General features: G+C 58.9%; 226 protein-coding genes, 1 tRNA gene and 1 pseudogene (1 of these 228 cut by a window edge). 132 read left to right on the forward strand and 96 right to left on the reverse strand.

Annotated elements, in window-relative coordinates:
- Positions 1-532 precede the first annotated feature (532 nt).
- The 4 genes from ccoN to ccoP are packed head-to-tail and all read left to right on the forward strand — an operon-like array spanning position 533 to position 3,975.
- On the forward strand, positions 533-2,137 hold the full coding sequence (ccoN, locus tag Q1B27_RS16525) for a cytochrome-c oxidase, cbb3-type subunit I (RefSeq protein ID WP_299848949.1): 1,605 nt from the start codon (positions 533-535) through the stop codon (positions 2,135-2,137).
- Between the two features lie 15 nt (positions 2,138-2,152).
- Positions 2,153-2,881, forward strand: a complete 729-nt coding sequence (ccoO, locus tag Q1B27_RS16530) for a cytochrome-c oxidase, cbb3-type subunit II (protein WP_299848951.1) — start codon at positions 2,153-2,155, stop codon at positions 2,879-2,881.
- Positions 2,882-2,895: 14 nt separating this feature from the next.
- Complete coding sequence (locus Q1B27_RS16535) at positions 2,896-3,105, forward strand: cbb3-type cytochrome c oxidase subunit 3 (RefSeq protein WP_299848953.1); 210 nt, start codon at positions 2,896-2,898, stop codon at positions 3,103-3,105.
- Positions 3,106-3,108: 3 nt separating this feature from the next.
- Positions 3,109-3,975: a cytochrome-c oxidase, cbb3-type subunit III gene (gene ccoP, locus Q1B27_RS16540; protein WP_299848955.1), complete on the forward strand. Its 867-nt coding sequence runs from the start codon at positions 3,109-3,111 to the stop codon at positions 3,973-3,975.
- A gap of 237 nt (positions 3,976-4,212) precedes the next feature.
- Here the strand turns inward: ccoP and Q1B27_RS16545 are convergent, their stop codons facing one another.
- Positions 4,213-4,344, reverse strand: a complete 132-nt coding sequence (locus Q1B27_RS16545) for a hypothetical protein (protein WP_299848957.1) — start codon at positions 4,342-4,344, stop codon at positions 4,213-4,215.
- On the reverse strand, positions 4,337-4,474 hold the full coding sequence (locus tag Q1B27_RS16550; RefSeq protein WP_299848959.1) for a hypothetical protein: 138 nt from the start codon (positions 4,472-4,474) through the stop codon (positions 4,337-4,339). Before Q1B27_RS16550 ends, Q1B27_RS16545 begins: the two co-directional genes overlap by 8 nt.
- Positions 4,475-4,575: 101 nt before the next feature.
- On the opposite strand from Q1B27_RS16550, the gene Q1B27_RS16555 reads away from it, so the two are divergent.
- The 5 genes from Q1B27_RS16555 (at position 4,576) to ccoS (ending at position 9,800) form a co-directional block, all read left to right on the forward strand.
- Positions 4,576-5,463, forward strand: a complete 888-nt coding sequence (locus Q1B27_RS16555; protein WP_299848961.1) for a LysR family transcriptional regulator — start codon at positions 4,576-4,578, stop codon at positions 5,461-5,463.
- A 98-nt stretch (positions 5,464-5,561) separates the two neighbouring features.
- The gene (gene ccoG, locus Q1B27_RS16560) at positions 5,562-6,998 is read left to right on the forward strand and encodes a cytochrome c oxidase accessory protein CcoG (RefSeq protein WP_299848963.1); all 1,437 of its coding nucleotides are present in this window, start codon (positions 5,562-5,564) and stop codon (positions 6,996-6,998) included.
- Entirely contained in the window at positions 6,998-7,453 is a 456-nt protein-coding gene (locus Q1B27_RS16565; RefSeq protein WP_299848965.1) for a FixH family protein, read from the forward strand. The genes ccoG and Q1B27_RS16565 overlap by 1 nt, the downstream gene beginning before the upstream one ends.
- A complete protein-coding gene (locus Q1B27_RS16570; protein ID WP_299848967.1) occupies positions 7,450-9,636 on the forward strand; it encodes a heavy metal translocating P-type ATPase in 2,187 nt (728 codons plus the stop codon). Before Q1B27_RS16565 ends, Q1B27_RS16570 begins: the two co-directional genes overlap by 4 nt.
- 5 nt (positions 9,637-9,641) lie before the next feature.
- Positions 9,642-9,800, forward strand: coding sequence for a cbb3-type cytochrome oxidase assembly protein CcoS (gene ccoS, locus Q1B27_RS16575; RefSeq protein WP_299848969.1), 159 nt, complete (start codon positions 9,642-9,644; stop codon positions 9,798-9,800).
- 72 nt (positions 9,801-9,872) lie between these two features.
- Here the strand turns inward: ccoS and Q1B27_RS16580 are convergent, their stop codons facing one another.
- The gene (locus Q1B27_RS16580; RefSeq protein ID WP_299848971.1) at positions 9,873-11,333 is read right to left on the reverse strand and encodes a D-alanyl-D-alanine carboxypeptidase family protein; all 1,461 of its coding nucleotides are present in this window, start codon (positions 11,331-11,333) and stop codon (positions 9,873-9,875) included.
- A gap of 407 nt (positions 11,334-11,740) precedes the next feature.
- Here Q1B27_RS16580 and Q1B27_RS16585 point away from each other — a divergent pair, with 407 nt between their 5' ends.
- Entirely contained in the window at positions 11,741-13,345 is a 1,605-nt protein-coding gene (locus Q1B27_RS16585; protein ID WP_299848973.1) for a hypothetical protein, read from the forward strand.
- Positions 13,346-13,407: 62 nt separating this feature from the next.
- Here the strand turns inward: Q1B27_RS16585 and Q1B27_RS16590 are convergent, their stop codons facing one another.
- From Q1B27_RS16590 to Q1B27_RS16620, 7 genes are all read right to left on the reverse strand, one after another.
- Complete coding sequence (locus tag Q1B27_RS16590) at positions 13,408-14,376, reverse strand: ABC transporter substrate-binding protein (RefSeq protein WP_299849497.1); 969 nt, start codon at positions 14,374-14,376, stop codon at positions 13,408-13,410.
- Positions 14,377-14,439: 63 nt separating this feature from the next.
- Entirely contained in the window at positions 14,440-15,279 is an 840-nt protein-coding gene (locus tag Q1B27_RS16595) for an ABC transporter permease (protein WP_299848975.1), read from the reverse strand.
- On the reverse strand, positions 15,279-16,151 hold the full coding sequence (locus Q1B27_RS16600) for an ABC transporter permease (protein ID WP_299848977.1): 873 nt from the start codon (positions 16,149-16,151) through the stop codon (positions 15,279-15,281). Before Q1B27_RS16600 ends, Q1B27_RS16595 begins: the two co-directional genes overlap by 1 nt.
- 75 nt (positions 16,152-16,226) lie before the next feature.
- A complete protein-coding gene (locus tag Q1B27_RS16605; RefSeq protein ID WP_299848979.1) occupies positions 16,227-17,012 on the reverse strand; it encodes an ABC transporter ATP-binding protein in 786 nt (261 codons plus the stop codon).
- A 15-nt stretch (positions 17,013-17,027) separates the two neighbouring features.
- Positions 17,028-18,488, reverse strand: coding sequence for a dihydropyrimidinase (gene hydA, locus Q1B27_RS16610; protein ID WP_299848981.1), 1,461 nt, complete (start codon positions 18,486-18,488; stop codon positions 17,028-17,030).
- A 3-nt stretch (positions 18,489-18,491) separates the two neighbouring features.
- Positions 18,492-19,076 (reverse strand): hypothetical protein, encoded by a 585-nt coding sequence (locus Q1B27_RS16615; protein ID WP_299848983.1) that lies wholly within the window; start codon positions 19,074-19,076, stop codon positions 18,492-18,494.
- Between the two features lie 4 nt (positions 19,077-19,080).
- A complete protein-coding gene (locus Q1B27_RS16620; RefSeq protein ID WP_299848985.1) occupies positions 19,081-20,331 on the reverse strand; it encodes a Zn-dependent hydrolase in 1,251 nt (416 codons plus the stop codon).
- Between the two features lie 126 nt (positions 20,332-20,457).
- Here Q1B27_RS16620 and Q1B27_RS16625 point away from each other — a divergent pair, with 126 nt between their 5' ends.
- The 3 genes from Q1B27_RS16625 (at position 20,458) to Q1B27_RS16635 (ending at position 22,313) form a co-directional block, all read left to right on the forward strand.
- Positions 20,458-21,099, forward strand: coding sequence for a TetR/AcrR family transcriptional regulator (locus tag Q1B27_RS16625; RefSeq protein WP_299848987.1), 642 nt, complete (start codon positions 20,458-20,460; stop codon positions 21,097-21,099).
- A 75-nt stretch (positions 21,100-21,174) separates the two neighbouring features.
- Positions 21,175-21,792, forward strand: a complete 618-nt coding sequence (locus Q1B27_RS16630; protein ID WP_299848989.1) for a TetR family transcriptional regulator C-terminal domain-containing protein — start codon at positions 21,175-21,177, stop codon at positions 21,790-21,792.
- A gap of 62 nt (positions 21,793-21,854) precedes the next feature.
- Positions 21,855-22,313, forward strand: a complete 459-nt coding sequence (locus tag Q1B27_RS16635) for a VOC family protein (RefSeq protein WP_299848990.1) — start codon at positions 21,855-21,857, stop codon at positions 22,311-22,313.
- 45 nt (positions 22,314-22,358) lie between these two features.
- On the opposite strand, the gene preA is transcribed toward Q1B27_RS16635, so the two are convergent.
- The 4 genes from preA to Q1B27_RS16655 form a co-directional block, all read right to left on the reverse strand.
- Entirely contained in the window at positions 22,359-23,663 is a 1,305-nt protein-coding gene (gene preA / locus Q1B27_RS16640; RefSeq protein WP_299848991.1) for an NAD-dependent dihydropyrimidine dehydrogenase subunit PreA, read from the reverse strand.
- A 23-nt stretch (positions 23,664-23,686) separates the two neighbouring features.
- On the reverse strand, positions 23,687-24,529 hold the full coding sequence (locus Q1B27_RS16645; RefSeq protein WP_299848992.1) for a methyltransferase domain-containing protein: 843 nt from the start codon (positions 24,527-24,529) through the stop codon (positions 23,687-23,689).
- A gap of 42 nt (positions 24,530-24,571) precedes the next feature.
- Entirely contained in the window at positions 24,572-25,894 is a 1,323-nt protein-coding gene (locus Q1B27_RS16650; protein WP_299848993.1) for an NAD(P)-dependent oxidoreductase, read from the reverse strand.
- A gap of 258 nt (positions 25,895-26,152) precedes the next feature.
- Positions 26,153-26,920, reverse strand: coding sequence for an FCD domain-containing protein (locus Q1B27_RS16655; RefSeq protein WP_299848994.1), 768 nt, complete (start codon positions 26,918-26,920; stop codon positions 26,153-26,155).
- A 269-nt stretch (positions 26,921-27,189) separates the two neighbouring features.
- Between Q1B27_RS16655 and Q1B27_RS16660 the strand changes: the two genes are divergently transcribed.
- The 4 genes from Q1B27_RS16660 (at position 27,190) to Q1B27_RS24530 (ending at position 31,560) form a co-directional block, all read left to right on the forward strand.
- Positions 27,190-28,761 carry an inorganic phosphate transporter gene (locus tag Q1B27_RS16660; RefSeq protein ID WP_299848995.1) on the forward strand — a complete coding sequence of 524 codons (1,572 nt, stop codon included), beginning with the start codon at positions 27,190-27,192 and terminating at the stop codon, positions 28,759-28,761.
- A gap of 1 nt (position 28,762) precedes the next feature.
- The gene (locus tag Q1B27_RS16665) at positions 28,763-30,574 is read left to right on the forward strand and encodes a Na/Pi symporter (protein WP_299848996.1); all 1,812 of its coding nucleotides are present in this window, start codon (positions 28,763-28,765) and stop codon (positions 30,572-30,574) included.
- A gap of 53 nt (positions 30,575-30,627) precedes the next feature.
- Complete coding sequence (locus Q1B27_RS16670; RefSeq protein WP_299848998.1) at positions 30,628-30,873, forward strand: hypothetical protein; 246 nt, start codon at positions 30,628-30,630, stop codon at positions 30,871-30,873.
- Positions 30,874-31,017: 144 nt separating this feature from the next.
- Positions 31,018-31,560 carry a flavodoxin domain-containing protein gene (locus Q1B27_RS24530; protein WP_367181358.1) on the forward strand — a complete coding sequence of 181 codons (543 nt, stop codon included), beginning with the start codon at positions 31,018-31,020 and terminating at the stop codon, positions 31,558-31,560.
- Positions 31,561-31,614: 54 nt separating this feature from the next.
- On the opposite strand, the gene Q1B27_RS16675 is transcribed toward Q1B27_RS24530, so the two are convergent.
- Positions 31,615-34,251: a phosphoenolpyruvate carboxylase gene (locus tag Q1B27_RS16675; protein ID WP_299849000.1), complete on the reverse strand. Its 2,637-nt coding sequence runs from the start codon at positions 34,249-34,251 to the stop codon at positions 31,615-31,617.
- Positions 34,252-34,523: 272 nt separating this feature from the next.
- Complete coding sequence (torT, locus tag Q1B27_RS16680) at positions 34,524-35,588, reverse strand: TMAO reductase system periplasmic protein TorT (RefSeq protein WP_299849002.1); 1,065 nt, start codon at positions 35,586-35,588, stop codon at positions 34,524-34,526.
- Here torT and Q1B27_RS16685 point away from each other — a divergent pair.
- Complete coding sequence (locus tag Q1B27_RS16685; RefSeq protein ID WP_299849004.1) at positions 35,569-38,283, forward strand: ATP-binding protein; 2,715 nt, start codon at positions 35,569-35,571, stop codon at positions 38,281-38,283. The two genes, torT and Q1B27_RS16685, sit on opposite strands and share 20 nt — an antisense overlap.
- On the opposite strand, the gene Q1B27_RS16690 is transcribed toward Q1B27_RS16685, so the two are convergent.
- Positions 38,256-38,960 carry a response regulator gene (locus Q1B27_RS16690; RefSeq protein ID WP_299849006.1) on the reverse strand — a complete coding sequence of 235 codons (705 nt, stop codon included), beginning with the start codon at positions 38,958-38,960 and terminating at the stop codon, positions 38,256-38,258. The genes Q1B27_RS16685 and Q1B27_RS16690 overlap by 28 nt on opposite strands.
- Before the next feature lie 116 nt (positions 38,961-39,076).
- On the opposite strand from Q1B27_RS16690, the gene Q1B27_RS16695 reads away from it, so the two are divergent.
- The 3 genes from Q1B27_RS16695 to Q1B27_RS16705 all read left to right on the forward strand — a co-directional run bounded on the left by Q1B27_RS16695 (position 39,077) and on the right by Q1B27_RS16705 (position 43,630).
- Complete coding sequence (locus tag Q1B27_RS16695; RefSeq protein WP_299849008.1) at positions 39,077-41,749, forward strand: molybdopterin-dependent oxidoreductase; 2,673 nt, start codon at positions 39,077-39,079, stop codon at positions 41,747-41,749.
- Between the two features lie 79 nt (positions 41,750-41,828).
- Entirely contained in the window at positions 41,829-43,106 is a 1,278-nt protein-coding gene (gene glp, locus Q1B27_RS16700) for a gephyrin-like molybdotransferase Glp (protein WP_299849010.1), read from the forward strand.
- Positions 43,103-43,630, forward strand: a complete 528-nt coding sequence (locus Q1B27_RS16705) for a DUF2478 domain-containing protein (RefSeq protein ID WP_299849012.1) — start codon at positions 43,103-43,105, stop codon at positions 43,628-43,630. Before glp ends, Q1B27_RS16705 begins: the two co-directional genes overlap by 4 nt.
- A gap of 114 nt (positions 43,631-43,744) precedes the next feature.
- On the opposite strand, the gene Q1B27_RS16710 is transcribed toward Q1B27_RS16705, so the two are convergent.
- Entirely contained in the window at positions 43,745-44,107 is a 363-nt protein-coding gene (locus Q1B27_RS16710) for a Lin0512 family protein (RefSeq protein ID WP_299849014.1), read from the reverse strand.
- Entirely contained in the window at positions 44,104-44,451 is a 348-nt protein-coding gene (locus tag Q1B27_RS16715; RefSeq protein ID WP_299849016.1) for a Lin0512 family protein, read from the reverse strand. The genes Q1B27_RS16710 and Q1B27_RS16715 overlap by 4 nt, the downstream gene beginning before the upstream one ends.
- A 182-nt stretch (positions 44,452-44,633) precedes the next feature.
- Here Q1B27_RS16715 and Q1B27_RS16720 point away from each other — a divergent pair, with 182 nt between their 5' ends.
- Positions 44,634-44,993 (forward strand): hypothetical protein, encoded by a 360-nt coding sequence (locus Q1B27_RS16720; protein ID WP_299849019.1) that lies wholly within the window; start codon positions 44,634-44,636, stop codon positions 44,991-44,993.
- Here the strand turns inward: Q1B27_RS16720 and Q1B27_RS16725 are convergent.
- From Q1B27_RS16725 to Q1B27_RS16735, 3 genes are all read right to left on the reverse strand, one after another.
- Positions 44,990-45,358 carry a GFA family protein gene (locus tag Q1B27_RS16725; protein ID WP_299849021.1) on the reverse strand — a complete coding sequence of 123 codons (369 nt, stop codon included), beginning with the start codon at positions 45,356-45,358 and terminating at the stop codon, positions 44,990-44,992. The genes Q1B27_RS16720 and Q1B27_RS16725 overlap by 4 nt on opposite strands.
- 99 nt (positions 45,359-45,457) lie before the next feature.
- Positions 45,458-45,910, reverse strand: a complete 453-nt coding sequence (locus tag Q1B27_RS16730) for a GNAT family N-acetyltransferase (protein ID WP_299849024.1) — start codon at positions 45,908-45,910, stop codon at positions 45,458-45,460.
- A 24-nt stretch (positions 45,911-45,934) separates the two neighbouring features.
- The gene (locus Q1B27_RS16735; protein ID WP_299849026.1) at positions 45,935-46,414 is read right to left on the reverse strand and encodes a hypothetical protein; all 480 of its coding nucleotides are present in this window, start codon (positions 46,412-46,414) and stop codon (positions 45,935-45,937) included.
- Between the two features lie 254 nt (positions 46,415-46,668).
- Between Q1B27_RS16735 and smc the strand changes: the two genes are divergently transcribed.
- A complete protein-coding gene (gene smc, locus Q1B27_RS16740; RefSeq protein WP_299849028.1) occupies positions 46,669-50,124 on the forward strand; it encodes a chromosome segregation protein SMC in 3,456 nt (1,151 codons plus the stop codon).
- Between the two features lie 72 nt (positions 50,125-50,196).
- On the opposite strand, the gene Q1B27_RS16745 is transcribed toward smc, so the two are convergent.
- From Q1B27_RS16745 to Q1B27_RS16760, 4 genes are all read right to left on the reverse strand, one after another.
- Complete coding sequence (locus tag Q1B27_RS16745; RefSeq protein ID WP_299849030.1) at positions 50,197-52,368, reverse strand: EamA family transporter; 2,172 nt, start codon at positions 52,366-52,368, stop codon at positions 50,197-50,199.
- Between the two features lie 231 nt (positions 52,369-52,599).
- Positions 52,600-53,763 (reverse strand): lytic murein transglycosylase, encoded by a 1,164-nt coding sequence (locus Q1B27_RS16750; protein WP_299849032.1) that lies wholly within the window; start codon positions 53,761-53,763, stop codon positions 52,600-52,602.
- Between the two features lie 40 nt (positions 53,764-53,803).
- On the reverse strand, positions 53,804-54,721 hold the full coding sequence (gene cbiB / locus Q1B27_RS16755; protein ID WP_299849034.1) for an adenosylcobinamide-phosphate synthase CbiB: 918 nt from the start codon (positions 54,719-54,721) through the stop codon (positions 53,804-53,806).
- On the reverse strand, positions 54,718-55,653 hold the full coding sequence (locus Q1B27_RS16760) for a threonine-phosphate decarboxylase (protein ID WP_299849036.1): 936 nt from the start codon (positions 55,651-55,653) through the stop codon (positions 54,718-54,720). The genes cbiB and Q1B27_RS16760 overlap by 4 nt, the downstream gene beginning before the upstream one ends.
- A gap of 346 nt (positions 55,654-55,999) precedes the next feature.
- Between Q1B27_RS16760 and Q1B27_RS16765 the strand changes: the two genes are divergently transcribed.
- A complete protein-coding gene (locus Q1B27_RS16765; protein ID WP_299849038.1) occupies positions 56,000-56,362 on the forward strand; it encodes a response regulator in 363 nt (120 codons plus the stop codon).
- Positions 56,363-56,366: 4 nt separating this feature from the next.
- Here Q1B27_RS16765 and Q1B27_RS16770 read toward each other — a convergent pair whose 3' ends face one another.
- Positions 56,367-57,341, reverse strand: a complete 975-nt coding sequence (locus Q1B27_RS16770; RefSeq protein ID WP_299849040.1) for a glutathione S-transferase family protein — start codon at positions 57,339-57,341, stop codon at positions 56,367-56,369.
- A gap of 208 nt (positions 57,342-57,549) precedes the next feature.
- Between Q1B27_RS16770 and cbiE the strand changes: the two genes are divergently transcribed.
- The 3 genes from cbiE (at position 57,550) to Q1B27_RS16785 (ending at position 59,821) form a co-directional block, all read left to right on the forward strand.
- Complete coding sequence (gene cbiE, locus Q1B27_RS16775) at positions 57,550-58,743, forward strand: precorrin-6y C5,15-methyltransferase (decarboxylating) subunit CbiE (RefSeq protein ID WP_299849042.1); 1,194 nt, start codon at positions 57,550-57,552, stop codon at positions 58,741-58,743.
- A 36-nt stretch (positions 58,744-58,779) separates the two neighbouring features.
- Complete coding sequence (locus tag Q1B27_RS16780) at positions 58,780-59,292, forward strand: DUF6882 domain-containing protein (protein ID WP_299849044.1); 513 nt, start codon at positions 58,780-58,782, stop codon at positions 59,290-59,292.
- Positions 59,293-59,476: 184 nt separating this feature from the next.
- A complete protein-coding gene (locus Q1B27_RS16785) occupies positions 59,477-59,821 on the forward strand; it encodes a hypothetical protein (protein WP_299849047.1) in 345 nt (114 codons plus the stop codon).
- 376 nt (positions 59,822-60,197) lie between these two features.
- Here the strand turns inward: Q1B27_RS16785 and Q1B27_RS16790 are convergent, their stop codons facing one another.
- The 11 genes from Q1B27_RS16790 to meaB form a co-directional block, all read right to left on the reverse strand.
- Entirely contained in the window at positions 60,198-60,437 is a 240-nt protein-coding gene (locus tag Q1B27_RS16790; RefSeq protein ID WP_299849048.1) for a hypothetical protein, read from the reverse strand.
- Positions 60,438-60,440: 3 nt separating this feature from the next.
- Positions 60,441-60,938: a histidine phosphatase family protein gene (locus tag Q1B27_RS16795; protein WP_299849050.1), complete on the reverse strand. Its 498-nt coding sequence runs from the start codon at positions 60,936-60,938 to the stop codon at positions 60,441-60,443.
- The gene (locus Q1B27_RS16800; protein ID WP_299849499.1) at positions 60,935-61,576 is read right to left on the reverse strand and encodes a ferredoxin; all 642 of its coding nucleotides are present in this window, start codon (positions 61,574-61,576) and stop codon (positions 60,935-60,937) included. Before Q1B27_RS16800 ends, Q1B27_RS16795 begins: the two co-directional genes overlap by 4 nt.
- Complete coding sequence (locus Q1B27_RS16805) at positions 61,573-62,364, reverse strand: sterol desaturase family protein (RefSeq protein ID WP_299849052.1); 792 nt, start codon at positions 62,362-62,364, stop codon at positions 61,573-61,575. The genes Q1B27_RS16800 and Q1B27_RS16805 overlap by 4 nt, the downstream gene beginning before the upstream one ends.
- Before the next feature lie 36 nt (positions 62,365-62,400).
- On the reverse strand, positions 62,401-63,264 hold the full coding sequence (gene argB / locus Q1B27_RS16810) for an acetylglutamate kinase (RefSeq protein ID WP_299849053.1): 864 nt from the start codon (positions 63,262-63,264) through the stop codon (positions 62,401-62,403).
- Positions 63,265-63,384: 120 nt separating this feature from the next.
- Positions 63,385-64,035 carry a ribosome biogenesis GTP-binding protein YihA/YsxC gene (yihA, locus tag Q1B27_RS16815; protein WP_299849055.1) on the reverse strand — a complete coding sequence of 217 codons (651 nt, stop codon included), beginning with the start codon at positions 64,033-64,035 and terminating at the stop codon, positions 63,385-63,387.
- The gene (locus tag Q1B27_RS16820; protein WP_299849057.1) at positions 64,035-64,778 is read right to left on the reverse strand and encodes an MOSC N-terminal beta barrel domain-containing protein; all 744 of its coding nucleotides are present in this window, start codon (positions 64,776-64,778) and stop codon (positions 64,035-64,037) included. The genes yihA and Q1B27_RS16820 overlap by 1 nt, the downstream gene beginning before the upstream one ends.
- Positions 64,778-66,580, reverse strand: coding sequence for a membrane protein insertase YidC (gene yidC, locus Q1B27_RS16825; protein ID WP_299849059.1), 1,803 nt, complete (start codon positions 66,578-66,580; stop codon positions 64,778-64,780). Before yidC ends, Q1B27_RS16820 begins: the two co-directional genes overlap by 1 nt.
- 111 nt (positions 66,581-66,691) lie before the next feature.
- Positions 66,692-68,236 carry a bifunctional diguanylate cyclase/phosphodiesterase gene (locus Q1B27_RS16830; protein WP_299849061.1) on the reverse strand — a complete coding sequence of 515 codons (1,545 nt, stop codon included), beginning with the start codon at positions 68,234-68,236 and terminating at the stop codon, positions 66,692-66,694.
- 57 nt (positions 68,237-68,293) lie between these two features.
- A complete protein-coding gene (gene ttcA, locus Q1B27_RS16835; RefSeq protein WP_299849064.1) occupies positions 68,294-69,187 on the reverse strand; it encodes a tRNA 2-thiocytidine(32) synthetase TtcA in 894 nt (297 codons plus the stop codon).
- Between the two features lie 342 nt (positions 69,188-69,529).
- Positions 69,530-70,504, reverse strand: a complete 975-nt coding sequence (gene meaB / locus Q1B27_RS16840) for a methylmalonyl Co-A mutase-associated GTPase MeaB (RefSeq protein ID WP_299849066.1) — start codon at positions 70,502-70,504, stop codon at positions 69,530-69,532.
- A gap of 129 nt (positions 70,505-70,633) precedes the next feature.
- Here meaB and hrpB point away from each other — a divergent pair, with 129 nt between their 5' ends.
- The 3 genes from hrpB (at position 70,634) to Q1B27_RS16855 (ending at position 75,189) form a co-directional block, all read left to right on the forward strand.
- A complete protein-coding gene (hrpB, locus tag Q1B27_RS16845) occupies positions 70,634-73,087 on the forward strand; it encodes an ATP-dependent helicase HrpB (protein ID WP_299849069.1) in 2,454 nt (817 codons plus the stop codon).
- 73 nt (positions 73,088-73,160) lie between these two features.
- Complete coding sequence (locus Q1B27_RS16850) at positions 73,161-73,619, forward strand: NUDIX hydrolase (RefSeq protein WP_299849071.1); 459 nt, start codon at positions 73,161-73,163, stop codon at positions 73,617-73,619.
- Positions 73,620-73,701: 82 nt separating this feature from the next.
- Positions 73,702-75,189, forward strand: a complete 1,488-nt coding sequence (locus Q1B27_RS16855) for an inorganic phosphate transporter (RefSeq protein ID WP_299849073.1) — start codon at positions 73,702-73,704, stop codon at positions 75,187-75,189.
- 87 nt (positions 75,190-75,276) lie between these two features.
- On the opposite strand, the gene Q1B27_RS16860 is transcribed toward Q1B27_RS16855, so the two are convergent.
- Entirely contained in the window at positions 75,277-77,100 is a 1,824-nt protein-coding gene (locus Q1B27_RS16860) for a gamma-glutamyltransferase family protein (protein WP_367181360.1), read from the reverse strand.
- A 124-nt stretch (positions 77,101-77,224) separates the two neighbouring features.
- Complete coding sequence (locus Q1B27_RS16865; RefSeq protein ID WP_299849075.1) at positions 77,225-78,136, reverse strand: LysR substrate-binding domain-containing protein; 912 nt, start codon at positions 78,134-78,136, stop codon at positions 77,225-77,227.
- Between the two features lie 94 nt (positions 78,137-78,230).
- On the opposite strand from Q1B27_RS16865, the gene Q1B27_RS16870 reads away from it, so the two are divergent.
- The 6 genes from Q1B27_RS16870 (at position 78,231) to Q1B27_RS16895 (ending at position 83,610) form a co-directional block, all read left to right on the forward strand.
- Complete coding sequence (locus Q1B27_RS16870) at positions 78,231-79,415, forward strand: Xaa-Pro peptidase family protein (RefSeq protein ID WP_299849077.1); 1,185 nt, start codon at positions 78,231-78,233, stop codon at positions 79,413-79,415.
- Positions 79,416-79,436: 21 nt separating this feature from the next.
- Positions 79,437-80,429, forward strand: coding sequence for a TRAP transporter substrate-binding protein (locus Q1B27_RS16875; protein ID WP_299849079.1), 993 nt, complete (start codon positions 79,437-79,439; stop codon positions 80,427-80,429).
- Between the two features lie 76 nt (positions 80,430-80,505).
- Positions 80,506-81,021 carry a TRAP transporter small permease gene (locus Q1B27_RS16880; protein WP_299849082.1) on the forward strand — a complete coding sequence of 172 codons (516 nt, stop codon included), beginning with the start codon at positions 80,506-80,508 and terminating at the stop codon, positions 81,019-81,021.
- A 4-nt stretch (positions 81,022-81,025) separates the two neighbouring features.
- Positions 81,026-82,333: a TRAP transporter large permease subunit gene (locus tag Q1B27_RS16885; protein ID WP_299849084.1), complete on the forward strand. Its 1,308-nt coding sequence runs from the start codon at positions 81,026-81,028 to the stop codon at positions 82,331-82,333.
- A 4-nt stretch (positions 82,334-82,337) separates the two neighbouring features.
- Entirely contained in the window at positions 82,338-82,763 is a 426-nt protein-coding gene (locus Q1B27_RS16890) for a universal stress protein (RefSeq protein WP_299849086.1), read from the forward strand.
- A gap of 34 nt (positions 82,764-82,797) precedes the next feature.
- Positions 82,798-83,610 (forward strand): sulfite exporter TauE/SafE family protein, encoded by an 813-nt coding sequence (locus Q1B27_RS16895; protein ID WP_299849089.1) that lies wholly within the window; start codon positions 82,798-82,800, stop codon positions 83,608-83,610.
- A gap of 62 nt (positions 83,611-83,672) precedes the next feature.
- Here the strand turns inward: Q1B27_RS16895 and Q1B27_RS16900 are convergent, their stop codons facing one another.
- From Q1B27_RS16900 to Q1B27_RS16925, 6 genes are all read right to left on the reverse strand, one after another.
- On the reverse strand, positions 83,673-84,569 hold the full coding sequence (locus Q1B27_RS16900) for a sulfotransferase domain-containing protein (RefSeq protein ID WP_299849091.1): 897 nt from the start codon (positions 84,567-84,569) through the stop codon (positions 83,673-83,675).
- Between the two features lie 3 nt (positions 84,570-84,572).
- Entirely contained in the window at positions 84,573-86,162 is a 1,590-nt protein-coding gene (locus Q1B27_RS16905; protein ID WP_299849093.1) for an ABC transporter ATP-binding protein, read from the reverse strand.
- Positions 86,159-87,265, reverse strand: coding sequence for an ABC transporter permease (locus Q1B27_RS16910; RefSeq protein ID WP_299849095.1), 1,107 nt, complete (start codon positions 87,263-87,265; stop codon positions 86,159-86,161). The genes Q1B27_RS16905 and Q1B27_RS16910 overlap by 4 nt, the downstream gene beginning before the upstream one ends.
- Complete coding sequence (locus tag Q1B27_RS16915) at positions 87,266-88,351, reverse strand: microcin C ABC transporter permease YejB (RefSeq protein WP_299849097.1); 1,086 nt, start codon at positions 88,349-88,351, stop codon at positions 87,266-87,268. It abuts the gene before it with no gap.
- A gap of 7 nt (positions 88,352-88,358) precedes the next feature.
- Positions 88,359-90,212, reverse strand: a complete 1,854-nt coding sequence (locus Q1B27_RS16920) for an extracellular solute-binding protein (protein ID WP_299849503.1) — start codon at positions 90,210-90,212, stop codon at positions 88,359-88,361.
- Positions 90,213-90,483: 271 nt separating this feature from the next.
- Complete coding sequence (locus Q1B27_RS16925; RefSeq protein ID WP_299849099.1) at positions 90,484-91,791, reverse strand: cytochrome c family protein; 1,308 nt, start codon at positions 91,789-91,791, stop codon at positions 90,484-90,486.
- Between the two features lie 121 nt (positions 91,792-91,912).
- Here Q1B27_RS16925 and Q1B27_RS16930 point away from each other — a divergent pair, with 121 nt between their 5' ends.
- On the forward strand, positions 91,913-92,746 hold the full coding sequence (locus tag Q1B27_RS16930; protein WP_299849101.1) for a prephenate dehydratase: 834 nt from the start codon (positions 91,913-91,915) through the stop codon (positions 92,744-92,746).
- Between the two features lie 106 nt (positions 92,747-92,852).
- On the opposite strand, the gene hemN is transcribed toward Q1B27_RS16930, so the two are convergent.
- Positions 92,853-94,208 (reverse strand): oxygen-independent coproporphyrinogen III oxidase, encoded by a 1,356-nt coding sequence (hemN, locus tag Q1B27_RS16935; protein ID WP_299849103.1) that lies wholly within the window; start codon positions 94,206-94,208, stop codon positions 92,853-92,855.
- 70 nt (positions 94,209-94,278) lie between these two features.
- Between hemN and fnrL the strand changes: the two genes are divergently transcribed.
- Positions 94,279-95,025: a transcriptional regulator FnrL gene (gene fnrL, locus Q1B27_RS16940; RefSeq protein WP_299849105.1), complete on the forward strand. Its 747-nt coding sequence runs from the start codon at positions 94,279-94,281 to the stop codon at positions 95,023-95,025.
- Positions 95,026-95,106: 81 nt separating this feature from the next.
- Here the strand turns inward: fnrL and Q1B27_RS16945 are convergent, their stop codons facing one another.
- Positions 95,107-95,664, reverse strand: coding sequence for a cytochrome P460 family protein (locus Q1B27_RS16945; RefSeq protein ID WP_299849107.1), 558 nt, complete (start codon positions 95,662-95,664; stop codon positions 95,107-95,109).
- A gap of 1 nt (position 95,665) precedes the next feature.
- Positions 95,666-96,271 (reverse strand): cytochrome P460 family protein, encoded by a 606-nt coding sequence (locus tag Q1B27_RS16950; protein ID WP_299849109.1) that lies wholly within the window; start codon positions 96,269-96,271, stop codon positions 95,666-95,668.
- 145 nt (positions 96,272-96,416) lie between these two features.
- Here Q1B27_RS16950 and Q1B27_RS16955 point away from each other — a divergent pair, with 145 nt between their 5' ends.
- Together Q1B27_RS16955 and Q1B27_RS16960 are read left to right on the forward strand one after the other, a co-directional pair.
- Entirely contained in the window at positions 96,417-97,304 is an 888-nt protein-coding gene (locus tag Q1B27_RS16955; RefSeq protein ID WP_299849111.1) for a LysR family transcriptional regulator, read from the forward strand.
- A gap of 398 nt (positions 97,305-97,702) precedes the next feature.
- Positions 97,703-98,041 (forward strand): hypothetical protein, encoded by a 339-nt coding sequence (locus tag Q1B27_RS16960; protein ID WP_299849113.1) that lies wholly within the window; start codon positions 97,703-97,705, stop codon positions 98,039-98,041.
- Between the two features lie 89 nt (positions 98,042-98,130).
- On the opposite strand, the gene Q1B27_RS16965 is transcribed toward Q1B27_RS16960, so the two are convergent.
- The 4 genes from Q1B27_RS16965 to Q1B27_RS16980 all read right to left on the reverse strand — a co-directional run bounded on the left by Q1B27_RS16965 (position 98,131) and on the right by Q1B27_RS16980 (position 103,165).
- On the reverse strand, positions 98,131-98,856 hold the full coding sequence (locus tag Q1B27_RS16965) for a DUF1194 domain-containing protein (RefSeq protein WP_299849115.1): 726 nt from the start codon (positions 98,854-98,856) through the stop codon (positions 98,131-98,133).
- Positions 98,857-98,993: 137 nt separating this feature from the next.
- Entirely contained in the window at positions 98,994-99,833 is an 840-nt protein-coding gene (locus Q1B27_RS16970; RefSeq protein WP_299849117.1) for a universal stress protein, read from the reverse strand.
- Positions 99,834-100,130: 297 nt separating this feature from the next.
- Positions 100,131-101,435 (reverse strand): HlyD family type I secretion periplasmic adaptor subunit, encoded by a 1,305-nt coding sequence (locus Q1B27_RS16975; RefSeq protein ID WP_299849119.1) that lies wholly within the window; start codon positions 101,433-101,435, stop codon positions 100,131-100,133.
- Positions 101,432-103,165, reverse strand: a complete 1,734-nt coding sequence (locus tag Q1B27_RS16980) for a type I secretion system permease/ATPase (RefSeq protein ID WP_299849121.1) — start codon at positions 103,163-103,165, stop codon at positions 101,432-101,434. Before Q1B27_RS16980 ends, Q1B27_RS16975 begins: the two co-directional genes overlap by 4 nt.
- 170 nt (positions 103,166-103,335) lie before the next feature.
- Between Q1B27_RS16980 and Q1B27_RS16985 the strand changes: the two genes are divergently transcribed.
- A complete protein-coding gene (locus Q1B27_RS16985) occupies positions 103,336-104,142 on the forward strand; it encodes a VacJ family lipoprotein (RefSeq protein ID WP_299849123.1) in 807 nt (268 codons plus the stop codon).
- A complete protein-coding gene (locus Q1B27_RS16990) occupies positions 104,123-104,737 on the forward strand; it encodes a phospholipid-binding protein MlaC (RefSeq protein ID WP_299849125.1) in 615 nt (204 codons plus the stop codon). Before Q1B27_RS16985 ends, Q1B27_RS16990 begins: the two co-directional genes overlap by 20 nt.
- A gap of 82 nt (positions 104,738-104,819) precedes the next feature.
- On the opposite strand, the gene Q1B27_RS16995 is transcribed toward Q1B27_RS16990, so the two are convergent.
- From Q1B27_RS16995 to Q1B27_RS17010, 4 genes are read right to left on the reverse strand one after another with little or no spacing between them, the layout of a single operon-like run.
- Positions 104,820-105,299: a DUF6505 family protein gene (locus Q1B27_RS16995; RefSeq protein WP_299849127.1), complete on the reverse strand. Its 480-nt coding sequence runs from the start codon at positions 105,297-105,299 to the stop codon at positions 104,820-104,822.
- Positions 105,296-106,003 carry a biotin/lipoate--protein ligase family protein gene (locus Q1B27_RS17000; protein ID WP_299849129.1) on the reverse strand — a complete coding sequence of 236 codons (708 nt, stop codon included), beginning with the start codon at positions 106,001-106,003 and terminating at the stop codon, positions 105,296-105,298. Before Q1B27_RS17000 ends, Q1B27_RS16995 begins: the two co-directional genes overlap by 4 nt.
- A complete protein-coding gene (apbC, locus tag Q1B27_RS17005; protein WP_299849131.1) occupies positions 106,000-107,061 on the reverse strand; it encodes an iron-sulfur cluster carrier protein ApbC in 1,062 nt (353 codons plus the stop codon). The genes Q1B27_RS17000 and apbC overlap by 4 nt, the downstream gene beginning before the upstream one ends.
- A gap of 1 nt (position 107,062) precedes the next feature.
- Positions 107,063-107,257, reverse strand: a complete 195-nt coding sequence (locus tag Q1B27_RS17010; RefSeq protein ID WP_299849133.1) for a DUF6494 family protein — start codon at positions 107,255-107,257, stop codon at positions 107,063-107,065.
- A gap of 69 nt (positions 107,258-107,326) precedes the next feature.
- On the opposite strand from Q1B27_RS17010, the gene Q1B27_RS17015 reads away from it, so the two are divergent.
- Entirely contained in the window at positions 107,327-108,067 is a 741-nt protein-coding gene (locus Q1B27_RS17015) for a hypothetical protein (RefSeq protein ID WP_299849135.1), read from the forward strand.
- On the opposite strand, the gene Q1B27_RS17020 is transcribed toward Q1B27_RS17015, so the two are convergent.
- Positions 108,061-110,019 (reverse strand): 4Fe-4S binding protein, encoded by a 1,959-nt coding sequence (locus Q1B27_RS17020; RefSeq protein WP_299849137.1) that lies wholly within the window; start codon positions 110,017-110,019, stop codon positions 108,061-108,063. The two genes, Q1B27_RS17015 and Q1B27_RS17020, sit on opposite strands and share 7 nt — an antisense overlap.
- A gap of 339 nt (positions 110,020-110,358) precedes the next feature.
- On the opposite strand from Q1B27_RS17020, the gene Q1B27_RS17025 reads away from it, so the two are divergent.
- The 10 genes from Q1B27_RS17025 to Q1B27_RS17070 all read left to right on the forward strand — a co-directional run bounded on the left by Q1B27_RS17025 (position 110,359) and on the right by Q1B27_RS17070 (position 120,150).
- Complete coding sequence (locus tag Q1B27_RS17025) at positions 110,359-110,928, forward strand: DUF3305 domain-containing protein (RefSeq protein WP_299849139.1); 570 nt, start codon at positions 110,359-110,361, stop codon at positions 110,926-110,928.
- Positions 110,925-111,539, forward strand: a complete 615-nt coding sequence (locus Q1B27_RS17030) for a DUF3306 domain-containing protein (protein WP_299849141.1) — start codon at positions 110,925-110,927, stop codon at positions 111,537-111,539. The genes Q1B27_RS17025 and Q1B27_RS17030 overlap by 4 nt, the downstream gene beginning before the upstream one ends.
- Entirely contained in the window at positions 111,536-112,150 is a 615-nt protein-coding gene (locus Q1B27_RS17035; RefSeq protein ID WP_299849143.1) for a molecular chaperone, read from the forward strand. The genes Q1B27_RS17030 and Q1B27_RS17035 overlap by 4 nt, the downstream gene beginning before the upstream one ends.
- A 56-nt stretch (positions 112,151-112,206) precedes the next feature.
- On the forward strand, positions 112,207-112,398 hold the full coding sequence (locus Q1B27_RS17040; protein ID WP_299849145.1) for a twin-arginine translocation signal domain-containing protein: 192 nt from the start codon (positions 112,207-112,209) through the stop codon (positions 112,396-112,398).
- Between the two features lie 116 nt (positions 112,399-112,514).
- Positions 112,515-115,409: a formate dehydrogenase subunit alpha gene (locus tag Q1B27_RS17045; protein ID WP_299849147.1), complete on the forward strand. Its 2,895-nt coding sequence runs from the start codon at positions 112,515-112,517 to the stop codon at positions 115,407-115,409.
- Positions 115,410-115,423: 14 nt separating this feature from the next.
- The gene (gene fdh3B / locus Q1B27_RS17050) at positions 115,424-116,020 is read left to right on the forward strand and encodes a formate dehydrogenase FDH3 subunit beta (protein WP_299849150.1); all 597 of its coding nucleotides are present in this window, start codon (positions 115,424-115,426) and stop codon (positions 116,018-116,020) included.
- 113 nt (positions 116,021-116,133) lie between these two features.
- A complete protein-coding gene (locus tag Q1B27_RS17055) occupies positions 116,134-117,342 on the forward strand; it encodes a formate dehydrogenase subunit gamma (protein ID WP_299849152.1) in 1,209 nt (402 codons plus the stop codon).
- On the forward strand, positions 117,343-118,641 hold the full coding sequence (locus Q1B27_RS17060) for a c-type cytochrome (RefSeq protein WP_299849154.1): 1,299 nt from the start codon (positions 117,343-117,345) through the stop codon (positions 118,639-118,641). It abuts the gene before it with no gap.
- Position 118,642: 1 nt separating this feature from the next.
- On the forward strand, positions 118,643-118,780 hold the full coding sequence (locus Q1B27_RS17065) for a hypothetical protein (RefSeq protein ID WP_299849156.1): 138 nt from the start codon (positions 118,643-118,645) through the stop codon (positions 118,778-118,780).
- Positions 118,777-120,150 carry a sigma-54 dependent transcriptional regulator gene (locus Q1B27_RS17070; protein WP_299849158.1) on the forward strand — a complete coding sequence of 458 codons (1,374 nt, stop codon included), beginning with the start codon at positions 118,777-118,779 and terminating at the stop codon, positions 120,148-120,150. The genes Q1B27_RS17065 and Q1B27_RS17070 overlap by 4 nt, the downstream gene beginning before the upstream one ends.
- A gap of 109 nt (positions 120,151-120,259) precedes the next feature.
- Here Q1B27_RS17070 and yidD read toward each other — a convergent pair whose 3' ends face one another.
- The 3 genes from yidD to rpmH are packed head-to-tail and all read right to left on the reverse strand — an operon-like array spanning position 120,260 to position 121,048.
- Positions 120,260-120,493: a membrane protein insertion efficiency factor YidD gene (gene yidD / locus Q1B27_RS17075; protein WP_299849159.1), complete on the reverse strand. Its 234-nt coding sequence runs from the start codon at positions 120,491-120,493 to the stop codon at positions 120,260-120,262.
- Positions 120,490-120,888 (reverse strand): ribonuclease P protein component, encoded by a 399-nt coding sequence (rnpA, locus tag Q1B27_RS17080; protein WP_299849161.1) that lies wholly within the window; start codon positions 120,886-120,888, stop codon positions 120,490-120,492. The genes yidD and rnpA overlap by 4 nt, the downstream gene beginning before the upstream one ends.
- A gap of 25 nt (positions 120,889-120,913) precedes the next feature.
- Positions 120,914-121,048, reverse strand: coding sequence for a 50S ribosomal protein L34 (gene rpmH, locus Q1B27_RS17085; RefSeq protein ID WP_027241708.1), 135 nt, complete (start codon positions 121,046-121,048; stop codon positions 120,914-120,916).
- Positions 121,049-121,331: 283 nt separating this feature from the next.
- Here rpmH and Q1B27_RS17090 point away from each other — a divergent pair, with 283 nt between their 5' ends.
- From Q1B27_RS17090 to Q1B27_RS17105, 4 genes are all read left to right on the forward strand, one after another.
- Complete coding sequence (locus Q1B27_RS17090) at positions 121,332-122,066, forward strand: VTT domain-containing protein (protein WP_299849505.1); 735 nt, start codon at positions 121,332-121,334, stop codon at positions 122,064-122,066.
- 1 nt (position 122,067) lies between these two features.
- Positions 122,068-123,486 (forward strand): FAD-dependent oxidoreductase, encoded by a 1,419-nt coding sequence (locus Q1B27_RS17095; protein WP_299849164.1) that lies wholly within the window; start codon positions 122,068-122,070, stop codon positions 123,484-123,486.
- 68 nt (positions 123,487-123,554) lie between these two features.
- On the forward strand, positions 123,555-124,895 hold the full coding sequence (locus Q1B27_RS17100) for a HAMP domain-containing sensor histidine kinase (protein WP_299849507.1): 1,341 nt from the start codon (positions 123,555-123,557) through the stop codon (positions 124,893-124,895).
- Positions 124,896-124,952: 57 nt separating this feature from the next.
- Positions 124,953-125,029: transfer RNA gene (locus Q1B27_RS17105), tRNA-Arg, on the forward strand.
- A gap of 240 nt (positions 125,030-125,269) precedes the next feature.
- On the opposite strand, the gene Q1B27_RS17110 is transcribed toward Q1B27_RS17105, so the two are convergent.
- The 6 genes from Q1B27_RS17110 to Q1B27_RS17135 form a co-directional block, all read right to left on the reverse strand.
- Positions 125,270-125,575, reverse strand: a complete 306-nt coding sequence (locus Q1B27_RS17110) for a hypothetical protein (RefSeq protein WP_299849166.1) — start codon at positions 125,573-125,575, stop codon at positions 125,270-125,272.
- Positions 125,572-127,896 carry a DEAD/DEAH box helicase family protein gene (locus Q1B27_RS17115; RefSeq protein ID WP_299849168.1) on the reverse strand — a complete coding sequence of 775 codons (2,325 nt, stop codon included), beginning with the start codon at positions 127,894-127,896 and terminating at the stop codon, positions 125,572-125,574. Before Q1B27_RS17115 ends, Q1B27_RS17110 begins: the two co-directional genes overlap by 4 nt.
- Positions 127,893-128,528, reverse strand: coding sequence for a site-specific DNA-methyltransferase (locus Q1B27_RS17120; protein WP_299849170.1), 636 nt, complete (start codon positions 128,526-128,528; stop codon positions 127,893-127,895). The genes Q1B27_RS17115 and Q1B27_RS17120 overlap by 4 nt, the downstream gene beginning before the upstream one ends.
- Complete coding sequence (locus Q1B27_RS17125; protein ID WP_299849172.1) at positions 128,482-129,804, reverse strand: site-specific DNA-methyltransferase; 1,323 nt, start codon at positions 129,802-129,804, stop codon at positions 128,482-128,484. Before Q1B27_RS17125 ends, Q1B27_RS17120 begins: the two co-directional genes overlap by 47 nt.
- Before the next feature lie 120 nt (positions 129,805-129,924).
- A complete protein-coding gene (locus tag Q1B27_RS17130) occupies positions 129,925-130,947 on the reverse strand; it encodes a tyrosine-type recombinase/integrase (protein WP_299849174.1) in 1,023 nt (340 codons plus the stop codon).
- Between the two features lie 46 nt (positions 130,948-130,993).
- Positions 130,994-131,386: a helix-turn-helix domain-containing protein gene (locus Q1B27_RS17135; protein ID WP_299849509.1), complete on the reverse strand. Its 393-nt coding sequence runs from the start codon at positions 131,384-131,386 to the stop codon at positions 130,994-130,996.
- A 12-nt stretch (positions 131,387-131,398) separates the two neighbouring features.
- On the opposite strand from Q1B27_RS17135, the pseudogene Q1B27_RS17140 reads away from it, so the two are divergent.
- From Q1B27_RS17140 to Q1B27_RS17170, 7 genes and pseudogenes are all read left to right on the forward strand, one after another.
- Positions 131,399-131,539: pseudogene (locus Q1B27_RS17140) on the forward strand (aldehyde dehydrogenase family protein); the annotation flags it as partial.
- A gap of 466 nt (positions 131,540-132,005) precedes the next feature.
- Positions 132,006-132,848: a 50S ribosomal protein L2 gene (gene rplB, locus Q1B27_RS17145; protein WP_299849176.1), complete on the forward strand. Its 843-nt coding sequence runs from the start codon at positions 132,006-132,008 to the stop codon at positions 132,846-132,848.
- A 3-nt stretch (positions 132,849-132,851) separates the two neighbouring features.
- Positions 132,852-133,130 (forward strand): 30S ribosomal protein S19, encoded by a 279-nt coding sequence (rpsS, locus tag Q1B27_RS17150; RefSeq protein WP_008236480.1) that lies wholly within the window; start codon positions 132,852-132,854, stop codon positions 133,128-133,130.
- A 3-nt stretch (positions 133,131-133,133) separates the two neighbouring features.
- Entirely contained in the window at positions 133,134-133,514 is a 381-nt protein-coding gene (gene rplV, locus Q1B27_RS17155; protein WP_299849178.1) for a 50S ribosomal protein L22, read from the forward strand.
- On the forward strand, positions 133,514-134,221 hold the full coding sequence (gene rpsC, locus Q1B27_RS17160; protein ID WP_299849180.1) for a 30S ribosomal protein S3: 708 nt from the start codon (positions 133,514-133,516) through the stop codon (positions 134,219-134,221). Before rplV ends, rpsC begins: the two co-directional genes overlap by 1 nt.
- An 11-nt stretch (positions 134,222-134,232) precedes the next feature.
- Positions 134,233-134,646 carry a 50S ribosomal protein L16 gene (gene rplP, locus Q1B27_RS17165; RefSeq protein ID WP_299849183.1) on the forward strand — a complete coding sequence of 138 codons (414 nt, stop codon included), beginning with the start codon at positions 134,233-134,235 and terminating at the stop codon, positions 134,644-134,646.
- A gap of 501 nt (positions 134,647-135,147) precedes the next feature.
- Entirely contained in the window at positions 135,148-136,038 is an 891-nt protein-coding gene (locus Q1B27_RS17170; protein ID WP_299849185.1) for a cation transporter, read from the forward strand.
- Between the two features lie 454 nt (positions 136,039-136,492).
- Here the strand turns inward: Q1B27_RS17170 and Q1B27_RS17175 are convergent, their stop codons facing one another.
- Positions 136,493-136,933 (reverse strand): GFA family protein, encoded by a 441-nt coding sequence (locus tag Q1B27_RS17175; protein WP_299849187.1) that lies wholly within the window; start codon positions 136,931-136,933, stop codon positions 136,493-136,495.
- A 156-nt stretch (positions 136,934-137,089) separates the two neighbouring features.
- On the opposite strand from Q1B27_RS17175, the gene Q1B27_RS17180 reads away from it, so the two are divergent.
- Both Q1B27_RS17180 and Q1B27_RS17185 read left to right on the forward strand, forming a co-directional pair.
- Positions 137,090-137,710 (forward strand): 2OG-Fe(II) oxygenase family protein, encoded by a 621-nt coding sequence (locus Q1B27_RS17180; protein WP_299849189.1) that lies wholly within the window; start codon positions 137,090-137,092, stop codon positions 137,708-137,710.
- A 540-nt stretch (positions 137,711-138,250) separates the two neighbouring features.
- On the forward strand, positions 138,251-138,457 hold the full coding sequence (locus Q1B27_RS17185) for a cold-shock protein (RefSeq protein WP_299849191.1): 207 nt from the start codon (positions 138,251-138,253) through the stop codon (positions 138,455-138,457).
- Positions 138,458-138,588: 131 nt separating this feature from the next.
- On the opposite strand, the gene Q1B27_RS17190 is transcribed toward Q1B27_RS17185, so the two are convergent.
- On the reverse strand, positions 138,589-139,173 hold the full coding sequence (locus Q1B27_RS17190) for a hypothetical protein (protein WP_299849193.1): 585 nt from the start codon (positions 139,171-139,173) through the stop codon (positions 138,589-138,591).
- A 517-nt stretch (positions 139,174-139,690) separates the two neighbouring features.
- Here Q1B27_RS17190 and rpmC point away from each other — a divergent pair.
- The 11 genes from rpmC to rpmD all read left to right on the forward strand — a co-directional run bounded on the left by rpmC (position 139,691) and on the right by rpmD (position 143,988).
- Complete coding sequence (gene rpmC / locus Q1B27_RS17195) at positions 139,691-139,897, forward strand: 50S ribosomal protein L29 (RefSeq protein WP_299849195.1); 207 nt, start codon at positions 139,691-139,693, stop codon at positions 139,895-139,897.
- Between the two features lie 15 nt (positions 139,898-139,912).
- The gene (gene rpsQ / locus Q1B27_RS17200; RefSeq protein WP_299849197.1) at positions 139,913-140,143 is read left to right on the forward strand and encodes a 30S ribosomal protein S17; all 231 of its coding nucleotides are present in this window, start codon (positions 139,913-139,915) and stop codon (positions 140,141-140,143) included.
- Between the two features lie 79 nt (positions 140,144-140,222).
- Positions 140,223-140,591, forward strand: a complete 369-nt coding sequence (gene rplN / locus Q1B27_RS17205) for a 50S ribosomal protein L14 (protein ID WP_085892917.1) — start codon at positions 140,223-140,225, stop codon at positions 140,589-140,591.
- Between the two features lies 1 nt (position 140,592).
- Positions 140,593-140,904 carry a 50S ribosomal protein L24 gene (rplX, locus tag Q1B27_RS17210; RefSeq protein WP_299849200.1) on the forward strand — a complete coding sequence of 104 codons (312 nt, stop codon included), beginning with the start codon at positions 140,593-140,595 and terminating at the stop codon, positions 140,902-140,904.
- A complete protein-coding gene (gene rplE / locus Q1B27_RS17215; RefSeq protein WP_299849203.1) occupies positions 140,897-141,460 on the forward strand; it encodes a 50S ribosomal protein L5 in 564 nt (187 codons plus the stop codon). Before rplX ends, rplE begins: the two co-directional genes overlap by 8 nt.
- Before the next feature lie 19 nt (positions 141,461-141,479).
- Positions 141,480-141,785: a 30S ribosomal protein S14 gene (gene rpsN, locus Q1B27_RS17220; protein ID WP_299849205.1), complete on the forward strand. Its 306-nt coding sequence runs from the start codon at positions 141,480-141,482 to the stop codon at positions 141,783-141,785.
- Between the two features lie 12 nt (positions 141,786-141,797).
- Positions 141,798-142,190, forward strand: a complete 393-nt coding sequence (gene rpsH / locus Q1B27_RS17225; protein ID WP_299849206.1) for a 30S ribosomal protein S8 — start codon at positions 141,798-141,800, stop codon at positions 142,188-142,190.
- A 13-nt stretch (positions 142,191-142,203) separates the two neighbouring features.
- Positions 142,204-142,737: a 50S ribosomal protein L6 gene (gene rplF, locus Q1B27_RS17230; protein ID WP_299849208.1), complete on the forward strand. Its 534-nt coding sequence runs from the start codon at positions 142,204-142,206 to the stop codon at positions 142,735-142,737.
- A gap of 12 nt (positions 142,738-142,749) precedes the next feature.
- A complete protein-coding gene (gene rplR, locus Q1B27_RS17235) occupies positions 142,750-143,109 on the forward strand; it encodes a 50S ribosomal protein L18 (RefSeq protein ID WP_299849210.1) in 360 nt (119 codons plus the stop codon).
- Positions 143,110-143,217: 108 nt separating this feature from the next.
- Entirely contained in the window at positions 143,218-143,787 is a 570-nt protein-coding gene (gene rpsE, locus Q1B27_RS17240; RefSeq protein ID WP_299849212.1) for a 30S ribosomal protein S5, read from the forward strand.
- Between the two features lie 12 nt (positions 143,788-143,799).
- On the forward strand, positions 143,800-143,988 hold the full coding sequence (gene rpmD / locus Q1B27_RS17245; protein ID WP_085802457.1) for a 50S ribosomal protein L30: 189 nt from the start codon (positions 143,800-143,802) through the stop codon (positions 143,986-143,988).
- A 377-nt stretch (positions 143,989-144,365) separates the two neighbouring features.
- Here rpmD and Q1B27_RS17250 read toward each other — a convergent pair whose 3' ends face one another.
- Positions 144,366-145,097 (reverse strand): VWA domain-containing protein, encoded by a 732-nt coding sequence (locus tag Q1B27_RS17250; protein ID WP_299849214.1) that lies wholly within the window; start codon positions 145,095-145,097, stop codon positions 144,366-144,368.
- A gap of 51 nt (positions 145,098-145,148) precedes the next feature.
- On the opposite strand from Q1B27_RS17250, the gene Q1B27_RS17255 reads away from it, so the two are divergent.
- Complete coding sequence (locus Q1B27_RS17255) at positions 145,149-145,535, forward strand: ectoine synthase (protein WP_299849216.1); 387 nt, start codon at positions 145,149-145,151, stop codon at positions 145,533-145,535.
- A gap of 145 nt (positions 145,536-145,680) precedes the next feature.
- Here Q1B27_RS17255 and Q1B27_RS17260 read toward each other — a convergent pair whose 3' ends face one another.
- A complete protein-coding gene (locus Q1B27_RS17260) occupies positions 145,681-146,124 on the reverse strand; it encodes a hypothetical protein (protein ID WP_299849217.1) in 444 nt (147 codons plus the stop codon).
- Positions 146,125-146,309: 185 nt separating this feature from the next.
- Here Q1B27_RS17260 and Q1B27_RS17265 point away from each other — a divergent pair, with 185 nt between their 5' ends.
- The 8 genes from Q1B27_RS17265 (at position 146,310) to rplQ (ending at position 152,120) form a co-directional block, all read left to right on the forward strand.
- On the forward strand, positions 146,310-146,669 hold the full coding sequence (locus Q1B27_RS17265; RefSeq protein WP_299849218.1) for a hypothetical protein: 360 nt from the start codon (positions 146,310-146,312) through the stop codon (positions 146,667-146,669).
- Between the two features lie 230 nt (positions 146,670-146,899).
- Complete coding sequence (gene rplO / locus Q1B27_RS17270) at positions 146,900-147,373, forward strand: 50S ribosomal protein L15 (RefSeq protein WP_299849219.1); 474 nt, start codon at positions 146,900-146,902, stop codon at positions 147,371-147,373.
- Between the two features lie 110 nt (positions 147,374-147,483).
- Positions 147,484-148,848: a preprotein translocase subunit SecY gene (gene secY / locus Q1B27_RS17275; protein WP_299849220.1), complete on the forward strand. Its 1,365-nt coding sequence runs from the start codon at positions 147,484-147,486 to the stop codon at positions 148,846-148,848.
- Positions 148,845-149,492 carry an adenylate kinase gene (locus Q1B27_RS17280; protein ID WP_299849221.1) on the forward strand — a complete coding sequence of 216 codons (648 nt, stop codon included), beginning with the start codon at positions 148,845-148,847 and terminating at the stop codon, positions 149,490-149,492. The genes secY and Q1B27_RS17280 overlap by 4 nt, the downstream gene beginning before the upstream one ends.
- A 194-nt stretch (positions 149,493-149,686) precedes the next feature.
- On the forward strand, positions 149,687-150,055 hold the full coding sequence (gene rpsM / locus Q1B27_RS17285) for a 30S ribosomal protein S13 (RefSeq protein ID WP_085798478.1): 369 nt from the start codon (positions 149,687-149,689) through the stop codon (positions 150,053-150,055).
- Positions 150,056-150,069: 14 nt separating this feature from the next.
- Complete coding sequence (gene rpsK / locus Q1B27_RS17290; RefSeq protein ID WP_085798477.1) at positions 150,070-150,459, forward strand: 30S ribosomal protein S11; 390 nt, start codon at positions 150,070-150,072, stop codon at positions 150,457-150,459.
- Between the two features lie 110 nt (positions 150,460-150,569).
- Complete coding sequence (locus Q1B27_RS17295) at positions 150,570-151,586, forward strand: DNA-directed RNA polymerase subunit alpha (RefSeq protein ID WP_299849226.1); 1,017 nt, start codon at positions 150,570-150,572, stop codon at positions 151,584-151,586.
- A 114-nt stretch (positions 151,587-151,700) separates the two neighbouring features.
- Positions 151,701-152,120 carry a 50S ribosomal protein L17 gene (gene rplQ / locus Q1B27_RS17300; protein WP_299849228.1) on the forward strand — a complete coding sequence of 140 codons (420 nt, stop codon included), beginning with the start codon at positions 151,701-151,703 and terminating at the stop codon, positions 152,118-152,120.
- Between the two features lie 74 nt (positions 152,121-152,194).
- Here the strand turns inward: rplQ and Q1B27_RS17305 are convergent, their stop codons facing one another.
- Positions 152,195-153,091 carry a helix-turn-helix transcriptional regulator gene (locus Q1B27_RS17305; protein ID WP_299849230.1) on the reverse strand — a complete coding sequence of 299 codons (897 nt, stop codon included), beginning with the start codon at positions 153,089-153,091 and terminating at the stop codon, positions 152,195-152,197.
- 166 nt (positions 153,092-153,257) lie between these two features.
- Between Q1B27_RS17305 and Q1B27_RS17310 the strand changes: the two genes are divergently transcribed.
- From Q1B27_RS17310 to doeA, 12 genes are all read left to right on the forward strand, one after another.
- Positions 153,258-153,443, forward strand: a complete 186-nt coding sequence (locus Q1B27_RS17310; RefSeq protein ID WP_299849232.1) for a hypothetical protein — start codon at positions 153,258-153,260, stop codon at positions 153,441-153,443.
- Between the two features lie 74 nt (positions 153,444-153,517).
- Positions 153,518-154,570, forward strand: coding sequence for a TauD/TfdA family dioxygenase (locus Q1B27_RS17315; protein WP_299849234.1), 1,053 nt, complete (start codon positions 153,518-153,520; stop codon positions 154,568-154,570).
- 58 nt (positions 154,571-154,628) lie between these two features.
- On the forward strand, positions 154,629-156,008 hold the full coding sequence (locus tag Q1B27_RS17320) for a trypsin-like peptidase domain-containing protein (protein WP_299849236.1): 1,380 nt from the start codon (positions 154,629-154,631) through the stop codon (positions 156,006-156,008).
- A 4-nt stretch (positions 156,009-156,012) separates the two neighbouring features.
- On the forward strand, positions 156,013-157,320 hold the full coding sequence (locus Q1B27_RS17325) for a replication-associated recombination protein A (RefSeq protein ID WP_299849238.1): 1,308 nt from the start codon (positions 156,013-156,015) through the stop codon (positions 157,318-157,320).
- A gap of 360 nt (positions 157,321-157,680) precedes the next feature.
- Positions 157,681-159,291: an ABC transporter substrate-binding protein gene (locus Q1B27_RS17330; RefSeq protein ID WP_299849239.1), complete on the forward strand. Its 1,611-nt coding sequence runs from the start codon at positions 157,681-157,683 to the stop codon at positions 159,289-159,291.
- A gap of 26 nt (positions 159,292-159,317) precedes the next feature.
- Entirely contained in the window at positions 159,318-160,928 is a 1,611-nt protein-coding gene (locus Q1B27_RS17335; RefSeq protein ID WP_299849241.1) for an ABC transporter substrate-binding protein, read from the forward strand.
- 200 nt (positions 160,929-161,128) lie between these two features.
- Positions 161,129-162,085, forward strand: coding sequence for an ABC transporter permease (locus Q1B27_RS17340; protein WP_299849242.1), 957 nt, complete (start codon positions 161,129-161,131; stop codon positions 162,083-162,085).
- Positions 162,086-162,097: 12 nt separating this feature from the next.
- Positions 162,098-163,318: an ABC transporter permease gene (locus tag Q1B27_RS17345; RefSeq protein WP_299849244.1), complete on the forward strand. Its 1,221-nt coding sequence runs from the start codon at positions 162,098-162,100 to the stop codon at positions 163,316-163,318.
- 5 nt (positions 163,319-163,323) lie between these two features.
- Positions 163,324-165,018 carry an ABC transporter ATP-binding protein gene (locus Q1B27_RS17350; RefSeq protein ID WP_299849246.1) on the forward strand — a complete coding sequence of 565 codons (1,695 nt, stop codon included), beginning with the start codon at positions 163,324-163,326 and terminating at the stop codon, positions 165,016-165,018.
- Between the two features lie 1,013 nt (positions 165,019-166,031).
- Positions 166,032-167,039 (forward strand): hydroxyectoine utilization dehydratase EutB, encoded by a 1,008-nt coding sequence (eutB, locus tag Q1B27_RS17355; protein ID WP_299849248.1) that lies wholly within the window; start codon positions 166,032-166,034, stop codon positions 167,037-167,039.
- Positions 167,040-168,032 (forward strand): ectoine utilization protein EutC, encoded by a 993-nt coding sequence (gene eutC / locus Q1B27_RS17360; RefSeq protein ID WP_299849250.1) that lies wholly within the window; start codon positions 167,040-167,042, stop codon positions 168,030-168,032. It abuts the gene before it with no gap.
- A gap of 16 nt (positions 168,033-168,048) precedes the next feature.
- The gene (gene doeA / locus Q1B27_RS17365) at positions 168,049-169,236 is read left to right on the forward strand and encodes an ectoine hydrolase DoeA (RefSeq protein ID WP_299849252.1); all 1,188 of its coding nucleotides are present in this window, start codon (positions 168,049-168,051) and stop codon (positions 169,234-169,236) included.
- Positions 169,237-169,263: 27 nt separating this feature from the next.
- Here doeA and Q1B27_RS17370 read toward each other — a convergent pair whose 3' ends face one another.
- Together Q1B27_RS17370 and Q1B27_RS17375 are read right to left on the reverse strand one after the other, a co-directional pair.
- Positions 169,264-169,989: an SDR family oxidoreductase gene (locus Q1B27_RS17370; RefSeq protein ID WP_299849254.1), complete on the reverse strand. Its 726-nt coding sequence runs from the start codon at positions 169,987-169,989 to the stop codon at positions 169,264-169,266.
- Complete coding sequence (locus Q1B27_RS17375; protein WP_367181361.1) at positions 169,986-170,756, reverse strand: DUF1365 domain-containing protein; 771 nt, start codon at positions 170,754-170,756, stop codon at positions 169,986-169,988. Before Q1B27_RS17375 ends, Q1B27_RS17370 begins: the two co-directional genes overlap by 4 nt.
- 183 nt (positions 170,757-170,939) lie before the next feature.
- Between Q1B27_RS17375 and Q1B27_RS17380 the strand changes: the two genes are divergently transcribed.
- The 6 genes from Q1B27_RS17380 to Q1B27_RS17405 all read left to right on the forward strand — a co-directional run bounded on the left by Q1B27_RS17380 (position 170,940) and on the right by Q1B27_RS17405 (position 176,363).
- Positions 170,940-172,283 (forward strand): NAD(P)/FAD-dependent oxidoreductase, encoded by a 1,344-nt coding sequence (locus Q1B27_RS17380; protein WP_299849258.1) that lies wholly within the window; start codon positions 170,940-170,942, stop codon positions 172,281-172,283.
- A complete protein-coding gene (locus Q1B27_RS17385) occupies positions 172,222-173,379 on the forward strand; it encodes a cyclopropane-fatty-acyl-phospholipid synthase family protein (protein ID WP_299849260.1) in 1,158 nt (385 codons plus the stop codon). The genes Q1B27_RS17380 and Q1B27_RS17385 overlap by 62 nt, the downstream gene beginning before the upstream one ends.
- Complete coding sequence (locus Q1B27_RS17390; RefSeq protein WP_299849262.1) at positions 173,372-173,866, forward strand: hypothetical protein; 495 nt, start codon at positions 173,372-173,374, stop codon at positions 173,864-173,866. Before Q1B27_RS17385 ends, Q1B27_RS17390 begins: the two co-directional genes overlap by 8 nt.
- Positions 173,866-175,092, forward strand: a complete 1,227-nt coding sequence (locus tag Q1B27_RS17395; protein WP_299849264.1) for an MFS transporter — start codon at positions 173,866-173,868, stop codon at positions 175,090-175,092. Before Q1B27_RS17390 ends, Q1B27_RS17395 begins: the two co-directional genes overlap by 1 nt.
- Entirely contained in the window at positions 175,089-175,643 is a 555-nt protein-coding gene (locus Q1B27_RS17400; RefSeq protein ID WP_299849266.1) for a DUF3833 domain-containing protein, read from the forward strand. Before Q1B27_RS17395 ends, Q1B27_RS17400 begins: the two co-directional genes overlap by 4 nt.
- Before the next feature lie 219 nt (positions 175,644-175,862).
- Complete coding sequence (locus Q1B27_RS17405; RefSeq protein WP_299849268.1) at positions 175,863-176,363, forward strand: winged helix DNA-binding protein; 501 nt, start codon at positions 175,863-175,865, stop codon at positions 176,361-176,363.
- Here Q1B27_RS17405 and Q1B27_RS17410 read toward each other — a convergent pair.
- Genes Q1B27_RS17410 through Q1B27_RS17420 form a run of 3 tightly spaced genes read right to left on the reverse strand, consistent with a single transcriptional unit; the run spans position 176,357 to position 178,238 of the window.
- Positions 176,357-177,112, reverse strand: coding sequence for a DUF1194 domain-containing protein (locus tag Q1B27_RS17410; RefSeq protein ID WP_299849270.1), 756 nt, complete (start codon positions 177,110-177,112; stop codon positions 176,357-176,359). The genes Q1B27_RS17405 and Q1B27_RS17410 overlap by 7 nt on opposite strands.
- A complete protein-coding gene (locus Q1B27_RS17415; RefSeq protein ID WP_299849272.1) occupies positions 177,109-177,816 on the reverse strand; it encodes a DUF1194 domain-containing protein in 708 nt (235 codons plus the stop codon). The genes Q1B27_RS17410 and Q1B27_RS17415 overlap by 4 nt, the downstream gene beginning before the upstream one ends.
- Entirely contained in the window at positions 177,810-178,238 is a 429-nt protein-coding gene (locus Q1B27_RS17420) for a VOC family protein (RefSeq protein WP_299849274.1), read from the reverse strand. Before Q1B27_RS17420 ends, Q1B27_RS17415 begins: the two co-directional genes overlap by 7 nt.
- 198 nt (positions 178,239-178,436) lie before the next feature.
- Here Q1B27_RS17420 and thyX point away from each other — a divergent pair, with 198 nt between their 5' ends.
- From thyX to Q1B27_RS17445, 5 genes are all read left to right on the forward strand, one after another.
- On the forward strand, positions 178,437-179,342 hold the full coding sequence (gene thyX / locus Q1B27_RS17425; RefSeq protein ID WP_299849276.1) for an FAD-dependent thymidylate synthase: 906 nt from the start codon (positions 178,437-178,439) through the stop codon (positions 179,340-179,342).
- Positions 179,339-180,580, forward strand: coding sequence for a hypothetical protein (locus Q1B27_RS17430; protein ID WP_299849278.1), 1,242 nt, complete (start codon positions 179,339-179,341; stop codon positions 180,578-180,580). The genes thyX and Q1B27_RS17430 overlap by 4 nt, the downstream gene beginning before the upstream one ends.
- A gap of 488 nt (positions 180,581-181,068) precedes the next feature.
- On the forward strand, positions 181,069-181,344 hold the full coding sequence (locus Q1B27_RS17435; protein WP_299849281.1) for a hypothetical protein: 276 nt from the start codon (positions 181,069-181,071) through the stop codon (positions 181,342-181,344).
- A gap of 125 nt (positions 181,345-181,469) precedes the next feature.
- Positions 181,470-181,916, forward strand: coding sequence for a CAP domain-containing protein (locus Q1B27_RS17440; protein ID WP_299849283.1), 447 nt, complete (start codon positions 181,470-181,472; stop codon positions 181,914-181,916).
- A 303-nt stretch (positions 181,917-182,219) separates the two neighbouring features.
- Positions 182,220-182,639, forward strand: coding sequence for a DUF2177 family protein (locus Q1B27_RS17445; protein WP_299849285.1), 420 nt, complete (start codon positions 182,220-182,222; stop codon positions 182,637-182,639).
- Between the two features lie 26 nt (positions 182,640-182,665).
- On the opposite strand, the gene Q1B27_RS17450 is transcribed toward Q1B27_RS17445, so the two are convergent.
- Positions 182,666-182,872 (reverse strand): cold-shock protein, encoded by a 207-nt coding sequence (locus tag Q1B27_RS17450; RefSeq protein ID WP_299849287.1) that lies wholly within the window; start codon positions 182,870-182,872, stop codon positions 182,666-182,668.
- A 165-nt stretch (positions 182,873-183,037) separates the two neighbouring features.
- On the opposite strand from Q1B27_RS17450, the gene Q1B27_RS17455 reads away from it, so the two are divergent.
- Both Q1B27_RS17455 and Q1B27_RS17460 read left to right on the forward strand, forming a co-directional pair.
- Positions 183,038-183,352 carry an arsenate reductase family protein gene (locus tag Q1B27_RS17455; RefSeq protein WP_299849289.1) on the forward strand — a complete coding sequence of 105 codons (315 nt, stop codon included), beginning with the start codon at positions 183,038-183,040 and terminating at the stop codon, positions 183,350-183,352.
- 45 nt (positions 183,353-183,397) lie between these two features.
- Entirely contained in the window at positions 183,398-183,766 is a 369-nt protein-coding gene (locus Q1B27_RS17460; RefSeq protein WP_299849291.1) for a hypothetical protein, read from the forward strand.
- On the opposite strand, the gene Q1B27_RS17465 is transcribed toward Q1B27_RS17460, so the two are convergent.
- The 5 genes from Q1B27_RS17465 to thrS form a co-directional block, all read right to left on the reverse strand.
- On the reverse strand, positions 183,750-184,316 hold the full coding sequence (locus tag Q1B27_RS17465) for a DoxX family protein (protein WP_299849293.1): 567 nt from the start codon (positions 184,314-184,316) through the stop codon (positions 183,750-183,752). The genes Q1B27_RS17460 and Q1B27_RS17465 overlap by 17 nt on opposite strands.
- Positions 184,313-185,074: a DNA-binding domain-containing protein gene (locus Q1B27_RS17470; protein WP_299849295.1), complete on the reverse strand. Its 762-nt coding sequence runs from the start codon at positions 185,072-185,074 to the stop codon at positions 184,313-184,315. The genes Q1B27_RS17465 and Q1B27_RS17470 overlap by 4 nt, the downstream gene beginning before the upstream one ends.
- Positions 185,071-185,928, reverse strand: a complete 858-nt coding sequence (locus Q1B27_RS17475; RefSeq protein ID WP_299849297.1) for a DUF692 domain-containing protein — start codon at positions 185,926-185,928, stop codon at positions 185,071-185,073. Before Q1B27_RS17475 ends, Q1B27_RS17470 begins: the two co-directional genes overlap by 4 nt.
- A 72-nt stretch (positions 185,929-186,000) precedes the next feature.
- On the reverse strand, positions 186,001-186,303 hold the full coding sequence (locus Q1B27_RS17480) for a DUF2282 domain-containing protein (protein ID WP_299849299.1): 303 nt from the start codon (positions 186,301-186,303) through the stop codon (positions 186,001-186,003).
- A gap of 256 nt (positions 186,304-186,559) precedes the next feature.
- Positions 186,560-188,506, reverse strand: a complete 1,947-nt coding sequence (gene thrS / locus Q1B27_RS17485) for a threonine--tRNA ligase (protein ID WP_299849301.1) — start codon at positions 188,504-188,506, stop codon at positions 186,560-186,562.
- Positions 188,507-188,892: 386 nt separating this feature from the next.
- Between thrS and Q1B27_RS17490 the strand changes: the two genes are divergently transcribed.
- The 4 genes from Q1B27_RS17490 (at position 188,893) to Q1B27_RS17505 (ending at position 191,202) form a co-directional block, all read left to right on the forward strand.
- Positions 188,893-189,111 carry a hypothetical protein gene (locus Q1B27_RS17490; RefSeq protein WP_299849304.1) on the forward strand — a complete coding sequence of 73 codons (219 nt, stop codon included), beginning with the start codon at positions 188,893-188,895 and terminating at the stop codon, positions 189,109-189,111.
- Between the two features lie 83 nt (positions 189,112-189,194).
- Positions 189,195-189,947, forward strand: a complete 753-nt coding sequence (locus tag Q1B27_RS17495; RefSeq protein WP_299849306.1) for an alpha/beta hydrolase — start codon at positions 189,195-189,197, stop codon at positions 189,945-189,947.
- Positions 189,948-189,962: 15 nt separating this feature from the next.
- On the forward strand, positions 189,963-190,406 hold the full coding sequence (locus Q1B27_RS17500) for a VOC family protein (protein WP_299849309.1): 444 nt from the start codon (positions 189,963-189,965) through the stop codon (positions 190,404-190,406).
- Positions 190,407-190,476: 70 nt separating this feature from the next.
- Positions 190,477-191,202, forward strand: coding sequence for an alpha/beta hydrolase (locus Q1B27_RS17505; protein ID WP_299849311.1), 726 nt, complete (start codon positions 190,477-190,479; stop codon positions 191,200-191,202).
- Positions 191,203-191,207: 5 nt separating this feature from the next.
- On the opposite strand, the gene phaZ is transcribed toward Q1B27_RS17505, so the two are convergent.
- Positions 191,208-192,518 (reverse strand): polyhydroxyalkanoate depolymerase, encoded by a 1,311-nt coding sequence (gene phaZ, locus Q1B27_RS17510; protein WP_299849313.1) that lies wholly within the window; start codon positions 192,516-192,518, stop codon positions 191,208-191,210.
- 103 nt (positions 192,519-192,621) lie between these two features.
- Here phaZ and phaC point away from each other — a divergent pair, with 103 nt between their 5' ends.
- The 4 genes from phaC (at position 192,622) to Q1B27_RS17530 (ending at position 196,684) form a co-directional block, all read left to right on the forward strand.
- Complete coding sequence (gene phaC, locus Q1B27_RS17515) at positions 192,622-194,427, forward strand: class I poly(R)-hydroxyalkanoic acid synthase (protein ID WP_299849315.1); 1,806 nt, start codon at positions 192,622-192,624, stop codon at positions 194,425-194,427.
- Between the two features lie 137 nt (positions 194,428-194,564).
- On the forward strand, positions 194,565-195,011 hold the full coding sequence (locus tag Q1B27_RS17520) for a phasin family protein (protein WP_299849317.1): 447 nt from the start codon (positions 194,565-194,567) through the stop codon (positions 195,009-195,011).
- A 134-nt stretch (positions 195,012-195,145) separates the two neighbouring features.
- Complete coding sequence (gene phaR / locus Q1B27_RS17525; RefSeq protein ID WP_299849319.1) at positions 195,146-195,712, forward strand: polyhydroxyalkanoate synthesis repressor PhaR; 567 nt, start codon at positions 195,146-195,148, stop codon at positions 195,710-195,712.
- Between the two features lie 6 nt (positions 195,713-195,718).
- Positions 195,719-196,684 carry a LysR family transcriptional regulator gene (locus Q1B27_RS17530; protein ID WP_299849321.1) on the forward strand — a complete coding sequence of 322 codons (966 nt, stop codon included), beginning with the start codon at positions 195,719-195,721 and terminating at the stop codon, positions 196,682-196,684.
- A gap of 3 nt (positions 196,685-196,687) precedes the next feature.
- On the opposite strand, the gene Q1B27_RS17535 is transcribed toward Q1B27_RS17530, so the two are convergent.
- Positions 196,688-198,889 (reverse strand): primosomal protein N', encoded by a 2,202-nt coding sequence (locus Q1B27_RS17535; RefSeq protein ID WP_299849323.1) that lies wholly within the window; start codon positions 198,887-198,889, stop codon positions 196,688-196,690.
- Between the two features lie 90 nt (positions 198,890-198,979).
- Between Q1B27_RS17535 and fsa the strand changes: the two genes are divergently transcribed.
- From fsa to Q1B27_RS17555, 4 genes are read left to right on the forward strand one after another with little or no spacing between them, the layout of a single operon-like run.
- Positions 198,980-199,633, forward strand: a complete 654-nt coding sequence (fsa, locus tag Q1B27_RS17540) for a fructose-6-phosphate aldolase (protein ID WP_299849325.1) — start codon at positions 198,980-198,982, stop codon at positions 199,631-199,633.
- Between the two features lie 40 nt (positions 199,634-199,673).
- The gene (locus Q1B27_RS17545) at positions 199,674-200,381 is read left to right on the forward strand and encodes a DUF484 family protein (RefSeq protein WP_299849328.1); all 708 of its coding nucleotides are present in this window, start codon (positions 199,674-199,676) and stop codon (positions 200,379-200,381) included.
- Positions 200,378-201,292 (forward strand): tyrosine recombinase XerC, encoded by a 915-nt coding sequence (locus tag Q1B27_RS17550; RefSeq protein WP_299849330.1) that lies wholly within the window; start codon positions 200,378-200,380, stop codon positions 201,290-201,292. The genes Q1B27_RS17545 and Q1B27_RS17550 overlap by 4 nt, the downstream gene beginning before the upstream one ends.
- A 35-nt stretch (positions 201,293-201,327) precedes the next feature.
- The gene (locus tag Q1B27_RS17555) at positions 201,328-202,020 is read left to right on the forward strand and encodes a CDP-alcohol phosphatidyltransferase family protein (protein WP_299849332.1); all 693 of its coding nucleotides are present in this window, start codon (positions 201,328-201,330) and stop codon (positions 202,018-202,020) included.
- Positions 202,021-202,117: 97 nt separating this feature from the next.
- Here the strand turns inward: Q1B27_RS17555 and Q1B27_RS17560 are convergent, their stop codons facing one another.
- The 7 genes from Q1B27_RS17560 to Q1B27_RS17590 form a co-directional block, all read right to left on the reverse strand.
- Positions 202,118-202,573 (reverse strand): methylated-DNA--[protein]-cysteine S-methyltransferase, encoded by a 456-nt coding sequence (locus tag Q1B27_RS17560; protein WP_299849511.1) that lies wholly within the window; start codon positions 202,571-202,573, stop codon positions 202,118-202,120.
- 207 nt (positions 202,574-202,780) lie between these two features.
- Positions 202,781-204,730 carry an acetate--CoA ligase gene (gene acs / locus Q1B27_RS17565; RefSeq protein WP_299849334.1) on the reverse strand — a complete coding sequence of 650 codons (1,950 nt, stop codon included), beginning with the start codon at positions 204,728-204,730 and terminating at the stop codon, positions 202,781-202,783.
- An 83-nt stretch (positions 204,731-204,813) separates the two neighbouring features.
- Positions 204,814-205,569, reverse strand: a complete 756-nt coding sequence (locus Q1B27_RS17570; protein ID WP_299849336.1) for an ABC transporter ATP-binding protein — start codon at positions 205,567-205,569, stop codon at positions 204,814-204,816.
- 17 nt (positions 205,570-205,586) lie between these two features.
- Positions 205,587-206,342 carry an ABC transporter ATP-binding protein gene (locus tag Q1B27_RS17575; protein ID WP_299849360.1) on the reverse strand — a complete coding sequence of 252 codons (756 nt, stop codon included), beginning with the start codon at positions 206,340-206,342 and terminating at the stop codon, positions 205,587-205,589.
- 12 nt (positions 206,343-206,354) lie between these two features.
- A complete protein-coding gene (locus Q1B27_RS17580; RefSeq protein ID WP_299849362.1) occupies positions 206,355-207,563 on the reverse strand; it encodes a branched-chain amino acid ABC transporter permease in 1,209 nt (402 codons plus the stop codon).
- Positions 207,564-207,566: 3 nt separating this feature from the next.
- Complete coding sequence (locus Q1B27_RS17585; RefSeq protein ID WP_299849364.1) at positions 207,567-208,598, reverse strand: branched-chain amino acid ABC transporter permease; 1,032 nt, start codon at positions 208,596-208,598, stop codon at positions 207,567-207,569.
- Between the two features lie 95 nt (positions 208,599-208,693).
- Positions 208,694-210,040: a substrate-binding protein gene (locus Q1B27_RS17590; RefSeq protein WP_299849366.1), complete on the reverse strand. Its 1,347-nt coding sequence runs from the start codon at positions 210,038-210,040 to the stop codon at positions 208,694-208,696.
- A 220-nt stretch (positions 210,041-210,260) separates the two neighbouring features.
- On the opposite strand from Q1B27_RS17590, the gene Q1B27_RS17595 reads away from it, so the two are divergent.
- The 5 genes from Q1B27_RS17595 (at position 210,261) to Q1B27_RS17615 (ending at position 216,247) form a co-directional block, all read left to right on the forward strand.
- On the forward strand, positions 210,261-211,556 hold the full coding sequence (locus Q1B27_RS17595; protein WP_299849368.1) for a helix-turn-helix domain-containing protein: 1,296 nt from the start codon (positions 210,261-210,263) through the stop codon (positions 211,554-211,556).
- Positions 211,557-211,630: 74 nt separating this feature from the next.
- A complete protein-coding gene (locus Q1B27_RS17600) occupies positions 211,631-211,999 on the forward strand; it encodes a response regulator (protein ID WP_299849370.1) in 369 nt (122 codons plus the stop codon).
- The gene (locus Q1B27_RS17605) at positions 211,996-212,301 is read left to right on the forward strand and encodes a hypothetical protein (RefSeq protein WP_299849372.1); all 306 of its coding nucleotides are present in this window, start codon (positions 211,996-211,998) and stop codon (positions 212,299-212,301) included. Before Q1B27_RS17600 ends, Q1B27_RS17605 begins: the two co-directional genes overlap by 4 nt.
- The gene (locus Q1B27_RS17610; protein WP_299849374.1) at positions 212,302-214,983 is read left to right on the forward strand and encodes a sensor histidine kinase; all 2,682 of its coding nucleotides are present in this window, start codon (positions 212,302-212,304) and stop codon (positions 214,981-214,983) included.
- Between the two features lie 82 nt (positions 214,984-215,065).
- Positions 215,066-216,247, forward strand: a complete 1,182-nt coding sequence (locus Q1B27_RS17615; protein ID WP_299849376.1) for a FliM/FliN family flagellar motor switch protein — start codon at positions 215,066-215,068, stop codon at positions 216,245-216,247.
- Between the two features lie 226 nt (positions 216,248-216,473).
- Here Q1B27_RS17615 and Q1B27_RS17620 read toward each other — a convergent pair whose 3' ends face one another.
- Positions 216,474-217,337 carry an MBL fold metallo-hydrolase gene (locus Q1B27_RS17620; RefSeq protein WP_299849378.1) on the reverse strand — a complete coding sequence of 288 codons (864 nt, stop codon included), beginning with the start codon at positions 217,335-217,337 and terminating at the stop codon, positions 216,474-216,476.
- Positions 217,338-217,768: 431 nt separating this feature from the next.
- On the opposite strand from Q1B27_RS17620, the gene Q1B27_RS17625 reads away from it, so the two are divergent.
- A complete protein-coding gene (locus tag Q1B27_RS17625; protein ID WP_299849380.1) occupies positions 217,769-217,978 on the forward strand; it encodes a hypothetical protein in 210 nt (69 codons plus the stop codon).
- Positions 217,979-218,067: 89 nt separating this feature from the next.
- A complete protein-coding gene (locus Q1B27_RS17630; protein WP_299849382.1) occupies positions 218,068-220,092 on the forward strand; it encodes an enoyl-CoA hydratase/isomerase family protein in 2,025 nt (674 codons plus the stop codon).
- Positions 220,093-220,100: 8 nt separating this feature from the next.
- Here the strand turns inward: Q1B27_RS17630 and Q1B27_RS17635 are convergent, their stop codons facing one another.
- Positions 220,101-220,316, reverse strand: a complete 216-nt coding sequence (locus Q1B27_RS17635; RefSeq protein WP_299849384.1) for a hypothetical protein — start codon at positions 220,314-220,316, stop codon at positions 220,101-220,103.
- A 148-nt stretch (positions 220,317-220,464) separates the two neighbouring features.
- On the opposite strand from Q1B27_RS17635, the gene Q1B27_RS17640 reads away from it, so the two are divergent.
- Positions 220,465-220,722, forward strand: coding sequence for a DUF2312 domain-containing protein (locus Q1B27_RS17640; protein WP_299849386.1), 258 nt, complete (start codon positions 220,465-220,467; stop codon positions 220,720-220,722).
- Between the two features lie 36 nt (positions 220,723-220,758).
- Here Q1B27_RS17640 and Q1B27_RS17645 read toward each other — a convergent pair whose 3' ends face one another.
- Positions 220,759-222,546: a peroxidase family protein gene (locus Q1B27_RS17645; protein WP_299849387.1), complete on the reverse strand. Its 1,788-nt coding sequence runs from the start codon at positions 222,544-222,546 to the stop codon at positions 220,759-220,761.
- 55 nt (positions 222,547-222,601) lie between these two features.
- Positions 222,602-223,825 carry a hypothetical protein gene (locus Q1B27_RS17650; RefSeq protein WP_299849389.1) on the reverse strand — a complete coding sequence of 408 codons (1,224 nt, stop codon included), beginning with the start codon at positions 223,823-223,825 and terminating at the stop codon, positions 222,602-222,604.
- Positions 223,826-224,218: 393 nt separating this feature from the next.
- Between Q1B27_RS17650 and Q1B27_RS17655 the strand changes: the two genes are divergently transcribed.
- Positions 224,219-224,266 carry the start of an energy-coupling factor ABC transporter ATP-binding protein gene (locus Q1B27_RS17655; protein WP_299849391.1) on the forward strand. Its footprint extends 660 nt past the window's final position, so the window shows 48 of its 708 coding nt (coding positions 1-48); it begins with the start codon at positions 224,219-224,221; the stop codon falls past the right edge of the window.

Below are 224,266 nucleotides of genomic sequence, written 5' to 3' on the forward strand. Positions count from 1 at the left end.
TGTCGTTTCGCCCATTTACAATCTCTCCCGGACTAGCTGGTTGCGGTGTTGGCGACAAATAGCTCTAGGGTCACGCGGTTTCATATACCAATAACGGACATTGGGCGCCTGCGCAGCATCCGACATTTAGGGCTCTGAGCCGCCATTGGTCATTTTGCCGACAAATTGGTCAACCATCCGCGCGCTGGGCTGATGGCCGCAAAGCGCATCCGGGTCTGTCAATCACGGTCTCGGCTGATAAAACGGTGGCGATCAATACCTCATCCGGTAGATATTTTAAGCCCGGACAGGCGATGCCTTTCAGAGGCAGAGGATATTGCGATGTCGATATCCAAACCCGAACCATCATCGCGGACCAAAATCAAAGGCGTGACCAGTCTGTTCGACGTCGTGGTGGTGTGCGATGGTCGATAAGTGAAGATTCTTGATGCAGATCAAGGAATCCTCTGGCGCGCTGGCGCATCAAGGCACTGTCTAAACGCGCACACGCGACTCGATGGGGTTGTGAGGACAGAGACGAGGAAGCAAGAAAATGATGAATTATTTCAAGCTGATCGCGCTTGGCCTGATCACGCTATTTGCGTTGATCGGGGCAAATTATGCGCGCGATCTGGCCTATATGGTCAATGCTTTGGTGATTGCACTGGCGGCCGGAGGAATGTTCCTCTGGGTGCTGCGCAACACCGATGAACCCACCCAGCAGGTTGACCTGTCGGGCGAATACATGGATGGCGTGATCCGCGCCGGTGTGATTGCCACCGCCCTCTGGGGCGTTGTGGGCTTTCTGGCGGGCACGTTCATTGCCTTCCAGCTGGCCTTTCCGGTGCTGAATTTCGAATGGTCGCAAGGCCTGTTGAATTTCGGACGGCTGCGGCCATTGCATACCAGCGCCGTGATCTTCGCCTTTGGCGGTAACGCCCTGATCTGCACGTCCTTCTACGTGGTGCAGCGCACATCCGCCGCCCGTCTCTGGGGTGGCAATCTGGCGTGGTTCGTCTTCTGGGGCTATCAGCTTGTAATCGTTCTGGCCGCGACCGGCTATCTGCTGGGGGCGACCCAATCCAAGGAATATGCCGAACCTGAATGGTATGTCGACTGGTGGCTGACCATCGTCTGGCTGGCCTATCTGGCGGTCTTCCTGGGTACGATCGTCAAACGCAAAGAGCCGCATATCTACGTGGCCAACTGGTTCTACCTCAGCTTCATCATCACCGTGGCGATGCTGCATGTGTTCAACAACCTTTCCATCCCGGTCTCGATCTTCGGATCGAAATCAGTGCAGGTCTTTTCGGGCGTGCAGGACGCGATGGTGCAATGGTGGTATGGCCACAACGCGGTCGGCTTCTTCCTGACGGCGGGGTTCCTGGGCATGATGTACTATTTCGTGCCGAAACAGGCCGAACGTCCGGTCTATTCCTACAAGCTTTCGATCATCCACTTCTGGGCGCTGATTTTCCTGTATATCTGGGCCGGTCCGCACCACCTGCATTATACCGCGCTGCCTGACTGGGCGTCGACGCTGGGCATGGTGTTCTCAATCGTGCTGTGGATGCCGTCCTGGGGTGGCATGATCAACGGTCTGATGACGCTTTCGGGCGCCTGGGACAAGCTGCGCACCGATCCGGTCATCCGGATGATGGTCATCTCGATCGGCTTCTACGGCATGTCCACCTTCGAGGGTCCGATGATGTCGATCCGCGCGGTGAACTCACTGTCGCACTATACCGACTGGACCATCGGCCACGTGCATTCCGGTGCGCTCGGTTGGAACGGCATGATCACCTTCGGCGCGCTCTACTTCCTGGTGCCGAAACTGTGGAACCGCGAGCGGCTCTATAGCCTTGGCCTCGTCAGCTGGCACTTCTGGCTCGCGACCATCGGCATCATCCTCTACGCCGCCGCCATGTGGGTGACCGGCATCATGGAGGGCCTGATGTGGCGTGAAGTGGATGCCAACGGCTTCCTGGTGAACTCCTTCGCCGATACCGTTGCCGCCAAGTTCCCCATGTATGTCGTACGTGGCCTGGGCGGGGTGCTCTACATCGCTGGCGCAATCATCATGTGCTATAATCTTTACATGACCGTCAAACGGAGCCCGGCTGTCGAAGCCACCAACTCCGTTGTCCCGGCCGAATAAGGGGGGGATCGACACATGGGAATTCTCGACAAACACCACGTTCTTGAGAAGAACATCACACTTCTGTCGATCTTCGCCTTCCTGGTCGTGACCATCGGCGGGCTGGTACAGATCGCACCGTTGTTCTGGCTGGAAAACACCATCGAGGATGTGGAGGGCATGCGCCCCTACACCCCGCTGGAGCTGACCGGGCGCGACATCTATGTGCGTGAAGGTTGCTATGTCTGCCACAGTCAGATGATCCGCCCGATGCGGGACGAGGTCGAAAGGTACGGCCACTACTCGCTGGCGGCGGAATCGAAATACGACCACCCGTTCCAATGGGGATCGAAACGCACCGGGCCGGATCTGGCCCGTGTCGGTGGCCGCTATTCCGATGAATGGCATGTCGACCATCTGCGCGACCCGCAGGCTGTGGTGCCTGAATCGGTGATGCCGAAATACGGCTTCCTCGAAAACCGCATCATAGACGCCAAATATATCGAGGACCGGCTGAAGACCGACCGTTTCGTGGGCGTGCCCTACACGGATGAGATGGTAGAGAACGCTGCCGCCGACTTCCGGGCGCAATCCGATCCGGACAGCGATTATGACGGTCTGCTGGAACGCTATGGCGACAAGGTGCAGGTGCGCAATTTCGACGGTGCCGCCGGCATCTCCGAGGCGGACGCCCTGATCGCCTATCTGCAAATGCTGGGCACGCTGGTCGATTTCTCGACCTTCACGCCAGTGGCAAGCCGGTAAGGGAGGGCAAGACAATGGAAACCTATTCTTTCCTTCGCGAACTGGCTGATAGCTGGGTGCTTCTGATCCTGTTCGTGTTCTTTGCCGGTGTGGTGTTCTGGGTCTTCCGGCCCGGTTCCACCAAGGTTTACGACGATCCCGCAGGCATCCCCTTCCGGCACGAAGACAAACCCGCGCCAAAGAAACCCGTGTCTGACACCCATGCGGATGCAAAGGAGGCGTGAGAAATGGCTAAGCAACCGAAAAAACAACTACCTGATGATCCGGATACCACCGGCCACGAATGGGACGGCATTCAGGAATTCAATAACCCCTTGCCGCGCTGGTGGCTCTGGACCCTCTACGCAACAATCGTCTGGGCGGTGATCTATTCCATCGCCTATCCGGCCTGGCCGGGCATTTCATCGGCCACTGCCGGTGTGATGGGCTGGTCAACCCGCGCCAATGTGGCAAATGACATCGCCGCGGCCGAAGCCGCCAACGCCGATATCAACGCTCGTCTGGCCGAAGTTGAGCTGACAGAGATCAGCGCCGATCCGGAGCTTTCGGGCTATGCCACCTCGGCCGGTGCCGCCGTGTTCAAGACCTGGTGTGCCCAATGCCACGGCTCGGGGGCGGCGGGGGCCAAGGGCTATCCCAACCTGCTGGACAATGACTGGCTCTGGGGGGGCGATATCGAGGCCATTCACGCCACCGTCAAACACGGTATCCGCAACGAGGAAGACGGCGATGCCCGCTATTCCGAAATGCCCGCCTTTGGCGAGATGTTGGAAAAAGAGGAACTGTCGGCGGTCACCAACTATGTGATCTCGCTGTCGGGTACGCCACAGGATCCCGCGCAGGTCGAGGCTGGTCAGACTGTCTTCATGGACAATTGCGCCTCCTGCCATGGTGACGAGGGCCTGGGTGATCGAGATCAAGGCGCGCCGAACCTTGCGGACGCAATATGGCTCTATGGCGGGGATTACGACACGGTCCTTCAGACGGTCACCTACAGTCGCTATGGCGTGATGCCGCCCTGGTCGACCCGTCTGACCGAGGCTGAAATCCGCGCCGTGTCGTCCTATGTCCACCAGCTTGGCGGTGGCGAATGACCAAAGGCGCATTCTGAAACGCGGTTAGCGGTTTTGAGAATGCGCATTGAACAAGAACACCCGCGGGGTCAAACCTGCGGGTCAGGCACCGGACCTTCCGTCCTGTTCGCGCGTTTCCTGGAAGGCCGGTGCCGCCCTATATGGGCCGCAGAGGGAGATAACTGCGGCCCAAACTCTTGACGCTACCTTACGCGATGGGGCTGATCTTACAAATCCTGCGTATCGTGGCCCGGCAGATCACCTTTCCCGCTGGTTCTTCAGATGCGTCGCATCTGGCGATGCCCACCTGCCGCCCCGCCACGGCCAGTGCCGGGTCTGGCGATCCTTGCGCAGGGCCAATTCCAGTTCGTAGATGACCGGATTAATCACGGCGCCCTCCGGGAGTGTGCGGGAAGAAAGACGCGTCGCGACGCTCGTCGAAACGGGTGCGGTCGCCCCAGTGGTTGCGGGTGTCGGTGCGGGTGGCGGTATTGAAAGTTTTTGCGAAAATTCCCAGCATGTCGTTTCCTTTCCTGGTGTCGGTTTCTGCATTGAATATTGCATCCGGACTGGCTTTATGCGACTCAGGAAAAATTCAAACATGTAAGTTGAGGTTACATAATGGATTGGCTGGGCTTTCCGCCGCTTTCGGCGCTCAGGGCGTTTTCCGCGCTGGCAGAGACCGGTGCTGTTGTCGCGGCGGGCGAAAAGCTCAATGTCAGCCACGCGGCGATCAGCCAGCAAATCAAGACGCTTGAGGCGCATATGGGGCTGAAACTGGTGGACCGGAGCGGGCGCAGCCTCAGCCTGACCCCCGAAGGGCAGCAACTGGCGGATGCGCTGGCGCAGGGCTTTGACGTGATTGCGCAGAAAATCAATGCGCTGACCGGCGCCGACGCCAACCGCCCGCTGCATATCGCCACCACGCCGATGCTGGCGGCGGCCTGGCTGATGCCGCAGCTGGGCGGCTTTCACACCGCCTTTCCCGAGGTCAACCTGATCCTCAGCACCAGCCCGAGGGTAGAACCGATGGAGACCGGCACGATCGACGTGGCACTGCGTTACGGTGCCGGGGATTGGCCGCGACTGGACAGCGAGCCGCTGATCATGTCGCCGATGGTGGTGGTGGCCGCACCCTGTCTGGTTGGCGACCAGGACTATCAAACCCTTGATGAGCTTGCAGATTTTCCCTGGCTTCTGGATGCGGGCCTGTCCGAGGCCAATAACTGGCTTGCTGGTATCGGTACATTGAAAAAGCTGAGCCAGGGGTCGATCCAACTGCCGGGCAACCTGTTGCTGGATGGTGCCAGGGACGGGCAGGGGATTGCCGTGACCGTGCGCACCTTCGTGGAAAAAGACTTGCAGGCCGGGCGGTTACGGCTGCTTTTCGAAAGCGATGCGGTCAAAGGCTACCACATCGTCACCCGCCCCGGTGTGCAGCGCCCGGCACTACGAAATTTCCTCAAATGGTTGCGAAAGCAGGTAAAAACCTGTGAAATGGCGAAATAGATCACTTTCAGACTCAGAATTTGACTCAGGTCAAAGTTGCCCCCATTCAGACCTGAAACAAAACAACTGACAGGATCCTGAAATATCGGAGTGATTCCGTGGCCGATAGCCAGCCAGACGCGCCTAAAAGTCTTTATGCCGCTCGCGAGCCGATCTTTCCCAAGAAGGTCTATGGCCCGTTTCGCAATCTGAAATGGGTGATCATGGCGGTCACGCTGGGCATCTATTACCTGACCCCCTGGATCAGGTGGGACCGTGGCCCTAACCTGCCGGATCAGGCGGTGCTGGTCGATCTGGCGAACCGCCGGTTCTTTTTCTTCTGGATCGAAATCTGGCCGCATGAGTTCTATTTCGTTGCCGGTCTGCTGGTGATGGCGGGGCTGGGGCTTTTTCTCTTTACCTCAGCGCTGGGCCGGGTCTGGTGTGGCTATGCCTGCCCACAGACCGTGTGGACCGATCTTTTCATTCTGGTCGAACGCTGGATCGAAGGGGACCGCAACGCGCGCCTGCGCCTGCACCGTCAGAAAAAATGGGATTTCCGTAAGTTCAGGTTACGGATGATCAAGTGGATCACCTGGCTTCTGATTGCCATGGCCACGGGCGGTGCCTGGGTGTTCTACTTTGCCGATGCGCCCACGCTTCTGGTCGATCTTTTCACGCTGAACGCCCATATGGTCGCCTATTCGACCGTGGCGATCCTGACGGGCACGACCTTCCTGTTCGGTGGTTTCGCCCGGGAACAGATCTGCATCTACGCCTGTCCCTGGCCCCGCATTCAGGCCGCGATGATGGACGAAGATACGCTAGTGGTGGGTTACCGCGAATGGCGCGGCGAGCCCCGCAAACATTCCGAGGCCACCAAGGCGGGCGAACCGCAGGGCGATTGCATCGACTGCATGGCCTGTGTGAATGTCTGCCCCGTGGGCATCGACATCCGTGACGGGCAGCAGCTTGAATGCATCACCTGCGCGCTGTGCATCGACGCCTGCGATGACATTATGGCCAAGATCGGCAAGCCGCGCGGGCTGATCGACTACATGGCATTGACGGATGAGGTGAGCGAACGCGCCGGCAAAGACCCCAAGCCGATCCTCAAGCATATCCTGCGTCCGCGCACGATCATGTATACCGCTCTTTGGTCCCTGGTCGGGTTTGGCCTGCTTTTCGCGCTGTTCATCCGTGCCGATATCGAAATGACAGTCGCGCCGGTGCGAAACCCAACCTATGTCACACTGGCTGATGGCACGATCCGCAACACTTACGAAGTGCGCCTTCTGAACAAACATGGCGAAGAACGCCCGTTTCATATTACAGTGGCAGGTGATCTGACAATCCGGCTGGAGCTTGAGGGTGTGCCATACAGCACCGTCATCGTGCCTGCGGATACAACTTTCAATCAGCGGGTCTATCTCCAGGCGCCCGCGAACTCGGCCCCGGCACTGGCGGAAAGCACGGATGTGCGGCTATGGGTCGAAGACACGACAAACGGCGAACGCGCCTACAAGGACACGGTCTTTAACGGAAGGGGCAACTGATGGCGGTACGGCAAATCACGGGGCGGCATGTGCTGGCAGGGTTTGTGGCAGCCTTTGGCCTGATCATCGGCGTCAATCTTCTGCTGGCCTGGAACGCGGTGAAAACCTTTCCGGGGCTCGAGGTCAAGAATTCCTACGTGGCCAGTCAGCAATTCGATGACCGCAAGGCGGCGCAGGAGGCCCTGGGATGGCACATCGACGCGGGTCATGCCGATGGCATGCTGCGGCTGGCAATTACCGATCAGGCCGGCGCCCCGGTCAAGGTGCGCTCGCTTGATGCCACGGTGGGCCGCGCCACCCATGTCTATGACGATCAGACGCCCGAGTTCACCTTTGACGGGACCGCCTATGTCGCCCCTGCTGAGCTGGGCGATGGCAACTGGAACATTCGCATGGTGGCCGTGGCCGCCGATGGCACCGAATTCACGCAGCGCGTGGTGCTGCACAAGAAATGACCGCGGCGCTGCGCCCTTCTGTCTCGGCCTGTCCGGCCTGTGCTGCTGCACCAGCGGCCGAAGCCCTGGCGGATCAGGGTGCGCTTGACGCCGCGCAGATCGCGCTGTCGCTGCCTACGATTCACTGTTCCGCCTGCATTTCCAAGATCGAACGCGGGCTGAATGCCCATCCGCAGGTAAACTCGGCCCGGGTCAACCTCACCCTCAAGCGCGCCAGTATTGATGCTGTCCCCGGCGTCACCGCGCAGGATATGGTGCAACTGGTCGAAGGGCTGGGATACGAGGCGCATGAGCTGGACGCAGGGACGCTCAGTGCGACCTCGAACGACAAGGCGGGGCGCGATCTGCTGATGCGACTGGCGGTGGCGGGCTTTGCGTCGATGAATGTGATGCTTCTGTCCGTGGCTGTCTGGTCGGGGGCCGAGGCCGCAACCCGCGATCTTTTCCACTGGATTTCCGCCGCCATTGCCCTGCCGACAATCGCGTTTGCCGGGCAGCCGTTTTTCCGCAACGCCTGGGCAGCGCTGTCAAATCGGCAGTTGAACATGGATGTGCCGATCACGCTGGCCATCCTTCTGGCGATCGTAACCTCGCTCTGGGAGACATCGCTTTCGGGTGAACACGCCTATTTCGACGCAGCACTCACGCTAACGTTTTTCCTGCTGGCGGGCCGGTACCTTGATCATCGCACCCGCGCCATTGCCCGATCTGCGGCGCAGGAACTGAGCGCGCTGGAAGTGCCCCGCGCGATCCGGCTGGAAAACGGCACCGAGTGCGAGGTGATGCAGGCCGATCTGAAAGTGGGCGACGCAATCCTTGTCCGACCGGGCGGGCGCATGCCCGTGGACGGAGAGATCATTACCGGCATGTCCGAGATCGACCGCTCGCTGCTTACCGGGGAAACCCTGCCGGTACTGGCCCAGCCGGGGCAAGCGGTTTCCGCCGGAGAGGTCAATCTGACCGGTCTTCTGACCATTCGCGCAACCGCCGTGGGCGCCGACACGTCGCTGCACCAGATGGCCGACCTTGTGGCGATCGCCGAATCCGGCCGCTCGCGCTATACCTCGCTGGCGGATAAGGCGGCCAAGCTTTACGCACCGGGGGTGCATATCCTCTCGGGCCTCAGTTTCATCGGCTGGTATCTCTATAGCGGTGACTTGCGAACTGCGCTGAATATCGCTGCCGCCGTTCTGATCATCACCTGCCCCTGTGCCTTGGGTCTGGCGGTTCCGGCAGTTACCACGGCGGCCTCGGGGCGGCTTTTCCGGCGCGGAATGCTGATCAAGGACGCCACCGCGCTGGAACGTCTGGCACAGGTCGATACCGTCGTGTTCGACAAGACCGGCACGCTGACCGCTGGTACGCCCGAACTCACAAATCTTGGTGCATTGCCGCGGCCATCGCTCGAAATCGCGCGGGCGCTCGCGCAGGCGTCCTCTCATCCGTTGGCGCGCGCCATCGTTCAAGCCGCGCAAGAGGCGGGTATCACGGCGGCACAGGTTGATAAGATCACGGAAGTGCCGGGATATGGCACCGAAGGCCTTTGGCAGGGCAAGAAAGTACGTCTGGGACGCGCCAGCTGGACCGGCGCCGAGGCGCTGGCCGAAACCGCCACCTTCCTGCGAGTGGGCGAGACCGCCCCCATCGCCTTCACCTTTGCGGATCGTTTGCGCGACGGTGCGGCAGAGGCGGTTCAGGCGCTGCAGGAAAGCGGCAAGAACGTCTACCTGATGTCGGGCGACACCACCCCGGCGGTCGAGGCGCTGGCGGATCGTCTGGGCATCACCCATTGGCTGGCCGAGGCGCTGCCCGCCGACAAATCGACCCGCATTCAGGAGCTGGCTGAAAACGGCGCGCATGTGCTGATGGTGGGTGACGGGCTAAACGATACTGCGGCGCTGGCCGCCGCGCATGTGTCGATCTCACCCGCCTCGGCGTTGGACGCGGCCCGTGTGGCCAGCGACATCGTGTTGCTGGGTGGGGATCTGTCCCCCATCGCAGCCGGGTGCGACACGGCGCGGACCGCCACCCGCCGCATACGCGAGAATTTCCGCATCGCCACGGTCTATAACCTGATCGCGGTGCCGCTGGCGGTGGCGGGTCTGGCCACACCGCTGATCGCGGCACTGGCCATGTCGACCAGTTCGATCACCGTGTCGCTCAACGCACTCAGGCTGAGGTAGGGCAGATGAATATTCTCAGTTACCTGATTCCGATCTCGCTTTTTCTGGGTGGCGTTGGTCTGGTGGCGTTTATCTATACCGTCAGGACGAACCAGTATGATGATCCCGAAGGGGACAGCCGGCGCATCCTGAGCGACCACTACGACGATCATCCCAAACCATAGCAATCGCATCGCTCAAACAAAAAAAGACCGCGACAGGCGCGGTCTTCTCCATGTCTTTCGGTCCGGAACCGGTCAGCTTGGTCCGATCATGAAGCAGGTCACCTGCTTTGCCTGTAAGCGGCGGCAGGCCAGATCGGCGGTTTCGCGTGTCAGCCCCATGAAATTTGCATCATAGCCAGTCGAGCGCGCCACGACCTTGCGCAGGCTGCCGTCAAGCGTGCTCATCTCGTTCAGGGCGGTCTGCAACAGCACTTTGCGCGCCTGATACTGGCTGGGGTAGCGTCCGACATTGATGCCCCAATGCCGCCCGCCCGAGGTTGAGACGCGGGTCACAACCTCCTGAATGGGATCTGCTGCCGGGGTGTCGGCCTGTGCCAGCGCCAGGGGCCGTGCCGCGGGTTTGACAATGCGCAGGGTTGCGGCCTCGGCCCCATTGGTTTCCACGGGTTTCGTGGCCTCGTTGACCTGTGCGGCAAGCACGGCCTTGTCGATGTCATCCTTGGCGGCGACCAGAATGGGTGTGTTTGCAGGGCGCGGGCGCAGAGCCGGACGCAGGCTTTTCTTGACCGCGGCTGCGGCGGCGAAGCGGACTGTCTTGCCAACGGCTCCGGGTGTGGCAACCGCACCGGCGGTGACAATGGTTTCGCCAGACCCTTTGCCGATCTTGCCCTGATAGGCAGGCCGCGAGGGGCGATGGACCGCCACTCGTGTCGGTGCCCGCTTGAAGCCCAGATCCAGCAGTTCAGCGACCTTGGCATTGCGCGTCCGTGTGGACCGCCCGCCGAAAACCGTGGCGATGATGCGCTCGCGGCCACGCTCGGCGCTGGCGACAAGGTTGAACCCCGCCGCGCGGGTATAGCCGGTCTTGATTCCGTCGGCGCCGCGATAGCTGGCCAGCAGCTTGCGGTTGGTGTGATACACGGTCTTGACGCCGGCATCGGCGGTCATCCGCGAGAAGAGATTGTAATATTCAGGGTAGTCGTAAAACAGGTGCCGCCCCATTGTCGTCATGTCGCGCGCAGTGGACAAATGCCCCGATTCCGTCAGCCCATGGGCGTTTTTGAATGTCGTGCGGGTCATGCCAAGCGCCTTGGCGGTGCGGTTCATCCGGCGGGCAAAACGCGCCTCGGACCCTTCGATGGCTTCGGCCAGCGCCGTCGCTGCGTCATTGGCCGATTTGACCGCCGCCGCACGGATCAGATAGCGCAGCGCGATGCGCTGCCCCGATTTCAGACCCAGTTTGCTGGGCGGTTCGCTTGCCGCATGTTTGGAAATGCGCACCTTGGTATCAAGGCTGATCTCACCGTTTTCGATGGCTTCGAACACCACGTAGAGTGTCATCATCTTGGTCAGGGATGCCGGGTGTAATCGGGTGTCTGCATTGCGTGAATGCAAAACCTTGCCAGATCGTGCGTCTACCACCATCGCCGCATAGGGGGCGGCGACCGCGCTTAACGGTACAATGACTAACATCCAGATAGTGGCCAACGCCACCAGACCCCAACGGATCGGTTGCCTGCTCCGAGCCTTCATGGAACTACTCTTTTCTGCCTCATGCCGCCGGTTTTCCGGCTGGCTTTTGTTTTGTCCTCTCAGGCTATCATAGAGATCTTGGTAAATAAAGCGTTCATTCCCAATGAATTATCTGGTGTTTGTTTTTAGCCGCCCCATATTTGGTGGAATTCAGGGGGGCCGCTACCACCAAGGCGATTAAGGCGGGAATGCGGCAAAACCGTGTCAGGGCCCTTGCGGAAAATTCCGAAACTGTAGCGCCGTGATCACAGCCGGGGTTGAAACCATTGTGGATACTGGCCCCCGGGCCGCGCAGGCTGTTGCCGGGTGCACATAATCCGGCGGTGCCTGTTACCATGTCGGGTTGACGGGTCAGATTTCGACGGATAGCGTCATCGGTGAGGCAGAAAATAAACAAGAAAAATAATATGTTACGAGCAGACGACAGGCCTGCCGAGGGCGATATGCGCAAGGTCAGACGTGCCGGGCATGGTGAAAAATCCGTGCTGGGGCAGGTGCTTTGCGATCAACATGGGTTGGAATTCGGCAAGGTTTTCACCCAGCAGTTCCGACTGCAAAACCATGCGGGTGACTTGCCCGGATTGCAAAAAACCCAGCTTGGCGACTGGTGGCTGCACAGCGGTCAGGATTTGCCCGTGGCCAAGCTTTGCTTTGCCAAAGGGCAGGGCCATCTGGCGTTTCTTGGCATCGGCGTCGACCCCGATGGGGACGTGATCACGACCGAGCTTCTGGCGCGCAAATGCGCCCGTTGGTACGAGGCGGAGCAGTTGATCGCCTGGCTCAATGACTGTGCCGGGCGTTTTGCCTTTGTGATCACGCAGGGCAATCTTCAGCGGCTGTATATTGATCCGCTGGGCTCTTTGGGGGCGGTGTATGATCCGGTTCAACAGGCTGCTGGCTCAACGCTCAATCTGGTATTGGACCGCCCGGTCGAAGAGAACAGGGAGTATCCGATAACGGCAGAGGCGATCCGCGAACTGGGACGTTTTGGGTTCGGCCACACACCCGATCACCATGTCAAACGCCTGATCCCGAACCATTTTCTGGACCTTACCAATTTTACCCAAAGACGGTACTGGCCGCTGCCCGGTGATATTTTCGAACCCGATGCGCGGCAACAAACGGCCTTGACCGAGGATATTGTTGCACGCCTCAAACAGGTGATCAGCAGCCTGGCCAGCCACACACAAACCCATCTGCCGCTATCCGGCGGGCTGGACAGCCGGTTGCTTCTGGCCTGTTCAAAGCAGTCGCTGGACAAGATCGGACTGTTTTCCCACGCTGAAAACCAGATGAGCCGCAAGGACACGCGCATCGCCGCGCGGTTGGCGGAATTCGTCGATGCCCCGTTGCGGATCATCGACCCGATCCGTGACCCGGATTATCACATCACCGATCCCAACCACCTTATGCAACTGAGCAAAGCCTGCCAGATCGCGACCGGCATCGGCATTCTGGGCACAGAAATCCCGCGCATCCGGCATGAGGTTCTGATGGCGCATGAACCGGGCGGGCTGATGCTGCGCGGCAATGGCTCGGATTTCCTCAAGGCCGTGCTCTGGCGGCGCGGCGTACGGGAATATGCCGGGCGCACGGGGCACAGCATCAAGAATGGCATCCGGATGATGATGCTGAGCGACAAGAGCATCGTCCGCGATCCGCAAATACAGCAGCAATATCGCGCATGGTATGGCTCACTTACCGGTGTTGCCGCTGATCGCGCCTATGACTTCATGTTTGGCGAGCAATTCCTGGCGCACGGGATCGGCAACCTGATGTACGGCATGACCAACAATTTCTATATCAGCCCGTTCAATGACCGGCGGATGCTGGGCGCGGCGACCTGCCTGCCGCCCGATAAACGCGCACGGCTGGAATTCAACCTGGACATTCTTGAACGCCACGCGCCCGAGCTTAACGGTGTCCATTATGCCCGCAACGCGGTCAATCTGCACCTGACGGCCATGCGACAGGAACAACAACCGACAGCCCAGATACGAAAGATCGCCTGAGAGACGGGGCAACAAAAAAGGGCGCCCGATTCAGGCGCCCTTCCAATCTTATGCGCGTCTTTCTAGTTCAGCGCCTTGTCGGTGATCGCGTGGGTCCACGCGGCCTCGCCGGGGTTCGCGGTGATCACCGGGTCCGATCCGCCGGACATCAGCGACTGAACCGTGCGTTCGAAATCTGCCGGGTCCAGCGCGCCGTTCGATCCGGCGGTCAGCTTGGCAATCTCACCCATCATCCGCTTCTGATGCTCTTCGGTCTGCGCGCCCGAGGCGTCGTTGTCCAGCACGATCATCGCCGCCTCGTCCGGGTTTTCCTCGGCCCATTTCCAGCCCTTCATCGAGGCGCGCACGAACCGCACCATCTTGTCCTCAAAGGCCGGATCGCTCAGGTTTTCTTCCAGCACATACATGCCGTCTTCCAGTGTCGCGACGCCCTGATCCTCGTATTTGAACACCACCAGATCGTCGGGGGTGAGGCCCGCGTCAATGATCTGCCAGTATTCATTATAGGTCATGGTCGAGACACAGGCCGCCTGACCCTGAAGGATCGGGTCGACGTTGAACCCCTGTTTGAGCACCGTAACACCATCCTCGCCGCCATCGGTCGGGATGCCCAGCTGGCTCATCCAGCTCAGGAACGGGTATTCATTGCCAAAGAACCAGACGCCCAGCGTCTTGCCCTTGAAATCATCCGGGCTTTCGATGCCCGCATCTTTGCGGCAGGTCAGCATCATGCCCGAACTTTTGAATGGCTGCGCGATATTGACCAGCGGCAGACCTTTTTCCCGGCTGGCAAGGGCCGAGGGCATCCAGTCCAGCACCACGTCAGCACCGCCACCGGCGATCACCTGCGCAGGCGCGATATCGGGTCCGCCGGGTTTGATCGTGACGTTCAGGTCTTCTTCTTCGTAGAACCCCTGATCCTGCGCCACGTAATAGCCCGCGAATTGCGCCTGTGTGACCCATTTGAGCTGCAGCGTGACATCATCCGCCGCCTGCGCGGCCGACGCGCCAAGGGTGGCCCATGCCCCCATCGTGGCAAGTCCGATTGCCTTTGTGATAGTTCTCATCTGTCTTCTCCCTTTTGTTATTCGTATTCAGCGCCGCTGAGATGGGTGCCAGAATGTCATTGTCTTTTCCAAGAGCGCAACCCCGCCATAAAAGCCCGAGCCGACGATTGCCGCCACGACGATCTCGGCCCAGACTAGATCCATCGCCAATTGTCCGACCGAGGTCGAGATGCGAAAGCCCATGCCGCGCACGGGTGAACCAAAGAACTCGGCCACGATGGCCCCGATCAGCGCCAGCGTCGTGGCGATTTTCAATCCGTTGAAGATGAAGGGCATCGCGGCGGGCAGGCGCAGTTTCAGCAGCGTCTTCCAGTAGCCCGCCGCATAGGTGCGCATGAGATCACGTTGCATGGCGCTCGTATCCTGCAACCCCTGTACTGTGTTGACCAGCATAGGAAAGAATACCATCACCACGACCACCGCCGCCTTGGATTGCCAGTCGAACCCGAACCACATCACCAAGATGGGCGCCATGCCGATGATCGGCAACGCGGCCACGAAATTTCCCACCGGCAGCAGCCCGCGTTGCAGAAACGGAAACCGGTCGATGGCGATCGCGATCAGGAATGCGGAACCACAGCCCAGAATGTACCCCGACAATGCGCCTTTCAGCACGGTTTGCACGAAATCCTCCCACAGGATCGCGGTCGAGGCGGCAAAGGTCTGGGCGATCTGCGTGGGCGCAGGCAACAGCACGGGGGAAATCTTCAGCCCCCAGACCACGCATTCCCAGACCACGATAATGGTCAGCCCAAAGATGACCGGCACCGCCAGCCGGGTGAACTGCGTTCGCGGCCTGTGCGAAAGCCATGAATTGAGCTTCCACCCTACAAGCCAGGCGATAAAGCCAAAGACCAGCCAGCCCATCACGCCATCCCCATGCGTTTGAGGGTGAGGCGCTGCAACAGTCCGATGAGCCCGACCAGCACCGCCGCCAGTGTCGCGGCCATAATCAGCGCACTCCAGATCTGGATGGTCTGACCGTAATAGCTGCCTGCCAGCAGGCGTGCGCCCAGCCCCGCCACCGCACCGGTGGGCAATTCGCCCACGATGGCGCCCACAAGGCTCGCGGCCATGGCGATCTTGAGCGAGGTGAAAAGATAGGGCATCGACGACGGCAGGCGCAGCCGCCAGAAGGTTTGGCTTGGGCTCGCGTTCCAGGTGCGCATCTGGTCAAGCTGCATCGCACTTGGGCTGCGCAGTCCCTTGACCATGCCCACGACCACCGGGAAGAACGACAGATACATCGAGATCATGGCCTTGGGCAGCAGCCCCGAGATCCCGACGGCGTTCAGCACCACGATGATCATCGGCGCGATGGCAAGGATCGGGATGGTCTGGCTGGCGATGACCCAGGGCATTACGCTCATATCCATCGTCCGGTTATAGACAATGCCAACCGCCAGCGCGATGCCAAGGCCGGTGCCCAGCACAAACCCCAGCATGGTCGAGCTGAACGTGACCCAGCTATGATAGATCAGCGAGCGCTTCGAAAAGGCGCGTCCCTTGGCGACCATCTCGCCGGTGGTCTTCCACAACTCCTCGCCCACCTGATGCGGCACTGGCAGTTTGGGTTTGGTCTGGCTCCAGGTGTCGGCCACCATCTCGCTGAAACTCAGTTCGGTGCCCGCGCGGGTGGCCTTATCCAGCGCCCATGGTTTGTTGAGCTGGATCGCCGCCCCGTACCAGAGTGCTACAATGGCGGCGATGACGGTCAGGATGGGCAGAACCGACCTCATGTCGCGTCACCGACGATGCACCGACGTAATACCGACAAAATACCGACGTTATACCGATGTTGGATTTTAAGGGGTTCAGACGTCATCGCCATGCCCCGCTCTCAACCCGTCGCGGACACGATGGGCGATCTCGATGAACTCCGGCGTATCCCTGATTTCCAGGGGCCGTTCGCGGGGCAGGGTGCTTTCGATCACATCCGTGATCCGCCCGGGCCGGGGCGACATGACAACGATCTTGGTGCTCAGATAGACCGCCTCGGGGATCGAGTGGGTGACAAAGCAGATCGTCTTGTGCGTCGTGTCCCAGAGGTGCAGCAACTGCTCGTTCAGATGGTCGCGCACGATCTCGTCCAGCGCCCCGAATGGCTCGTCCATCAACAGCAGATCGGCATCAAACGCCAACGCCCGGGCAATGCTCGCCCGCTGCTGCATCCCGCCCGATAGCTGCCAGGGGAATTTCTTCTCGAACCCGGCCAGCTCCACCAGCTCCAGAACCTGATTAACTCGCTGATCTTGTTCGGCTTTATCGTATCCCATGATCTGAAGCGGCAGACGGATATTGCCGCCAATCGTGCGCCAAGGATAGAGCCCCGCCGCCTGGAAGACATAGCCATAAGCCCGCGATCTGCGCGCCTCTTCCGGGCTGACGCCATTTACGGTGATCGTGCCACCGGTCTGTTGTTCCAGATCGGCCATGACCCGCAGGAACGTGGTCTTGCCACAGCCCGAGGGGCCGATAAAGCTGACGAAATCGCCCTTCTGCACGTCAAGGTTCACGTCCTTGAGCGCGTGTACCGGGCCGTCATTCGTCTGGAAGGTCAGGCTGAGGTCTTCAGCGCGGATTACTGCTTGCTCGCTCACTGGCTGGCTTTCTTGTCAGATCCCCGACGGGATGTTCAACGGATCGCGTTCGATCATCTTGGGCGCGGTGAGCGCCTTCCATTTGCTCAGCGCTTCGTGGGCCGAGGGGAAGGCAGGCCGTGGCACGAAACGGCCCCTGCCGGGTTGCGGCTGGCTGTTTTGACCCCAGGCCCAGATCACCTCGCCTCGGCTGATCGTATAGCGGGAGTTGGCGGTGACTTCGAAACCTTCGAAAACGTTGTAATCCAGGATCGAATGGTGGTTTGCCGGAGAGATCGTTTTGCTGATCTTCGGGTCCCAGACCACGATATCCGCATCCGCCCCTTCGACGATGGCGCCTTTTTTCGGGTATATATTCAATATCTTGGCCACATTGGTGCTGGTTGCGGCGACGAATTCGTTCGGCGTCAGCCGCCCGGTTTCCACGCCATGCGTCCAGAGCACCGGCAGGCGTTCTTCCAGCCCGTTCGATCCGTTGGGAATGATGCGGAAATCATCGCGTCCGGCGCGTTTCTGCTCGGTGTTGAAGGCGGCGTGATCGGTCGCCACCACCTGCAAAGACCCGGCCTGCAACCCGGCCCAGAGGCTGTCCTGATGGTCCTTCGATCGGAAGGGCGGCGACATCACCCGCCGCGCGGCGTGGTCCCAATCCTTGTTGAAATATTCACTTTCATCCAGCGTCAGGAACTGCACCAGCGGCTCGCCATAAACCCGCATGCCCTTCTGGCGCGCGCGCCGGATCGCCTCATGCGCCTGCTCGCAGCTGACATGCACGATATAGAGCGGCACACCGGCGGCATCGGCGATACAGATCGCGCGGTTTGCGGCCTCGCCCTCGAATTCCGGCGGACGGGAATAGGCGTGACCCTCTGGCCCGGTGATGCCCTGGTTGAAATATTTCTCCTGCATCTCGGCCACCAGATCGCCGTTCTCGGCATGGACCATCGGCAGCGCGCCCAGCTCGGCGCAACGCTTGAACGAGGCGAACATCTCGTCATCCTCGATCATCAGCGCGCCCTTGTAGGCCATGAAATGCTTGAACGAGTTGACGCCCATATCGACGGCATCCTTCATCTCGTTGAAGATGTCCTCATTCCAGCCGGTGATCGCCATGTGATAGCCGATATCCGAGCAGATTTGCGGCGCGGATTTGCGGTGCCATTCGTTGATCGCATTCCGGATACTGCCGTCCGCGCCGGGCAGGCAGAAATCCACCAGCATCGTCGTGCCGCCACAGGCCGCGGCCCAGGTGCCCGTTTCGAAGGTTTCGGCCGCCGTGGTGCCCATGAAGGGCATTTCCAGGTGCGTGTGCGGGTCGATGCCACCGGGGATCACATAGGCGCCCTCGGCGTCGATATATTCATCGCCCTTGAGGTCCTCGCCGATCTGCTTGATCGTCTCGCCCTCGATCAGGACATCGGCCTTCCAGGTACGATCCGCCGTGCAGACGGTGCCGTTCTTGATGACTTTGGTCATGTGTTAGCTCCCCTTGCATCCTTGAAACATTGCGTTCGCGATAGCCTGATCGTCTTGGACTGTGATGGAGGCTATTGCGATGGTACAGTTCATGTCATTTTCCAACGCCCAGGTTTTGGGTTGGCCGGGGTAGAGTGACTTCAGATTAGCCCCGACAGAAACGTTGACGTAGCCGCTACCCTTTATGGAAAACAAGGCAACCAGATCGGTCTCGCAGTTTTGGTAGCTTGGATTCTGGTCGCTGATCATGAATAATTCTCCATTGGCCTTGCAGCCAACCTTGTCCACCAGGTTGAATTCTTTTCGCATCAAATCTTGGGCGCGTACGAAGTTTTTGTTACCAACCTCTTGTATAATAGAGAGAATTCGCGCGCGGCTTTCTTTATCATATTGATCTAGAACGGGCTTCTGGCGGATGATTTCACCAAATTTTTCGAGAGTGTCATAAGCGATTGCCAAATCCCCGCTTCCAGCGCGAACACCGCTTTCGTAGGACTGGCGGTTTCCCATGACGATACCGATCGCGAACCCCGCAGCAAGAAAAGTGACCGCTGATGCGATGTTTCCGAATGTTAAAATCTTCTGCAATTATTCACTCCACGATCTCCGCCGTTTCGACCACCGCGTGCATCAGCACATCCGTACCCGCCGTAGCCCATTCCTTGGAAATCTCTTCGGCCTCGTTGTGGCTCAGACCATCGACGCAGGGGCACATGACCATAGCGGTGGGGGCGACGCGGTTGATCCAGCAGGCGTCATGGCCCGCGCCCGAGATCAGGTTGCGGTGCGAATACCCCAGACGTTCTGCGGCGTTGCGCACGGCGGTGACGCAGCCTTCGTCGAAGGTGACAGGATCAAATCCGCCGACCTGTTCGAATTCAACACCCAGCCCCATCTCATCGCAGATCGCCTGTGCCTCGACTTTCAGCCGCGCGACCATATCGTTGATCACGTCAAGATTGGGAGAGCGGAAATCGACGGTAAAGACCACCTGCCCGGGGATCACGTTGCGCGAATTGGGATAGACGTCGATATGACCCGCAGCACCCACCGCATCGGGGGCGTGGGACCAGGCGATTTCATCGACCTTTTGCAGTACGCGCGCCATGCCAAGGCCCGCATTCTTGCGCATGGGCATCGGCGTTGACCCGGTATGGCTGTCCTTGCCCGTGATCGTCACTTGCGTCCATGAAAGCCCCTGACCGTGCGTAACCACACCAATGTCTTTACCTTCCGCCTCCAGTATCGGCCCTTGTTCGATATGGAGTTCAAAAAACGCATGCATCTTGCGGCTGCCCACCGGTTCTTCGCCGCGCCAGCCGATGCGCTTCAACTCATCTCCGAATTTTTTGCCCTCGGCGTCTTCGCGCGCGTAGGCCCAGTCTTCTTCGTGGATACCCGCAAACACGCCCGACGCCAGCATCGCGGGGGCAAAGCGTGTGCCTTCCTCGTTGGTCCAGTTGGTCACGACGATCGGGTGCTTGGTCTTGATGTCGAGGTCATTCAACGTGCGGATCAGCTCCAGCCCCGCCAGAACGCCCAGAACGCCATCATATTTGCCGCCCGTCGGCTGGGTGTCGAGGTGGGACCCGACATAAACCGGGAGAGCGTCAGGGTCGGTTCCCTCTCGCCGCGCGAACATGTTGCCCATCGTGTCGAGGCCCATGCTCATGCCAGCCGCCTCACACCAGGATTGGAACAGCGTGCGGCCTTCGCCATCTTCATCGGTGACCGTCTGGCGATTGTTGCCGCCGGCGATGCCGGGGCCGATCTTTGCCATCTCCATCAGGCTGTCCCACAGACGCTCGCCATTGATTTTCAGATTCTCGCCGGGGGCTGCCATGTCATGTTCTCCCTTGGTCGGGCCTTCTGCTGGCCTCTTGCAATCGGTCACATCCTGACCGTATGGTCAAGAAGAGAGCACCACATCCTGACCAACCGGTCAAGAACTTTCTGAGAGATATGCGCGATGCCCCAGACCGCCCGCCCCCTGAGCAAAAAGGAAATCCGGCAGGAGAATGAACGGGTCATTCTGGAGGCGGCGGAAAAAGTCTTTGCCGAGGCAGGGTTTGGCGGGGCAACGATGCAGTTGATTGCCGATCTGGCGGGTCTGCCCAAGGCCAATCTGCATTATTATTTTCCGACCAAAGAAGCGCTTTATCGCGAGGTGGTTCAGAAGATTTTTCAGAATTGGCTGAAAGCAGCGGATGCTTTCGACGAGGCACCCGGCCCGGTCGAGGGAATCGGTGCCTATATCGACGCCAAGATGGAAATCAGCCGGCAGCATCCGGCGGGGTCCAAGGTCTGGGCATCCGAGGTGATGCACCGCGCGCCGGTCATTCAGGACTATCTTGAGACCACGCTGGTCGAGTGGACGGATGGGCGCATGGCGGTCATTCAACGCTGGATTGATGAGGGCAAGATGGACCCGATCGATCCGCGTCACCTGCTCTATATGCTCTGGGCCACGACCCAGCACTACGCCGATTTCGGCCACCAGATCGAAACGCTGAATGACGGGGCAGCGCTGTCTGATGCACAGTGGGAGGCGGCAAAAGCCACGATAAAATCCATCATTCTTGCCGGTATCGGCGCGACGGGTCGGCACTGACCCTGTTGCCTGATCTTTCCACGCGGTCAGAAATGCCGCATTGTGAACCGAACCCACCAGTTTCCGAGTGCAATGATGAGTGACGCGCAGCCAACAAAGAAAACAAGCCGTATCCAACAGCGCAATCGCACGCTGATCCTGGATGCGGCGCTTGATGTGTTTTCCAAACATGGTTTTCGCGGGGCGACGCTGGATCAGATTGCCAAGCAGGCCGGGCTGAGCAAGCCAAACATTCTCTATTACTTTGAGGGCAAGGAAGACATTCACGTCACATTGCTTAATCACCTGATGGATACGTGGCTGGACCCGTTGCGGCAGATAGACCCCGGCGGCGAGCCGCTTGAGGAGATCATGCGCTATGTCCGGCTCAAGCTGGAGATGAGCTATGAATTCCCGCGTGAGAGTCGCCTTTTTGCCAACGAAATTCTGCAAGGTGCACCGCGGATGGGACCGCATCTGGAGACCGGTCTGAGGCCGCTTGTCGATGAGAAGGCGGCGGTTATTCAGGGCTGGATCGACGCTGGCAAGCTGGCCCCGGTCGATCCACGCCACCTGATTTTTTCGATCTGGGCGACCACTCAGCACTACGCGGATTTTGAAGCGCAGATCGAGGCCTTGATGGCGGGCGAGCGGGCACATGACGGCGCAAGCGCTTATCTGGACGCGCTTTTTCGCAGGTTGCTTGTGCCCTGATGCGCGTTTCCTGCCAGCAGGTAAAATCGTAGTTTCACCAGGTAATCAACCAGAGGTGCGACATGGCCGATATTCAACCCAAACTGATTGGCATCAATCACGTGGCGCTGGAAGTCGGCGATATTGACGAAGCGCTTGCGTTTTATGGTAAATATTTCCGGTTCGAGTTGCGAGGGCGCGGCGATGGCGCTGCCTTTATCGATATGGGTGACCAGTTTCTTGCGCTGATGCAGGTCGATGACATTCAAACCGACAGCATCCGCCATTTCGGGCTGGTGGTCGACGACCGCGACGGGCTTCGTGCCCGGATGGAGGCGGACGGTGTTCCCTTCGTTTCGAAAAAACGGTTTGATTTTCTTGATCCCTGGGGCAATCGCGTCGAAATCGTCGCCTATCCCGATATACAGTTCCTAAAAATACGCCAGGTACTGGAGGCAATGGGACAGGAAGGGCTGCGCAAATCCGATCAAGCCCTCGAAGAATTGCGCGGGAAAGGTATTGACACTCAAGGCATTGCTTAAATTAAGAAAACCCGGCGTCGGTAGAACGCCGGGCAAAAATACAATCTATTCGGCGGCACAGGTTCCCGGATTATTCGGGTGGGTCGTCCAGTTAGCGTATTCCTTTTCCACAACCTTGCCAGTGCGCGGGTCGGTGGTGCCGGGGGCCATCTGCTCCATGGTAATGCAGCCCTCGACCGGGCAGACATTGACGCAGAGATTGCAGGCGACGCATTCGTCATCCATTACCTCGAAGACACGATCATCGGACATGGAAATCGCCTGATGCGATGTATCCTCACAGGCTGCATAACAACGACCGCAGTTGATGCAGAGATCCTGATTGATCTTGGCCTTGGCGATATAATTGAGGTTCAGATGCTGCCAGTCACTGCAATTGGGCACGGCGCGGCGGACGATATCAGCGGTGTCGGTGATGCCCTTTTCATCCATCCACTGGCTGAGGCCCGAGATCATTTCCTGCACGATCTTGAAGCCATAGGTCATGGCGGCGGTGCAGACCTGAACGTTACCGGCACCAAGCGCCATGAACTCGGCCGCATCGCGCCAGGTGGTGACGCCGCCAATGCCGCTGATCGGCAATTCAGCCATATCCGGCGAGCGGGCGATTTCGGCAACCATGTTCAGCGCAATCGGCTTCACTGCCGGGCCGCAATAGCCGCCATGCGCGCCCTTGCCGTCGATGGTCGGCTTGGGCGCAAACAGGTCCAGATCGACGCTGGTGATTGAATTGATCGTGTTGATCAGGCTGACCGCGTCGGCACCGCCTTCCATCGCAGCGCGGGCGGGGTTGCGGATGTCGGTGATGTTGGGGGTCAGTTTGACAATGACAGGCAGGTCAGAATGCTTTTTGCACCAATGCGCGACCTGGCCCACATATTCCGGCACCTGTCCCACGGCGCTGCCCATGCCGCGTTCGCTCATCCCGTGAGGGCAGCCGAAATTCAACTCGACCCCGTCGCAACCGGTATCCTCGACCCGGTGCAGAATTTCTTTCCAAGCGTCTTCGTTCACCGGAACCATCAGGGACGCGATGAGGGCGTGATCGGGGTAGTCTTTCTTAACCCGCTTCATCTCTTCCAGGTTCGTCTCAAGCGGTCGGTCAGTGATCAACTCGATGTTGTTCAATCCCAATAGCCGGCGGTCGGCACCCCAGATCGCGCCATATCGCGGGCCATTTACGTTGACGACCGGGGGGCCTGCTTCGCCAAGGGTTTTCCAGACGACACCGCCCCATCCAGCCTCGAACGCGCGACGGACATTGTATTCCTTATCCGTCGGTGGGGCCGAGGCCAGCCAGAACGGGTTGGGGGATTTGATCCCGATGAAATTGGATGTCAGATCAGCCATTGGCTTTCCTTTCCCTTTTGGCGCTAGCCCTGTGCTGGCAAGCGAAAGATCATTTCAACCGGTGCGATATCGCCGGCGTGAAGATGGGTGATATAGTTTTCGATTTTTACCTTGCCGGTCTCGTGCATCAGCAGATGAATGCCGACTGGTGGCGGACCGCCCGCCTTTGCGAAACGGGCGAAAACCCTTTCAAAAAAGTCACTTGCGAATTCTGAACGGTCACGCTCGGCGATTAGTTCGAACCCTGCGGTACTGGCCGCGGAGCGATAGCTGGACGGGGGTGTTACAAACGAAAATGCGGCCTCTTCCGCCCAGGGAAAGGGGAAAGTCAAGGCGCTTTCCGAGCCCTTCATCACGTCAAAAAGCGCGAAAGTGCCGCCCGGAACAAGGACGCGGGCGGCCTCTTTGAACAGCGTCTCCTTGTCTTCGATATTCATCCCCACGTGGAACATCAGGGCCAGATCAGCGCTGTTATCCGGTTCGGGGATATCAAGGGCGCTGCCGACCTGGAAGCTGGTGCTGCTGGCCATGTCCACGAGGTCCGAAAGGGCCCTGGCGGTGTCGACGAAATCAGGTGTCAGATCGAAGCCCCGCACCTGCGCACCGGTTCGTGCAGCAACATGCCGCGCCGCGCCGCCGATGCCGCACCCGATGTCCAGCACCCGGGTTTCTTGGGTGATTTCAAGCTGATCCAGCAAGGCATCCGTCGCCTCAAGCCCGCCGGTGTGGAATTCATCCACCGGTTTCAGGTCCTCGATGTCCGGTGCGTCCGGGTCCACTCCAGAGGCGCGCAAAGCCGAACGGATATTCTCCAACAGGCTTTCGCCGGAATAATGCTTGGCAACGCGGGTTTCGACATCACTCATGCGACCGGTCCTTTGCAGCAAGGGGGATATGCCCCAAACCTATCACGAAACCAGCGATGCGTGGATGTCTTCGGCGGCGTCACGGCCTTCGGCCACGGCGGTCACGGTCAGGTCATCGCCACCCGCAGCGCAATCGCCTCCGGCCCAGACACCGGCGATGCTGGTGCGGCCTGCGCCGGTGATTGCGATCTTGCGCCCGTCGAGGTCGGGCAGATCATCGCCCTCCAAGGTCTGGCCGATGGCTTTGAAAACTTGGTCAGCGGCCAGCCGTACGGTTTCACCGGTTGGGGTCAGATCATCGCCGGTATATTCGAACTCAATCTCGCGGACGGCACCATTGCCATGCACCGCCTTGGGAGAGGCGTTGGTTATGATGCGAACACCTTTGGAGGCGGCGAGATCCTGTTCAAAGGTGCTGGCATTCATCCGGTCGCGGCCCCGGCGATAGACCAGACTGACATTGAGAGCACCCAGAAGTTTGGCCTGCACGGCGGCGTCGACAGCGGTCATGCCGCCGCCGATAACGACCACGTCACGGCCAACAGGTTGGTTCGACAGGTCACTGGACTGGCGCAAATCCGAAATGAAATCAACGGCATCCAGCACCCCTTCCTTGTCTTCGCCTTGCAGCCCGAGCGCATTGACGCCGCCAAGGCCGATGCCAAGGAACACCGCGTCATGGCTGGATATCAACTGCTCCAGCGTCATGTCACGACCCAGCCGCTTTCCGGTTTCCAGCGTGATGCCACCGATTTGCATCAGCCATGCGACCTCGCGTTCGGCAAAGCCGTCAACGGTCTTGTAGGTGGCGATGCCGAATTCATTCAGGCCGCCGGGCTTGTTGCGACCGTCATAGAGCGTGACGTCATGGCCTTTCATCGCCAGACGGTGCGCACAGGCCAGACCGGCAGGGCCTGCACCCACGACGGCAACGGATTTGCCCGTGGCCTCGGCCCGCGTGAAAGGGTTCGTGCCTTTTTCCATAAGCGTATCAGTGGCATAGCGCTGCAACTGGCCAATCAAGACAGGTTTGCCCTCGGCTGCCTCGCGCACACAAGCCTGTTCACAAAGCGTTTCGGTTGGGCAGACGCGGGCGCACATGCCCCCCAGAATGTTCTGGCTCAGAATGGTATTGGCTGCCGCTTCGGGTGTGCCGGTGGCGATCTGACGGATGAAGAGAGGGATGTCGATATCGGTGGGGCAGGCGGTGATGCAGGGGGCATCGTGGCAGAAGTAGCAGCGATCGGCGGCCACCAAGGCTTCGTGATCGTCAAGCGGTGGATGCAGGTCGGAAAAGTTATCGGCATAGGCGGGCTGGTCGAGCCGTCCGGCGGCGATGCCGGGGGTCAGCGCATTGTTGGTCATGGCTTCCTCATCGGTGGCGAAATAACCCTTTTAGTGTGCCACATTCTTAAATTTTATCAATTGGTAAAATTTTTATTTTCACGGACACCGAACGCCATCCTTGTGTCAGGCCACGAATCAGGGGCGAACCCCTTGGTTAACAAGGAAAAACCCGGTACGGTATTACGTCGGTATCACGTCGGTATTACGTCGGTATTGGCACTGAAAATTGCCTGATTAACGGAACGCGCGGTGCGGAATGGGGGGCAAAAGCCCGGATCAGCGCGCGTTCTCATGTTCGAATCGCTGGCGCGCAATCGCCTCGTTCCGGTCGGCCTTGTGCTGATCACTGAGGCATTGTTCGACGTAATCCAGATGCTGAATGACAGCGGCGCGGGCGTTCTGCGGATCGCGGGCCTGAAGGGAGGTGTTGATGGCGCGGTGCTGGTCCAGCAGCATATCGCGGGTCATGCGCTGCTTGAACATGACCTGACGGTTATAGAACACCCCCTCGCGCAAAAGCTGGAACATCGAGCGGATCATGTGCAGCATCACGACATTATGGCTGGCCTCGATAATGGCCATGTGGAAATCGGCATCAAGTTGGGCTTCGTTACGGGGGTTGGGTTTGGCATGCGCGGCTTCCATCTTGTCAAAAACCGCCTGGATGACCTTGAGATCGGTATCCGAGCCCAGACGCGCGGCCCGGTCGGCGGCAAGCCCTTCGAGGTCGCGGCGAAAGGAGATGTAATCGAACACCGCTTCGTCATGTTCGGCAAAAAGCTGAACCAGCGCGGGCGAAAAGGCACTGCCCAGAACATCGGCCACGAAAATGCCGGCACCGGCCTTGGATGTCAGCAGGCCTTTCTTTTGTAATTCAGCCACCGCTTCGCGCAGCGAAGGGCGCGAGACGCCGAACCGGTCGGCCAGTTCCCTTTCGGCGGGCAGACGTTCACCGGGGCATAGAATGCCGCGCAGGATCAGCTTTTCGATCTGGCGGGTGACCGCGGTTGAAAGTTTTTCCGGGGTGACTTTGTGGAAGGGCATCGGCTGCTCCTGAAGTGATTGGTCAGATCATATGACCACATGGGGCATTGAACAAGAGCAGGCACGGACAGGGTGGGCAGGCGTGCGGGCCGGATCACCGCCCATTGCCCGGTATCTGAACGGCGCCAGCATTTTCCAAACCGGCCATTGGGTAGGCCGGAAAAATCGCAATGCAATGATGCCTGTCAAAGCGCACAAGCCCAGATTGTAATAAAATTGCAGCTTCGTGAGCGCGATCAGGTATCGCGCTTTTTTCTTCGGGAGGGGTCATGCAATTAAAGGAGTATACAACCGTCGAACGGGCGGCTGGCATCAGTCGGGATGAGGTCGGCCGGCTTGGCACTGCGATCCTGTTTATCGTGGCGGTTATCATCTTTACAGGAACGCAATTCGCGCATCTTGAACAGTCCTACATGCTGATTTCTGCAGCGGTGATCGGGGCCTATATGGCAATGAACATCGGCGCCAACGATGTTGCCAACAATGTCGGCCCTGCGGTTGGATCGCTGGCCATGACAATGACCATGGCGATCCTGATCGCCGCGGTCTTCGAGGCCGCCGGCGCGATCATTGCCGGTGGCGACGTGGTGTCGACCGTCAAGAAGGGCATCATCGACCCGGCGGATATCAACAATCAGGATGTCTTTGTCTGGGTGATGATGGGGGCATTGCTGGGTGCCGCGATATGGCTGAACCTGGCGACCTGGCTGGGCGCGCCGGTGTCGACAACCCATTCCATCGTCGGTGGCGTGATGGGCGCGGGAATAGCAGCTCGGGGGTGGGAGATCGTCAATTGGGATTCGATGGCCAAGATCGCATCATCCTGGGTCATTTCACCGGTGGCGGGCGGGATGATCGCCGCCCTTTTCCTGTACATGCTGAAGAAATCGGTCTTTTTCAAATCCAATCCGATCGACTCTGCCAAAAGGGTGGTGCCGATCATGATCGGGGTGATGGGCTGGGCTTTTACTACCTATATCGCCCTGAAAGGCATCAAGCATCTGGTCAAGATTTCCTTTCCGATGGCGCTGTTGCTGGGCTTGATTGCCGGGCTGGTCATCTATTTTCTGGTCAAGCCCGTGATTGCGAAAAAGTCACCGCATCTAACGCCGGACCGCGATGGGGTGAACCGTCTTTTCACCATCCCTCTGATTTTTGCGGCGGCCTTGCTCAGCTTTGCGCATGGGGCCAATGATGTTGCCAATGCGGTTGGTCCGCTGGCTGGCATTGTCGATGTGCTGACCGAGGGGGGTGGTGGTGCCAAGGTGTCGATCCCGCTCTGGGTCATGGCAATCGGGGCCATCGGGATTTCGATCGGGCTGGCACTGTTCGGTCCGAAGCTGATCCGGACGGTCGGGTCCGAGATCACCGAGCTGGACCGGTCACGCGCCTTCTGCATCGCCTTGGCGGCGGCCATTACCGTTATCTTTGCCAGCCAGCTGGGCCTGCCGATCAGTTCGACCCATGTGGCGCTTGGCGGCGTGTTCGGGGTGGGCTTTCTGCGCGAATTCCTGGAACAGCGCCTTGGGCGCGTCGTGGAAAACGTCATTCAAAGTCACAAGGGAAAGGCCGATTTCAACGAGGTTGAAGCGGTATTGCGCGATTTCCAGAATGCACCACCAGAAGACAAGCGTCGCATTCTGAATACCCTGAAGAAGATGGGGCCCGAGGCGACGATCTCGGCGGCGCAACGCAAGGAGCTGCAACGCGCGCTGAAACGGCAACTGGTCAAACGGTCCTCGCTTTTGAAAATCGTTTCGGCCTGGATCATCACGGTACCGGTTTCGGCCGTTCTTGCCAGCATCTTCTATTTTGCCCTCCGCGGCATGATGTTGCCCTGATATGCAGAGTATTTTCAAAAGAACGCTGCTGCCGATCATCCTGGGCCTGCTGGTTTTCGGGTTCTGGATCAGTCCGGATTTTCAGGAAATTGCCGCCGGGGTTGCGATCTTCCTTTTTGGCATGCTGATGCTGGAGGACGGGTTCAACCAATTCAGCGGCGGGTTTCTGGAAAAGCTACTTGAACGCGCCACGGGGTCCACCTTCAAGTCGCTGAGTTTCGGGGTGCTGAGCACGACGATCATGCAGTCGTCATCACTGGTGTCCGTGATTGCGATTTCCTTCCTCAGCGCAGGCCTGATTTCACTGACGGCGGGGGTCGGGATCATCTTTGGTGCCAATATCGGCACCACGACCGGCGCCTGGCTGGTGGCGGGTTTTGGCCTCAAGGTCAAAATCTCAGCCTATGCCATGCCGATGCTTGCGATCAGCATCATCCTGGTATTCCAGAAGTCAAAATACCTGAAGGGCATCGGCTATGTTCTTGCCGGGCTGGGGTTCCTGTTTCTGGGCATCCACCACATGAAAGAAGGGTTCGAGGCGTTCAAGGATCAGTTTGACCTGACACGCTTTGCGATGACCGGCTTTCTGGGCCTGATGGTGTACACGCTGGTGGGTGCCGCCGCGACGGTTGTCATGCAATCCAGCCACGCGACGATGGTGCTGATCATCACGGCCCTGGCGGCGGGGCAGATTTCCTACGAAAACGCCCTGGCGCTGGCCATCGGTGCCAATATCGGCACGACGATTACCGCGATCATCGGGGCCATGACGGCGAATTTTCAGGGCAAACGGCTGGCTCTGGCCCATCTGATATTCAACGTGACCACGGCGGGGGTCGCGCTGATCCTGATTTCGCCGTTGCGGGATGCGGTTGATCTCATCAGCGATGCGGTCGGAATCCGGCCCGACGATTATGCGCTGAAGCTTGCGGTTTTCCACACCATCTTCAATTTTCTCGGTGTGGTGCTGATGCTGCCGATGATGCAAAAACTGATAGCGTTTCTGATACGGACCATTCCTGAGATTACCCCTGATGTGTCGAAGCCCCGCTATATCGGTGAGGCGGTCGCGGGGTTCCCGGCCACCATCGAATTGGCATTGCGCAAAGAAGTGGCTCATTTGCATGAAAACGCCATCGACTTGATCCTGCAGGCGCTGAATCTGCGTCGGGACGCGCTTTATCAGGCGCGCGATATCGAGGCCTATGTTGCGGCGTCGCGGACAAATTTCGATGTCGATCTTGAGGCCGGATATGAGCAGCGGATCAAATCGCTTTATTCCGCCATACTGGAGTTCATCACCACGTCGCTTGCGGGCGACCTGACGGAATCGTCCGTGCAGACGCTGCATCAACTTCGCAGATCGGCAGAGGAAATGGTGCGCGCGGTAAAAGAGGTCAAACATCTTCGCGATAACGCCGCGCGCTTCACCAGGAAGGATTACGGAGAGATCACCCGGCTCTACAACCGGATACGCACCGAGCTGGCGCGCATGATCGTCGAAGCCAAGAAGATGGCCGATGCCGACCCCGAGATGCGCAGCAGTCTCTGGCTGGAAGAGGAGAGGGTGCGCGCCAAGAAGGTGAAGGCGGAACTTGGGGATTATGTTGAAGGGCTGATGATCAGGGGCGCGTTGAAAGGCCCGCAGGCCACATCGTTCCTGAATGATGCCGCCTACGGGTATCGCGCGATGAAAGACATCATTGATGCAACCCGTTTTCTGTATTCCGAACAGCAGGGTGCGATGGCTGAAATCGAACAAATTCTGGCCGCTGATGAAGATGATGTCGAAACGGCGGGGGCGTCGTCATGAAACTGACGCGAAACAGTTCCAGACTTGGCAGATACGCAGGAGGGTGCTGATAGATGGGTTTGAGAAACATAGTCAAGAGACTGGACAAGTATCAACAACGTCTTGACGAGGGCAAGGCGGAAAAAATCAAGGCGCATCACGTTGAAAAGGCGATCGAAAAGCTTGCTGCCAAGGAGGTCGAACTGACCGAAGAACTAGGGAGCGCTGAAAAGCCCGAAAAGCGGGCCCGTCTGGAAGAAAAGCTGTCGACCATTCGCGCGCAGATCGAAAAGGCCAGGTGGCTGTCGCAGGAGATCTGAATCGCCTCAAGCCACCGGGCTACCTTAACACGTCATCGCCAAATGCGCGTTGCGTTGAATCAACGCTGATCTGCCACCCTTGCGTTAGAATTTCGGGTGCACAGCGGATCATTTGGGGATTTGCGATTGAAAGCGAGTATTGGCATGAGAGGCGCAGTTTTCTTCATAAGCAAATATGGCAGCACGGCCCAATATGCCAATTGGATCAGCCAGGAGACTGGGCTGCCGTTACGGGGAGTAAAAGACACTTCGCCCGTTCCGTCAGACTGTGACTTTCTGGTCGTCGTCAGCCCCGTGATTTGCCAAAAGCTACTGATTGAGGGGTGGGTCAGGCGCAACCTGGCGCACATGGCGTCAAAACCGGTCATCATGGTCACGGTCTCAGGGGCGCCGGCCGGGCCTAGGCTGGACGCCTGGATCCGCGACAGCTTGCCGCCGGAACTGGTTTCCCGAATGCATCACGTCGCATTGCGCGGCCGGCAAAATCCCAGGGTTTTGTCCTGGTTTGATCGGGCAATGCTGATAATCGGGGCCTTGAAGAATGCCGACCCTGTTGCGCGGAAGGAAGAGCTTGGAGGTTTTGATTTTGTCGATAAATCCAACATTGGCACCGTCGTGAAATTGGTGCGCGCGTTGCATCGAACCAGTTCGGTAATACCGCTGAGAACTGGCGTCACCAAATGCTGAGACAGGTTGCGGCGGCAAAAGCGGTTCCGTGCAAAGAGCTGACCGATTAACTGCTCACCCGGTCCATCCCAACCCGGCGGAGATCGAGTTCATAGACTGCAACAGCGGGATCGAGACCCGGCCCGGTTCATCGCGGGAACGTACCTCGTGCAGCAATTCCACTTGCAGGGTGTTGATACGGTCCAGCCCCGGGCGGATCCGCGCAAACCGGGCCCGCAAGAGTGGAAACCGTTCGGCGATTGACGGCGAGCCGGTTAGAAATCTTATGCTGTCGCAGGCCAGTTCGTGTTCCCGGCGGATCGCGCCTGTAATGCGATCCCTGATGTCGTCATCCGCGACCAGCGACGCGTAGCTGGAGGCGATGTCGAGGTCGCTTTGAAACAGCGTTTTTTCTACCTCGTCCACGATCAGGCGGAAAAGCTTGGTCTTTTCGAACATGGTCAGCAGAGTTTCTTCACCCCGCGGTCCCTGAAACTTTCTGAAGGCCGCGATGGCCGTGCCAAAACCGTACCAGCCGGTGATCAGGTGCCGGTTCTGCGACCAGGCGAAGACCCAGGGAATGGCTCGCAGATCCTGTAGCGAGGCCGCGCCAAAGCGACGCGCGGGGCGCGAGCCAATCTTGAGCCTTGCCAGTTCCTCGACCGGGCTGGCCTGCTGAAAATAATCTATGAAGCCGGGCATGTGCAGAAGCGTGGCATAGGCGGTCTGGGACAGGCCCGAAAGCGCATCGAGCGCGTCGTTGAATTCTGGCGCGCGGGGTGGATCATCGACCGCTGCCGACTGCTTTAGAACGCTTGAGGCCAAAAGCTCCAGGTGCGCCGCCGCTGTACCGCGGTTTGCATAGTTTGCCGATACCACCTCGCCCTGTTCGGTCAGGCGCATTTTGCCTCCGATGGTGCTGGCAGGTTGTGCGGCAATTGCGCGATCCATCGGGGCGCCGCCACGGCTGACCGATCCGCCGCGACCGTGGAAAAACACCGGGCTGATGTCGTGCGATTTCAGGGCGCGCGTGATCTTGCGTTGCGCCTGATCAAGCTCCCATGTGGAGCAGAGAAAACCGCCATCCTTGTTGCTGTCGGAATATCCCAGCATTATTTCGATCGTCGGCCCGTCACTTGTCAGGCTGCGTCGCGCCAGGGGAACGTCGAGCAGGGCCAGAAGAATATCCGGGGCGGCACGCAAATCGTCGATGGTTTCAAAAAGCGGCGCGACCTTGAGGTCCAGTGTCTCGGTCCCGAAACCGGCGTAGCGGGCCAGCAGATATACCCCGAGAAGATCGTCAGTGGAGCGTGTCATCGACAGGATGAAGGGGCCAAGTGCTGCCGGGTCCGGCCCGTGGCGGCGCGCATGCATCAGCTTCAAGAGCGTGATCAACTCGGCCGCCTGATCAGAAAGCTCGGTGGGGTCGATCGTGGCAAGCTGGGGGTCGGACAATTCCCGTCGCAGCCGTTGCGACCACGCGGTGCTGCCATACTCGGGCACGTCGTCGCCGTTTTGAAAGTGCCAGATTTCGGCGATTGTATCGGTGGTAACGGTCGAATTCTGGCGGATGTCGAGCGTGAAAATCCTGAACCCGAAGACCGAAGCGCACCAGCGTATCGGGCGGATGTACCGATCGGCCAGATCCTTGGCCTGTACCGAGGCGAGCGCGTTTTCGATGGTCACCAGATCGGCGGTAAAGTGATTGACATGCCGGTAGGTTTCGAGCTGGTGTAAGACCGCCGAGATCGCCTGGCGAAACAGTTCGTTGGGGTTTCGGTCGCGCGTGGGTGAGAACGAGGCCAGCCGCTCCAGTTCGCTTTGGGCTTCGCTTGCCAGTGGTGCGATCCGGTTGCTGATGCTCAGGCGTGCCGCCGCTGATTTCAGGTGTTCCTTGTAGAGGCCAAGCACGGTGTCGCGGGCACGGTTCAGCGCGTGGGTGGTGCTTTCGGCGGTCACGTTTGGGTTGCCGTCGCGGTCACCGCCGATCCAGGAGTGAAAGCGGATGCAGGGTGACACTTCGCCAAGCGCGCCGAACCGGTCTGTCGCGGCCTGTTCGAATTGCTCGAACAGTTGGGGAATGGCGTCGAAGATACCGTCGCGAAAGAATTGCAGCCCCCATTCGATTTCATCTTCAAGGCTCGGGCGTTCCAGCCGCAATTCACCGGTCATCCATAAAAGGTCAATTTCACCTTCGATTTCCGACAGGATTTTCGCGCGTTCACGGGTGGTCCAGCGTTGGGTTTCAAGCGAGACCAGGCTTCGATAGATGCGCCGGTGAATTTCCAGAACGGTGACGCGTTTGGCCTCGGTCGGATGTGCCGTCAGGGTCGGTCCTACTGAAAGCGTTTTGGCGATGCCCAGGAACTGATCCGCGGTCAGATCTTCTCGTGTCAGGGCACCGGCGAAACTGCATGGCACGGCGGCTGCCCCGTCTTGCGTTTCGATCTGCCGCCGTTCACGGATAGCGGCATTTTCTTCGACAATCCGCATCAGTTGAAACCAGATGTTCAGGGCCTGAAGGAAGGGGGTTGCTTCGCGGCCTGTCGGAATGGCGGCGTCGGTCGGATTTTGCGCCCAGTCTGCGACATGCGGCGCGCGCTTCTTCAGGATATTGCACCAGAGTTTGAACAGTTCATCGCGCAGGGCGGCCGCATATGCCTCTGCGGTGTCTCCGGGATCGCGGGCGGCATTCTGTAGGAATGAGGACATCAGCCAACCCGCCTGTGAAGGCACCGGCCCATGACGGATGTGACCAAGCAACAGCGTATCGCCTGAATGTCTGGCATTCTTCCCTCCATCGACAACTGCGTCTTCTATTTCCGCGCCACATTCGTGGTTGATGGGTCGAGGATATGGCGCAGGTGACGTTACGGTTTTAGCTTTGCGACAAAAGGCCCGCGATTTCACCCAGCATTGCGCGAATTTCGCACCAAGGGCGGACGGGATTGTCGTGATCGGGGCCTGTCCCGACGGGGCGCCGTTTAACGAATGTCGGGAAAATAGTCTGCCGGTGAAATACGAATTTGATCGAAGTTGCTGTCCGCGCGCGTGAGGAGCCTGATCGGCGGGCCGATGGTCTGCGTGGTTCCGGGTCCAGAGGTCGACGTCACGGCCTGCCGGACCGCGATCACCCCCTGTCGCATCGGATCGTCGAAGGATGCGGCCATGACACTGCCGTTCATCAGGCCGCGCATGACCGTGTGACTGATATAGGTCGACAGCAGCCCGGGCGTGTCCGTGTTTTCCCGTGCCACGAAAAGGCCGACCGCCGCCTCCACCGCGGGCGCGCTGCCAATCAGAAAGTCGATATCGGGGTGACGCTCCATCGCGGTTTCGACCAGTGCCAGTTGTTGTCGAAGTCCAGTATCGGCACCCAAAACCTCGACAATCGTGACGGCACTGCCTGCCAGCCCGTCGCGCAGCCCGGCTTCTAGCGGGGCGGTCCATCCGGCCTCGACCGGGCCGGTGATGGCCACTGCCGTTCTGGGGGGTGTTCCTGCGGGATGCAGCGCTGCCAGATGGTGCCCGACCGCATATCCCATTTCGCGCCAGTCCACGCCGATGCGCCCGCTGAGCGCATCGGCATGCAATTCGTTGACCAGACCGAAGACTGGCACGTTTTGCGCGACCTGCGCTATGGCCTGCATCAGGTCAGGATGATCGGACGTGACCGCGCCGATCAGGATCGCATCGACGCCTTGTTCGGCGCAGGCATCAAGCTGTTCGATCTGTCGCGCCCGCGCCCGGTAGCCGCCTGCCTCGAAGAACAGAAGGTCCACGTTCTGTCGTGCGGCCTCTTGTTCGAGCCCGTATCCGACACTTAGCCAGTATTCATCCTTGAAATGGGGAACGAGAACGCAGAATTGCGGTTTTTCGCCGGCGGCGGCATCGGAGCAGGACGCGACATATAGCCCGATGACCGCAATTGAACCGGCAAGGGCGGCCCCGTAATGTCTGAATATGCGACGCACGAGATTTGACACGAGGCTGATCCAAATCCTTTCCGCCATGGGGGCCTTGGCCATCATGGTGGGTATCGCAGCCATAGCCGTCAACCGCTATCTGGTGCGCACCCATGACGACCTTGTGCAGACCAGCTTGCCGGCGATGCAGCTGGCCAGCCGGGTCGGTGCGTCGGCCGAGGTGGTCGGCACGCTTGCCACGGCGTTCGTGCAAGCCGATACCAGCGAGGACCTGGACCGGATTGCGGATGCCCTTGGTCTGGCTGTGCAAACCATCGAGAACGGCGTGCGGACATTGGAGGACATGCGCCCGGCGCCTTTGCCCTTGGCGCCCGGATCGAGGGCGGGTGAGATCGTCGCGCGGATGACGGCGAATGGCCACGAGCTGCTGCGTCTGGCGCAGCGTGTCCGGGATGAAACGGCCGAGGTGGCGCGGCATGGCGCGCGTATTGACGCGCTGATCGAGGCGGAAACCGATCTTGCCCGGCTGCGGATCACGGCGGGGATTGTCGGTATCTATTCAGACCCCGATGTAGATGCCCGCCCCGCGCTTGATGAGCTTGCGGACCGGCACTTCTTTGCCTTTGAACGGCTGAGCGAGCTGACGCGCATGGCGGATGCCATACAGCTGCAAATGCAGCAAGTGCCCGCAATGTCTGCCTCTGCCGAGATCGAGGGCGCGCGCGCCGAGCAATCGGACCGCCTTGCGCTGGCCGCACGTCGCCTTGGCTATCTGCCGACATATGCCGCACGGGTTGAGGCGCAGACGCTGTTGCAGCGGCAGCGGTATGCCATTGCGCCGGGCGGGCTGATGGATCTTCAGCGCGACAGGATCGTCCTTCAGGCGGCAATCGCATCCGATAGTGAAAGGCTTCGGCAGATCATCTCGGATTTGTCGGACAAGGCCCGACTGGCGCGGGACGCGGTGCAGGTCGCCGGTCTGGCACAGATCGCAGCCGCTGAGCGGCGGTCAGCAATGATGACCAGCGGACTTTTGGTTTTGGTTGCGGTTGCGGTGATCATCGGGTCTGTTCTGTGGCTTTACGCCCGGCGGCAGCTGGTCGCGCGCCTGGGTTACCTTTCACGCCGGATAATCACGGTCGCACGGGGCGATTATGGCGACCCTGTGCCGATCAGTGGCCATGACGAGATTGGCCGCATGGAGAAGGCCCTGAACATTCTGCGTCACCGTGCGGTTGAGGCTGCGCGCCTGCGCGAACATCTGGAAGAGGCGGTGATCGCGCGCACCGGCGATGTCGTGGCCGAGATGAAAGCGTCGGACACCGCGCGCGCCGAGGCCGAGGCGGCCAGCCGTAGCAAGACCGAGTTCCTGGCCCGGATGAGCCATGAGATTCGCACGCCGCTTAACGGGATCATCGGGATGCTGGGTTTGCTGGAGGCCGAAGTGACGGATGAGACCCGTCGTGCACGGGTCCAAACCGCGCATCGTTCCGCCAAGGAACTGTTGGAAATCACCAATGACATCCTTGATTACGCGGGCAGCGAAGATCGTGCCAATCGCGGTAATCCGGTACATTTTCAGCTACGCGAACTGGTGGGCCAGATGGGAACCCAATTGCAATCGCTGGCGGCGGCGAAAGGGCTTGAGGCCGTGATTGATCTGGCTGAACCGGCGCCGCCGGTGCTGTTCGGGGATGTCGTCAAGATCCGGCAGGTGGTGGGCAACCTGATTTCCAATGCGGTGAAATACACCAAGCAAGGCATGGTGACGCTATCCGTCGACACTGCCGTTGAGGATAAGACGGGGCAGCCGGTGATCAGCTTCGCCGTCACCGATACCGGCCTGGGCATGACACGTGAGGCGATTGCCCACGCCTTTGATGCCTATATGCGCGCGGATGCGGTAAAGCGGGCCGGTATCGAGGGGCTGGGGCTGGGGCTGGCCATTTCACGCAACCTGACCGAGGCGTTGGGGGGTGCCCTGAATGTCGAGAGCGAGCCGGGAATTGGCAGCCGCTTCACACTGACCGTGCCGCTGTTGCCTGGCGATCCCGAGCAGGTGGCACAAGAGGATGCAGAGCTGCCCCGGATGGGTCTGGATCGCGATGTTCTGGTGATCGACGACCATGCGGTGAACCGCATGGTGGCGCGCGGGTATCTGGAGCGGATGGGGTGCCGGGTGGACGAGGCCAAGACGGGAGCTGGCGGGGTGAAGGCGGCAAAGGCGCAGGATTTTGACCTTATCCTGATCGATCTTGATCTGCCGGACATGCGGGGCGAGGATGTGGCCGCGCGGATCGACACCATTTCAGGTGTGCCCCGGCTGGTCGCCCTGACGGCGCATTTGATCGAGGACACGCCTGAGAACCGCGCCCGGCTGGGGGTTGCGCGGGTGCTGACCAAACCGATCTCACCCCGGGCGCTGGCCAACATTCTGACGCTGCCCGCCAGCACGCAGGTATCATGCGATCAGGCAGCGGTGCTGGAGAGTTTACGCGAAGATGTCGCGGACCTTGGGGCGGAAACGACCGGGTTGATCGTGCAGGAATTCCTGCACGACCTTTCTGCCTCGACGGAGGCCATCCGAACCGGGCCTGCCAGCGGGCAGCGCAAGGCGGCGCATAAGTTGAAGGGAGCGGCGTTGAATTTCCAGTTGGATGCCCTATGCGCAGTGCTGGCAGAGGTCGAGGCGCAGGATGGTGCGGCAAGCAGGCCCTTGCTGGAACAACTCAGCGAAAGCGTCCGGGCCGCGGCGGCGACACTTGAAGCGGCGGTGGCAGAAATAGGGCTTCAGACTGAAGCGGGATCGACGAAATGATAGCCGCGACCGTGCTCCGTCAGGATCCATTCAGGGTTTGTCGGGTCATTTTCGAGCTTCTTGCGCAGCCGTCCGACCACCACGTCGATCATCCGATCGCTGGCGCGGATCGACCCGCGACCGATCATCTCGGATAGCCGGGAGCGGCTGAGGGTCTGGCCGGGATGATCCGTGAGCGCGGTCATGACGTCGAATTCCTGCTTTGTCAGCGCTTCGGTTCGGGCCGTTGACACCAGCCTGCGGCGAATGCGGTCAAAGCACCACGGGCCGAAATTCTCAACCGGTGGTGGCCCTTCGGGTGCCTGACCGATATCGGCGATACGGGCCAGCAGGTTCTTGACCCGAGCGGCCAGTTCGCGCTTGTCAAAGGGCTTGGTCACGTAATCATCGGCACCCATTTCCAGCCCGACAATCTTGTCCACCTGATCGTCGCGTGCGGTCAGCAGAATAATCCCGACCCGCGATGCTGCCCGCTGTTCGCGGGTGATCGTCAGCCCGTCTTTACCGTCGAGATTTATGTCGACCAGCAACAGTTCGGGCGGGTCCATGCTGATGATGCTTTCCATTTCATGTGCGTCTTCGGCCTCGCTGACGCGGTGGCCTTGTTCGCGCAGATAGGCCGCCAGCCGCATTCGGGTGGTGCGGTCGTCTTCGACGATGAGGATATGCTGTGCCATGCCCCGCAATTTTACATTTCTTTACATCTTCGAACAAGCACAATTGAGGCGGGTCAAGGCCCGCCGACCCCTCTCAATCTAGCGTCCGGCCAGCTATTTCGCCAGAGGAGGATTAAATGTCATTTACCCAACCAACCCGCCGCGCGTTCCTGCAAGGGGGCGCTGCCACATTCGGCGCGACCGCCTTGATGGGCTCGACCGCGCTTGCCGCCATCGACCCGAACTCGTTCTCGGGGCGCACGTTCCACGCGACCCATTTCGGCCCGTTCGAGGGTATCGTGCGCGACGGCAAGCTGGTCGGCATCAACAAGATCATGGAGCTTGATGCGCGTCCGACCGAGATGCTGAGCTATGGCGTGATGGACCGCACCTATGACAAGAGCCGGATCAACTATCCGATGGTGCGCAAATCCTACCTTGAAGGGTGGGAAAGCGGTGATGTGAAACCCGAGCTGCGCGGTAAGGAGGAATATGTGCGCGTGGATTGGGACACTGCCTGGAGCCTGACAGCCAAGGCGCTTTTGGATACCGCCACCAATCACGGCAACGAGGCGATCTTCAGCTCGTCCTATGGCGGTTGGTCGAATGCGGGAACGTTCCGTCCGAATGTATTGCAGGGCCGTTTGCTGAACCTGATGGGCGGGTGTACCAACACCCAGGGCGACTGGTCGGCGGGTGCCAGCCAGATTTCGCTGCCCCACATCATCGGCGATATGGAAGTCTATTCAGCGCAATCCGCCTGGGAAACCGTCCGCGACAATACCGAGGTTTTCGTGCTGGTCGGGTGCGACCCGATCAAGAACAACCGGATCGAATACCGCGTGGCCGATCATGGCATGTATGCCCATTGGGAACAAATCCGCGATGCCGGGGTCAAGTTCGTGTCTATCAACCCGCAGCGGACCGCCTCGGATGAATATCTGAATGCCGAATGGGTCCATATCGTGCCCAATACCGATGTCGCCCTGTTTTTGGGCATGGCTTATCACGTGCTTGAAAACGGGCTCGAAGACCGTGCCTATATGGATAAATACACCGTTGGTAGCGACAAATGGATCGCCTATGTCAAAGGCGAAACTGACGAGACGCCGAAAACCCCGGCCTGGGCTGCGTCGATCACGGGCATCGAAGAATCCAAGATCGTCGAACTGGCCGAACTTTTCGCAAATTCCAATACCGAGATTGCCGGTGCCTGGTCACTGCAACGCGCCCAGCATGGTGAGATGACCCACTGGGCCATTGTCAACTTTGCGGCGCTGACCGGCAAGATCGGCAAAGCGGGCTGCGGTGTCGGCTTTAGCTGGCACTATGGCAACGGCGGCATGCCCCAGTCGGGTAAGGCCACCCCTTCCGGGCTCAGCCAGGGCCGCAACTGGGTCAAGGGTGTGGTTCCCGCGGGCCGGATTACAGAGGCGCTGGAAAACCCTGGCATGGAGGTTTTCTACAACGGCAACATTCACACCTACCCGGACATCAAGGTGATCTTCAACGCCGGTAATAACTTCATGTCGCACCAGCAGGATACCAACCGTCTGATCCGAGCGCTGGAGAAGGTCGAAACCATCGTCAGTGTCGACGTCTGGTGGACAGCGGCGACACGCTGGGCCGATATCGTGATGCCCGCGGCGTCAACGCTGGAACAGGACGACATCACGTCGGGTGGGACCTATTCCAACGACCGCGTCTACGCGATGAAGAAGATAATCGAGCCGGTTGGTGACAGCCTGCCCGACTTCGAAATCTTCGAAGGTCTGGCCGACAAGCTGGGTTTGTGGGCGCAGTTCACAGACAGCGAAGACAAGATGTACCATATCAAGATGGCCTATGAACGGTCGACCGCTGCCAAGACGACGCCGTTCGAGGAGTTCTGGGAAAAAGGCTATGCCCGGATGGAGGTGCCCGAAGAGGCCCGTCAATGGACCCGGCATGGCGAATTCTACGCTGATCCCGTGGCCAACCCGCTGCACACGGCGTCGGGCAAGATCGAAATGTTCTGCGAAGATATCGCAAAAATGGACATTGAGGATTGTCCCGGCATGCCCATGTGGATGGAAAAGCACGAATATCTTGGCAATGCCAAGGAAGGTCAGCTGCATGTCGTCTCACCACACCCGTGGTTCCGCCTGCACAGCCAGATGGACCAATCGGAAAACCTGCGTGAGCTTTACAAGGTACAGGGCCGCGAGCCAGCACGGATCAACGCCGAAGACGCCGCTGCACGTGGCATCGAGGATGGCGATCTGATCGAGCTTTACAATGACCGTGGCACTGTCATCGTCGGGGCGGTGGTCAGCGAGGGCATCATGCCAGGCGTGGTTTCGGTCTACGAAGGGGCGTGGCCACAGCTTGACAGCAAGGGGCGCTGCAACTCGGGTCTGGTCAACTTCCTGACTTCGACGCAGCGTGCCTCGGGTCTGTCCGAGGCGAACACGGCCAACACGGTTTTGTGTTCGATGCGCAAATGTGAGGATCCCGAGGGGCCAAACCAGGCCTATGAGAAACCTCCGATCATCGAGGACATGGAAATTGCCGCGATTGATGACGAAAAACTGGGGCTTGAACGGCTGGAAGAACTTACGGAAGCGCTCTATGCCGACATGGGCCCCGGTGAAAAAATCTTCTTCGAGCGTTGCACCGTGTGTCACGGCCCGCGCGAGGTGTCCCACTTCACGCGGCAACAGTGGAAGGGTATCACCCCGTCGATGTTCCCGCGTGCGGGTCTGGATGAGGAAGAAGCAGCGCTTGTGATGGATTACCTGATGGAAAACGCCGCTGATGCGGTGAATTGATCCGATCGTCAAAAATCAGGCGGCCGGAGATTTCGGCCGCCCATCCCCACTCTCCTGAAAAACAGCGATGGAAAGTCAGATGGACAGTACATTAATGTCCGATGTTTGCGGGTGTGACAGCGTTCCGCCCGTCCCCTCGGGCGAGATAATGAGTGTTTCCGACGCCATGGCGCGGGCGTTGTCCCAGATTTCCCCAATCGCGGAAACACAGTCGGTTTCTATTGGTGATGCGTGCGGCAGAGTTACGCAGCGGGCTGTTTTTGCCATCAATGCCCTGCCTCTTTTCGATAATTCGGCGATGGATGGGTTTGCCCTTTGCTGTGCCGATCTGGATGGGCGCGAAAGCTTGCCGATCGCGGGCACTGTTTCGGCCGGTGAGCGGCCCGGTACACTTCCGGAAGGCGCTGCAATGCGCATCTATACCGGTGCCCCCCTACCCAAGGGCGCGGATGCCGTTGCGATGGTTGAGCGGTGCCATGAAGCAGAAGGAAAAGTATGCTTCACACACCGCCCGGTACCCGGTGATAACATTCGCAGGAAGGGCAGCGATCAGGCGCAAGGTCAGATGTTGATCCCGTCACAGACCCGGCTTGGGCCACGCCATATCGGCCTGTTGGCGGCCAACGGGATTGACCGAATCGGAGCGGTGCGTCGTCCAAGAGTGGCTGTTTTCTCGACAGGAGATGAACTTGGCCCGGACGTAAAGACCCCGGGCAAGATACCGGACGCCAACCGCCCCATGTTGCTGGCGCTGGCGCATCAGGCCGGTGCCGATGTAACCGACCTTGGTATCCTGCCGGACGATCTGGAGGCTACCAAGGTCGCTTTTGAGGGGATCGGCGACCGGTTCGACCTGATCCTGACCTCGGGTGCGGTGTCGATGGGTGGCAAGGATCACATCCGCGATGCGCTTGTCGCTGCCGGAGGCCATGTCGCGGGCTGGCGTGTGGCCATGAAACCGGGCAAACCGGTATTGTTTGGTACTTTGGGTCGCACCGCCTGTACCGGGCTGCCGGGCAATCCGCTGGCTGTTTATGTTAATTTCCAGCTGTTTGTTGCGCCCCAGATTTCGCGCCTCATGGGCATGAAGCCGGCCCCTTTTGCCAATGTTCCGGCCCGGGCCGGGTTCGATTGGGTGCGCAAACCGGGCCGCGCCGAAATCTTCCCGGCGCGCCTTGCAACCTATAACCAGGCGGGCGTGCCTGTATTGGAACGGCTTGGACGCGGTGTTTCGGCAACGTTGCTGCCACTTGCCGAGGCGGATGGTCTGGCAATTGTGCCCGCCGATATTGAACGGGTGCGGTATGGGGATGGCTTGCACTGGCACCCATTCTGCCGATCAGGAGAAATGAGATGAAACCGACGCCACTTGCCGCCATTTGTTTCGAAACTGGCGATATCGACGGATTTCTGGCCGATATTGCCACCTGTCTGAGCGGATCGGGTTGGTCAGTCTGTGGTGCGCTGCAAAGTCGTGGCGTAGCAGACGGTGATTGCCACTGCGCGGATATGGACCTTGCAACAATCGGATCATCGCGGGTTTTCCGCATCTCGCAATCGCTGGGCAACGGTTCGCGCGGCTGTCGTCTTGATCCTGGGGCGTTGGCGGAGTGCGCGTCTTTCCTGGAAAACGAACTGACACAGGGGACCGATCTGCTGATCCTGAACCGTTTCGGTCGGGGCGAAAGCGAAGGCCGAGGGTTTCGCGACTTGATTGGCAAGGCCGTGGCTCTGAGTGTCCCGGTGCTGACCGCTGTTCGACCGACCTATGCGGAGGCGTGGGCTGAATTTGGTGCAGGGATCGCATGCAATCTTCCGATGGATCGCGACACCGTGCTGGCATGGTGCATGAAGGCGCAGAAGGCACAACATGCCGCTTGACGGTTTTGATCGCTGTGGCCCTTTGAATGAATCGAACCTGACCATACTTCAGATGGTCAAAATGAACTTAGCGCGATTGGGAAAGCGACTGCCTAAAACAGATTACCGGCAGGCTCATCCAAGCTGCCATTTGTCCCCCTGATACGGCAGGAAGGCCTCGACCGCGGCGGTTGCGATGACAAGTGTTTCGCCGGTCTCGGGGTTGGTCACGTTCTGGCCACCCTTGACCGTCGTGACACTGGCGCGTCCTCGGGGGAGGGTGCCGGCAAGGGCGGTGGTGTCGATCTGGCCAGGATCCTGTACACCGACGGTGACCTGCACGCGCATCTCAGAATGGTCGAGCCCGGTGGCCTGAAATATCGGCAGGGTGGAATGGCGAAAGGCGTCTTCGATCGCGCGCCTGGCGGCTTTCTGGTAATCCATCCCATGCAGATCGTTACCCATGCCCATTTCGATGATGAAACGTTGATCGCTCATGCCCGGGCCTCCATTTCAAAGCTGACCGAGATCGCGGCATTTGCGATCACCGTGGGGTTGCCATCCGGGCGCGGGATATCAAGCCCGCCAAGGGTAGTGGTGACACTGACCTGGCCATAGGGAAAGACTTCTGCCAATGCGCTGGTGTCGACACGATCAGGCTCCTGCACTGCGATTTCAACGTCGATCAGCATAGCCTCTTTGTCAAAACCGAAAAGCTCGGCCATGTTGATGGAGTTATGCCAGAGCGCATCCTTGAGCGCGCGCCGGGCGGCCTCGGTATAGTCCTGGCGGCGCAGGCTGCTGCCCATGCCGAATTCAGTGAGAACGCGGTGTTTTGGCATCAGGATGCCCTCCGGGTTTCTGTGATTGCGATGCCCATCGTGGCCTCCTTGGCTGATGCGATGACTTTTGAGCGGGGACAGAGGTGGGTGCAAGGGTAAAACCGAAGCGTCCATAAAGCGGCTAAGAGTTTCTTAACCATGATGGCGTCACTCTGGCCGTTATGCGGAAGATGGTAGCATTCATGCTGTTGGCACTGGCGGCCTGCAACACACCGGGACCGGATTTTCGTGATGTTGCCGCGACACGGATCAAGATTGACCAGAGCGTTTTTGATGTACGCGTGCGCGGTGTTCGTGCGCAGGCGATCCGGCTGAACGCCGAGAATGCCCCGCGTCTGGCAGCGGTTGGACCGCGTGGGGTTTATGCAATTGAGAAGGTCAGCGGTTGCCGTGTGCGCCGGTTGGATGGCGACGCGGCGGTGATGCTGGCCTGGCTGGATTGCGGTCAGCCGTTGCAGCCCCTGCCGCCGTCCATCGAATATGAATGCTGGCTGGACTGGGTCTATGACCGGTTTGCCGATCTGACCTGCGAGCCGGTTTAGAGTTTCGCGTCCAGTTGCCAGGGAAGTCGCTCGTCTTCGTGGTGATCCTGGGATGGTTTCAGCACTTCGGGATGCTCAAGCAAGGCCGCGTGAAAGTGCATCTCTTCAGGATATCGGTCTGAAGAATAGGCCACGGAACTGCCGCAGGTGGGGCAGAAATGTCGGTAATTTCCCGGGGTAGAGGTGAAAACAGTAGGTGTCGCGCCGGTCCAGTGCCACTGGCCGTTGGGATGGCCGATAAAGGTAACGACGGGTGCCCCGGCGCCCCGGCGGCAGCTGTCGCAGTGGCAGTGACCAACCCAGTTATGGGGGCCGGATAGTTCGAACCTGATGGTTTTGCATAGGCAGTGTCCGTTGATGGTCATTCGATTCCCTTCTGGTTCGGTTCGAGGATTTTCCGCGCCCCTTGGCGGAACGCCCACCCGCGCGCCCCGTTCCACCAAGGGGCGTTTTGTCGGTCTCGGTCAGCCGAGGTGCTTTTCCATGAAGATACTGTATTTGTTGGGTCGGTACGCGCCAAAAGCCTCGCAGCGCTGAAATCCGTGGCGTTCGTAGAGGCGAACGGCGCCCGCCAGTTCCTCACCGGTTTCCAGTTTTAGCGCGGTCAGATTCAGCGCGCGCGCCTGATCTTCGAGTTGGCGTAGCAGGGCGGCGGCCACCCCTTTACCGCGTGCCTCGGGTGCGGTGAACATGGATTTGACCTCGCCATAGCCCTCGCGGATGGCAAGGGCACCGGTGCCAAGTGTCGTCTCACCCTCACGGGCGGCGAAGAAGTGGATGTCGGGGGCACAGAGAGCGTCGATTTCAAGCGCATAATTCTCCTCGGGCGGATAGAGATCCAGCATTAGCGCGTGGCTTGAGGTTAACAGGGCCCGGGGGCCTGGGGCGCGAGGATCGGCAGGTTCGATGAGCAGCATTCGCGGGTCTTTCTGTGTCGGCGGTTAGTCGATCGTGATCCGGGCGATGGCTTCGATGGGCGTGCCGTCTGTCGCCAGAGCTGAATGGTCATTGGCGTTGAGCGTTACGCGGATGACATGCGTGCCTTTGGGCAAGGCGGCCAGTTGTATCCAGGGGCCATAGGCGCGGGCGATCTTGATGTCATTCACATAGACATGGGCGTGTCCCTGACCGGGGACGTGCGGGCCGTTGACCGCGTCGGGCGCGAAGGCAAAATCTGTCGTGCCGATATGCAGATTGCGGCTTTGCGCGCCATCAGGATGCAGTGTCAGGGTGAGCGTCGGATGCGGGCTGGTGGTTTCGGTGATCGTGTCATGGCTTGGGCCTTGGTGGTCATGGGCCGTGTGGTCATGCACACTATCCTGGGGCGGAGGCAAATCCATCTGCGTGCTGGCGGCCAGCAGGAACCCCAGACCGGTTCCAAGCAAGAGGCCAATGGCAAGAAGGGCGAGAGGTCGGGACATGGGCGTGCGTCATCCGATGATAGAGAGTCAATTCGCGGTCAGTCGGCTGTTTTGACCGGGACCATAGCAAGGAAGCAGATGAGGGCCAATCCGATGTATTGCGGTCCAGATATCACCTTCTGCCGTTCATCATTGGCGCAATATCTTGTGGATAACTTGCCATATCCTGCCATATCGTGGGTTTGTCGTTGACAGATGGCTTTCTGGCCCCGCACATTTGGGTCCAACCGGAATCATCTGTCCAAGGCGTGCCTTTGCAATTTTCCAAACTCAGACTGACGGGCTTCAAGAGTTTTGTCGATCCGACCGACCTGATCATCCATGACGGGCTGACCGGGGTGGTCGGGCCAAACGGTTGTGGCAAGTCTAATCTGCTTGAGGCGTTGCGTTGGGTGATGGGTGAAAACCGTCCGACCGCGATGCGCGGTGGCGGCATGGAGGATGTGATCTTTGCCGGAGCTGCGACACGACCAGCGCGCAATTTCGCCGAGGTCAGCATCCATATCGACAATGCCGATCGGCTGGCGCCTGCGGGATTCAACGAGGCAGATCAGATCGAGATCGTGCGCCGGATCACCCGCGATGTGGGCAGCGCCTACAAGGTCAATGGCAAGGATGTGCGGGCGCGCGATGTGCAGATGCTGTTTGCCGATGCCTCGACCGGGGCGCACAGCCCGGCGCTGGTGCGGCAGGGGCAGATCAGTGAGTTGATCAATGCCAAGCCCAAGGCACGGCGGCGCATTCTGGAAGAGGCTGCCGGCATTTCCGGGCTTTACCAGCGCCGCCACGAGGCCGAACTGAAACTGCGCGGAGCCGAGACCAACCTGACGCGTGTCGATGACGTGATCGAGCAATTGGCGGGGCAGTTGGCGCAGTTGGCACGGCAGGCCCGGCAGGCGGCGCGCTATCGTGCGATTGGCGAGGAGTTGCGGCAGGCCGAGGGCTTGTTGCTTTATCGTCGCTGGAAAGAGGCTGACGAGGCCTTTGCGCGTGCCGAGGCAGAGTTGCGCGAACGCACGACTGCGGCGTCACAGGCTGAAACCGCTGCGCGCGAGGCGGCGCAGGAGCGGATCAAGACCGATGAGGCCCTGCCACCGCTGCGCGAGGAGGAGGCGATCGCGGCAGCCATTCTGCAACGGCTTCAGGTGCAGCGCGATACGCTAAATGAGCAGGAAGCGGGTGCGCGAGATCGGATTGCGACGCTGGAACACCGGATCGAGCAGCTGGCTCATGATATCGAGCGCGAAAGCGGGTTGAACCGGGACGCGGGCGAAACCATTGAGCGACTGGAATGGGAGGCGCAAGAGCTTGCCAAGGCCAGCGATGGCCACGAGGCGCGGCTGGAGGCGGCGTCGGAAGAGGCCCGCGATGCAGCCAGCATCCTGCAGGATCGTGAGAACGACCTGAGCCAACTGACCGAGGATGTGGCGCGTCTAGCGGCACGGCACCAGTCAGCCCAACGGTTGCTGAGCGACAGCCAGAAGACGATGCAGCGATCCGAGGCTGAGGCCGCGCGCGCGCGCGAAGCGGTGGCGGCGTCGGAAGAGGCTCTGGCGACCTCGCGGGCAGATCATGATGCGGCGCATGTGGCCGAGAAAGAAGCGGTGGCTGCGGCGCAAGCTGCCGAGGCCGCTTTGGTCGCGGCGGACGATGCGCGTGCCGACACGCAGGCGAAAGAGGCCGAGGCGCGCGGCGAACGCTCCGAAGCCGAGGGCGAGGTCAACGCGCTGCGCGCTGAGGTGACGGCGCTGGCCAAGCTGGTCGAGCGCGACACCGCCGAGGGTGGGCAGATCATGGATCGGCTCAAGGTCGACCAAGGCTATGAAAAGGCATTGGGGGCAGCGCTGGCCGATGATCTGCGCGCCCCCGAGGTTAGTGGCGACGGTCCATCAGGCTGGGTTACGCTGGCGGGATATTCACAGGCGCAGCCGCTGCCCGATGGGGTCAACGCGCTGTCGAACTATGTCTCGGTTCCCGAGGTGCTGGTGCGCCGGATGGGTCAGATCGGTCTGGTGGATTCCGAGGATGGCCCGCGCTTGCAGGCCGAGTTGAAACCTGGTCAGAGGCTGGTCAGCGCTCAGGGTGATCTGTGGCGGTGGGACGGCTTCCGTGCCTGGGCCGAAGACGCGCCCAGTGCGGCGGCGCTGCGGTTGCAGCAGCTCAACCGGCTGGAAGTGCTGAAGCAGGAGTTGGAGCACGCATCAGCGCGGGCTGATGGTGCGCGACTGGCGCATGAGACATTAGGTGCCAAGCTGACGGAAGTCACCAAAGCCGATCACGATGCACGGCAGGCACGGCGCGCGGCCGATGTGGCGGTGAACGAGGCCAACCGGGCGCTGTCAAAGGCCGAGGCCGACCGCAATCTGGCCGGGTCGCGGCTCGAATCGCTGGGATTGGCCGTGAGCCGTCACGAAGAAGAGGCGATGGGCGCGCGCAAACAACTGATCGAGGCCGAGAAGGGCCTGGCCGATCTGGGTGATCTGGACGCGGCGCGGGCTGGCGTCGAAGACGTCAAGATGACAGTCGAAGCCTCGCGGATGACGATGATGGCCAAACGGTCGGCCCATGATGAGCTGCGCCGCGAAGGCGAGGCACGCACCAAGCGGTCGCAGGAGGTGACTAAAGAACTCAGCGGTTGGCGGCACCGGTTGGAGACCGCCGAAAAACGCAGCGCAGAGCTGGCCGAGCGCAAGGAAACCTCGGAACAGGAATTGACGCAGGCGATGGCCGCGCCGGATGAGATTGCTGCCAAACGTGCCGAGCTGGGGACCGAGATCGACAAGGCCGAGGCGCGCCGGGCCGAGGCGGCGGATGCGCTGTCGACCGGGGAAGGTGCGGCGCGACAGGCGGTTGAGGCTGAGCGTGAGGCGGAACGTGCCGCCAGTGAGGCGCGGGAAGCACGGGCGCGGTCCGAGGCGCGATCCGAGGCGGCGCGTGAGACCCGCGATCAGGCCGCGGGCCGGATTACTGAGGATCTGGAAACCACGCCAGAACGCCTGCTGGAAACGCTGGAAGCAGACCCCGAGAATATGCCTGCGGCGGATACAATCGAGGCCGACGTGAACCGGCTGAAACGCCAGCGTGATGCGCTTGGTGCGGTCAATCTGCGGGCCGAAGAGGATGCCCGCGAGGTCGAGGAAGAGCACGGTACATTGGTGGCCGAAAAGACCGATCTGGAAGAGGCGATCAAGACCTTGCGCAGCGGCATTGCCAGCCTGAACCGCGAAGGGCGCGAGCGGTTGCTGACGGCGTTCGAGCAGGTGAACAGCAACTTCTCGCTTCTGTTCAAGCATCTTTTCGGCGGTGGCGAGGCCAATCTGGTGATGGTCGAAAGCGATGACCCGTTGGATGCGGGACTTGAGATCATGTGCCAGCCTCCGGGCAAGAAACTCGCGACACTGAGCCTGCTTTCGGGGGGGGAACAGACCCTCACCGCGCTGGCGTTGATTTTTGCGGTTTTCCTGGCCAACCCGGCGCCGATCTGTGTGCTGGACGAGGTCGACGCGCCGTTGGATGATGCTAACGTGACTCGTTTCTGTGACCTGCTGGATGAGATGTGCCGCCGGACAGAAACACGCTTCCTGATCATCACCCACCACGCCGTCACCATGAGCCGCATGGACCGCCTTTTTGGTGTAACCATGGCCGAACAGGGCGTAAGCCAGCTGGTCAGTGTCGACCTGAAAAAGGCCGAACAGATGGTGGCTTAGCCGCGGGTGCCGTACAAAAAGTAAGGGCCCCGAACGAAATCAGGGCCCTTTTTTGTTGTGCATTGGCTGGCGTCAGCCTTCGTATTCCTGCATGCTTTCGAGCTCTTCCTTGGAAGATTTAACGTGTACCCGAAGGTCGCCGCCGTCTTCACCACGCAGAACCTTGATTTTTTCGAAATCAAGTCCGACGGGCTTTTCACCGATACCCAGAAATCCACCTACATCCACAACAACAGTCTGAATTTCGCCGCTATCCGACAGGACAATCTTTGAAACTTCACCGATCCATTCCTGCGTCGTGTCGTAAACGGCCACGCCATCAAGTTCCTCGGCGGTCATTTTCTTGGCATCGACCATCGCATAGCCGTCCATCGTGGCATCTGTGTCCATTTCGGCCGTCACCTCCCCGGTCGCCTGCTCGGATTCCTGTTCGACTTCGGCGGCGGCCTGCTCGGTCTCGGCAGCAGCCACGTTCATAGCCTGTTCGGTCTCGGTTCCGGCTTCATTCGCGGCCATCTTGGCGTTTTTAATCGCCTTGCCTGCTTCGGGGCCGCGCGCCTCGGACCAGTTGCCGACGTTGGTCGTGTCATACTCGGGTGCTTCTTCAAGATGTGCCTTGGTGGAATTCACCACGATGAAGAAATCGCCCTTGTCATCTCCGTCCGACACCAGGTTCAGATCGCTCATGTTCACGGCGACCGTGCGTTCACCGATACCGAGGAAACCACCGATATCCAGCATCACGGCCATGACGTTGCCGTCGCGCGACAGGATGACATCGCTGATTTCACCGACATCCTCCCAGTCTTGTCCGGCCTCGTTGCTTTCGAAGTTTTCAAGCTCCTTTTCGGAGGTATAGAGCCGCATACCGATCAGTTCGGATGCGCGCAGCTCGGCGCTTACATCGGGTTTCACGAAGGGGCTGTGCCCGTGACTATCAGCAAAGGCCGGGGCCGACAAAGCAATGCCCACTGCCGCTGTGGCAAGTAGCTTTTTCATATCGTTCTCCATTTTCTCACGTTTTGTCGTACTGTCCGCGAGGCCTCGCCGGGTTGGTACGTCGGGATAACTCTGAGACGATGGATTGGTTCCGCATCTATTTGACAGAAAGGTGGGCGCGCCAGAAGTTCGTGGCATGATGCGCGGTGGTTGCTGTTCGACATGGGCATATGCACCCTGCCGGATCAATGATCTGGGTGCTGCAAAGAGCTCGGTCACAGCGTTGACCAGTGCCGAGGGTTGCGGGGCTGGGGTTGCACGGACGGGCAGGCGAAGGTTGCCGATGATGATGGCGATCAGGATCATTACGCCGCCGGGGATCAGGCCGGGGCCGGGATCTTCGCCCAGCAGGACCATCGCGATGAGGATCGCCGCAAGCGGTGAAAACGACGTAGCGAGTGCGACATCTCCGGCGCGGGCGTGTTTCAACCCGAAGTTCCACGCGATCTGGCCCAGGACGATCACAACAACCGCATAAAGCCAGACCCATTGCCACACCACCGGTTCGAACACGTCCTGAAAGGTATCGACGCCGAAGACGGCAGAGACGAGCATAAAGTAGAGGCTGGCGCCGATCACGGTGCGGAAGACCGCAAAGACGCCGATGGGTACGTCGCGCAGCCCGGCGCGGGTGACGATGGTCGAGGCGATGAACGACAGCGTGGCGGCGACGGTCGCAAGCTCGCCTTTGCCGAAATTGAACATGCCGCTGCCGGCACCTAGGATCACGATTGCGCCCGCCAGCGCAATCAGTCCGGCCAGCATGGCCCAGGGGTTCAGTTTTTCACACAGAAAAAACCAGGTGGCCAACAGGAAAAGCGGCGGCTCGATCCGGCCGACCAGCACGATGTTGGAGACGGTCGTGCGTTCTAGCGCGTAGAAGAACAACCCCGGTGTCAGCACCGAAGACAGTATCGCAGACACCACCAGCAGGCCCCAGTGGCGGCGCGTTAAGCGGCTAAGGTTGTCGCGGGTCAGATCGCGGCGATAGAGCAGCGCCAGCGGGATCAGCGAAATCAGCGAGCCGAGAAGGTAGAGGTTGGTGTATGTGATGGCATTACGCCCGCCTGCTACCGGGTTCATCTGACCGATATCCACCAGCACGGTGATGATGGAGTTCGACGCAGCATAGAGGATCACGGCGACCCATGCGGCCAGCGCACCTAGCGTTGGGACCGACGGGGCCTTTAGCCCAAGCCGGGTGCCGAATATCGGCTGGCGCTGGTAAAAACTGGTCCGTGCCATCTCTCGTTTCCCTTGGGCCATGGCCCGTTATGCCGCCTTGGTTCAGGCGTGCTGTTAAAGGGAGATACGTTTGATGAGCCGAAAAAGTTTTGCGTAATTGATAAACTGTTGATCACGAACCCGTTATTGCCTGAATCGCCAGTAATTAAAGGGCTTTTGGGATCTGTCGCATCGATCACAGGATCGCGAAAAACTGTTTCAGTCGGCGTTCTTCGAGGCAGACTGCTCTGGTCAGAGCTTTGACAGCAGTGCCTTCGTCGGCCAGGCATCGGCGGGCAGGCCAAGCTCTTGCTGAACTGCTTGTACGGCGGCACGGGTGCCCGCGCCCAAAATACCGTCGACCTCACCCACATCATAGCCGCGCGTCGCCAGCTTCTGTTGCAGCCGTTTCATCTGTTCCGTGGTAAGGCCCGGATCCGGTTTGCCAGCGTCAAAGACCGGTGCACCCTCTAGCCGGTTGGCGAAATAGGCGGCAGTGAGCACGTAGGTGAAGCTCTGGTTCCATTCGAAATAGACGTTGAAATTGGGGTAGGCCAGAAAGGCTGGCCCCTTGTGGCCCTGAGGTAGAATGATACTGGCGGGCAGATCGGTGATCTGACCTTCGCGCGGGGTCACGCCAAGCGCGGCCCATTCAGATGCCGGTTTGGTCGTGCGCAGCCCGGTCTGCGACCAATCGAGCGTGTCGGGCACGGTGACCTCTTGCAGCCACGGCTCTCCGGCGCGCCAGCCCAGATGCGACAGCATCTTGCCGCCTGACATCAGCGCGTCGCGCGGGGATTTTTTCAGATCAACCACGCCGTCACCATCGCCATCGACACCGTTGACGAGAATATCTTTGGGCAGCATTTGTACCATGCCTATCTCACCGGCCCAGGCACCGGTGGTGCGTACCGGGTCGAAATCGCCACGTTCAAAAAGTTCCAGTGCGGCAAAGACCTGCGGGCGGAAAAGCGCGGGCCGGCGGCAATCATGCGAGAGCGTTACGAGAGCATTCAACGTGTTGAAATCGCCTTGAAAGGTGCCGTAGTCAGTTTCGAACGCCCAAAAGGCCAAAAGCACACCGCGACTGACGCCATAGTCACGTTCGATGCGGTCGAACGTGTCGGCATAGGTACTGGCTTTTCCGCGCCCGGTGGTCATGCGACCCTTGCTGATCAGCCGTCGGGCGAAATCGGTGAAGTTGAGCTGAAATACACCTTGGCGGCGATCGGCGTTGATCACCTTCTGGTCGGGTCGGACAGAGGCAAAGAACTGATCGACCTTGGCGGACGTATGGCCCAGGCTGATTGCTTCTGCTTTCATCTCCGCCACGAAGCTGTTGAAATTGCCGCCGCAATTGGCGTGAGCGGCAAGAGGGGCCACAACGAGGGCCGTTACGATACTGAGCGCGCGCATTATGTCTCCGGGTCGTTTGGATCGACCCAAGGTAGGGTCGTTAACCGCCTGTGACAACCGCTACGGCGATTGTTGCCATCAGGGCGGTGGCCCAACTGCGCCAGAGAGCGGTGCAGGCGGCGTCGATCTGGGGTGCGCCAATTTCCTTTTGACCTGCATCGAACACATAAGGGAAATCGCGCATCCGACCGTCATAGGAACGCGGCCCCGAAAGCGACACATTTAGTGCACGGGCCATCGCAGCCTCGGGCCAGCCCGCATTGGGAGAGCGGTGCAGCCTTGCATCAGCGGCGATATCGGGCAGGGCGCGGGTGACGCCGTGGGACAATGCGATCATCAGCGCGGTAAGCCGGGCGGGAATGACGTTAAGCAGATCGTCGAGCCGCGCGGCGGCCCAGCCGAATTCCTCGTACCGTTCGTTGCGGTAGCCGATCATGCTGTCGGCGGTATTGGTGATTTTATAGAGCAGCAGGCCGGGTAGTCCACCGATCAAAAACCAGAAGGCGGGTGCAATTATGCCATCTGACAGGTTCTCGGCAGCGGATTCTATCGCGCCACGGGCAATTGCAGGGGCCGTCATCGTCGCGGTGTCGCGGCCAACGATCCGCGCGACCGCATGGCGCGCATCGCCAAGCGACAGGCGCAGGGCATCGGCCACGTCGCGGACATGATCGACCAGCGACTTTTGTGCCAGCAGGATCGCGACGATCAGAATTTCGATCAGCGGGCCAAACCAAGCCAACATCCACCCGGACAGGATTGCGATAGCCCCCAGAAGGACCATCGCGGCGATGCCTTTTAGGCGGCGCAGCGTACCTTGGTTGAAGTGCTGATCGACCCAACCCACCGCGCGGCCCATCAAAACAGCGGGGTGGGGCAGGCGCCGCCACAGCCAGCGGGGCTCACCCAAAGCCGCATCAAGGATCATCGCAAAGGTCAGGACCAGTGCTGTGCTCATAGTGCGGCCTCAACGCGCGACCAATCTTTTGGTGCTGGAAGGCCCAGACGGATCAAATCGTCGGCATAGGGAAAAATGCGGGTCCAGATATGGTGTCGGGCCAACCGGTCCTGCCAGGCAGCAGCATCATCGACGCGGTAGAGCCGGAAAAGGCTGATGCCACCTGCAACAGCGGCCCCGGCGCCGGTCATCAGCGCGTCGAGCCGCTTGGCGTCTTGCCCCAGACGCGCGCGCGCGGCGCTGGCCCAGTCCCGATCGTTCAGCGCGGCAGTAGCGATCGCCTGGGCGGGGCCTGAAACCGGCCAGGGCCCCAGCATCTGGGTGAGCGTGTCAATCAGATCTTGTGCGCCGATGGCAAAGCCGATGCGCAGCCCGGCAAGGCCCCAGAATTTTCCAAAGCTTTTTAAAACGATACGACCAGGCTGGTTGACCGCGCCAATCATCGAGCGCTGCGGGGCGATATCGGCAAAGCTTTCGTCGATCACTGTCAGGGGCGCGGTAAGGTCTGCGGAATTATACCAATGACCGGTGGGGTTGTTGGGGTGGACGATGACCTTGGCAGTGGCATCTTGCGCGCCGTGACACCAGCCGCTTGCCGCAAAGGCGGCGGCGTGTTCGTTGTATGTTGGCGTGGGAATGTCGACGATACCCGCACGAGCAAGGCCGGGTATGCGTGCGATCAAGGCCGAAGCGCCAGGTGCGGCCAGAATTGCCGCGTTGTCAGGTACTTGCCAGAAGTCGCGCGCGGCCTGCTCCAGCGCTTGTGCGGCGGCCCGGTCGGGCAAAGCAGCCCAGGCTTGCGCGGGGATATCGGGCAACGGGTATGGTACCGGGTTAATGCCGGTCGACAGATCTATCCAATCGGCTCGGCTGCCGCCATAGGTCAGTGTTGCGGCGTCGATATCACCACCGTGATCGCGTGCATTTGTCACGTCAAGTCAGCCTCTTTTCGTCGCGAGGATCAACGTTAAAAGACATTTACCTTCACCCCGTTTCATCCAGTCATTTTATCGGCAATCGGCGGCATAAAGCACGAAATACCGGCATGCACGTATCCTTGTGCCGAAGGTTGGATTTTTGGGGCGTTTCGGTGTCTCATGCCTGTTTTTTGCTCTTTCAAGCGGAATTCCGCGCAAGAAACAAGCTCTCTCGGTAACGTGAGCACACAAACTGTAACTGTTAACCAATTGTTAAGGGTTAGGGTTAGAAAACTATACCCATTAGTATAGTATTGAAGACCTATTAATTGAATGTTTATGTCGGTCGATCGGAGCAGAAATGAAAGTTTTGATTGTCGAAAGCCAGCCAGATTTAGGCGTTCTGTGGAGTAATCACATGGAACGACAAGGCATGGATGTGCGCCTGGAACATAGCCAGGCTGGTGCTGCCAGCGCACTTCAGACCCAAAGTTTTGATATTATCGTTCTTGACCTCGTCCTGGATCAGGGAAGCGCCTTTGCCATCGCTGATCTGGCCAGTTATCGCTACCCGGACACGCAGGTGATTTTCGTGACCAACACCTCGTTTTTCTCGGATGGGTCGATTTTTAATCTCAGCGCCAATGCCTGCGCCTATTTGCAGACCGATACGCCGCCAGAGGATCTGACGGCGATGGTCGAGCATTACGGGCGTGCGTGCTGAGAAGCTACCCGCGCCCGTGAGGGGCGTCGAAGTCAATGACAGGGTTGATCGGAATGATCCGATGTGGATTCACCATATCGTGACTATAATGGTAGTGTCGTACGATGTGGTCGAAATTCACTGTCTCGGCCACGCCCGGCCATTGATATAGCTCGCGCAGATATCCCCAAAGATTAGGGTAATCCACAATACGGGCGCGATTGCATTTGAAATGCAGGTGATACACCAGATCGAAACGGATGAGCGTTGTAAACAAGCGCCAGTCCGCTTCGGTCACGCGGTCACCCATCAGGTAGCGGTTTTGACCGAGCCGGCTTTCCAACCAGTCCAGGCTTCCGAAAAGTGGTGCGATTGCGGCGTCATAGGCTTCTTGCGAGGTGGCGAAACCTGCTTTGTAGACGCCGTTGTTGATAGTGTCATAAATACGGTCGTTGACGGGTGCAATGGCTTCGCGCAACGCTTCCGGCCAGTAATCATCGGTGCTATCGGTCAGCCCGTCAAAAGCGCTGTTGAACATGCGAATGATCTCGGAACTTTCATTTGATACGATGGTTTCGCGTTCCTTGTCCCAAAGGATCGGCACCGTCACCCGGCCCGAAATCTTGGGGTTTGCCTTGAGGTAGATATCGCGCGCGAAAGGCAAGCTATAGAGCGTATCGCCCGTAGCACCGGGGTAGCCTTCGTCAAGGCTCCAGCCCTCGGACAGCATATCGGGATGCACGACTGAAACGCCGATATGATCGGTCAGGTTTTTCAGGGCGCGGAAGATTAATGTGCGATGTGCCCACGGGCAGGCGAGAGAGACATAGAGGTGGTAGCGCCCGGATTGGGCTGGAAAACCGCCTTCGCCAGAAGGGCCTGGCGCGCCGTCGGGCGTGATCCAGTCGCGGAATTTTGCGGTTGAGCGGACGAATTTACCGCCCGAGGACTTCGTGTCGTACCAGCTGTCTTCCCAGACACCGTTTACCAATTGGCCCATGTTGCATTCTCCTTTGATAAATGAACCTAGCGCGTGCGTAAAAATCGGAAACAGAGATTGCCGCGCATTTTTGGTGCGCCTGCGCACATCACAGCGGGCGGGAGATATAGGCTGCTAATGCTTTGCAACCTTTCATCGGGGCGCTTAGACGTGGGCAATGCGCCTCCGAGATCAAACACTGAGGCCAAGGAAAGTCATGAGGGGTTGCATGCCAGAGGTTTGGTTACACATTGTCGGCATTGGCGAAGACGGGCTGGCGGGGCTGCTACCGGCCACACGGGCGGTGGTAGAAGACGCCGAGGTGATCATCGGCGGGGATCGGCATGAAAGCCTTTCGGACGGTATTAGCGCCGAACGTATGGCCTGGCCCGAAGATTTCGAAGTGCTGATTGACCTGCTGCGCGATCTAAAAGGCCAACGCGTGGTGGTGATTGCCACGGGTGACCCGCTGTGGTTCTCCGTCGGCGCGCGGATCGGGCGGGCGATTGACCCTGCTCAGATCACCTATCATCCGCAGCTTAGCGCCTTTCAACTGGCCGCAGCCCGGATGGGGTGGTCAATGGCGGACCTGGAGACACTGACAGTGCATGGCCGCCCGGTCGAACAGATGATTGCCTTTATCCAACCACATGCGCGGCTATTGATCCTGACGACGGGTGCTGACACCCCCGCCCGGATCGCCCGTTTCCTGAGTGAACGTGGCTTTGGTGCCTCACCAATGACGGTTTTGGCAGCCATGGGGGGTGCGCAGGAGGCGCGCTTTGAGGGCGTGGCGGATAGCTGGGATCATGTCGTGCCTGCGTTTAACACGCTGGCGGTGGAATGCGTGGCCGCGCCTGATGCCGCGCTGTTACCGCGTGTGCCGGGGTTGGCGGATACGTTGTTTCAGACCGATGATACCCTGACCCGGCAGGACGTGCGCGCTGTCACGCTGGCCAAGCTGATGCCGATGCGTGGGGCGCTTTTGTGGGATATCGGGGTGGGTTGTGGCTCGGTCGCGGTGGAATGGATGCGGGGCGCGCGCTATGCCCGGGCTATCGGCATCGAACCCAGTGCTGATCGCCGCAGCATGGCCGCAGCCAACGCGCTGGCCCTGGGTGTGCCCAAGCTGGCACTGGTGGCAGGGCAAGCGCCCGAGGCGTTGGAAGGCCTTGAGGCACCGGACGCTGTTTTCATTGGCGGTGGTTTGTCAGCCGCCTCTTTCACGGCAGCCTGGGCGGCGTTGCGCCCCTTGGGGCGCATGGTATGCAATGCGGTGACGGCGGAGGATGAGGCATTTTTGCCGGATTTGCACAAACGCCACGGTGGACAATTGGTCAGACTGAGAGCTGATCAGATGGATGACGCGGGCATTTGGCAAAAGCTGGACCCGGTGATGCAATGGAGTACGGTCAAGCGCTGATCCGGCAGGGTCGCGCAGATCAGGAAGAGGGGGCAGATGAGAGATTTTCTGACAGAGTTCGTCAACCGCAAGGCGGATCAGGGGATTAAATCAATCCCCAAGAACTACAAGAAGCTGAGCCGGGAGGCAAAGGCGTATGTGGTTGAAGTCAAGGCGAAAAATGTGATTGCTGACGCTTCCGCATTCGAGCTGGATATGGAGACCGGCGCGCTTGAGCTACAATTCGCAGACGGCCCGCCGTTGAGCGTCGTGGCGCAGGTGGCAGGCACGTTTTCCGATGACGGGTCTTTCATGTGGGGGTGGGGACATCCGTCCGTGCCGCAGCCTCTGCAACAGGCCGCGTGGGCCGCACAACGCTATGGTGACCGGCAGGAAATCGAGGAGCTATTGACCCGAGGCGGGGAGGCTACGCGGAAAAAGGCCGAGGAGTATACAGCGATTGCTGCCTACCTTGCGCATGCGGATGGCGTGTTTATCGGTGATCACGGTGGTGGTGGGTCGGTTTGCATTGTTTGGTTTTACCCTGATAATACAAAGCCCTACGAATGAAAGAATGCCATCTGAGGTCACGTGGCGGACAGAAATAGCCCGGCGCGTTTTGGTCAGATAAGCTGCTGTAATAAGGCCCGGAAACCGTCAGGTCGGTCCTAAATAGCGGCATTCGCGACATTTAACGTGACCGTTACATACTCGTGCGACATTCTTGGGGTGTATCAGTTCAGGAAATCACCCCATGTCGACTTTCTTATCCCCCGAAGTCCAGGCCGGCCTTGACGCCGCGCGCAAACATGCGCTGAAGAAAAGCAACCGCCTGAACGTGCAGGCGGGGGATCGTAACTTCAAGATATTACGGAGTTGGCACAACGGGTTCTCGCTTGATGCCGACGAGGCGCCGCACCTGCGTGGGCTGGTTGATATGTTCGATGGCACCACCCATCTGTCGCGCTGCCTGATCGTGGCCAGCGGTGAAGAAGGGGGCGAACTGGAGTTCGAATATAAACGCACGTCCGAGGCGGTCGACCGGCAACCGCTGGATTTCTACCGTCGGCCTGACGCACCGGTCGCGCTGCTGGAATAGGCGACGAAACGTACAAAGCGTACGAAATGTACGCGGGGAACGTACGGAAATCGACATCCCTGGAAGCGGCGGCGTACGGGTCGTACGTTTTCAAATCTATCTGGCCGCTTCGTTCAGAAATATGGAATCCGGATGAGACTATCTGAACGTGGCTGCCGTAACTTCGGGGCCCAAGGGCCAGTGCGGTCCGGCTGAATTCTGCATCCTCAACCCGCTTATTTTCCTGTCGGTTCTGGTCTGTTTTCCTGACTTTGAGGCCGGGCATGGTTTGAGCGGGCGCTGCGGCTGATTATCTTATTGAGCTTTCACAACAGGGCCGGGCGATCGTTTCGTGCGGCATTTTTTCCAACGTTTTTCCGATCCTCTGATTTGACGTTCAAGAAAGAAATTTGGTGACGAAATATTCAACCATAAGCAGGCTTGGTCGCTGTCTGTCTTTGGTACCTACCGGTTGCACCGCCTGGTTCAGCGGTGATTTTGAAGTCGGCAGCGCCGGATATCTGCCCATCAGCGAACCCGATGGCAGTATTTTGTATTCGAAGTGGGAGATGTCGGGGCCACCCCGGCGAGAGTTATCGTGGGGGGTGATCATTCGAACCTGATCATGGCGGGCCATCTTTCAACCGTCTGTCAGTTCCCGCGGGATGACGAAATCAACCACCTGTCCGGTTCGAGGGCGCACATCCTGCCAACTGTCCACAGTGAAATCCGCAACCAGCGTGGCACAGGTCGGGTAATCCTGAAACCGGGCATGGTCCGGCGGCATCGCTACCAGATCATGCGCGAAATAAGCAATGCCTGGATTATGCCCCAGCATCAGCACGCAGCGCCCGGTGGCAGCTTGCAGAGTGCCCTGCATTTGATCGGGTCCGGCATGGTAAAGCGCATCCAGATAGGATGTTTCCGCGTCTAGGTTCAGCCGTTCGCCGGTCTCTTGGGTGCGTCGCGAAGAGGAACTGAGGATCTGATCGGGAATATAGTCATTCTCCCTAAGCCATGCCCCGAGAGCAGTGGCCGAGCGTTGCCCTCGGCCATTCAGGGGTCTTTGGTGATCCTCCTGCGTCGGGTCGCTCCAACTGGATTTTGCATGTCGCATCAGGATCAGGCGTAATGTCATCGGAATGCCTCCATGTGAAATGCGGACTGGGCGGCGGACCGGCCATGTTTCTGGCTTACGGGGCAGGCACGGCGTGCAGCGCAGCCGTTTGACATGCAATCATTTCCCAGTCGATCCAGATCGGTCTTGCACGCTGCGACATCGTATCCCCGGGGCGTCAGCGCATCGACGGGGCAGGAGGTGCGGCAGGGCTGGCCTTTGCAAGATAGACAGGGGTTTGGCGGGGCTTCCGGTAATTCCAGGCGCGCATTGATGCCCAGGGCACCGCGATAGGAAACCCACAGCCCCGCCAGATCATGTACCAGCAGCCCTACTGGCGAGACATGCGCCCGCCCGCTATCCGTCGCCCAGCGGATGAACGGTTGGTAGGGTGGCCCGCCGAAAGGGAAAAACGCATAGGATTTCAGGGTGGTGGCGATGTCGCCGATCACCCGGAGGGACCACCTGTCCATCGGGTCGGGTTGCCCGTCCTTATATTCCGGAGAGGCGGTGAAATAAGGCCAGAACCGGGGTTCGTCAGGGCCCAGCAGGATCAGGGTTTGCACCCCGTCAGGCACGTCTTTGGCCGCAGGATGAAAGGCGCCATAGACACTGAGGGCGTGATTTTTCACCGCGCTTTCTATAATCTCAAGGTTCATTTCTGAAACGGCAGCCAAAGCGACCACCCCAGTTTCGAAGGTCGGTCATCCTGCCATTCCAACCCGATTTCCATGTCCTTATGTCCCTTTTCAGGTTGCGCGATATAGGTGCCGAACATCCGGTCCCAGATCGACAGGGCAAAGCCGTAATTGCTGTCATGTTCGTAGCGATGCACGGAATGGTGCACCCGGTGCATGTCCGGTGTCACCAGAACCTGCCGGATCGCCGCGTCCAGTGTCGGTGGCAGTTTGATATTGGCGTGATTGAACATTGCGGTGCCGTTCAGGATAATCTCGAACGCGATGATCCCGATGGCGGGCGGTCCCAACAGATAGACGAGCCCGATCTTGAGCAGCATGGACAGGGCGATTTCAACTGGATGAAAGCGGATTGCCGTGGTGACGTCGATGTCGCGGTCGGCGTGATGTACCCGGTGAAAGCGCCATAAAAGCGGTATCTTATGGGTGATCAGATGCTGTGCCCAGATGGCCAGATCAAAGATCAGCACGGTCAGGATGATGGCCAGCCAAAGCGGCAGATCAAGCGCGTTCATCAGCCCCCAGCCCTGTGCCTGAGCATCCAGAGCGGCGCCCACCGCCAGCAGCGGCAGGGCCAGGGCCAACAGCCTGAGCGTGAGCGTATCCAGGATCACGATCGCCCAGTTGGTCAGCCAGCGCGTGCTGCGCGGTTGACGGCGCGTGCGGCGAGGTAGGGCGGCCTCGGTCAGGGCGAGGGTCGCGAACAAACCGATGAATATGCCAAGGCGAATGAGGGCTTCGTTCTCCATGCCGGGGAACCTAAGCCAAAACATTGTCTGCGCAAGCTACTTCGCGCGGATCATAGAGCCCGCGCCATGTTCGGTATACAGTTCCAGCAGCGTGGCGTTGGGGGCCCGCCCGTCAAGGATGACAACCGCGCGCACGCCGCCATCAATCGCGGCAAGCGCGGTTTCGGTCTTGGGAATCATGCCACCCGCAATGGTGCCATCTGCCGTCATCTGGCGGATTTGATCGGCGGTCAGTTCGGTCACCACGGCACCGCTGGCATCGCGCACACCGTCCACATCGGTTAGCAACAAGAGCCGGTCTGCGGTCAGGGCCGCGGCGATTGCCCCGGCAGCGGTGTCGCCGTTGATATTGTAGGTCTCGCCATTGCGGCCAGCGCCCAGGGGGGCGATCACCGGAATGGCGTCATCGGCAAAAAGCGTGCGCAGGATGTCGGGGTTGATGTCGGTCGGATCGCCGACAAGGCCCAGCCTGGGGTCTGCCGGGTCGCAGGTGATCAGGTTGGCATCCTTGCCCGACAGGCCCACGGCCTTGCCGCCCTGCCGGTTGATTGCCTGCACGATGCGCTTGTTCACCCGGCCCGACAGGACCATTTCGACCACTTCCATCGTGGCCTCATCGGTTACGCGTTTGCCGTTTACGAAGTCGGATTTGATCTCGAGCTTTTCGAGCATCTGGTTGATCATCGGGCCGCCGCCATGCACGATCACCGGGTTCACGCCGACCTGCTGCATCAGTACGACATCGCGGGCGAAGGTTTCCATCGCCTCGTCGCTGCCCATGGCATGGCCGCCGAATTTGATCACGACGATGGCACCGTCATAGCGTTGCAGATAAGGCAGCGCTTCGCTGAGGGTCCGGGCGGTGGCAATCCAGTCGCGGTTCATGTCACGTTTCTTCATCTTCTTCCTCGTTCCCCAGCGTTATCTCTGGATGAGCGCTAACGCGCAAGAGGGTACCTGACCCCTCCTCCTGTCCTCCTCCCAAGGGGGAGGAGGGAACGCTTGGCAGGCCGACCCCTATTACTGCAACGTGGCGATCGTGGCGCGCAATGTGGCGATGCCGTCGCCTTTTTCGCTGGAGGTGAGGATGAGTTCGGGAAAGGCTGCCGGATGGGGCGCGAGCTTGGTGCGGACCTGGTCCAGAATGTTGTCGAGATCTTTCGGTTTCACCTTGTCGGTCTTGGTCAGCACGCATTGAAATGTCACGGCGGCGCTGTCGAGCAGGGACATGATTTCTTCGTCCACCGTCTTGATGCCGTGACGGGCATCGACCAGCACGAAGGCGCGGCGCAGGGTCTGGCGACCTGCAAGATAGGATTTGAGCAGTTTCTGCCATTTTTCGACCACTGGCAGCGGTGCGTTGGCATAGCCATAGCCGGGCAGGTCGACCAGATAGTGGCTGTCTGCCAGGGTGAAATAGTTGATTTCCTGCGTGCGCCCCGGCGTGTTTGAGGCGCGTGCCAGCCCCTTGCGTCCGGTGAGCGCGTTGATCAGCGTCGATTTTCCGACATTGGAGCGCCCGGCAAAGCAAACCTCGGTCCGATCGGCAGGTGGCAGACCGGACATGGCGACAACGCCTTTGAGAAAATCGCTTTGGCCTGCAAAAAGCTTGCGGCCTTTTTCGGAGGTTGGTGTGTCCGGTTCTTCCGTGACCGGAAACTGGAGTTGCATCACAGCACCTCGACCTTGTCTTCGAGGTGGATTATTCCGCCTTTGGTGACCATCGCATAGATGCCAAAATTCTGGTGATCCCAATTGGCTTTGAGAGTGCCGAGCGTATCAGCGTCACGGTCACCGGTTTCGGGGTTGGCGGTCGTCGCGAGGCACCGGAGGATCGGTTCTTTTACCTGAAGTTCGACATCACCGATTCGCAGGGGTTTTCCGATCCAGTTACACTCCTCCCACGCGGGGACGCCGTCAAAGTGAATGTTGCAACGCCAGCGCAGGGTCGAAATATCGTGCCCCAACTTGTTGGCGACCTCTTGGTGCGAGGCCAGGTTGATCAGACTGATCGAGGGAAAATCGCTATCGGTCATGCCGCGTCCGGGAACGCGGTGAATACCGACCGATTGGGCGCGATTGGCAGGCATCAGCGGGCGAACCCAATCAAGAAAGGCAGCTATGTCCCGGTCCGGATCAAAACGCAGATCCGGGCGGTCGGGATGGGTCAGGGTGACCGTGCCTGTCGCTTCCTCCACCTGGGTATTGATCGCCATTAGGGCAGGTACCTTTGAGCCGCGCGAGTAATTGGCGCAGGGCGCCCATTCGGTGCCGTCGGATTTCGCGGCCTCGTGGGCGACGGCCCAGCGGCGGTCCCAGGGCATGGTCTGGCCTTCGAATAGCTCAACCGTATCAAGCGACTCGCGTCCGTGCCCCTTGATCGGGTGCCGCCAGAGAGCGCGGACCCGTGCCATCACTTGTCGTCCGGATTGGCTTTGCGCTTGAAACCGGATCGGATGTTGCCGAACACGTCGGGTTTATAGCCCTGGCTGCGCATGATCAGGTATTGCTGCGAGAAGGTGATCATGTTGTTGGCGATCCAGTACACCACCAGGCCGCTGGCAAAGCTGCCCAGCATGAACATGAAGACCCAAGGCATCCAGGCAAAAATCATCTGCTGGGTGGGATCGGTGGGTGCGGGGTTGAGCTTTTGCTGCAACCACATCGAGATGCCCAGAATCAGTGGCAGGATTCCGATGAAGATCAGGGCCAGGATTGATCCGGGCTCCGGGCCGTCCCAGGGGAAAATGCCCCAGAGGTTGTAGATGGTTGACGGATCGGGCGCGGAGAGATCCTTGATCCAGCCGATCCAGGGGGCGTGACGCAGTTCAAGCGTGACGAAGATCACCTTGTAGAGCGAAAAGAAGATCGGGATCTGCAGCAGGATCGGCAGACAGCCCGAGGCCGGGTTGACCTTTTCCTTCTTGTAGAGCGCCATCATCTCTTTTTGCAGGGCCTGGCGGTCGTCACCGGCGGATTCTTTGATCTTCTCCATCTGTGGCTGAAGCTCTTTCATCTTCGCCATTGAGACATAGGATTTGAACGCCAGCGGCAGGAGCACAGCCTTGATGATCAGCGTCAGCGCGATGATTGACCAGCCCATGTTGCCGATCAGGGCGTTGAGGTTGTGCAGTAGCCAGAAGATCGGTTTGGTCAGGAAGAAGAACCAGCCCCAGTCGATCGAATCGAGGAAACCCTCGACGCCGGCATCGTTCTGATAGTTGCGGATCGTTTCCCATTCCTTGGCACCGGCAAACAGGCGCGTGTTGACCGAAACGGACTGCCCCGGCGCGAGCGATTGCGTGCTGAGTTTCGCATTCGTCTGGAAGATGTTGCGGCGGGTATCGCGGAATGTGCTGAACTTCGCCCCGACATCATCCGCCGGGATCAGCGTGGTCATCCAGTAGTGATCGGTAAAGCCTGTCCAGCCGTTTTGGGTCACCGGGATTTCTTCGAGCGCATTGGCGGGGTCGAAATCATCATAATCGGTCTCGGTCAATTCGCCGTCGACCATGCGAATGCCACCCTCGTGCAGAATGAAGAAATTCTTCAGATCCACAGGCTCGCCGTGGCGGGCCAGGATGCCGTAAGGGGCCAATGACAGGTTGCCGTCACCAGTATTTTCGACCGATTGGGTGATGTCGAACATGAAATCCGCATCGACACTGATCTGGCGGCGGAAAATCTGGCCGTTGCCATTGTCCCAGATCAGAGTGACCGGCGTATCCGGGGTGAGGGTATCGCCCGAATCAACCTGCCAGATCGTGTTGGCATTCGGCACCTGCTCGGCTGTCAGGCCGTTACCCGGTGCCCAGCCGAACAAGGCATAATAAGGCGCATCCGCGCCAACAGGCTGCAGCAGCTGAACGATATCGGAACCGGGTGCAAGTGTCTGGCGGTAATTCTTCAGAGATAGTTGATCAATGCGGCCACCTTGCAGCGACAGCGATCCCTTGAGGCTGGGCGTGTCGATTTGCAGGCGCGGCGCATCAACGGCGGCAGCTTCGGTTGCCTCTGATGCGGTGTCGGTTGCGCCAGCGCCGGTCGCATCGGCGGTGGGTGTCGTCACCCCATCGCTCGTCTCGGCGGTTTCGCTGGTCGCGGGCGCATTCGGGTCGACCGGTTGCTCAGGTGGCGGGAACAGGACGAACCACGTCATGATCACGAGAAAGCTGAGCGCCGTCGCAAGGATTAGGTTTTTATTCTGGTCGTCCATCGCCGATGGCCATCTGTCTGTTGCGTGTCTTGGGGGTTCAACAGAGTGCAGCGCCAAAGGTCAAGGGTGTTTCGGAGATAAGACCTGTCAGGAAGAGGATTAGGAGGGCATTCAGCCTGTCTTGAAGCCAATCGTGGGCGGGTCCGACAGATTGGCAAGATGTGCGGCGATCCATTCAAGGGTGTTTTCGAGGGCCATTGGCCGCCCGATCCCGAAACCCTGAACATGGCGACAGCCCAATTGCGCCAGCATCGCGTGTTCTCCAGCGGTTTCTACCCCCTCGGCCAGCGTATCCAGCTCAAGCCGTTCCGCCATCAGCAGGATGGCCGAGACCATGCGTTGCTGTTCGGGGTCCTGATCGACTTTCATAACGAAGGACCGATCAATCTTCAGGCGTTGAATGTCGAAACGACGGATCGACGAAATCGACGCATGGCCGGTTCCGAAATCGTCAAGATCAATCTGGCATCCCATTTCGGACAATCCGCTGATATTGCGTGCGACCATATCATCGGGCGAGGTGGCGACCACGGTTTCCAAGATTTCGATCGCCAGACGATCCGTCGTCAAATCGAACTTGTCGAGCTCCCACTCGATCTTTTGCAGCAGGCGGGGGTTGCGCAGTTCGTCGGGTGAAAAATTGACCCCGACCCTTGGCACGTCGACACCATCCGCGTCCCAGAAATTCAAAGCGGCCAAAGCCCCGGTCAGCATTACCTCACTCAGCCGTTCCATTTCTCCAGCCTGTTGAATCTTGGGCAGAAATTCAGCCGGGGAAATAATACCACGTTCAGGATGTTCCCATCTGGCAAGGGCCTCAAACCCGGTCACATACCCCGTGTCGGTTGAGATTTGCGGCTGAAACCAGGGAATGATCTGTCCCGATTCGAGCGCCTGGTCGATTTCCGTCGAAATCGTGTGGGGGTTGACCTTGATGTCGCGCATGTCGGGCGAATAGGCCCGGATCGAAGAAGGACCGTTCCGCTGGGCAACGGTCAGCGCCAAATCGGCGGCTTCGGCCATCAGTTTGCCGTTGTTGTCGCGGAAATTCGTATCCAGGCAGAACCCCACAGAGGTGGAGATGTAAATGGTTGTGCCCCCCAATTGGATCGGCTGTTCCACCGCCGCCTGAAGACGCGAGGCAAGTTGCAGCGCGATGTCCAGATTCATATGGCCGACCGGGGCGATCATCACGCCAAATTTGTGATCATCCAGTCGCGATACGGAATCGCGGGACCGCACGGCCGAATTCACCCGTTCACACAATTCTTCCACGACCTCCAGGGCGACCGACCGGCCGTAGCGATCAATAATCGCATCGAAATCGTCCAGCCCCAGCACAAGACACGCCGTTTTCAGATCTTTCTTGCGCGCCAGCCGCAACGCCCGGTCCAGCGCAAGGTTGAATTCATCCGGTCTGGGTTTGCGATCGCGCTTGTCTGCCCTGCGGTTTTTCCCGTTCAGTGGTTGCATCATGGCGAAAATCGCAATGACCGCCGGAAAACCGATGGCCGTCGCCGTCAGCACCAGTTCACCGCCGATCCAGTAACCGGCCAGAACGAAGGCAGGCAGAAATGCCAGAATCTGCGGGCCGTGCAGGATTGCCTTGAAACTGGATCTTATGGTTGAATTTAAACGACTTAACTGGCGATACATAAGGTCTGGATTCCCGTGATTGCCCGTGAAAGCTAATCTTTGGGTCTCAAAACCATCTTAACGCAGCTTCGGCACGGCCCCATCATTTGCGTCAAATTTTACCGACCCTCTTGCGAGTCCGACGAAGTCAAACAGCTTGGGATCCAGCAAATGCGAGGGCCGCGCATTCATCAGCGCCCGGAACATGACCTGGCGGCGTCCGGGGCTGTTTGCCTCCCACCCGTCAAGGATTTGCTTGACCTGTTGGCGCTGCAATCCGTCTTGTGACCCGCAGAGATCGCAGGGGATGATGGGATAGTTCATCGCGTTGGCGAATTTCTCGCAATCGGCCTCGGCGACATGGGCCAGCGGACGATAGACGAAAAGATCCCCCTCTTCGTTCACCAGTTTCGGCGGCATCGTGGCCAGACGCCCGCCGTGAAAGAGGTTCATAAAGAACGTCTCGAGGATATCATCCCGGTGATGGCCCAGCACGACCGCGGAGCACCCTTCTTCACGGGCGATTCTGTAAAGATTTCCGCGTCTTAGGCGGGAGCAAAGCGCGCAGTAGGTGCGCCCGGCAGGCACCTTGTCGACCACGATGGAATAGGTGTCCTGATACTCGATTCGGTGCGGGACCTGCATGCGTTCCAGAAATTCCGGCAGGACCGTGGCGGGAAAGCCGGGCTGACCCTGATCGAGATTGCAGGCCAGGATGTCGACCGGCAGCAGCCCGCGCCATTTCAGCTCGTACAGCACCGCCAAGAGCGTATAGCTGTCCTTGCCGCCCGAAAGGCAGACTAGCCAGCGGGGCGGCGCGCCGTCCTTGTCCTGCGCATCGCGTTCGACCATGCCATATTGATCAATCGCCTCGCGCGTCTGACGGACAATGCGTTTGCGCAGCTTCTTGAACTCGGTTGTCGAGGGCGCGCCGGCAAAGAGCGGATGGATATCGTCGGCATTGTCGAACATGGGGCCGCTTTAGGCGGTTTCGCGGGTTCGGGCAAGCTTTGGCTGTTATCTGTGCGGCATTCCGGGGTGAAATCAACCGGGCGTTCGGCGCAGTGCGATGGGTGATTTTCCGACCCTGCGGCCCCGCGCCCCGCAGAATCGGGTTAGCGCGCTGAAAACGCTGAAAAACCCATGTCGGTATAACGTCGGTATTTTGTCGGTATTACATCGGTGCGGGTGGCGGTATCGGGCCGGGTTAACAGGGCGGACGGTTGGCGGGGCGTTGTGCGCGGTAAAAACCCACCATCCGTGATGAGGTGAACCGTTACCTGGGCGCCGCGCAGAGGGCGGCGCGTGGCCGTATCAGTCGCGCAGCTTTGCCAGCATTTCCTGTGCCGCGAGAGAGGGCACGATACGGCCCTCGGCCACCTGTCCGGCGATGTCCTGCATCGCGGCCTTGGCTTCGGGCGTTTCCAGCCGTGCCAGAAGACTGTGCCGCACTTCCTGTTCGAACCAGTAGCGTGCCTGTTCGGCCCGGCGGGTGTCGAAATGCCCGTTTTCGCGCCGCCAGCCCGTCAGCGTGGTCATTTCCTCCCAGGCCTTGTCCAGCCCGTGTTCCTCGACCGCCGAGACCATCAGGGCCTTGGGGAAACCTTCGGGATCCTGCGGGCGCTTGCGCAAGAGCCTGAGCGCCCCGGCATAGTCCGAGCAGGTGCGGGTTGCCGCCGGTTTCAGATCGCCATCGGCCTTGTTGACCAGAATCACATCCGCCATTTCCATGATGCCGCGTTTGACGCCCTGCAATTCATCGCCACCCGCAGGGGCAAGCAGCAGGATGAAGAGGTCCGACATTTCGGCGACAACCGTTTCGGACTGACCCACGCCCACGGTTTCGATCAGCACCACGTCAAAGCCTGCCGCCTCGCAGACCGCCACAGCCTCGCGCGTGCGGCGTGCGACACCGCCCAGGTGGGTCTGGCTGGGCGACGGGCGGATGAAGGCACCCGGATCGCGGCTGAGCCGTTCCATCCGCGTCTTGTCCCCCAGGATCGAGCCACCGGACCGGGCCGAGCTGGGATCGACGGCCAGCACCGCCACCCGCAGCCCCTGCGCGGTCAGCATCATGCCGAAGCTTTCGATGAACGTGGATTTGCCCACACCCGGCGTGCCCGAAAGGCCGATGCGGATCGCCTGATGGTCGGATCTGCGCAGCGCCTCCATCAACTCGGCCGCCTGCGCGCGATGCGCGGGCTTGGTGCTTTCGATCAGCGTGATCGCGCGGGCCAGCGCCCGGCGGTCTTGGGTGATGATCTTGTCGGCAAGTTCGGGGATGTTCATGGCGGGCCGTATCTGTCGCTTGAAATGATCTGGGCGCCTTCATGCCTTGCCGTGTGCGGGAATGTCCAGTGTGCCCTGCGTCGCATCTGTTGGTGGAAACCTGCGCGGACATGACCGATAAGGCATATCATGAAGACCGATCTGCCCATTCATGATGCGCTGGACCCGCTGATCGCGGCGCTGCGGGCCCGTGGCCGGGCGGTGTTGCAGGCGCCGCCGGGGGCGGGCAAGACCACCGTTGTGCCGCTGGCGATGCTGGAGGCCGGGCTGTGCGAGACCCGCATCCTGATGCTGGAACCGCGCCGCCTTGCCGCGCGTGCCGCGGCTGAGCGTATGGCGCAGACGCTGGGCGAACCCGTGGGGCAGACCGTCGGCTACCGGGTGCGCGGGCAATCCAAAATGTCAGGCGCGACCCGCATCGAGGTGGTGACCGAGGGTATTCTGACCCGGATGATCCAGTCTGACCCGGAATTGCCCGGCGTGGGGGCGGTGATCTTTGACGAATTTCACGAGCGGTCTCTGAACGCCGATCTGGGACTGGCGCTGTGCCTTGAGATTGCTGATGCGTTGCGCGACGACCTGATCCTGCTGGCGATGTCGGCGACGCTGGATGCCGGGCCGGTGGCGGCGCTGATGGGGAACGTGCCGATGATCACGTCGGAGGGGCGCAGTTACCCGGTGGAAACCGTCTGGCTGGACCGCCCGGTGCCGAAACAGCAGCGTTTCGAACAGGCGGTCAGCGATCTGGTGGCGCAGGCGGTATCCGAGACAACCGGTGGCGTGTTGGTGTTTCTGCCCGGCGAAGGTGAGATTCGCCGGGTCGAGGGCCTGTTGCAATCCCGCCTGCCCGAAGGCTGTCATCTGCGGCCGCTTTTCGGCGCGATGGATTTCGCGGCCCAGCGTGCGGCGATTGCGCCCTGCGAGGACGGGCGCAAGATCGTGCTGGCCACGTCTATCGCCGAGACATCGCTGACCATTCAGGACATCCGCGTGGTTGTGGATGGGGGCCGCGCCCGGCGTGCGCGGTTCGATCCTGGCAGCGGCATGTCCCGGCTGGTGACCGAGCCGGTGACCCGGGCCGAGGCGACGCAGCGCGCGGGCCGGGCAGGGCGCGTCGCGACGGGGCAGTGCTATCGTCTTTGGACCAGGGGCGAAGAGGGCGCGTTGCGGGCTTATCCCCCGGCCGAGATCGAGGCCGCCGACCTGAGCGGTCTGGCGCTGGAACTGGCGCTGTGGGGCGCGGCACCCGAAGCGTTGCCGCTGCTGACACCGCCTAATCCGGGCGGCTATGCCGAGGCGCAGGCCCTGTTGCGGATGCTTGGGGCGCTGGATGCCGATGTCCGGATCACCGATCATGGCCGCACGCTGGCGGCGTTGCCGCTGCATCCGCGTCTGGCGCATATGCTGGCGGTTGCCGGGCCCGAGGCCGCGCCGTTGGCTGCCTTGCTGGCGGATCGCGACCCGCTGTCGCGCGCCGCACCGGTCGATCTGTCCCTGCGTCTTGCGGCAATCCGGGATTTTCGCGGTTTTTCAAACCGTTATTCACATCAGGCGAACCGGGCTGCGATCGAGCGCATCCGGCAGGAAGCGAAACGCCTGCGGGGCAGGTTGACGCAATCCGATGCGGGTCTGAGCGATGCCGAGATGGCCGCGCTTGCCTATCCTGACCGGGTGGGTCTGCGCCGCAAGGGCGATGTGCCGCGCTATGTTCTGTCGGGTGGCAAGGGTGCTGTGTTGTCCGATGGCGACGACCTGTCGGCCACGCGGTTGATCGTGGTGACCGATCTGGATGGCGACCTGCGCGAGGCGCGTATCCGGCAGGCCATCGCGATCTCCGAGGCGGAACTGCGCGGGCTTTTTGAGGATCAGATAGATTGGCGCGATGTCTGCCAATGGTCCAGGCGTGACCGGCGTGTCATCGCCCGGCGGCAGGAATGCTTTGGCGCGCTGGTGCTGGATGACCGGCAGTGGAAGGATGCCCCTGCCGATGCGGTGGCGCGGGCGATGCTGGACGGGGTGCGGGAGCTGGGGTTGAACTGGTCCGATGCCGCGCGGCGTTTTGTGGCCCGCGTGGCGTTGCTGCGGGATGCGGGGCAGGCCTTGCCGGATATGGCCGATGCCGCGCTGATGGACGGGCTTGAGGACTGGTTGCTGCCTTATCTTGACGGGGTGACCTCGGCCCAGGACTGGAAGCGGTTTGACATGCTGGAGGCGCTTCGGGCGCGGCTGAGCTGGGATCAGATGCAGGCGCTGGACGCGGCGGCACCGGCGCATTTCACCACGCCGTTGGGGCGCAAGACGCCGATTGACTATAGCGGTGAGGCGCCCGAGATCAGCCTGCGCCTACAGGAGATGTTCGGCCAGACCACGCATCCCACCGTGGGGCGCACACCGCTGCGCGTCACCCTGTTGTCGCCCGCCGGGCGGCCCTTGCAGACGACGATGGACATCCCCGGCTTCTGGGCGTCCTCTTATGCGGATGTGCGCAAGGACATGCGTGGGCGCTATCCGAAACACCCCTGGCCCGAGGACCCGACCCAGGCTGATCCGACCTTGCGGGCGAAACGGCGCGGCGGTTCCTGATTTGTGTTTTTTCAGATTCATGTTATAACCGACTGATAATAATAAATTAACCTGAGCAGGTACGAGAAGAGACATGACCAATGCGATGAAGAAAGCCTGGAACGGGCTGGTCCAACCGCTGTTGCAGCGCCCCCGGCAATTTCAGGTGGCGGCGCTTTGCTATCGCGAGGTTGAGGGCCACACCGAGGTGTTGTTGATCACCAGTCGGGACACCGGCCGCTGGATCCTGCCCAAGGGCTGGCCGATGGACGGGATGGATGCGCCCGATGCCGCGCTCAAGGAAGCCTGGGAAGAGGCGGGGGTGAAGACCGGTGATCTGGATAAAGACCCGATCGGCGCGTTCGACTATGAAAAACGGCTGGATGACGGGTACGAATCGCCGGTGCATGCGCAGGTCTACAAGGTCCGGGTCGTCGAAATGACCGAAGTGTTTCCCGAAGCCGAGGAGCGCAAACTGAGCTGGGTTACCCCGGACGAGGCCGCAAACATGGTGAAAGAGCCCGGTCTGAAGGACATCCTGCGGCAAATTTGACGACCTTTCCGGGATTTTGGGACAGAAGAGTTGAATTGAACATCATTCCCGACTAGCGCTTTGCGAACGCGAAAATCGGGGGATGACCGTGGCCGACAGACCAAGCAGCAAACAGTGGAAAACACTGGACAAGGACCTGGGGCGCATCTCTCAGGTTGAATACGCCACGGCCTATGTGGCGCGTCCGCTGGTCGGGCCGGGCATTGCCCTTATTTTCATGATCCTGGCGGGGCTTGTCGCCGGGATTTTCTTTGGCCAGTTCCCATCGAATTTCATTGTGGTCGCGGCGGCGGTCGTGGGCGCCTACATGGCGCTGAATATCGGTGCCAATGATGTGGCCAACAACATGGGCCCGGCGGTGGGTGCAAACGCGCTGTCGATGGGCGGCGCGATTGCCATTGCCGCGATCTTTGAAAGCGCGGGCGCGCTATTGGCGGGGGGCGACGTGGTTTCGACCATCTCGAAGGGGATCATTGATCCGTCGGGTATGGCGGAAACGCGGGTGTTCATCTGGGCGATGATGGCAGCGCTGTTTTCGGCCGCGCTGTGGGTCAACCTGGCGACCAAGGTGGGAGCGCCGGTATCGACGACGCATTCGGTCGTGGGGGGCGTCATGGGCGCGGGCATCGCCGCTGCCGGTTTTGCGGCCGTCAACTGGCCGACGATGGGCAAGATCGCGGCCAGCTGGGTAATCTCGCCAGTGCTGGGCGGGGCCATTGCTGCCGCTTTCCTGGCGCTGATCAAAAGCCGGATCATCTATCAGGACGACAAGATCGCTGCGGCGCGCAAATGGGTGCCCATCCTGGTGGGCATCATGGCCGCCGCCTTTGGCGCCTATCTTGCACTGAAAGGGTTCAAGCGCATCATCAAGATTGACCTTGGCATGGCGCTGCTGATCGGTGTCGCCGCCGGGGTGATCACCTATTTCATCACCCGCCCGCTGATCTACCGTCAGTCTATTGGTCTGGAAAACCGGAACAAATCGCTGAAAGTTCTCTTTGGCATGCCGCTGGTGTTTTCCGCGGCCCTGTTGTCCTTTGCGCATGGCGCCAACGACGTGGCCAACGCGGTCGGGCCGCTGGCGGCGATCGTGCATGCCACTGATGCGGGCGATTTTGCCGACAAGGTGGCCATCCCGAGTTGGGTCATGGTGATCGGGGCGTTTGGGATCTCGTTCGGGCTGTTCCTGTTTGGCCCGAAACTGATCCGGATGGTTGGCAATCAGATCACCAAGCTGAACCCGATGCGCGCCTATTGCGTCGCCCTGTCGGCGGCCATCACCGTGATCGTCGCAAGCTGGCTGGGTCTGCCGGTCAGCTCAACCCATATCGCTGTGGGCGGCGTTTTCGGCGTGGGCTTTTTCCGCGAATGGCATATGGAGCGCCGCCGTCGCAACGCCAATATCGCCCGGCCGGAACGCCTGACCATCGCGCCCGAGGAGCGTCGCCGGCGCAAACTTGTCCGCCGTAGCCACTTCATGACCATTGTTGCGGCCTGGGTGATTACCGTTCCGGCGGCAGCGCTGATGTCGGCGGTGATCTTTTTGATCCTGAACGCGGTGACCGGGTAGAACCGCCGCCGCTCTCGCGGCTGGTGAAGAGGGTAAAGCCCGGCTTGATAAGGTTGATGCCGGACACCTAAAAGGTCGCTCGACTTGTCACCTGCCGACAGCATATGCCTGGACACCGCGAGGGCTGGCCGCGGCGCTGAGTTGCCCGTCTGGTGCAATGGAGGAAGCGCAAATCCAGCCTTCCGACCAAGCATCACCCACCGTCACAATATGGCCCCGTGCGCGCAGATCTGCGATGATGTCTTTGCCTGCCCGGCTTTCAATAGACATTTTTCCGGGCTCGGCCTGACGTGGATAAAACGAGTTTGGCCAGTGGCTTGACCCAAATCCAGGTGCGTCAATCGCTTGCTGCAGGCTTTGCCCATACATCAGGTGGCGGATCAGAAAGGCCAACTGCCATTGATCTTGCTTGTCCCCGCCTGGCGTTCCACAGGCAAGATAGGGTGATCCGTCGTCATTCAGAACAAGCGTCGGCGTCAAGGTTGTTCTGGGACGTTTGCCCGGCACCAAGGCATCAGGCGCATCGGGGTCCAGTCGCATCATTTGCAGCCTTGTCCCAAGGCACACCCCAAGCTCGGGAATGATGGGGGACGATTCCATCCATCCGCCGGACGGCGTGGCGCTGATCATATTGCCCCATTTGTCCACGACATTGATGTGGCAGGTGTCGCCGTTCACAATGCCCGCGACGGCCTCGGAAGCCTGACTTTTCGACGTCGGCTCACCGATGCCCGCTGCAAGGAGAGCCGCCTTGTCGATCTCCATATTCGCAGCAGCGTCATAATCGACCTGATACCCAAATCCTGTGATCGTTCCCGGGCGCCACGTCAGGTCTGCCCGGTCAGAAATGAGCCTGGCGCGCGCCTCAACATAGCTTGCGCTGAGCAAGGTCGACAAAGGCACATCAATAAAATTCGGATCGCCGTAGAACGTTTCCCGGTCGGCATAAGTCAATTTCATGACTTCGATCAGCGCGTGATAAAACCGGGCCGAGTCAAGCTCTATGTCAGACATGCCTATTGCCTTCGCCAGGGCGAGCCCCTGCAGCAGCACCGGGCCTTGACCCCAGGCTTGGGTTTTACAAATTGTCTTGCCGCAGAAGACGCCCGTGGCCGGGTCTTCATAAGTGGCGCTCCAACCTGCCAGATCATCGCCGGTCATCAGGCCGCTATTCTCTTGCCCGGTAATGTCGAGATGTCTGGTCGTTCTGCTGAACGTGTCGATTGCTTCGGCGACAAAGCCGGTCTTCCAAATCTGGCGTGCGGCCGCAATTTGCTTTTCACGATCTGTACTTGTTTCAGCAGCCTCGTCCAAAATGCGCTGATACATGTCAGCGAGCGCGGGGTTGCACAGCAACGATCCCTCTGCGGGCAGCGCGCCGTCGCGAAGATAAATTGCCGCGTTTTCCGGCCAGGCCCGGTTGAACCATCCCTGCAATTGCGTGATCGACTTCATCAGCCTGGGCACAATCGGAACACCGTCACGGGCATATGAAATCGCGGGTTCCATCACGGTTGCCAGCGGCAAGCTGCCATGATCTTGCAGCATCAACATCCAGGCATCGAATGCCCCGGGAATCGCCGCGGCAAGAAGGCCCGTGCCGGGGATCTGATCGACCCCCAATGCTTCAAACCGCGCGATGGTTGCGGCCGCAGGAACGGTGCCCTGACCACATATCACCCTGGTTTTCCCGGATGTGGCATCGTGAAAAATTATCGGAACCTCACCAAGCGGGCCATTTAGATGCGGTTCGGCCACCTGCAGGACAAACCCCGCAGCCGCAGCGGCGTCAAAAGCATTCCCGCCAATTTCCAGCATGCGCATGGCGGTCTGGCTGGCCAGCCAATGGGTTGATGCGGCCATGCCAAAGTGACCGGTCAGGTCTGGTCTTGTCGTGAAGCGTGGGCTCAATGCTTTTCCAATCTTGCTGGTTCTACATTTTCTGACTGAATACCGCCTGCTGTTGCTGCGAGGCAAATATCAAAAGTGAACCGCGCTCTTCACTGAAGTTATGGGTGGCACCTCGACAGCCCTGTTATCCCAGGAAATTCAAAATCTGCTTCTCGGTCGTTTGGGCCGCTTCAATGATTTCCTCTTTGAGGCTTGAAGCCACGCGTGTTTCGCGGCGATGTTTCGGGCGCAGGAGCATGATCTGAAACGAGATATCAGTGTCCAAGGTGCGAATGCTGAGCCCCTTGTCCTGAAAATCCAGGGCCGTCATCAAATCGACGATGGCAACGCCAGCGCCATGCAGGGCAAGTTCGCAGGCAATATGCGCTGTGAACACTTCAAGACAGCGCGTCGGTCGCACTCTGTTGCTGGCCAAAATGTCATTGAGCTTTAGCGGCCAGCGGTCGAAGTTGCTGAGTGTGATCAGATCGTGACCGACAAGATCAGAGAACTTCAAAGCGGCATCACTTGAAAGTGCGTGACCCTGCTCAAATACGGCAACAAGCGGTAGCCGCATCAGCGGTTCAGAAATGACACCATGATCGTTGCTGCGTTCCAGACCCAGCCCGATATCGGCACGCCCGGCTGCGACCGCGCGCGCCACCCAATCCGTGCTGCGAACCGGCACTGACAGGGAAACGGTTGGATGCTCTTTTGCAAATTTCCCGACAACCGAGGGAAGCCATCGTTGGGCAAGCAGCGGCATCGCAGCGACGGAGAGATCACCCAGCTGATTATCTCGCAAGTCCCCGGCAAAGCGGGACAGCGCCTCCATCCCGGTGTAAATCTGATCGACCTGCTCAAACAGCGCCAATGCCTCGGATGTCGGCTCCAACTGGTTGCCTTTTCGTTCAAAAAGAACAAACCCGACATCATATTCCATCAGTTTTAAGTGTTTACTTACAGCGGGTTGACTTATGTTCAGCAGACGCGCGGCCTTGGTCACGGAGCCGGAAGACATCACCTTCTGAAAAATCTCGACTTGCCTGATATTCATAACTTTTCTTTTCTCTGCGTCGAATAATATCAATTTGATGTTATATGCCGTGCGGCGCACAATCCACCAAATTTGAGACTGGGTGGGTTAGAACATGCTGCAGCTTGCAGAATCTTCACCGGATACGGGACGCGTGATCTGGCCCGGCGAATTGGGCTTTCCCGCCGAGGAATTTCTTGATCACATCCGTTTCGTTCAGTCCGATCTTGCGCGGCGCGCCTTGCAGGGCGCCTTGATCTTCGATCCGGAGAATATGTATTGGCTGACCGGATTTCAGACGATCGGCTATTTTACATTTCAGGGGATGTATATCCCGTCAGACGGCCTGCCGACTGTTATCACCCGCGTCGTGAACAGGGATATGGCAATGGCTCTGCCGACCATAGGCGATGTCGTGGCGGTGAATGACACCGAGGACCATTGCACACGGCTGATAGGTTTTCTGAAAAGCCTTGAGCCCGAAAAAATCGGGCTTGATACGCTGTCGCGGCATTTGAACATCAACGACTATCGCAGATTGATCGACGAGGGCATTCAGTTCGAAGACTGGGACGGCATTATCCAATCCCAACGCATTGTTAAGACACCGGCGCAGATCGAGAAAATGCGCCATGCTGCCCGGGCGCTCGAATCCGGAATGGACAACGCCCTGAATACCATCGCGCCGGGCCGCACCGATAATGATCTGGCAGCGGCGCTTTATCACGGGTCAATTGCCGCAGGCAGCGAATACATCGGTCATCCGCCCATGGTGGTCACGGGCCCGCGCAGCGAGCTGTGTTTTGCGTTGTGGAAACGTAAAACCATCGAACATGGTGATGTGGTTCTGTTGGAAGGCGGCGCCTGTATTGATCGGTATCACGTGATGATGGCGCGATCTGCGGTCGTGGGAAAACCAACCGATGAACACAAGGCCACCGCCGATGCGCTGATCGGAATTCTGGAAACCGCGATCAAGGCGATCAAGCCCGGCGAGACAGCAGGTGAAATCGACCGTCGTTGCCGCGTCGGCATCAAAAAGCTGGGGTTGGACAAATTCTACAAAAGCCGGCTGGCGTACGGGATTGGCATCGCGTTTCCACCAAATTGGGCCGAAGGGCACATCTATGCCATTCGCCCGGATGACCCGTTGATAATCGAAGAAAATATGACCTTCCACGTGATCCCGACGATGTTTCGGGATGGTTTTGGAATGGCGATCAGCGACAGCGTGCGTGTGACTGCCACCGGTTGTGAAGTGCTAACGCAATACCCCCGCGATCTGGTGATCGTGGATTAGGACTGAAAATAGGAGAGCAAAATGTTGATGAAACTTCCCCTCTTGAAACCCCTGGCGATGTCAGTGGCTGCGATTGCCGCAATGACAGTTATGGCGGGCGCACAGGAAAAATGGGATATGCCCGCCGCATACTCAGGCAAAAACTATGTATCCCAATCCTACATTGGTTTCGCCGAGGCCGTGACCGCAAATTCGGACGGCAAGCTTGAGATCGTCGTGCACCCGGCCGGGTCTTTATATAAAGGTTCCGAAATATTGCGCGCCGTCCGGTCCGGACAGGTGCCCATTGGCGGCCGGTACATGGGCGCCCATGCCAAGGAAGACCCGATTTTTGGTCTGGATGTCGTACCATTCGTGGCAACAGATCTTGATGCAGCCTGGAAACTATACCAGGCCTCAAAGCCTGCGATTGAAAGCGCGCTTGAAGAGCGCGGAATGAAATTGCTGTATATGCCGATTTGGCCGCCTCAGGGTTTGTTCTCTAAGCACGAAGTGAACAGCATGGCTGACATGGATGGTGCCAAATTCCGGGCGGCGGATGCGAATACATCGCGGCTGGCCGTGCTGATGGGGTCGACCCCCACCAAGACCGAGGCAACAGAGATCAGCCAAGCGTTTTCGACAGGTGTCGCAGACAGCATGATGGGTTCAGGGGCCATCGGTGTGTTTCAGAAAATGTGGGACAATGTGGATTACTTCTACACTGTGAATGCATGGCTCCCGAAAAGTGCCGTGATCGTAAACCTTGATGCCTGGAATGGGTTGGATGCCAGCACACAACAGGTGGTTCTCGACGCTGCGGCTGAGGCTGAAACGAGAGTTTGGGAAGATGTGAAGGGCGTCACGCAAGGCTATAACGACGCCATGGCCGAAAACGGTATGAAGGTGTTGGCACCGTCCGAGCAGCTGGCTACTGAATTCCGCGCCATCGGGAAAACAATGTCCGAAGAATGGGCAGAAAGTGCTGGCGATGCCGGAGCAGCAGCTTTGGCCGCGTTCAATGCCAGCAACTAAGTGACGCGTCACAAGCCGGGCCGATGTGAACGCCCGGTTTGTGGCATCTGATTTCATTCCCAGAGAGGCAACGGTGATGGCGGAAAACATAGACAAGATCATATTGTTGATCTGCCGGTTTTGCGGCCTCCTCGCGGCGCTGGCCATCCTTGTTCTGACGGGCCTGGTCATGACCAGCATTGCCAGCCGCGCCCTTGGTGTTTATGTGCCCGGACTAACAGACTTTGCCGCCTATTGTCTGGCTTGGGCAGGGTCCCTGGGCATGGCCTACACGTTTGGCCAGCATGGGCATATTCGCGTCGAAATGATTGTGGATAACATGCGCGGCAAGCTGCGGTACGTGTTCGAAGTGGCCGTTCTTATGCTGGCGACCGCCACGGTGACTTACCTGGCCTGGTATCTTGTCAAGATGACCCACACGTCCTGGGTCTATGAAGATCGCAGCGATGGATCCGACGAGATTCTGATCTGGATTCCGCAAGTTCCCTTCGCGGTTGGGTTTTGCCTGTTTGCATTGGTGCTGATTCTGGCCGTGCTGCGCGGCGACCTGGAAGGGCTGTCCGCCACGAAACAATCCGAGAGCTGGGAGTAACCCCATGGCTGAAACGACACTTGCGATTTTGATGATCGTCGCCTTGCTAGGGCTTTTGGCCCTGGGCCTCTGGATCGGTCTGGCCCTGATGGGTGTCGGGTTCATCGCAATGGCGCTCTTCACCTCTCGCCCCGTCGGGGATGCTCTGGCAACGACGGTCTGGTCGCATAGCGCGCTTTGGGGTTTGGCATCATTGCCGCTGTTCATTTGGATGGGCGAGATATTGTTCCGAAGTCGGCTATCGGAGGGGTTGTTCAGCGGGCTCGCCCCGTTGATGCGACGCATGCCCGGTGGGTTGATCCATGTGAATATTGTCGGCTGCACCGTTTTCGCCGCGATATCCGGTTCATCTGCTGCGACGCTGGCTACAATAGGCAAGATAACCGTTCCGGAACTGAAAAAACGCGGCTACCCAGACAAAATGGCCTATGGCACACTTGCAGGGGCCTCGACCCTTGGTTTGCTAATACCCCCGTCCATCATCATGATCGTCTATGGCGTGACCGCACAGGTATCCATCACGCGGCTCTTCATGGCTGGCATCTTTCCAGGCATCATGCTGGCAGCACTTTTTATCGGGTACATCCTGATCTGGGGCAGGTTCACAGAGGAAGGCCGCTCGATGCGTGAAGAGCGCGCCTCGCTGAAAGAAAAACTGCAAGGATTACTGCGGCTGGCCCCGGTTGCGGGGCTGATCATCGTCGTCATTGGGTCGATCTATTCTGGTCTGGCATCGCCCACGGAAGCGGCTGTCCTGGGTGTTCTGGGTGCGTTAATCCTGTCCGCGGCAGAGCGAACATTGTCGCAAAAAGCCTTTATCGAAGGGCTGATGGGGGCAACAAAAACCACGTCGATGATAATGCTCTTGGTGGCCGGGTCAGCCTTCCTGACCCTTGCAATGGGCTTTACCGGCCTTCCACGTGCCCTGGCCGAGTGGATTGGAGGCATGAACCTAAGTCCTTGGATGCTGATAGCAGCGCTGACATTGTTCTACGTGATTCTTGGCTTCTTTCTGGATGGCATTTCATCAATCGTATTGACCATGGCCGTGGTTGAACCACTGGTGCGCGGTGCGGGTATCGACATGATCTGGTTCGGTATTTTCGTCGTGCTAGTGGCCGAGATGGCAATGATAACGCCGCCCGTGGGGTTCAACTTGTTTTTGGTGCAAAGCATGACGGGGCGCGATCTGGGCTTCATTGCCCGTGCGGCATTTCCAATGTTCTTGTTGATGGTTGTGGGCGTCGTTCTGTTGACGGCGTTTCCAGGGTTGGCGCTTTGGTTGCCTGAAGTTCTGACTGCGAGGAATTAGGAACATGACCAGAAATGTGATCGCCGCTGTTGACCCCTATGATAAAGACTCCTGGCCAATGGTGAGCATGGCGTTGGCGCCTTACGCGCATTCGGGAAGCACGATCCATTTGATTCATGTGGTTCCGGAATCAAGCTCACTTGGCCAGTTTTCTCAATTCGTTCCTGCGGGATTTGCAGAGAGCCATCGACACGAAGCCAAAGATCTGTTGGAGGAAATGGCCCGGCAGATCGGACCTGACGTTACGCTGAAAATGCACCAACAAAGCGGCCATGTGCATGTAGAGGTTCTAGATCTTGCGCAAGAGATCAAGGCCGACCTGATTGTCGTCGGCGCATATAGTGAAGCCTTAAAAGACTATCTTCTGGGGCCAAAAGCAGCACGCATAGCGCGCCACGCAGAGTGTTCCGTCTTGATAGCGCGACCCTAGAATTTGAGCATAGATATTTGTGAAGGTTTAGAAAATGTCGTTTCTCGCACCAGACTTTCTGCTTTCCGCAATCTTGTTGGCTTTGGTCGGATGTTTAGCCGGCGTGTTGTCCGGATTGTTTGGAATTGGTGGCGGTGCTGTACTCGTACCAATTCTAGTAGCGACCTTCTCCCTTCAGGGCCTCTTGCCGGACCACATTGCGCATATGGCGGTAGGTACGTCGCTGGCCATAATCATACCAACGGCCATTCGATCGTACCTTTCCCATCGCGAGCACGGAGCTGGCAATGCTACATTGCTGCGATCATGGGTATTTTGGGTGCCTTTTGGCGTTGTGGCGGCATCTTCTGTCGTTGGTTTCGTGCCAGGGATTGTCTTGAAGTATGTGTTTGCGGCTGTCGCCTCGTTGATCGCCTTCAAGATGCTGTTCAATCAAGAAAACTGGGTGATTGCGCAAGAGCTTCCCGGCCCCACGGCAAACAGAAGTGTCGGGTTTGGAATTGGTTTCCTTTCAACGTTCATGGGTATTGGTGGCGGCAATCTAAATAACCTGTTCATGACATTGTTCGGGCAATCCATGCACCAGGCGGTGGCCACTTCAGCGGGTTTGGGCGTGCTGATCGCCATTCCGGCAGCGCTTGGGTACATTTATGCCGGGTGGGGTTCAGAAGGCCTGCCGGTCTGGGTATTTGGTTACGTCAATCTTCTGGCCGTTGCGATGATCGCGCCATTTTCGATGCTTATGGCCCCGTTCGGTGCAAAACTTGCGCACAGCCTTCCGGCGCGAAAACTTGAGATCGGCTTCGGTCTCTTTCTTGTCTGCGTTATTATTAGCTTCGTATTTTGAGTGGTTCACGGCAGATGAAAAACAAGGGTTTGCCGTTTACCCCAGCCACCCCTCACGCGCTTTTATGCGTTGCCTGAGGCAAGCGCGCGCAAGAGTGCGGCGTAGGAATCCAAGCCGAATTCCCTTGTCATTTCCTCGTGCCAGCGGGTGTTGAACTCTGCGCGTATCTTTTCGGTGACCAGCGGTTTGCCGGTGCCAACCTTGCCGCTGGCGACCTTGGTGGCCTTGCCGCCGGGCGGCAGGCCGCAGGGTTCATCGCGGGCCGCACGCAATAGGTGGTCGTCAAACTGGCGGCCATGCTCTTTCATGAATTCGAACCCGGCCTGTCGCGTTGCCAGTTGTCGCAGTTCGGGATCGTCGGGAAGGTGCATGAAATCTGCCACAAGGTTCACCGCGCGGGGCAGGTCGCCTTTCATCTGCTCGAAGGCCAGAAGCAGAACTTCGGGCCGGTCGCGCTGTCGCCACCACGATGCGGCGTGGGTCCAGTAATTGTTGCTTTCTGCCCGGTCCAGATAATACGCGGCAAAATCGTCCAGCGATATGGCACCGGCCTCAAACCGCCAGCCATCAAGGAAGTTATAAAGCGAGACCATCGCATCGACCGGATCACGCAGCACCACGATATACTGCCCACCCTTGGGAATATCGTCCCAGCCCAGATGGCTTTTGAAGGCGCGGGGCGCGGCAACTTGCGGTGCGTTCACGTCGACGCCCATGTCATGCGCCAGTTCCAGCCAGGGCACGACCTCGGTGATCTCGTCGAAATCCATCGAGCCACCGCTGCGCAACCCGTGCACGATCTGCTGCATCCAGGTGGTGCCGCATTTGGCATAGGGCGAGATGAAGATATCGCTGGCACCGGGCGTATATCCAAGGCCGCGGCGGAGGCCGGTGGTGGAAACAAATGCCTGATCTACGCACTGCATTTCGGCGATGGTGCGGGGGCGGGTCAGGGTCATGTGTCAGGCCGTCAGGTCAAGGGCTGCGTGCAGCAGGGCTTTGGCATATTCGGTTTGAGGCGCATTAAAGAGCGCCTGCGCCTCGCCGGTTTCGATCACGTCGCCCTGTTTCATCACCAGCACCCGGTGGCTCATGGCGCGCACGACGTTGAGGTCGTGGCTGATGAACAGATAGGCCAGCCCGTATTTAACCTGCAGGCGGCGCAGCAGATCGACGATCTGCACCTGCACCGTCATGTCTAGCGCCGAGGTCGGCTCGTCCAGCACCACCAGTTTGGGGCGCAGGATCATTGCGCGGGCGATGGCGATGCGCTGGCGCTGACCGCCGGAAAATTCATGCGGATAGCGATCCATCGTCTCGGGGTTCAGTTCGACCTCGGTCATCACATCGGCCACCAGATCGCGCACCGGGCGGCCACCCGGGTTGCCATGCACGCCCAGCCCCTCGGCGATGATCTGTTCGCAAGTCATGCGCGGGCTGAGGCTGCCGAACGGGTCCTGAAACACGATCTGCATGTCGGCGCGGCGGCGGCGTAACTGGCGGGTGGACCAGTTATTCACATCCTCGCCGTCGAACCGAATGCCGCCCTCGGATTCGATCAGCCGCATGATCGCCAGCGCCAGCGTGGTTTTTCCTGAGCCGCTTTCGCCCACGATGCCCAGCGTTTCACCGGCGCGCACGGCAATGCTGGCTTCGTTCACCGCCTTCACATGACCGACGGTTTTCTTGAAAAAGCCGCGCTGGATCGGGAACCAGACGCGCAAGGCATCGGTTTCGACCAGTGTTTCGGTGTTCTCGGGAACGGGATCGGGCTCTCCCACGGCGCGGGCGCTGAGCAGTTTGCGCGTGTATTCGTGCTGCGGGTTGGCGAAAATCTCGGCGGTGGGGCCGGTTTCGACAATCTCTCCGCCTTTCATCACGCAGACCCGGTCGGCGATGCGCTGGACGATGCCCAGATCGTGGGTGATGAACAAAAGGCCCATCCCCTCTTCGCGCTTGAGCTCTGCCAGAAGATCGAGGATCTGCGCCTGAATGGTCACGTCAAGCGCGGTGGTAGGTTCATCCGCGATCAGGATGTCGGGTTTGTTGGCCAGCGCCATCGCGATCATGATCCGCTGCCGCTGCCCGCCCGAAAGCTGGTGGGGGTAGGCATCCAGCCGGCTTTCGGCGTCGCGGATGCCGACCCGTTCCATCAGCTCGATGATGCGGGTGCGCGCTTCGTCGCCGGTCAGGCCCTGATGCAGTTCCAGCGACTCGCGGATTTGTTTTTCCAGCGTGTGCAGCGGGTTGAGCGATGTCATCGGCTCCTGAAAGATAAAGCTGATGTCGTTGCCGCGGACCTTGCGCAGCATCCGGTCATTCGCGCCGATCATCTGCTGACCGTCATAGGTGACGCTGCCCGCCACCTGGGCCGATCCGCCCAGCAGGGACACGGTGGACAGTGCGGTGACGGATTTGCCCGAGCCGCTTTCACCGACCAACGCCACGGTTTCCCCCTTGTCGACGGAAAAGGACACGCCCTTGACCGCCGGGATAAGCTGCCCATCCTGCCGGAAACTGACGGTCAGGTCCTGAACATCCAAGAGGCTCATTCAAAGGTCTTTCTGGGGTCGAACGCGTCGCGGACGCCTTCGAAGATGAAAACCAGCAGCGACAGCATGATGGCAAAGGCGAAAAACGCGGTGAAGGCGAGCCAGGGGGCTTGCAGGTTCTGCTTGGCCTGCAGGGTCAGTTCACCCAGCGACGGGGATGAGGAGGGCAGGCCGAAGCCCAGGAAGTCGAGCCCCGCGAGCAGGGAGATCGTGCCCGTGATGACAAAGGGCAGCATTGTCAGCGTGGCGACCATAGCGTTGGGCAGCATGTGGCGGAACATGATCGTCAGGTTCGAGACGCCAAGTGCCTTGGCCGCGCGGACATATTCCAGATTTCGGGCGCGCAGGAATTCGGCCCGGACCACGCCCACCAGCGCCATCCAACCGAAAAGCACGGTGATCACCACCAGCAACCAGAAGCTGCGCGGCAGGATCGCAAAGAGGATGATGATGACGTAGATTTGGGGGGTTGAGGCCCAGATCTCGATAATCCGTTGGAAAATAAGGTCGGTCTTGCCGCCGAAATACCCCTGTATCGCACCTGCAAAAACGCCGATCACTGTCGACAGCCCGGTCACGATGAGGGTGAAAAGGACCGACAGCCGGAAGCCGTAGATTACCCGCGCCAGCACATCGCGCTTGGTGTCGTCGGTGCCCAGCCAGTTCTGCTCGTTCGGGGGCAGGGGCGCAGCGCCAACACGGTCCACGGGCGTGTCATAGCTGTAGGGTATTAGCGGCCAGAGCGCCCAACCCTTGTCGATTTTTTCGCCGTTGATCACGCCGTCACCTGCGTCTTCGATGACGCCTTCTGGATCGTCGAAGCAATCCTCCAGCCCGCCCGAGGTGATCAGGCAGGCGACCTCTGGGTCGCGGTAGATGGCCTCGGTCCGGAAATCGCCGCCGAAGGTGGTCTCGGCATAGAAGTTGAAGATGGGCGTGTAGAATTCACCGCGATATTTCACCAGAATGGGTTTGTCATTGGCCACGAATTCAGCGCAGAGCGTGACGCTGAAGATGATCGCGAACAGGATGAGCGACCAGAAGGCGCGCTTGTTGCGGCGAAAGTTGCGCCAGCGGCGTTGGTTGAGAGCCGAGAGCGCCATTCAGCCGGACCGTTTTTCAAAGTCGATGCGCGGATCGACCAGCACATACATCAGGTCCGACAGGATGTTCACCACCAACCCGATCAGGCCAAAGAGGAAGAGCGTGCCGAACATTACCGGGTAGTCGCGGCCCACTGCCGCCTCGAACCCCAGACGCCCGAGACCGTCGAGCGAAAAGATGGTTTCGATCAGCACCGAGCCGCCGAAGAAGACACCGATGAAGACCGCCGGGAAGCCCGCGATTACGATCAGCATGGCGTTGCGGAAAATATGACCGTAAAGCACCTTGCGTTCGCTCAGCCCCTTGGCGCGGGCGGTCATGACATAGTGCTTCTTGATCTCATCGAGAAAGCTGTTCTTGGTCAGCAGCGTCAGCGTGGCAAAGGCCGCGATGGTGGACGCGGTGACCGGTAGGGCGATGTGCCAGAAATAATCCAGCACCTTGCCCACAAGGCTGAGCTGTTCCCAATTGTCCGAGGTGAGGCCCCGGAGCGGAAAAAGCTGCCAGTAGCTGCCCCCGGCGAAAAGCACCAGCAACATGATCGCGAAAAGAAAGGCCGGGATCGCGTAGGCGACGATGATGATGCCGCTGGTCCAGGTGTCGAAAGAACTGCCGTCATGTACCGCCTTGCGGATGCCAAGCGGGATCGAGACCAGATAGGCAATGAGCGTCGACCACAGGCCCAGCGTGATGCTGACCGGCATCTTGTCGAGTACCAGTTCGGTCACTGTCTGTTTCTTGAAATAACTCTCGCCGAAATCGAAATGCAGATAGTTCCACATCATGTTCAGGAAGCGTTCGAGCGGGGGTTTGTCGAGGCCGAATTGCTGCTCAAGCTCTTTGATGAATTCGGGTGGCAGGCCACGGGCACCAAGATATTCGGAGTTCTCTTCGGACCCTTCAAGGGTGGCATCCTCGGCCCCGCCCGCAAACCCGCCAAAAACATCGCCGCCGCCCTGCAATTGCGCAATCATCTGTTCTACCGGGCCGCCCGGCACGAATTGAACCAGGGCAAAATTGATGATCATGATCCCCAGAAGCGTGGGGATGATGAGCAGCAGACGGCGGAGGATATAGGCGCCCATGCGCGGGTTACCTCAGCGCACCCGAGGCTTTGAGCGCCTCGGCTTTTTCAGCGTTGACCCACCAGAAATCAAGCGACCCCAGAGCAAAGGGTGGCTGTTCGGCGGGGTGTTCATACATGTCCCAATAGGCGACCCAGTAATCCGGGGCAAACCCGTCGGGGATCATGAAGAATTCATGTCGCAGCGCCCGGTCGAGCGCGCGGATGGTCATGTCTTCCTCGTCCTGGCTTTCGGTCAGCAACGATTCCTCGATGATCTTGTCGACCAGCGGGCTGGCAAGGCCTGCCGGGTTGAAGAGGCTGAATTCAGCGGCCTCGGAACCGAAGCGCTGAGCCAGACCGGTGCCGGTGCCCAGAAGCGATGGGTAGCCATCAAAGACCAGATCATAATCGCGATCCCGCTCGCGCTTGGTGTATTGCGAGGAATCCACTGATTCCAGCACGGCATCGAAGCCCATCTGCTTGAGGTTCGATACGAAATTTTCAGCGATGGCGCGGTCGGTCGGTTCGGCCGAGGCGTTCATCAGGAAGTTGATCGTCAGCGCCTCGCCCTTGTCATTGCGCAACTGGCCCGCGTCATCAACGCTCCAGCCGGCCTCTTCCAGAAGGGCCAGCGCGGGACGCAGGTTCTTGCGTGGCAATAGGCGATCTGCGTCCGAGACATGCGGCACGTAGGGTTCGGTCGTCAGCAATTCGGGCGGCACCACATCGCCAAGCGATTTCAGGAATTCCAGCTCTTCGCCTTCAGGCAGTCCCTTGGCTTCAAGATGGGTGCCATCGGAAAAGGATTTCTGCTGCGCATAGAGACCGTAAAGCAGCGACTTGTTGGTCCAGTCGAAGTTGAAGCCCAGCGCCACTGCCTGCCGGACGCGTTTATCCTTGAACACCTTGCTGCCGAGGTTGAAGACGATGCCGGTCATGCTGGGCGGCGTGCCATCGGGGATTTCTTCCTTGACCACGTCGCCGCGCGCCAGCGCCGGGAAGTCATAGGCGGTTGCCCATTTCTTGGGGTCGGATTCGGTGCGGTAGGTGACTTCGCCCGCCTTGAACGCCTCGAACGCGGCGGTGGAATCAGCGAAATATTCCAGGCGGATGCGATCAAAATTATGCCGCCCCTTGTTGATCGGCAGATTCCAGCCCCAGTAATCGGGGCTGCGGGCAAAAGTGACGCGGCGGTTGGGTTCGACGTTTTCGATAACGTAGGGACCAGAGCCGGGCGAAACCTCGAACCGCGCTTCATCCAGCTTTGCACCGGATTCTTCGTACCATTTCTTTGACCAGACCGGGACGGAGCCCACCTGATCAATCAGGCTGCGACGCGAGATATCATCAGCGAAATAGAATTTGATCGTGTGATCGTCGATCACCTCGGCGTTGGGGATGCGTTTGCGTACTGCCTCGGCATAGGATTTCAGGCCTTCGTCCAGCAGCAGGTTATGGCTGAAAAGCACGTCGTGCGCGGTGACCGGCGTGCCGTCCGAAAATCGCGCTTCGGGGCGCATGTGGAAGATGACCCAGCTTTTGTCTTTGGGGTATTCCAGACTTTCGGCCAGGAGCCCGTACATCTCACCATAGGCGTCGGCTGGCAGACCGCCGCTGCCTGCCAGAACTTCGCCCAGCAGGCTTTCATACATTACCGTCGACAAGGCCGAGGCACGGCCCTTGCGCGTATAGGGGTTCATCGAATCGAATGTGCCGGACAGTGCGATGGAAATCTCGCCCCCCTTGGGGGCATCGGGATTGACGTAGTTGAAATGCGGGTAATCGGGAGGATAGCTGAGTTCGCCGAAGAAGGAATAACCGTGACTTTTGATGATCTTCTCGTCGGCCAGTGCCATCTGCGCAACCAGGGTTGCGATCATCAGCCCCATGAGGCCCACGGCCAGCTTGAAAGATGCTTTCATCGGAAGCGCCCGGGTCTGGGCCCGGTGGCGTGGTCCGGTCATACTGATCTCCTCTGTTCCGCTTCCTGATGTGGCGTCTTTTTGGTTGATGGCAAGCTACTGGAGGCAAGGCATTACATTCAAGCGCGGAAAGTTGAACTGAGCGTGAAATCCCCTGTTTGCAAAAGAAAAGGCCGCCAGCCCCGGAGGCGGACGGCCTGAACTTTAAGAAAGGCTAAGTTCGCGGCGCTTACTGAGCGGCGCTTTGGATATAAGCGATCACGGCAGCGCGATCTTCTTCCTTGCGCAGACCGGCGAAGCTCATTTTCGTGCCCGGTGCGTAATCCTTGGGTTTGGTCAGGAAGGCGCTGAGTTCATCCGCGGTCCAGGTGCCGCCATTGCCGGCCAGAGCGTCTGAGTATTTGAACCCTTCAACGCCCCCGATCGGACGATCAACCAGATTGAACAGATGCGGGCCGACGCGGTTTTTGCCGTCTTCCAAGGCATGGCAGGCTTTGCATTTTTTGAAGACCTTTTCACCTTTGGCAGCATCGGCAGAGGCCACCATCGCGGCGAAACCGGAAGCTTCGGCGCCAGCGGCTTCTTCAGCGGCGGGCTCTTCGCTTGCCATTTCCTCTGTCGCAGCTTCCTCGGCGGGCGCTTCTTCTGTGGCGGCCATTTCGGTTGTTTCCGCCTCTTCAGTCATTGCTTCCTCGGTTGCAGCCTCCTCGGCGGGTGCTTCTTCAGCGGCGGCCATTTCGGTTGTTTCCGCCTCTTCGGTCATTGCTTCCTCAGATGCAACCTCCTCGGCGGGTGCTTCTTCAGCGGCAGCCATTTCGGTTGCTTCTGCTTCTTCGGTTGTCGCCTCTTCAGCAGCGGCTTCGGCTTCGGGCGTTGGATCAACCTCGGCTTCGGCGGGTGCCTCGGCGGTTACTGCTTCGGCAGCGGTTTCTTCCGTGGCGGCCATTTCCGTTTCGGCTTCGGCACCTTCAGCGGCGGCTTCTTCCTTAGGCTCGGGTGCGGCCATTTCATATGTGTCGCCATCGAGTTGGTCGAGATAGGCGATCACGTTGATCCGGTCGGTGTCTTTCTTCAGGCCAGAAAAACCCATCGACGTGCCAGGCGCATAGCCCTTGGGATTTTCCAGAAACGCGCTGAGAGTTTCGGGCGTCCAGACATCTACGACGGGCTTGAGGCTACCGGAATAGCTGAAGCCTGCGGCAGAGGAAACGTCACGGCCAACAACGCCGTAAAGGTAGGGGCCGGTGGCATTGGCACCATCTTCCAGCTTGTGGCAGGCTTTGCACTTGCCAAAGACCTTGGCGCCTTTTTCGACATCCGCTGCTGCCCAGAGTTCGGCAAGGGACGGGCCTTCTGCGGCTTCGCCGCCACCGCTGTCGTCCGAACCGGTGTCGATTATATAAGCCTGTCCATGACCATCGCCGTGACCCGGGCTGGTATCATAGAGAAGTTCCCCCGCCCATTTGCCCATCAATAAGACCAGCAATGCCCCGCAGAGACTGCCGACGATTTTGGTAAGTGTCATCGTATCGAACATAGGCCCGTTTCCATTTAAACTCTGTTGGGTTCGTATCTATCCGCTTCCCCTAGACGGGCGCAAGGTGTAGTTTCCGCGACCAAACGCCCGACCGGCATTAATTGACAGGAAAAGCCGAAGAATGACCAAGCGCATTGCCTTCCAGGGGGAGCCGGGTGCCTATTCGCACCAGGCCTGCCACGAGACCTATCCTGAGTTGGAGGCCTTGCCTTGCCGCACCTTCGAGGATGCGATTGCGGCAGTGCGTTCCGGCGAGGCCGAACTGGCAATGCTGCCGGTGGAAAACTCGACCTTTGGCCGGGTGGCAGACATCCACCACCTGTTGCCGGAAAGCGGGTTGCATATCATCAACGAAGCCTTCGTGCGGGTGCATATCAACCTGCTAGCACTGCCGGGAACACCGCTGGATCAGGTGAAATCGGCCATGAGCCACACGATGTTGCTGGGCCAATGCCGCGAATACCTTGCGCAACAGGGTATTCGCCGGGTGACGGGCGCGGATACCGCCGGGTCGGCGCATCATGTGGCCGAAGCGGGCGATCCGAGTATGGCCGCGCTTGCCAGTGAACTGGCGGGCGAGATCTATGGCCTTGATGTTCTGGCGCGTCACATCGAAGACGAGGGCAACAACACCACGCGTTTTCTGGTGATGTCGCGTGAGCCGGATTATGCCCACCGGGGCGATGACGGCATGATGACCACCTTCGTCTTTCAGGTGCGCAACATCCCCGCCGCGCTTTATAAGGCGATGGGTGGGTTTGCCACCAACGGCGTGAACATGACCAAGCTGGAAAGCTACATGGTAAACGGATCCTTCTCGGCCACGCAGTTTTATGCCGATATCGAAGGGCACCCCGATGATGCCAGTGTAAAGCTGGCCCTGGAAGAGCTGGATTACTTCACCTCGGAAGTGACCATGCTGGGAGTTTATCCGGCCGATCCCAGGCGGCACTGATTGCCCGGTTCAGAGGTGTGGCGGCTGAAAAGCCTGTAAAACGCATGGCTGGCTGCGCTTTGTTGGGCCACTTGAGCTGTGGATGGGTTCAAGCAACCGATCTGGCTTAGATCGCGGCGCTGTGGCCCGCCTTGCTCAAATCATAGGCATCCAGACTGCGCGCGATCATCCGGGTCAGCGGGCGCGCTTCGGGGGGAATGGAAAGTCCGTGCTGATCGTGATCCAGCAATCCGTCAAAGGCCTTGGCGGTTTGGCCCAGTATCTTTGAAAGCTCCGTCTTCGGCACGTTGAACCGTGTCTGAATTTCCTCGGCATCAATTCGGAAATCACACATCAGCGTTTCGATCATGCGGCTGCGCATCCGGTCTTCTGCGGTAAACGCGTGGCCCCGTGCTGTCGAAAAGCGCCCCTCGCGGATGGCACCGGTATGGGCACCCGTGGCGGGGGCATTCTGCGCGTAGCCTTGCGGAAAGCGCGAGATTGACGACGCGCCAACGCCGATCAGCACCTCGGCAGTGTCATCGGTATAGCCTTGGAAATTCCGCCGCAATTGCCCCGACTTCTGCGCCACGCTCAACCCGTCATCGGATGTTGCGAAATGGTCGATCCCGATCTCGGCATAGCCATCCCACAAAAACAGCTTGCGCGCGGTATCGTAAAGTTCCAGCCGTTCTTCCGGGGTCGGCAACGCGTCCGAGGGAATCAATTGCTGGCGTTTCGCCATCCAGGGCACATGCGCATAGCCATAGAGCGCCACACGGTCCGGATTGAGCGACAAGAGTTTTTGAACGCTTTCGGTAATCCGGGCACCGGTCTGGTGCGGCAGGCCGTATAGAATGTCGGCATTTAGGCTGGTCACGCCGCGCTCTCGGATCGCCTCGACCGCGTCGCGGGTGATGTCATATCCCTGAAGGCGCCCGATGCTCTGCTGAATTTCCTCGTCAAAATCCTGCACCCCGATCGAGGCGCGGTTCATCCCGGACGCCGCCAGCGCATCCAGCCGGGCACCGTCGATTTCGTTGGGGTCGATCTCGACCGAAAACTCTGTCTGTACGGTAAAGGGGGCCACATCGCGAATAGCGCCTGCCAGTTCTTCCATCATGGCGGGTGACAACAGTGTAGGCGTCCCGCCGCCCCAATGCAGGCGCGATAAAGTCACGCCTTCGGGCAGATGTTCGGCCAGTTTCCGCAATTCGCTCTTGAGCGTTTCAAGATAGGCCCTCACGGGCTTATCGCTCTGTGTGCCTTGGGTGCGACAGGCGCAGAACCAGCACAGGCGGCGACAGAATGGCACATGCACATAAAGCGAGATCTGGCTACCCGGTTGGATTGCCTCGATCCAGCTTGTATACTTGGCTGCATCGACGTCGCGATTGAAATGCGGCGCTGTCGGGTAGCTGGTGTAGCGCGGGACCTTTGCGTCAAAGAGACCCAGCTTGCTGAGTTGTGCTTTCGTAACCATATGACTAGCGGTAGAACCACTTGAACGCGCGAACCTTGATGCAGATCAATTGAAGGTAATGTGAACGGCGATGTTGAACGAAACACTGACTGCCGCCCCCCGCACCTGCGGTGACTGCCCGATCCGGCACCGCGCTGTCTGTGCCCGTTGCGAGGCAGACGAGCTCGAGCAGCTCGACAAGATCAAGTACTATCGCAATTTCGAGGCCGGTCAGACAGTGATCTGGTCCGGCGATCCGATGGATTTCGTGGGGTCGGTTGTGTCGGGCATTGCCACGCTGACACAGACGATGGAAGACGGTCGCACCCAGATGGTGGGGCTGTTGCTGCCCAGCGATTTCGTGGGCCGCCCGGGGCGCGGCGCGGCCGCTTATGACGTGGTTGCGACCACCGATCTGGTGATGTGCTGTTTTCGCAAGAAGCCCTTTGAACAGATGATGAACGAGACCCCTCATATCGCCCAGCGGCTGCTTGAAATGACATTGGATGAGCTTGATGCCGCGCGCGAGTGGATGCTGGTGCTGGGGCGCAAGACGGCGCGGGAAAAAATCGCCTCTCTCCTGTCGATCGTTGCGCGGCGCAATGCGACGCTTCATCTGGGAATGCGCGACGGACCGATGCAGTTTGTTCTGCCCCTCACCCGTGAAGCGATGGCCGATTACCTTGGCCTGACGCTGGAAACCGTCAGTCGGCAAATCTCGGCCTTGAAAAAGGACGGCGTGATCCGACTGGAAGGCAAACGCAATGTCACGGTGCCCGATTTCGACCGTCTGCTGGCTGAGGCAGGCGACGATAGCGACGGTGGTATGCTGGTCTGATTTCCTTTTAGAACAAAGAGATGCCGGGCGGCGGGGAGGCCACCCGGCATCGGTTCAGGGCTGCAATCTGGGCAGGAGCTGCTAGTTTCCGCCAGAGGTAAGGACGGGGTAGCCCTGGGTGTATATCCAATCCGTTTGCTGTGCCGGGACATGGCAGGCCAGACAATCATCCTGATAATTGGTGGTGACGGTCGTTTTGGAATCGTCCGCGTTAAAAAACGCCCAGCCCCAACCGTCACCCCAGAGAGAATTGCCGTCAAACCGCGCCTTGGTGTCCTTGACCATGACAAACCAGCCCTGCACCTGATCGCCGCGGGCCACGGTGCCGGTTGTCATCTCTTCGGTCTGCGCGGAAAGAAGCTCTTTCACCAGCACGGCGCCATCGGGAAAAGTACCGGTTTCCAGATAGGATTCGATCACGCCGGGCTGGGTGTAGACAACGTGCATCCCATCGGCGGCCTCTTCACCCAGCACGGTCCAGCCGCCCAGCACCGGCCAGCTGGCGCGGAAATTGACGTCGGGCAGTTGGATATCGCCAGTTGAGGAAACCGCTCCGTGCGTGTTGGTGGCGAAGTCCTGGGCGGTTGCTGCTCCGCTGGCAAAGAGCACCAATGCAACAGTTTTCGAAAGGGTCTTCATTCTAATTACCTTCCTGGACGGCACGCAGCACCGGATAGAATTGGGTAAAGACGAAATCCGTATCGGCGCTGGCTTCGTGGCAGGCATTGCACGATTCGGTCGGAAAGGCCTCGGCGGTTTCGGCATAGGGTGGGGCGTGGTGGCCAAAGCTGTAATAAACCCAACCACCTGGTTCATCGGCAAAGCGATCAGTGTCTTTTACCGTCAGTTCCAACCCAGCAAATTCCCCCTGAAAGTAACCCTGGCCCGAAACCTCGCCGCAGGATCCGTTGGTTTCGTCGCAATCATCACCCTGCCGGATCAAAACCAGCTCTTTCGCGATCTGCGTGCCGTTGGCCCACTCGCCGGTGTTTTTGAAATGTGCGTAGGCCGAAGGTTCTACGTAGACGTTGTGAAACTCGGGGAACGGCGCCTCACCACCATTCAGGGCGTTGGGTGTCAGGGGTGTTCCGATAAAGACCCATTCGCGGTATCCAGTCGGGGCCATGACCGCGCCATCATCGGTATAACCGGGCGATGTTATTGTCATTTCCTGCGCGTTGGTCAGGGTCACCGCAAGGCTCATTGCCCCTACCAGACCAAGGGTTGCTGATTTCCATCCGATCATATCGACGCCTCCGGGTTATTGCCAATTTGCTGGATCAAACCTAGGCAGCAAAGCGTGACACAGGGGTTATGAATTCCATTCCCCCACGCAGGCGGGCGGTGATATACGCCTAGCCAAGCCTCACCTTGCCCAGGAACCGCATATCGTGAACCGAACCCGTATCCAGTATTTCCTGCATCTCGCGCAGAGCCTCAATTTCTCGGAAACCGCCCGCGCGTTTCGCATCTCGCAACCGGCGCTGAGCAAGGCGATCAAACGTCTCGAAGAGGATTTGCACGGCCCGCTCTTGCGTCGCGAGGGGCGGTTGACCCATCTGACCCCGTTGGGCCGCGCAATGGTCGAGCGCCTTTCGGAAGTGGAAGAGGCGACCCGTCAGGCTGAAGAAACTGCGCAACGGCTGACCCTGGGCGGCCGGCAACAAGTCAACATCGCAGTCATGTGCACGGTCAGCCCGCGCCGGATGATGCCTTTCATGGCCGATCTGCGCCGCGCCCATCCCAATATCGAACTGGCGCTTGACGACACGCCGACTGACATGATCCTCGAAGCACTGTTGTCCGGCCATTGCGATCTGGCTGTCATGGCTGCCCCGTTCGACGACACGCTGCGTCTGAAGCAGGTCGAACTTTACCGCGAATCGATGGTGGTTCTTTCCCATCCCGAGCATCGGTTTGCACAGCGCGACAGTGTTGCCTTGCCCGAACTTGAGCGCGAGCCTTATATCGACCGGCTGGCCTGCGAATTTCGCGATACTTTTCTTCAGGTTCTGCGCAATGACAATGTCATGCTGGATGTGGCGATGCGATCCAAACGCGAAGACTGGGTTTATGACGGCGTTGCCGCCAATATCGGTGTGTCCATCGTGCCGCGCGACGGGGTCGACACGTCGCGCCACGGCTGGTCCGAACTGGCACCGGATCCTTATTGGCGCACCGTTTCGATGGCGGTGGCGACGGGTCGAGAGGATAACGATGCGGTGCGTACAGTGCTAGCCGCCGCGCGGAACCATGACTGGGCTGTGACCGAAGGGTAGATATAGCGCCCGCCCTGACCTGGTGACACCACTTTTCAGACAGGATACGCCTATGACATGCGCTATGCGGCGCGCGGTGTCATTGTAAGGTTGAACTTAGGCGAAGTTCAGTCAAAGCGTGTATTTTTTCTTTTAATACATAAAGTTGTGCAACTTTTGACGAGTAGCACTTACCATAACTTACACAAACTCGGCTCCAACGCCCAAGCTGCAGCTTGTTCTTGATGACGCTGCATCGCCGGGCAAGTTCCGGTTCAGCCCGTCGACGACCGTTGGTACAGCTGACTATCTGGCGCTGGGCTTCAACTTTGCCGGTGCCGGCATCATGCAGAGCGATATCACGCTGGTCAGTGCGACCCGCGCAGACGATACCGCGATCACGCCAAGCTTGCAGTTGTTTGGAAACAACACGGGCAACCAGGGCTCCTGCGGGGGGCTGTAATTTCAACGGCGGTGGCAGCGCATCGCTTTTTGATTACATCATCCGCATCGGCGCGAATGGCGGCAATGCGAATAACTTCTTGAAAACCGTTGTGTTTGACATCATGGTGCCGGGCTCATTGGCAGCCAACCCGGTCTCGCAACTGGCCGCACGCGCGCAGTCCACGACAAATCCTGGCGACAGCATCAAGGCTGACCTGACGCCGGACAATCCGCCGAACCCGGGCACGATGCCGCTTCCGGCAGGTTTGCCGCTTCTGGCATCGGGGTTCCTGCGCCGCCGCCGCAAGGCCTGACCGCAGGTTCAAGAACCTTCACCAAAGAACAAGTAAAACGCCCTCCGGGCTTTTTTTGTGCGCGGCATCACGCCGTGCAGTTTTGTGGATCACCGAACAGGGGCGATGCTTTTGTCGTGCCACATCGAAAAAACCGCACCGCTGATTTCGCGCAGCAGCTTGGCCTCCATGGCGTCGGCAAAGTCGTCGAAATCATCGGCAGTGATCACAAAGGCGTTCTGACCACCGATCACATAGGCTTCGAAGTATCGGGTTAGCGAGGCGGCGTCTTCTTCTATGGCAAGGCCATTGATCACGATACCCTCAGACAGCAACTTGGCACGTGTTTCGCGCAGACGCTTTTCATCGTCTGTACGGCCATTTCCAGCGATATCAATAACTTGTCGGTGGGCATAGCCGGGTGCTGCTTCGAGCATGCGGGCGGCGAATTCAAGGCCGGAATGGATCATGGTGCCGCCACCGGGCAGGCGACGTGGCATCGCATCGACCCTGTCGGCATAGGTGGCCACGTCTCGCATGTCATGTAATTCAACCCAATCCATGCCAAGCGCCTGACGGGTTCTGCTAGACCATTGCACGATTGCGATTGCCACGCCGCCAGGGGCCCGGTCGATCGCTGCGGCCACCAGATCGGAACGCAATGCGTCGGCAGTGCCACTGCGCTGCAAGTCAAACTCGACATCGTTGACACTGGCCGAGACATCAAAAGCCAGCACCAGATGCAGCTCCATCCGGTTCTGGCCCGGCACGGGGGTGCCCAGCGTGAATGCAGATAACAAAGCTGCGGCCAAAACCAGCCGGGAACGGACCCTCACAGGGTATCACTTTCACGCGGATGATCGGGTGATCGCATGGCCAGACCCTCGCTTCCCGAGGCGCGAATCCAGTTTCGCACCAGCGAAGTTGAGGCGTATCAGGCGTCGCGGTCAACCCATGTCAGTAGTGTATCGATCTAATGTGCCATCAGAACCGGTAGGGTGGCCTGCTCAAGCATATTGCGGGTGGCACCGCCAAAGATGGCTTCGCGGAACCGGGAATGGCCATAAGCGCCCATCACCAGCATCTCGGCATCCATATCCGTGGCATGGCGCATCAGCACGTCCGACACGCGCGGCAATGTCTTGGACAGGACGTCGATTTCAGCACTTACACCGTGGCGCGCCAGATATTGCGAGAGCATCCCGCCCGGGTCAGACCGGTTGGGTCCGTGTGTTGGCGGGTCGATCACCACGACATGCACCGCATCTGCCTGTTTCAGAAGGGGCAGGGCAGCGCGCACGGCGCTCAGCGCTTCGATGCTTTCGTTCCAGCCCACCATGACGCGTTGAGGGTTGGGAGCGGGGTTGCCCCCCTCTGGCAGGATGACCGCCGGGGTATGGCCTTCAAAAAGCGCGGCTTCGGTAATTGGTTCCAACTCCGCCCCGCGGTTTTCGCCATAAGGTTTGGGCAGGATTACAAGATCAGAAAACCGCGCCCGTGCGGCGACGTGTCGTCCCAGATCGGCCAACTGTGCCACGCCGGTTTCAGAGCCCCAGCGCAGCCCTGAGTTTTTCAGGATTGCACCAGCTTTGGCCTCGATCCCCTCGGCCTCTTCATTGGCGCGGGTGATGGTTTCCTGCAGTACGATCGCACTGGCCCCGGCATAATAATATCCGGTCTGTGTGCGATCGACCCCCAGGCAAAGCACATCCAGATGCGCATCATAGGCCTGCGCCGCTGTCATCGCGTGGGTCAGAGTGTCCTCGACCAATTCTTCATCCGTCAGTACGGTAAAAAGACAATTATAGGTCATCTCGCAGTCCTTCATGGTTCGGTCGGTTTCAAAGTGACTTTAGCCGGGGCCCGGCACTTGTCGCCTTGATACGTGTCAAGTTTAACGAAGGTGCGTGAAGAGGGTTTTTTGCTGATCAAAGATCAAAACCGCAGTTGCGACATGTTGTGATCCGCACCGGGTAGTTTTGAAAAAATATGCGAAAAAGCCGCCAGTGAGTTGATGGCTCTGGCGGCTTCAGCAGATTATTTCCTGTTGCGGTCAGCGCAGTTTTACAGGCTTTTTGCCCGGTTCGCCAAGATTGCCGTTCGCTTGCTTTTATTCCCGGAATGCCTTGGTGAAGTAATCCGTCAGCGGTTTGGTCAGATAGGCCAGCGGGGTGCGATCTTCGGTGCGGATAAATGCTTCGACCGGCATGCCGGGGATCAGTACTGCGTTATCCGGCAGTCGTTGTTGCTCACCTTCGCTTAGCGCAATTTCGGCGCGGTAAAACGACACTTGCGAGCGTTCATCCTCGAAGGCATCGGCTGAAATCTGGACAACCTTGCCGTTCAGCTCGGGCGTGGTGCGCTGATCCAAAGCCGAGAAGCGCAGGATCACATCCTGACCGATGGTCAGCTTGTCGATATGGATTGGTTCGACCCGCGCATTGATGATCAATGGACGGTCCTGCGGCACGATGTAAAGCACCGGATCCGCGGGGCGGATGACCGAGCGTAGGGCAAAGACCTGCAAGTCATAGACCACGCCCGATACCGGCGCGGTGATGTCCAGCCGATCCAGTTGTTCGATCAGGGCAAGGCGTTGCTCACGCAGTTCCAATTCGCGATATTGCAGGTCGCGCAACCTAGTGATTGCTTCCTCCCGGCGTGCGGAGCCCAGTTTGAGGATCTCGATGTCGATCTCGGTGATCCGGCCTCCGGCCTGCGCCTTCTGTGCCTCCAAATCGCCCATTGTGCCGCTTAGCCGTGCCTCTTCGCGTTGCAGGCTAAGTACGCGCGCAGCCTGTGCCAACCCTTGGTCGAGGAGTTTCTGCTGGTCGGTCAGTTCTTTCGAGATCAACTCCAGCTGCCTTTCGAGAGAGATCTGCTGGGCTTCGATCCCATCAATTTGGTTGGTAATCTGGCTGCGCCGTTTTTCCAACTGATCAATCTCGTTCGTGGTCGATTCCGCCCGCGCGGTCATCAATCTTTGTTGACCGGCAATCAGATCGGGGGCGTCGACATTCACTTTGGCCGCTTCCAGCAAAAGTGGATCGAAGGTGATTTTGTCATTGCCGTCCCGCTCGGCTTCTAACCGGCCGCGCCGGGCCATCAATTCGTATAGCTGGCTTTCGTTGATCGCCAGTTGTGACTTGAGCTGTGTGGCATCCAACCGGATCATCACATCACCGGCGGCAACTTCTATCCCTTCATCCACCAGGATTTCCGCCACGACCCCGCCATCGGGATGTTGGACAACCTGTCGGTTCTGATCCACCTCGATCCGGCCATTGGCAATGATCGCCCCGGAAATATTGGTCATCACGGCCCAGGTGCCAAATCCGCCAACCAGCAGCAGCAGACCCAGCAGGCCGACCGTCATCGGAGCACGCGCCGACCAGGCTTTTTTTTCATTGGTCATTGCACACCTCCGGCGCCGACGGATTTGGTGATTTCCGAATGGTTCTTGACCACATCTTTCAACACTTTTTCCTTTGGTCCGTAGGCGCGCAATGCGCCCATCTCCAGCATCAAGAGCATGTCGCATTCCTTGATTGCCGCCGGGCGGTGCGCCATGATCAGGATTGCCTTGCCCTCAGCCTTCATTCCGCGAATGGCGGTGTTCACCGCTTCGCTGCCCTCGTTGTCGAGGTTCGAGTTGGGCTCGTCCAGCACCAGCAGAACCGGGTCGCCATACATTGCCCGCGCAAGGCCAATCCGCTGCATCTGCCCGCCCGAAAGCTTGCCCCCGGCGGAGGTGACGCGTGTGTCATACCCGTCTGGCAGCTTCAGGATCATCTCATGTGCATCGGCTTTCTTGGCGGCGATAACCACCTGATCCGCATCCGGCGATTGAGAAAGCTTGGCGATATTTTCGGCGATGGTGCCATCAAATAGCTGCACCCGCTGTGGCAGGTATCCGATATGTTGACCCAGCACTTCAGGCTCATATTGCTCCAGCGCTGCGCCATCCAGCCTGATCTTGCCGCCCGCCGCGCGCCAGGTGCCGGTCAGTGCCCGTGCCAACGTGGATTTCCCTGCACCCGAAGCCCCGATCACCCCAACCGCCTGTCCGGGCTGAACCGTGAAAGTCACCCCTTTTAGCGCTGCCTGACGTTCACCCGGAGGGACAACAGACACTTGCTGCACTTCCAGCAAAGCGCGTGGTTTCGGCAATGGGGTGCGCGGGCTTTCGGGGGGAACCTGACCCAGCAGCCCTGCAAGGCTTTCCCAGCCCTTTGTGGCGCGTTGCACCAATGCCCACTGGCCAATGGATTGTTCGATCGGTGCCAATGCGCGGCCCAGCAGGATAGACCCGGCGATCATTGCGCCCGGCGTCAACTCCCCCTGTAAAACCAGATAGGCGCCGAGGCCCAGCATCGCCGATTGCAGAAACAGCCGGAATGTCTTGGTCGATGTGGTGAAAGTGCCGCCCAAATCCGCCGAATGTATCTGTTCTCGCAGGGCTTTCTCGCGCGCGACCTGCCAGCGGTCAAAGGCGGCGCGGCGCATGCCCATCGCTTGCACCATTTCTGCCTCGGACCTGATCTGCCCCGAAATCGCTTCGGCCTCGACAGCGGCGGCGTTTGCCTTGGCTACGGGGCGCCGCGTCACTAATTGGTTGACCAGTGTGACGACGATCAGAATGCCGCCACCGGCCAGCGCCAGCGTGCCCAGCATTGGGTGGAAAATCCAGATGCCGGCCAGAAAGAAGGGAGTCCAGGGGATGTCGAACATCGCCGTCAGTACGGGCGAGCTCATCAGTCGTTGAATCGCCTCAAGATCGCGCAAACCGGTAGCCGAACTGGCATCTGGCGCCACAGCGGATTTGCGAATCACAGCGTCGAAAACCCGCCGGTCCAGCCGCGCCTGAAACCGCGCGCCGACCCGTCCCATGATTCGTCCGCGCGCATAGTCCAGCAAGCCCATCATTCCGTAAAGAAAGACCACGAGAACTGATAAGGCGATCAAAGTTTCGATAGATCGACTGCCCAAAACCCGATCATAGACCTGCAGCATGTAAAGCGGCCCGGTGAGCATCAGAAGGTTGGCAAAAAAGCCGAAAATGGCCACAAACCAGTATAGTCCCCGGCTTTCTCGGCGGGCTGCACGCAACTCGTCCTTGCCAGCGTCAAGTATTCTCTTGTCCATTTGCGTATTTCCGCTCGATTCCCCGCCAGATGGTGTTTCCCTTCCGGCGTCGCCTGCTTTACAGGAATTGTAACCAATCTGCCACATCGAGGTGCGGATTTCCGTACCTAGTCTGGGCAATAACCTGTGATAGGCTAAATAACGCCTGTAAACATTAGGACGGAAACGATTTGTACTTCTTAAACAAGATTCTCCACCGCGTCCTGCGCCCAGCGGTTGCGTTAACGGGTTTGAGCGTGCTGGTGGCCTGTGGCCAACCTGATGAAGCGGTCACACGTAGCTCACCCCCTGATCCTTACGAAAAGTTCAATCGCAAGGTCCATAAATTCAATCGCGGTCTGGACCGTGTTTTCATCCGTCCGGTCGGCAAGGGCTATAGCTCGGCCATTCCTGATGACATTGAAACAGCAATTGGCCGGTTTGCCTTTAACCTGTCCATACCCAGTGCCGTGGTAAATAATATCCTTCAGGGAAATATGCGCGGTGCGTTCAATGATACCGCGCGCTTTGCTGTGAATACCACCGTGGGCCTTGGCGGGTTTTTCGACCCAGCCAGCGAAATGAGCATGGCCACGGCCACCGATGCCGATTTTGGCCAGACGCTTTATGTCTGGGGCGTGCCCAGCGGTAATTATGGTGAGGTGCCTGTGCTGGGCCCCGGTACCGACCGGCACATGGCGGGCAAGGTGGTTGATCTTTTTTCCAACCCGTTGACTTACATTCTGCCTGAGCCCGAAAGATACTATGGCACCGGCGCTTCGATTGCCGCACGCTTAAGTGACCGGGCGCGCTATTCCGACACGATTGATTCGGTGTTATATGAAAGCGAAGACAGCTACGCTGCCACGCGGTCGCTGTACCTGCAGAACCGTCGTTTCAGGCTCGACAGAGGCAGAAGCGATACATATCAGGACCCCTATGACGAGCTTTACGGCGTACCGAGTGAGGATCCCAGCAATGTCGCAAGTGAAGAATGAACTGAATCGCCGCTATTTTATTGCAACTGGACTGTCAGCTGCCGCTATGTTCGGGCTGCCGGGGCAGGCAGTGGCACTGACGGATGCGAGCGCGCGTGCGTTGGTTGACCGAGTGGTGGGTGACATCAACAAAGTCATCGCCTCGGGCAAGTCGCAATCGGCCATGATCGCGGATTTCGAACGCATCTTTGGACGCTATGCCGATGTAAACGTCATTGCACGATCGGCGCTCGGGGCGGATTCTCGCCGAGCAAGTAATGGCCAGCTGCGCGCTTTTACGGACGCATTCAAGGGCTATGTGGCGCGTAAGTACGGTAAACGCTTCCGCGAATTTATCGGTGGCAAGATCGAAGTGAACAGCGTGCGTAAGGTAAAATCCTGGCACGAAGTGCTGTCGACCGTGCAATTACGGGGGTCATCCCCTTTCGATGTCCGATTTCTGGTTTCGGATCGATCGGGCAGGGATTTGTTCTTTGATATGATCATCGAAGGTGTCAGCCTGAGGATCAGCGAACGCACCGAAATCGGTGCCATGCTGGATCGTCGCAATGGCAATATCGATGCGCTGATCGCCGATCTGAAGAACGCGGGCTGACGGACGGCTCCCAATTGAAATCACGCGTCTACTTATTGGATCGCCTGCTTCACGGAGCAGGTGGTCATAGCTAGAAGTGTCCTCATTCCTCCAGATCGCCGTGGATGGCGAATTGTTCCAATCCAGCGTCTTGCGCTTCGATCACACGGAAGCTTTCCTTGACCCCGGCACCGGTAAGTTCCCGCATCACGGTTAGCAGCGTGTTGGGGGCGTGATCTTCGCAAAGCTCGGCCATGTGATTCAGTTCTTCCGTGGCGACGGGCAGGGCGGTGGCCACGTCGGGCGCGCCGTAGATTTGGACGAAATGCTCGGCCAATGCATGCGCCAGCGCGTCGAACTCGGATCGTTCCACTTGGGTGACAGCGACGAAGGTCACGCGGCCGAACGTCTCGCAGCCCAGCCAGCCATTTGAAAACGCCTGACGGGGTTTGCCGGTAAGGTCTGCTTCGGACCAGTTGGAAAACTCGAACCCGCCCGAGACGCACCATTCGCCGGTGCGCGCCGGAGACGCGTAGACATGTTGGTCGCTTTCATCGAAATGAATGGCGCGTGCCAGTTTCATGAGGCGGTCTCCAGAATGGTTGAAAGCGGAATCAGATGGGTGGTTTCGCCGTCGCGGATCAGCATGCCGAAGCGCTCGTCGACGCCCAGCCAGGTGCCCGAGAGGCCGTTTTGTGCCACTTCTTCGCCGATGCCATGGGCCAGCCCGCGCCATTCGGCATGCAAGGGCGCCACCCCGTCCGTGTCCCAGCGGGTGATCCACACAAGCGTGTGACGGGCCCAGCTTTCCAGCAGGGCGGTCGGATCAACATCAGCGCAGCCCTCGTCATAAAGCGCTGTCTGATCCGGCGTGTCGCCGGGACGCTCGGCGATTTGCATCAGCGGCAGATCAAGGCCCACGACCAGCCAGTCGGGTTCCTGCGCGGGGTCGGTGCCGCCCGCGCCCACGTGCATCTCGCCGCAGGAGGCGCCGTTGATGCGAATGCCGCCAGCCCATTCCAGATGTACCGCAACCTCGGGCGGGGCCAGTGCGCCAAGCGCGTTCTGGAAACCGATGCCGCAAGTGGGCAGCATTGCCATCGCGTCCTCCAGCGGCACTTCGGGGGACATGACAATCGCCGCCATCAGCCGGTTTGCAGTGACATTGTGCACGATCAGCCCGGCGTCACAGCCGAGTGCTGCCATCGCGCAGGCTTTTTCGAACGGGTCGATATTGCCGCTGACCGCCTGTCCGGACATGAGGGGTGGGAAGGTCGGTTCTGTCATGCGACTCCCTTGGCGATGAGCGCACGGGCGACCTCGCGGAACGCCTGCGCCTGCGGGCTGTCGGGCTGGCTGACCACGATCGGCGCACCCCCGTCCGAGGCAAGGCGGATATCAAGGTGCAGCGGGATTTCGGCAAGGAGCGGCACGTTAAGCTTCTGTGCCTCTGCCGCGACACCGCCATGGCCAAAGACGTGCTCCTCGTGCCCGCAATTCGAGCAGATATGCGTGGACATGTTTTCGATCATGCCGAGGACCGGCACGTGCAGTTGGTTGAACATGTCGATGCCCTTGCGAGCGTCGAGCAGGGCCACGTCTTGCGGGGTGGAGACCACGATCGCACCGGTCACGTCGGCCTTTTGTGCAAGGGTCATCTGCACGTCACCAGTGCCCGGCGGCAGATCGACCATCAGGCAATCAAGCGCGCCCCACTGCACCTGCATCAGCATCTGCTGCAGCGCGCCCATCAGCATCGGACCGCGCCAGACAACCGCCTGACCTTCATTGGTCATCAGACCGATGGACATCATCGTGACACCGTGGTTGCGCATTGGCAGAATGGTCTTGCCGTCGGGGCTGGCGGGGCGGCCCGATACGCCCAGCATCCGCGGCTGCGACGGGCCATAGACGTCGGCATCCAGCAGGCCGACACGACGCCCTTCGGCGGCAAGTGCGCAGGCGAGGTTGGCCGAAATCGTGGACTTGCCAACGCCGCCCTTGCCGGAGGCAATGGCGATCAGGTTGGCGACACCCGGCACTTTCTGGGGCCCCTGCGGTTCGGCCTTGCGCTGGGGTTTGAGATCGGGTGGCGCCTTGGTGTTGTGGCCGGTCAGGACGGCGCTGACCTCGGTTGCACCGGCGGCCCTGGCGGCGGCCTCGGCCGCGTCGCGGACCTGCGCATAGGCGTCGGCCCGGGCTGGGTCGATTTCCAGCACGAAGCGTACTGTGGCCCCCTCGACATTGAGGCCGCGCATGACGCCTGCGCTGACGATATCGCCACCACTGACGGGGTCTTTGACGGCTTTCAGCGCCTCAAGGACACTTTCACGGGTCAGGTTCAATTCAATTCTGCCCTTTGATCGTGCCGGTCACGACATGTTCGACATCGAGCCCGTCAATGGTAAGGACCATCTTGGCCTGAAATTCCTTACCGGCGGTGTCACCGGCATTGCGCAACCCTTCCTCAATCGCCTGCTGAGATGTTACGCCGACCTGTTTGAGGAATTTGCGCATGGACATGTTGAAATCGTCGCTCATGGAGGTCTTCCTTTTGATGGTTTGGCAAGATTATTGACGGAAGCGGGCAGGATTTCCTACCCTTTGGGAATGCGATTTTTAGTTTCCCTTGTCGTGATGCTGACGTTGCTGCCCGTACTGGCGTCGGCCGGAGAGCGTGATTTCCGGCTGAGCGCGCCGGGGGCGCTGGTCGAGAGCGGGTTGTTGAAATACCTGTTGCCGCGGTTCTCGCTGAAGACGCAAATCAGGGTCGAAGTCGTCGGTGGCGACGGCGAGGTCATGCTGAGTCCCGAGGGCGACGGTGTGCCCGTGTTCAGCAGCGCCGGGGCGACATGGCGGATGCGGTTGCAGGGCGATCATGCGGGCGCGGCGCGGTTTGCCGAGTGGCTGACCTCGGAAGTGGGCCAGCGGACCCTGACCAGCTTTGAGGTGGATGGAGCGCAGTCTTTCACCCTGCCTGCCGAGGAGGCCGAGGTCGAGGTTGCGGCGAGTTACGAGGGCAATGCCGCCGAGGGGTTGAAACTGTCGAGCGTACATTGTGGTCGTTGCCATGTGGTGAGCGAGGCCAATCGGATGAACGCCATCGGCTCGACGCCGTCCTTTTTCGTGCTGCGGACGATGCGAGACTGGGACCGGCGGTTTCAGTCGTTTTTTGCTCTTAACCCGCACCCAAGTTTCACTCAAGTGGCCGATGTGACGGCGCCGTTTCCCATCGACCGGCCCTCGCCCATCGCGCCGGTAGAAATCACGCTGGACGATCTGGACGCGATCCTGGCCTATGTGAACCAGCTTGAGCCTGCCGATCTGGGGGCACCGATCCAGCATCAGTGATCCCGGCGTTTGCTGAAATAATCCTCAGTTGTGCGGGGGCGCGGGCGCGCCTCGCCCTCGAACGGGTTGTTTTCCGAATGGAACTGGGCGTTGACGCGGCAATTGTCGCACATCTGGATCATGCGGGCGGCGTCCGAGGTGGCGAACATCGAATGTTTGCCAGCCAGTTTCTCGACAACTTTCTCAACCGTCGATTTGACGCCGAACAATGCGCCACATTCGATGCAGGCAAAGGGTTCTTCCTCGTTGAGAACCTCCTGGGTCAGTGCGGCGTCGGTCAAGTTCAGACGCGGCTCATAGGTGATCGCGTCTTCGGGGCAGATGTTGGCGCAAAGGCCGCATTGCAGGCACGCATCCTCCTGAAACCTCAGTTGCGGCATGTCCGGATTGTCGTTCAGCGCACCCGAGGGGCAGAGCGACACGCAGGAAAGGCAGAGGGTGCAGGCATCGGTATCGACAAGGACGGCGCCATAGGGCGCGCCGCCGGGCAGGGGGATGGTTTCCGTGTCCGGGTGCAGTGCCTTGGCTGCCAGCCGTGCAACCTGCCGCCGGCTGCCCATGGGCAGGACCGGCGCGGCGCAGGGCTGGGTGCGAGCCGGGAAGTCGTAGAGTGACTCACTCAGCTCTTCCGGGTCTGTGAGTGCGTAGACGGTCACCGCATCCTCGCCCGCTATGGACTGCGCGAGCGGTACCTCGTGGTGGCCGGCGTCGCGTTCAGTGGTGGGTGACACAAGGATCAGCACATCGGCGAAACCTGCCCCCAATGCCGCCAGTATCTCGGCATGGCCAAAGCCTGCGAGCGCGGTGACTTCGAGCGGGATCACGTTGGCGGGCAAACCACGGCCGAAGCGGGCGGCAAGGCGGATCATCTCGGCGCCGTGATCCGCGTCATGCACCAGCAGGCGGGGGGCGATGCCACCGGCTTTGCGATAGGTGGATGCCAGCGTTTCGATTCGGCGGAACATCAGGTCGGGCGCGGGCGCGTCATAGGTGATAGCGCCCGACGGACAAAGCGCGGCGCAAGCGCCACATCCGGCACAGACCATCGGGTCGATGCTGACGTGATCGCCATTCGGGGTAATGGCGCCCGTGGGGCAGACATTCAGGCATTTGCTGCAGCCCGGCTGTTCCGCACGGGAATGGGCGCAAACCAATGGCTCCAACGCGACATATAGCGGCTTTTCGAACGTACCGATCAGCTGGCTTGCGATCAGGATGGCATCGGCCACGGCGGGCAGGCTGCCGGGATCGGCGCGCAGATACCCTTCGCGCTTGTCGGGGGCGGGAAAGAGCGGGCTGCCGCCGGTCAGATCAAGGATCAGGTCACAGTTGGTCTGGCCGCCATCGCGCGGGTCAGTCCACGTCAGCGCGCCACGCCCCGACGGGTCGACCTGTTGCAGCGCGTCAAGGCGCAGGGTGAACCCGCCAAGCGCGCCAGAGGCCTGTGCGACGCGCCCCCGGATCGTGTCGAACGCGCGGGTGTCTGGCGGATCGGCCGCGTCGGTGTGCAACACCGTCACGCTGAGCAGATTACGAAGTTTTTCCGCCGCCGGTAGGACCACGTCGCTGGCTCCGATGATCAGGCACAGCCCCTCAGAAATCACATCAACGGTTTTCTCGCCGGGGTCGGGCAGGGTTGCCTCGGCCACCAGCGCGGCCATTTTGGGCAGTTTAGACGCCTCGTCCGCGGACCATCCGGCGCGGTCGCGCAGGTCGATCAGGGGTGGTTCAGGCACCTCCAATTCGTCCGCGAGCTCTTGAAAAATCCGCGCCTCCTGTCGGCAACAAATGATCGCTTCGCCGGTGGCGATGGCGGCCCCGGCGGCGTCGATCTGGTGAGTGCAAAGCCCGGAATGCAGTTTTGAGCAGGGCAGGCCGGTTGCCTGTTCCAATGCCGTTCTGTCCACCTGCTGACTGCCGGAACAGTCACATATAATCAATTGCTTAGTCATGCTTTTCTTATTGTTTTTTAGACCGTTTGAGCCTAGCTGCTTCCCTGTTTGCAGAGCAACAGTAGGCATGATTCTGCGCTCTCGTAAACATGAATTAGCGCATGCTACGGGCCTGTCGACTGTCAAAAACAAACCTGATTGATTCTCTTTGGTATCTCACCGGACGGGCATTGCGGATCGCCCTGAAATTGAGAAGGGCGGTCAAACTGTCCAAAGCTCTGCAGAGACTGGTAACTGACTGCCCAAAATGTCCGTGCGTGCGACGGGATATCGAAATCGCTTTGAGCATCGGGAAAACTGATTCACTCTGAGGGGGACGCAAAGGGGATATTCGTCACCGTGATTCATAATCCAGATTGCTATGCGACATTGCCATTGGGCGTGGTGATCCGACGGACACCGGGTGCGACGCGTTGGGTCAAATGGGCGTGGAAGGCGGTTGGGGTGGTGCCAGGGGCAGGGGATGCCGACTGGCGGGTGATGCGCGAAGAGGGTGGCGCGACCGAATTTCACGCCGCGACCTGTTTGCTGGAATTGCACGGGGCCGAGACCGAAGCCTACCTTCACGGGCTCTCGACCAAGGTGCCTGCGATCTACGTGGTGTTGCGCGACAGCGATGTCGATGCCTGCCCGCTTGAGGTGCTCTTGGTCACCGCATCCCCATACGAGGCGCAGGACTATGCCGATAGCGGCGAAGAGATCGTCGAGAAGGTACCGATGCCCGAGGGGCTGGTGGCCTGGGTCCGCGATTTCGTCGAGACCCACCACCAGGAAGAGGAATTCAAAAAGCGCCGCCGCGACAAGACTAATATCGGCAAGGTCGTGGATGGGGTAGGCGATCCGCGGATCGCCCAGTTGAGCGGCGTCTACCGCTCGCCCGCGATGGCCCGCAAAGGGAGGTTGCATTGAGCGAAGCACGCGATTTCTGGTCGCGCCGCAAGGCGAAGGTGGCTGCCGAGGTCGAGGCCGAGGAGGCCGCCGTCGAGGCGCACGCCATTACAACGGAGCAGGCGGAAAAGAGCGATGAGGAAATTTTGGCCGATCTGGGCCTGCCCGACCCTGACACGATGGGTGAAGGCGACGATTTCAGCGGCTTCATGGCCCGCGCGGTGCCGGATCGCATTCGGCTGCGGGCACTGCGTAAGCTGTGGCTGACCAACCCGGTGCTGGCCAATGTCGACGGGCTGGTGGATTATGGCGAGGATTTCACCGATGCGGCATGCGTGATCGAAAACCTGCAGAGCGCTTATCAGGTGGGCAAGGGCATGACTGCCCATGTCGAGGAAATGGCGCGGCAGGCCGAGCTTGAAGCCGCAGGCGAAGATGTCCCCGAGATGGAAGAGGCCGCGCCGGAAGAGCCGGTCTCCACGGAAGAAGAGCTGTTGGCGGAAGACATGGCAGGCCCGACACCCGAGGATGAATTGGCCACGTATGTGCCGCCTGCCGAGGAAGAGCCTGCGCCAGCACCGCGCCGCAGGATGCAGTTCAGTTTCGAAACCCGAGAGGTGGTAGACGCATGAGTGAGGCCGTAATGAGCGACAGACCCGAGATTGCCGAGGAAGATGGGCTGCGTGCCGATCTTTATGACTATCTGGGTCTTTTGCTGTCGGGCCCTCCGGACCAGGCGCTGCTAGCGCAAACCGCCAGGTTGCACGGCGACGAAAGCGACCTGGGCACGGCGATTGCGGCACTGTCCCGGATCGCCGGCCTTAGCAAACCACGCACGGTCGAGAGCGAATTCAACGCGCTTTTCATAGGGTTGGGCCGGGGCGAGCTGCTGCCCTATGCCAGCTATTACCTGACCGGTTTCCTGAATGAAAAGCCGCTGGCCAGTCTGCGACGCGACATGGCGGCGCGGGGGATGACGCGGGCCGAAAACGTGTACGAGCCCGAGGACAACATCGCCTCGCTCATGGAGATGATGGGCGGAATGATCCGGGGGCGGTTCGGCAAACCGGCCACGCTGGCGGATCAGAAAACGTTCTTTGCCAAGCATATCGGTCCCTGGGCGGGGCATTTCTATTCGGATTTGGAGGCTGCGAAGAACTCGGTTCTCTATGCCTCGGTCGGCGCTGTTGGCCGGGTATTCATGGAAATCGAGACAGAAGGTTTCCGGATGAGCGCGGGGTAGCCCCTCGCATCTAACGGCGGGGTAACCTGCCACAATCAAGGGGAGGAGACACTCTCATGACCAAGAAAACCGATGACGGCACCAGCCGCCGCGATTTTCTGAAGCTGGCCGGCACCGCTGCGCCTGCTGCCGTGGCGGTTGCTGCGGTCAGTGGCACCGCTGCACAGGCGGCCGAGCCTGACCTGACATCGGAAAAGATGCAGGACACCGCGCATACGCGCGCATATCTCGATAGCGCCCGGTTCTAGAACCCAACCCGGACGAGATCACCCGACCCTTAGGCGACTGGTAGCGATAGGCCCGACTGCCCGAGGTAACAGCAATACCTAGCAAGCCCGCCGGGCACGCAAGGGAGGAGAGTAACATGCTTAGGAAAAAGACCAACGGGGTAGCGAGACGCCCCCAGCGGACAAGTATCCTGTCTGAGGTCGCCGAGAAATCGGTCGACCGCCGCGCGTTTCTGCGCGGATCCGGTCTGGCCATTGGTGGCCTGGCCGCAATTGGCGCAACAGGGAGCACGGTCACCCGCGCCACGGCACAAAGTGCCGCGAACGAGGCGGTTGAGACGGTTAAATCGGTCTGCACCCACTGTTCGGTTGGCTGCACCGTGGTCGCCGAGGTATCAAACGGTGTCTGGGTGGGCCAGGAGCCTGGCTGGGACAGCCCGTTCAACCTGGGTGCCCACTGTGCCAAGGGCGCATCGGTCCGCGAGCACGCCCATGGCGAACGCCGCCTTAAATATCCGATGAAAAAGGAAGGCGGAGAATGGAAACGCATCAGCTGGGAGCAGGCGATCGACGAGATCGGTGACGGCATGATGAATATCCGCGACGAAAGCGGCCCGGACTCGGTGTATTGGTTGGGATCGGCCAAGCACAACAACGAACAGGCCTACCTGTTCCGCAAGTTCGCCGCCTACTGGGGCACGAACAACGTGGATCACCAGGCGCGGATTTGTCACTCGACCACTGTTGCGGGTGTAGCGAACACATGGGGCTATGGCGCCATGACCAACAGCTATAATGACATCCACAATTCAAAGGCCATCTTCATCATTGGTGGCAACCCGGCCGAGGCGCATCCCGTCTCGCTGTTGCATTTGCTGAAGGCGAAGGAACAGAACAATGCGCCGGTAATCGTTTGTGACCCGCGCTTTACCCGCACGGCGGCCCATGCGGATGAATATGTCCGCTTCCGTCCAGGCACCGACGTGGCGCTGATCTGGGGTATTCTGTGGCACATCTTTGAGAACGGCTGGGAAGACAAGGAATTCATCCGCACCCGTGTCTGGGGGATGGATCAGATCAAGGAAGAAGTGGCCAAATGGACCCCGGAAGAGGTCGAACGGGTTACCGGCACGCCCGGCAGCCAGTTGCGTCGCGTGGCGCTGACCATGGCCAATAACCGTCCTGGCACCGTGATCTGGTGCATGGGTGGCACTCAGCACACCAACGGTAACAACAACACGCGTGCTTATTGCGTGTTGCAGTTGGCGCTTGGCAACATGGGCACTAGCGGGGGTGGGACCAACATCTTCCGTGGCCATGATAATGTGCAAGGTGCGACCGATCTGGGTGTTCTGAGCCATACATTGCCGGGCTATTATGGCCTGAGCGGCGGTGCCTGGGCCCATTGGGCCCGTGTCTGGGAAGAAGACCCGGACTGGCTGGCTGGTCAATTCGACAGTATCAAGGATTCCGAAGGTAAAGATAAATCGCTTCAGAACCTGAAGGGTATCCCTGTTAGTCGCTGGATCGACGGTGTGCTGGAAGATACCGAAAACATGGACCAGCCCAACAAGGTACGGGCCATGGTTCTGTGGGGCCACGCGCCTAATAGTCAGACGCGCGGTAAGGAAATGAAGACGGCGATGGAAAAGCTGGACATGCTGGTCGTGGTCGACCCGTACCCCACTGTTTCCGCCGTATTGCATGACCGTACCGATGGGGTTTATCTACTGCCGGCCTGCACGCAGTTCGAGACCCGCGGGTCCGTGACCGCATCGAACCGCAGTTTCCAGTGGCGCGACCGCGTCGTGGAGCCGTTGTTTGAATCGCTGCCGGACGAGGTCATCATGGCCAAATTCGCCAACAAGTTCGGCTGGGCCGACCGTTTCTTCCGAAATATCGAGATGGAAGATGACGAGACACCCAATGTCGAAAGTGTCACACGCGAATTCAACCGGGGTCTGTGGACCATCGGCTATACCGGTCAGTCACCTGAACGCCTGAAACTGCACATGGCCAATCAGCATACGTTCGACAGAACCACGCTGCAGGCGGTGGGCGGTCCGGCGGATGGCGACTATTACGGTTTGCCATGGCCTTGCTGGGGAACGGCCGAGATGGGTCATCCCGGTACGCCAAACCTCTATGACATGTCCAAGCCTGTGGGCGAAGGTGGTCTGACCTTCCGTGCGCGTTTCGGCGTCGAGAGGGATGGCGACAATCTGCTGGCCGAAGGGGTCTATAGCGCTGGGTCGGAGATTCAGGACGGTTACCCTGAATTCACCATGCAGATGCTGATGGATCTTGGCTGGGACGGTGATCTGACCGACGAGGAACGTGCCAGTATCGACGCGGTTGCCGGACCCAAGACTAACTGGAAGACCGACCTTTCGGGCGGTATCCAGCGGGTCGCGATCAGTCATGGCTGTGCACCCTTCGGTAACGCGAAGGCCCGTGCGGTCGTCTGGACGTTCCCCGACCCGGTGCCGATCCACCGCGAGCCGCTTTATACGCCGCGGCGCGATCTGGTGGCGGACTATCCGACCTACGAGGACCGTCAGGCCTATCGCTTGCCGACCATGTATGCTTCGATCCAGAAGCAGGATTTCAGCAAGGATTATCCAATGATCCTGACATCCGGTCGTCTGGTGGAGTACGAGGGCGGCGGCGACGAATCGCGGTCGAACCCTTGGCTGGCCGAGCTTCAGCAGGACATGTTTGTGGAAATCCATCCGCGCGATGCCAACAATCTGGGTATCCGCGATGGCAAACAGGTCTGGGTTGAAGGTGCCGAAGGCGCCAAGGTCAAGGTCATGGCGATGGTCACCGAGCGGGTGGGCGAAGGCGTTGCCTTCATGCCTTTCCACTTCGGTGGTCATTTTGAGGGCGCGGACCTGAGGGATAAATATCCCGACGGGGCGGACCCTTACGTGCTGGGTGAAAGCTCGAATACTGCACAGACCTATGGCTACGACTCGGTCACGCAAATGCAGGAGACCAAGTGTACTCTCTGCAAAATCAGTGCAGCTTAAGGAGGAGAGAGAAAATGGGAGCGAGAGCAAAGTTTCTCTGTGATGCCGAACGCTGCATTGAATGCAACGCCTGTGTCACCGCTTGCAAGAACGAACATGAGGTGCCTTGGGGCATCAACCGCCGCCGGGTTGTCACCATTCAGGATGGCAAGCCCGGGGAACGGTCGATTTCCGTGGCCTGTATGCACTGTTCCGATGCGCCTTGTATGGCGGTCTGCCCTGTAGACTGCTTTTACCAGAACGAGGAAGGGGTGGTTCTGCACTCCAAGGACCTCTGTATCGGTTGTGGATATTGTTTCTACGCGTGCCCGTTCGGCGCGCCGCAATATCCGCAGGCGGGCAATTTTGGATCGCGCGGCAAGATGGACAAATGTACCTTCTGCGCCGGTGGCCCGGAAGAGACCCACTCGACCGCCGAGTTCCAGAAGTACGGACGCAACCGGATCGCGGAAGGCAAGTTGCCGATCTGCGCCGAGATGTGTTCGACCAAGGCCCTGCTGGCGGGAGATGGCGACATCGTATCGGCGATCTACCGCGAACGCGTCGTGGCGCGCGGCTTCGGATCTGGTGCCTGGGGCTGGGGAACGGCCTATGATCAGAAGGGCGGCTGACCTGAGGGTCGGGTATCGGTGGGTGTCACCCACCCCAAGCCTTTGACATTCGGGCGGGCGGCCTGCGGGCCGCCCCCTGATCCTCATATGAAATTCAAACGGGACATGGGATGATGCCACGCCTATTGCTGAGCTTTCTTCTGTCACTGGTGCTGTGCCTGCCGGCCTCTGCGCAGGAAATGTCTGATACCGACCGGGCCGCCACGGGTGGTGCGCAGACGCTCGAGGATATTCTGGCGCGTCAGCGCGGCGAGAAGATCGACGATAGCTTCCGCCGCGAGGCAACGGGCAATGCAGACAGCGCCGCGGGCATCGCGGCACAGCTGGGCACGCTGGGCGGCGCCTCGGACCCGGAACTGTGGCGCGCATTGCGCTACGGGACGGCCGATATCACCGTATCCTCCGGCGGCGATGCTGCGCGGGTTCTGATGCAGGATGGCGGCATGCGCTGGCTGCAGTTCCGCGACGGGCCGCTCTCGGTCAAGGGCGCGGGGCTTTTGGGCGGCACGTTGGTGTTTCTAGTCCTTTTCTACATGATGCGTGGTCGCATCCGGATCGACGGTGAAAAAACTGGCCGCACGGTGACGCGGTTCAAGGCGATCGAGCGCTTTGGGCACTGGCTGATGGCCGGGTCGTTCATCCTCTTGGGGGTGACCGGGCTAGTCTCGCTATTCGGGCGCAAGGTGCTGATCCCGGCCTTCGGGCACGAGGCGTTCTCGACGCTGGCGATCGCGTCGAAATGGATTCACAACAATGTCAGCTGGGCCTTCATGCTGGGGCTGGCGATGGTGTTTGTAATGTGGGTCATGCACAACCTGCCCAGTCGCACCGATCTGAAATGGCTGGCCCAGGGCGGCGGCATCCTTTCGGATGGCAAGCACCCGCCGGCCAAGAAATTCAACGCCGGGCAAAAGCTGATCTTCTGGTCGGTGATCGTGTTCGGGGCGTCGATTTCACTGACCGGGCTGTCACTTCTGTTTCCGTTCGAGATGCCGATGTTTGCCAAGACCTTCGCCATTCTGAACGAAACTGGACTGGCCGGGTTGGCGGGATATGGTGAGTTGCCGACGCAACTGGCTCCGCATGAAGAGATGCAATATGCGCAGCTTTGGCACTCGATCATGGCCTTTGTGCTGATGGCGATCATTCTGGCGCATATCTATATCGGCTCGGTCGGGATGGAAGGTGCCTATGACGCCATGGGCAGTGGCGAGGTCGAGGAGCAATGGGCGCGCGAACACCATTCCCTGTGGTTGGAAGAGGTGCAGAACCGCGAAGGTGCGGCCGCCCCTGCTGATGGCAAGGCCACCCCTGCGGAATAGATGCGCAGTTGGACGCTCAGCCTGTGGATTTTGCTGGCACCGCTGGGCGCGGCGGCGCAGGAGTTCACCACCCTAAAGGGGCATGGCGGGCCGATCATGGACATCTCGGTGAATGCCGGGACCGGTCAGGTGGCCACGGCGAGTTTCGACAACTCGGTAGGGCTTTGGGAGGGCCGTGTGCCCACTTGGCTGGAAGGACACGAGGCTGCCGCCAATGCGGTGGCGTTTCTGGGCCCGTCACGGGCCGTTTCGTCCGGCGATGATTTCGCCCTGATCCTGTGGGATATTGGTTCCGGAAATCAGACCCGGCTTGAGGGCCACAAGGGCAAGGTGCGCCGTCTTTCGGTGTCGCCCGAAGGCACCTGGATCGCCTCGGCCAGCTGGGATGGTAGCGTCGGGCTGTGGCCTGCGACGGGCGGTGCCCCACGATTTTTCAGCGGCCATGATGCGGGGGTCAACGATGTGGTGTTTAGCGCTGATGGCCAGCATCTTTATTCAGCCTCGGCAGATGGGACGATCCGGCAATGGGATCTGACCGGCGGTGCCGCGCGGATCGTGGTCAGCCACGGGTTTGGCGTCAATCGCCTGATCCTGTCGCCGGGCGGCGATTGGCTGGCCTATGGCGCGGTTGATGGCGTGACCCGGGTGATCGACCCGGTAAGCGGCGAAACCATTGCCGATTTCACGTTGGAGCGGCGGCCAATCCTGTCGATGGCCTATCATGCTGAAACGAACCAGCTGGCCGTCGGCGACGGGCATGGGTTCATCATGATGATCGACACGGCACGCTGGAGCATCAGCCGTGATTTCCGCGCCATGCGGCAGGGGCCGGTCTGGGCGCTGGATTTCGGCCCGGACGGATCAGCAATCTACGCTGGGGGTCTGGAGGATGTTGTATTTTCCTGGCCTGTGGCGCTGTTGGATGAATATGACCCGGCGGGGGGCGAGACACGCTCTTTCCTGCGCGACGCAGACGCGATGCCCAATGGCGAGCGACAGTTCATGCGCAAATGCTCGATCTGCCACGCGTTGACGCCGCCGCCTTCGCGCAAGGCCGGGCCGACGCTTTACGGGGTCTTCGGGCGGCGGGCAGGCACGGTGCCGGGATATCGCTATTCGGAAATTCTGAGCGGATCGGATATCATATGGTCCGACGATACGATTGATCAGCTGTTCGATCTGGGTCCGGATCACTATATTCCGGGATCGAAGATGCCGATGCAGCGGATCACGCAGGCCGCTGACCGGCGCGATCTGGTAGAATTCCTGCGCGAGGCCGCAGGTAACGGGGAGAATTGAAATGAAATCTATGCTGGCAGCTTTTGTTGCGGTGGCAGTCATTGCCCTGGGTGCGGATATCGTGCTGGAGGGCATGGGTTACTCGGTAGAGGACGCGAATGCCGGGCCTGCCGTGCGGTTGGATGATGCGGGCGAATGACAGCGCCCGTGGTGCAGGCCGGAGGCCCTCAGGGCAACCCGGATGATTATGGCGAAAGCCTGGGTGTTGCGTCGATCCTGGTGATTGACGACGAACCGGGGATGCGCAATTTCCTGACCAAGATCCTGACGCCGCGCTGCAAGCGGGTCGAGCAGGCGCGCTCGACCGCCGAAGCGGCGGCGATCCTGGACCAGGCGCATTTCGATCTGGTCATTCTGGACAATATCATGCCGGGTCAGACCGGGCTAGATTGGCTGGCCGAGCAGCGTCGGGTGGGCTTTTACGCCGATACGATCCTGATCACCGCCTATGCCGATCTGGATACGGCGATCCAGGCGCTGCGCACCGGGGTTGCGGATTTCGTTCTGAAACCGTTCCGGGCCAACCAGATCCTCAACGCGGCGGCGCGGGCGCTGGATCGCAAATCGCTGAGGCGGGAAAACTACCTGTTGAAACACGAGCTGAGCGAGGCCGGGTTTGCGGCGCGCGGGCGTCTTTTGGGCAATTCGCAACCGATACAGGATGTGCGTGACATGCTGGCCAAGCTGGCGCCGCTGCCGACCTCGGTTCTGTTCACCGGCGCCAGCGGAACCGGTAAGGAGATCGCCGCACGCACGCTGCACGGGTTGTCGGACCGGGCGGAAAAGCCGTTTGTGGCGGTGAACTGCGCCGGTTTCGCCAGTGACCACATTGCCGAGGAACTCTTTGGCGTGGTCGAAGGTGGCGAGCATCGCAAAGACGGGCTGTTCCTGCATGCGGATGGTGGCACGCTGCTGCTTGACGAGGTGGCGCAGCTGCCCGAACAGGTGCAGGCCATGCTGCTGCGGGTGCTTGAGGATCAGCGCATCCGGCCCGCCGGAGCCGAGCGGGAAATTCCGCTGAACCTGCGGTTTCTCTTTGCCACCAATTCCGATCTCGAGCAGGCGGTGGCGGAATGCAGCTTTCGGCGGGACCTCTATCACCGGATCAATGTGGTGGGGATCGAGATGCCGCTGCTGAGTGCGCGGCAGGAGGATATCGTCGAGCTGACGGCGCTGTTCATGAGCGAGTTTTCCCGGACCCTTGGCATGCCCGCGCTGGAACTGAACGAAGAGGTGCTCTTGAAGCTAAGCCGCTATGACTGGCCCGGCAATGTGCGCGAACTGCGCAACCTGATCGAGCGGTCGGTGATCCTGGGGGAGTTTCCCGAAGAGTTTTCCGGCTCGGGCCGGGTCACGGGTGCGCGGGCGCTGGAGACGCTGGAACTGGTCGAGCAGCGCCATATCATGAATGTACTGGATGCCTGCGGCGGCAACCGTGCCGAAGCGGCGCGCCGGCTGGGCGTGTCGCGCAAGACGGTGGACCGCAAATGCGCCGCCTGGGGCGTTTGAAGTTTCCGGCGGATGTTCCCTGACGGAGTTCGCTGACGCTCACGCATTTTGGTTTTTGTTCAGGGCACGAAGCCCTTGGGGTTTCACCCCAAACCCCGTGGCGCATGCCTCAGCGATCGCGTTTTTCCGGTACCGGGTCGTAGCCGCAATTGCCCCACGGGTTACAGCGCCCGATGCGTTTGGCAGCGATCCAGCCACCTTTGAAGCCCCCGTGTTTTTCCAGCGCCTCCAGAGCATAGGCGCTGCAGGTGGGCTGGTAACGGCAGTTGAACCCGACCCAGGGCGACAGGATCAGCCGGTAGGCGCGAATGGGCAGCGCCATGAGATGGGCAAGCGGACTCATGGTTTGGCGTGCAGCCTGTGCAGCGCGTCACGCAGATCCTGCTGCAACAGATCGAAGGGACGGGTGGCGGTGATCTCTGCCCGGCCGATCAGGACGTAATCCCAGCCCGGCTGGCCGTTTTCCGACAGGATCGTCCGTGCTGCTTCGCGCAGGCGGCGTTTGGCGCGGTTACGGGCCACGGCATTGCCGACCTTCTTGGAGCAGGTAAATCCCACCCCGACATGCGCTTCCTCGTCGTGTCGATTGCGGGCCTGCACTACCATTGACTGCGTGGCCTGACGCCGGGCGCGGGCGGCAGCGAGGAAGTCAGAACGGTTTTTCAGCACCTCCAGACAAACGGAAACCGCCGGGGGCGTATTCCCCGGTATGTTTTCGGGGGCCTCCGGCGGTATCATGTCCGTTTTCCTGGGTGCCCGAGCTTTAGGCGCTCAGTTCCTTGCGGCCACGGGCGCGACGTGCATTCAGGATCTTGCGGCCGGCTTTGGTGGCCATGCGCGCGCGGAAACCATGGCGCCGTTTGCGCACGAGGTTCGAGGGTTGAAAGGTGCGTTTCATCGCTCCGTCTCCGATCTGTTCCGGGGGCGCACTTGGAATCGAGGCCCGTCCGGTGGATATCTGAAGCCCGGTCTATAGTAGGCCCGATTTGACAAGTCAAACCCGTGGAGAGGGTTTTGCAACAAAAAACCTGTTCAATACCACACGTGATGTTACAAATTCTTGAAATCAGGGCATTTACGCCGCGGAACCCATCACCTGAGATCAAGGGAACGTGATCCGTCTATGCAACGGGTGCCCTACCGCGCATTTAGGGGTCAAAGTGATCAAACTTGGTGAAGAGATGGAAAACGTGACCCAACCCGAAAAAGCCTCAATCCTGAGACATGCGCCGCTGGCGATTATCCTGATCGTGGCGGTCATCGGATTTTTCACCCTGCGGGACTATCTGACATTCGAAACACTGCGGGAAAATCGCGAGGCACTACTGGCGTTCCGGGATGCCAATTTCCTAGGTATCGTGGTGGTCTTTATCGCGATTTACTTCGTTATCGTGGCGTTTTCGCTGCCCGGGGCGGCGGTGGCATCGGTCACCGGCGGGTTCCTGTTTGGGCTGACCTTCGGGACGATTTTCAACGTGGTCGCCGCCTCGCTCGGGGCCTTTGCGATCTTTCTGGCGGCCCGCTGGGGCCTGGGCAAGACGCTGGCGGCCAGGATGGAGGCGTCGGACGGGGCGCTGAAAAAGTTGAAAACCGGCCTGCAGGAAAATGAGATCAGCGTGCTTTTCCTGCTGCGCTTGGTCCCCGCGGTACCGTTCTTCGTGGCCAATCTGCTGCCGGCACTGGTGGGTGTGAAATTTGTCAATTTCGCCTTCACCACCGTTTTCGGGATCATCCCGGGCGCGATTGTCTTTACGTGGATCGGCGTGGGCCTGGGCGAGGTATTCGACCGTGGCGAAAGCCCTGATCTGTCCCTGTTGTGGGAACCGCAGGTCATCGGGCCGATCCTGGGCCTGAGCGTGCTGGCCGCGTTACCCATCGTCATCAAGGCCGTGCGCGGCCGCAAAGAAGGCATCTGAAATGGCTGAACTGAATGCTGATCTGCTGGTCATCGGGGCTGGCTCGGGCGGGTTGTCGGTTGCGGCAGGCGCGGTGCAAATGGGGGCCTCGGTGATCTTGCTGGAAGGTCACAAGATGGGCGGCGACTGCCTGAACTATGGCTGCGTGCCCTCCAAGGCGCTGATCGCCAGCGGCAAGGCGGCTCATGCGCAGGCCCATGCCAGCGCCTACGGCGTGGCCAACGTGAAGCCAAAAGCCGATTACGCCGCGGCCAAGGATCACGTGGCAGGTGTGATCGCCCAGATTGAGCCCCATGACAGCGTGGAGCGGTTCGAGGAGCTGGGCGTGCAGGTAATCCAGGAATATGGTTCTTTTATCTCGCCCAACGAAGTGCAGGCGGGCGATGATGTGATCACCGCGCGCCGGATCGTCATTTCAACCGGTTCGTCGCCGCTGGTGCCGCCGATACCGGGGCTGGACGCTGTGCCCTATGAAACCAACGAGACCATTTTCGAGCTGCGCGAGAAACCCAAGCACCTGCTGATCATCGGCGGTGGACCGATCGGCATGGAAATGGCGCAGGCGCATCTGCGTCTGGGCAGCAAGGTGACCGTGATCGAAGGTATGAAAGCCCTGAGTCAGGACGATCCCGAGATGGCGGCTATCGTGCTGGAGCGGCTGAGCGAGGAAGGCATCGAGATTTCTGAAGGGGCCATGGCGTCGGAAATTCGCGGCAAGGCGGGCGCGGTCGAGGTCGAGGCCAAGGATGGCCGCATCTTCAAGGGCACACATCTGCTGATGGCGGTGGGCCGCAAGGCAAATATCGACCGTCTTGGGTTGGAGGCGGCCGGGATCGAGACCACGAAGCGCGGCATCAAGGTGGATGCCGGGATGCGCACCACGAACAAGCGGGTCTATGCCATTGGCGATGTGGCGGGCGGGCTGCAATTCACCCATGTGGCAGGATATCATGCCGGGCTTGTCATCCGCTCGGCCTTGTTTGGATTGCCCGCCAAACAACGCACCGATCACATCCCCTGGGCAACCTATACCGAGCCCGAGTTGTCACAAGTCGGATTGACCGAAGAGCAGGCGCGCGAAGAACACCGGGACGCGCTGGAAGTGGTGCGGTTCGAGTATACTCAGAACGACCGCGCCATCGCCGAACGCAAGACCACCGGCCTGATAAAGGTCATGGTGGTCAAGGGCCGACCGGTTGGGGCGTCGATTGCCGGGGCGCAGGCGGGTGAGTTGATTAACCTCTGGGCGTTGGTCATCGCCAACAAACTTAAGATGAAACATGTGGCCAATATGGTGGCCCCCTATCCGACCATCGGCGAGATCAATAAACGTGCAGCGGGGGCCTATTTCTCGCCTCGGTTGTTTGATAATCCTACGGTGAAAAAGATAGTGGGGCTGGTGCAACGATGGCTTCCCTAACGTAACTCTGGACGGTTGATGTGAATTCACTTTCGGGCCGATTTCTGATCCTGACAGCGGTCTTCGTTATGTTGGCCGAGGTGCTGATATTTGTGCCCTCGGTGGCGCGGTATCGCGAGGATTTCCTGATGTCTCGGTTGGAGCGGGCACAGATCGCAGCGCTTGCTCTGCTGGCTGAGACAGAAGTGGATGCTGATGTACAGGAAGAGTTGCTGCAGAACGCGGGTGTCTACAACGTGGTTTTGCGGAGGGATGAGGCTCGTCAGCTGATGCTTTCCGCACCGATCCCCGCACCGATCACAAAGACATATGATTTGCGTAATCCCGGTGCGCTTGAGTTGATCCGAGATGCGCTGGAGTGTTTTTTCAATCCCGAGCCCGAGGTGATACGGGTGATTGGTGAGCCGGTAAATATGGCCGGGTTACTGATCGAAGTGACGATGGAGACAGGCAGTTTGCGTGCTGCGATGATTGATTACGGTGTGCGTATTCTCTGGCTTTCAGCGGTAATCTCGATCATCACGGCGGTGCTCCTATTTTTGGCGGTGCGGGTCTTTCTGGTCAAACCGATCAAGCGGGTTGTGGGCAACATGAAGGATTATGCCGCCTCGCCCGAAGATGCACGGCTGGTGATGCAGCCGTCTGCCGGAGTGACAGAGCTGCGCCAGGCCGAAGAAACGCTGCAGACGTTGCAGACGCAGCTGACCGGTGCTTTGCGCCAGAAAGAGCATCTGGCGCAGTTGGGTGGTGCCGTCGCCAAGGTCAGCCACGATCTGCGCAACATACTGACCAGCGCACAGCTTTTTACTGACCGGATCGAGACGAGCGAAGATCCGATCGTGAAGCGCATGGCACCCAAGTTGGTCAACTCAATCACCCGGGCGGTGCATCTGTGCGAGTCGACCCTGGCCTATGGCAAGGCCGAGGAGCCGACCCCGACGCTGAACCGGTTCGCACTGAACGATATCGTCAACGAGGTGATCGACAATGAACGATTATCGGTCGGCGAGCATGACGTGAGCCTTTCCGATGATGTACCTGCCGCCCTGACCGTGCGCGCCGATGCCGAGCAGCTTTTCCGGGTGATCGGCAATCTGGTGCGCAATGCACGGCAGGCGATCATCGCCTCGGGTCAGCCCGGTGAAATAAACATCTCGGCGAGCGAGGATGAGGAAAGCTGGTTCATCCGCGTGGCCGATACCGGTCCGGGCCTACCGCCTAAGGCGCAGGAGTTTCTGTTCAAACCGTTTCAGGGCGGAGCCAGCAAGGGCGGCACCGGGCTTGGTCTGTCGATCGCATCGGAACTGGTGCGTGGCCACGGCGGTCATTTGACGCTCGAGGCAACCGGACCAGAGGGAACCCTGTTCTGCATCTGTCTGCCCAAAGCGGATTTGCAGTTACGGCAATAAATTCTTGCACTCCCTCTTGCATTGCCGCGCACTTGGGTCTAGATGCTGGCTCTCGACGGACCGATAGCTCAGCTGGATAGAGTACCTGACTACGAATCAGGGGGTCGGGGGTTCGAATCCTCCTCGGTCCGCCACTACACCTTGAAAGTATTGAATAAATTCCACATCTGACGAACTTACCCCACATAAGGCCCCACATAGAAAAAGGGCTAGCCTTAGGCGTGGTGTGAAGTCTGCATAACCAAAACATCGAGTTAGCGTTCTAGAACGGTGATCTGCTCCAGCTCTCATGCCAAGCAGCTTGTGATTCGCTATAATACACCATTCTTTTGTCAGTTCGCCCGCGTTCGCGCTGCGCGGCGTGCTTCCCTTTATCAGGTAGTTCTTTCGATGAATTGCTCAAACGCGGCCTTGAAGTTTATGTTGGTTTGACCGACTTCATTGAAGAAGGGCAAGCCAAGAACCGTATAGTCTCGGCCTTGGAATACCGTTTCAAGTCTGGCCTTTGCTTTCACTTGCCCAAGGAAGCCCTGTTTCCAGTCATCTTGCGGGCGCAAATGGTCGCCCTTGGGTTCGATGAATAGCTGTAAGATCGCGCTAGCCTCTTGGCCCTTCTTCCTTAGAAACAGAACGAAGTCGGGTTCAAAGGCGCGTCCGGTGTCGAAGTCGTACAGCTTCACCGCCTTCTCGTTCCGCAAGAGGTAGAAGTCGTCATACACGTCCCGCAACCGGGCTTCCTGATCGTGCATGTACTTGAAAAATGCTTTTCCTGATCCGTGCCGTAACTGTCATCATAAGCGTGCCAGTCCTTGCCGCTCAGGTCGATCTGGTCCAACCCCGGCACATTGCTTTCTGTCCAGCTTAGCCCGGTCTCGCCTTCGATGCGCAGCTTAAGCACCTTGTTGGTGAAACGGTCCTTGATGGGATAGGGCTTGAAGTCCTTGGTGCCGATATACTCGACACTTTCTCGTTTCACGCCACTTTCGATCTGGTGCAGGACGTATTGCGCGATGTCCAGCCTTTGCCGCGCGGTCAGGTTGTCCAAGTCATCGGGCAAGCCGCGCACACTCACAGTCACGCCGCCCAGATAGGTGTCAGAGGTGACAAACTGTGATGCGCTGGCGAGTTGCGGGAAATAGGTCCGCAAGTTGGCGAAGTGGAAAAAATCGTTGGCGTCCATCGCGAAGCGCAAAATGGCCCTGCCGAAATCAGTCAGTTTGAGGTCGCGGGACACGGGTTCCTTGCTCGACGGTTTCAACGTCAACTGCCCCCCGCCAAACGCAGAAGCCTCTGTCACCCGGCCTGTCATCAGGTTCGGATAGGTGAAGGGGCCTTCGATCTTGTAGGCGTCCAGCCCCGCCACACCGTCGCGCGGGTTTCTCACCCGGTCGTTCACCCACACATGATGCCGCTTAAATAGGTCAGTCTGTTTGAAACTGTCCTTGAGCCGCAGCCGCACCGTCCGGGCGGTGTCGTCCAGCATCCCGGTTTCGCGCAAGGCGTTGCGGATGTCTTGGATGTACTTCGGATTGTGCGAACAGTGGTAGTGCAGCCCTTCCAGCACCCGCAAAGGATGGTCCACCTCGCTGTCATACTTGCGCTTTTCCCGTGCTGCGTCTGGCTGGTCAGGCGCGATGAAGGGGAAATACCGCGCCCCGCGTCCAATCAACTGGGCCTCGGCCATCGTGGTCTTGCCCACCTTGTTGGCCTTGCCGTCGCGGGTGTCATAGAGGCGCACAATGTCGAACAGGTTCAGCACGTCCCAGCCCTCGTTCAACTTATCAACGGCAAAGATCACCCGTATCTCGTTGTCCCGGTCCTCCAAGGCGTTCAGCTCTATCTGTCTGTTTTCCAGATCCTTTGGGTTGTTGACGTTCACCACCTTCTCGGGGGCAAAATCGCCCTGTAGCTCACGGGCGAAATCCGCGCCGCTCATGGCCCTTTCGTCCATGATGAAGGCAAAGGCCCGCGAAAGGGTCTCATCGCCCTCAGAGGCTGCCCTGAGCGCGTCCAGCGCCTCGCCTGTCAGCTCCGCAACCATCGCCGTGAATGCGACCTCATTATCGGCGCTGTCCTTGATCGTCTTGGACTTCATCAGAATCACCGGCTTGCAATGCAGCCCGTGCGCTTCGGCCACCTTGCGGCGATACTGGCTCAGGACCATCGCCTGCATCATCCGTGCCTCGGGCGGCAAATCCGCCTGCCGCAGCTCGATGTCCTTGGAATAGCCGTCTTCCCGAAACTGCCGCAGGGAATAGTCGTAGAGTATCTTGTCGGCATACTTCGCCCGGATCGCCTCGTGGCTCAGATCCACGGTCGCGGTAAACTCCAACAGCATGTTCTCGGGGTGTTGGCGGAATATCTCGGACACCGTACCTTCCCAACTGGCCTTCACCTCTGCCTCGCCCTTGGTCAACGTCTTCTTGGTCTCGGCGTTCAGGTGGTGCGCCTCGTCCGAGATCATCACCACCTTGTAGTCGCGGAAATCCTCGATGGTGACGGCATTCTCTTTCGGGGCCTGCATCCGGGTGTGCAGCGCTTGGATGGTGGTGAAGTGGATGTTGATTACATCGCCCGACACCGCGTCGAAGGTGTCCACCGCGCGGATGTCCACCGGCTCATCATCAATACGCACGGCGGGTGCAAACAGGTGCTTGGCCGATGCGGGGTTGAGGAAGTTTTCCTTGGTCTTCTCGATGATCTGCGCGGAATTCACAAAGAACAGGAAGTTGCGATAGCCGCGCCGGTACAGGTCCAGGATCAGCGTCGCCATCAGCACGGTCTTGCCGCTGCCCGTGGCCATGTGGAACAGCAGGTGCGGTGCCTTGGGCCGTCCCTCGTATTTGTCAATGTAGAACAGCCAGCGTTCCAGCGCCGTGCGCTGATAGTGGCGCAGCGCGATCTGCGGCGCAAGGTTGTTGGTGATGTCGTCGGGCAAGTCGGCCTTAAGGGCCCCATACTTGGCCAGCGCGTCAAACTCGATCGCGAGGCTCTGGGTCATGCGTCCAGCCCATAGAAGGAGCGGGTCGCGGAGGCGTCATCATCCGAGATGTCGAAGCCTTCATCGCCAAGGGAGCCAAGATTGACATAGAGGTGGTTGGCATCGAGACAGTCCATCAACACGCGCTTGGCTTCTTCTAGCGGCAAAACGCTGAGATCGCCCTTTGCTGCAAACAAGTCCTCTGTTTCGAATGCGCTCAGGTCCACGCCATAGCGTAGATAGCCCGTGGCTTGGATGTCGGCGTGGATGGTTTGCAGAGTGGCCATGTCCGGGGCCGCTCCGATACGGTCGGCGAGAGCTGAGTTTGATGCTGCGAGTTCGGCATAGACAAACGATCCGCCGCCTTGCCACTCGACGGCTTTGGAAATGCCGCCTTGTTCGCCTTCGATAACTTTCTGGAAACGTACCAAAGGGAAGTCTTGAACATAATCCATCTGTTCAACCGCTATCCACTGGCGCTTCATCTTGTGCGCCACCGCAGAGGTGGTTCCTGAACCCGCAAAGAAATCTAGCACTAAGTCGCCTTCTTGTGTCGCTACTTGGATGACACGCTGAATAAGCAACTCTGGCTTTGGGGTTTGAAAGTCATTTTGATCTCCGAGAAACGTTCTTAGTTCTTTTTTTTGCAGCATCTGTGTTCCCTGCGAAATCATGGTGCCAAAGCGTTTGAGGCACTACACCGTCGTTTTTTAGTTTATGTCTATATCGCTTGAACGCGGGAGTTTTCGCTTTTCCGTCTTTACCCCAATAAATCACGTCATCTTTGACATGTTGCAAATGCTCGTCTTTCGAATATGCCCAAACACGTGTTCGTTTTGGCCAAATTTCCTCACCGGTATTCTTCTGAATGACGGGATAGAACAAGTTGGGGCGCTCGTCGGCAGACTTGTTGCAAGTGTAGTCGCTTACCCTAAAAATGCCTTCCTCATCTTCAAACTTGTATTGACTGTCTTTGTCCGCCGTGCGTGGCATTAAGTTCAGCCGCCAGTCTTCGCTTTTTGCAAACACGAGCAAATAATCATGCATCGGTGCGATGGACTTGTGGTCATTGGATGCAGAGTATTTTTTTTCCCAAACAATCGTTGCGACGAAGTTGTCTCGACCGAACATCTCGTCCATTAGCACCTTGCAATAATGCGCTTCGCCATCATCCAAGTTGACGAACATTGCCCCATCACGGCTTAGCAACTCCTTCGCCACCTCAAGCCGGTTCCGCATAAAGGTCAACCATGCCGAGTGGTTGAAGCGGTCATTATACCGGAAACCATCGTTGCCAGTGTTATAGGGTGGGTCGATATATACTAGTTTCACTTTGCCTGCATAGCGCACTTTCAGCGAATGAAGCGCCAGCAGGCTGTTGCCCTTGATAAGCAGGTTGTCGTCCTCGCGCACCTCGCCCACGGGCGCAGGCTTGCCCACCGCCACGGCCTCGCCGTCCCAGCGTTCCCAGCCAGTCAGTACCTTAGGTTCAAACAGCCGGGTGATGTCGTCCGGGGCCAACGTCGTGTTCCAGAACACCTCGTCGCGGCCCCGGTCCTCCTTCGTCATACCGCCCTCCAGCACGCAATCCTTATAGGGCCACGCCAGCACCACGTCGCGCGACTGGCTCAGGTAATCCCCGTGCACATCTGTCAGGCCGATCCGATTCTTGAAGGCCGTGTAGCTATCGGGCAGGAAGGCTTTGTTGGACACGAAGTCCTGAAACTTCACCTTGTCGAAGACCAGCGCCCCCGCGACCTCGGTGAAGAAATGCGCTTTGATCGTCTCGGACTGCATCAGCAGTTCCAGCAGCCGCGCGTCCATGTTCAACGCCGCCTCGATCACCGCATTCTTTAGGATCGCCCCATCCGAGATGAACGCCTGATCAGCTTGCAGCAGCGCCGTTAGGTCATCGAGAAGGTTCTGCATGGATGGTCGCCTCCGTGTTGGTCTTTTCGCCCTTTGTGCCTGACGGGATGGGGGAAATCCAGACGGTACTAACTTATCATTTGCAACACGGTTGGCATGAACAAACCATGTAGCTTTTCATTAAATCATCCCCCGGATCAATTCCCCCTGCCGCGATGGTGAAACGGGGCAATAGGCGCTGAGCGTGGTGGCGATGTTTTCATGCCCAAGGTTCATCGACCAAGCCTTGAACTGTTCGGGCGTCTTGCAGTGGTCATTGGCCAGAAGTCCAAGGGTTTTGCAGAAGCTATGCGGGGCAAAGGCGGGAAGGCCCGCGTTTGTGAAGGCGTCCTTGATCACGGTGCACAATTTGCCCGCGTTCGCGTAGGTGTCGCGCGATAGGCCCAGCGCCGCAAATGCACCATCTTGCAGGCCCATCTTGGGCTTGGGAAAGAGCGCGTCGTTCGGGCCGAATAGTTCGTCTTGGCGCAGGTATGTCACCCAATCGTGGAAGGCTTGCAGATATGCATCATCGACCGGGAAAAACCAAGTCGTGAAGGTCTTGGCAAACTTTGTGTTCACGTCGCGGGCATCCTGATAGACACAATTCTCGACCAGATCGACGTGTTTTAGGCGAATGGAGGCAACCGCCCCATCCCGCGCCCCGGTCAGCATCAGGAAGGCAAAGAGCGCCTTGTCGCGACGCTGTAGCGTTGTCGCGCTGGGCATTTGCGCAAAGGCGTGGCGGCATTGTTCAGGCGTCGGGTAGACTGCTTCGCGCGCCGTATGGGCAATCCGGGCATCTTTGGCGTTTAGATTGAAATATTCGGCGTCCGCGTAAGCAATCCGCGACTTGTAGCCGGGTTGCCCCGCCAGCCAATGAATGAACGCCTTGACGATGCGCAGGGTGCTATCGACTGTGGCCTTTGAAAGCCGCGCGCCGGTTCGGACGTTCTTTTGGTTCGATAGACGGTTTTTAAAAGCAATAGCCTGATCGATATGAAACCGCTTGAACGGCTTGAAATTGGTGCTTTGCTCAAACCGAAGGATCGCCTCGGCGGCCTTATCCACCGTTGAAATATCCATGCGTTTGGCTTCGCGCAAATATTGCAGGTAGCGGCGTTTGATGCGTTCGTTTTCTTCGTGGTATTTCCGGGCCATCATGTGTCCTTTCCGAAGTTATGGTTTAAGAGGGGTTCAGCGGGTTCCTTTAGGCTTGTTGCCCCTCTTTGATTGCGACACAGAAAACCTGGCTGAAATGGTCGATCTTTGACCGGCTGATCATGCGGTTGCAGGTGCCGCTACAGACCTCACAAAGCCCTAAAAGGCGGGCGGTTTTTGATGTTTGCGGGATGCAATCGACCAGCAAGCCCATAGGGGTACTGCCTGCCTTGCAGGTCAGGCAATAGAGTTGATTTTCCAGCAAGGGGACCTTTGACGCTTGTGCCCTGTTTTCGAGAAAGTTGCGCAGGGCATCTCCAAGGATCAAAAACGGCCTTTGTGATCTCATCAACGGAAGACCAGATTTCACCCAACTGCGGATCGTGCCTACCGACACGCCAAGAGTATTGGCGGCTTCCTCAACCGTGTAGGTGCGGGCCACCTTAATGGCACGGGCATGGTCGGCATCAACACCGGTCTGATTTCGACAGAAGTCGCGCCCTTTGGTGGCGTAAAGCAATCTGGCCAAGGCCGCGAAACCGGCCATCAGTGTATTTGCAGCGAATTGGAGCTTTGTCCGCATAGCAGACATTAGACGATTTGAATATTTCGCGCGGAATCGCGGCCGAGGGCCGCCGCGCGATCGCCAGACCGCCCGGTCACGCCGAAGGCGTGCCAACTTTAAGTGGCGCGCCTCTGGTGCGACGGCTGGCGATTTTGAAGGGTAGCAGCACATTTCGAGGTTTTATGGGTTTGGCGGGGATTTAGTGGCAACCACTAAGGATCGGTCGCCATCCCGCGGTCTGGCGAGCGCACGGCTTGGGGTCGGAGAGCCGCATATGCAAAAGGCCAGGATTCTTGGCGCAAAGGCTTGACCCGCTGCTCTCTCTCTCGTAAACGAGCCCATCGGCAGGCCCCGGATTCGTCCGGGGCTGTGCTTTTGTTCGGAAGAACACAGGAATAGCCGGGGACCTTCGGGGCCCTATAACCCGGGCGCAACACGCGCCCAATCACATAGGCAGGACAAGACCCTGCCGTTTGCTAAACGGAAGACAGAAAGCATGGCACTCAAGTCGTATAAGCCAACGACGCCGGGCCAGCGCGGGCTGGTGCTGATCGACCGTTCGGAGCTGTGGAAAGGACGCCCCGTCAAAGCCCTCACCGAGGGTCTGACGAAATCGGGTGGCCGGAACAACACCGGACGTATCACATCGCGTCGTCGCGGTGGTGGGGCGAAACGCCTCTACCGGATCGTAGACTTCAAACGGAATAAATTCGACGTCACGGCGACCGTCGAGCGGATCGAATATGACCCGAACCGGACCGCCTTCATCGCGCTCGTCAACTATGACGACGGCGAAAAGGCCTATATCCTGGCGCCGCAGCGCCTGGCCATCGGTGACAAGGTGATCTCTGCCGCCAAGGCCGACATCAAGCCGGGTAACGCAATGCCGTTCTCGGGCATGCCAATCGGTACCATCGTCCACAATATCGAGCTGAAGCCCGGTAAAGGCGGTCAGATCGCCCGTGCCGCAGGTACTTATGCCCAGTTCGTGGGCCGTGACGGTGGTTACGCCCAGATTCGCCTGAGCTCGGGCGAGCTGCGCCTGGTGCGCCAGGAATGCATGGCGACCGTTGGTGCGGTGTCGAACCCCGACAACTCGAACCAGAACTACGGTAAAGCCGGCCGGATGCGCCACAAGGGTATCCGCCCAAGCGTTCGTGGTGTTGTCATGAACCCGATCGACCACCCGCATGGTGGTGGTGAGGGCCGGACCTCGGGTGGTCGTCACCCGGTGACGCCCTGGGGCAAACCGACCAAGGGTGCCCGTACCCGCAACAAGAACAAGGCGTCGCAGAAGCTTATCATCCGCTCGCGTCACGCCAAGAAGAAGGGCCGCTAACACATGGCACGTTCTGTATGGAAAGGCCCCTTTGTGGATGCTTATGTGCTTAAGAAAGCCGAAGCATCACGCGAAAGCGGGCGTAATGAAGTTATCAAGATCTGGTCGCGCCGCTCGACGATCCTGCCCCAGTTCGTGGGCCTGACGTTTGGCGTCTACAACGGCAAGAAACACATTCCCGTCAACGTCAGCGAAGACATGATTGGTCAGAAGTTCGGCGAATACAGCCCGACCCGCACCTATTATGGTCATGCCGCCGACAAAAAAGCGAAGCGGAAGTAAGTCATGGGCAAGGAAAAGAACCCCCGCCGCGTGGCAGACAACGAAGCAATGGCAAAACTGCGCATGCTTCGCACCAGCCCGCAGAAACTGAACCTGCTGGCCGCGATGATCCGCGGCAAGAAGGTGGAAAAGGCGCTGACGGATCTGACGTTCTCGAACAAGCGGATCGCCGAAGACGTGAAGAAATGCCTTCAGTCGGCCATCGCCAACGCTGAAAACAACCACAGCCTGGACGTGGACGAACTGGTCGTGGCCGAAGCCTATGTCGGCAAGAACCTGGTCATGAAGCGCGGTCGTCCGCGGGCCCGTGGCCGGTTTGGCGCGCTGCGCAAGCCGTTCTCGGAACTGACGATCAAGGTGCGTCAAATTGAGGAGCAAGCCTGATGGGTAACAAAGTAAATCCGATTGGCATGCGCCTGCAGGTGAACCGCACCTGGGACAGCCGCTGGTATGCCGACACCAAGGACTATGGCAATCTGTTGTTGGAAGACATCGCGATCCGCGAGTTCATCAACAAGGAATGCAAGCAGGCCGGCGTCAGCCGCGTGATCATCGAACGCCCCCACAAGAAGTGCCGTGTGACCATTCACACCGCGCGTCCGGGCGTGATCATCGGCAAGAAAGGCGCTGATATCGAAGGTCTGCGCCGCAAGCTGGCCGCGATGACCGACAGCGAACTGCACCTCAATATCGTCGAGGTTCGCAAGCCCGAGCTGGACGCCACTCTGGTGGGCGAAAGCATCGCACAGCAGCTTGAGCGTCGTGTCTCGTTCCGTCGTGCGATGAAACGTGCGGTTCAGAACGCCATGCGCATGGGTGCCTTGGGTATCCGGGTCAACGTCGCGGGTCGCCTTGGCGGCGCCGAGATCGCCCGGACCGAATGGTACCGTGAGGGCCGCGTGCCCCTGCATACCCTGCGCGCCGATATCGATTATGCCAATGTCGAAGCCTCGACACCCTATGGCATCATCGGCATCAAGGTCTGGATCTTCAAGGGTGAGATCATGGAGCACGATCCGTCGGCTCGTGATCGCAAGGCCCAGGAACTCCAGGATGGTCCCGCGCCCCGTGGCGCCGGCGGCCGTCGTTAAGGAGAGATTAGATGCTACAACCAAAACGCACTAAATTCCGCAAGCAGTTCAAGGGTCGCATTCATGGCGAAGCCAAGGGCGGCTCTGACCTGAACTTCGGCACCTATGGCCTGAAAGCCACTCAGCCCGAGCGTGTAACAGCGCGTCAGATCGAGGCTGCACGTCGTGCCATGACGCGTCACATGAAACGTCAGGGCCGTGTCTGGATCCGGATATTCCCGGATCTGCCTGTCACCTCGAAACCAACCGAGGTCCGGATGGGTAAGGGTAAAGGCTCGGTTGATTTCTGGGCGGCCAAGGTCAAGCCTGGCCGGATCATGTTCGAGATCGACGGTGTCAACGAAGCGGTTGCGATGGAGGCCCTGCGCCTTGCCGCGATGAAACTGCCGCTGAAAACCCGCGTGGTGGTCCGCGAGGACTGGTAAGAACGTGGGTTTCACCCACCCTACGAAAATCAAAACCCCCGCCCGAGTGTTCGGCGGGGGTTTTGTTTTGGTCTAAGCTGTAGCGCGCCTCTTCACAAACCACACCGTTATTCTTGCAGCAAAGAGGGACCGCGTCTTCCTGCAAGGGGCAGGTCCGAGCTCACACCTACCAAGTTGCTGCGGGATGACGAATGTCCGGTCTTGGGATGGCGGCCAAAAACGTGATAAAATCAAACCGGGTTTCGCCAATGGGCTGTGGAACAAGGTTTTTCAATGGTTCTGGCTGGAAAGTCGCCAGTGACAAAAACGACCGGTTCAGGTAAGACAAAGGCTCCGCGTGGTGTCCAGGAACAAATGTCTTTCACGACGGCGGAGTGGCCGAAACTGCCGCTAAAGTCCCAAAGCACTATCAGCGGTCGATTTTTGGGTTAGATTTGAAGCATGACCGGGACATCAATTCTCGACAGGCCAAAGGTAGAAGGCAGGGCGCTTCGCGTTGCCATGTTTGGAAATTTGTTCATGGCTGCTGCAGGAGTGTTGGGCGGATTGCTGTCGAACTCGAATGCCATCATGCTTGATGGGCTGTTTTCAATGATCGGATTTGGCTCGGCTTGGATCGCGCTGCGGATCAGCCGCAACATTGATGCAGGACCGGATAGGTTGCGGCCTTTTGGATATGCCGCCGATGAGGCGATCTTCTCAACATTCCGCGCGCTTTCCCTTGTTGGCCTGGTTTTGTTCGCGCTGGCAAATGCAGCGCGCAACATCTTTAACTATCTGAACGGCGTTGATCCTGAACCGCTCAATTTTGCCGTAATGGCAATATATTTCACAGTGATCGTCCTGACCTGTGTCATACTTTGGGCTTTTCATTATACGGCCTGGCGGCGTACCGGAAAATCCAGTGCTATTCTAAGATTGGAATCGAAAGCTACTCTCTTTGACGGGCTTATCACCATGGCTGCGGGTGTTTGTATGGTGATCATCTACTACTTTAGCGAGGGGGTGCTTGCCCCGGTTGCGCCAATCGGAGACTCACTGGTGGTGGTGCTGTTATGTCTTTTTGCCATAGGCACTTACGTCAATGAATTTCGCGGAGGGCTGGCTGAACTGGCAGGTGTGACCGCGCGACCCGAGCTATTGGCGATTGCCCGCCGCGCCCTACGTCCCATAATCTCCGAAGATGGTGGCACGCTGCGCGACATGGCAGTGACAAAGCTGGGGCGACGTGTGGAGATCACAGTCTGCTATGATCCCGGGCGTCAAGTTCTTGCGGAAGACGTCGACAGTTTGAACCTGCGCATGATTGAAAAGGCGCGCGAAGCACTGCCCGATGCCGATGTCTGGTTGCTGATTACGAAACAAACGAGACAGTGGGAGACGGGGACCTAACTCACTCGACGTTTGGTTTCCAGCTTGTGAGCGAGGCGGCTAGTGGCAGTTCTTCATGCTGTGACCCCGCGCTGCGCGAAAGAGCGATGGCAGGGGTGGGCTCTCTGCCGGCATTTGTGTCCAAGTGTATTCTCTTGTGAATTCGGTCTTGCAAAGAACCGTTATTGACAGTGTGTTCGCGCCGGCCGCCGTTAGCGCAGATGCAGCGAAATGGCGCTTTGTCCGCTTTGGTGACGTTGGTGGCCGCTCGCCCTGTTAACCCGGCAAAACACCGATTTCGACACCGACGTTATACCGACAAAATACCGACGTTATACCGACAAGGGTTTTTTCCGCGATTTCAGCGCGTTAACCTGATTCTCGGCGGGTTGGCGCATCGTCGGGATATTTCGGAGGCCGGAATTGGTCCGCCAGACCTTCCCTGCCGCTGCCACGGCAGGGAGTATTCAGATTGTTACGAAGAAGCGGGCCAGGAAAAATCCGGGCGCAGGCTGTCATAGACGGGGCGGCCATCGTCGGGTTTGGCGTAGCCTTTGCTGTCGTCGTAAAACGCGTGATAGGTCGCATCGGGGAAGCCGGCGGTATCGTAGCCCATCACGTTGGGGACGGCGACGCGGATGCGTCTTTCCTTGTCATCGAGCATGAGCGCCGCACCGCAATCGGCGCAGGTGCAAAGCTCCAGCGGGCCGTTGGGATTGTCGGCGTTGAAGGGCTGCCGGTTCATCTTTTCCTCGTGATCGCCACTGAGATCACCGTGGTTGAAGAACGCGACATGGGTGGTCTGTTGACCGGTAACATTTTTACAGACATTACAATGACATACATGGTTATCAATGGGTTCGGCATTTGCCACTATCTTGACGTGGTCGCAGCCGCCGGAATATGGGCTGGACATGGTTTCATCCTCCTTGTCATTGGTTGGAGCGCGCAAGAGCGCCCATCTGTCATGGGACGACAGCGGGGTCAGAAAAGCAATATAGCCTTAGGAATCGGGTGATTTCGGGCCATTCTGCCCCTCGCCACGGTCCGCAGGCTGGGCTATGACGGGGCCATGTCAGAGATCAGATCCCTCTTCGTGACCCGCCTTTATCGCGCCGCCCTTTCCGAACTCGGGGAGGCACCGGATGCGGCTGAGCTGGAAGCCTCGTGCTATTCGATTGCCGAGGATGACGAGGCCGGGCAGGGGTGGTGCGAAGAAAACGGCTATCCGGGCTATACCTCTTATGCGTCGCTCACCGATCTGGGCTGGCGGTTTCCCATATTTGCCGATCTGGTCAAGCTTCTGGACAGGCATGTTGCTGAATTTGCTAAGGATTTGGCGTTCGATCTGGATGGGCGGGAACTGAAGCTGGAGGACATCTGGATCAATATCTTGCCGGAAGGTGGATCCCATGCCAGCCATATCCACCCGCATTCGGTGATCAGCGGAACGACCTATGTGGCCATGCCCGACGGGGCCAGCGCGCTGAAGCTGGAGGACCCGAGATCAGCGATGATGATGGCAGCCCCGGCCCGGCAGAAAGACGCGCGGGAAGAGATGCGGAGCTTTGTCTACGTGACGCCGAAAGTGGGCGACGTGCTGCTTTGGGAAAGCTGGCTACGCCACGAGGTGCCGATGAACATGTCCGAGGAAGAACGCATCAGCGTCAGCTTTAATTATGGGTGGTCATAGACCAACCGTCGGGGCGCAAAACCGCTGTCTTTTGGCCCTTTGGTGGATATCTGGTCGAATCATCCCTCAACCCCCTGGTTAACAAGGGAAAACCCCGGGCTGTATTGCGTCGGTATCACGTCGGTATTACGTCGGTATTTGGCACCGAGAAGGCCGTGATTAACAGGGCGGGCGGTGCCTGGGGGAGTGGGTGCGGGTTTTCCGCCCGAATTTCTGGGCGACATGCCCCGCCAATGGGTCATCATTCGACCGGGCAAGAGGGTCTGAAAATCCAGTCTGTGCATGTGTGACCCGCGATCTCTACCGACGGTGCCTGAAGTGTGTATTCCGGGCCGGATCAGGAGTGTCTTTCCGACGCGTCAGGGAAGAAAAACGATAATAGTGCTTGCATTATCGGTCTGACTGCCGCAGGGACAGCGGGCTTACGTTATTCTTTTTCGTCCTTCTGTCTCCTCTAAACCGGCGCTCAGTCTTTCGATCCAGACCAACTACGCCGGGCTGCCGCACTTACGCGGGCAGCACTATATAGGAGATTACGGTATGGCTAATGGCACCGTAAAATGGTTCAACTCAACCAAAGGCTTCGGCTTTATCGCACCTGAGGGTGGCGGCAAGGACGTATTCGTTCACGTTTCGGCTGTTGAGCGCGCCGGTCTGACCGGCCTGGCCGACGACCAGAAAGTGACCTTCGACATTGAAGCAGGCCGCGACGGCCGTGAATCGGCATCGAACCTGGCACTCGCCTAAGTCGATCTGATCTGAATGCGCAGGCGGCGTCGGGGAAACTCGGCGCCGTTTGTATTTTCGGTGCTCCGTAAACCGCGGAGAGTGGAAGGAGCGAGCGACAAGAGGAACAGGTTTCGACGTGAGGATAAAGTCTATGCTAAAGCTTGTTTGCTTTTCCTGATCCGTACGAGCCCGGCAAGCCCTGCAAGTCCCGACAGCAAGAGCGGCAAACCCAGTGGCAAGGGTACAGCGGCGACTTTGGTTACAGTCGCAAAGATATTCAGGTTTCCGGAAACAAACGGAGATGACGCCAAACTGTCCCTTCCGGTTACAACAAATTGGGGCGTTAGAAAATCGTCGATCACGATACTAAAGTCCGTTTCCGACTGTGCCAGTGAATTGACGACACCACCGCCGAAAATCAATCTGTCGACCGCTGAAAAATAAGTAAAACCGATCGGATTTTGCGTCAATCCAAACGGATCTTGCCCAGGGAAGAGGGGTGACGTCAGCGAATTGACTGTGAGGCCGACTGTTTCATCGGTGTGGTCCACGGTGAAATCAGCAGTGATCGTGAAGTCAAAATTCACTATCCCAAGCTGTCCGCCGCCAAAGACGGCCGCAACATTAAAGGTGGCGGCCGATACTGCAGCAGGCAGCGCAAATACCAAGGCGGCGATGCTCAGCACCCTATTGATGTGCCGCCAGATGCCTGTCTTTTTCGTTAGATTCCGCATGACAAATTCCTCCGTTAAAATATATGGATCAGTGCATTAAATTTGTGCGGTGTGCCGCACCTGTCGTTAACTCTAAGACAAAAAAGTCTTCATTAGTAGCGATCAATGGGTGTTCGGTAAGTCACCCGGAGAGCCCCATCATAAACGGACGGCCTGTTTGCACCTCCACAAAAGCTGTCAGGACGTTGGCACATCTGCGCATATGGGCACCTCAGCTGTTCTGCGTTAATCCACGGGCAACGTGAGGGCCAGTAGAAGGGGCCCAGTGAAGAGGGCCAGAGAAGAGGACCAGTGAAATCGTTGCGTCGCAGGCAGGTGTAAAAACCAGGGTTTCAGCCTGCCTGCGCAAACTTTAAACTTTCCCTTGCTCTCTCAGGGTGCCTCCCTTATACGGCCCCATCTGAGGGATTCCGGGCGACCGGGATTCGTCTTTGTTTTGCAATTCATCCACCGGGTTTCTGGTTACCCTGTACCAACGTCAGGGGCTTGCCGGTGTTTTGAGAGAGGAAAAGGCGATATGAACGCCCAGGAACTACGTGACAAGACGCCGGATCAGCTGCGTGAAGATCTGGTGGCGCTGAAGAAAGAGCAGTTCAACCTGCGCTTTCAGTCGGCCACAAACCAGCTGGAAAACCCTGCAAAGATGCGTGAAGCCCGCCGCAATGCGGCCCGTGTGCTGACCATCCTGAATGAAAAAGCCGCCGAAGCGGCCAAAGACGCGTAAGAAGGAGAGAGCCCCATGCCCAAGCGTATTCTGCAAGGCGTCGTGACCTCCGACGCGAACGCACAGACAGTCACCGTGTCGGTTGAACGCCGTTTCAAGCACCCGGTTCTGGCAAAGACCATCCGTAAGTCCAAGAAATACCGGGCTCACGATGAAAAGAACGCTTTCAAGGTCGGTGACCAAGTCCGCATCATCGAATGCGCACCGAAATCGAAAACGAAACGTTGGGAGGTGTTGGAAGCGTAAAGCTCCGGCGCCTTTTGGCATTATTCGAAACCCTGGGGACAAGGCAATGCATCGCCCCCCATAGGTCGGGAGAAACCAAATGATCCAGATGCAAACCAACCTGGATGTTGCTGACAATAGCGGCGCGCGCCGTGTTCAGTGCATCAAGGTCCTGGGGGGTTCCAAGCGTAAATACGCATCCGTGGGCGACATCATCGTCGTCTCGGTCAAGGAAGCCATCCCGCGTGGTCGCGTGAAGAAGGGCGACGTCCGCAAGGCCGTTGTCGTACGCACCGCCAAGGAAGTCCGTCGTGAAGATGGCACCGCCATCCGCTTTGACCGCAACGCCGCCGTGATCCTGAACAACGCAGGTGAGCCGGTCGGAACCCGTATCTTCGGGCCGGTTGTACGCGAACTGCGCGGCAAGAACTTCATGAAGATCATCTCGCTCGCCCCGGAGGTGCTGTGATATGGCTGCGAAACTGAAAAAAGGCGACAAGGTCGTCGTTCTTGCCGGTAAGGACAAGGGCAAGGAAGGCACCATCGCATCCGTCGATCCGACAGCCGGCAAGGCCGTTGTCGATGGCATCAACATGGCGATCCGCCACACCAAGCAAAGCCAGACCAGCCAGGGCGGCCGCATCCCCAAGGCGATGCCGATCGAACTGAGCAACCTGGCATTCCTGGACAAGAACGGCAAAGCGACCCGCGTCGGCTTCAAGGTTGAAGACGGCAAGAAGGTACGGTTTGCCAAGACCACGGGGGACGTGATCGATGCTTGATACTGCAAACTATACCCCGCGTCTGAAAACCCAGTACCGCGAGACCATCCGCGCCGCTCTGAAAGAAGAGTTCGGCTACAAGAACGAGATGATGATCCCCAAGCTGGACAAGATCGTTCTGAACATCGGATGCGGCAAGGCGGCTGTCAAAGACAGCAAGAAAGCCAAGTCGGCACAGGAAGACCTGAGCACAATCGCAGGTCAGCACGCGGTCGTCACCAAGGCCAAGAACTCGATCGCCGGGTTCCGGGTGCGTGAAGACATGCCGATGGGGGCGAAAGTGACCCTGCGCGGCAACCGGATGTATGAATTCCTGGATCGCCTGATCACCATCGCGATGCCCCGTATCCGCGACTTCCGCGGTGTTTCGGGCAAGTCGTTCGATGGGCGTGGCAACTATGCCATGGGCATCAAGGAACACATCGTTTTCCCCGAGATCAACTTCGACAAGGTCGATGAGATGTGGGGCATGGATGTCATTATCACAACCACGGCGCAAACCGACGCTGAAGCCAAGGCGCTGTTGAAGCAATTCAACATGCCCTTCAACAGCTGAGCGGCGGGAGGAAAGACTTATGGCTAAAAAAGCAATGATCGAACGCGAGAAGAAGCGTCAGAAGCTGGTTGAGAAATATGCTGCCAAGCGTGCTGCGCTGAAAGAGATCGTGAATGACGAAGCCAAGCCGATGGAAGAGCGTTTCCGCGCCTCCCTGAAGCTGGCGAAACTGCCGCGCAACAGCTCGGCCACAAGGCTGCACAACCGTTGCCAGCTGACCGGTCGTCCGCATGCGTTTTATCGCAAACTCAAAGTGTCGCGGATCGCGCTGCGCGAGCTTGGCTCGAACGGCCAGGCCCCCGGCCTCGTGAAATCCAGCTGGTAAGGGAGATTTGATATGAATGATCCTATCGGCGATATGCTGGCCCGTATCCGCAACAGCCAGATGCGCGGCAAATCCACCGTGACGATGCCTGCGTCGAAGATGCGCGAGCGCGTGCTGAGCGTGCTGGCGGATGAAGGCTATATTCGCGGCTTCGAGGCTGCCACCGGCAAGGATGGTCATCCGGCCATCGAGGTGAGCCTGAAGTATTTCGAAGGCACTCCGGTTATTCGTGAAATGAAACGGGTTTCGAAACCCGGTCGTCGCGTGTACCTGAGCGTCAAGGACATCCCGCAGGTCCGTCAGGGCCTGGGCGTGTCGATTGTCTCTACGTCGAAAGGCGTGATGTCGGACGCAAGTGCCCGCAGCCACAATGTTGGCGGCGAAGTGCTCTGCACCGTATTCTAAGGGGGCCTGAGAAATGTCTCGTATCGGAAAACAACCTGTTGCACTGCCCAGTGGTGTAACCGCCTCCCTGTCGGGCCAGACCCTTGAGGTCAAAGGCCCGAAAGACACGCAGAGCTTTACCGCGACTGACGATGTCACGCTGACCGTCGACGACGGTAAGGTTACCGTGACCCCGCGCGGCAAGTCCAAGCGGGCGCGTCAGCAGTGGGGCATGACCCGCACCGTGATCGCCAACATGGTTCAGGGCTGCAACGAAACGTTCAAGAAAGAACTTGAGATCCGCGGTGTGGGTTATCGGGCATCGGTTCAGGGCAATATTGTCAAACTGAACCTGGGCCTTAGCCATGACGTTGATTTCGAGGTTCCTGCTGGAGTGACTGTGACCGCGCCGAAACAGACCGAACTGGTCGTTGAAGGCACGGATAAGCAGCTCGTCGGTCAGGTCGCGGCCAATATCCGCGACTGGCGTCGCCCCGAGCCCTATAAGGGCAAGGGCATTCGCTACAAAGACGAGTATATCTTCCAGAAGGAAGGCAAGAAGAAGTAAGGACGCGATAAAATGGCAAACAGCAAAAGAACTCTGTTCCTTAAGCGCCGCCTGCGCGTTCGGAACAAACTTCGCAAGGTCAATGCAGGGCGCGTGCGCCTGAGCGTTCACCGGTCTTCGAAGAACATCAGTGCGCAGCTGATCGACGACGTCAACGGCGTGACGCTGGCCTCGGCCTCGACCCTGGAAAAGGATCTGGGCGTGATCGGCAAGAACAATGTCGAAGCAGCCACAAAAGTGGGTGCCCTGATTGCGGAACGCGCCAAGAAGGCCGGGGTAAGCGAAGCTTATTTCGACCGTGGCGGTTTCCTCTTTCATGGCAAGGTGAAGGCCGTGGCCGACGCTGCCCGTGAAGGTGGTCTGAAAATCTAAGACAGCGTAGGTGGCCTTTTATCGGGCCACCTCGATGATCCGGGGGCCTCATGCCCACTGGGATCGACGATAACAGGCGCGAGGGCGCCGCATGGAAAGGACGCCACTATGGCAAGAGATGACAACCGTCGCGGAGGTCGCGATCGCGACGAAACGCCGGAATTCGCCGATCGTTTGGTTGCAATCAACCGCGTATCGAAAACCGTCAAAGGTGGTAAGCGCTTCGGCTTTGCCGCTCTGGTCGTTGTTGGCGACCAAAAAGGCCGCGTCGGTTTCGGCAAGGGTAAAGCCAAAGAGGTGCCCGAGGCGATCCGCAAGGCCACCGAGCAGGCCAAGCGTCAGATGATCCGCGTGCCGCTGCGCGAAGGTCGCACGCTGCACCACGATATCGAGGGCCGTCACGGCGCCGGTAAAGTGGTCATGCGCACAGCCCCCACAGGTACCGGCATCATCGCCGGTGGTCCGATGCGGGCCGTTTTCGAGATGCTGGGTGTGCAGGATGTTGTTGCGAAGTCGATCGGCTCGCAGAATCCCTATAACATGATCCGCGCCACGCTGAACGGTCTGGGCCGCGAAGCCAGCCCCCGTATGGTGGCACAGCGTCGTGGCAAGAAGGTTGCCGACATCCTGAAAAAGGATGATGCACCGGCTGCTGCCACCGAAGCCGCAGAAGCGTAAGGAGACGGACACATGGCCAAAACCATCGTAGTCAAGCAGATCGGCAGCCCGATCCGCCGCCCGGAAAAACAGCGCCAGACGCTGATTGGCCTGGGCCTGAACAAGATGCACAAAACCCGCGAGCTGGAAGATACCCCGGCCGTGCGCGGCATGATCGCCAAGATCCCGCATATGGTTGAGATCGTCGAAGAAAAAGGCTGAGGTGGTGCCGGGGTGAACCCCGGCCTACAGTGAGAATTAAAACGCCCCGGTCAGAAATGGCCGGGGTTTTTTGCTTCTGAGTTCATCGTGTCAATGGCAGTGTAGTGGTTTGGATCCGGCATGGCAGCATTCCCCCGGACAGTTTCCGGGGTGACCTTTGTCGCTCTGGACGAGCTGACCCTTTCCTTGTGTTCGATATGGAACTCTTAGCCCGCGCGGAAATAAGCCCGCAGGGCGCCGCGTGACCGCCAGACCGCCCGCAAGGGCTAGCGATTTGGAGGGATCAGCACAATGTAGTGAGGTTGTTCGGATGTGGCTGGAATAAAGTGCATCCCAGCTGCGTTGGGTCGCCATCCCGCGGTCTGGCGATCACGCGGCTAGGTTGGGCGCAAGCCTGTTTGTCTTTGCCCGATCAACGTGCATCCCAGGGTTTCGCGCAGTGCTTCGGCCAACTCGTCCACGGTGTCGGTCGACACATAGCTGCCGCCGGTGCCGTCGCTGAGGCATTTGGCAACAGAGGCGCCGTCGGAATAGATACCCGCCTCGGGGCTGTCCCAGGCAAACGGGTCGGCGACGACGCGGAAACCGATGACGTGGATCGTGAGGTCGCGGGCGGAGATGGCCAGTTCCTTGCCCAGGGCGCAGGGGCGGCCACCGCAGGTCTCGTTGCCGTCGGTGACCAGCACCACGATACCGGGCCGGTGGCGGTATTCCAGCACTTCGGCTGCGGCGCGCACCGAGGCGGTCAGCGGTGTCAGCCCGTTGGGATCGACCGTCTCAATCGCTTCGATCACCGGGCGGGCGGCATCCGGGACCGGCGCGAAATGCAGGTTGATGCCGTCGCAGGAGCCTTCGGGCCCCGGGCCATAGACCAACAGGCCCACGCGCCGCACCGGGGCGATCTGCGGCATGGCCCGGCGCAGGGCCACGCGCGCATCGTCAATACGAGTGGGGGCGGTCGGGTCGAACCCCAGTTCGGCCATCGAGGCGGAGCCGTCAAAGACCAGCATCGCATCCGCCGCACAGCCCGAGGCGGCGCTGCCCGGGGGCGGCGCGGTGATGGCGGCGGACAGGGCCAGCGCGCCAAGACAGGTCAAGGCCGTTCTCATACTGGCAGCTTGGCATTAGACTTGCCCCCAAATCAATGAAAGGACCGCGCGATGTTTGTCAAAACCCTGTCAGAAACGCTGAACACTTCCGCCCATGTGACTGGTGAAGCGTTCGAAAGCCGCCGCATCCTGCTGGCCGGGGACGGGCTGGGTTATTCCTTTCATGACACGGTGGTGAAGCAGGGCAGCACGCAGCATCTGGAATACAAGAACCATATCGAGGCGAATTACTGCATCGAAGGCGAGGGGGAAGTCGAGGAGGTGGCGACGGGGCGCGTCTGGCCGCTGCGTCCCGGCACGATGTATGTGCTGGACCGGCATGACGCGCATATCATTCGGGCCACTAAAAGTGATCTGCGGTTCATCTGCATTTTCACACCGGCATTGAGCGGTGAGGAGACGCATGATGCGGATGGCAGCTATGCCGCGTCAAGCTAAGCCGCTGATCCATGCGGGAAACGCAAGGCGGGCCTGTCGAAATGGAGGTGGTTGTCGGCCCCGGGGCTGCATATGTGGGCGCTAACGGCGTAATGCCCCCCATAGGAAAACAGAAAAATGCCCGATCCATCCAGAAAGATGTCTTTCATCGAGGCACTGACCACACCTGCGCAACAGATCCTGCAAGAGATGAGATCCGCCACGGCTGATCCCACGCCGCATTGGACGGAATACCTGCGCGAAACCCGTGATGACGACAAAAGCTGAAGGTGTCGCGGGGTGATCTCCGCGATGCCGTGACAATCCTTGCGTCCTGGCCCGAAAGGACCGGGGCGTATTGATGTTCAGCCTGCATATTGGTCTTGAGCAGGTCCGGCCTCACCCATAGGTAATAGTCAATGATCAGATGGGCGCGGCCCGCATCAGATCGGTAGACATAGACATTCCACATGGTGATCGTCAGCAAGGCCACCAGAACCGAAAGCAGCACATTGGCCTTGCGATTGGCGTAACCGTTGAAGAGCAAGAGCAGGACAAGCGCGATGCCGTGCAGGGTCGCGCCCAGAAAGACGGCTTCTATACTGATCATTCTGGTTCCGAACGCTCCGGTAGCTGAGGGTATGATCCTCGGGCGTATGTACCACCACTTTTGCCGAATTCGTTAACTTCTATCCAGATTATCGCTTTCTGGCGGCCCCTGCGCTTTGCCTGAGACCGCCGGCCGCTCGCGCCGGCAGGCAAGATGTCAAACCAGAAAACAGGGAGACTTACCTGATGAAACGATTTTCCAACCGAACGATCCTGAGTGCCGCCGTGATAGTCCTGACGCCTCAGTTTGCACTGGCCGATGACACGGCGACAGGCGATGAAATTCGCACCTACCTGAGTGGGAACACATTGCAGGGCAGCACCGGTACGGACCCTTTTGCGGAATATTATGATCCGGACGGCACGATCCGGGGTAATGGATACACCGCGAAATGGAAGGTCGAGGGCGACTCAGGCTGCATGGATTATGGCAAGGGGTTTGATTGCTGGAGCGCGATCCTGAGCGGGGAGGGCAGCATCTGGATCAAGGAGGGCGCGGCGGATGCCGCCGGCATGATGCGGACCGGTAATCCCAACAATTTCTGAAACGGGCAGATTTCAGACGATGCGTGTGGCCGACGTTTATGCTATGCTATCGCGGTCATATCGCGTTTTGACCGGGGGTGCATGGGCGGCAATCTCAGCACTTGATCGTCACTGCCAACAGGTCTATACGCGCCCGGTGGCCCCTTTGGGGCTGCCGACTCAACAATCAAGAAATGCCGTGGTTGGCCCGTTTACGCTTCGGGGGTCACATCCGGCTTAGGAGAAGCGAAATGAAACTGCATGAACTGCGCGACAATCCAGGCGCAACCAAGAAACGCAAGCGCGTTGGCCGTGGTCCGGGCTCGGGCATGGGTAAAACCGCCGGTCGTGGAATCAAAGGTCAGAAATCCCGTTCGGGTGTGGCCATTGCCGGGTACGAAGGCGGGCAAATGCCGCTTTACCAACGGCTGCCGAAACGTGGCTTCAACAAGCCAAATCGCAAGCAATTTGCTGTTGTGAACTTGGGCCTGATCCAGAAATTCGTCGACGCCAAAAAGCTGGATGCCAAGAAAGCCATCACCGAGGATGTTCTGGTTGAGACCGGCGTTGTGCGCCGCAAACTGGACGGTGTGCGCATTCTGGCCAAGGGTGAAATCAGCGCCAAGGTGCAGCTGGAAGTGACTGGCGCTTCGAAATCGGCCGTGGAAGCGGTGGAAAAAGCAGGTGGTTCACTGACCATCACATCCGCGCAGGCGGCTGAATAAGAGGTTGTGAGAGGCGCGTGAGCGTCTTACATACACTCTAGTTTTCCTTTTGACGCCGCCCGAGCTGGAAAACAGCTTGTGGCGGCGTTGACATTAGAAAGAGACCGCGAATGGTATCTGCAGCAGAGCAAATGGCCGCCAACACAAGCTGGAGTGCGCTTGGCAAGGCCACTGATCTTCGCAATCGCATCCTGTTCACGCTTGGTTTGTTGATCGTCTACCGCCTGGGCACCTATATCCCGGTGCCGGGTATCGACGGTGCCGAGCTGCGCGCATTCATGGAAGAAGCCGCGCAGGGCATCGGTGGCATCCTGTCGATGTTCACCGGCGGTGCGCTGGGGCGGATGGGGATCTTTGCCCTGGGTATCATGCCCTACATCAGCGCCTCGATCATCGTGCAATTGCTGACGGCGATGGTGCCGCAGCTTGAGCAGTTGAAGAAAGAGGGCGAGCAGGGCCGCAAGAAGATCAACCAGTACACCCGTTATGGCACGGTGGGTCTGGCGACGCTGCAATCCTACGGCATGGCGGTCAGCCTGCAATCGGGCGGTCTGGCGACCGATCCGGGCACGTTCTTTATCGTCTCGTGCATGATCACGCTGGTTGGCGGCACCATGTTCCTGATGTGGCTGGGTGAGCAGATCACCGCGCGCGGCGTCGGCAACGGCATTTCGCTGATCATCTTCGTGGGCATCATTGCTGAACTGCCCGCCGCGCTGGCACAGTTCTTTGCCAGTGGCCGCAGCGGTGCGATCAGCCCGGCTGTGATCATCGGTGTGATCCTTCTGGTGATCGCCACGATCGCCTTTGTGGTCTTCATGGAACGGTCGCTGCGCAAGATCCACATTCAATATCCGCGCCGTCAGGTGGGGATGAAGGTCTATGACGGCGGATCGAGCCATTTGCCGGTCAAGGTGAACCCCGCAGGCGTGATCCCGGCGATCTTTGCCAGCTCGCTTTTGTTGCTGCCGGTGACCGTCAGCACGTTTTCGGGCAATCAGACCAGCCCGATCATGTCGACGATCCTGGCGTATTTCGGACCCGGGCAGCCGGCCTATCTTCTGTTTTTCACGCTGATGATCATTTTCTTCGCGTATTTCTATACCTACAACGTGTCGTTCAAACCGGACGAAGTGGCAGAGAACCTGAAGAACCAGAACGGCTTCGTGCCCGGTGTGCGCCCCGGTAAGAAAACCGCCGAGTATCTGGAATATGTGGTTACCCGCGTGCTGGTGCTGGGCTCGGCCTATCTGGCTGCGGTCTGTCTGTTGCCGGAAATCCTGCGCAGCCAGTTGCAGATTCCGTTCTATTTCGGCGGCACCTCGGTGCTGATCGTGGTCTCGGTCACGATGGATACGATCCAGCAGGTTCAATCGCATCTGTTGGCGCACCAATACGAAGGTCTGATTGAAAAATCACAACTCAGCGGCAAGGGTCGCAAGCGCTCGCGCAGAAAGGGAACGTCACGCCGATGAATATCATTCTTCTTGGACCGCCGGGTGCCGGCAAAGGCACACAAGCACACCTGCTGGTCGCAGGGCGCAATATGATCCAGCTTTCAACCGGCGACATGCTGCGCGAAGCCAAGGATAGCGGGACCGAGATGGGCAAGATCGTTGCCGGCGTCATGGCGCGTGGCGATCTGGTTACGGATGAGATTGTCATCGGACTGATCCGCGAAAAGCTGCAGGGCGACAAGAAGGGCGGGTTCATCTTTGACGGTTTCCCGCGCACGCTGGCACAGGCCGACGCGCTGGCGAAGCTGCTGGAGGATACTGGCGAGACGCTGGACAAGGTTGTCGCGATGGAAGTGAATGATGATGCGCTGGTGGCGCGCATCACCGCACGCTCGACCTGCTCGGGCTGTGGCGAGGTCTATAATGACATCACCAAGCCGATCCCCGCAGATGGCAAATGTACCAAATGCGGTCAGGCCAAGGAATTCACCCGTCGGGCGGATGACAATGAGGAAAGCCTCAAGAACCGGCTGATGGAATACTACAAGAAAACCTCAATGCTGATCGGTTACTATCACGCCAAGGGCAAACTTAGCTGGGTGAACGGTCTGGGTGAAATCGACGAGGTTCAAGCCGAAATCGCGGCTGCGTTGGACAATTGATTGCCGGGGGCTTGACGCCCCCTGAAAATCCCCATAACCAGCACCATCTCGCATGAGAATTGATTCTGTTTCGGGTCGCACCCGAGGGGGAATCGACCATAGAAATTCAGCTGCGGCCCGGGCGAAAACGTCTCGGGCCTACGTTGTGAAAAAAGGTTCTGGAGCTACGGAACCGCAACGAAAGGAAAAGACACGTGGCACGTATTGCCGGCGTAAACATCCCGACCTCGAAACGGGTCCCGATCGCCCTGACATATATCACCGGAATTGGCCATTCGACCGCCAAGGCCATCTGTGAAGCCGTGAACATTGACGCCAGCCGTCGCGTGAACGAGCTGAGCGATGCCGAGGTTCTGGCCGTTCGCGAACACATCGATGCCAACCTGAACGTCGAAGGCGATTTGCGCCGCGAAACTCAGATGAACATCAAACGCCTGATGGACCTGGGCTGCTACCGTGGCCTGCGCCACCGTCGCAACCTGCCGGTTCGCGGTCAGCGCACCCATACCAACGCACGCACCCGCAAAGGCCCCGCAAAGGCCATTGCCGGTAAGAAGAAATAAGGGAGGGCTGATCAATGGCACGCGATACCAAACGCACCAAAAAGAAGGTCTCCAAGAACATCGCCACCGGCGTTGCTCACGTGAATTCTTCGTTCAACAACACCAAGATCCTGATCTCGGACGTGCAGGGCAACGCCATTGCATGGTCGTCGGCAGGCACCATGGGCTTCAAAGGCTCGCGCAAATCCACTCCTTACGCCGCGCAGATGGCCGCCGAAGATGCGGGCCGCAAGGCACAGGAACATGGCATGCGCACGCTGGAAGTCGAAGTACAGGGCCCCGGTTCGGGCCGTGAAAGCGCACTGCGCGCTCTGGCTGCTGTCGGTTTCAACATCACCTCGATCCGTGATGTGACCCCGATCGCGCATAATGGTTGCCGCCCGCCGAAACGTCGCCGGGTCTGATCGTTTAACTATCTATGGGGCCGCGTGTTTTTGCACGGCCCCATTCCGTCATTTTAACCTCGGGCGTTCCGCCTTTTGGACATGAGGGCAGAACTGGAATGGAGGGACACATGATCCACAAAAATTGGGCAGAGCTTATCAAGCCAACACAGCTTGAAGTGAAGCCGGGCAATGACCCGATCCGTCAGGCAACGGTCGTGGCCGAACCGCTGGAACGCGGCTTTGGTCTGACCATGGGTAACGCGCTGCGCCGTGTGCTGCTGTCGTCGCTGCAAGGCGCGGCCATCACCAGCGTTCAGATCGACAACGTGCTGCACGAGTTCTCCTCGGTGGCCGGTGTGCGCGAAGACGTGACCGACATCGTTCTGAACCTCAAGGGCGTCAGCCTGCGCATGGAAGTCGAAGGGCCCAAGCGCCTGTCGATCAATGCCAAGGGTCCGGGCGTAGTAACTGCCGGTGACATCTCTGACAGCGCGGGCATCGAGATCCTGAACAAGGATCACGTGATCTGTCACCTTGATGAAGGTGCGGACCTGTTCATGGAACTGACCGTGAACCAGGGCAAGGGCTATGTTGCCGCCGACAAGAACAAGCCCGAGGATGCGCCGATTGGCCTCATTCCGGTCGATGCGATCTATTCGCCGATCAAGAAGGTCAGCTATGACGTGCAGCCGACCCGCGAAGGTCAGGTGCTGGATTATGACAAGCTGACCATGAAGGTCGAAACCGACGGGTCGATCACGCCGGACGATGCCGTGGCCTATGCCGCGCGGATCATCCAGGATCAGCTGTCGATCTTCGTCAACTTCGAAGAGCCCGAGAGCGCCAGCCGTCAGGACGAAGACGACGGTCTAGAATTCAACCCTCTGCTACTCAAGAAAGTGGACGAGCTGGAACTGTCGGTACGGTCGGCAAACTGTCTGAAGAACGACAATATCGTGTATATTGGCGATCTGATCCAGAAGACCGAAGCCGAGATGCTGCGCACCCCGAACTTTGGTCGCAAGTCGCTGAACGAGATCAAGGAAGTCCTGAGCGGCATGGCGCTGCATCTGGGCATGGATGTCGAAGACTGGCCGCCGGACAATATCGAAGATCTGGCCAAGAAATTCGAAGACGCGTTTTAAGCGCGTCTTCACCACTGCCCGGAATGCCGGGGAAAACAAGGGCAATCCCGCCTCAAGGAGAGTGGCTGACACGCATCAGACCACCGGACAAAGCAAAACAGAAGGAACTACAAAATGCGTCACGCACGAGGCTACCGCCGCCTGAACCGTACCCATGAGCACCGCAAGGCGCTTTGGGCCAACATGGCCGGCTCGTTGATTGAACACGAACAGATCAAAACCACGCTGCCCAAGGCGAAAGAACTGCGCCGCATCGTGGAAAAGCTGATCACGCTGGGCAAACGCGGTGATCTGCACGCCCGCCGCCAGGCCGCCAGCCAGCTCAAGCAGGACCAGTATGTCGCCAAACTGTTCGACATTCTGGGCCCGCGCTACAAAGAGCGTAACGGTGGCTATGTCCGCGTTCTCAAGGCCGGTTTCCGCTATGGCGACATGGCCCCGATGGCGATCATCGAATTCGTTGACCGCGATCTGGATGCCAAAGGCGCTGCCGACAAGGCGCGCGTTGCTGCCGAAGAGGCCGCAGAAGAATAAGCGCATCTGATTGCGCAAATCGAAACGCTGCCAGAGCAATCCGGCAGCGTTTTTTGTTGTTGGGGTGAGTTTGATCAAACGTTGAACGCGTCTGCATAACGCCGGCGCAGTCGCGGCGAACGGCGCGCGAAGACGGATGTCGTGATCGCCGCACCGGACAGTTCCCAGACGTTGTAAGCAGGCCCTGTGCAATGCGCGCCCAGACGGGTCATGCCCAGATCGCGGCATATCTGTTCGCCCCCGGCCGAACAGGAGATCGTCCCGATGCCATGCAGCAGGATGTCGCGCTCCGCCAGTGCTTCGAGGTATCGCACGAAGGATGTCATCAGAAGCGGTGTCGCAGCCTCGTGCCCGTGACACACGACCAGGGCCGGGCAATAGCCGAAATAGGTGCCTGGCAAGATCGGGCGGCGAATGCCATCGACCGTCATCGCGGCCTCGAGTAGATCGCCGCTGCGAAACAGCGCCTCATCTTCGGGCATCAACAAGGGCAGCGCCCATTTGGCGACGAATTGCTTGTCACGAAGGATGGCCGCCCAGCTATCGCGATAGGTTTCATAGATAGGCAGAAATACCTCGGCATCGGCAGCAAGTTCGTCGGGCAGCCTGCCCAATTCCTTTTCGACCATGATGATCAGGGCGTGGATGGCCTTGCGCCAGGAGCCGTCAAAGAGTTCGGCGACAAGAGCATCGTCCAGCGCCCGGTAGGCGCTTTGGTGTGGCCGCTGTTGACGGTTCTGCCAATCTTCGCGGCAGGCGATAATGTCGTCGCGACTCCATCCCAACCGGTCGGCAAGGCGGTGTTCAAGATCGCCGCGGATGAAGGAAACCGAGCGTTCGTATTTGCCAATCGCGTCGGTACTGACATCCAGCATCTCGGCCAGCATTTCCTGGGTCATGCGGCCATGCCTGCCGTTGCTGATGCGCCAATCGCGCAGCTTTTGGGCAAAAAGGGAGGGGTGATCGGCCATGGGTTCCTGAAAAATGCGGTTCGGCAGCGATCCCAGACTGCCCTATCGTCGGCGGAAATGCCAAGGGACTTACGGGTGACTTACGGGTTTTGCGGATCGCGTCGGTGGCAGCCCGGGGGCGGCGCGCGCAGCATGTGCAGGAACATTTGCAACAGGAGGCGCCCGCATGACCCGCCGTATTTCACCGTTTTTCGGGGCAATTTATGTCCTGACCCCGCATGCCACGCCACGAAATGGTGCGTCATCCAGTAGGGTCGAACCCGATGATTGGCGGCCTTATCCCACGGATCGTCGCCCAGGCTGGTCCGCGCGTCGTCGTGGCCGGTATCCGTTCAAAGACAGCGCTGACTGACAGGCGGGTTTTATGCTTTCTGGCGCGGGCGTGGTTTGGTAGCCTGCCGGGGTTGTCCCTTCAGAGAGACCAAGATGCTGGACCCGAGCCTGCCCGAGACATTTGACGGACCTTCCGCATGGGAAGGGACATGGATGCGTGCTAATCCACAGGCGTGGCTCGTGACGCTGACCACCGGTCAAATTACAGAATTGGAGGGGGCCGCGCGGCACTACCTGTCGCTTGGACGGGACATTGGTGAAATCACCGCCGAGGATTTTCCGGTGCCCGAATTTGCTGCGCATCTGTCCGGGCTGCGGGAAAAGTTGATCGCCGGTATCGGGGTCGAGGTGCTGCGCGGGTTGCCCGTTGAGACCTATTCGCAGGAAATGGCCGCCGCTATCTTTTGCGGGATCGGCGCGCATCTGGGCAAGGCACGATCCCAGAATGCGCAGGGACATATCCTGGGCCATGTGCGCGATCTGGGGGCTGACCCCAAGGATGTGGCCACGCGCATCTATCAGACCAGCGCGCGGCAGACATTTCATACCGACAGCGCCGATGTGGTCGGGCTGCTGTGTTTGCAGGATGCGAAGGAAGGCGGCGATTCACTTCTGGTCAGTGCCGAGACGATTTGCAACCGGATGCGGCGCACACGCCCGGACCTGCTGCAACTGCTGTTTGATCCGATTGCCACCGACCGTCGCGGCGAGGTGCCAGAGGGGATGAAACCGTGGATGGAAATCCCGCCGCTGAACTGGTTCGCGGGCAAGCTGACGGTGTTCTACCAGCGGCAATATATCGACTCTGCGCAGCGGTTCGAGGACGCGATGCGCCTGACCGATGCCCATGTCGAAGCGCTGGACATGTTCGATGCCCTGGCCGACGACCCGGATTTGCATGTGCAGATGCGGCTGCGCCCCGGCGACATGCAGTTTGTCTATAACCATGCGCAGCTTCATGACCGGACCGGGTTCATCGACTGGCCAGAACGGGAAAAGCGGCGGCATCTGATGCGGCTTTGGCTTTCCGTTCCTGGCGACCGGCCATTGCCACCCTGTTTTGCCGAACGCTACGGTTCGATCGAGATTGGCGACCGGGGCGGGATCATCACCAAGGGCACACGCTTGTGTGCACCGCTGGATTAGACGCTTGCGTTGAACGGAGGGGATGCGCATATCTTGAGGGCGTTTCCAAGAGGGGCCCATGCTGCGTTTCTTCACGATCCTTCTGATCTGTTTGCCGGTTGCCGGGTGGTCTCAGACCCGTGTTCCCGCAAGTCAGGCCGACATGCAGCTAAGCTTTGCGCCAGTGGTGCGCGAGGCCGCCCCGGCAGTGGTCAATATCTATGCCAAGCGCGTTGTGAATGTTCGGTCCAGCCCGTTTCAGGGCGATCCGTTCTTCAACCGGCTTTTCCGCGACTTCGGTGCGCCGCAGCAACGGACGGAAAATTCCCTAGGATCAGGCGTGATCCTGTCGCCGGACGGGATCGTGGTGTCGAATTATCATGTCGTCGGTCAGGCAACGGATATTCGGGTGGTGCTGACCGACCGGCGCGAATTTTCCGCGCGTGTCTTGCTGGCGGATCAGGAAAGCGATCTGGCGATACTGCAGATCGAAGAGGATGTTGACCTGCCAGCGCTGGAACTGCGCGACAGTGACAGCGTTGAGGTTGGCGAATTGGTGCTGGCCATCGGCAACCCGTTTGGCGTGGGGCAGACCGTCAGCAGCGGGATCGTGTCCGGGCTGGCGCGATCCGGCGTGGCGATGGGCAATGCGCGCGGCTATTTCATCCAGACCGATGCACCGATCAATCCCGGCAATTCCGGCGGTGCATTGGTTGATATGGCCGGGCACCTGATTGGCATCAACACCTGGATCCTGTCACGCTCGGGCGGGTCGAACGGGATCGGTTTTGCCATTCCAAGCGCGCTGGTGGCGGAGTTCGTGGCACAGGCACGTGCCGGCAATGAACGCTTTACCCGTCCCTGGGCCGGGTTGAGCGGTCAGCCGGTGATGGCGGATATGGCCGAAAGCCTGGGTCTTGATCGCCCCGGAGGCATCGTGATTTCGCAAGTGCATCCGCAAAGCCCATTTGCCAAGGTCGAGGTTCAGCCCGGTGATGTGATCGCGGCGGTGGATGGTCTGCCCGTCAACAGCCCCGCCGAAATGATCTTTCGCATGTCGGTCGCGGGCATGGGAGATCATGCCAAGATCAGCATTCTGCGCAATGGTGAGCGGCGCGATGTCGTCGTATCGCTGGTGCCTGCCCCGGATGAGCCGGCGCGCGGCGAGGTCGAGACCGGCGCCCGATCTGCCATTCCCGGGATGATCCTGTCGAACATCAACCCGGCAGTAATTGATGAATTTGGCCTGCCGCTGACCGCGACCGGAGTATTGGTGGCTGATCCGGGCCAGTTTGGCGCAAGGGCGGGGTTGCGGACAGGCGATATCCTGCGCGGGATCAATGAAGAGGCGGCAACTGATACGTCCGTTGCCGCCATGTTGTTGGAACGCAAGGCACGCTGGTTGTCGCTGGATGTGCAGCGCGGATCGCAGCGTAGCGTCTTGCGGTTCAGGCTTTAGCGCGATGGCAGATCTGTTCGATACCGCCACCGGGGCCGTGCCCGATACGGCACCACGCCCGTTGGCGGACCGGCTGAGGCCGCGCAAACTGGCCGATGTGATCGGGCAGGCGCAGGTCTTGGGGCCGGATGCGCCGCTGGGCGTGATGCTGGCGTCGGGGTCGCTGACCTCTCTGGTGCTCTGGGGTCCGCCGGGTGTGGGCAAGACGACGATCGCGCGGTTGCTGGCGGATGAAACCGATCTGCATTTCGTTCAGATCAGCGCCATTTTCACCGGCGTGCCCGAACTGCGCAAGGTGTTTGAGACCGCCAAGCATCGGCGCACGAACGGGCAGGGGACGTTACTTTTCGTGGACGAAATCCATCGCTTCAACAAGGCCCAGCAAGACGGGTTCCTGCCCCATATGGAGGATGGCACGATCCTTCTGGTGGGGGCCACGACCGAAAATCCCAGTTTCGAGCTGAACGCCGCCCTCTTGAGCCGCGCGCAGGTACTGGTGCTGGAGCGGCTTGATCTGGCTGATCTGGAACGGCTGGCGCAACGCGCCGAGAAAGAGTTGGGCAAGGCATTGCCCCTTGACGGTGCGGCGCGCGAGGCGTTGCTGGAGATGGCCGATGGGGATGGGCGGGCGCTTTTGAACCTGACCGAGCAGGTGGCCGCGTGGACGGTCGAGGGCAAGCTGGATACCGATGCGCTGACCACCCGGCTGATGAAACGGGCGGCCAAGTACGACAAGGGTGGGGATGAACACTATAATCTGATTTCAGCGCTGCATAAATCTGTGCGTGGGTCCGATCCCGATGCGGCGCTTTACTGGTTTGCGCGGATGCTGACCGGGGGTGAGGATCCGCGATACCTGGCGCGGCGGATCACCCGAATGGCGGTCGAGGATATCGGCCTGGCCGACCCGCAGGCGCAGGGCATCTGCGTGCAGGCCTGGGAAACCTACGAAAGGCTGGGCAGCCCCGAAGGTGAACTGGCATTGGCGCAGGCGGTGACCTATCTGGCGCTGGCCCCGAAATCGAACGCTGGCTATGTCGCCTACAAGGCCGCGATGAAAGAGGCCAAGCGCACCGGGTCCGAGCCACCGCCAAAACATATCCTGAACGCGCCCACCAAACTTATGAAGGATCAGGGCTATGGCGACGGCTATGCCTATGATCACGATGCCGAGGATGGGTTTTCAGGGCAGAACTACTTTCCCGATGGCATCAAACGGCCCGTGCTTTATCAACCGGTCGAACGCGGGTTCGAGCGCGAGTTGAAGCGACGGCTGGATTATTTCAGCAAACTGAGATCAAAGCGAAACTAGGTGACATTTTGCCCGTTATGCGGGCAATTCCGGGTCCCTGCGCGCTAGAACTGACCGGGAAAATCATCTTAATTCCAATAAATGTCGTTTTTTGACCATCTGGTTCGGTTGCCAGAGCGTTCACACCGAATGGTGATCGAGATCAAGATATTATAAACATTCTGTATTTTTTGGAGAATTTCGAAAAAAACCTTAAGTATCCATTTGCGCGCTAGATGCAATTCGAAATTCGTGTTTTGCTGTCAAAACGTCGCAAACAGGCTGTCTGTTGACGCGCTGGACAGCGACACTTCACGAGACTGCCGGGACGATCGGCAGTTCAATACGACAATAAGACTGTAAAAGTCACAGGGAGAGACTATGACTAGTACCAAAGATCAGATGATGATTGACCGACTTGCCAATGCTGCCCGCGAGGGTAACATTTCACGCAGGTCTTTTATGAACTATTCCGTAGCTGCGGGCATGACCGCATCGGCAGCGACCGGTCTGTGGGGGACCGCGGCAAAGGCCGAGCCCAAGCGCGGCGGTAAATTCCGCCTTGCGCAACATGACGGCAATACCAGCGATACGCACGATCCGGGCACCTACCTGTCCTACTTCACGATCGTGATGGCGCATACCTTCCGTTCGTATCTGACGATGATCAATACCGATCAGACGCTTGGACCGGATTTGTCGACCGAATGGTCAGCGACGCCGGACGCGACCGAGTGGACCTTTGTGCTGAACCCGGCTGCGACATTCCATTCGGGCGCCAAAGTCACCGCGGCGGACGTGATCGCGTCGATGAACCATCACCGTGGCGAGGCATCGCAATCGGCGGCCAAGGCGCTTTTGGCCAGCGTGACCGAGATTGTCGACAATGGCGATCACTCGGTGACCTTCAAGCTGGATTCGCCAAACGCTGACCTGCCGTGGATCATGCCGGATTATCACCTGCCTATCGTTCCGGCGAATGCCGATGGCACTGCCAACTGGCAGTCGGGTGATGGCTCGGGCCCCTACAAGCTGGTTGAATATGAACCCGGCGTTGGCGCCCGTCTTGTCCGTTTCGATGAGTGGCATGGCGAAGGTGCGTATTTCGACGAGATCGAAATGCTGGCGATCAACGACCCGAACGCGCGTCAGACCTCGCTGGTGACCGGCGACGTGGATTCGTGCAGCCTGCTTGAGAACAAGACCCTGGCCTTGCTGGGTCGCGACCCCAACATCGAAATCGACAATGTTGCCTCGGCCTCGGCAATCACGATCCCGATGCATGTGGATGTGGCCCCGTTCGACAACCCGGATGTGCGCATGGCGCTGAAGCTGGCGATCAACCGTGAAGAGCTGGTTGAAAAAGTCCAGTATGGCGCGGCGACGGTGGGCAACGACTTCCACCATTCGTCGGCAATGCCCTACTTCCCGGAGGATATCCCACAGCGGGAATACGATCCGGATCAGGCACGTTCGCTGATGAAGAAAGCGGGGATGGAAGGCCATACCTTCAATCTCAGCGCGGCTGAATCCATCACCACAGGTGCGATCGACATGTGCCTGCTTTATGCCGAACAGGCCAAGGCGGCGGGGATCAACATCAACGTGGTCCGTGAACCCAATGATGGCTACTGGTCGGATGTCTGGCTGACAAAGCCCTGGTGTCTGGTAAGCTGGGGTGCACGCCCGACGCCGGACGTGATGTACACGCTGGCCTACAAGCATGACGCGCCTTGGAACGAAACGCATTGGAAGCATGATCGGTTCAATGAAATCCTGCTGCAGGCCAAGGCAGAACTCGACGATGCGAAACGCGCTGAAATGTACCACGAAATGGGCATGATCCTGCGTGACGATGGCGGGGCGGTCATTCCGTACTTCCCGAACTTCGTCTACGGGCGCCGGAAAAACGTCAAGCATACCGGCCAACTGGCTGCAAGCTGGATGATGGATGGTGCACGGGCAGGTAGCCGTTGGTGGTTCGAAACCTAAGACCAAAACCAAACTGGGAGATACCTATGAAAAATGCCAAAGATCAGATGATGATCGATCGGCTTGCAGATGCTGCCCGCGAGGGCAGCATTTCGCGTCGTTCCTTCATGAACTATTCGGTAGCTGCGGGCATGACCGCATCTGCTGCAACCGGGTTGTGGGGAACCTCGGCCAAAGCCGAACCCAAGCGCGGCGGCAAATACCGCATGGCGCAGCATGACGGGAACACTTCGGATCAGCACGATCCGGGCAAATACCAATCTAACTTTGAAATTTCGCTGGTGCATACGTTCCGCGCCTTCCTGACCATGATCAACCCGGACGGCACGCTGGGCCCGGATGTGGCTTCGGAATGGTCGGCAACACCTGATGCGAAAGAGTGGACGTTCAAACTGAACCCGGCGGCGACATTCCATAGCGGTGCCAAAGTGACCGCGAATGACGTTCTGGCGTCGATGAACCACCACCGCGGTGAGGATTCAACCTCGGCGGCGACGGCACTTCTGGCGGCTGTCGAAGATATTGTCGATAACGGCGATAATTCGGTCACGTTCAAGCTGACGGCCCCCAATGCGGACCTGCCGTGGATCATGCCGGACTATCACCTGCCGATCGTACCGGCCAACGAAGATGGCACCGCCAACTGGCAATCGGCCGATGGCTGTGGCCCGTACAAAATTGCCAGCCTGGAATTCGGCGTTGGCGCCACCTTCGTGCGCCACGAAGAATGGCACGGCGAAGGGGCGTATTTCGATGAGGTCGAGTTCCTTGTCATCAATGACCCGAACGCGCGTCAGACCGCGCTTGTCACCGGTGATGTGGACGCCTGTAGCCTGCTGGAAAACAAGACGCTGGCCCTGCTGGGGCGCGACCCCAATATCGAGGTCGACAACGTCTCGTCAGCGCAATGCATCACCATGCCCATGCATGTGGATGTGGCCCCGTTCAATAATCCGGACGTGCGCATGGCGCTGAAGCTGGCGATCAACCGCGAAGAGCTGATTGAAAAGATCACCTTCGGCGCGGCCACGATCGGCAACGACTTCCATCACTCGCCCGCGATGCCCTACTTCCCGTCGGAAATTCCGCAGCGGGAATATGATCCGGATCAGGCCAAATCACTGCTGAAGAAAGCGGGGATGGAAAACCTTTCGGTCAGCCTCAGCACGGCGGAATCGATCACCACCGGTGCGGTTGACGCGGCGATCCTTTATGCCGAGCACGCCAAGGCGGCCGGGATCAACATCAAGGTCGTGCGTGAACCCAATGACGGCTACTGGTCGGATGTCTGGCTGGTCAAACCCTGGTGCATGGTCACCTGGGGCGCGCGCCCGACACCGGACGTCATGTACACGCTGGCCTACAAGGACGATGCAGCCTGGAACGAGTCGCACTGGAAGAACCCGCGGTTCAATGAAATCCTGCTGCAGGCCAAGGCAGAACTGGACGATGCCAAACGCGCCGAAATGTACCACGAGATGGGCATGATCTCGCGTGATGACGGTGGGTCGGTCATTCCGTACTTCCCGAACTTCGTCTACGGGCGCCGGAAAAACGTCAAACATATCGGGCAGCTTGCCCCCAGCTGGCAGATGGATGGCTACCGCCATGCAAGCCGCTGGTGGTTTGATGGCTAACCAGTAAACGACGAACCCGGCGCCCTTTGCGCCGGGTTTTTCCTTTTCGGGGCTTAAAAATTGTGTAGGCTTTCCGAACACATGCCAGAACCGCGACCATCGCAAACCGATAGTTGAACGGGGACGGCCAATAATCTGAACACCAGAAACCCGCTCAGGGCTAAGTATTGCGGGGCTTGGTGCCAACAAAGGAGGGACAGATGGGAGACATTCTAGGGCTCGTTGGGAAACGGCTCGGTCTCGGATTGGTGATTCTACTTGTGATCTCAATCATAATTTTCTTCATGGTCGAACTTTTGCCGGGCGATATCGCCCAGGCGGTTCTGGGCCAGGGAGCGACCGAGGAAAACCTTGCCGCCATGCGCAAGGAAATGGGGCTGGATAAGCCCGCCATTGTCAGATATCTGGGATGGCTTTCAGGTGCCGTGACATTTGATTTCGGCGCATCCGTCGTCACCAGAGAGCCGGTGATCTCATTGATCGGCGAGCGCTTCATGAACACGTTGTTCCTGGCCGCCTATGCCGCGGTGATCGCGGTACCGATTTCGATCGTACTGGGTGTGCTGGTCGCGCTGATGCGCAACTCGATCTTCGACCGGGTGGCAAACGTGGCGACACTGACCTCGATCTCATCGCCTGAATTCTTCCTGGGCTACATCCTGATCCTCTATTTCTCGGTCAAATGGGGCATGTTCCCGGCGATCTCAAGTTTGAGTGACGGGATGAGTTTTGGTGAATTGCTGAACCGAACCTTCCTGCCGGCGCTGACGCTGGTGCTGGTCGTGGTGGCCCATATGATGCGCATGACGCGAGCCGCGATCATCAACCTTCTGGCCAGCCCCTATATCGAAATGGCACGGCTCAAGGGCACACCGCCCTGGAAGGTGATCGTGAGACACGCATTGCCCAACGCCTGGGCGCCGATCATCAACGTGGTCGCGCTGAACCTGGCCTACCTGATTACCGGCGTTGTGCTGGTTGAGGTGGTGTTCGTGTACCCGGGTATCGGACAGGCGCTTGTGGACGCAGTGTCCAAACGCGACTTCCCGGTTGTGCAGGCTTGCTGCCTGATCTTCGCCGCGACCTTCATCCTGCTGAATCTGGCAGCCGATGTTGGCGCAATCCTGACAAACCCGCGTCTGCGGCATCCGAAATAAGGGGGTAGAGAGATGAGTGTATTCGTAATCGGCTACTACACCCTGCTGTTGGCAGTGTCCTGCTTGGCAGCATATTTCAACAAACGGCAGGTGTTCCTGCTGGCCTTCTCGCTGACGTTGGTGTCGTTCATCCTGGGGATCGTCGGGGGCACCGGTGCCCTCAGGGCGGTTGCTGTCTGTGCGGCGCTTCTGGGTTTGACGGCGATGGTATCATATGCCTTCCGTGAATTCCTGATCCAACTGGCAGATAGCAATGTGGGGAGCTCGTTCACCAATAATCCGCCTGTGCTGTATCTGGGCATGTTGGTTCCCATTGCTCTGTTCGTTCTGTCCTCGATGATGGGATGGCCCCTGCAAGAGATCGCCGTGGCGCTTTTTGTCATCGTTATCCTGCTTCTGGGTATGACGACGGAAACCGCCAAGGAGCTGCGCACAGCACCGCTGACAGCGGCCTTCGGGATGTTCGTGATCTTCACCTATGCTATTGCGGGCATCTTCGCGCCCTATATCGCACCGCATGGTGAGGCCGAGGTAATCTCCTCCGCCTTTGCGCCGGCCGATGAAAGCATGCTTCTGGGGGCGGATCAGCTGGGCCGTGATATGTTCAGCCGGATCGTCTATGGCGCACGCAACTCGGTCGGGCTTGCCCTGACCGCAACGGTTGCCGCGTTCTTCCTGGGCGCGGGTGCGGGTCTGCTGGCCGCGACGAAAGGCGGCTGGTTCGATCAGCTCATGGGTCGGGTCGCCGACGTGATCATGTCGATCCCGTCGCTGATCTTCGCCCTGCTGATGCTGTCGATCTTTGGTCCGACCACACCGGTGATTATTTGTGCCGTTGCTATCATCTACGCGCCGCGCGTTTTCCGCCTGACACGGGCGGTGGCGGGCAACGTCGTGGTGATGGACTATATCGAGGCTGCAAAGCTTCGGGGTGAAGGGACGGGCTATCTGATCCGTCGCGAAATCCTGCCCAACTCGACCGCGCCTCTGATCGCGGAATTTGGTCTGGAATTCTGCTTCGTGTTCCTGCTGGTTGCGGGTCTGTCGTTCCTTGGCCTTGGTATCCAACCACCCACGGCGGACTGGGGATCAATGGTGCGTGAGAACGCGACACTGATTTCGTTTGGTGACATCACCCCGCTGATCCCGGCGGCAGCCATCGCGCTGCTGACAGTCGCCGTCAACTTCGTGGTTGACTGGATGCTGCACCGGTCCTCGGGCCTGAAGGAGTAACTGACATGAGCAAAGACAAATCAGTCCTGCTGAAAATCGAAAACCTGAAGATTCAGGGATATTCGGATGAAACTTGGGTCGACATCATCAAGGGTGTCGACCTGACCCTCCACCGCGGCGAGGTGATGGGCCTGATCGGCGAATCCGGTGCAGGCAAATCCACCATCGGCGCGGCGGCGATGGGCTATGCCCGCGATGGCACGCGCATCGTCGAAGGATCGAAGATCGAATTCGACGGGATGGAGCTGACCACGGCCACTGAATCCGAAAGGCGCGCCCTGCGTGGCTCTCGGATTGCTTATGTGGCGCAATCGGCGGCGGCATCCTTCAACCCGGCGCATAAGATCATCGACCAGCACACCGAAGCACCGCTGCACTATCGCATTCAAAAGCGCATGGAAGCGCAGGAAGATGCGATGGACCTTTACGAGCGGTTGCGGTTGCCGAACCCGAAAGAGATCGGGTTCCGTTATCCGCACCAGGTCTCGGGCGGGCAGTTGCAGCGGGCGATGACCGCGATGGCCATGTCGTGCCGGCCTGATCTGATCATCTTTGACGAACCGACAACCGCGCTTGATGTGACCACTCAGATTGAGGTGCTTGCAGCCATTCGCGACATCGTCGATCAGTTCAACACCGCAGCACTCTATATCACCCATGACCTTGCGGTCGTGGCGCAGATGGCGGACACGATCAAGGTGCTGCTCAAGGGCAACGAGGTTGAGGAAGCCTCGACCGAGGAAATGCTGAACAACCCGAAAGAGGATTACACCAAATCCCTCTGGGCGGTGCGCAGCTTTGAAAGCCCGCAACGGCACAGGCCCCCGGACACGGTGCCTCTGATTTCGGTCCAGAACGTCGATGCGGCCTATACCGGTGGTCCCAAGATTCTCGATGATGTCTCGTTTGACATTTATGAAGGGATGACCGTTGCCGTGGTGGGTGAATCCGGGTCGGGCAAATCTACGACCGCGCGGGTGATCACCGGTCTTCTGCCGCCGTCCAAGGGTGAGGTTCTGTTCAAGGGAACACCGTTCCCGCATGACTATCGGAACCGCGACCGCGACCAGTTGCGGCAGTGCCAGATGATCTACCAGATGGCCGATACGGCGCTGAACCCCAAGGTGAAAATCTCGGAAATCATCGGGCGCCCGGCGCAGTTCTATTCCGGCCTCAGGGGGGCGGATCTGAAGAACCGGGTGGATGAGCTTCTGGACCTGATCGAACTTGATCCGGCAAAGTTCTACAATCGCTATCCACCGGAACTGTCTGGCGGTCAGAAACAGCGGATCGGGATTGCCCGGGCGCTTGCGGCGAACCCGACCTTCATCGTCTGTGACGAGGTCACATCGGCGCTGGACCAACTGGTGGCCGAGGGCATCCTGCGGCTTCTGGACAGGCTCCAGAACGAGCTGAACCTGGCTTACATGTTCATCACGCACGACCTTGCAACCGTGCGGTCGATCGCCGATGAGGTGATCGTGATGCAGCAGGGCAAGGTGGTCGAACAGGGGCCCAAGGACGACATGTTCACACCGCCGCACCATCCCTATACCGACCTGCTTCTCAGTTCGGTGCCCGAGATGGACCCGAACTGGCTGACCACACTTCTGGAAGAGCGCGGGATCGACAATCTGGGCGATGCCGCGGCAGCCCAGATCGACCCCAACGATCCAAAGATCCAGGGTGCAAAAAGCTAAAGATCGGAAATCTGATCGACAAGAACGGCGGGTGGTCAATCCACCCGCCGTTTTTTCTTGCCTTAGATGATCGCCATGGCCGAAAAGATCATCGTGCCGACGATCAGGGCGTAGACAATCGCAACAGCTTGCCAGCTGGCGCTGTGTATCCGCAATTCACGGATCAATTGGTCGCGGTTCATGGTGGGGCCTCCGTTGGATCGGAAGGGAACGCCCTGTCGCTGTTCCGGTGGGATAAATAAGCGCCAGATTGGCATTCAGCCACTGGCGCTTTCGGATTTCAGTGAGTTGTCGAGAGCCGTCTGCGGCGCTGCTTGATCAGATGATCGCCATTGCGGAAACGACCATCGTTCCCAGGATCACACCATAGACAATAAGCACAGCCGGGAAAGTGGCGCTATGCATGCGAAGTTCGCGGTTCAGTTCGTCGCGGGTCATGAAGGCCTCCTACAGTTGGCGTTACAGATCGACACAGGTTTCACCTGCGTTCGAACCCTCACATAAACACTAATTTCCATTACGCAATCAAAAAATTAATAAAAATCTATGCAACCGTTGCAACCCAGATGCTGCAATTTAGCATACCGCGCGTTTTTGGCGTTATCTATCTGGAAAATATGGGAAAAACATGTGTGGCGAATATGTGTTTTTTGTATGTTTTTTGTAGCTACACCCGCCATGCGACCCTTTCAACCACTTTCGCGCCAGGGTGTCCCTGCCTGATTCTCTTACAACCGGGAAAAACCTCCCATTTGATTTTGGATTTGTCCTCGAAGCGCCGAAGCGGATTTAGCCGACATGGAGGTCCAAGCTGGGTGGCGCAGTCTTGATAGTCAGGCAACGGGGCCGCTCCAATCCTTCGCAAAAACAGCTTTCCTGACGAAAGAGCTCGCAGCGATCATATCAATGAGAGGTCCGGGTCTTGAAGAGACCCTCCGGTCTGGTGCAGCATCCGATAAAGAGGTGCCGCTTTTTCCGCGCGCCAGATCAGAATGACAACAGGGCATCAGCGCATGAGCAGAACCAACCCGATCGGCGTGGCTGAAATCGAAGCGGCGCAGGGCACGATTGCGGGGACGGTGCATCGCACGCGGATGGAACGTTCAACCGATCTGAGTAACAGGCTGGGCGTGCCGGTTCATCTTAAGCTGGAACACCACCAGCGCACGGGATCGTTCAAACTGCGCGGCGCGACCAATGCGGTGCTGTCGCTGTCGGACGAAGAACGCAAACGCGGTGTGGTGGGGGTATCGACCGGCAATCACGGGCGCGGGCTGGCCTATGCGGCGCGGCAGAACGGGGTGCGCTGCATCGTTGCGATGTCGGAACTGGTGCCGCAGAACAAGATTGACGGGATCAGGGCGCAAGGCGCCGAGGTTCGGATCATCGGCTGCAGCCAGGACGATGCCCAGATCGAGGTCGACCGGCTGGTCGCCGAAGAAGGCATGACCATGATTCCGCCCTTCGATCATCCGGGTATCATCGCCGGGCAGGGCACGCTGGGGCTGGAACTGGCCGAGGATCTGCCCGATCTGACAACCGTTCTGGTGCAGCTATCGGGCGGCGGGCTGATCTCGGGCGTGGCGGCAGCACTCAAGGCGCGTCTGCCAGAGGTCCGCGTGATCGGCGTCAGCATGGAACGCGGCGCTGCGATGTTTGAATGCCAGCGGGTGGGCAAACCCATGATCGTGCCGGAACTCACAACGCTGGCCGACAGTCTGGGCGGCGGTATCGGGCTCGACAATGAATACACCTTTGCCATAACCCGCGATCTGGTGGATGACATCATTCTGGTCAGCGAGGCCGAGATCGCGCAGGCTATCCGCCACGCCTATTGGCAGGAACACCAGATCATCGAAGGCTCGGGCGCGGTCGGCATCGCGGCGCTGCTCAGCGGCAAGGTGAAACCAGACGGGCCAACAGCCGTGATTCTGAGCGGTGGCAATATCGACATGAACCTGCATCACCGGATCATCTCGGGCGAGGATGTTGACGTGACCCAGACGACAGAGGAGGGCTAGATGCCGGATATCAAGATACTGACCGAGGGTGAGCTGCGCGATCTGGTCCCGCTGGATATTGCTGCAGTGACGTGCATTGAACAGGGGTTCACCACACTGTCCGGCGGCAAGGTGGTGATGCCGCCGATCATGTCGTTGCCGATCCATGAACATAACGGCGAAGTGTGTGTGAAATCCGCCTACGTGCCGGGAATCGACAGTTTCGCCATCAAGATGAGTCCCGGTTTTTTTGACAATCCAAAGCTGGGCCTGCCCAGCACGTCGGGTCTGCTGGTGCTGTTTTCAAGCACGACGGGCGTGCTTGAGGCGCTGCTTTTGGACAATGGCTATCTCACCGATGTGCGCACCGCCGCCGCCGGGGCCGTTGCCGCTCGCCATCTTGCCCGCAAGGACGCCACACGTGCCTGTATCATCGGCGCAGGTGTTCAGGCGCGGTTGCAACTCAAGGCGCTGACTTTGGTGCGCAAGATGACAAGTGCCGTGATCTGGGCACGGGATAGCGCCAAGGCCGAAGCCGCCGCCGTCGATCTGCGCTATGAGTTGGGGATCGACGTCAGCGCCAGCGCTGACATCGCCACTGCCGTGGCTTTGGCAGATATTGTCGTCACCACAACGCCTTCGTCGACGCCGCTGATCCAAGGTGATTGGGTGCAACCGGGGCAGACCATCATCGCGATGGGATCCGATCAGGAACACAAGGTCGAACTGCACCCGGACTGCCTCGCCAGGGCGACGCTTTACGTGCCCGACAGCCAATCGCAATGCGCTCTCAAAGGCGAGTTGCGCAGCGCCCTCGAAGCAGGTGTTTTCCCTGCTGCTCGTCAATTCGCCGATCTGGGCGATGTCACCTCCGGCAAGGCCCCCGGTCGCCAATTGGACAGCGATATCACCATCGCCGATCTGACCGGCACCGGCGTTCAGGACACCGCTATCGCGACCCTCGCCCGTCAGCGCGCCGAAGCGGCAGGCCGTGGCACCAGTTTCACCAGTTAACCCAGCGGAGCCCTTGATGCCGACACCCAAACTCCATTTCAGTCGCGACGAATTCAGCCAGCGCATCGGCCGCACCCGCACCGCCATGCAGGATCGCGGGCTTGACCTGCTGATCGTCACCGATCCGTCGAACATGAACTGGCTGACCGGTTATGACGGCTGGTCCTTCTATGTGCATCAATGCGTGGTGCTGGGCCTCGATGGCGAACCGATCTGGTACGGGCGCGGGCAGGACGCCAATGGTGCGCTCCGGACCTGTTTTATGGATCCCGCCAACATCATCGGCTACCCCGACCACTACGTGCAATCGACCGAACGCCACCCGATGGATTACCTCTCGGCGCAGCTGACGGACCGCAAGCTGGATCGCGGCAGCATCGGGGTCGAAATGGACAATTACTGGTTCACGGCGGCGGCCTTCGCCTCGTTGCAGCAGCACCTGCCCAACGCCACCTTCGCCAATGCCAACGCGCTGGTGAACTGGCAGCGGGCAATCAAATCCCAGACCGAACTGGACTACATGCGTACCGCAGGCCGGATCGTGGGCCGGATGCACGAACGCATCTTTGAGCGCGTGGAACCGGGCATCCGCAAATGCGATCTGGTGGCCGAAATCTACGATGCCTCGCTGCGCTATGACGCGCAGATCGGGGGCGGTGGCGATTATCCGGGTATCGTGCCGCTGCTGCCCTCGGGCTCGGACGCCGCCGCGCCGCACCTGACCTGGGATGACGCGCCGATGAAATCAGGCGAGGGCACGTTTTACGAGGTCGCGGGCGTCTACCGCCGCTACCACTGCCCGCTGTCGCGCACCGTCTTTCTGGGCAGGCCGACCCAGACCTTCCTGGACGCCGAAAAGGCCGTGCTCGAAGGTATGGAGGCCGGGCTTGAGGCCGCGAAAGAGGGCAATCTTTGCGAGGATATCGCCAACGCCTTCTTTGCGGTGCTGGGAAAATACGGCATCACCAAGGACAGCCGCACCGGCTATCCGATCGGTGTCAGCTACCCGCCCGACTGGGGCGAACGCACCTTCTCGCTGCGCCCCGGGGACAAGACCGAACTACGCGAGAACATGACCCTGCACTTCATGACAGGTCTCTGGATGGAGGATTGGGGGTTCGAGATTACCGAAAGCATCCGCATTACCCAAACCGGCCATGAATGCCTGGCGAATGTGCCGCGCAAGATGCTGGTCAAGGATTGACGAATAGCCACTCGGGCGGCGGGCGCGTCACTTCCCGCGATAGAGAATGAAATCGGGCAGAAATGTCAGGCTGCGCATCAGCCACGAAAACGGGGCTGGAAAATCCGTTCGAAAGCGGTTCGACCGCATCGCTTTCACCACCCGTTTCGCCGCGTCCTCGGGGGTCATCAGCATCGGCATCTTGAACTCGTTTTTTTCGGTCAGGCGGGTCTTGATGAAACCGGGATTGACGATGCGGACAATGACGCCGCTGTCTTTCAGATCATGGCGCATGGTTTCGGCCAGGCTGATCAGGGCCGCCTTGCTGGCCCCGTAACCGATCGCGGCAGGCAGCCCACGATACCCCGCAAGCGACCCTATCAAGGTGATGTCCCCATGACCGCGTTTCAGGAAGTGCGGGACGGTCTCGCCCAGCACACGCACCGCACCGGTAAAGTTCACATCGCACATGGTCAGCGCGGCGGCGGACCCCCACTCAATACTGCGCATCGGCTCATAGGCACCCGCGTTGTAAATGATGCCGTCCACGTCGCCCAGCGATGCCGCGGCCCCGCGCACCGCCTCAAGGTCGGTCACGTCAAGCGGGACAGCGCGGGCCCTAGTCAGCTCAGCCGCCAGGCTTTCCAGCCGTTCCGCATTGCGGGCCGACAGGATCAATTGCGCGCCAGCCGCATCAAGATCATGCGCCAGGGCGCGTCCCAGCCCCTCGCTGGCGCCAATCAGCCAGTAGGTTTTCCCTGAAAATTCGTTCACGGCTGCTTTTCCTGAAAACTGTTGCTGTCCGAAATCAGGGTCGATGGCGGCGGTGGCGTCTTCAGGAAAGGCGCACGTTTGACCCAGAGGATCAGTGCCTGCCAGTAGATCAGCGTCACGACACGGGCCGCACCAAACGGACGCCGCAGCGCCGCCCAGAGCAGCGATGCGCTGGTGGCAGGGCGGCGATCACCGCTAAGCGTTGCCAACACACCCTCATTGCCGCGCTGGTAAGAAATCCGGATGTCAAAGGCGGCATCCGTCATGCCGAAATTAAAACTGTATTGCCCGGCCACTTGCTGGAATGGCGACACATGCATCAGCTTTTCGGCCATGATCGTGTCCGCCTTTTCAATCGGGCGAAAATCATCATGGGCGCAGAAATAGCAATGCCGATGCCCGAACGTATTGTTGACCTCGGCCACAAAGGCACAGGGCCGTCCCTCACGCAGCGCGATCCAAAAGCTGACCGGGTTGAAATGAAACCACAGAAAGCTGGGCTGTGTCAGCAAAACCAGCCGGACACCGTCAAGCGGGAACCCGCGTTCTGACAGAATGTCACGAAACCATGTGGCCCCCGATCCATGGCCGCGCGGGCCCCCATGCCGCCGATCCCAAAGCGACCAGAGGTTGAACCGGTTGCGGGAAAAAAGCCGCGGGTGGGATGTTTCCGACAGATCGCACAGCACATAGTCAACGCCATATCTGAAGGCGTTTTTCAATGCACCGCGCCGGGCGTGATAAGTCTGGCCTTGGATATGTTCCATCATCGTTTTCTTACTACGTGCCGTGCCTCGGGTTGGATCAGCCTGTGCACCAAAAATCCATGCCGATGATCGGTCAACGCGTGTGGCGAAAAATCCCCTAACATCGTTTTTTCGCAGTATTTTTTGATCCAGCGGCGGAAGGCCCGCGTATTTTCCACATGACTACCACGTAATGAGGACAATATGTTCGACCAACAGTCATCGACTGGAAAAAAGATTGCAATCGTGGGCGGGGGGATTTCGGGCTTGTCGGCGGCCTATTATCTGTCGGACCGCCATGATGTCACGCTTTTCGAAACGGCGCCACGCCTGGGCGGCCATGCGCGCACCGTGCTGGCAGGTAAGAACGGCGATCAGCCTGTCGATACCGGTTTCATCGTGTTCAACTACGCCACCTATCCCTATCTGACCCGTCTGTTCAAAGAACTCGACGTGCCGGTCATCAAAAGCGAGATGAGCTTTGGCGCAAGCATCGACAATGGCAGGCTGGAATATGGCCTGAACAGCCTGCGCTGCCTCACTGCGCAGAAACGCAACCTCCTGCGACCACAATATTACAAGATGATTGCCGACATCCTGCGCTTTGGTAAGCGCGCCGAAGAGGCGGCGACCGATGATGACAAGACCATCGGAGAGCTGGTTCAGGAACTGGGCCTGGGCGATTGGTTCCGGCATAACTACCTGATGCCGATGTGCGGTGCGATCTGGTCGACCCCTGTCGATGATGTTGACCAGTTTCCTGCAAAATCCCTGGTTCAGTTCTTTCGCAACCATGCCCTTCTGGCGGGGTTGGGCAAACATCAGTGGTGGACGGTCAAGGGTGGCAGTATCGAATATGTCCGCCGGCTTGAAGCAGCACTGCTGTCACGCGGCTGCACCATCCGGACCGGCACAGCCGTCGCGCGGGTAAAACGCAACCCCTTTGGCTTGGACCTTTGGGACGCGCAGGGCGCATTGCAATCCTTTGATGAAGTGATCCTTGCCTGTCATTCCGATCAGGCGCTTGAAATTCTGGGCGACGACGCGACGCCCGACGAGACCGCGTCCCTTGGTGCCATCCGGTATCAGGCCAACCGCGCCGTGTTGCATTGTGATCCGGGGCAGATGCCCAGACGGCGGGCCTGTTGGTCAAGCTGGGCCTACCGGTCGCAGGATGGCGCGATTGGGGTGACCTACTGGATGAACAAGCTCCAGAACATCCCCGAGGATGATCCGCTATTTGTCACGCTCAACCCGCCCGGCGAAATCCCCGCCGACAGGATCTATGATAGCGTTGATTTCGCTCATCCGGTTTTTGACCGCCCCGCCCTGCAAGCCCAGGCGCGCCTTCGCGAGATGCAGGGCAACAACAAGACCTGGTTTGCCGGTGCCTATAACCGGCACGGTTTTCACGAAGACGGCATTGCCAGCGCCATGCGTGTTGTTCGCATGATCAACCAAGGCTTGCCCACGAAAGGAACGGAAATTGCGCTTCACGACCAGAGCCCTGAAATCGGAATTCCTGTCGACCTGCGAGCGCCTGCATGAAGGCCAGCTGACCCTGCGCACCCCTGAAGGGGAATGTTACCGTTTCGGCACCACGGGCTCCGAGGTCGAGATGGAAATTCGCGACTGGGCGGCTGTGTCCGCGATGGCGGCGCATGGCCAGGTTGGATTGGGCGAAGCCTATGTGCAGGGCATGTGGGACACCCCGTCGGTCGAAGAGTTGATGAAGGTGGCGATGCTGAACCGCGATCACCTTGGCGGCTACGATCAGGCCAGCACTTTCAACCGGGCAAAATTCCGCATCGTCGATTCCGTCCTACGCGCCAACACGCGCAAGGGGGCACGCAAGAATATCCGGTCGCATTATGATGTGGGCAACGAATTCTACCAGCTCTGGCTGGATGACGGGATGACCTATTCCTCGGGCATCTTCGACGCCGATACTACTGATCTGGGGCAGGCGCAGACCCGCAAGAATGCGCGTGTCCTGTCACGGCTGGGCGCGGGTGAGCGCGTGCTTGAGATCGGCTGCGGCTGGGGCGGTTTTGCCGAACACGCGGTGGATCAGGGCCGTGATGTGACCGGGGTCACCATCTCTCGCAATCAGCACAGCTATGCGGAATGTCGCCTGGACGGGCGTGCAGACATCCAGTTGCGTGACTACCGCGACATCGAAGGGCGATATGACAATATCGTCTCGATCGAGATGATCGAAGCCGTTGGCGCGAAATACTGGCCCAGTTATTTTTCCGTCCTGAAACGTAACCTGGCCGAAGGCGGGCGCGTGCTGTTGCAGGCGATCACCGTCAAGGACAGCTTTTTCGAAAGATACAAAGCCTCCTCCGATTACATTCGCCAATACGTTTTTCCCGGCGGCATGCTTCTGTCGGATAACGTGATTGCGGCACAGGCCAGGGATGCCGGTCTGGAGGTGCGCGACAATTATGCCTTTGGCCAGGATTATGCCCGCACCTGCCGCATCTGGGCCGACCGCTTTCGCGCGCAACATCACAAGATCGCCGAGCTGGGCTATGGCGAGGCATTTTTCCGCAACTGGCAATATTACCTTGAGATTTGCGCCGCCTCCTTCGCCATCGAGCACACCAATGTGGTGCAGGTGGAACTGGCCCATGCGTAAACTGGTATTCGCATTCTGCCTTCTGATGGGCGCGGCACCGGTTCAGGCACTGCCCCTGTCGTCGGTGCTTGACGATGCCGAGTTGCGCGGCACGGCGACCTTTCGCTACCTGGGCTTCCCGCTCTATCGGGCGCGGCTTTATACCAGCGGCGGGGCGGCGTTGAACTGGCAGCAGGATTTCGGGCTTGAACTCAGGTATCTGCGGCGGCTTTCGCAAAAGGATCTGGTCCAGGCGACACTGCGGGAAATGAAGCGGATCGGCAACGACGCCCCCGTCGAGGACCAGTTGTTGCGCTGCTTCGATGCGGTGGGCAAGGGTGACCGCTATCTTGCGGTGACCGATGGCCCCGACAAGATCGGGTTCTGGCGCAATGGCAAACGGGTGTGCACGCTCAGCTATCCCCGGATCAAAGAGCGATTCATGGAAGTGTTCCTGGGTGAAAACACGCAATCGCGCGCCTTCACCCGCAGGCTGAAGGGCGGATAATGACCTATCCGCGCGTCAGCCTTTACGCCCTGATGCTGGCGGCGGCCGGTATACCGCTTTACATCCACCTGCCGCGCTTTGCCTCCGTGAACCTTGGCATCTCGCTGGGGGTGATCGGCACCGTCCTTCTGGTAATCCGCCTGATTGACCTGGTGCAGGATCCGCTGATCGGCTGGGCCATCGACCGCTGGCCGCGCGCCCAATCCCTTTTTGCCATGCTGGCCGCCGGCGGGCTGGCGATCGGGTTTCCGCTGCTCTTCGCGCCGCGATCCGGACCCAATGTCGTGACCGAGCTTGTGGCCATTCTGGTGCTGCTCTTTTCGGCCTACAGCCTTGGTATGATCCTGCTCTATGGCCGCAGCGCGACACTGGCCAAACGGCCCGAACCGCAAGAACTGATGACGCTCGCCGCCTATCGGGAAAGCGGCATGCTGGCGGGCGTGGTGATCGCGGCGATTGCGCCGGCGGTCTTCTTGGGGCTGGGGGCCGGAGGGCAGGGGTATCCTGCCTTTGGCCTCTTTTTGGGCGCGCTCTCCATCCTGATCGCCATCCTCACGCTGCCCGCGTGGCGCCGCCCCGCGATCATCGGCGAACGCCTGTCGCTGGCGGGTCTGGGTGATGCGGGGGCTTTCCGCCTGCTCCTGCTGGCACTGGTCAACAGCCTGCCCGTGGCCATCACCTCGACCCTCTTTCTGTTCTTTGTCGAAGACCGCCTGCAATTGCCGGGCAAGGCCGGGCCACTGCTGATCCTGTTTTTCCTAAGCGCCGGGATCAGCGTGCCGGTCTGGACCAAGATCAGCCGCCGGGTCGGGGCCAAAACAACGCTGCTGATCGCGATGCCGCTTGCGATCCTGGGCTTTGTCGGCGCGGCCTTCCTGGCCCCCGGCAACCTGGTCGGGTTCGCGGTGATCTGCATCGCCTCCGGCGCGGCGCTGGGGGCCGATATGGTCGTGCTGCCGGTCATGTTCTCGGTCGCGCTGACCCGCGCGGGCCTCAACGCTTCGACCGCGTTCGGCATCTGGTCCTTTGCCGGCAAGCTGGGGCTGGCCCTTGCCGCATTTGCCATGCTGCCCTTACTGGAACGCAACGGTTTCGCCCCGGGCCAGGTGAACAGCGTTCAGGCCCTCAGCACACTCAACCTTGCCTATGCCATCATTCCCTGCGTCCTGAAACTTGGCGCGCTGGCGATGGTCCTGACCCTGCCAACAGAGGAAAAAGGCCAATGACAACGCTGCTTGTCCTGCTATTGCTGATCGTCGCCGGTGTGGCGGCAAAGACCCTTCTGTTCAGCTTTCGCGCCCAGAAACCGGATGACTATGCCGGGTCCGGGCCCGCGTTTTCGCTCCGCGACGCTCTCTCTGGCCGCATCGCGTCCGAAGGGCTGATCTATGGCCCCAATGGCAGGGTGACCAACAGTTTCACCGCCGTGATGGAGGGGGCCTGGGACGGGAATACCGGCACGCTTAGCGAAGATTTCACCTATTCCAATGGTCGCACGCAGCAGCGCAAATGGTACCTGAAGCTGGGCAATGGCAACAGCTTCACCGCCACCGCTGACGATATTATCGGCGAGGCAAATGGCGTGATTTCGGGCTCGACCGTGCGGATGACCTACAAGATCGTGCTGCCGCCGCAGGCCGGGGGGCATGTGCTGTCGGTCACCGACTGGATGTACCTGACCCGCGACGGGGTGATCATGAATCGGTCCGAGATGCGCAAGTTTGGGCTCAAGGTTGCCGAACTCGTCGCTACCATGCGCCCGGAGAAAACCACCTGAGTGTGCGGTCGCGCCGCCAGCGTCTCGGCCAGTTTCACGCAGTGCTATATTGAGGGTCTGAGGGCTGATTCTGCTCTTGGATGCTGTCCGGTCCGCCAATCCCGCGTGGCTCCGATGCGCCAGTTACATTGCATTTTAGACGCTATTGTCTCCGTTTAACCGATTATTGGGCATTTTCCCGTTATGTTCCTTCCCGAGCAGTATGTCATGGAGACAAATATGAGTTTGCACACCCCTATTCCAACGCCGGTCAGCAGCAAGGAATTCATCACCAGTTATTTGGATGCGCTGGCGCTGGTTGAACGCTTGCATCGTCTGTTGCTTGATGTGGTCAAAGATGAATTTGAACGCGTCGGCGTTCTGGAAATCAACGCCGTTCAGGCCCTGTTGCTGTTCAATATCGGCGACAACGAAGTGACTGCCGGTGAACTGAAGACCCGCGGTTACTATCAGGGCAGCAATGTCAGCTATAACCTGAAGAAACTGGTCGAAATGGGTTACATGCACCACCAGCGTTGTGAAATTGACCGCCGTTCCGTTCGGGTGCGCCTGACCGAAAAAGGCCGCAACATCCGTGACGTTGTTGGCGGTCTCTTTGAACGTCATGCCGAAGGCCTGAAAGGCAAGGGCGTGCTGGGCGATGACGGGATTGATCAGATCACCTCGTCCCTGCGCCGGGTCGAACGCTACTGGACCGACCAGATCCGCTATATCTATTGAGGCAGTGAAACCCCGTCGGGCGCAATGTTCGGCGGGGCTTGCGATACAGTCAGGCCCGCAAGCTCGCGAATGAGCTTGCGGGTCATCGCACGTTCAAAGTCGTCGAAATCCTGGGCCACTTCGACAAAGGCGCCCGGACCACGAATGACCTGCGCCTGGTAATATTCCAGCAGAGTTTTCACATTGCGCAGGTTCTTGGTGGTATTGGCGCGCGCGGTGGGCACCACAACCAGCCCGTTGATGGTGATGCCGCCCGTGACCGCCTCGGGGATCAGGCCGGGATCAGGGCCGGTATTGGCAGGCCCGTCGCCCGACAGGTCAAGCGTGCGCTGCCAGCAATTCTGCCGTTGCTCCAACAGCCCCGCGCCATAAGCCATGGCCGCGCCAATGGCCGTGGACGGGTCCGTGTAGCTGGCGAAGGTACCTCTCAGCCGCGATGAAATGGCCCTGAGCTTTCCCGCATCATCTATCTTGGTCCAGTCCACCAGCAACCGGTGTTGGTTCAGACCGCTCCATTCAAAGATTGCCAGTTCGGCCGGGGCCTGGGGCACTGCCAGCAGCGCCTCCTGTACTTCGGGGGTCAGCAATGCTGCCGCCAACCCGTCAAGTTGCAGCCGGTATTCCTCGTCATCGACCGACCCCGAGACATCAAGCCCCAGCGCCAGCGCTATCCGGCACGCCCCATCCTGTGCCGCAACGGGAGCCCCCAGCCAGCACAACAAGGTCAGCGCACCGGCAAGAAACCTCACCCGCGCGGCTCTGGCAGGGGTGGGGCAGGGTGCGGCGCGCCCAGAAGCAGATCGCTGATCTCGCGGTGAAGCTTGCGGGTCATCGCCTCCTCGAACTCGCGAAACCCGTTGGCCACCTCGACAAAGGCAGACTTGCCGTATTTGACATGTCGGTCGTAATATTCCAGCACCCCGTCCGGCCCGCCGGTGATCACCAGCCCGTTGACGGTAACCCCCTCCATCGGGAAATGCCGATAGGCCGTGCGCGGTCCGTAGCCGTGGTTGTTCATCCCGTCGCCCGAGACATCAATCACCCGGCGCGTGCAGGCCGGTGCCCGGTCCAGCAGCAGCGCACCGTAAGCCACGCCATGCCCCAGCGCGGTGGGAAATTCGTCATAGCTGCGGGTCATCCCCGCCAGTGTGACCACCGCCCGGTCGATATCCGCGGCGCTGCGCAACCGCAGCCAGTCCAGGTGCAGTTTTTGTTGTGTGCGCCCGCTCCATTCATAGACCGCCAGCGCCACATCGCCCGACGCCCCGTTCAGGATCGCATGGCGCACATCTGCGGAATCCAGTGCCGCCGCCAGCCCGCGTCGTTGCAGATCATATTCATGCTGGTTGACAGACGAGGACACATCCAGCGCCAGCGCCAGCGCCAACCGGCACTCCGCCTGCGCCGCCCCGGCCAGCAAAAGCGCGGCCCCTATGGCCGCGGCCCTTACCAATGGCCCGTGTTCTCCATGCTGGCCCAAGGCTCTGCCGGGGGCAGGTTTTCGCCCTCCTGCAACAGCTCGATCGAAACATTGTCCGGGCTGCGCACAAACGCCATATGCCCGTCACGCGGCGGCCGGTTGATCACCACGCCATTGTCCATCAGGTGCTGACACATCTCGTAGATATTCCCGACCCGGTAGGCCAGATGCCCGAAATGCCGGCTGTCACTCGGCAACCCTTCGTCGCCATCCCAGTTATACGTCAGCTCGACCGGGCAATCCTCCTGCCCCTCGGGCGCCAGGAAAACCAGTGTGAACCGTCCCCCCTCATTGTCCCACCGCCGCGTCTCCTTCAGCCCCAGAAGCTTGAAAAACTTCACCGACGCCTCCAGATCCTTGACCCGGACCATCGTGTGCAGATACCTGACTTTCATCGCACCCCTCCTGTTGCGCTCCTGCTCCAAGGATAGCCCGCCGCGCCGCCATGTCGACCCCCATCGCCGCCCGCACCCACAGAATTAACCAAAGAAGTGTTGCCCTGTGCAAATCCCCTGATATTGTCGATACCCTCAGTACCCACCACCAGATATAGTAGACCCCGACTCGCCCGCCAGATAAAAGGACATACGACCATGCCGCTTAGCCCCGAACAGCAGGCCGAAATCGACGAACAGCGCAGTGCCACCCAGCAGACGCTCCGCGCCACCGCGCCGGGCATGGAACAACACCTCTATACCGCGCACCCGGTGCTGGATCACGGCTTTGTCCGCGTCATCGACTACATGGGCGACGACAACGCCATCACCCAGGCCGCGCGCGTGAGCTACGGCAAGGGCACCAAATCGGTCCAGAATGACGAAGGGCTGATCCGCTACCTGATGCGCCACTGGCACTCCACCCCGTTCGAGATGTGCGAGATCAAGCTGCACGTCAAGCTGCCCGTCTTCGTGGCGCGCCAGTGGATCCGCCACCGCACCGCCAACGTCAACGAATATTCGGCCCGCTATTCGATCCTGGACCGGGAGTTCTACATCCCCGCACCCGATGCGCTGAACGCCCAGTCGGTGATCAACAACCAGGGCCGGGGTGAGGCGCTGAGCGGGGACGAGGCCGCGCGCGTGCTGAAATACCTGACCGACGACGCGATGCGCTGCTATGACCATTACGAAGAGATGATCAGCGATGATGGCCAGCAGGGCCTTGCACGGGAACTGGCCCGCATGAACCTGCCCGCCAACGTCTATACCCAATGGTACTGGAAGGTTGATCTGCACAACCTTCTGCACTTCCTGCGCCTGCGCGCCGACGCCCACGCCCAGTACGAGATCAGGGTCTACGCCGACGCCATCTGCAAGATCACCGCCGACTGGGTGCCCTTCGCCTACAAAGCGTTCGAGGATTACCGCATGGGCGGCGCCACGCTCTCCTCCACCGCGCTCGACTGCGTGCGCCGGATGCTGAAGGGCGAGGCCGTCACGCAGGAAAACTCCGGCATGAGCAAAGGCGAATGGCGGGAGTTTGAGGGAGTGATTGGATGACGGAAAAGAAATTTGCGGAAACACTTTCAAAAGTACTTTCACCTTCACGTGCGATCACATCACCAGAGTTTTTACGTGGGCGTGAGAAGCGGCTTACCGAAATTGAGCGCGCTTTCGCTGTGCCGGGTCGACAGGTTTTTATCTACGGCTTGAGAGGTGTAGGAAAAACTTCACTCGCTCTCACCAGCGCTTATAAAATGCAGTCCGCGGATTCAGACATAATCAATGTCATTTGCTCGGAAGGCGATACGTTTTTTAGCGTGATCCAATCAGTTGCCGAACAAGCTTTGCCAACTGATCCAAGAACTATAAAAAGCTCTGAGAAAGTGACCGGAAAACTGGGTACTAAAGGCTACGGTATTGCTGCTGAAAAATATATTGAAACCGGTAGAGTGCCCGAGCCGTCGACATTAAATGAAGCACTAAGCCTGATTGAGTTTTGTTCAAATGCGCATTCCGACATACCAGTATGCGTTATTGATGAGTTTGAGAGTATCAAGGACCACCCTTCTCACTCTCAGTTTGCTCGATTTCTTAAAGGTGTTGCAGATCGCTGTATTTCTCTAAAGTTCATTTTTTGTGGAATCGCTGAGTCGGTTGAGGAAATTTTCGTTTCGCATGGTTCAGCCCATCGGTATCTGCACACAGAGTCTTTGGAGAGGATGCCTTGGGAAGCGCGATTTGAAATAATAGATTTTGCTGCTTCTTCAGTCGGAATCGAAATAGATAGAACAACGAAAATCCGCATCGCGGCTATTAGTGATGGGTTTCCATATTTTGTTCATGAAGTCACTGCAAAGTTGTTATGGCAGTGCTTCGATCGTGGTTACCAAAATGGAATGCAAACGGTCGCTGCTGATTTTACAGCCGCGTTGGAATCCGCAATAGCAGGCATCGAACTTGAATTCAAAGGTCCTTACGACCGAGCGGTAGAGAAATACAAAACTGACGGTGAGTACATTCTTTGGGCATTGGCTGACACTCATGAACTAAAACGCAATTTGGGTGAGATATATAAGAGCTATGTAACAATTTGTCGGCAACTCGATCACCCACCGCTGGAAAAGCAAAAGATGAATGTCCGTTTGTCAAGTTTCAAGAGGGATAGCTTTTCGAAAATAATCTCAAGCGACCGGCGTGCTTGGTATGAATTTCCGCAGAAAATGATGCGAGGCTATGCCCGCCTTCGTGCATCTAGAAAAGACATACATTTGGACCCAGACCATCCCTTGGGCTGATGCTGCAAGCGTATGATGGGCGCCAATCCACTATACGCATCACCAACTCTACCCGCGCGGAACCAAGGCCGTAGGCCGCCGCGCGATCGCCAGCCCGCCCACACGGTCTGGCGATTTGGAGGGGTTGGCGCAACGTTCTTAAGTTCTTCTGATTTGGAGGGATAAACTGCCCGCCACCACCGTTGCATCGCCATCCCGCGGTCTGGCGCTCGCGCGGCTTGCGCATGATCCGTAGGGTGGGGTTTCACCCCATCATCCCGATAACCAACACCCTCGCATCGGTGGGGTAAAACCCCACCCTACATTTCCCGGGAAGCCATCCACACAGGCTCACCGGGTACCGCCTTTTACCACCGCGCTAAAGTTCAAATTACAACCATAAGGGGTAAGGTTTCCCTGACTGGTCACGCCCCCGCCGCTTTCGCTACAGTCCCATCGCCCGATTATTTTTCAAGGGCAGCAACTTTTCAGAGAAAGGAATTTACCCAATGCCACAGGAATATTTTGTTCCGATGAAAATGAAAAAGGTCAAAGGCGGCACCAAGCTGCATGGCCAGTTCATCGTCGACGGCGATGTCACGATCAGCAACTCTTCGTCCGATGATGACGATGACAAGCCGGTTCTGAATTTCGATCCGCGAGATCTCTTTTTCGAGGTCAAGTGGATCGCCTGGCCGGGCTCACCTTCGGCCGCGTTCGGGGCGTCGATGGGGTACGAGGTCGTCTCACCCGATGATTTCAGCTATCCACCGCCCCGCAAATAGGCGTGGCGCTTTGGCGTGATCATTTTGAAACGTCCCTTCGGGGGCGTTTCTTTCTGCGCCAAGGTCGGTTGCGCGTGGGACGTAAATCGGGAAAATATGCCCATGATATTGCCCGGAGGTTTCTGATGCGTTCCATTCTGATTTTTTCTATGGCCCTGTTTTTCGCACCATTGGTGCAGGCGCAGGGGGCGATCGAAAACCTCAGCGGTGCGGCCACAAATGCCCTCAATGCGATCCGCGCCCAGCACGGGTTGGCGGCGCTGCGGGCGGATAAAAAGCTGACCCGTGCCTCGGCGGTCCATGCGGAGGATATGGTGAAGAAAGGCTTCTTCAGCCACACCGGATCGAATGGGTCGACCATCGGAAAGCGCGCGCGCAAGCAGAGATACAAGTTTTGCGTGATCAGCGAAAACATCGCCAAGGGGCAAAAGGATCTTGATCAGGTGCTCACCTCGTGGATGGGCTCGCCCGGTCACCGCCAGAATATTCTGAATGCCGATGTCACGGATTTTGCGCTGGTGCGCGGCAGTGGCGATGTCTGGGTGATGATGTTGGGCCGGTCGGGGTGTTGATCCGGGTATTCCGTCGGGGCAGGGGCGTGCAGTAGGACATCTCCTTGGCGCCTGTTCGTGTGCTGTTGGCGTCCGGTGTCGGGCGCATGCCTCGGCGTGTTTCGCCACGCGACAACCCGTCAAAACGTACGGGTCGTACGGGGCCTCTGGCAAATGCCCCGATTTCCGTACGTTTTGGCCGTACAATACGTACGCTTTGTACGTTTTTTCGTCTCACACGCCTTGCGCTGCGATATGACTGATCCGCAGCAGCCTCTTGCCCGTATCCCTCTCAGGTTCCCCGCAGAAAAGAGCGTCACGCCCATGAAAATCGTTGTCCTCTACGTCGTCACAGCCCTTGTTTTCCTGGGCCTTGACGCGGTCATGCTGAAAAACGTCCTGCGTCCGCTTTTCGAAAGTCACATCGGCGATCTCTTGGCAGATACCGTCAACATCACCGCCGCGTTGATCTTCTATCTCTTCTATATCGCCGGCATCCTCTGGTTCGCCTCCCTCCCTGCATTGCGGGAAGGAAAACCCGTTAAGGCGTTGATATCAGGTGGTTTATTGGGGGCGATGGCCTATGGCACCTACGAATTTACCAACCTCGCCACCCTCAAAGGATGGCATTGGCAAATGGTAATTGTCGATGTCCCCTGGGGTGCTTTCCTGACCGGCGTTTCCGCTTGGGCGGGCGCTATAGTGGCCAGCGCCATGGGCTGGACGCCCCGGCGAAGGCCTTGATTTAAAAGCAAATACCTGGTTTGAGATCAGAGTAGCTTGAGGTCTCCAGCCATCTGGCGCCCATCGCGCCCGTCCTGAAGCTCGTAAGAAACCTTCTGATTATCGGCCAGCCCCGTCAGACCTGACCGTTCCACAGCCGAGATATGCACAAACACATCCTTGCCGCCATCTTCAGGTTCGATGAACCCGAAGCCCTTGGTGGTATTGAACCATTTCACGGTGCCATTTGGCATGCCGCTTCTCCTTCTTCACTTTTCGTCCCCGGGAATATGCCGGGCCATGCGACGAAGATTTCGCCGCGCTACCGATGATTGCATGGCCCCTGCAAAAAGCAAGTGAAACCCCGTGACCTTTGATCCCGAGGCGGTTATGGAGGGTCGGAAAAACGGGGAAAAGCAATGATAATTTATGGCCTGAAAAATTGTGATACATGTCGTAAGGCTTTGAAATCACTTCCAGAAGCACAACTGTGCGATGTCCACCAAGATGGTGTGCCCGACGACGTGCTGAAATCCGCCTATGCCACTTTCGGCGCCGCCCTTGTCAACACTCGTTCTACAACCTGGAGGGGGCTTTCGGAGGCTGAACGCGCTCTCGATCCAATGGAGTTGCTGAGGGTCTATCCAGCCTTGATGAAACGTCCACTGATCGACCATAACAACCAGCTTTACCTGGGCTGGACAAAGGACGTCCAAAGCGCCCTACTTGGATAATTGAGTGGGAATGAATATCTGGTTTCTACCAGACGGAGGGTATTGATGCGTAACGCAGCGTTGGTTTTGGGTATCATTGGCGGTGTTTTTGCCATGTTTGTTGGGTTTTTTGGCTATGGCTACACCGAGGCTGTCGCGCGCTATGGAGAGATTGAAGGTCTCGCCCGTCAGGTCGACAATATCGGTCTTATCCGAACTGCAAGCCTGCTGTCGCCGCTCCTTGCCATTGCAGGCGGGGCCATGGCCCGCGTCCGTGCCTTGTGGGGGGGCGTTCTGTTGCTGATCTCCGCCGGCTTGATGTTTTTTGCGTTTGGATTCAGCGTGTTCACCATGTTCCCGATCGGATTTACGCTTTTAGGCGGAGTGCTTGCGATTGCCGCCGGCAAGCCGGATGAGCCTAAAGCTCACTTTTAGGCTCGGCGTTATTGGCAAGCACGCGATCAATCGAGATCGGGCCGGCGCCTTTGAACACGACGACAAGCAAGAGGAAGACCCAAAGCGCGCGCTGATCCATGATGACAGAATCCGGTATTTTGTCGAACCAGGCGCCAAGGGTCTTGGCTTCGTTGATCACGCCGTGACCATAAAGATCAGTCAATGTCTGCATGCCGACAAAGCCGATCATGCCGAGTGCCGCCAGGCGACTGAACAACCCGATCACGATCAGCAGCGGTAGTAGAAATTCAGCATACGTACCCGCCAACACCACCAGTGTGTGGAAGATCGAGAGGTTTGAGATATCGTAATCCGCCGCCTCCATTACGCGCGGGAAGATCTGCGCGTAGGCATCGAATGACGGGCTGAACAAGCCAAAGAAGCCGTCCCCAAGTTTGGTTAGGCCTGACACCCAGAAATAGAACAGGAACACGGCGGCAAACAAAAAACGGGCGAGTGTCGGCAATAACCAATCAGCCCGTTCCAGCCGGTCAAACACCGCATTATGTAGAAAAATCAAGGTGTTCATTGGTCTTCTCCAGTCTTTATCCGGGTGATGGCCTGTGCGGACAAAAGCAGGCCCAAACCATGTGAAAGGTCAAAATCTTCTTCGGATTCGATTGCGGCTTCGTTGGCTTCGGGCAATGTTTCACCACGTAGAAGCGCGATGATGAATGCAGCGATGCCCGACGAAATCGGGGTGAGTTCGGGGTCGAATTCCGGGCGCAGGATCAGGACACTCTGCGCGCCACCCGTGGGTTTGGGGGACCCTTCTTCGAGATTGTAGGCCCAGATCTGGTGGATTGGCCAAGGCGATCTGATGACTTGCAGAGAGGGTGCGAGTTCAAGCCGGGCGGTCGCAAGTTCCTCTGGCGATAGTTCTTGCAGAACTTCGGGGTCAACGGGTGTTGCGTCAGCCGCGTGATAGGACACCCGAACGGCCTGTTCCAGCCGCGCCACGTCAGGCAGATAACCGATATGAGCGAGTGGTTCGAACCCGGCAAGAAAATCGGGAAACGCTGCACCATATTGCATCATGATCGGTGTTTCCGGTGGGTTTTGGCGCAAAAAGATACCTGCCAGACCTTTGAAGTTCTCTTCTCCCAGCAGTTTCACGATGGCCGGAAAGCTAAGCTCCAGCGCTTCGGTCAGGCTGACGGCGACGTTATTGCGATAAACGGAAAAGCGGCTTCCAGCGGGGTGGCCTACGCCGTCGCTCAACCCCTCGGGAACAGCTTCTGAGGCGTCCAGCAGGGCGGTGTGAAACGCCGTTTGTGAAACGCTCATGCCGGCACTTTCTGAAGAGCCGTGGCAGCGCGACGCGCCTCATCAGCCAATTCTGACCATTCCGGGATGTTTGCGTCCCATTCGATCAGGATTGGTCGTGGGCCGGAATGTTCCAGTGTGTAATCCAGCAATGTCCAAACCGGATCGGCGACTTCGCGTCCGTGGCTGTCAATTAGCAAAGGTGCGCCGTGATCATCGGTTTCTTCATCATGGCCGCCGAGGTGGATTTCTCCGACACGGGCCAGCGGGAAGGCGTCGATATAGGCGTAAGGATCAATCTTGAGGTTTGTGGCCGACACGAACACGTTGTTCACATCCAGCAGAAGGCCGCAGCCAGTGCGCTTGGCGACTTCATCAAGGAAATCTGTTTCGGCGTAGGTACTTTCATCAAACGCTAAGTAGCTTGAAGGATTCTCGAGCAGCATTTGGCGGCCGACGACCTCTTGCACTTGATCAATATGGTCGGTGACGCGGTTCAGCGTGGCTTTGGTGTAAGGCAGCGGCAGCAAATCGTTCAGGAAATGACTGTCATGGGTTGACCATGCCAAATGCTCCGAGAAGCTAGCCGGTTGCAGCCAGGAGCAAATATGCTTGAGACGGGCAAGATGATCGGTATCAAGGTCACATTCGCCACCGATGCTAAGGCCCACGCCATGCACAGAAATGGCAAAAAGTTCTGATAAGTGGCGGAGTTGTGCGATTGGGCGGCCACCATCGCCCATGTAGTTCTCTGCGTGGATTTCCAACCATTCGACCGGTGCAGCATCCTTCAGGATGTCGCTGAAATGCTGCGGTTTGTAGCCCACACCGGGGGCCGCTGGCAGCGCGGCGAAACGAGGGGAGTTATCCAGCATGACAATCGCTTTCGGAAAGAGGGAAAACGGAATTGGGGCGCGCGTACCTTTGCACGCGCGCCCCGGAATTTTTTAGGACGGCAGGTCGCGGCTAAGTTCTTCCAGCGAGCCTTCGCGTGCAGTGCCATCTGCCATTGCGGGCAGTTCGATTTCGGCACATGTGCCTGCGTCAACCAGGGTCCAGGCGTTGCCTTGGTAGTCGACGGTCGAGGTGCCCGCGCAAGTGGTGCCAGCACCAGCCTTGCAGCCGTTTTCACCGGCCAGAGCAACACCGTAGCATTTCTCTTTGCTAGCAGCGCTTGCACCAGTGGTGTGAGCAGCGATGGCTGCAGTTACGGCGCCGGCAATGGCTACGGTTTTCATGATCTTCGACATTCGGGTGTCTCCCTAAGTAGGTTACATCGCATCGCATACAGGCGACGGTTTCATCTTATCGCCGTGTTGGCGATGAAGAGAACATAATTGCCGAGGTGGGCAAAAAACCACTCACGAGATCGTTAGACACGCGCGTGTCAGGATGTGTGAGTACCTAATTCTTAGATAAGATATTGAATAGTAAAAATAAAACGAATTTCACGCGACCGAAAGCGTAATGTTTGTTACAGATTTCGGTCGCGTTTTTTGGTGATTGTTACAGCATATCCGGAGGCGTGGCTTCGCGGGTAAGCTCAGTTGTAACAGTATCAAGGGACTGAACACTGGTTTGCTTCTCACCCAAACGACGGATCGAAACCGTTCCTTCCTGAACTTCTTTCATGCCACAGGCCAGAATCACCGGCACTTTTCCCACCGAGTGTTCACGTACCTTGTAGTTGATCTTCTCATTGCGCAGGTCTGCTTCTGCCCGGATGCCAGCGGCGCGCAATGTGTCTACGACCCCTTGCACGTAATCATTCGCATCAGAGATGATCGAAGCGACAACAACCTGACGCGGCGCCAGCCAGAACGGTAGCTTGCCTGAGTAGTTTTCCAGCATAATGCCCAGGAAACGCTCAAAGCTGCCCAGGATGGCGCGGTGCAGCATGACCGGACGGTGTTTTTCGCCATCTGCGCCGATATATGTGGCGTCCAGCCGTTCCGGCAGGTTGAAATCCGCCTGGAAGGTGCCGCATTGCCATTCGCGCCCAATTGCGTCGGTCAGTTTGAAATCAAGTTTGGGACCGTAGAACGCGCCTTCGCCCGGATCGACTTCGAAGTCATTGCGTACGCTGAGGATGGCTTTTTCAAGTGCGTCCTCGGCCTTGTCCCAAACCTCGTCCGACCCCACCCGCACGTCCGGGCGGGTGCTGAGCTTGATGTCAAAGCTCGCAAATCCCGCGTCACGGTAGATGTCCGACAGAAGGTCGATGAATTTCGAACACTCCTCCTCGATCTGATCCTCGGTGCAGAAGATATGCGCGTCGTCCTGTGTAAAACCACGCACCCGCATAAGCCCGTGCAACGCGCCATGCGCCTCGTAACGGTGGCACGAGCCGAATTCAGCCAGACGCAACGGCAGGTCGCGATAGGATTTGATGCCCTGGTTGAAGATCTGCACGTGGCAGGGACAGTTCATCGGCTTTAGAGCGTTCACGCGCTTTTCGTTGGCGTGCTCTTCGTCGATCTCCGTGATGTACATGTTTTCACGGTACTTGTCCCAGTGACCCGAGGCTTCCCACAGCTTGCGGTCCACCACCTGCGGCGTCTTGATCTCCTGATAACCGGCTTTGGTCAGTTTGCGGCGCATATAGTCTTCGAGTGCGCGGTAAATCGTCCAGCCGTTGGGGTGCCAGAAAACCATGCCTGGGGCTTCTTCCTGAAAGTGGAAAAGCTCCATTTCACGTCCCAAACGCCGGTGGTCGCGCTTTTCGGCTTCTTCCAGGAACGTCAAATGAGCCTTGAGTTTTTCCTTGCCGGTGAACCCGACGCCGTAGATGCGTTGCAACATCGGGCGTTTTGAATCCCCGCGCCAATAGGCACCGGCAACGCTCATCAACTTGAAGGCATCGGCAGGAAGCTGACCGGTGTGTTGCAGATGTGGACCGCGACAAAGATCCTGCCAGTGCCCGTGCCAGTACATCCGCAGCGGTTCATCGCCGGGAATGGCTTCGATCAGTTCGACCTTGAAAGGCTCGCCCGCGTCTTCGTAATGCTTGACCGCACGGGCACGATCCCAGATCTCGGTCCTGACCTCGTCGCGGAGGTTGATGATCTCTTTCATCTTCTTTTCGATCAGACCCAGGTCTTCGGGTGTGAACGGCTCGGTCCGGTCGAAATCATAATACCAGCCATTGTCGATGACCGGTCCGATGGTGACTTTAACATCTGGCCAAATCTCCTGTACGGCGCGGGCCATGACATGGGCCAGATCATGCCGGATCAGCTCATTCGCCTGCGCCTCGTCTTTCATCGTGTGGATGCTGATCTCGGCATCGTTTTCCACTGGCCATTGCAGGTCCCAGTGCTGGCCGTTCACGGTGGCCGATATGGCTTTTTTAGCCAGTGAGCTGGAGATATCGGCTGCAACCTCGGCAGGGGTGATCCCTGCGTCATAGGAACGTGCATTGCCATCGGGAAGGGTAAGGGAAATCTGGGCCATTGGCCTGAAGCTCCTCGTCGGTTTGGCGCCCACGGAACGCCCGGTTGCGGGTTATTTGGTGTGCGGTCTATGTGACGTGGGTGTTTTGCCAAGTCAAGCCTGTCGGGGCATCCCGCGGCATTTCCAAGCTGGTAAGGTGAAATTTTACAGCAGGTCGAATTGACCCAAGCGATTGAAAGGTAACCGATACTCGCCCTGGGTGTGCGACTGTATTCCGATTCAGTGCCAATCGCATACGTGCTTGGTGCGCAAATGTATACGAGAATTCCGCGTAACATATTGACGCATATAAATAAATTTCGTGGACATGTTCGGGTAAGGCCGTATCCTGCCACTCAAGCGTGCCGTGCTGGCACGAAGATGAGCAATATTTCGGGGAGCTGCAAATGACGTCTTATAATGTGAATTTTGAGCTATCGGTCGAGGATGTTGAACTGATCGAAACTGCCTTGCGATTGACCAAGCAGGAATTGTCCAACGAGCAGCTTGTTACAGATGCACCAGCGCATGATGAAACACTGCGACGAATTCAGGATTTGCTTGGACGTATGCATAATCAAAAGGTTTTCTATCGCCCTCGCGCCGGTGCCTATATCGGTGGATAGGTTGCATTAAATCTTAGCTTGCACGCGCTGCCGTCTTGCGGTGTACACTGGTGACTGACTGGCAGTTCGCAGGCGGAACAAACATGGCAAAAGCCAAATTTCTGACAACTGATGACGGGCGCAACCTCGCCTATCATGCGACGCCGGGCGCATTGCCCGGTGTCGTTTTCCTCGGCGGGTTCAATTCCGATATGGAAGGTACAAAAGCCGTCCACCTTGAAGAATGGGCGCGGCGTACGGGACGTGCATTTCTGAGGTTTGATTATTCCGGGCATGGCCAATCATCCGAGTCGTTTGTCGATGGCGCGATTGGCGATTGGGCGAAGGATGCCGCCGCTGCGATCAGCACGCTTACCGAAGGGCCGCAGGTTCTTGTTGGCTCGTCGATGGGGGGATGGATGGCCCTGCTGACGGCGCGGTCCATGCCGGAACGTGTTGCCGGTCTGGTTACCATCGCGGCGGCGCCGGATTTCACCGAAGATTCGATGTGGGCAGGATTTGATGATGTGCAACGCACCGAGCTTCTGGAAAAGGGCCAGATCGCATTGCCAAGCGAATACGATGAACCTTATATCATTACCCGCCGCCTGATCGAAGAGGGGCGGGAAAATCTTGTGATGCGCGAGCCGCTGAAACTGCCTTTCCCGGTGCGGTTTCTGCAGGGCACGGCGGATTTGGATGTGGACATGACGGTGGCGCTGCGCTTGCTTGATCACGCAGTTGGGCCGGATATGCGGCTGACATTGGTGGATGGCGCAGATCACCGGTTCTCGGATACGGAGTGTCTGGCGCTGATCGAAAACGCCGTCGAAGACGTGCTGGCGCGCGCTGGCTGAAACGAAAGGTCGAGCATGGAACAGCGGGTTTCACTGATTACGCTGGGGGTTCGGGACATGGACCGGACCGCGCGTTTCTACGAAGACTTGGGTTGGCAACGCGTAGAAAGCCCCGACGGGGTGATTGCCTTTGATCTGATTGGTCAGACCTTGGGTCTTTATCCGCTGGAGGCATTGGCCGAGGAAATCGGTGTGCCTATTGATGAACTGGGGCGCGGGGCAATCACGCTGGCTCATAATGTACGTCAGAAAGAGGATGTGGATGCGCTGATTTCAGCCGCGGAGACTGCCGGTGCAATCATTTTCAAGAAACCCTGCGATGTATTCTGGGGCGGATATCACGGCTATTTTGCCGATCCGGAGGGCCATATCTGGGAAGTTGCTCATAATCCGTTCTCACCGCTATCGACCGATGGCGAATTTCGCTGGAATGGATATCAGACCGAGACAAAGAGTTGACGCCGCATTTGGCTGTGGCAAGCTGCAATGTAAGGTATCCCGCCACTCCCAAGAACAAGGACGCTAATTGATGCACACTCCCGTCGTGTTTTTACCGGGCATGATGTGCGACTTACGTCTTTATGCAATGCAGTTGTTGGAATTCGGCCGGGACCGTTCGGTCACTGTTGCGCCGATAACCATGGGCGAGCGGATAGAAGAAATCGCGTCAAACATCCTTGACCGTGTGCCACCTAAATTCGCGCTGGTCGGGTTGTCGATGGGCGGCATTGTAGCAATGGAAATGCTGCGCCGTGCACCGGACCGGATCACGCGCATCGCGTTGCTCAGTACGAATTCTTTGGCCGAAACGCCGCAATCCGCTGCGGATTACGAACCGCTGATCATCAAGCTACGGTCTGGCCAGTTGGAAGAGGCGGTGCAGGGGTTGATGCCGCCTGAGCATATTGGTGCCGGAACCGGACGCAGTGCGGTGATGGCGGAACTGCTCGAAATGGCCAAAGACATGGGCCCCGAGGCAATTGTCCGTCAGATTAGAGCATTGCAGCGCCGGCGCGACTATCAGTCCGTATTGCGTAAATGTAAGGTGCCGGCCCTTGTATTATGCGGCGATCAGGACGGGCTCACACCCTTAAAACGCCACACGCTGATGGCCGAGCTGATCCCCTATGCCGAACTTTCAGTGCTTGAAGGTGTCGGGCATCTGCCGACACTGGAAAATCCTGACGCTACAAATGCCGCGCTGCATGGTTGGTTGAAACAGCCATTCGTCCTGCGTACCCGTGTCGAAAGTTGATCCGTTTAGGCTGCAGCGTTCTTGTTCGCCGGTTTTTTAACTTTTCCCTTCTTGCGCGGGGATGTGCGGTTGCGCGGTTCGGGCGCATCGCTGTTGGCGTCGATGAAATCTAGGACAAGCGGGCGGATATTATTGCGCCAACTGCGACCGGCAAAGATACCATAATGGCCGGCATCGGGTTCGACATAGCTGGCTTTCTTGCTGTCTGGCAAGCTGGTGCAAAGATCGAGCGCCGCAATACACTGTCCTGGGGCAGAAATATCGTCCTTGCCCCCTTCGACAGTTTTGACCGCCACGTTAGTAATCTTGCTGAAATCGACGCGGTGCCCGTCGACAACAAAGCGGTTGCGAGCAATTTCCAACCCTTTGAAAATGCGCTCAACCGTTGAAAGGTAAAATTCCGCCGGCATATCCATGACAGCAAGATATTCATCGTAGAACTTGTTGTGAGGATCGCGATCGCTTGCGTTGCCCTGCGCCACGCGCGAGATCTGATCTACAAAGGCTTTCATGTGCCGTTCGCTATTCATAGACATGAAAGATGCCAGTTGCAGCAGGCCTGGGTAAACCATGCGTCCGACACCGGGATATTTGAAACCAACCCGTTGGATCATGGTCTCTTCAAGCTGGCCCATCGTCACGCGACGCCCGAAATCGGTCACGTCGGTCGGCGTTGCATCCGGGTCAACCGGGCCGCCGATCAGGGTCAGCGACCGCGGTTGCGCATCCGGGTCCTGCTCGGCCAGGTAAGCGGTGGCGGCCAGGGTCAGCGGAACCGGCTGGCATACGGCGATCACATGCAGATCTGATCCCAGCTCGCGCATGAAATCGACAAGGTAAAGCGTATAATCCTCGATATCAAACTTGCCTGCTGAAACCGGAATGTCACGGGCGTTGTGCCAGTCGGTCACATAGACCTCGCAATCGGGCAGCAGCGACCGGACGGTCGAGCGCAGAAGCGTGGCATAGTGGCCCGACATCGGTGCGACCAGCAGAACCCGGCGCGCCATTTCTTCACGGCCTGAGACATCGAAGTGAATCAGATCACCGAACGGTCGGTTGACCACGGTCTCGATGTTGATCAGGTGGTCGCGGCCATCTTCGCCGGTGATGCTTTCGATGCCCCAGTCGGGCTTTGTTACCATGCGCTGAAAGGTTCGTTCCGTCACTTCACCCCACGCAGACATCCACTGAAAGGCGGGATTTGGCGCAAGGCTAAAAACCGGATATGATGCAAGTGAAAGAGCGGTGGCCCCCAGCCACTGATTGGTGTTACGGAGGGTTTCCATCAGGTCATATGTGGCCATGTAGCGCATCTTATTCTCCTCGGGGCGGTCTGCCCGGTTCCATTCGTCGCACTGCCCTCCCGCAACGCTACGCTATGCTGCATAGCAGAAACTTTAGAAGGATTTCTTCACTATGGCAACGCATGAGGACGTCGAAGCCGTGAATATTGACAAATTGAATGAAAATCTTGCGCGGGTGGAAGAACTTTCGAAAAGATTGGTAAACGCGTTTTCTGTTCGTAATCCACCCAAACCCTCGCTTGGTGGTCCATCGCCGGATTTGTTTGTAAAAGCCGCCACTTCCTATTGGAGCGAGATATTAGAAAACCCTAGCAAGCTGTTTGAGAACCAGCTTGAGTATTGGGGCAAATCCGTGCGCCATTACATAGATGCCCAGCAATTATTGCTGCAAAGCGGCGCGGAAGAGGGAGCGGACGCAGAAAAACCGCGTCCCACAGATAAGAGGTTTGCCAACCCGCTGTGGGAAACCAACCCCTATTTCAGATATATCAAAGACCAATATTTGCTGAATGCCGAAGCTATCGAAAAGGCCGTTGGCGAGGTGGACGACCTGGAGGCCAAGGAACAGCGGCGTCTTGCCTACTTTTCGCGCCAGATCATCGACCTGATGTCACCCACAAATTTTTTGGGCACAAACCCTGATGCGCTTGAGCGCGCAGTTGAGACAGAGGGCGAATCACTTGTTAAAGGGTTGGAGAACCTGGTGGCCGATCTTGAGGCCAATAATGGTGAAGTCGTCGTACGGCTGGCGGACGAAGGCGCCTTTGAATTGGGAGGCAACGTCGCCACCACACCGGGTGAAGTGGTCTATCGCAACCGCATGATGGAACTGATCCAATACGCCCCATCGACCGAAAAGGTTCATGAGGTGCCGCTGGTGATCTTCCCGCCCTGGATCAACAAGTTCTACATTCTCGACCTGAAAGAGCAAAACAGCCTGATCAAGTGGATTACTGATCAGGGGTATACGCTCTTTGTCGTTTCCTGGGTCAATCCGGACACGTCTTACGCCGATGTCGGGATGGAAGACTACGTTGAGGAAGGGTTCCTTGCGGCGATCCGCGAGGCAAAGGCAATTACCGGACAAAAGCAAGTTAATACGGTTGGATATTGCATTGCCGGAACGACCTTGCATTTGACCTTGGCCCTATTGAATAAGCGGAAGGACAAAAGCATCAAATCCGCCACTTTCTTCACGGCATTGACGGATTTTTCCGAACAGGGTGAATTTACGCCGTTTCTTCAGGACGATTTCATTGACGGGATCGAGGCTGAAGTCAGCGAGCAGGGCATCCTGCGGTCTTTCATCATGTCGCGTACCATGTCGTTCCTGCGGTCGAACGATCTGATCTACACACCGGCCATAAAAAGCTACATGATGGGGGAAACACCTCCGGCTTTTGATTTGCTTTACTGGAATGGTGATGGATCGAACCTGCCGGGGAAAATGGCGGTCGATTATCTTCGCGGCCTGTGTCAGCGCAATGAGTTCGTGACCGATGGTATCGACCTGATGGGTGAGACGCTTCATATCCGGGATGTGAACGTTCCCCTGATGTCGGTGACGTGTCAGACCGATCACATTGCACCCTGGAAGGATTGTTATCGCGGTTTCCAGATGACCGGCTCCAAGGACAAAACCTTTATCGTTTCCGAATCCGGCCATATCGCGGGGATTGTGAACCCGCCTTCTAAAAAGAAGTACGGGCACTACACCAACGACGATCTGGGGCTGGTTTCGGAAGACTGGATCGAAGGTGCGAAATACCACGAAGGATCTTGGTGGCCGCTATGGGAAAAGTGGCTGCGCAAGCAATCTGGCAAGAAAATTGCCGCCAGGGAACCCGGTGATTCGGAGCATAAACCCCTGTGTTCGGCCCCTGGGACCTATGTGAAGCGCAAGGCAAGCGCTTTGTAATCAAGGGTTTAGCGCGGCCCAAAATTATTTTGCTGCAGTGCAGAAAAAATACTTGAAATGCTGCACTGCAGCATGCATATTCTGTGCATACGCAGAAACGCGGTGGACCCGCGCTAAGGATATGAAGGAATAAACCAATGGCTAAAGCACAAGACATCAACACCGTCATGAAAGACATCATGGGCGCATTCCCCGTCGACACGAAAGCGATGGAAGACGCGTTCAAAAACCAAGCCGCTCTGAACGAAAAACTGTCGGGCGTTGCCCTGACAGCTGCTGAGCAGTCGGCTGAAATCTCGAACAAATGGACCAAAGAGACTCTGGCCAAACTGAACGACATGACCAAAGCGAAATCCGAGCCGGCCGACTACGCCAAAGCCGTGACAGATTTTGCCTCGGCCAGTGCCGAAGTAGCAGCCGAAAACATGGCCGCCTTCGCTGAAGTTGCCAAAAAAGTCCAAATGGAAACCGTTGAGCTGCTGATGTCGGCTGGCAAAGACCTGCAAGAAGACGCAGCCAAAGCCGTCAAAAAAGCAACCGACGACGTGACTGCTGCTGCCAAGAAAGCATCTGCTGTCAAGTAAGACCACTTTTCGTACCTGATACCTCCCTGTTGGGTACTTCAAGTGAGGGCGAGCCATTGCGGCTCGCCCTTTCTTTTTGTGCTGCAGTAGCATAAGCTTTGCTGCAGCGCTGCATTTTCGGGGAGGAACGCACCGTGGCTGATACCAATAAACCGTTGCTGATAAAGCGTTACGCAAGCCGGCGGTTGTACAATACCGAGACGTCCGATTACGTCACGCTGGAAGATATCGCAGAGTTTATCCGTGACGGGCGCGAGGTGCAGATCATTGATTTGAAATCCGGCGATGATCTGACCCGGCAGTATCTGCTGCAGATTATTGCAGAACATGAAAGCCGTGGTGAAAACGTGCTGCCGATCAATGTTCTGAACGACCTGGTGCGCAGCTATGCCACCCATGCCACGAGCATGGTGCCGGAGTTTCTGCAAAGCAGCTTTGAGATGCTGCGCGAAGGTCAGTCCAAGATGGTGGAGAATATGACCAAGGCCAACCCTTTGGCAGGCATGCCCGGGATGGAGGCGATGCGCGCCCAGCAAGAGGCCTTTCTGAAGGCGATGACCAGCGGATTGGGTAGCATGGGCACCACGCCAGCAGCTTCCGAGGGCGCTGCTGCTACCGATGACACCGACGATGATAATCTCGACGAGATAAAGAAACAGCTTTCGGACCTTCAGGACAAGCTGTCCAAACTCAGCAAGTAAGCGCAGATGGTTGATAGCCCGGGCCGCATAACCCTCTGGGGGATCGAAGTGTTCATGGCGGCTGCCGATGAGCGTTCGATTTCAGCGGCGGCTCGCCGATTGGGGGCCAGCCCCTCGGCTGTCAGTCAACAATTGACCAATCTGGAGTCTGCCGTCGGGGCCACGCTGTTGCAGCGCAATGCGCGCCCGATACGCCTGACGCCGGCGGGCGAGATCATGCATCGGCGGGCGCAGGTCATCCTCAACGAGGCGGCACAGGCGCGGGCAGAACTGGCGATGTCTGACCTTTCGATGCTGACGCGGTTCCGTCTGGGGATGATTGAGGATCTCGAGGCGGATGTAACCCCGCAATTGCTGACCCATATGGCGTCGGAGTTGAAGGGCTGTCAGTTCCTGCTGGAAATCGGCGCCAGTCACTATCTCTATGATCAGCTGGACGCGCGGGCACTGGACGTGATCGTCGCGGCAGAGCTGGGCGCGGAGGAAGAATGGGTCGAGGTGCATCCGCTGATGCGTGAAGGCTTTATCGTGGTGGCGCCGCGTGGCGTTATTGATCCGGATGGCAATGTGTTGCGCCAGCTACGGCGTCTGCCGCTTATCCAGTATTCGCAGCGCCTTTACATGGGCCGGGTGATCAACTCGCATCTGGCGCGTCAAAACATCTCACTGCCGCATCGGTTTGAGCTGGACAGTTACCACGCGATCCTGGCTCTAGTCGGGCAGGGGACGGGTTGGTCTATCCTGACGCCATTGGCGTTGATGCGCGCGCGCCGCTTTGCCGATCAGATAGATGTGTTCGAACTGCCATTTGAACCCTTTTCGCGCAATATTTCTCTGACGGCGCGCAAAGGCATTCTTCAGGATATGCCGGCGCAGGTTGCGGAAACACTCAAACCGATCCTGCAAGATACCATCGTTACGCCTGTGATACGGAAACATCCATTTTTGGCCGAGACGCTGACAGTTTTCTGAACATCAGTAAAAACTTTGTGGGTCGATATCGACGCTCAGCCTGAGCTGGTTCGAGGTTTTGACCTGACCGATCCATTGCGAAACGGCTGCTTGCAACGCGACGCCTTTGGGCGCTTTGACCAAAAGCCGTACCCTGTGGCGGCCACGTATGCGGGCGATTGGCGCAGGCGCGGGGCCAAAGACCTGTGCGCCCACGCGCCGCAGCGGCGCGTCACGGCGAGCAAGATCATTGCCCAAATCGAACACCTCCTGCATATCCGGCGACGACAGGATAATACCAGCCATCCGCCCAAAGGGAGGCACACCCGCATGCTGCCGTTCATTCGCCTCTGCACGCCAGAACCCGACCTCATCGCCTGACAGGATGGCACGGATCACGGGGTGTTCCGGCTGGAAGGTCTGCAACAGAGCCGTACCTTTTCTAGTGCTACGTCCAGCCCGCCCCGCCACCTGTCGCATCAACTGGAATGTACGTTCCGCCGCGCGAAGGTCTGACCCTTGAAGACCCAGATCGGCATCTATCACACCAACAAGTGTAAGCAGTGGGAAATTATGTCCTTTTGCGACCAGCTGAGTGCCGATGATGATGTCTGCACCACCATCAGAAATTTCCTCGATCTGCGCTTTCAAAGCCCTGGCTGACCCGAACAAATCCGAAGACAAGGTGGCGATCCGGGCTTCGGGGAAGAGCTGTATTGCCTCTTCTGTAAGTCGTTCCACACCCGGGCCAACGGCAGCCAGGCGATCCTCAGCCTCGCAAGATGGGCAGGCCGTTGGAATGGGCCGGGTTTCACCGCATTGATGACAGACGAGCCGCTTGAGAAACCGATGTTCAACCATGCGCGCATCGCAATGATCGCACCCGACCTGATGCCCGCAGGCCCGGCAGAGCGTGATCGGCGCATAGCCGCGGCGATTGATGAATAAAAGCGCCTGCTCGCCCCGGAAAATCCGGTCTTTGACCGCCGCCTGAAGGGTAGGTGAAACCCATCTGTTCGAGGGCAGTTTTTCGACCCGCATGTCGATGGGGCGGATATCGGGCATCACCGCTTCGCCAAAGCGCGATGTCAGTTCAAGTTTCTGATATTTGCCGGCCTCAGCGTTGGTCCAGCTTTCAAGGCTCGGCGTGGCCGAGGCCAGCACCACGCGTGCCCCGCAGATTGAGGCCCGCAGCACCGCCATGTCACGCGCGTTGTAGAGCACGCCATCTTCCTGTTTGTAGGAGGTGTCATGCTCTTCATCCACGATGATCAGCCCGAGATTCTGGAACGGCAAAAACAGCGCCGAGCGTGCCCCGACCACGACCTGTGCGCCGCCCTGGCCGACCATTTTCCATGCCCGGCGGCGCTCGGTCATCGTGATGCCCGAATGCCACTCGGCCGGTGGCGCCCCGAACCGCGTGGCGAACCGGGTCAGGAATTCGGCGGTCAGCGCGATTTCCGGCAACAGGACCAATGCCTGGCGGCCCTGACGCAGCGCCTCGGCCACGGCTTCGAGGTAGACTTCGGTCTTGCCCGACCCGGTGACACCACGCAGCAGGGTACAGCCATAATCACCTGTTTTTATGCCGTTAATCAGCGTGTCAGACGCGGCTTTCTGATCTTCGGTCAGGTCTTTCCCATGGCGGCCCGGGTCAAGGCGCGGATAAGGCACGTCGCGCGGCGTGGCCTCTTCGTGCACGACGCCCTGTTTGACCAGACCTTTGACAACCGATGTCGAAACCCCGGCCTGTTCCGCCAGTTCCTTGAGTGTGAAGGACAGCCCGCCATAGTCGCGAAGCGCCTCAATCACCCGGCGGCGCGCGTCGGTCGCGCGGTCCGGTTCACCATCGCCAAGACGGTAGACCTTTTGCATCGACGGGGGATTGCCCAGACCCGGCGCGCGGGTGGCCAGCCGCAGCATCGCTGGCATCGGCGTCAGCGTGTAATCCGCCGCCCGGCGCAGAAACTCCTTCATTTCCAAACGCATCGGGGCGACATCCAGCACGCGGATGACCGACCGCGCCTTGGACAGGTCAAACCCGCCTGTCCCCGGGCCCCAGACCACGCCGGGCACTTTGCGCGGGCCCAGCGGCACCTCGACAAAGGCGCCAAGATGGCAGCCGCCTTCGGGCGCCTTGTAATCCAGCGTTCCCCCAAGGGGTTGAGTTGTCAGCACCGCCACCAGGGATCCGGGGTCGAAAAAGCTGGGCAAATCGACGGTCAAGCTACGCTCCGGTTCAGGGGTTTCGGCATCACACACTATGAGGTAAACGCTAGAAGACGAAACTCCAACCCGCGCAAATGGATCCCTTACATGAAATTTTTCGTAGACACCGCCGAAGTCGATCAGATCGCCGAGTTGAATGACCTTGGCATGGTCGACGGCGTCACCACCAACCCGTCACTAATCATGAAATCGGGCCGTGACATTCTGGAAGTTACCAAGGAAATCGCCGATATGGTCGATGGGCCGGTCAGCGCCGAAGTGGTCGCAACCCAAGCCGACGCCATGATCGCGGAAGGCCGGAAACTGGCCAAGATCGCCGACAACATCGCCGTGAAAGTACCGCTGACCTGGGCCGGGCTGAAAGCCTGCAACGTACTGACGAACGAAGGAAACATGGTGAATGTCACCTTGTGTTTCTCGGCCAATCAGGCGCTTTTGGCGGCCAAGGCCGGGGCGACCTTCATCAGCCCGTTTATCGGACGCCTTGATGACATCAACCTGGAAGGAATGGATCTGATTTCGGACATTCGCCAGATCTACGACAATTACGGCTACGAGACGCAGATCCTGGCGGCCTCGATCCGCACCGTGAACCACGCCTATCAATCCGCCATGATCGGCGCCGACGTGATGACGGCACCGCCCAAGGTGATCAAGCAGATGGCCGAACATGTGCTGACCGACAAAGGATTGGAAGCATTTTTGGCAGATTGGGAAAAAACGGGGCAGCAAATCCTGTAGCCTCGTGGTATAAGGCCAAAAAAGAAAACCGAGGCGTTTAATGAGTAGCAAGCCCGAGATTGAAGAATCTCTGCGTGAACATATCATCGCGCAGCCTGATGTTATCCTTGAAGATCAAGACCTTATGCGCGCGCTTGTCTCCGCGAACGAGCGCGCGATGGGTGACAACATTGTCGATCTGCGTGGGATCGCGATGAAACGCCTTGAGATGCGCCTGGACAGGCTGGAGGACACGCATCGCAGTGTGATCGCTGCCGCCTATGAAAATCTGGCCGGGACAAATCAAGTGCATCGCGCGGTGCTGCGGATGCTTGATCCTGTGGAATTCGAGTCCTTCCTCATGGATCTGGGCGGGGAGGTTGCCAGCATCTTGCGTGTCGATACCATCCGGCTGGTGCTGGAGACGGTGCAGGATGAAAGTGACCCGGCAGTGAAAAAGCTGGGTGATGTTCTGGCGGTTGCCGATCCCGGATTTATCGAGGCATATCTGAATGCAGGTCGAAACAGTTCGGGGCGGCAGGTGACGTTGCGCCAGATCCACGAAGGTGACATGCGGATCTATGGCCGCGATGCTGAATTTGTGCGTTCCGAGGCCTGTCTGTTGCTGGATTTCGGCGAGGGGCGATTGCCCGGCATGCTCGCGTTGGGGGCCGAAGATCCGCATCAGTTTACACCGCAGCAAGGCACTGACCTGCTTGCGTTTTTTGCGGGTGTATTCGAACGGGCAATGCGCCGCTGGCTATCATGATCTCACCCGCCGCCCGCGATGCGTTACAGGGGTGGTTGGATACCAGACAGGCGCTGGGCGGCATTTCGGAAAACACCATTGACGCCTATGGTCGAGACGTTTCGGGTTTTCTTGCCTTCATGACCGCGCACAAGGGAGAAACGCAAGGCCTGGCTGCTTTGGCGCGGATCTCCGTCGGCGACATGCGTAGCTGGATGGCATCCGTCCGAGGCCGGGATGTGGGCGCGCGGTCGCTGGCCAGAAAACTGTCTGCTGTCAAAAGCTTTTATCGTTGGCTGTCTGAACGCGAGGGGTTTGAACCCACGGCGGTTCTGGCAACACGGTCGCCAAAATTCCAACGAAAATTGCCACGTCCCATGTCCGCAGAGGCGGCGCAAGACGTAATAGAAGCCATTGAAATTCAACACGATAATCCGTGGGTTTCTGCGCGGGATCAGGCGGTGGTGACACTGCTCTATGGCTGTGGTCTCCGGATTTCCGAAGCGCTGAGCATTACCGGCCGCGATCTGCCACTAGAGAGTGCGTTGCGAGTCATCGGCAAAGGCGGCAAGGAACGTATGGTGCCGGTCATCCCGGCGGTGCGTGAGGCGATGAAGCGATATCTGAACCTCTGCCCACATCCGCTGAGAGATGATTTGCCGGTGTTTCGCGGGGTGCGTGGCGGCAAGCTGAACCCGCGCATGGTGCAAAAGATGATCGAAAGTGTACGCCTGCAACTCGGCTTGCCTGCCAGCGCCACCCCGCACGCAATGCGGCACAGCTTTGCCACCCATTTACTCAATGCTGGTGGGGATTTACGTGCCATTCAGGAGCTTCTGGGTCACGCGTCGCTTTCAACCACACAAGCCTACACGGCTGTGGATACCGCGCGATTGTTGGAAGTCTATCAGGCAGCCCATCCCAAAGCTTGATTGCACCCGCAGCATTTTTCCTGCAAGAGGAAAGCATGACACGCGAATTCAAGGCCTTAGCTGTTCATCTGCTGACCGCCACAGGGGCGGTTTTTGCCATGCTGGCCTTGCTGGCAGCCGTGGATGGCAAGTGGAGCCTGATGTTTTTGTGGCTGGTCGTGGCGTTTGCCGTGGACGGCATCGACGGCCCTCTGGCGCGCAAATACCATGTCAAACACTATGCCGCGCAGTTCGATGGCAACCTGCTGGACATGATCATCGACTACATCACCTATACATTCATTCCCGCCTTCGCCCTCTTCAAGTCGGGGCTGTTGCCGGGATGGACCGGATGGTTTGCGATCATCGTGATCACCTTTGCCAGTGCCATGTATTTCGCTGATACAAGGATGAAAACAAAGGATAATTCCTTTTCCGGTTTCCCTGGTTGCTGGAACATGATCGTGCTGGTTCTGTTCGCGATCGAACCTAATTTCTGGATCAGCCTGACCCTGGTTGCCGCGCTGGCAGGGGCGATGTTCCTGCCGTTGAAATTCATCCATCCGGTGCGCACCGAGCGTTGGCGATCAGTGTCGCTGCCGATGACCCTGGCCTGGACTTTCTTTGCGGGGTGGGCGGCATGGGTCGATTTCCACCCGCAGAGCTGGGCGCATTGGGGGCTGATATCAACCTCGATCTACCTGATTTTCGCGGGCATCGCCCAACAGATCATCCCGGAACGCAAATAACCCGGAAAAACGGACAAGGCGTACGTTGCGTACGGCTAAAACGTACGTCAATCCGCCCGGGTCACGAATGACTCGTACGGGCCGTACGTTTTCAGGTTCAGATTAGTAATCCACCGGCCTTTTCGTGTCGCAACAGCCAGACCTTGGTTTCGACCCCGCCCATGCCGGAAAACCCGCCCAGGGTCGTTGCACCCAACACCCGATGACAGGGGATGATCACCGGGATCGGATTACCGCCACAGGCCCCGCCGATGGCCTGCGCCGGGACGTTCAGCTCGGCGGCCAGATCACCATAAGTCCGCGTCTCTCCCAAGGGGATGGCATACATCGCATCACAAACCGCGCGCTGAAAATCTGACCCGTCGACATGCAATGGCAGATCGAAACTGTCGCGTGCCCCTTCAAAATACGCGCGAAGCTGAAGGATCGCTGCTGTGAGTTGCGGTGTCTCAGGCCCATCAGGGTCATCCACCCAACGGACGCGAAAAATCTTTCCGTCTCGGGCGTCAACGGTCAGCGGGCCAATCGGGGTATCGAGTGAAGCGGAGGGCATGACATCAATCTGGCGCGCAAGATCCGAAACCACAACCCGGATCTTGATCAAACATCTGTCCCAAGCGCCAATCCGAGGAGGAGGCCGAAGGCGGACGACGAGACATCATGCGTGCGCGTATGCGCACTCAATCAGATAACAGCGCCTTCAAAAAAGAACCGCCCCGGAAAGGGGCGGCCTTTTTGGCAACGTTTTTTGGCGGGGTGATCAATCCCGGTTCATCCGGTTGTCGATCAGGTCATCGACGACCGACGGATCGGCCAGCGTGGACGTGTCGCCCAATGCGCCATAGTCATTCTCGGCGATCTTGCGCAGGATGCGGCGCATGATCTTGCCCGAGCGGGTCTTGGGCAGGCCCGGGGCCCACTGGATCAGGTCCGGCGAGGCGATGGGGCCGATTTCCTGGCGGACCCAGTTCCTGAGCTCCGTCTTCAGTTCGTCGGTATATTCCTCGCCGCCCATCAGGGTCACGTAGCAATAGATGCCCTGGCCCTTGACCTTGTGGGGGTAGCCCACAACGGCGCTTTCCGACACTTTCGGGTGGGCGACCAGCGCGCTTTCCACCTCGGCCGTACCCATGCGGTGGCCCGAGACATTGATCACGTCGTCGACGCGACCAGTGATCCAGTAATCGCCGTCGGCATCGCGTTTGCAGCCGTCGCCGGTGAAGTAATAGCCTTTGTAATCGGCGAAATAGGTTTTCTCGAACCGTTCGTGATCGCCCCAGACGGTGCGCATCTGGCCGGGCCAGCTGTCGCGGATACACAGCACGCCTTCGACGTCATTGGCCTCGATGATCTCGCCGCTCGTCGGTTCCAGCACCAGTGGTTCGATGCCGAAGAACGGTTTCATCGCCGAACCGGGCTTGGTGGCATGCGCGCCGGGCAGGGGAGTCATCAGGTGGCCGCCGGTTTCGGTCTGCCACCAGGTGTCGACGATGGGGCAGCGCCCGCCGCCGACAACTTCGTGATACCAGCCCCAGGCCTCGGGGTTGATCGGTTCGCCCACCGTGCCCAGCAATTTGAGGGACGACAGATCGCAACCTTCGACAAAGGAATTGCCCTGGCCCATCAGCGCGCGAATGGCTGTCGGTGCGGTGTAGAACTGATTGACCTTGTGTTTCTCGCAGACCTGCCAGAAGCGGCTGGCATCGGGATAGGTGGGCACGCCTTCGAACATCAGCGTGGTCGCGCCATTGGCCAGCGGTCCGTAGACGATATAGCTGTGCCCGGTGACCCAGCCCACATCCGCCGTGCACCAATAGATGTCGCCGTCATGGTAATCGAAGGTCAACTCATGGGTCATCGCCGCATAAACCAGATAGCCGCCGGTGGTGTGGACCACGCCCTTGGGTGCGCCGGTGGAGCCGGAGGTGTAGAGAATAAAAAGCGGGTCTTCGGCATTCATCGGCTCGGGCGGGCAGTCGGCGCTGACGGTTGCCTGAACCTCGTGCAGCCAGTGATCGCGGCCTTCTTCCATCGCCACATCGCCGCCGGTGCGCTGCACCACCAGCATCTTGCAGTCGTGATCGACATTGCTGAGCGCCTTGTCGGCATTGAGTTTGAGCGCGGTGTTGCGGCCGCCACGGGGGGCCTCGTCGGCGGTGATCAGCAGCTTGGCCTCGGACCCGTTCACGCGGGCGGCCAGAGCATCAGGTGAAAACCCGGCAAAGACGATGGAATGGATGGCACCGATCCGGGCACAGGCCAGCATGGCATAGGCGGCCTCGGGGATCATCGGCATATAAAGCACAACCCGGTCGCCCTTGCCGACGCCAAGCGCCTTGTAGGCATTGGCCATCTTGCAGGTGTTCTCAAACAATTCCTTGTAGGTGATTTGTTTGGCAGGCTCATCGGGGCTATCGGGCTCCCAGATGATCGCGGTCTGATCGCCCCGGGTTTCAAGGTGGCGGTCAATGCAATTGGCGGCGATGTTCAGCTGGCCGTCTTCGTACCATTTGATCGAGACATTGCCGAAGTCGTAGCTGACATTCTTGACCGTGGTGAAGGGCTTGATCCAGTCGACGCGCTGTCCCTGTTCGCGCCAGAAGGCTTCGGGATCAGCGATCGACGCGGCATACATCTGGTTGTACTGGTCGGCGTCGATATGCGCGTTGGCGGTAAAGTCGGCGGAGGGCGGATATGTTTTATCGGTCATCTCGGTCCCTTTTCGTTTTTATGGATTGCAAAAATAGTGCCCGCCCCAAGGCAGGAGTGCAACAGGGGGCAGCCACAGAAGCGTTAAATTGCGAGGTATTCGGCGCGAAGCTCTTCGTTTTCAAGCACCTCGGCGGCGGTGCCATCGAAAACGATGCCGCCGGTATCGAGGATGACGGCACGATCGGCCAGTTCCAGCGCCCGCACGGCGTTCTGTTCGACGATGATCGTGGTGATGCCCTGTTCCTTGATGATGCGCAGGGTCTTTTCGATCTCGTCCACGATCACCGGGGCCAACCCTTCATAGGGTTCATCCAGAAGCAGCACCTTGATGTCACGGGCCAGCGCGCGGGCCACTGCCAGCATCTGCTGCTCGCCGCCCGACAGGGTCACGCCCTCTTGCTTGCGGCGCTCCTTGAGGCGGGGGAAAAGCTCGTAGAGGCGTTCGATCGACCAGCCGATGGGCGGCGCGATCTGGGCCAGTTGCAGGTTCTCCTCGACCGTGAGGCCGGGAATGATGCAGCGATCCTCGGGGACAAGGCCGATCCCTGCCGTGGAGGCCTCGTGCGAGGCCATCTTGTGCAGGGGCTGGTGGTCCAGCCAGATTTCGCCGTGGTTCAGTTGTGGGTTGTCCATCCGCGCGATCGAGCGCAGCGTGGTGGTCTTGCCCGCGCCGTTGCGGCCCAGCAGGGCAAGGATTTCGCCCTCGTGGACGTTAAAGCTGATGTCCTGAACGATATAGCTTTCGCCGTAGTAGGATTTCATCCCCCAGACCGACAGGAAGGCGGGGGCGGTTTCGGCAACGTTCTTGCCTTTGGAGAAGTCGGGTTTGACGTTCATCTGCGGATTCCCCTGATTTAGGCCGATTCACCAAGATACGCTTCGCGCACCTTGGGATGGCCTTTGATGTTGTCGGGCGTGTCTTCGACCAGCGGTGTGCCCTGGGCCAGAACGGTGATCCGTTCAGCAAGGCTGAACACCACGTGCATGTCATGTTCGATGATGGCGATGGTGATGTCGCGTTCATCCTTGATCTGCTTCAACAGGTCGATGGTGTTGTTGGTATCGGCCCGTGCCATGCCGGCAGTGGGTTCGTCCAGCAGCAGAAGGCGCGGATTTTGCGACAGGCACATGCCGATTTCCAGCCGCCGCTTGTCGCCCCGGCTCATCGAGGCGGAGTTGAAATGGCGCTTGTCTGCCATGTTCAGGCTTTCGAGCACATGTTCCGCCTGCTCGATGATCGCCTTTTCATTCGACGAGTTTTCCACCGCATGCATGCGGAAGGCGCCGTCGCGCTTGGCAAAGATCGGGATCATCATGTTTTCCAGCACGCTCAGTTCGCCGAAAATCTCGGGCGTCTGGAACACGCGGGAAATACCCATCTGGCAGATCTCGTAGGGTTTGCGCCCCAGCACCGATTGGCCATCAAAGCTGACCGAGCCGGTATCGGGGATAAGCTTGCCGATCAGTACGTTCAGCAGGGTCGATTTACCCGCGCCGTTCGGGCCGATGATGGCGTGGACGCTGTTTTCCTCGACGCTGAGATTCACATCCCCCAGCGCCTGGAGACCGCCGAAGCGCTTGTTGACGTTTTTGACTTCAAGAATGCCCATTCGTCAGTCTCCTTATTCCGCGGGGGTGGATTGAGTGGCTTCGTCTTCGGTCTCGTCCGCGGCCTTTTTGCCTGAAATCAGCCGCTTGATGCGTTGGCCGCCTTCGACAAGGCCACCGGGCAGGAAGATGACGATCAGCATGAAGAGCACGCCAAGGGTCAGGTGCCAGCCCTTGCCGACGAAGGGATGGATCAGCGTGACCATGAGGTCTTCGATCCCGTCAGGCATGAACGAGAACCAGCTGTGCAGGACGTTGTCGTTGATCTTCGAGAAGATGTTCTCGAAATACTTGATCAGGCCGGACCCCAGCACCGGGCCGATGAGGGTGCCCGCGCCGCCAAGAATGGTCATCAGAACGACCTCTCCGCTGGCGGTCCATTGCATCCGTTCGGCACCGGCCAGCGGGTCAACCGCCGACAGAAGGCCACCGGCCAGACCGGCATACATGCCCGAGATGACAAATGCCGCTAGGGTATAGGGGCGCGCGTTGAGGCCGGTATAGTTCATCCGTGTGTTGTTGGATTTGATCGCCCGCAGCATCATTCCGAAAGGCGACCGGAAGATGCGGATCGAGAGATAAAAGGCCAGCACCATGATCACCGCGCAGAGATAATAGCCGGTGTTGAACTGGAAGAGCCAGCCGCCGAGTTCCATTTTGTGCGTGGCGTTCATCTCCATCCCGAAGAAATGCGGGACGTTGGGGCTGCCTTCACCACGGAAATATTGCGGATCATTGTTATAGACCTGAAGGCCGGTTTCGCCGTTGGTCAGGTTGAACTTGGGGTTCGACAGGACCGAGTAGCAAAGCGCAAAGGACATCTGCGCGAAGGCCAATGTGAGGATCGAGAAGTAGATGCCCGACCGCCGCAGGCTGATGATACCGATCAGCCAGGCGAAGATGCCCGAGGTCACGATGCTGAGCAGGATGCCGGGAACGACGCTGTAGCCCAGCAGCTTGAACATCCACACGCAGGAATATGAGCCGATGCCCAGAAATGCGGCATGGCCGAAGCTGAGATAGCCGGTCAGGCCGAAGAGGATGTTGAACCCGATGGCGAAGATGCCGAAGATCACGAATTTCTGCATCAGGTCCGGGTAGCCCGCGTTGAACTGCGCCAGGCCTGAATTCTCGGGGAAGGGGTTGAGGATGAAGGGGGCCAGCATCGCCAGTACGACGACGATCAGCAGCAGGTTGAAGTCTTTCTTGTGTAATCCGAGCATGGCTTATTCCTCCATCACGCCTTTTTTGCCCATCAGGCCCCGCGGACGTGTCAGCAGGATGATGATGGCAACAAGGTAGATGATGATCTGGTTGATGCCTGGGATCGTGGTGGTAGCCCAGGTGGTCGAGGCGAAACTTTCCAGGATGCCCAGCAGGAAGCCAGCGGCGACGGCACCGGGCAGAGAGCCCATGCCACCGACCACGACAACCACGAAGCTGAGGACCAGGAAGTCCATGCCCATATGGTAGTTCGGCGCGTTGATCGGCGCGTACATCACGCCCGCCAGCCCCGCGACGGCGGCGGCGATGCCGAACATGATGGTGAAGCGTTTGTCGATGTTGATGCCCAGCAGCCCCACGGTTTCGCGGTCCGCCATACCGGCGCGCACGACCATGCCGAAGGTGGTGAATTGCAGGAAGGCAAAGACCGCACCGATGATCAGGGCGGAGAAGGCAAAGTAGATCAGCCGCCAGACCGGGTAGATCACCGAGTTGGGTTCAAACCCGAGCATGGCGCTGAAATCATAGCTGCCGCGGAACACATCGGGCGCAGGTGTCGGGATCGGGTTGGCGCCGTAGTAATACTTGATGATTTCCTGAAGCACGATGGCCAGGCCGAAGGTTACCAGGATCTGGTCGGCATGGGGGCGCTTGTAGAAATGCTTGATCAGGCCGCGTTCCATGATGAAGCCGATGGTGATCATGATCGGAATGGAAAACAGGATCGCAAGTGGCACCGACCAGTCGATCAGCGCAGCACCGGTTTCCGGGCCGAACCAGGCCTCGACATAGGGGGTCTGGACTTTCAGCGGGTTGCCCAGAAAGTCGGTCTGGGATTCATCAATCACCTCGTAGCTGAGGCTGAAGATTTTCGACAGGGTAACGGCACAGAAGGCCCCGATCATGAACAGCGCCCCGTGGGCAAAATTCACGACACCGAGCGTGCCGAAGATAAGCGTAAGCCCAAGCGCGATCAGCGCATAGGCCGAGCCCTTGTCGAGCCCGTTGAGAATTTGAAGGATGATTGCGTCCATTGTTCCCACCCGTGGGTTAAGAAATGCAGCGAAAATTCAGAATACTGACAGGCGTTTCCGGCCGCGTGCAAGAGCGCGGCCGGAAAGCTGAGTACTTAGGCGCCCGGGTTGCATTCACCCAGATCGCCGCCGGCGAACATCGGGTGATCAGGTGCGTATTCGACCTGTGCACGCGGTGTTACTTCGACGATTTCCAGGGTGTCGTACTGGTTCGACGGGTTCTCTTTGCCTTTCATGACCAGCACGTCTTTGAAGCACTGGTGATCTTCGGCGCGGTAGAGCGTCGGGCCGTTGCCCAGACCGTCGAATTCAAACCCTTCAAGCGCTTCTGCAACGCCACAGGGGTTGAACGTGCCGGCACGTTCACAGGCATCCGCATAAAGCAGGGTCTGAACGTAGCAGGTATGCGCCGAGTTCGATGGCGGACGGCCGTATTTCTCACCGAAGGATTTGGTGAATGCCTTGGAGCCTTCATCGGTCAGCTGCCAGTTCCAGTTCATCGAGCCGATCACGCCTTTCACGTTCTCGCCCGCACCAGCGGCCATCAGTTCGGAGTAGAGCGGCACGACGATTTCGAAGTTCTTGCCGTTCACTTCCTTGCTCAGCAGGTCGAATTCGATCGCGTTCGAAAGCGAGTTGACCATGTTGCCACCGTAGTGGTTCAGAACCAGGACGTCTGCGCCCGAGTTCAGGACCGGCGCGATGTAGGACGAGAAGTCGGTCGACGCCAGCGGTGTCAGCACGTTCTCGACTGTTTGCCAGCCGACGGCCTCGGTCGCGGCGGCGATCGATTCCTGCTGGGTCCAGCCCCAGGTGTAGTCGGCGGTCAGGTGATAGGCGCGTCGATCCTTGCCGTATTCCTTCTCAAGCACGGGGGCCAGGGCAGCGCCTGACATGTAGCCGTTGAAGAAGTGACGGAAGCCGTTGGCCTTCTTGTCCTTGCCGGTGGTGTCGTTAGAGTGTGTCAGACCGGCCATGAAGATCACGCCTGCCTCTTGGCACAGGCCCTGGACCGCGATGGCCACGCCCGAAGACGAGCCGCCGTTGATCATGATCGCACCGTCTTTTTCGATCATCGACTTGGCCGATGCACGCGCGGCGTCGGATTTGGTCTGGGTGTCGCCGGTCACGAAGGTGACCTTCTTGCCCAGGATGCCGTTGCCTTGCAGCGCCTTCGAGCTGAACGTGCTCATCATGCCGCCGTCGCCTTCACCGTTCAGGTGTTCGACCGCAAGTTCCTGTGCGCGCAGCTCGTCCAGGCCTTCTTCGGCGTAGGGACCGGTTTGCGGTACATTGAAGCCCAGAGTGACAGTGTCGCCTGTCGGCGCGTTGGTGAAGCCCGAATGAGCCGCCGCACGCAGATAAGTCGGCAGCATCAGACCACCGCCGGCAATGGCGCTGGTTTTCAGCAGACCACGACGTGTCAGATTAGATTTGGACATTGATATCCTCCCGTTATGTAATTCGTAGGGAGGGCCTCCTCTGCGCCTCCCCAGATGGCACAGTTGTGCCTGGCGATTATCGCGCAGGAGAAGAAAATTTCGCAACAAATGCTTTTGACGAAACAATTTTTTTGTAAAAAAATGAACAAATTTGGTGATTGGTTTGTAAAAAAGTTTATACAACATGAAGGAAGTCGCGTGAATCGCTGGGAAAATCGGGATGGCGGAAAGTTCGATCATCGGCACAAGAATTCGCGAAAGGCGGGTTCAGCAGGGGATCCGACAATCTGAACTGGCTAAACGGGTCGGCATTTCGCCTTCCTATCTCAACCTGATCGAGCATAACCGACGCAAGATCGGTGGCAAAATTCTGAATCGTCTGGCCGAGGTTCTGGAGGTTGAGCCGTCATTATTGGCCGAAGGGGCGGAGGCCGCGCTGATCGCCACGCTGAACGAGGCGGCGGCGGGCCGTGCCGCACCCCGCGCCAAGGCCGAGGAGTTTGCCGGACGGTTCCCCAGCTGGGCGCAATTGCTGGTCGATCTGCACACTCAGAATGCCATGCTGGAACAAAGTGTACGCACGCTGACCGACCGGCTGGCGCATGATCCGCATCTGGCGGCGTCGCTGCATGACGTGATTTCGACCGTGACGGCGATCAGGTCCACGGCGTCGATCCTGGTTGAAACCAAGGAGCTGGAGCCGGAGTGGCAGGGCCGATTTCACCGCAACATCAACGAGGAAAGCAAGCGTCTGGCAGAGGGGGCCGAAAGCCTTGTGCGCTATCTGGAAGCTGCGCCCGATACCCAGGCCGAGATCAAATCACCTCAGGATGAGCTGCATGCCTATCTGGACGAAAAGGGGTTTCATTTTCCCGCGCTTGAGGGCGATGCCAGCGAAGCCGCCGTGGAGGTCGTCTTGGATGCGGCCCAAACCATCGAGTCCGAGGCGGCGCGTCAGCTGGCGCGCAGTGTGCTGCGGCAATATCGGGAGGATGCCATCCGCCTGCCGCTGAAACAGGTGTTGGATGCGATAGGCCGGAGCGGTCTTGAACCGGGGCTTCTGGCCGGAGACTTGGCGGTCGACATGCCAACGTTGTTCCGTCGTCTGGCAATGTTGCCCGAGGTCGAGATCGGGCCGGTCGGCCTGGCGATCTGTGACGGATCCGGTGCGTTGATCTTTCGCAAGCCGTTACCGGAATTTTCGATGCCGCCGGTTGGCAGTGCGTGCGGTCTGTGGCCGCTCTATCAGGTGCTGGCGCAGTCACACGCGCCCGTGCAGGCGCTGGTCCGGCAGGTCGGGCGCAACGCGCAGGTGGCCCGAGCGCTGGCTGTATCGGAAGAAGTGCGCCCGGCAGGTTTTGACACGCCGGCGTTGATGCGGGCGCATATGCTGGTTCTGCCCGTCGCGGGTGTCGCACAGGGAGCGGCCCGCGATGTGGGTGTTACGTGCCGCATCTGCCCGTTGTCCGGGTGCGCGGCACGGCGTGAGCCGTCGATTATCTCAGGTGGGTTTTGACAGTCGCCGCCGCAACGAGGATAGTTGCCCCTGCGGGCAGTAAATTGATTGATCGGAAGGGGGAGGCCGATTGAATGGGAAAACAGGTTTTACTGATCGAGGACGAACCGAATATCATTGAGGCGATCCGGTTCATCCTGTCGCGTGACGGCTGGGATGTGCGGACGCATTCCAATGGTCAGGATGCCTTTGAGGCAGCGCGCGCACGACTGCCCGACGTGATCATCCTAGACGTGATGTTGCCGGGCAAAAGCGGGTTTGATATCCTGACCGAAATTCGGGCCGATCCGGCGCTGGCGGATACGCCTGTGCTGATGCTGACAGCGCGCGGCCAGAAGAAGGATCGTGAGATGGCCGAGCGCGCGGGCGCCAGCCAGTACATGACCAAACCATTTTCCAATGCCGAAATCCTTGAAACCGTGCGCCAGATGGTCGTGCCATGAGCATAGATCCAAATCCCGGCCCGGTCTTTGTGGAACGGCGGGCCTATCGGAGGCGTCGGTTGGTGGATGCGGCGCGGTTGCTGCCGATCCTTGGCGTGACGCTGGTATGTCTGCCGCTCTTGTGGACCGGTGAGCGGGACGCGCCGACCTCGACCACCTATGCGATGATCTATTTCTTCAGCCTCTGGCTGGCGCTGGTCATCGGGGCGGCGCTGCTGTCGCGGCGTCTGAAATCCGAGGCGAAAAGCGATACCGCAGATGCCGGAGCGGACGCTGTGGGCGGGCCTGCCGGGGACAAATAGATGGCGACGCTCAACATCCTTGTTCTGGTCTGTCTGAGCTACGTGGTCCTATTGTTTGTCGTCGCCTTCGCGGCGGATCGTGCGGCATTGAGGGGACGGGGCAAATGGTTGCGCTCTCCCATTATCTACACTCTGTCGCTGTCGATCTACTGTACCGCCTGGACCTTTTACGGTGCTGTGGGCTTTGCCGCGCGCTCGGGGTTGGAATTTGTCACCATCTATCTGGGACCGACCCTGGTGATGATCGGCTGGTGGTGGGCGCTGCGCAAGATGGTGCGCGTGGGGCGCTCTCAACGCATTACCTCGATTGCCGATCTGATCAGTTCGCGCTTTGGCAAGTCGAACACGCTGGCGGTCTTCGTCACCTTGCTGGCGGTGATTGGCACGACGCCCTATATCGCGCTGCAACTTCAGTCGGTGACGTTGTCTTTCGCGGCCTTTGCCGAAACCGGGCCCGATGTCGGTGAAGCGATAAACCGCGAAGTCACGGCGTTCTGGCTGGCGCTGGGTCTGGCGCTGTTCACCATTCTTTTCGGCACCCGCAATCTGGATGCGAATGAACGCCATCACGGTGTGGTCATGGCCATCGCGCTGGAGGCGGTGGTCAAGCTTTTTGCGCTTCTGGCTGTGGGCGTGTTCGTGGTCTGGGGCTTGTCGGGCGGTGTGTCCGAAACGCTGGCGCGAATTGATGCCTCGAACATTGCCAGATGGGATGTGTCGGCAAGTCGCTGGGTCGGGTTGACGGCCTTGTCAGCGGCAGCGTTTTTGTGCCTGCCCCGGATGTTCCAGGTGATGGTGGTGGAAAACGAGGATGAGGATCACCTGCGCACCGCGGCCTGGGCGTTTCCTGCTTACCTGATGCTGATGAGCCTTTTCGTGGTGCCGATCGCGGTGGTCGGGCTTGACCTTCTGGAGGGGACGAACCCGGACCTCTTCGTGCTTAGTCTGCCGTTGTCGCAGGGGCAGGATGGCTTGGCGATATTGTCGTTCCTCGGCGGTTTCTCTTCGGCCACGTCGATGGTGATCGTGGCGGCGATTGCGCTGAGCACGATGGTGTCGAACCATATCGTGATGCCGATCTGGCTGAACATGACTGGTGGCAATGCGGTGATGTCGGGTGATGTGCGGCAGGTGGCCCTGTTGGCGCGGCGGCTGTCAATCGCCGGGGTGGTGTTGCTGGGCTACCTCTATTTCCGGATCTCCGGTGGTGGCACGGCGCTGGCCAAGATCGGACTGGTGTCCTTTGCCGGTGTGGCACAGTTTCTACCGGCACTTCTGGGCGGATTGTTCTGGCGTGGGGCGACGCGTGCGGGGGCGATGGCAGGCTTGGTCATCGGCTCTCTGGTCTGGCTGTACAGCCTCTTTCTGCCAAGTTTTGGCACCGGGACGATCCTGTCGGATGCAATCATGCATGACGGGCTTTGGGGTCTCAGCTGGTTGCGGCCACAGGCGCTATTCGGGTCCGAGGGGATGGACCCGCTGGTTCATGCGGTGATGTGGTCGATGCTGCTGAACACGGCCGGGTTTATCACTGTTTCGCTGCTCAGTTTTCCTAAGCCGATAGAACGGCTGCAGGGGGCGCAATTCGTCAACGTCTACGATCATTCACCGACCACGGGTGGTTGGACCGGTGGGCTGGCCCAGACCGAAGATCTGCTGATCATGGCCCAGCGGATCATGGGGTCGACGCAGGCGCAGGCATTTTTCGCCAGCGCCGCCGGGCGGCAGGGGATTGGGGGCTATCTGCCCGAGCCCTCGCCGGATTTCCTGCAATCGCTTGAACGCGAGCTTTCCGGCTCGGTCGGGGCAGCGGCGGCCCATGCGATGGTAGGTCAGATCGTGGGCGGGGCGTCGGTCTCGGTCGAGGATCTGATGGCGGTGGCGGATGAGACGGCGCAGATCATGGAATATTCCAGCAAGCTGGAGGCGAAATCGACCGAGCTGACCCGCACCGCGCGGCAATTGCGCGAGGCCAACGAGAAGCTGACACAACTGTCACGGCAGAAAGATGCGTTTCTGAGCCAGGTCAGTCACGAGCTGCGCACGCCGATGACGTCGATCCGGGCGTTTTCGGAAATTCTGCGCGATGCCGATGGGTTGCAGGCGGAGGAGGCGGGCAAATATGCCTCGGTCATCCATGACGAGGCGATCCGGTTGACGCGATTGCTGGATGACCTTCTTGATCTGAGTGTGCTGGAGAACGGTCAGGTAAGCCTGAATGTGCAAACCGGCACGCTTGGGGATTTGCTGGACCGGGCCGAGGCGGCAGCAGGTGGCAATTCGGGTGAGCTGGAGGTGCGTCGTCAGCGCGGTGACGAGGGCATAATGCTTTCGACCGATCTGGACCGGCTGGCGCAGGTTTTCATCAACCTGATCGCGAATGCGCGCAAATATTGCGATGCGAAGACGCCGGTTCTGACGATCGAAAGTCGTTTGTCAGGTGAAATGTTGCTGGTGGATTTCATCGATAACGGAACGGGCATTCCCACCGACAAGCAGACCGTGATTTTCGAGAAGTTTTCCCGCATCGGCGATACCAAGGCGGGAGGGGCAGGCCTGGGCCTTGCGATTTGCCGTGAAATCATGGGCCGGTTGGGCGGGCGGGTGACCTATCTGCCGGGGCAGAGCGGGGCGGCGTTTCGCGTCAGCCTGCCGGTTGAACAGCGTGTAGCCGCACAATAAATTCCTAATCTTAAAGAACTTCGTAACCATCTCTCTTGTAGGGTCGCGCTTACGGCAGCCAGAATGGGCAGCGGCGGAACGCATGGGTATAGAAGAAAAAAAATCAATTATTCACCGCAAGGCGAAGGGTGGGCGCGATGAATTCGACGCCCGTGTCATGTCGCCTGTCAAGGCATTGCGTCTGGCACTGGCCAAGGTGGCGGACAAGATGTTCGGGCTGGCGGTGACGGTCACCACTGTTGAGCAGGTGAAGCTGCCGCATAAGGCCGTGCAGGCAGAGGTCGGGAATGACGGGTTGCTGCTGCTGCTTGACGGTGCGGCGGGCGCACGCGGTGCGGCCAAGGTCGACACACAGTTCCTGACCGCGTTGATTGAGGTACAGACAACCGGCACGGTGCGCCGTTCGGCCGGTGATGCGCGACCGGTAACACGTACGGATGCGGCCATCGTGGCGCCGCTTCTGGACGCGGTCATGCGCCGGTATGACGCGCAGTTGACCGAAGCAGATCCCAAACATGTCGAAGAGAATTATCGCTTTGGTGACATGATCGAAGAGGCGCGCCTGTTGTCGTTGGCGCTGGAAGCGCCGGATTATGATCTTTATCGTTTGACGCTGGATGTCGAAGATGGCGCCAAGACCGGCATTCTGAAATTGTTGCTACCACATCGCAAAGTCGTGCCTGCCAAGGAAATCAAAAGCAATCTGCATCGGGACGGTGCGGTCTGCCTTGAAAAAAGCGCGCTTGAGGCGCAGGTGGCCATGGATGCGGTCCTGTCGCGGATCAGGCTGCCGTTGAAAGAGATTTGTGAATTTGCCCCCGGTATGCTGCTGCCTCTTGATGCGGAATGCCTGGCGAAAGCCCGGCTTGTGGCAAGCGGTGGGCATGTCGTGGCACGGGTCCGGATGGGGCAGATGAACGGTATGCGCGCAGTTCGTTTCATCGCACCCGCCAGTACTGACAAATCCAAGCCACCCGAAAAGCCAGACGAAAAACACCCCCAACTCTCCAAAGATTCAGGCATGGCACCAATCCCGGCCTTGCAGGATGACGTGCTGGAAGGGTTGGCGCAGCCAGTTCCGGATTTGCAGATGGCCGAAGACGCTTCGGCCGATTTGTCGAAGGATGCGCCGCCGCTGGAAATGGTACCCGCCATAGGCAAGGCTGCGTCTGACGACCCCGAGGCAGATGCGTCTGATGAATTAAGTACCGCAGATTTGATGCTCGCTGCTGCAGCGCTTCAGAACCACAGCGAAGATGCCTGAGCCTCTGGCGCGAAAGGCGCATTTACAAGCCAACTGCCAGAGTGAGTAACGCTGCGCATTCGATTGGACTTGTTCAGTACGGATAACTGCAATTTTGTACATCGTGGAAAGCAGTGGGAACCAACGGTCGAGATCCTTCGCCCTGCCTGAAAATGTGGCTCCGTACGCCAAGTCAGGAAAATTCCGCCCCCCATCGGGGCGTGGCGCCTTTTCTATACAATTGTCGTCAAAGCTTGTTGACCGGAACCTTAAGGAAAACATCTCCGTCTTCATCGGCGGGTGGCATCTTGCCGGCGCGCATATTGATCTGAAGCGAGGGGATGATCAGCTTGGGCATCGGCAGCGTGGCATCGCGAGTATCGCGCATTTCCACAAAATCCTTGCAAGAGGTGCCGCCGCCCACATGAACATTGCGTGCCTTTTGTTCGCCAACGGTTGTTTCCCAGGCGAATTCATCGCGCCCCGGAGCCTTGTAGTCGTGGCCCACGAAAATCCGTGTCTCATCCGGCAAGGCCAAGATTTTCTGGATCGAGTTGAACAGCAGTTCCGACGATCCCCCGGGGAAATCGCAGCGCGCGGTGCCGAAATCCGGCATGAAGAGCGTGTCACCGACAAAAGCGGCCTCGCCGATCACGTAGGTTAGGCAGGCGGGTGTGTGGCCGGGCGTATGCAGCACGTCGCCACGAAGTTGGCCGATGTGAAAGCTGTCGCCCTCCACAAAAAGCTGATCGAATTGTGAACCATCGCGCTGGAACTCGGTGCCCTCATTGAAAACCTTGCCAAAGGTATCCTGCACGTCGCGAATCCGGTCGCCGATCCCGATTTTGCCGCCAAGACGCTCTTGTATATACGGCGCGGCCGAGAGGTGATCGGCATGGACATGGCTTTCAAGAAGCCATTTCAACTCGTAATCATGACCGCTGATATGTTCGATGATCCGGTCTGCTGACCTGGTATCGGTCCGGCCCGAGGCGTAGTCGAAATCCAGCACCGAGTCGATGACCGCGCAGGCACTGCCCTGCGGGTCGCGCACAACATAGGAAATGGTGTTGGTGGCATCGTCGAAAAAGGCCGTTACGTCTGGTGACATGCGTTCCTCGTTCATGTGGATGGTGTCAGATGATGTATATCCCGAATTGAAACGGCAGGATTGACCTGTGTCAAGGTGACCCTGCGGTTACTGGGGCAGATTACGGGCCGGTGGAGGTCTATCATAGTCTGTTCCGAGCCGTGCCGCGAAGTGTCTGTGTGCAAAGTGATTGTTCTGAGTCGGCCGAAATGCCCGAATCTCTTCTGATCGGATTTGGTGAGGTGCCGGGATTTCTGCCGTGTTCAAACCTTGGGATGGGCATTTTTCCGCCGAGCAACTTGTTGTTCTAACTGTCATAATCTTGTGAAAAAGCCATGCAATACTCGTTTAGACGCCGTTAACTTTTGGATGGTTCACTCGATGGATTGTTCGGCTGGAAAAATGAGACAAATACCGCTATGGTTGTATAAAAAAGCCTGGGAGATACTATTATGACAAATCTGAATTCACGCCTCGACCTGCTGATAAGTAAAATCAAGCAGGAGAGCCCAAGTGCCCGGTTCCGGTTGCAGCCCCAACTGAACCGTCTGATCAGCGAATTCGAGGCAGAGGGCAGGACGGTAAGACGCGACACCCGGTTGCTGAACGAAGAATTGCAGAACGAGGCAATTGAAGCTCAGTTTGACAATATGCCGGTCTGAGCGCCATTGCCCGGCGCTTGCGTGAGCCTGAAATCTTCGTAGTAATTGTCCCAGTTCGGTAGCAATGTCACAAACTGGGAGGGCTGGTGATGATCGAGGTGCATCACGAACGGCGGGCGGGCGTTGCGATCCTGACGCTGGACAGGCCCGTGGCGAATGCGCTGGCCCCCTCGTTGCGTGCCGCCTTGAGCCTGACATTGGATGCGGCAATCGCGGATGATGAGGTGCAGGCCATCGTGCTGCACAGCGCGGGTTCAGACTTCTCGACGGGTGTGGATGTTGCGGAATATGACACGCCACCCCAAGCCCCCTGGATCAATGATCTGTGCCTCAAGATCGAAAATTCCCCGAAACCGGTTGTTGCGGCGCTGCATGGCGCGGCGTTGGGCGGCGGGTTCGAGCTGGCGCTGGCCGCACATATGCGTGTCGCGTCCGAAGGCGCGCGGGTGGCGTTGCCGGACATCAAGCTGGGCCTTGTGCCCGGCGGTGGTGCCACGCAGCGCATCCCGAGGATGGCGGGGGCGCAGGTTGCGCTGGAACTGATGCTGTCGGGTCAGATGCTGGATGTCGCCGACCCGCGTCTGAAACGGATCATCGACAAGATCGTGCCCGGCCCGTCTGTCGAGGCTGCGGTGGCGGCGGCGCTGGAACTGGCGGCGGCTGGAAAATGGGCGAGGGCACGGGATCGTTTCGCCGGATTGTCCGACCCGCTAACCTATCAGAAATCCGTGGCAGAAGTGATGGGCAAACTGCGCCAGAAGGATTCGGCCGAGGCCGATATCGTGCGCTGTGTCGAAGCGGCGCAATTACTGCCCTATGAGCGTGGTCTGGAAATGGAGCGCGTGACGTTTGAAGATCGTCGTAATGCGCCGGTCGCGCGCGCGCGCCGCCATATCCTGACGGCTGAACGCCGGGCGATGATCATGCCCGAACGCTCGACCGGGCAGGCGCGGGACGTGACGGAAGTATTAATCCCCGGCAGCAGCGCATTGGTGATCGAACTGGCAGTTGCCTGTCTGGATGCCGGGTTGCGGGTCACGCTGATGGCCGAGGATGTGGCGGCAACAGATACGGTGCGTAGCCGGATTGGCGGTATTTACGACGGTGCTGTGTCGCGCGAGGTCATGACTGCCGAAATCCGTGACAATGTCATGTCGCGTCTTGCAGCGGCCTGGCCGGACGAAGCCTTGGCGCGCACCGATTTGGTCTTGGACACCGGAGAGGTCGATCTGCGTGCACATGGCGCGTCTTTGAACCCTGCCGCGGTCTGGGCACCGGTGACATCGGGTGGGCCGATGCCGGTCACCGTGCCGAATGATATTGGCGGGCGACAGGTGGATCTGAGGGTCTACCGACCCGCATTGAGCACGAAGCTGGTCGAACTTTGCGTGCCGCCCGGGGCAACGGCCGATGCGGCTGTGACTGTCGCCCAGTTTTTCAGCCGCATGGGGCATACCGTGATCCGTTGCGAATGTGTGGAGGGGCTGGTGGGCGGCAACATGTCGGCGGCGCTATATTCTGCGGCGCTGGTGCTGGCCGGGGCAGGGGCATCGCCCTACCGGATTGATGCCGGTGCGCGGGCGCTTGGGTTTGCACGTGGGCCTTTCCAATTGATGGATATCGACGGTTTACCCACTGTGGTCGAGCGATTGAACGCCCGGGCGGTGGGCGGGGGCATTGTCGATCTTGGCTTGCTGACCGACCGGATCGCACAGGGCGCGGGCGGCCGGGCGGCCGGCAAAGGGTTCTACCTCTATGACGAAAAAGGGGCTCATCCCGACATGGGTCTGCCAGCGAAATCCGGCGAGGTCGGAGAGTGGTTTGAACCGCAGCTTGGCGCCGCGTTGCAGGCGGTGCTGGTGAATGAGGCGGCGCGGCTTTTGTCCGCACCGGTGGTCCAGCGGGCATCGGACATAGATGTCGTGATGGTTGGGGCCTTTGGGTTTGATCGTGGTCGTGGCGGGCCGTTGTTTCAGGCAGAGTTGCAGGGGCTGTTCGGCGTTATGAAGGACATGCAGCGATGTGCCGGCCTTTCGACCGCGCTGTGGCATCCGCATCAGATGATCGGCGATCTGGTCAAGAATGGGGAAGGCTTTTTTGGCCGTCACGGCTGAGGCGTGGATCAGGTCAGCAGAATGCCCACGACCACCAGCATCAGCCCGGTCATCGACAAAAACAGCGCGCCGGTATTCAGCGGCACGATCTTTTGCAGCTTTGCGCGCATAGCGTCGTCATCCAGTCCAGCCTTGCGTGCCTTCCAGACCGTGACGATGCACCAGATCAGCCCTGCCAGTCCCAGCAGCGATACAAAGGCACCAAGCCAGACAAGTGCTTCCATCTTCGTATTCCTTTGACCCACGGTCCATTAACGCACTGCGCCTACTGGATGCAGGCTAAAACTGCAAGATGCGTGCGCTGCAAGTTGCGCCTTGCAGTGCCTGGGGGACAGCGGTAGTCAGTGACTTCTATTCAAGCGGAGGCGGGCCATGAACGATATGACATCAGACGCAACTTACCGGGTAACGGCGGATGAATTGCGCCAGTTCATCGAGCGGTTCGAGCGGCTTGAGGCCGAAAAGAAAGACATCGCCGAGCAGCAAAAAGAGGTGATGGCCGAGGCCAAGGCGCGCGGATATGACACCAAGGTTCTGCGCAAGGTCGTGGCGCTGCGCAAACGTGACAAGGACGACATCGCCGAGGAAGAGGCGGTGCTGGAGATGTACAAGGAAGCGCTTGGGATGTAAGCGCCGCCGGGCGAATGCTTGCCTGGTCCTGCCCCATCATCGGGTTGCGTGCGAAAATGTGCATGTCACAGGTTCGGCGCCGCCTACGACCCGTTGCACGATATGTTCCAGCTTTGAGGTTTCGTTGATCACCTTCCAGCCGACCGGGCTGAACGTCTCGGGGCGGAAAACCTCGTTTGCCAGCAGCGGATTTGTCAGCGCCTGCGTAAAGGCGTCATGCGCAACCATCGTCAGTAACAGGTCGCCCATGATCATGTCGGTCCCGTGTTTTTCAGCCATCAGACCGACATACCATTCAAGGTTATCGACGTTTTCGCCGTAAAGCGCCTTGAGCTCGCTGATCATGTTTTTATCGTCGGTAATGTCTTCGTAGCTGTGCGCCTTCGGAAGCGAGAACCGTTCCCGGTAGGCATTGTAGGTTGCCAGATTTGCGTCGCGCATCAATGAAATCGTGTCGCGCTTGACCGGGCCGAGGAAACGCGGCGTGTTGCCAAGGGTGATCCGCCCTGCAACTTCCTTGGAAAACAAGTCGACGGCCTTGCCGACACCGGTCTGCATCAGCCAGTCATTGTTATGCAGAAACGCGACGGGATCCTTCGGGTTTGGCATGAATGACATTTCATCCGGCACCAGCGCGTGCCAGCGATAAAGCAGGTTGAATTCGATCGAGATGCGGTTGGTCCTGTACCAGTTTTCTTTCTCGGCCAGGCCGGGCTGGAATTCCAGCGGCAGGTTCATCGGCGAGATATGGCGGATGTAGTCCGAGATCACGATTTTCAGCAGCAGCACGGTCATGACATTTCGCGTCGTCTCGAACACGCGGTCACTGTCCCAATCGGTGTGCTGCCCCGCGATCAATCGGGCGATGCGGTTATGTTCGCGCAGAAAGATCGTGTTCATCAGGGAATTGCCGATGGTGGCATTGCCATGCTCTAGCCCGACCGCAAAAATGGTCTCATACCCCTTTTTATTATGCCCGGCCTTGCTGAAGATCGACCGGATGATCCGCTCGTCCGGGTGGAGGTTCTTGAATTCCCGCCTGATCCGAAGTTGTCCGTTCTTCTTTGGGTCTTTCGGGTCCAGCGCAGTGGGTTTTCCCGAAAGAAGAAAACAGGGATATTCACCGTCCTCGCCGTCCTGAAATTTCAGGCATCCGCGGTTTTCATCGTCATCGCAGCGCAGCAGGTTGGTCTGATCCTGGGTCAGGCCGTAGATCTGGCAGAGGTCAATCTCGTGGTTCGACGTGTTGCGCGTGGCACGTCCTTCCTTGCGGATGATCGCGTCGCTACCGTCTCGTATCACATTGTTTTTCGCGTCGAATTCCATCGCGTGGGCGGTCCGCAGAAAGCTGTCGGTGAACCACTGGGCAAAGGCGGCAAAAAGAACGGTGGAGCGGGTACAATCGGTTTGTCCGTCTGTTTCGTCACGCAGAAAGAGATTGGTCAGCGCGTCGGGGTCCGGCAGGTTTGAGGCCCGGCGGGGTGGCAGGTGCCGGCCCGTATAGCTGCGATCCACGAAGCCGTACCAGGTGGTGTAATCCTGGGCCATCGTGAACTGGTGCGGGCGCGCCGGGGCGGCGCCGGCGAATTTGCGAAAGGTTCTGCGGCTGATCAGGCGTTTGAACCAGTCCTGTCGCGTCAGCCAATTCCAGAAACCCGGCAGCTTGTTTCTGACGAAATGAGCGATTTTGATCAGCGGCAGGACAAGGTCAATCAGGCGGAATATAAAATCCGCCACAAATCTCAGCGTGAGCAGGGCGGCGGATTTGAAGAAGGATCCGATGGCCTGAACAATCTCGGCGAATTTCGCACCCAGTGACTTCATTGATAAATTCCTTTCGGGGTAAAATTCTGGCGTTCGAAAATGGGTTTGATGACATTCAGGTTGTGCGTCTGAAGGTGGCAGAGGTTGAATAAACCGGTTTGCGCAGGCGATTGATACCGCCCAGAGGTTCGTGCGCGTTCAGCGCGTGCCAGGGCGTAAAAAGCAGGGGTTTGCATCGGTCAACCAGTTCGACGTCCTGTTCCGGGGGATGGATGGTGAGTTGGGCAACCTCGGTGAACGGGTGATCGTTTTCATCCCAGGCCATTGCGGCATTTTCGATCATGTCGTCAATTTTGCCTTCAAGCTGTGCGGCGTCGGCGATCTGGATTTTGAAGCTGAGCTTGATGGCCTCTGTGCAGGCCATACGGTCGGCTAGTGCTTTTGACAGATAGTCAGCATCCAACGCGGCAAGTTCGGCATCCGAGAATGGCGGAACCGGCTGTTCCCCGCCAACCGGTTCAACCGAAACCCGCATCACGCGATCGGGTCCGAACCGGAAGGGTGCGGCGCTGAAATACCGGGCGTCGATCGGGTCTCTGACGGCCTTGGCCTGGATTTTCTGCACAATGGCAAAGGAGCTGAGCGCGCCCCGCATGTCATCGGCAGAGAAGTCTTTGAACAAATCGCTACTGGTGAAGAGCAGGCGCAGTTTTTTGACGATCTCAGGTTCGCTTGGTTGTGGTGGCAGCAGATTGCCTGACGGGTCAAGTACGCCAAGCTCCAGCAACTTGAGCGGCAGGAAGAAAAGTTCGGGGTCAGCGGCGTCTGCCGAGGCCAGCAACACCTGCGTCAATCGCCGGTAATCGCGGACATTTCGAAATGCGAATTCGGGTGTGTTGATCATCAGGAAATCCTGATTTTTCGCACCTCCATCCTCCATGTAGACCGGGCCATCGACATCCAGAACCTTGATGGCCATGCCGCGGCTGCCATGTTTGAAGACCTTGTTGCCGCTTTCATCTTCGTCAACCTCCAGATCAGCCCGCTTGAGCACATCGGCATTGGAATATCTGATTTTGGCTTTGAAGCTGCGACCGGGTTCCGCAAAAAGGCCGATCTTGAAGCGGCTGTCCAGACAAGTGTTCACGGAGAATTCAGCGTCCAGGCAGCCGTGCGATTTCGGGTGCACACCGCGAAGGATTTCACTGTTCTGGACGGCTTTGCGGCGCTCCTGAAGTTGGACCATCATTGCCGTGATCTCTGTGCGCCAGTCGCCTTCCTGCTCGGGGATGTTTTCAAAATTCGTGGGGGCGGTGGTGTAATCGACGGGAGTGACCATGATAAATTCCTTTGGAGATTTGAAATTCTGAAATTCGATCCTGTCCTTCGGCAGAATCCATGAATGAATGGGCAGAGTATAAAATGCGCAATTACCGTGATCGGCGCGTGAAAGGGCCGATCAACAAGGCCGACAATACGTTAAAACAGGAAAAAAATCCAATTTCGCGTATGATTGGGGCTGGAAATTCCTGCAATTTGGCCAAGGCGCAGGCGGTGTTCGCAATAAGTTCGATCCGATGGCTGGAATGTCAGGGCGATTGACGGGCAAATTCAGGCGATACCTTGTCTCGCGCGGGCCGACGTGTCAGACCGCGCCTGAAACTTTGCCTATAGGTCCATGCAACAAGGTCAGATTCATCCAAACAGCTCTTTGACGCTTGGAAGCGAGATCGTGCTTTCCGAGCTCTGCTATGGCGTGGATGGTCGGGATATTCTGAAG

It is taken from the genome of uncultured Roseovarius sp., from assembly GCF_947489715.1.
Lineage (GTDB): Bacteria > Pseudomonadota > Alphaproteobacteria > Rhodobacterales > Rhodobacteraceae > Roseovarius.

What these genes read in the sequence shown, in the direction of transcription:
- ccoN (WP_299848949.1), top strand. Translation starts at nt 533, where the DNA reads ATGATGAATTATTTCAAGCTGATCGCGCTTGGCCTGATCACGCTATTT.
- ccoO (WP_299848951.1), top strand. Translation starts at nt 2,153, where the DNA reads ATGGGAATTCTCGACAAACACCACGTTCTTGAGAAGAACATCACACTT.
- Q1B27_RS16535 (WP_299848953.1), top strand. Translation starts at nt 2,896, where the DNA reads ATGGAAACCTATTCTTTCCTTCGCGAACTGGCTGATAGCTGGGTGCTT.
- ccoP (WP_299848955.1), top strand. Translation starts at nt 3,109, where the DNA reads ATGGCTAAGCAACCGAAAAAACAACTACCTGATGATCCGGATACCACC.
- Q1B27_RS16550 (WP_299848959.1), bottom strand. Translation starts at nt 4,474, where the DNA reads ATGCTGGGAATTTTCGCAAAAACTTTCAATACCGCCACCCGCACCGAC.
- Q1B27_RS16555 (WP_299848961.1), top strand. Translation starts at nt 4,576, where the DNA reads ATGGATTGGCTGGGCTTTCCGCCGCTTTCGGCGCTCAGGGCGTTTTCC.
- Q1B27_RS16565 (WP_299848965.1), top strand. Translation starts at nt 6,998, where the DNA reads ATGGCGGTACGGCAAATCACGGGGCGGCATGTGCTGGCAGGGTTTGTG.
- Q1B27_RS16570 (WP_299848967.1), top strand. Translation starts at nt 7,450, where the DNA reads ATGACCGCGGCGCTGCGCCCTTCTGTCTCGGCCTGTCCGGCCTGTGCT.
- ccoS (WP_299848969.1), top strand. Translation starts at nt 9,642, where the DNA reads ATGAATATTCTCAGTTACCTGATTCCGATCTCGCTTTTTCTGGGTGGC.
- Q1B27_RS16580 (WP_299848971.1), bottom strand. Translation starts at nt 11,333, where the DNA reads ATGAAGGCTCGGAGCAGGCAACCGATCCGTTGGGGTCTGGTGGCGTTG.
- Q1B27_RS16585 (WP_299848973.1), top strand. Translation starts at nt 11,741, where the DNA reads ATGTTACGAGCAGACGACAGGCCTGCCGAGGGCGATATGCGCAAGGTC.
- Q1B27_RS16590 (WP_299849497.1), bottom strand. Translation starts at nt 14,376, where the DNA reads ATGGGGGCATGGGCCACCCTTGGCGCGTCGGCCGCGCAGGCGGCGGAT.
- Q1B27_RS16595 (WP_299848975.1), bottom strand. Translation starts at nt 15,279, where the DNA reads ATGGGCTGGCTGGTCTTTGGCTTTATCGCCTGGCTTGTAGGGTGGAAG.
- Q1B27_RS16600 (WP_299848977.1), bottom strand. Translation starts at nt 16,151, where the DNA reads ATGAGGTCGGTTCTGCCCATCCTGACCGTCATCGCCGCCATTGTAGCA.
- hydA (WP_299848981.1), bottom strand. Translation starts at nt 18,488, where the DNA reads ATGACCAAAGTCATCAAGAACGGCACCGTCTGCACGGCGGATCGTACC.
- Q1B27_RS16620 (WP_299848985.1), bottom strand. Translation starts at nt 20,331, where the DNA reads ATGGCAGCCCCCGGCGAGAATCTGAAAATCAATGGCGAGCGTCTGTGG.
- Q1B27_RS16625 (WP_299848987.1), top strand. Translation starts at nt 20,458, where the DNA reads ATGCCCCAGACCGCCCGCCCCCTGAGCAAAAAGGAAATCCGGCAGGAG.
- Q1B27_RS16630 (WP_299848989.1), top strand. Translation starts at nt 21,175, where the DNA reads ATGAGTGACGCGCAGCCAACAAAGAAAACAAGCCGTATCCAACAGCGC.
- Q1B27_RS16635 (WP_299848990.1), top strand. Translation starts at nt 21,855, where the DNA reads ATGGCCGATATTCAACCCAAACTGATTGGCATCAATCACGTGGCGCTG.
- preA (WP_299848991.1), bottom strand. Translation starts at nt 23,663, where the DNA reads ATGGCTGATCTGACATCCAATTTCATCGGGATCAAATCCCCCAACCCG.
- Q1B27_RS16645 (WP_299848992.1), bottom strand. Translation starts at nt 24,529, where the DNA reads ATGAGTGATGTCGAAACCCGCGTTGCCAAGCATTATTCCGGCGAAAGC.
- Q1B27_RS16650 (WP_299848993.1), bottom strand. Translation starts at nt 25,894, where the DNA reads ATGACCAACAATGCGCTGACCCCCGGCATCGCCGCCGGACGGCTCGAC.
- Q1B27_RS16655 (WP_299848994.1), bottom strand. Translation starts at nt 26,920, where the DNA reads ATGCCCTTCCACAAAGTCACCCCGGAAAAACTTTCAACCGCGGTCACC.
- Q1B27_RS16660 (WP_299848995.1), top strand. Translation starts at nt 27,190, where the DNA reads ATGCAATTAAAGGAGTATACAACCGTCGAACGGGCGGCTGGCATCAGT.
- Q1B27_RS16665 (WP_299848996.1), top strand. Translation starts at nt 28,763, where the DNA reads ATGCAGAGTATTTTCAAAAGAACGCTGCTGCCGATCATCCTGGGCCTG.
- Q1B27_RS16670 (WP_299848998.1), top strand. Translation starts at nt 30,628, where the DNA reads ATGGGTTTGAGAAACATAGTCAAGAGACTGGACAAGTATCAACAACGT.
- Q1B27_RS24530 (WP_367181358.1), top strand. Translation starts at nt 31,018, where the DNA reads ATGAGAGGCGCAGTTTTCTTCATAAGCAAATATGGCAGCACGGCCCAA.
- Q1B27_RS16675 (WP_299849000.1), bottom strand. Translation starts at nt 34,251, where the DNA reads ATGTCCTCATTCCTACAGAATGCCGCCCGCGATCCCGGAGACACCGCA.
- Q1B27_RS16685 (WP_299849004.1), top strand. Translation starts at nt 35,569, where the DNA reads ATGGTGGGTATCGCAGCCATAGCCGTCAACCGCTATCTGGTGCGCACC.
- torT (WP_299849002.1), bottom strand. Translation starts at nt 35,588, where the DNA reads ATGGCTGCGATACCCACCATGATGGCCAAGGCCCCCATGGCGGAAAGG.
- Q1B27_RS16690 (WP_299849006.1), bottom strand. Translation starts at nt 38,960, where the DNA reads ATGGCACAGCATATCCTCATCGTCGAAGACGACCGCACCACCCGAATG.
- Q1B27_RS16695 (WP_299849008.1), top strand. Translation starts at nt 39,077, where the DNA reads ATGTCATTTACCCAACCAACCCGCCGCGCGTTCCTGCAAGGGGGCGCT.
- glp (WP_299849010.1), top strand. Translation starts at nt 41,829, where the DNA reads ATGGACAGTACATTAATGTCCGATGTTTGCGGGTGTGACAGCGTTCCG.
- Q1B27_RS16705 (WP_299849012.1), top strand. Translation starts at nt 43,103, where the DNA reads ATGAAACCGACGCCACTTGCCGCCATTTGTTTCGAAACTGGCGATATC.
- Q1B27_RS16710 (WP_299849014.1), bottom strand. Translation starts at nt 44,107, where the DNA reads ATGAGCGATCAACGTTTCATCATCGAAATGGGCATGGGTAACGATCTG.
- Q1B27_RS16715 (WP_299849016.1), bottom strand. Translation starts at nt 44,451, where the DNA reads ATGCCAAAACACCGCGTTCTCACTGAATTCGGCATGGGCAGCAGCCTG.
- Q1B27_RS16720 (WP_299849019.1), top strand. Translation starts at nt 44,634, where the DNA reads ATGCTGTTGGCACTGGCGGCCTGCAACACACCGGGACCGGATTTTCGT.
- Q1B27_RS16725 (WP_299849021.1), bottom strand. Translation starts at nt 45,358, where the DNA reads ATGACCATCAACGGACACTGCCTATGCAAAACCATCAGGTTCGAACTA.
- Q1B27_RS16730 (WP_299849024.1), bottom strand. Translation starts at nt 45,910, where the DNA reads ATGCTGCTCATCGAACCTGCCGATCCTCGCGCCCCAGGCCCCCGGGCC.
- Q1B27_RS16735 (WP_299849026.1), bottom strand. Translation starts at nt 46,414, where the DNA reads ATGTCCCGACCTCTCGCCCTTCTTGCCATTGGCCTCTTGCTTGGAACC.
- Q1B27_RS16745 (WP_299849030.1), bottom strand. Translation starts at nt 52,368, where the DNA reads ATGGCACGGACCAGTTTTTACCAGCGCCAGCCGATATTCGGCACCCGG.
- Q1B27_RS16750 (WP_299849032.1), bottom strand. Translation starts at nt 53,763, where the DNA reads ATGCGCGCGCTCAGTATCGTAACGGCCCTCGTTGTGGCCCCTCTTGCC.
- cbiB (WP_299849034.1), bottom strand. Translation starts at nt 54,721, where the DNA reads ATGAGCACAGCACTGGTCCTGACCTTTGCGATGATCCTTGATGCGGCT.
- Q1B27_RS16765 (WP_299849038.1), top strand. Translation starts at nt 56,000, where the DNA reads ATGAAAGTTTTGATTGTCGAAAGCCAGCCAGATTTAGGCGTTCTGTGG.
- Q1B27_RS16770 (WP_299849040.1), bottom strand. Translation starts at nt 57,341, where the DNA reads ATGGGCCAATTGGTAAACGGTGTCTGGGAAGACAGCTGGTACGACACG.
- cbiE (WP_299849042.1), top strand. Translation starts at nt 57,550, where the DNA reads ATGCCAGAGGTTTGGTTACACATTGTCGGCATTGGCGAAGACGGGCTG.
- Q1B27_RS16780 (WP_299849044.1), top strand. Translation starts at nt 58,780, where the DNA reads ATGAGAGATTTTCTGACAGAGTTCGTCAACCGCAAGGCGGATCAGGGG.
- Q1B27_RS16785 (WP_299849047.1), top strand. Translation starts at nt 59,477, where the DNA reads ATGTCGACTTTCTTATCCCCCGAAGTCCAGGCCGGCCTTGACGCCGCG.
- Q1B27_RS16790 (WP_299849048.1), bottom strand. Translation starts at nt 60,437, where the DNA reads ATGGCCCGCCATGATCAGGTTCGAATGATCACCCCCCACGATAACTCT.
- Q1B27_RS16795 (WP_299849050.1), bottom strand. Translation starts at nt 60,938, where the DNA reads ATGACATTACGCCTGATCCTGATGCGACATGCAAAATCCAGTTGGAGC.
- Q1B27_RS16800 (WP_299849499.1), bottom strand. Translation starts at nt 61,576, where the DNA reads ATGAACCTTGAGATTATAGAAAGCGCGGTGAAAAATCACGCCCTCAGT.
- Q1B27_RS16805 (WP_299849052.1), bottom strand. Translation starts at nt 62,364, where the DNA reads ATGGAGAACGAAGCCCTCATTCGCCTTGGCATATTCATCGGTTTGTTC.
- argB (WP_299849053.1), bottom strand. Translation starts at nt 63,264, where the DNA reads ATGAAGAAACGTGACATGAACCGCGACTGGATTGCCACCGCCCGGACC.
- yihA (WP_299849055.1), bottom strand. Translation starts at nt 64,035, where the DNA reads ATGCAACTCCAGTTTCCGGTCACGGAAGAACCGGACACACCAACCTCC.
- Q1B27_RS16820 (WP_299849057.1), bottom strand. Translation starts at nt 64,778, where the DNA reads ATGGCACGGGTCCGCGCTCTCTGGCGGCACCCGATCAAGGGGCACGGA.
- yidC (WP_299849059.1), bottom strand. Translation starts at nt 66,580, where the DNA reads ATGGACGACCAGAATAAAAACCTAATCCTTGCGACGGCGCTCAGCTTT.
- Q1B27_RS16830 (WP_299849061.1), bottom strand. Translation starts at nt 68,236, where the DNA reads ATGTATCGCCAGTTAAGTCGTTTAAATTCAACCATAAGATCCAGTTTC.
- ttcA (WP_299849064.1), bottom strand. Translation starts at nt 69,187, where the DNA reads ATGTTCGACAATGCCGACGATATCCATCCGCTCTTTGCCGGCGCGCCC.
- meaB (WP_299849066.1), bottom strand. Translation starts at nt 70,504, where the DNA reads ATGAACATCCCCGAACTTGCCGACAAGATCATCACCCAAGACCGCCGG.
- hrpB (WP_299849069.1), top strand. Translation starts at nt 70,634, where the DNA reads ATGAAGACCGATCTGCCCATTCATGATGCGCTGGACCCGCTGATCGCG.
- Q1B27_RS16850 (WP_299849071.1), top strand. Translation starts at nt 73,161, where the DNA reads ATGACCAATGCGATGAAGAAAGCCTGGAACGGGCTGGTCCAACCGCTG.
- Q1B27_RS16855 (WP_299849073.1), top strand. Translation starts at nt 73,702, where the DNA reads ATGACCGTGGCCGACAGACCAAGCAGCAAACAGTGGAAAACACTGGAC.
- Q1B27_RS16865 (WP_299849075.1), bottom strand. Translation starts at nt 78,136, where the DNA reads ATGAATATCAGGCAAGTCGAGATTTTTCAGAAGGTGATGTCTTCCGGC.
- Q1B27_RS16870 (WP_299849077.1), top strand. Translation starts at nt 78,231, where the DNA reads ATGCTGCAGCTTGCAGAATCTTCACCGGATACGGGACGCGTGATCTGG.
- Q1B27_RS16875 (WP_299849079.1), top strand. Translation starts at nt 79,437, where the DNA reads ATGTTGATGAAACTTCCCCTCTTGAAACCCCTGGCGATGTCAGTGGCT.
- Q1B27_RS16880 (WP_299849082.1), top strand. Translation starts at nt 80,506, where the DNA reads ATGGCGGAAAACATAGACAAGATCATATTGTTGATCTGCCGGTTTTGC.
- Q1B27_RS16885 (WP_299849084.1), top strand. Translation starts at nt 81,026, where the DNA reads ATGGCTGAAACGACACTTGCGATTTTGATGATCGTCGCCTTGCTAGGG.
- Q1B27_RS16890 (WP_299849086.1), top strand. Translation starts at nt 82,338, where the DNA reads ATGACCAGAAATGTGATCGCCGCTGTTGACCCCTATGATAAAGACTCC.
- Q1B27_RS16895 (WP_299849089.1), top strand. Translation starts at nt 82,798, where the DNA reads ATGTCGTTTCTCGCACCAGACTTTCTGCTTTCCGCAATCTTGTTGGCT.
- Q1B27_RS16900 (WP_299849091.1), bottom strand. Translation starts at nt 84,569, where the DNA reads ATGACCCTGACCCGCCCCCGCACCATCGCCGAAATGCAGTGCGTAGAT.
- Q1B27_RS16905 (WP_299849093.1), bottom strand. Translation starts at nt 86,162, where the DNA reads ATGAGCCTCTTGGATGTTCAGGACCTGACCGTCAGTTTCCGGCAGGAT.
- Q1B27_RS16910 (WP_299849095.1), bottom strand. Translation starts at nt 87,265, where the DNA reads ATGGCGCTCTCGGCTCTCAACCAACGCCGCTGGCGCAACTTTCGCCGC.
- Q1B27_RS16915 (WP_299849097.1), bottom strand. Translation starts at nt 88,351, where the DNA reads ATGGGCGCCTATATCCTCCGCCGTCTGCTGCTCATCATCCCCACGCTT.
- Q1B27_RS16920 (WP_299849503.1), bottom strand. Translation starts at nt 90,212, where the DNA reads ATGATCGCAACCCTGGTTGCGCAGATGGCACTGGCCGACGAGAAGATC.
- Q1B27_RS16925 (WP_299849099.1), bottom strand. Translation starts at nt 91,791, where the DNA reads ATGTTCGATACGATGACACTTACCAAAATCGTCGGCAGTCTCTGCGGG.
- Q1B27_RS16930 (WP_299849101.1), top strand. Translation starts at nt 91,913, where the DNA reads ATGACCAAGCGCATTGCCTTCCAGGGGGAGCCGGGTGCCTATTCGCAC.
- hemN (WP_299849103.1), bottom strand. Translation starts at nt 94,208, where the DNA reads ATGGTTACGAAAGCACAACTCAGCAAGCTGGGTCTCTTTGACGCAAAG.
- fnrL (WP_299849105.1), top strand. Translation starts at nt 94,279, where the DNA reads ATGTTGAACGAAACACTGACTGCCGCCCCCCGCACCTGCGGTGACTGC.
- Q1B27_RS16945 (WP_299849107.1), bottom strand. Translation starts at nt 95,664, where the DNA reads ATGAAGACCCTTTCGAAAACTGTTGCATTGGTGCTCTTTGCCAGCGGA.
- Q1B27_RS16950 (WP_299849109.1), bottom strand. Translation starts at nt 96,271, where the DNA reads ATGATCGGATGGAAATCAGCAACCCTTGGTCTGGTAGGGGCAATGAGC.
- Q1B27_RS16970 (WP_299849117.1), bottom strand. Translation starts at nt 99,833, where the DNA reads ATGACCTATAATTGTCTTTTTACCGTACTGACGGATGAAGAATTGGTC.
- Q1B27_RS16975 (WP_299849119.1), bottom strand. Translation starts at nt 101,435, where the DNA reads ATGACCAATGAAAAAAAAGCCTGGTCGGCGCGTGCTCCGATGACGGTC.
- Q1B27_RS16980 (WP_299849121.1), bottom strand. Translation starts at nt 103,165, where the DNA reads ATGGACAAGAGAATACTTGACGCTGGCAAGGACGAGTTGCGTGCAGCC.
- Q1B27_RS16990 (WP_299849125.1), top strand. Translation starts at nt 104,123, where the DNA reads ATGTCGCAAGTGAAGAATGAACTGAATCGCCGCTATTTTATTGCAACT.
- Q1B27_RS16995 (WP_299849127.1), bottom strand. Translation starts at nt 105,299, where the DNA reads ATGAAACTGGCACGCGCCATTCATTTCGATGAAAGCGACCAACATGTC.
- Q1B27_RS17000 (WP_299849129.1), bottom strand. Translation starts at nt 106,003, where the DNA reads ATGACAGAACCGACCTTCCCACCCCTCATGTCCGGACAGGCGGTCAGC.
- Q1B27_RS17010 (WP_299849133.1), bottom strand. Translation starts at nt 107,257, where the DNA reads ATGAGCGACGATTTCAACATGTCCATGCGCAAATTCCTCAAACAGGTC.
- Q1B27_RS17015 (WP_299849135.1), top strand. Translation starts at nt 107,327, where the DNA reads ATGCGATTTTTAGTTTCCCTTGTCGTGATGCTGACGTTGCTGCCCGTA.
- Q1B27_RS17020 (WP_299849137.1), bottom strand. Translation starts at nt 110,019, where the DNA reads ATGACTAAGCAATTGATTATATGTGACTGTTCCGGCAGTCAGCAGGTG.
- Q1B27_RS17035 (WP_299849143.1), top strand. Translation starts at nt 111,536, where the DNA reads ATGAGTGAGGCCGTAATGAGCGACAGACCCGAGATTGCCGAGGAAGAT.
- Q1B27_RS17040 (WP_299849145.1), top strand. Translation starts at nt 112,207, where the DNA reads ATGACCAAGAAAACCGATGACGGCACCAGCCGCCGCGATTTTCTGAAG.
- Q1B27_RS17045 (WP_299849147.1), top strand. Translation starts at nt 112,515, where the DNA reads ATGCTTAGGAAAAAGACCAACGGGGTAGCGAGACGCCCCCAGCGGACA.
- fdh3B (WP_299849150.1), top strand. Translation starts at nt 115,424, where the DNA reads ATGGGAGCGAGAGCAAAGTTTCTCTGTGATGCCGAACGCTGCATTGAA.
- Q1B27_RS17055 (WP_299849152.1), top strand. Translation starts at nt 116,134, where the DNA reads ATGCCACGCCTATTGCTGAGCTTTCTTCTGTCACTGGTGCTGTGCCTG.
- Q1B27_RS17060 (WP_299849154.1), top strand. Translation starts at nt 117,343, where the DNA reads ATGCGCAGTTGGACGCTCAGCCTGTGGATTTTGCTGGCACCGCTGGGC.
- Q1B27_RS17065 (WP_299849156.1), top strand. Translation starts at nt 118,643, where the DNA reads ATGAAATCTATGCTGGCAGCTTTTGTTGCGGTGGCAGTCATTGCCCTG.
- Q1B27_RS17070 (WP_299849158.1), top strand. Translation starts at nt 118,777, where the DNA reads ATGACAGCGCCCGTGGTGCAGGCCGGAGGCCCTCAGGGCAACCCGGAT.
- yidD (WP_299849159.1), bottom strand. Translation starts at nt 120,493, where the DNA reads ATGAGTCCGCTTGCCCATCTCATGGCGCTGCCCATTCGCGCCTACCGG.
- rnpA (WP_299849161.1), bottom strand. Translation starts at nt 120,888, where the DNA reads ATGATACCGCCGGAGGCCCCCGAAAACATACCGGGGAATACGCCCCCG.
- rpmH (WP_027241708.1), bottom strand. Translation starts at nt 121,048, where the DNA reads ATGAAACGCACCTTTCAACCCTCGAACCTCGTGCGCAAACGGCGCCAT.
- Q1B27_RS17090 (WP_299849505.1), top strand. Translation starts at nt 121,332, where the DNA reads ATGGAAAACGTGACCCAACCCGAAAAAGCCTCAATCCTGAGACATGCG.
- Q1B27_RS17095 (WP_299849164.1), top strand. Translation starts at nt 122,068, where the DNA reads ATGGCTGAACTGAATGCTGATCTGCTGGTCATCGGGGCTGGCTCGGGC.
- Q1B27_RS17100 (WP_299849507.1), top strand. Translation starts at nt 123,555, where the DNA reads ATGTTGGCCGAGGTGCTGATATTTGTGCCCTCGGTGGCGCGGTATCGC.
- Q1B27_RS17115 (WP_299849168.1), bottom strand. Translation starts at nt 127,896, where the DNA reads ATGACCCAGAGCCTCGCGATCGAGTTTGACGCGCTGGCCAAGTATGGG.
- Q1B27_RS17120 (WP_299849170.1), bottom strand. Translation starts at nt 128,528, where the DNA reads ATGCTGCAAAAAAAAGAACTAAGAACGTTTCTCGGAGATCAAAATGAC.
- Q1B27_RS17125 (WP_299849172.1), bottom strand. Translation starts at nt 129,804, where the DNA reads ATGCAGAACCTTCTCGATGACCTAACGGCGCTGCTGCAAGCTGATCAG.
- Q1B27_RS17130 (WP_299849174.1), bottom strand. Translation starts at nt 130,947, where the DNA reads ATGATGGCCCGGAAATACCACGAAGAAAACGAACGCATCAAACGCCGC.
- rplB (WP_299849176.1), top strand. Translation starts at nt 132,006, where the DNA reads ATGGCACTCAAGTCGTATAAGCCAACGACGCCGGGCCAGCGCGGGCTG.
- rpsS (WP_008236480.1), top strand. Translation starts at nt 132,852, where the DNA reads ATGGCACGTTCTGTATGGAAAGGCCCCTTTGTGGATGCTTATGTGCTT.
- rplV (WP_299849178.1), top strand. Translation starts at nt 133,134, where the DNA reads ATGGGCAAGGAAAAGAACCCCCGCCGCGTGGCAGACAACGAAGCAATG.
- rpsC (WP_299849180.1), top strand. Translation starts at nt 133,514, where the DNA reads ATGGGTAACAAAGTAAATCCGATTGGCATGCGCCTGCAGGTGAACCGC.
- rplP (WP_299849183.1), top strand. Translation starts at nt 134,233, where the DNA reads ATGCTACAACCAAAACGCACTAAATTCCGCAAGCAGTTCAAGGGTCGC.
- Q1B27_RS17170 (WP_299849185.1), top strand. Translation starts at nt 135,148, where the DNA reads ATGTTTGGAAATTTGTTCATGGCTGCTGCAGGAGTGTTGGGCGGATTG.
- Q1B27_RS17175 (WP_299849187.1), bottom strand. Translation starts at nt 136,933, where the DNA reads ATGTCCAGCCCATATTCCGGCGGCTGCGACCACGTCAAGATAGTGGCA.
- Q1B27_RS17180 (WP_299849189.1), top strand. Translation starts at nt 137,090, where the DNA reads ATGTCAGAGATCAGATCCCTCTTCGTGACCCGCCTTTATCGCGCCGCC.
- Q1B27_RS17185 (WP_299849191.1), top strand. Translation starts at nt 138,251, where the DNA reads ATGGCTAATGGCACCGTAAAATGGTTCAACTCAACCAAAGGCTTCGGC.
- Q1B27_RS17190 (WP_299849193.1), bottom strand. Translation starts at nt 139,173, where the DNA reads ATGCGGAATCTAACGAAAAAGACAGGCATCTGGCGGCACATCAATAGG.
- rpmC (WP_299849195.1), top strand. Translation starts at nt 139,691, where the DNA reads ATGAACGCCCAGGAACTACGTGACAAGACGCCGGATCAGCTGCGTGAA.
- rpsQ (WP_299849197.1), top strand. Translation starts at nt 139,913, where the DNA reads ATGCCCAAGCGTATTCTGCAAGGCGTCGTGACCTCCGACGCGAACGCA.
- rplN (WP_085892917.1), top strand. Translation starts at nt 140,223, where the DNA reads ATGATCCAGATGCAAACCAACCTGGATGTTGCTGACAATAGCGGCGCG.
- rplX (WP_299849200.1), top strand. Translation starts at nt 140,593, where the DNA reads ATGGCTGCGAAACTGAAAAAAGGCGACAAGGTCGTCGTTCTTGCCGGT.
- rplE (WP_299849203.1), top strand. Translation starts at nt 140,897, where the DNA reads ATGCTTGATACTGCAAACTATACCCCGCGTCTGAAAACCCAGTACCGC.
- rpsN (WP_299849205.1), top strand. Translation starts at nt 141,480, where the DNA reads ATGGCTAAAAAAGCAATGATCGAACGCGAGAAGAAGCGTCAGAAGCTG.
- rpsH (WP_299849206.1), top strand. Translation starts at nt 141,798, where the DNA reads ATGAATGATCCTATCGGCGATATGCTGGCCCGTATCCGCAACAGCCAG.
- rplF (WP_299849208.1), top strand. Translation starts at nt 142,204, where the DNA reads ATGTCTCGTATCGGAAAACAACCTGTTGCACTGCCCAGTGGTGTAACC.
- rplR (WP_299849210.1), top strand. Translation starts at nt 142,750, where the DNA reads ATGGCAAACAGCAAAAGAACTCTGTTCCTTAAGCGCCGCCTGCGCGTT.
- rpsE (WP_299849212.1), top strand. Translation starts at nt 143,218, where the DNA reads ATGGCAAGAGATGACAACCGTCGCGGAGGTCGCGATCGCGACGAAACG.
- rpmD (WP_085802457.1), top strand. Translation starts at nt 143,800, where the DNA reads ATGGCCAAAACCATCGTAGTCAAGCAGATCGGCAGCCCGATCCGCCGC.
- Q1B27_RS17250 (WP_299849214.1), bottom strand. Translation starts at nt 145,097, where the DNA reads ATGAGAACGGCCTTGACCTGTCTTGGCGCGCTGGCCCTGTCCGCCGCC.
- Q1B27_RS17255 (WP_299849216.1), top strand. Translation starts at nt 145,149, where the DNA reads ATGTTTGTCAAAACCCTGTCAGAAACGCTGAACACTTCCGCCCATGTG.
- Q1B27_RS17260 (WP_299849217.1), bottom strand. Translation starts at nt 146,124, where the DNA reads ATGATCAGTATAGAAGCCGTCTTTCTGGGCGCGACCCTGCACGGCATC.
- Q1B27_RS17265 (WP_299849218.1), top strand. Translation starts at nt 146,310, where the DNA reads ATGAAACGATTTTCCAACCGAACGATCCTGAGTGCCGCCGTGATAGTC.
- rplO (WP_299849219.1), top strand. Translation starts at nt 146,900, where the DNA reads ATGAAACTGCATGAACTGCGCGACAATCCAGGCGCAACCAAGAAACGC.
- secY (WP_299849220.1), top strand. Translation starts at nt 147,484, where the DNA reads ATGGTATCTGCAGCAGAGCAAATGGCCGCCAACACAAGCTGGAGTGCG.
- Q1B27_RS17280 (WP_299849221.1), top strand. Translation starts at nt 148,845, where the DNA reads ATGAATATCATTCTTCTTGGACCGCCGGGTGCCGGCAAAGGCACACAA.
- rpsK (WP_085798477.1), top strand. Translation starts at nt 150,070, where the DNA reads ATGGCACGCGATACCAAACGCACCAAAAAGAAGGTCTCCAAGAACATC.
- Q1B27_RS17295 (WP_299849226.1), top strand. Translation starts at nt 150,570, where the DNA reads ATGATCCACAAAAATTGGGCAGAGCTTATCAAGCCAACACAGCTTGAA.
- rplQ (WP_299849228.1), top strand. Translation starts at nt 151,701, where the DNA reads ATGCGTCACGCACGAGGCTACCGCCGCCTGAACCGTACCCATGAGCAC.
- Q1B27_RS17305 (WP_299849230.1), bottom strand. Translation starts at nt 153,091, where the DNA reads ATGGCCGATCACCCCTCCCTTTTTGCCCAAAAGCTGCGCGATTGGCGC.
- Q1B27_RS17310 (WP_299849232.1), top strand. Translation starts at nt 153,258, where the DNA reads ATGACCCGCCGTATTTCACCGTTTTTCGGGGCAATTTATGTCCTGACC.
- Q1B27_RS17315 (WP_299849234.1), top strand. Translation starts at nt 153,518, where the DNA reads ATGCTGGACCCGAGCCTGCCCGAGACATTTGACGGACCTTCCGCATGG.
- Q1B27_RS17320 (WP_299849236.1), top strand. Translation starts at nt 154,629, where the DNA reads ATGCTGCGTTTCTTCACGATCCTTCTGATCTGTTTGCCGGTTGCCGGG.
- Q1B27_RS17325 (WP_299849238.1), top strand. Translation starts at nt 156,013, where the DNA reads ATGGCAGATCTGTTCGATACCGCCACCGGGGCCGTGCCCGATACGGCA.
- Q1B27_RS17330 (WP_299849239.1), top strand. Translation starts at nt 157,681, where the DNA reads ATGACTAGTACCAAAGATCAGATGATGATTGACCGACTTGCCAATGCT.
- Q1B27_RS17335 (WP_299849241.1), top strand. Translation starts at nt 159,318, where the DNA reads ATGAAAAATGCCAAAGATCAGATGATGATCGATCGGCTTGCAGATGCT.
- Q1B27_RS17340 (WP_299849242.1), top strand. Translation starts at nt 161,129, where the DNA reads ATGGGAGACATTCTAGGGCTCGTTGGGAAACGGCTCGGTCTCGGATTG.
- Q1B27_RS17345 (WP_299849244.1), top strand. Translation starts at nt 162,098, where the DNA reads ATGAGTGTATTCGTAATCGGCTACTACACCCTGCTGTTGGCAGTGTCC.
- Q1B27_RS17350 (WP_299849246.1), top strand. Translation starts at nt 163,324, where the DNA reads ATGAGCAAAGACAAATCAGTCCTGCTGAAAATCGAAAACCTGAAGATT.
- eutB (WP_299849248.1), top strand. Translation starts at nt 166,032, where the DNA reads ATGAGCAGAACCAACCCGATCGGCGTGGCTGAAATCGAAGCGGCGCAG.
- eutC (WP_299849250.1), top strand. Translation starts at nt 167,040, where the DNA reads ATGCCGGATATCAAGATACTGACCGAGGGTGAGCTGCGCGATCTGGTC.
- doeA (WP_299849252.1), top strand. Translation starts at nt 168,049, where the DNA reads ATGCCGACACCCAAACTCCATTTCAGTCGCGACGAATTCAGCCAGCGC.
- Q1B27_RS17375 (WP_367181361.1), bottom strand. Translation starts at nt 170,756, where the DNA reads ATGGAACATATCCAAGGCCAGACTTATCACGCCCGGCGCGGTGCATTG.
- Q1B27_RS17380 (WP_299849258.1), top strand. Translation starts at nt 170,940, where the DNA reads ATGTTCGACCAACAGTCATCGACTGGAAAAAAGATTGCAATCGTGGGC.
- Q1B27_RS17390 (WP_299849262.1), top strand. Translation starts at nt 173,372, where the DNA reads ATGCGTAAACTGGTATTCGCATTCTGCCTTCTGATGGGCGCGGCACCG.
- Q1B27_RS17395 (WP_299849264.1), top strand. Translation starts at nt 173,866, where the DNA reads ATGACCTATCCGCGCGTCAGCCTTTACGCCCTGATGCTGGCGGCGGCC.
- Q1B27_RS17400 (WP_299849266.1), top strand. Translation starts at nt 175,089, where the DNA reads ATGACAACGCTGCTTGTCCTGCTATTGCTGATCGTCGCCGGTGTGGCG.
- Q1B27_RS17405 (WP_299849268.1), top strand. Translation starts at nt 175,863, where the DNA reads ATGAGTTTGCACACCCCTATTCCAACGCCGGTCAGCAGCAAGGAATTC.
- Q1B27_RS17420 (WP_299849274.1), bottom strand. Translation starts at nt 178,238, where the DNA reads ATGAAAGTCAGGTATCTGCACACGATGGTCCGGGTCAAGGATCTGGAG.
- thyX (WP_299849276.1), top strand. Translation starts at nt 178,437, where the DNA reads ATGCCGCTTAGCCCCGAACAGCAGGCCGAAATCGACGAACAGCGCAGT.
- Q1B27_RS17430 (WP_299849278.1), top strand. Translation starts at nt 179,339, where the DNA reads ATGACGGAAAAGAAATTTGCGGAAACACTTTCAAAAGTACTTTCACCT.
- Q1B27_RS17435 (WP_299849281.1), top strand. Translation starts at nt 181,069, where the DNA reads ATGCCACAGGAATATTTTGTTCCGATGAAAATGAAAAAGGTCAAAGGC.
- Q1B27_RS17440 (WP_299849283.1), top strand. Translation starts at nt 181,470, where the DNA reads ATGCGTTCCATTCTGATTTTTTCTATGGCCCTGTTTTTCGCACCATTG.
- Q1B27_RS17445 (WP_299849285.1), top strand. Translation starts at nt 182,220, where the DNA reads ATGAAAATCGTTGTCCTCTACGTCGTCACAGCCCTTGTTTTCCTGGGC.
- Q1B27_RS17450 (WP_299849287.1), bottom strand. Translation starts at nt 182,872, where the DNA reads ATGCCAAATGGCACCGTGAAATGGTTCAATACCACCAAGGGCTTCGGG.
- Q1B27_RS17455 (WP_299849289.1), top strand. Translation starts at nt 183,038, where the DNA reads ATGATAATTTATGGCCTGAAAAATTGTGATACATGTCGTAAGGCTTTG.
- Q1B27_RS17460 (WP_299849291.1), top strand. Translation starts at nt 183,398, where the DNA reads ATGCGTAACGCAGCGTTGGTTTTGGGTATCATTGGCGGTGTTTTTGCC.
- Q1B27_RS17465 (WP_299849293.1), bottom strand. Translation starts at nt 184,316, where the DNA reads ATGAACACCTTGATTTTTCTACATAATGCGGTGTTTGACCGGCTGGAA.
- Q1B27_RS17470 (WP_299849295.1), bottom strand. Translation starts at nt 185,074, where the DNA reads ATGAGCGTTTCACAAACGGCGTTTCACACCGCCCTGCTGGACGCCTCA.
- Q1B27_RS17475 (WP_299849297.1), bottom strand. Translation starts at nt 185,928, where the DNA reads ATGCTGGATAACTCCCCTCGTTTCGCCGCGCTGCCAGCGGCCCCCGGT.
- Q1B27_RS17480 (WP_299849299.1), bottom strand. Translation starts at nt 186,303, where the DNA reads ATGTCGAAGATCATGAAAACCGTAGCCATTGCCGGCGCCGTAACTGCA.
- thrS (WP_299849301.1), bottom strand. Translation starts at nt 188,506, where the DNA reads ATGGCCCAGATTTCCCTTACCCTTCCCGATGGCAATGCACGTTCCTAT.
- Q1B27_RS17490 (WP_299849304.1), top strand. Translation starts at nt 188,893, where the DNA reads ATGACGTCTTATAATGTGAATTTTGAGCTATCGGTCGAGGATGTTGAA.
- Q1B27_RS17495 (WP_299849306.1), top strand. Translation starts at nt 189,195, where the DNA reads ATGGCAAAAGCCAAATTTCTGACAACTGATGACGGGCGCAACCTCGCC.
- Q1B27_RS17500 (WP_299849309.1), top strand. Translation starts at nt 189,963, where the DNA reads ATGGAACAGCGGGTTTCACTGATTACGCTGGGGGTTCGGGACATGGAC.
- Q1B27_RS17505 (WP_299849311.1), top strand. Translation starts at nt 190,477, where the DNA reads ATGCACACTCCCGTCGTGTTTTTACCGGGCATGATGTGCGACTTACGT.
- phaZ (WP_299849313.1), bottom strand. Translation starts at nt 192,518, where the DNA reads ATGCGCTACATGGCCACATATGACCTGATGGAAACCCTCCGTAACACC.
- phaC (WP_299849315.1), top strand. Translation starts at nt 192,622, where the DNA reads ATGGCAACGCATGAGGACGTCGAAGCCGTGAATATTGACAAATTGAAT.
- Q1B27_RS17520 (WP_299849317.1), top strand. Translation starts at nt 194,565, where the DNA reads ATGGCTAAAGCACAAGACATCAACACCGTCATGAAAGACATCATGGGC.
- Q1B27_RS17530 (WP_299849321.1), top strand. Translation starts at nt 195,719, where the DNA reads ATGGTTGATAGCCCGGGCCGCATAACCCTCTGGGGGATCGAAGTGTTC.
- fsa (WP_299849325.1), top strand. Translation starts at nt 198,980, where the DNA reads ATGAAATTTTTCGTAGACACCGCCGAAGTCGATCAGATCGCCGAGTTG.
- Q1B27_RS17545 (WP_299849328.1), top strand. Translation starts at nt 199,674, where the DNA reads ATGAGTAGCAAGCCCGAGATTGAAGAATCTCTGCGTGAACATATCATC.
- Q1B27_RS17550 (WP_299849330.1), top strand. Translation starts at nt 200,378, where the DNA reads ATGATCTCACCCGCCGCCCGCGATGCGTTACAGGGGTGGTTGGATACC.
- Q1B27_RS17555 (WP_299849332.1), top strand. Translation starts at nt 201,328, where the DNA reads ATGACACGCGAATTCAAGGCCTTAGCTGTTCATCTGCTGACCGCCACA.
- Q1B27_RS17560 (WP_299849511.1), bottom strand. Translation starts at nt 202,573, where the DNA reads ATGCCCTCCGCTTCACTCGATACCCCGATTGGCCCGCTGACCGTTGAC.
- acs (WP_299849334.1), bottom strand. Translation starts at nt 204,730, where the DNA reads ATGACCGATAAAACATATCCGCCCTCCGCCGACTTTACCGCCAACGCG.
- Q1B27_RS17570 (WP_299849336.1), bottom strand. Translation starts at nt 205,569, where the DNA reads ATGAACGTCAAACCCGACTTCTCCAAAGGCAAGAACGTTGCCGAAACC.
- Q1B27_RS17575 (WP_299849360.1), bottom strand. Translation starts at nt 206,342, where the DNA reads ATGGGCATTCTTGAAGTCAAAAACGTCAACAAGCGCTTCGGCGGTCTC.
- Q1B27_RS17580 (WP_299849362.1), bottom strand. Translation starts at nt 207,563, where the DNA reads ATGCTCGGATTACACAAGAAAGACTTCAACCTGCTGCTGATCGTCGTC.
- Q1B27_RS17585 (WP_299849364.1), bottom strand. Translation starts at nt 208,598, where the DNA reads ATGGACGCAATCATCCTTCAAATTCTCAACGGGCTCGACAAGGGCTCG.
- Q1B27_RS17590 (WP_299849366.1), bottom strand. Translation starts at nt 210,040, where the DNA reads ATGTCCAAATCTAATCTGACACGTCGTGGTCTGCTGAAAACCAGCGCC.
- Q1B27_RS17595 (WP_299849368.1), top strand. Translation starts at nt 210,261, where the DNA reads ATGGCGGAAAGTTCGATCATCGGCACAAGAATTCGCGAAAGGCGGGTT.
- Q1B27_RS17600 (WP_299849370.1), top strand. Translation starts at nt 211,631, where the DNA reads ATGGGAAAACAGGTTTTACTGATCGAGGACGAACCGAATATCATTGAG.
- Q1B27_RS17605 (WP_299849372.1), top strand. Translation starts at nt 211,996, where the DNA reads ATGAGCATAGATCCAAATCCCGGCCCGGTCTTTGTGGAACGGCGGGCC.
- Q1B27_RS17610 (WP_299849374.1), top strand. Translation starts at nt 212,302, where the DNA reads ATGGCGACGCTCAACATCCTTGTTCTGGTCTGTCTGAGCTACGTGGTC.
- Q1B27_RS17615 (WP_299849376.1), top strand. Translation starts at nt 215,066, where the DNA reads ATGGGTATAGAAGAAAAAAAATCAATTATTCACCGCAAGGCGAAGGGT.
- Q1B27_RS17620 (WP_299849378.1), bottom strand. Translation starts at nt 217,337, where the DNA reads ATGTCACCAGACGTAACGGCCTTTTTCGACGATGCCACCAACACCATT.
- Q1B27_RS17625 (WP_299849380.1), top strand. Translation starts at nt 217,769, where the DNA reads ATGACAAATCTGAATTCACGCCTCGACCTGCTGATAAGTAAAATCAAG.
- Q1B27_RS17630 (WP_299849382.1), top strand. Translation starts at nt 218,068, where the DNA reads ATGATCGAGGTGCATCACGAACGGCGGGCGGGCGTTGCGATCCTGACG.
- Q1B27_RS17635 (WP_299849384.1), bottom strand. Translation starts at nt 220,316, where the DNA reads ATGGAAGCACTTGTCTGGCTTGGTGCCTTTGTATCGCTGCTGGGACTG.
- Q1B27_RS17640 (WP_299849386.1), top strand. Translation starts at nt 220,465, where the DNA reads ATGAACGATATGACATCAGACGCAACTTACCGGGTAACGGCGGATGAA.
- Q1B27_RS17645 (WP_299849387.1), bottom strand. Translation starts at nt 222,546, where the DNA reads ATGAAGTCACTGGGTGCGAAATTCGCCGAGATTGTTCAGGCCATCGGA.
- Q1B27_RS17650 (WP_299849389.1), bottom strand. Translation starts at nt 223,825, where the DNA reads ATGGTCACTCCCGTCGATTACACCACCGCCCCCACGAATTTTGAAAAC.